A 226,817-nucleotide genomic window follows, 5' to 3' on the forward strand; every position below is an offset into this window, starting at 1 on the left:
CCACCAGGGGGAGGGGGGCGGCAAGGTCCTGAAACGTATCAGACACAACACTACGGGCTCCCGTCTGCGCCTGATGTTTGAGCCTGCAGTTCATGCGCCAAGCCTAAACTCTCACACAATCCCCCCGCCAGCGCCGGAAACCGCCGGCCGGACCTCTGCGGCGCGGGCGCGGTAGCCGGAGGCGCGGTAGGTGGAGACGGGGTCGATGGCGCCGCCCGATTCCAGACGGGCCATGGCGAGGATGGGCTCCACATCGGTGCGGAAGGCGGTCTTCAGCGTGGTGGTGGCCATCAGCGCGTCGTTGCCGTCCTGGAAGCCGTCGAGCGCCTTGCGGTCCACCAGCAGGGCCTGCGCATAGGCACGCTGCACCTCCATGGCGCTGACCATCAGGCTTTCGATCGGGTCGGTGACATTGTGCGACTGGTCCAGCATGTGCGAGGGGGCAAAGCCCGGCGCCTTGCGGGTTTCCGCGTCCACCAGCTCGTTGAAGACGAGGAACAGCCGGTAGGGATCGACCGAGCCGGTGTCGAGATCGTCGTCGCCATATTTGCTGTCATTGAAATGGAAGCCGCCCAGCTTGCCGGAGTGGATGAGGCGGGCGACGATCATTTCGATGTTCACGTTGGGCGCATGGTGGCCGAGGTCCACCAGACAGAAGGCCTTGGGGCCCAGCTCCTGCGCGATGAGATAGTTCGTGCCCCAGTCCTGCACCACGGTGGAATAGAAGGCGGGCTCATACATCTTGTGCTCGGTGAAGAGCCGCCAGTCCTCCGGCAGGGCGGCGTAGATCTGCCGGGCTGCTTCCAGATAGCGCTCGAACTGGCGGGTGAAATGCGCCTGGCCGGGGAAGTTGGAGCCGTCGCCGATCCACACGGTCAGCGCCTTCGAGCCAATGGCGCGGCCAAGCTCGATACATTCGATGTTGTGCTCCACCGCCTGCGCGCGGGTGGCGGCATCCGTGTGGGAGAGGGAGCCGAACTTGTAGGAATGGGCCTGTCCGGCCTGATCCTGGAAGGTGTTGGAGTTCATGGCGTCAAAGCCGAGGCCGAGGCTGTCCGCCTTGGCCTTCAGCTCTGCCGGATCGGCCTTGTCCCACGGGATATGCAGGGAGACGGAGGGTGTGGCCCGGGTCAGCTGCTGGATGACGCCGCAGTCCTCCAGCTTGTCGAAGATGTGGCGCGGCTCGCCGGCGCCGGGGAAACGGGCAAAGCGGGTGCCGCCGGTGCCAACGCCCCAAGAGGGCACGGCGACGCCATAGGCGGCAACCTTTGCCTTCACCGCGTTGATATCGATGCCCCGGCGGGCGAGCCGCTCGCCAAGGCTGTCATAGTCGCGCGCGAGGTCCGCTTTGCGGGCGGCATTGTCCTTCTCAAGGACATCAGAACCGATCATCTGGGTCATGGATGGCCTCCGTCAGCGGGTGAAGGACTGGACGTTGCCCGCGTCCACGTTGATGATGTTGCCGGTGGACTTGGCCGATGCTTCGCTGGCGAAGAAATAGGTGGCCTCTGCAATGTCTTCCGGCAGCACGGAGCGCTTCAGCAGCGAGCGCTGGCGGTAATGCTCTTCCAGATCCGCCGTATCCTTGCCATAGGCCTGCGCGCGTTCCTTCAACCAGTCGCCCGACCAGATCTTGGAGCCGCGCAGCACCGCATCCGGATTGACCACGTTGACACGGATGCCATCCGGCGCCCCTTCCAGCGCAAGGCAGCGGGCGAGGTGGATTTCCGAGGCCTTGGCCGTGCAATAGGCGCTGGCGCCTGGCGAGGCGGCAAGGCCGTTCTTGGAGGCGATGAAGACAATGGAGCCGCCGATCCCTTGCGCCTTCATCACCTTGAAGGCGCTGCGGGAAACAAGGAAATAGCCGGTCGAAAGGATCGACATGTTCTTGTTCCACAGCTCAAGGCTGGTTTCCTCGATGGGCGCCGAGGAGGCGATACCGGCGTTCGACACCAGAATGTCGATGCCGCCGAATTCGGTGCAGGCTTCCGCATAGGCCCGCTCCACCGCGTCCTCGCTGGTCACATCCATGACCACCGTGCGCACCACGTCGCCGGAATGGCGGGCGGCCAGGCGCTCTGCCGTCTGGGCGAGGGAATTTGCGTCGATATCGGCCAGCACCACGCAGGCGCCTTCGCTCATCAGCCGCTCCGCCGTTGCCGAGCCGATGCCGCCAGCTCCGCCGGTGACGAAGGCGATACGGCCGGCAAGGCTCTTCGGCTTGGGCATGCGCTGGAGCTTGGCTTCCTCAAGCAGCCAGTATTCGATGTCGAAAGCTTCCTGCTCCGGCAGGCCGCAATAGGTGGAAACGCCGGAAGCGCCGCGCATCACGTTGATGGCGTTGACGTAGAACTCGCCCGAGATGCGGGCCGTGGCCTTGTCTTTGGCGAAGGTGATCATGCCGACGCCGGGCACCAGATAGACAACGGCATTGGGATCACGCAGGGCTGGGCTGTCCGCATGCTTGCAGCGCTCGTAATAGGCCGTGTAGTCCTGCCGGTAGGCGGCAACCGCATCCGGCAGGCCCTTGAGCACAGCGTCCACATCCGGATTTGCCGGATCAAGGTTTACCACCAGTGGGCGGATCTTGGTGCGCAGGAAGTGATCCGGGCAGCTGGTGCCTAGGGCCGCGAGGGCTTCCATGTCCTTCGCGCAGACGAATTCCAGCACGGCATCGCTGTCGTCAAAGTGGCCGGCCATGTGCTGCTGGCCGCTGACCATGCCACGGATGGCGGGCATCAGGCGCGCAGCAATGGCGCGGCGCTCATCACGCGGCAGGATGGGGTGCTTCTGGCCGCCGAAAGCGGCCTTGCCAGCCAGCTTGCCCTCGAACCAGGCCATCGCCTTGCTGATGATTTCGATGGTCGTCTCGTAGCAGGTGCGCGCATCATCGGCCCAGGTGAAGAGGCCATGGCTTTCCAGCACGACGCCGCGCGCCTCCGGGTTTTCGAGGCAGAATTTTTCCAGCCACAGGCCCAGCTCATAGCCGGGGCGCTTCCACGGCAGCCAGCCGATGTCTTTGCCGAAGATCTCTTCCGTCAGCGCCTTGCTGTCCTTCGAGGCGGCAATGGCGATGATCGCGTCGGGGTGCATGTGGTCCACGTGCTTTTTCGGCACATAGGCATGCAGCGGCGTGTCGATGGAGGCGGCGCGCGGGTTGAGATTGAAGGTGCAGTGGGGCAGCAGGCCCACCATCTCGTCCTCGAAGGCGACGCCCCGGTAAATGCCCTTCAGCGCCCGCAGCTTGTCCATGTAGAGCGTGGCGAACCCGTCGAGCTTGATGGTGCCCACGTCACCGCCGGAGCCCTTGACCCACAGCACTTCCGCCATTCCGCCGGTCAGCGGATCCTTTTCCATCACCTTGGCAGAGGTGTTGCCGCCGCCATAGTTGGTGATGCGCTTGTCGGACCCGAGCAGGTTCGAGCGGTAGAGCAGGCGGCCGGATTCGGTCATGGCCGAGGCCTTGGCCTCATCCCACAGGTTTGCGAGCCGGGAACCGGCGGCGGAATCAGTCATGTCTTCCTCCCAAGGACAAGCTGGAACGGGGCCAGCTTTTGACCGGAGACTTGCCGTGATACGTCTCGTTGTCAATCAGTTTCGATCATGATCGATCAAAAATGACGCTGCATTGCAGCAATATGACGAATCATGATTGACACTGCGCGAATTTGATGGAAGCCTGAGCGGGAAGTCGGGAGGATTGCATGCACGAGAAAGAGCGCCACAGGATCATCTTGTCCGCCGTTCAGGACCGTCCGGTCGTGACTGTTGCGGAACTGGTGGCGCTGACCGATTCCTCGGAAGCGACCATCCGCCGGGATATCGCGGCGCTGCATGTGCAGAAGAAGCTGCGCCGGGTGCGCGGCGGGGCGGAATCGATCACGCCGCCGCAGTTCGTCGGGCTGGCGGGCCGCCCCTTCAGCGTCAACGAGGCGATCAACGCGCAGCAGAAGCGGGCGATCGCCCGGGCGGCGGTGGAGCTTTGCACTGACGGCGATGCGATCATCATCAACGGTGGCACCACCACTTTCCAGATGGTGCATCCGCTGGCCAGCAAGCGCATGCAGATCTTCACCAACTCGTTCCCGATTGCCGAGCACCTGCTCAAGCATTCGAAGAACACAATCATCCTCTCCGGCGGAGTGATCTACCGGGAGCAGAACATCATCCTGAGCCCCTTCGACAATGACGTGACGCGCAATTTCTATGCGCGGCGCATGTTCATGGGGGCGCAAGGTCTGGGGCCGCTGGGGCTGATGGAGGCGGATCCGCTTCTCATCCAGGCGGAGCAGAAACTGATCGGGCAGGCGGATGAACTGGTGGTTCTGGCGGACTCGTCCAAGTTCCGCAGCCGTTCCAGCCTGATCCTGTGCCCGCTGGACCGCATCGCCACGGTGATCACCGACGAGGGCATTCCGGACAGCGCTGCGCAAATGCTGGAGCAGGCCGGTGTGCAGGTGATTGCTGCACCCGTCGAGGCCGCTCAGGCGAGTGCCGCCGGCGGGGGCTGACGAAACAACGATTTCTGACCGGCGGGAGGAACAGCCGGTGGAATGACTGGGAGGAAGACAATGACATTCATGAAGACACTTCTGGCGGCAACCGCTGTTGCGGCTCTCGCATTCTCCGCTCCGGCCCATGCCGAAACCAAGCGCATTGCGCTGGTGGTGAAGGCGCTGGGCATCGGCTTCTTTGAAGCGGCCAACAAGGGCGCGCAGGAAGCTGCGAAGGAACTGGGCGATGTGGAGATCATCTACACCGGCCCGACCGGCACCACGGCTGAAGGCCAGATCGAGGTGATCAATGCGCTGATCGCCCAGAGGGTGGATGCGATTGCCATCTCGGCCAATGATCAGGACGGGCTGGTTCCGGCCCTGAAGAGGGCAATGGACCGGGGCATCACCGTGATTTCCTGGGACTCGGGCGTGGCGCCGGAAGGCCGCCAGCTGCATCTCAACCCCTCGTCCAACCCGCTGATCGGCAACATGATCATCAAGCTGGCGGCAGATCACCTGCCGGAGGGCGGTGATGTGGCCGTTCTGTCGGCCTCTGCCACGGCGACGAACCAGAACATCTGGATCGAGGAGATGAACAAGGTCAAGGACACCTACAAGGGCATCAATGTGGTCGCCACCGTCTATGGCGATGACCTTGCCGACAAGTCCTACCGTGAGGCCCAGGGCCTGATGCAGACCTATCCGGATCTGAAGGCGATCATTGCCCCGACCTCCGTCGGCATCGTTGCGGCGGCGCAGGCTGTCACCGATGCGGGCAAGGCCGGTCAGGTCAATGTGACGGGTCTCGGCCTGCCGTCCGAAATGGCCGGTCACATCAAGTCGGGCGCCTCCAAGTCCTTCGCCATCTGGAACCCGATCGACCTCGGCTATGCCGCGACGATGCTGTCCTACAACCTTGCCACCGGCAAGGCCGAAGCCAAGCCGGGCGCAGAAATTCCGATGGGCCGCATGGGCACCTTGACGCTGGATGACAGCAACACGGGGGCCATGGCGGACCCGTTTGTCTATGACAGCTCCAACATCGACGAGTTCAAGGACATTTTCTGAGACCTCCCAGGCCTCAAGATGTGCCCGGCCGTGACATGCCGTCACTGATGCCGTCACTGGCCGGGCACCGTCCGCGATCCCGATGAAACATCACACATGACGCCGGGGTTCCATGCCCCGGCATAACCGGGGCATTGCCATGCTTGCCAACTTCCCGGATCAGCCGGGTGCAGCCTTGCACCCGGCCAGCGCAAAGGACCAGCCGGTCCTGTCGCTGACCGGTATTTCCAAGTCCTTTCCGGGCGTCAAGGCGCTGTCGGGCGTGTCGCTGGATCTCTATCCGGGGCAGGTGACGGCGCTGATCGGGGAAAATGGTGCGGGCAAGTCCACCATCGTCAAGGTTCTGACCGGCATCTACCAGCCGGATGCGGGCGAGATCCGCGTCGACGGACAGCCGATCACCTTTCCCGCAGCGGAAGCGGCCGCAAAGGCCGGGGTGACGGCGATCCATCAGGAAACCGTGCTCTTTGACGAGCTGACGGTGGCAGAGAACATCTTCATCGGCCATGCCCCGCGCAGCCGCTTCGGCCTCATCGACTGGCGCAAGATGCGCTCGCAGGCCCGGCGCCTTTTGGAGCGGATCGGCGCGCAGATTGACCCGGACGTGCAGCTGAAGGACCTCGGCATCGCCAGCCGCCATCTGGTGGCCATTGCCCGTGCCCTGTCGATTGATGCGCGCGTCGTGATCATGGACGAGCCGACGGCGGCACTGTCGCACAAGGAAATCGAGGAAACCTACGAGCTGGTGGACCGGCTGAAGGCCGAAGGAAAGGCCATCCTCTTCATCAGCCACAAGTTCGACGAAATCTTCCGCGTCGCCGACCGCTACACCGTCTTCCGCGACGGGGAGCTTGTCGGCGCCGGGCATATCCGCGATGTGCGCGAGGGCGACCTTGTGCGCATGATGGTGGGCCGCCCGGTGGATCAGGTGTTCCCCAAGCGCATCCCGAAGCTGGGCGGAGAGCTGCTGAAGGTGGTGGGCTACTCCCACCCGACCGAGTTCGAGGACATCAATTTCACCCTGCGTGCCGGTGAAATCCTTGGCTTTTATGGTCTTGTCGGTGCCGGGCGCAGCGAGTTCATGCAGGCGCTGTTCGGCATCACGAAACCCTCCAAGGGGGCGATCCGCATTGACGGCGAGGTGGCGGTGATCCGCTCCCCCAATGCGGCCATCCGGCAGGGCATCGTCTATGTGCCGGAGGACCGGGGCAAGCAGGGGGCGGTGAAGGGCCTGCCGATCTTCCAGAATGTCACCCTGCCGTCGCTGCAGGCGGTCTCCCGCAAGGGCTTTCTCAAGATGACGGAAGAGTTTGCGCTGGCGCGGGACTACACCCGCCGGCTGGACCTGCGGGCGGCTGCGCTTGATCAGGATATCGGCCTTCTCTCGGGCGGCAACCAGCAGAAGGTGATCATCGCCAAATGGCTGGCGACCCGGCCCCGCGTCATCATTCTGGACGAGCCGACCAAGGGCATCGACATCGGCTCCAAGGCGGCGGTGCATGAGTTCATGGCGGAACTGGCGGCCGAAGGGCTCGCGGTCATTCTCGTTTCGTCCGAGATTCCGGAGGTGCTGGGCATGTCCGACCGCGTGATCGTGATGCGCGAAGGGCGGATTGCCGCCGAGTTCGAGGGAGAGGCGATGACGCCGGAAAATCTGGTCCGGGCCGCTGCCGGGATCGAGGAGGGCCAAGCATGAGCATCCGTCTTTCCCATGGCCGCGAGCTGGTGCTGGCGGGTGCGATGGTGGCGCTGACCGGGCTGATCGCCTCGCGCTTTCCCGGCTTTGTCGCGCCTGCCAATCTCGCCAGCGTATTCAATGACACGGCGCCGCTGATCATTCTGGCGCTGGGCCAGATGGCGGTGATCCTGACCCGGTGCATCGATCTGTCGGTGGCAGCCAACCTGGCGCTCACGGGCATGGTGGCGGCGCTGGTCAACACCATGATGCCGGATCTGCCGGTGCCGCTGATCATTCTCCTGTCCATCACGCTGGGCGCGGGGCTCGGGCTGATCAACGGCCTGCTGGTCTGGCGTCTGTCGATCCCGCCGATCGTGGTGACGCTGGGCACGATGACCATCTTCCGGGGTATCATCTTCCTCATTTCCGAAGGGCGCTGGATCAACGCGCATCAGATGAGCGATGCCTTCAAGGCCTTTCCGCGCACGGTGGTTCTGGGCCTGCCGGTGCTGTCCTGGATCGCGATTGCGGTTGTCACCGGCTTTGCCATTCTGGTCACCCGCACCGCGCTGGGCCGCGCTTTCCATGCGGTGGGCGGCAATCCGCATGCGGCGCAATATGCAGGCATCGACACGGGCCGTACCCAATGCGCTGCCTTCGTGCTGTCCGGCGCGCTAGCCGGGCTCACCGGCTATCTCTGGGTGGCGCGCTATGCGGTCGCTTACGTGGATATTGCCGGAGGCTTTGAACTGGATGTGGTGGCGGCCTGCGTCATCGGCGGCATTTCCATCGCTGGCGGTGCGGGCAGCGTGGCGGGGGCGGTGCTGGGGGCGCTGTTCCTCGGCATCATCAAGAATGCGCTGCCGGTGGTCAATGTTTCGCCCTTCTGGCAGCTCGCCATCTCCGGTTCGGCCATCCTGATCGCAGTGGCGGTGAATGTTACCCAGAACCGGCCGAAGGGCCGGGTCATCCTGAAAGCGGCGGAGCACACGGCATGACATCCGTTTCCCTTCAAACACCCGGTTCAGGGACGCCCGGCGGCGGGCGGCAGATCCCCGACCGGCTGCGCAGCCCGCTGCAGCGGATCACCTCAAGCTGGGAACTGATGCTCTTTGGCGTCGCCGTGGCGATTTTCATCCTGAATGCGCTGGCCTCGCCCTATTTCCTCGATCCGTGGAACCTGTCTGATGCCACGTTCAATTTCACCGAAAAGGCGATGATCGCCTTTGCCATGGCGCTGCTGATCATCTCCGGCGAGATTGATCTGTCGGTCGCCGCCATCATCGCACTCGCCTCAACCGCCATGGGCTATGCGGTGCAGATGGGCGCCGACACGCCCACGCTGGTGGCCATCGGTCTCGGTGCCGGGCTGCTGTGCGGGGTGGTGAACGGCGCACTTGTCACGGGTCTGGGCCTGCCGTCGATTGTCGTCACCATCGGCACCATGAGCCTCTTCCGCGGCATCTCCTACATTGTGCTCGGCGACAAGGCCTTTACCGGCTATCCGGCGTCCTTCGCCTGGTTCGGGCAGGGCTATGTCTGGTGGGTGATCTCCTTCGAGCTGGTGCTCTTTGCCGTGCTCGCCGTGCTGTTCGGCCTGCTGCTGCATGCCACCACCTTCGGCCGGGCGGTCTATGCCATCGGCAACAATCCGGTGGCGGCGCTCTTCTCCGGCATCCGGGTGGCGCGGGTGAAGTTTGCCCTGTTCCTGCTCACCGGCCTCATGTCCGGCGTTGCCGCCGTGTGCCTCACCTCGCGGCTTGGCGCCACGCGCCCGTCCATCGCCTCGGGCATGGAGCTGGAAGTGGTGACCATGGTGGTGCTGGGCGGGGTCAGCATTCTGGGCGGGGCGGGCAGCATCGCCGGGGTCGTGATCGCGGCACTGGTGATGGGGCTGGTGACCTTTGGCCTTGGTCTTCTCAACGTGCCGGGCATCGTCATGTCGATCTTCACCGGCCTGCTGCTGATCGGCGTCATCGCCCTGCCGCGCCTTGCCCGCCAGATCCTGCAGCGCCGCAAGGGAGCGTGAGATGGAGAAATATGCCTTCAAGATGAAGCTCAATCCCGGCATGGAGGCCGAATACCGCCGCCGGCATGACGAGATCTGGCCGGAGCTTTCCGCCCTGCTGAAGGAAGCCGGCATCCGCGACTATTCCATCCATCTCGACCGGGAGACGAATATCCTCTTCGCCGTGATGTGGCGCGAGAGCGCGGAAAAGGTGGCGAACCTTCCGGCGTCGCCGGTGATGCAGCGCTGGTGGGCGCATATGGCCGATATCATGGAAACGAAGCCGGACAACGAGCCGGTAGCGATTGCGCTCGAAACCGTCTTCCACATGGATTGACCCGGCATGACCAGTTTGCGCAACATCGCGGTGATCGACATCGGCAAGACCAACGCCAAGGTGGCGGTGGTGGACATCGCGCGCCGGCAGGAACTGGGCGTGCGGCGGCGGCCGAACCTTGTGCTGACGGACGGGCCCTATCCGCATTTCGATGTGGAAGGGCTCTGGAGCTTCTTTCTGGAAAGCCTGAAGGAACTGGCGGCAGAGCACCGGATTGACGGCATCAGCGTCACCACCCATGGCGCCTCAGCCGTGCTGCTGGATGCCTCCGGCAAGCTGGCGGCGCCGGTGCTCGATTATGAGTTCACCGGCCCGGATGACCTTGCCGGCCAATATGATGCCCTGCGGCCCGATTTTGCGCAGACGGGCTCGCCGCGCCTGCCCATGGGGCTCAATCTGGGGGCGCAGCTTCACTGGCTGCTGGAAACGCAAGAGGGCCTGCGGAAGCGCACCGCGCAGGTTCTCACCTATCCGCAATACTGGACCTATCGCCTGACGGGCGTTGCCGCCTGCGAGGTGACGTCACTGGGCTGCCATACGGATCTGTGGAACCCGTTCGAGGGCGTGTTTTCGCCGCTGGTGTCACGGCTCGGACTTGAGGGCCGCATGGCGCCGGTGCGCAAGGCTGGTGACGTGCTGGGCCCGCTGCTGCCGGATGTGGCGGAACGGGCCGGGCTGCCGGAAGGCCTCCCTGTTGCCTGTGGCATCCATGACAGCAATGCCTCGCTCTATCCGCATCTTCTGGCCCGGCAGGGGGCTTTCTCCGTCGTCTCCACCGGCACCTGGGTGATTTCGCTCAGCGTTGGGGGCGGGCACGTAACGCTCGATCCGGCCCGTGACACGCTGGCCAATGTGAATGCACTTGGCGGTGCGGTGCCGTCTGCCCGCTTCATGGGCGGGCGCGAGTTTGATCTGATGATGGAGGGGCACGAAAGAGCCAGCACGGATGCTGACGCGCTGCAGGTTCTGGACCGTTCCATCCTGCTTCTGCCCGCCGTCGAGCCTCGCTCCGGCCCGTTTCAGGGCAGGGTGCAGCGCTGGAGCGTGGACGAGGCCAGTCTGTCTGATGGCCAGCGCTACGCGGCGGTGTCCTTCTATCTGGCGCTTGTGACGGCGGAATGCCTTGCCATGACCGGGGGCGAGGGGCCGGTGATCGTGGAAGGACCGTTTGCCGCCAACCGGCTTTACCTCGCTATGCTGGAAGCCGCCACTGCCCGCAAGGTGCAGGTTGGTGACGGGTCGGTTACCGGCACCAGCATCGGTGCGGCGCTGCTGCTGGCGGGTGATGAAGGACGGGACGGGGAAGGCACGGTGCAGGATGAGGCGGTTGCCGTCATACCGGAAGACGGTCTTGCCGCCTACGCCGCTGCGTGGCGGCAGGTGGTGGCTGAGGCACGGCCTTTCAGCCCCCCTCCCCCTCGTGGGGAGGGGCAAGGGGGTGGGGGGGAAGCCTCTCCGGTTGGCAGAAAAACAAATGATCCCGAGTAGCAGTTCTTTCTGGTGATCTCTTTAGGAAACAGATAGTTGCGGGCTCAGAGCCCCCCACCCCTTACCCCTCCCCACGAGGGGGAGGGGGGCAGAGACGTCTTGCCCCAAACTGCATGCATCACTGCGGGCGTGTGTTTGTAACTGGTGTGTGAAGTTGGCTGGCCCAAGGGAAAGAGGAGCGTTGTGGCCACGCTCCGGACGGTATCACACCAGCTTGTCCGGCGGGCAGCCCAGCGCGGCGGAGGCCTCGCGGGAGGCGGATTTCAGCAGGCCTGCGTATTCGGCCTTGCGGGTTTCATCGAAGCGGAACAGCGGGAAGGAAATGCTGATGGCGGCGATGGAGCGGCCCAGGTGGTCCAGAACCGGAATGGCCATGCAGCGCACACCGGCCTCGCTTTCCTCGATCTCTTCGGCAAAGCCCTGCGCGCGGACCTGAAGAATGGCGGCGAAAAGGGCGTCTGCGTCGGTGATCGTGCGCGGGGCCAGCTTCGGCATCTCCATGCGGGCGAGGCGCTCGCCGATCTCCTCGTCGCTGCGCCAGGCGAGCAGGGCCTTGCCCAGCGAGGTGCTGTGCAGCGGATTGCGGCGGCCGAGGGTGGATTGGGTGGAGAGGTTGTAGAAGGAATCGTATTTGTGGATGTAGGCGACGCGCTGCTCCCGGTCGTCCATGACGCCGAGATTGATGCATTCGCCCGTCGCCCGGGACAGGCGTCCCATCACCTTGTCGGCGATGCGGATCAGGTCCGATTCCTCGTTGAGAGAGCGGGCACCAAGGCTGAAGAGCTTGAGGGTGAGGCGGTATTTCTCCGTGTCCCCGTCCTGCTCGGCATAACCGAGGTCCACCATGGTCTGCAGCAGACGGTGGGCCGTGGTCTTTGACGTCATGGCCCGCTGGGCGATGACGGCAAGGCTTGCCTGCCGCTCGTCAACCAATGCCTCCAGCACGGCGAAAACCTTGAGGACCGCAGCGGCATTTTCGGTTTTGGGTTCGGCTCTGGAAGAGACTTTGGACTTGCTGTCGGGCATTTTTCTCGTTCAGTATTTTTTGAAATGCCATTCTGAAATTTGAATCTCTGCCTGTCAAGCTGGCTCGATCCGGAAATGGCGAAATTTTATGCAGGCGCGTGAAAAACACGATTCAATCGGTTTAACTGATTGCCAAGGCTGCAGGATTGTGGTTGCCTGACAATAACGGAATTGCGTTCCGAAAAAATTTCAAGCGGTATCGGGGAGGAGATCGCGCATGCATCCGCTGTTGCGGCAGAAGGAGAGGTTTGTCACCCGGGACGAGGTCTGCGGCCTCATCGACCGGCTGACCGGGAACCTCATCAACATCGAGGACAAGACGGGTGAATTCCTGCTCCGCCTCGAAGATGGCCGCGTCATTGATACCAAGGGTTGGGCCGGCTGGGAATGGACTCACGGCATCGGGCTCTATGGCCTGTTCCGCTACTGGCAGCTGACCGGCAATGCGGAGGCCATGCGCATCATCCGCGACTGGTTTTCGGCGCGGCTGGCGGAAGGCACGCCGACGAAGAACATCAACACGGTTGCCCCGTTCCTCACCCTTGCCTGGCTGCATGAGCTTGCGCCCAATCCGCAGTGGGTGCCCTATCTGGAAACCTGGGCCGAATGGGTGATGCACGAGATGCCACGCACCCGCGAGGGCGGGTTGCAGCACATCGTCTACAACAGCGTCAACGACCAGCAGATGTGGGACGACACGTTGATGATGAGCGTGCTGCCGCTGGCCAAGACCGGGCTGGTGCTGGGGCGCCCCGAGTATGTGGAAGAGGCGAAGTACCAGTTCCTGCTGCATGCCCAGTATCTGATGGACACGCAGAGCGGCCTCTGGTTCCACGGCTGGAGCTTTGACGGCAACCACAATTTTGCCCGGGCGCTCTGGGCGCGCGGCAACAGCTGGATCACCATTGCGATCCCTGAGTTCATCGAGATGCTGGACCTGAAGGAGGGCGACGCGTTGCGCCGCCATCTGCTGTCGGTGCTGGGCCGTCAGGCCGCCGCGCTGAAGCAGTACCAGCATGAAAGCGGCCTGTGGCACACGCTGCTGGATGATCCATCAAGCTATGTGGAAGCCTCGGCCACGGCGGGGTTCGCCTATGGCCTGATGAAGGGCGTGCGCAAGCGCTATCTGCCTGGCGAATACCTTGAAGTGGCCGAGCGTGCCATGCGCGGCGTTGTTGCCAACATCAGCGAGGATGGCGAGCTGCAGCAGGTGTCCTTTGGCACCGCCATGGGCCATGACCTCGATTTCTACCGGGAGATCAAGCTGACCTCGATGCCTTACGGGCAGGCGATGGCCATGCTGTGCCTGACGGAGCTTTTGCGCAGCTACATCTGACAGGGCTGCGGGGGAATGCGGCGGGGAGAGGAGCCCTGCCGGAGCACAAAGGCCGCGGAATGGAGGTTCCGGGCCGAACAGGGAGGAGACCAGAATGACTGTCACACGCAGAACCGTCCTTGGGGGAATGGGTCTGGCTGCACTGGCCGCTGCCATGCCGGGCGGCGCGGCCCTCGCCCAGAACCGCACGATCCGCCACTACTGGTGGGGCAACCCGGAGCGCGACAAGCGCACCTTTGCCGTGATCGAGGCCTTCCAGAAGAAGCATCCGGGCATCACTGTTTCGGGCGAGACCATCGGCTGGGGCGACTACTGGACCAAGATGGCCACCCAGACGGCGGGCCGCAACATGGCCGATCTGGTGCAGATGGATCACCGCTTCCTGTTTGAATATGTGGGCCGCGGCGCGTTGCAGCCGCTGGATGATCACATCGGCAAGACGCTGATGCTCGACGGTTTCGACCAGGGCCCGCTGGATGGCGGCAAGGTGGACGGCAAGCTTTATGCGCTGAACATCGGCTCCAACTCGCAGATGGTCGTCTTCAATGCCCGCGTCTTCAAGGACGCCCGCGTCGAGTTCGATCCCTACAGCTGGACCCATGAGGATTTCGCCCGGATCGCGGCGGAGATCACCAAGGCGTCCGGCGGCCGGGTGAAGGGCACGGACGACTTCTCCACCTATATCGAATATCTGGAAGCCTGGGTGCGCCAGCGCGGCCGCGAATTCTACGACAACGATGGCAACGTGGCGGCGACGGCCGAAGACGCCGCTTCCTTCTTCCTGTACTGGGATGATCTGCGCAAGGCCGATGCCGTGGCCCCCAGAGACCGGGCGCTGATGCTGGACCCGGCACTGGCCGAACGCGGTGTCGTCAAGGGCGATACGGCCATGTCGCTGATCTGGTCGAACCAGATCGTCGGTGTGCAGGATCTGATGCAGGACGAGGCAGGTCCTGCCATGCTGCCGCATCTGGCCGGCGGCCAGCCGGGCCAGTTCATCAAGCCGTCCATGTTCCTCTCCCTGTCGCGCGATGCCAAGGACGTGGATGCGGCCATGGCCTATATGAACGACTGGGTGAATGACCCGGAGATCACCGGCATTCTTGGCCTTGAACGCGGCATTCCCTGCTCGCCGAAGGTGCGTGAGGCGCTGGCGCCGTCCTTCAGCTCCATCGAGAAGCGCACGGTCGATTACTTCACGGCGATTCAGGACAAGGTCGGCCCGCTGCCGATGCCGCAGCCCAAGGGCGCGGGCGAGGTGCGGGATGCCTTCATGCGCACGGCCTCGAATGTGATCCTCGGCACGCAGACACCCGCCGATGCCGGTGCGGAGTTCATCGACGACGCCCAGTCGATCATCGAGCGCGCGCGCTGATACGCGCATTGCCTGGAACCATCCGCCCCACCCTCCGGCGGGGCGGATGCCTGCAAGACAAGGCCTGCCTTTCATGAAACGGTTCCTCGCCCGCAACGCGCCCGGATATTTGTTCCTGTCTCCGTGGCTGCTCGGCTTCTTCCTTCTGGCCCTCGGGCCGATCCTCGTCTCGCTCTACCTGTCCTTCACCAGATACGACATGGTGAGTGATCCGCGCTGGGTTGGTCTTGGCAATTACGAATACATGTTCAGCCGCGACCGCCGGTTCTGGAAGGCACTGGAGGTGACGTTCACCTACGTGGTTCTGGCCGTTCCGGCCCGTCTGGCCTTTGCGCTGGCGGTGGCGATGCTGCTGGACAAGGGGCTGCGGACCATCGGGCTTTACCGTGCGATCTTCTATCTGCCCTCTCTGCTCGGGGCTTCCGTTGCCATCGCCATTCTCTGGCGCGAGCTGTTTGCGGCCTCTGGCGTCGTCAACGAGGTGCTGGGCTTCTTCGGCATTTCCGGGACGGACTGGATCACCAATCCGAAGACCTCGCTCTACACGCTGGTGGCGCTGGCCGTCTGGCAGTTCGGTTCGCCGATGCTGATTTTCCTGGCTGGCTTGCGCGGCATTCCAAGGGATCTTTATGAGGCGGCGGAAATTGACGGCACGCCGAAATGGCGCCAGTTCACGCGCATCACGCTGCCGCTGCTGGCTCCGGTGATCTTCTTCAATCTGGTCCTCCAGACGATTGATGCCTTCAAGACCTTCTCCAGCGCCTTCATCATTTCAAACGGTGTCGGGGCGCCGGCGGACAGCCTGCTGTTCTTCACGGTCTATCTGTTCAACGAGGCCTTCAAATTCTTCCGCATGGGCTATGCCTCGGCACTGGCCTGGGTGTTGCTGCTGATCATTGCGGCCTTCACGGCGCTTGCCTTCTTCACCTCGAAATACTGGGTGCACTATGACAACGACCGCGACTGACCTTGACCGGGCCATCGAGGCCGATGAAGCCGCACGCATCGCCCACGAACTGCGCCTGAAGCGCGACCGGCGCGAGCGCAACGGCCGTTACCTGAAGCATCTGTTCCTGATGCTGTTTTCGGTGGTGATGCTCTATCCGCTGTTCTGGCTGACGGCCTCCTCGCTGAAGCCGGAGAACGAGATTTTCGGCAGCCTGTCGCTGTGGCCGTCGAATTTCCAGTTCGATAATTACACCAAGGGCTGGTTCGCCCTGCCGGTGCCTTTCACCACCTTCTACATCAACTCCACCATCGTCACGGTGCTGTCGGTCATCGGCAACCTGATCTCCTGCTCCTTTGCGGCCTATGCCTTTGCGCGGCTGCAGTTCACGGGGCGCAGCTTCTTCTTCGCGCTGATGATGATGACGCTGATGATCCCCTATCACGTGGTGCTGATCCCGCAGTATGTGATGTTCCTCAATCTTGGCTGGGTGGACACCTACCTGCCGCTGGTGGTGCCGCGCTTCCTGGCGGCAGATGGTTTCTTCATCTTCCTGATGGTGCAGTTCTTCCGCCAGCTGCCGCGGGAGCTGGACGAGGCGGCGATGATCGACGGCTGCTCGCCCTTCAAGATTTACTGGGCCATCATCCTGCCCCTGTCGCTTCCGGCCATGGCCACGGCGGCGATCTTCTCGCTGATCTGGGTGTGGGAGGATTTCCTCGCCCCGCTCATCTACCTCAATGACATCAAGAGCTACACCGTGCCGCTGGCGCTTCGCCTGTTCCTCGATCAGGAGGGCCAGTCCCTCTACGGACAGATGTTTGCCATGTCGGTGCTCTCGCTCGTGCCGGTGCTGATCTTCTTCGTGGCCTTCCAGAAGCTGATCGTGCGCGGCATCGCGACCTCCGGAATGAAGTGAGAGCAGGGCTCCAAGGGAACATAACTATGGCTGGATTGACACTTCGCAACGTCGGCAAGAGCTACGGCAAGCTCAGCATCATCAAGGGGCTGGATCTCGACGTGGTGGACGGGGAATTTCTGGTGCTCGTCGGCCCTTCGGGCTGCGGCAAGTCCACCCTGCTGCGCATGATTGCCGGGCTGGAGGATATCTCCGAGGGCACGATTTCCATCGGCAGCACCATCGTCAACGATCTGCCCGCTTCCAAACGCGAGCTGTCGATGGTGTTCCAGAGCTACGCGCTCTACCCGCATATGACCGTCGCCAAGAACCTCGCTTTCGGCCTGCAGAATTTCAATGTGCCGAAAGCGGAAGTGGCCCGGCGCGTGGCGGAGGCTGCCCGCATCCTGCAGATCGAGGCGCTGATGGAGCGCAAGCCGCGCCAGCTGTCCGGCGGGCAGAAGCAGCGTGTGGCCATCGGCCGTGCCATCGTGCGCGAGCCGAAGCTCTTCCTCTTCGACGAGCCGCTGTCGAACCTCGACGCAGAGCTTCGCGTGCAGATGCGCGCCGAGCTTGCCGCACTTTACAACCGCCTCGGCACCACAATGATCTACGTGACCCACGATCAGGTCGAAGCCATGACCATGGCCAGCCGGATCGTCGTGCTGCGCGGCGGCAAGATCGAGCAGGTGGGCACGCCGCAGGAGCTTTATACAAAGCCCCGCAATCTCTTTGTCGCCGGTTTCATCGGCTCGCCCAAGATCAACCTGATGACGGCCAGCCATTCCGCCGTTGATGGTGCGTCTGCGGCGGATGTGGAGGGCTTTGGCCGCTTCACCATCCCGCAGCTGGCCACCAGCGACGCCAAACTGACGCTCGGCATCCGCCCGGAAGCTATGCGCATCGGCGAAGGGGAGGTTCAGGGGCAGGGCAGCCTTCGCCTTGTCGAATATCTTGGCAGCGAGACGCTGCTGCATGTGGCGCTGGCGAATGGCCAGGTGCTGCTGGTCAGCGATTCCAGCCGCCGCGCCTTCCGCGCCGGAGATACGGTGCCGGTCGGCTTCGATCCGTCAGACCTTCATTACTTCGATGCCTCGGGCCAGCGCACCGGGGCTGCCAATGCCGGCACTCAATGAGTTTGTCTCATTGAGTGCCGGTCAAGCCCGTGCGGGCATGAGCAATTTCAAGGCGCGATGCGTCAGCATCGGAAGACTTGGTATAACGAGAGCCAGAACCAGTGAAGATAGCCATCGTTGGATGCGGGTCGCGGCACAAGATGTTCCGCGATTCCGTTGTCGAGGATTACTCGGACAAACATGAGATCGTCGCCCTGTGCGACAGCAACGGCCACCGGCTGCGGCTGGCGGCGGAAGCGGCCTCGCAGCCTGGCACCAATGGCGTTGCGACCTATCTGGCGGGCGACTTTGACCGGCTGATCACCGAGCAGAAGCCGGACACGGTGGTGGTGGCAACGCCGGATTTCCTGCACAGCGACTATATCGTCCGCGCCTTCGAGGCAGGCTGCGATGTGATCTGCGAGAAGCCGCTGACAATCGATCTGACGCGGCTGAAGATGATCCTCGACGCGCAGGCCCGCACGGGCCGCAAGGTGATGGTCACCTTCAACTACCGCTATTCCCCGGCCCGCACGCAGATCAAGGAGCTGATCATGTCGGGCGCCATCGGCACGGTGACGGCGGTTGATTTCCGCTGGCATCTCGACCGGGTGCACGGGGCTGACTATTTCCGCCGCTGGCACCGCCAGAAGGAAAACTCAGGCGGGCTGCTGGTGCACAAGTCCACCCATCATTTTGATCTGCTGAACTGGTGGCTCGGCTCCGTGCCGGTGGATGTGTTCGCCTCCGGCCGCCGGGCCTTCTACCGGCCGGAGATGGCGGTGGAGCTGGGCCTTGACGGGCGCGGTGCCCGCTGTGCGGACTGCGCGGTTGCCTCGTCCTGCGACTTCGAGCTGGATATGGACGGCGATGAAAACCTGCGCAGCCTCTACCGGGAGGCGGAGGACGAGGATGGCTACTACCGCGACCGCTGCGTCTTTGATGCCGATATCGGCATCGAGGACACGATGCAGGCCCACATCCGCTATGCCTCCGGCGTGACAGCCAATTACACCCTGACCGCCTATTCCCCATGGGAGGGGCTGGAGATCAAGTTCCAGGGCACGAAGGGTGACATCACCCACCGGCACGTGGAAGTGCATGGCGTGTTTGGCGGCGAGCGTGCCCATGCGGGCGGGGATGCGGTGACGACCGAGCTGCATCTGGCCGGAGAGCATCCGCGCATGCTCGACGTGCCGCATGGCGAAGGCCACCATGGCGGTGCTGATCCGGTGATGCTGGGCTACATTTTCGATCCCGAGGGCATGGAGCCGGACCGCTTTGGCCGTGCTTCGGACCATGTGGCGGGTGGCTGGTCGATCCTGACCGGCATTGCGGCCAACATGTCCATCGAGACCGGCTCCGCCGTGAACATTCCCACCATGCTGCGGGCCCGCGGCATCACGCTTTAAGTCCGGTAGAGAAACAGGGAGGCCGTCATGGAACGGGTGATCCGGGTTGGCGTCATTGGCGTTGACCATGGCCATATTCTCGGCATGGCCGCATCCATGCGCGCTGCGGGTGCGCAGATCGTTGCCTGGAGCACGGGCGTAGACACGGGCGACGCAGAGCGCGCTGCCTTCCGCAGCCTGTTTCCTGACGTGCCGCAGCGCGAGGAGGCTGCCGTTCTGGAGGATGGCGGCCTTGATATCATCCTGAGCGCGGCGGTGAATGCGGACCGGGCGCGGATCGCCATCGCCGCCATGCGCCACGGCAAGGACGTGATGGTGGACAAGCCGGGCTGCACCTCGCTGGAGCAGCTGGCGCAGATCCGGCAGGTGCAGGCGGAAACCGGGCGGATCTGGTCCGTCTGCTTCTCCGAGCGGCTGCAGGTGGAAAGCGCCACGCTGGCCGGGCAATTGATCGCGGAAGGGCGGATCGGCAAGGTGGTGCAGACCGTTGGTCTCGGTCCCCACCGGCTGAATGCGGCAACGCGCCCGGACTGGTTCTGGACCCGCGAGCGCTCCGGTGGCATCCTCACGGATATCTGCGCGCATCAGTTCGACCAGTTCCTGTTCTTCACCGGCTCCACCTCAGCAAGGGTGGTCAGTGCCCATGCTGGCAATGTGGCCAATGCGGAGCGGCCCGGCTTTCAGGACTTCGGCGAGGTGCTGCTGGAGGGGGACGGCGGGCGCGGTTATGCCCGGGTGGACTGGCTGACGCCGGATGGCCTGCCGGTCTGGGGCGATGGACGCATCACCATTCTGGGCACCGAGGGCTTCATCGAGCTGCGCAAATACATCGATATCGCGGGCCGTCCGGGCAAGGATCACGTGTTCCTGTCGGACCGTAGCGGCACGCACTATCTCAATGCCGAAGGGGCCGGGAAACCCTATTTCGCGGCGCTTTGCGCGGACGTCCTGACGCGGGGCGAAAGTGCGATGCCGCAGGCGCACGCCTTTCTGGCAACGGAATTGGCCCTGACAGCACAGCAGATGGCGGAAGCGGCAGGACAGGGGGAGACTGCAGAATGAGCCGTCCCATAGGTATTGCCGTTCTGGGGGCTGGCATCGGCAAGGCGCATGCGCTGGCCATTGCCGGTCTGCCGGATCACTACCGCCTGCTTTACGTCTGCGATCTGGACCGGGCACGGGCGGAAGAGGCGGCCAGCGCCGTGCCGGGTTGCAAGGCTGTGACGGATATGGCCGAAGTGCTGGCAGATCCTGAGGTGGAGATTGCCGCTATCTGCCTGCCGCCGCGCCTGCATCATGCGGTGACGCTCAAGGTGCTGGCAGCGGGCAAGCATGCCATCTGCGAAAAGCCGCTGACCGGTTCCCTGCGCGAGGTGGACGAGATCATCGCGGCGGCAGAACAGGCAGGCCGCCATGTGTTTCCGGTGTTCCAGTACCGCTATGGCGCCGGCTACCGGGGCGTCCATGCGCTGAAGCAGGCCGGGCTGCTGGGCAAGGCCTATACGCTGTCCATCGAAACCCACTGGCAGCGTGGGGCGGCCTATTACGCACCGGCCTGGCGCGGCACCTGGGCGGGCGAGATGGGCGGCGTCATCGTCAGCCATGCCTGCCATGCCCACAACCTTGCCACCTTTCTGATGGGCGATGTGCAGGAGGTGGCGGCCTTCCTCGAGACGCGGGTGAACCCGATCGAGACGGAAGACTGCGCCGCCATCATCCTGCGGCTTGCCAGCGGCGCTCTGGCCACATCCTCAGTGACGGTGGGGGCGGCGGGAAACTCGTCCCGCTTCCGTGCCTGTTTCGAGCATGTGACCGCGACCTCCGGCACGCATCCCTATCAGATCGGCGCCGGTCCCTGGACGTTCGAGGCCACGGACCCTGTCCGGCAAGGGGAAATCGATGCCGTTGTGGCCGCCGCCGCCGAACCGCCGCTGCGCTATGCCGGGCAGCTTGCCGACATTCACGCAAGGCTCTGCGGCCAGCCGGATCTCTACCTGCCCAGCCTTGCCGAGGCGCGCCATTCGGTGGAGCTGATGACGGCGCTTTATGCTTCTGCGCGCGGCGAAGGCCTCGTCAAGCTGCCGCTCTCCGCAGACCATCCGCTTTATGGCGGCTGGCAGCCCTAGGGGCATATATGTTGCCTGAAACCGGGAGAGCGATTGTCCGTCAGACTGCTCCCGGCTGCCCACTTTTTGCCGCAATTGGCGCAATCCGGAATTGCCGAATGCATAGATTGCAGCTTCAGAGATGTGTATGTTGCTGAAAGTTAACGTGATTTACGAAAGTTTTCCCAAGTGAAAAGAATGTGATCGATGTCACATTTGTACCCAAGTGTGCTCCGTATAAATCCTGATATGTAGGGTTGTATGGAGTGGCGGTTTGGCAAACGCTGTTTTTACCTATGGTAGAACTGAGGTTGTGGTGTCTGGTGTCTTCCAGAAATCGCACAGGCTCCCGATATATTCTTGTGATTTTATAAGATATGCATTGAGTCCAGCTCTGAAGTTCATCCGCTCCGCTCTTTTTGCTGTATTGATGCTTCATGTCTCCGGTGGTTATTTTTCCGCATATGCTGCCGGGGAAGAAGAAGCGGATCCTGCTGCTTCTGTTCCTGCGGTGGCTTTCGGGCAGTTCGGGGATTGGCTGCTGAAATGCGTCAGGGCGGAGAGCGGCAATGCTTGCGAGCTGGTGCAGCCGCTGATGGTGGAGCATGAAGGCCAGCCCGTCGAGCTGCTGACCCTCGCTGTTTCGAAAGCGGCCGACAGGTCCGGCAAGGCGGACTGGGCGCTTGTGGTGCTGACGCCGCTGGATGTGGATCTGCCGTCCGATTTCGGCCTGCAGGCCGGGCAGGGCAAGCCTGCGCTCTTCCGGTACCGCAACTGCAATCATCTGGGCTGTTTTGCTGTCGTGCCGCTCGACAAGGGCTGGATCAGCCAGATGCAGAAAGCTGCGGAGGGCACCGCCTATTTCCGGCTGCTCAACGGCCGGGCGGTGAAGGTGTCCTTCTCCCTCGCCGGCTTCACCAAGGGCTTTGAGGCGCTGGCCTCGGGCAAGGTGCCGGACGGCGCGGCAGGAGAGGGCGGATGAGGGGGCTCTCCCGCTTGCCTCTGCGCCCGCTGCTGCTGGCCTCCGTCACCAGCCTTGGCCTCGCCGGGCCTGCCCTTGCGCAGAGTGCTGCCGATCAGGCGGCGCGTCAGGCAGAAGAAATCCAGCGCCGGTTCTCCGAGCAGCAACGGCTTTTCGAGGCTGAAAGCCTGGAGACCCAGCGCCGCGCGCCGTCGGGCGCAGTTCTCGATACGCCGCGTGACGCCGGGCCGCCGCCGGGCGGCACCTGTGTTGAGGTCCAGACCATCAGCGTGACCGGCGCCACTCTGGTGCCGCAGGCCCGCATCAATGCGGTGGCAAGCAAATGGCAGGGCCGCTGCCTTGGCCTTGCCGAGTTGAACGGCGTGCTGGAAGACCTGACGCAGCTTTATCTCACGCGCGGCTACATCGCCTCGCGTGCCTATCTGCCGGAGCAGGATCTTTCGACCGGAGCCCTCCGGGTCGAGATCGTGGAAGGCCAGCTTGAGGACGTGGTGCTCAAGGGGGAGCAGATTGGCACCGGCCGTCTCGTCACCGCCTTTCCCGGCATGGCCGGCAAGCCGCTGAACCTGCGCGATGTGGAGCAGGGGCTGGACCAGATCAACCGGGTGAATTCCAGCACGGCCACGATCACGCTGGAGCCGGGCGCCGAACTGGGCGACAGCGTGCTGGCGGTCGCCATCGAGCGCGGGCGGTTCTGGGCGCTGAGCTATGGCGCGGACAATCTGGGTTCGAAGGCCACCGGCATCTATCAGAGCCGGGTGGACCTTGGCCTCGACAATGTGTTCGGCATCAATGACCAGTGGAGCTTCGGCTACCAGCGCTCCATGGACCGGCATCCGCTGTTCATCTCGCCCAAGCGCCCGGACAGCAACACGCTGAACGGGGCCGTCTCCGTGCCCTTCGGTTACTGGACGTTTGGCCTCAATGGCAGCTGGAGCAACTACCGCTCCAACATCGAGGGGCAGTTCTCCCAGATTGACACCTCGGGCGGCTCGCGCTCGCTGTCACCTTACGTGTCGCGGGTGCTGCACCGGGATCAGACCTCCAAGACCTGGGCCACAAGCCGCCTGACCTGGAAGGAAACCGAGAACTTCATCCTTGGCAACCGCATCGACGTGTCCAGCCGCGTGCTGGCGATCGGCACCTTCGAGCTGGGCCATTCGCGTCAGCTTCTGGGCGGGCAGGCCAGTGCATCCGTTGCCTATCACCGTGGCCTTGATGCGCTGGGGGCTGTCCGTGACAAGTGGGCAGCGCCCGGCACGCCGCGCGCCCAGTTCAACAAGTTCACCGCTTCGCTCGGCTATTTCCGCGCCTTTCCGGTGGGTGAGGCGAACCTGCTGTTCAATTCCAACGTGACTGGACAGTGGTCCAGCGAGCGGCTGTTCGGCTCCGAGCAGATTGCTTCCGGCGGCTATTACACGGTGCGCGGGGTGCGCGACAGCGTGCTCTATGGCGACCGGGGCTATGTCTGGCGTAATGAAGTGTCGCTGCTTCTGTCGGCTCCCGAACATGCGCAGCTGGCCCGGTTTCTGGGGCGGGTTGAACCCTATGTGGCGGCGGACTTCGGCCGCACCCTGGCCGCCGGGCAGGGCAATGGCGTTTCCGGCAGCATGCTGGGCGGTGCCGTTGGCCTGCGCAACCGCAGCGGCCGTGTGAGTTTCGATATTTCCTACAGTGATTTGCTGATCGAGCCGGATTTGCCGGCCGCCCAGAAACCCTCCTCGGGCCTTTTCCTGGGGCGGGTGGCGATTTCCTTCTGACGACTGGATCTCCCATGGCCCAGCAAGGGCCAAGGCTGAACATTTGAACGGATGACCAAGATGGCCCAACGCGCAAACCGTTTCCGCCGGACTGTTACAGGTCTGGGCATGAAGACCGTTTCAGTCCTGCCGGGTCTCGGCCGCAGGCTGCTGGCCAGCACGCTGAGTGCGCTGATCGTCATCCAGCCCATCGCGCTGCGGGCGCAGGAGGCAGGCGTTGCCCCCAACGGGGTGCCGATGGTCAACATCGTCACCCCCAATGATGCCGGCCTGTCGCACAACAAATACGACAGCTTCAATGTCGGCACGCCGGGCCTGATCCTCAACAACAACAATCAGGATGTGGGCCTGTCGCAGCTGGGCGGCGTTGTGCCTGGCAACCCGAACCTTGCCACCTCCGGTCCGGCCAGCGTCATCCTCAACGAGGTTACCGGCACAAACCGCTCCCTGCTGGAAGGCATGGTGGAGGTTCACGGCGCGCAGGCCGATGTGATCATCGCCAACCCCAATGGCGTCACCTGCAACGGCTGCGGCTTCCTGAATACGCCCCGCACCACGCTGACCACAGGCCTGCCGGAAATCGGCGCCGATGGCCGGCTGACGGGCTTCCGCGTCGAGCGCGGTGACGTGCTGATTGGCGAAAAAGGTGCCAATCTCGGCGGCGTTTCGGTGTTCGACATCGTGTCACGCCGCATCTCCGTCAATGGTCCGGTGCTGGCGGGTGGCGAGCTGAACCTCATCGCAGGCCGCAATGCCTATGACTATGCCTCCGGTCTGGTGACGCCGCTCGGCAGCGATGGCGAAGAGCCGGGCATCGCCATCGACTCCTCCCTGCTGGGCGGCATGTATGCGGGCAAGATCAAGGTCATCTCCACCGATCAGGGCGCGGGCGTGCGCATGTCGGGCCAGATGGCGGCCAATGCCGGGGCCATGTCGCTGTCCGCCGATGGCAAGCTGACCCTCGGCAAGGCACGGGCCACGCAGACGATTTCCGCCCGCTCCACCCGCAATGTGGTGGAGGTGACGAGCACGCTCTTCTCCGATGAAGCCATTGCGCTTGAAGGGATGAAGGGCGTTGCGCTGCGCGATGGCGCGCTGGTGGCTGCCTCCGGCGATGTGTCGCTGAAAGGCGAGGCTGTTTCTCTGGGTGAGGGCGCGCTGGCCGCCTCCGGCACCGCAGCCGATGGCACGCAGGGCACCTCCGGCACGCTCAGCGTCGAGGCGCAGCGGGTGGATGTGCGTGCCGGTCAGCTCGCCGGGGCAGGGCGTCTGTCTGTCACCGCCAATGAGCTTCTGATCAACCGCGCCTCGGATGATGGGGTGACGGCCCTGCGCTCGCGCGGGGACATGATCCTGTCGGCGGAGCGCATCGCCGCCCTCAATGCAAATGTGACCGCTGCCGGGGACCTCACCCTGCGCTCCGATGCGGCGCTGGCGCTGGAAAACGGCCGTTATACCTCCGGCGGCACTCTGCTGGCGCAGGCGGCAAGCCTCACCTCCACCGCCAGCCTGGCTGCCCTGGGCAGCGCCACGCTGGCGAGTACCGAGGGTGCGCTGAGCCAGGACGGCGAAGTTTCGGCCAACGGCGGTGTCAGTCTGACATCGGCAGGCAACATGGCCGTCAACGGCCGCACGGTTTCCGCCTCCACCCTGAGCCTCGTCTCAACCGGCGCACTGATCACCGGCAGCGGCGCTGTCGTCGCGGCTGATGGCAAGGTGACGGTCTCGGCGGCCAGCATCCGCAATGACGGCATCATCGGCGGGCAGTCCACGGCGGCTGGAAATGGCCTTGAGGTGACGAGCCTCGGCGCGCTGGAAAATGCAGGCACGCTCTCCAGCCGGTCGGATGCCCTCATCACCGCAGGCGGCCCCCTGTCGAGCAGCGGCACCATCGCCGCAACCGGCGCTCTGAAGCTGGATGCCTCGGGCAGCACGCTCAGCTCCACCGGCACGATCAACGGCGGTACGGTGACGGTGGATGCCGGCAGCTTCCTCAGCCGGGGCAGTCTTGTGGCCTATGCCGGTGCACTCGACGTGACGAGCGCAGGCGCGCTGGAACTTGGCACCGAAACCCTGGCGCAGGGGCCGGTGACGCTCGCCACCGATGGCGCAACGCTCTTCGGCGGGCGTCTGGTCTCTGCCGGGCTTCTCACGCTTGAGGGCATCAGCAGTGAACTGGCAGGGGCGGTAACAGTTGCCTCCGGCGCTTCGATGAATGGCGGCGCGGGCGTCAGCTTCAAGGCGGCATCGCTCGTCAACGAAGGGGCACTTGGCTCCTCCGGCGGGGCGCTGGACCTCGCGCTTTCGGGCAATCTCGACAACACCGGCCTCCTCTATGGCGGCACGGATCTGGCCATCCTGCTCGACGGCACGCTGACGAATGTCAACGCCGACATTCTGGCCGAGCGCAACCTGACCATTGCCGGGCGCAGCGGCACGCGTGCGGCTGCCATCGGCAACCGCTCCGGCACCATCGAGGCCGTCTCCGGCAACATGGCGCTGGCGGCCGGCACCATCACCAACAGCCGCGACGGGCTGGTGGTGACCACGGAGACGACGAGCACCTCCAGCACTTCCGGCAACACCACCACGACGGTGGAGACGACCCGCGAGAAGGCCACGGCCAATGGCCCGGCCGGCCAGATCCTTGCGGGCGGCACGCTGACCGTGAGAGCAGGCACGCTGACCAACAGCTACAGCCAGATCGCCTCGGGCGGGGACATGACGCTGGCGGCCGCAACCGTGGTGAACGAGGGGCGTGACCTCATCGAGACCGTGGTGACGGAAGCCGTCACCCAGCATTCCGAGCGCTACTGCGCCCGGCGTGTTCTCGGCGTTTGTCTCAGCCGCAAGACGCGTTACTGGACGACGACGGACACGGACACTGCGTCTTCCACCTATGATCAGGTCTTCGGCACCATCGTTGTGGGCGGGGATCTGGATGCGGATGTCACCGGCTTCCTGACCAACAACGCCGTGCGTGAAGGCGCGGGCCAGATCGGCCTTGCCTCGGGCGAGCGGGCGCTGGACCCGGCGCTTGTCGATGCCGGCACCGTAGCGCGGGACTTTGCCGAGGCCGGTTCGCTCGACATCAGCATCGACGGCCTGATCGGCCGCGAGGCCACCTTCGAGCAGGCCCAGAACCCGGACGCGCCGTTCCTCATCGAAACGCGTTCCGAGTTTGTCGACCTCAGCAAATATCTGAGCTCCGACTATTTCCTCTCCCGCGTTGGCAACTATGACCCCGCGGCCATCGAGCGGCGTTTTGGCGATGCCTATGCCGAGTTCCGCCTGATCCGCGAACAGATCTTCAACCAGACCGGCACGCTGGATCTGGGGCTGGGGCTCGACCCGGTCGAGCTGATGCGCCAGCTCTATGACAATGCCCTTGCCGTGCAGGGGGATCTGCAGCTGACACCGGGCCTTGCCCTGACGAAGGAGCAGGCCGCCGCGCTGACGCGCGATATCGTCTGGCTGGAGAAGCGCCTCGTCAACGGGCAGGAAGTGCTCGTGCCCCGGCTGTATCTGGCAGCCGTGCGCAGCAGCACGCAGGTGGCCTCGGCTCAGATCCGTGCGGGCGGGGATACCACGCTGGTTGCGGGCGGGGTGGCCAACTCGGGCCTCATCGCCACGGCGGGTGACCTGCGCATCGACACTGATTTCAGCACCGTCAACGAAGGCGGCAGCCTTTTTGCCGGGGCGGACATCATCATCGATGCCGGCAGCCTCTTCGCCAACCGCTCGGGCACCGTTTCCGGCGGCACGGTGGTCATCAACGCGGATATGGTGGCCAATGACACGCTGAAGCAGCGCGACAGCTATTTCAACGGCTATGCCGACCGCATCCAGCAGGTGGGCCGCATCGAGGCGCGCAACGATCTGCTGATCAACGCCTCGGGCTCCATCCTGTCCGAAGGCGGGCGTTTCGCCGCCGGGGAGGATCTCGTCCTCACCGCCGGTGATGCGGTGGAAATCTCCGCCCTGCAGCTGGAACGCAGCCGCGACGACACCATCAAGGGCGGCTATGACCGGGCCAGCAGCCTGACCCACACCCTGGCGGAGCTGAGCGCAGGCGGCGCCATGCTGGTGGATGCAGGCGGAAACCTGACCCTTGCAGGCGCAGAGCTGGAAGCCCGCCGCACGGTGACGCTGGATGCGGGCGGCAACCTTGCCATCATCTCCGTGCAGGACCAGTTCTCCCGCGACCTGAAGCTGGACATCAAGACCAGCGGCCTTCTGGGCACGGAAACCAACATCCGCCGCCAGGCCGCAGGCACCGAAACCCGGCGCACCACCATCACGGCCGGCGAGGACATCGCCGTCATCAGCCGTGATGGCAACATTGCGCTGGGGGCGGCCCGGCTGCAGAGCGGCGGGGAAACCCGCATCGAGGCCGAAAACGGCCAGGTGGCGCTGCTGACCACGACGGACCAGAGCTACCGGCACGACAGCAAGCGTGAAGAAGACCTGCTTTGGTGGAACTCGCGCGATCAGGGCCAGCTGAGCGAGACCATCGCCCATGTGGAGATTGAGGCCGGCGGCGGCGTGAAGATCGACGCGGGCAACGGCATCATCGTCGAGTACCACAAGACCGGCAGCTTCGAAGCTTCCATCGAACAGCTCGCCGCGCAGCCCGGGCTTGCCTGGGTGGGTGAGCTTCGCAACGATCCGGCGCTGGCCGGCAAGGTGGACTGGCAGGCGGTCGAGACCCGCTTCGAACAGTGGGACTACAAGGAACAGGGGCTGACGGAGGCAGGCGCGGCGCTGGTGACGCTGGTTGCCACCGCGCTCACCGCAGGCAGCGGCGGCCTCACCGCCTCGCTCTCCTCCTCCCTGGCCACCAGCCTCGGCGTTGCGGGCAACGTGGCGCTGGAAGCCGCGCTTCAGGCCGGTGTTCAGGCCCTCATCAACAAGACCGCCGTCGCCCTCGTCAACAACCGCGGCAACCTCGGCGACGCGCTTGAGGAGCTTGGTTCCTCGGCCACCCTGCGCAGCCTCGTCACCTCCATGGTCACCGCAGGCCTCACCGCGCATCTGATGGATGTGTCGGGGATTGGAGCGAACCTTGATCCGCAGGCGCCGCTGGCGGACCGTATCGTGCAGGACCTGCAGCGCGGCCTGATCCGCGCCTCGGTGACGGCCGGTGTGGAAGCTACGATCAATGGCCAGCCGCTGGGCGATGCCCTTATCTCGGCCTTGCGGCAGCAGGCAGCCCTTGTTCTGGGCGAAACCCTTGCCGAGGAGATTGGCGCTGCCGTGCACGAAGGCGGCATGCAGCGGCTGCCGCAGCTTATCGCCCATGCGGCTGTGGGGTGCCTGACCGGATCGGTTGCCACAGGCGACTGCAAGGGCGGGGCGGCAGGCGCTGTTGCCGGTGAACTGACGGCAGATGCCATCTCGGCCATGATCGAGGACGATCTGCGCGAGGCCTTTGCCAGGGGCACACTGAGCGAGGCCGAGGCCGAGCACATGGTGCTGGAGTGGCGGGCAAACGGTGTGAACGTTGCCCGGCTGGCGGGCGGGCTTGCCGCAGCGCTTGCCGGCGGAGACGTGGATACGGGCGCTGACGCTGGCGGCAATGCGGCCGAAAACAACGCCTTCTGGATCCCCGTCATCGCGGTGATCGTGCTTGCGCTGGAAGTCACGGACAAGGTGCTTCTGGCGAAGGACGCCGTCGACATTTCTGTTGCCGTCTATGCCTGCAACGGCGGAGACATGGCAGCCTGCAGCCAGGCCGAGGAAATGGCCAAGCAGGCAGCCATCGATGCGGGTATCGAGCTGACCATCGGCTCCATCGTGCCCGGCTCCAAGGCCGGCGCCGACCTGATCCGCTGGGTCCGCAAGAACGCCGACGCCGACACGCTGCGCACGATCGACCGGGCAACGGATGCGGCGGGTGGGACCGTAACGATTGGCGGCCAGACTTGCGTTTACACCTGTGTCATAGATGGTACTACACGTTATGTTGGAATTACCGATGATATTGCCCGTAGAGGCGCAGAGCACCTGCGCACGAAAGGCATCCGTATTGAACAAATTGCTGGTCTGGATAACTTGTCACGTGCGGATGCGAGAGCAGTTGAGCAAACGCTGATCAATTACTACGGCTTGGGGAAAGATGGAGGTACACTTCTGAACAAAATAAACTCCATATCTGCGACAAGAAATCCAACCGCCTATGAGCAATCTCTGGTGAGGGGGAAACAGATTCTTGATAGTGTAAATTATAAATGGACAAATTGATCGATGTTAAACCGGAAAACAGTCAAGGTTGGAGATGTATTTCAGATCCTTACATCGGAAGGGGTTTGTTATGGTCTGGTGACTCACAAGCATCCGAAATGGAAATTTGTGATCGCAGTGTTCCGTGAGTTCTTTTCTGTGCCGCCGGAGGACTTTTCGGCGGTTGTGAGCAAGGAACCGCAGTTCGTGACAACATTCCTCATTCAGGATGCGGTTCGGCAGGGATTGTTCCCCATCGTTGCCAACGTGCCCGTTCCGGATCATCTCGCCGCATTTCCAACCTTTCGGGCGACAAACAATCTGCAAGGCGACGAAACGATGTGGTTCTTCTGGTCGGGTGAGGCGCAATGGAAGGTCCATCGCCCCTTGACGGACGAGGAGAAGAAGTTCCCCAGAGGGCCGTCGCTTCCAAGCGCTCCGCTTCTGATCGAGATGATCGAGAAGGACTACCGGGTAGAGCGCGACTACATATGACGCGGGGTTTCGCCACGCGCCCGCTCATGCGGCGACTGGAGGGGCCTGTATCCCGATGAATCTGAACACATCGGGATCTGCTCAGGCAATCCCTCGCTTGCGATGCGAAGCAGGGCGTTGGAGCACTGTCTGGGCCAGACAGAGGCTGGTCTGTAGGTTCTGGAGGGGCTTGTGACGTTGCAAGAAGTGATTGACTTGATCAATCAGGCTGACGATCCCTCTGGACGAAAACGTCCTCTGCCCGATGATGCGCTTATCGAGGCGTATGAAGAGGCCTTGGGCCGAAAGTTTCCGGATGACTACAAGGTGTTCCTGAAGACTGTCAGCAATGCCTTTGTTGGCTTCATGTCACCCTTTACGCTGAGTGCAGGCATGCCGGGTGGCTATGGTGACCTCATTGCGGGCGTGCACGATGCCAGAAGCGTGGGTGTGCCCGAAGATTGGCTGCCGGTCTGCGAAGACAACGGGGACTATTACTGCATCACGCCGGAAGGTTCTGTTCGTTTCTGGGGGCATGATGGTGCTTCTGATGAGGTTTGGCCCGATCTGGCGTCCTGGGCGCATAACGTCTGGCTGGCGGGTGAGTGATTGCGCCGGGCTTTAACGTTCGGCGGGGCAGGTAAAGTGGACCAGTCGGCAGTCGAGGCTGGCCTTGAAAAGTGAGGAGCTCAATGCCGGTGCCATGAGTCTAGGGGCTGAATTGGATCGGATCAGGCCGGGGCTTACCGGCAGGCTCTTGTTCCTGTTTATTGTACAAAGACGGTACTCCTCTGACAGTGCCGCGTTTTGAATCGGGTTCAGGCGGCTTGGATTTCTGGTTAGATTGAAGCCTGTTTGGGTCTGGCCGTCTTGACCTTGCCCGGCCGTCTATACTGGCGAAGCCACCGGTCAGAGGATTTCAAAGCGCTGGAACGAGCTTGACCCGCGCCTTCAGAACCAACTGAAGGGCGGCACGGCTGTCGTCTCCATCTTCCTTCCCTCCGGTTCCATCAACATGCTCAAGCGCCTCAAGCTGGCAAAGGAAAGTGGATTCCATGAGTGGGCTATGGTGTCGCGGGCAGGCAAGTTCCACAACTGGGGCTTTTCTGCGCGTGATATCGGGTCATTCAGAACCAGTACGCAAAACCTGACTTGGATAAACCCTCAAACAGGTTTGCCGGGCGGACATGGAGGCCATGGTTCAGGAGCATTTCATCATGAGCTAAGTCAGTTGATCGATAGTAGCAATAATGTCGGCGAACTTAGATCTGGTCTCATTTCCCTTAGCCATCGATGGAATATTCCTAATCTTCCAGACATAATTGGTAGGTGACGAGATGCATACGATTTTTCTTGGATACTCCCGGTCTTTGACAGGAGCTGAAATGAGAAAGCTTTTCGATATTGACCCTGAGCACCCAGATGGTTTGTCGAAATTTGAGCAATTTTCTGGATGTGGTTATGTCGAGCCGGGTAATTTCGAGGTCTATGACAGATTGGAGTATGCAGACTATGTTTTTGATGGTGATTTTATTGAAAAGCTTCTGCCGTTTAGATTTGACGTAAGCATTCTAAAATCAATTGATTTTTCCGATGTTATTTCATTTTTTTACGTAAAAACTGAAAATATCAGCTCATTCGAATTTATTGCCGTTAAGGTTGTTGGGCCAATATTGGTGGATAAATTTTATTATGAGTAGTTTTATGTCGGAAGTAGCATTCGCCTTTCGCTTTGCGTTTGTGCAGTGCTGTAATAATCAGAAAGGTCTGTCTGGATAGAGATAGTATTCACCCGACAGCCCGCTCATTCCTCCCGCTTCGCCTCACTTCAGAAACTGGATATGCGGGCCTTTGTGGTGGTCGGAGGGGCAGACGTGGGCTCTGACGCAGAAGACGCAGCGGAGCAGGTCTTCGGTCAGGATCTCTGCGGGCGTGCCATTGGCGACGATGCGGCCCTGTTCCAGCACGATGATGCGGTCGCAGAACATGGCGGCGTGGTTGAGGTCATGCAGTGCGATGATGCTGGTGACGGGCAGGCCTGCAATGAGCTTCAGCAGGCTGATCTGGTGCTGGATGTCCAGATGGTTGGTCGGCTCATCAAGGATCAGCTCGCGCGGGCTCTGGGCCAGGGCGCGGGCGATGTGGGCGCGCTGCTTTTCGCCGCCCGAAAGATGCTGCCAGCGCTCGTGCCGCTTGGCGGCCATGCCGGAGCGCTCCAGCGCCTCTTCCACCGCGTGTTCATCGGCTTTTGTCCAGCCGGAGAACATGGAGCGGTGCGGGAAGCGGCCGAGCTTGACCACATCCTCGACCTTGAGATTGGCATTGGTGGTGGCGTGCTGTTCGACGAAAGCCACACGCTGGGCCACCGTCTTGCGGGAAATCTTTTGAATGTCCCGGTCTTCCAGCAGCACGCGGCCGGAATGCGGCTGCTTGAGCCCGGCCAGCAGGCGCAGCAGCGAGGTCTTGCCGGAGCCATTCGGCCCCAGCAGGCCCAGCATTTCGCCGGGCCTTGCCTCGAAGGAAATATCCTCCAGAACGGTTTTGGCGCCAATCTTCCAGGCGATGTTTTCAGACCTGATGCTCATGATGCACGCTGGAAACGGTAGAGGATGATGGAGAAGACCGGCACGCCGACAAGGGCCGTCACGACGCCGATCGGCAGAACCTGCTGCGGAATGAGAATGCGCGAGGCAATGTCCGCCAGCACCATGAAGATGGCCCCGCCAATGGCGCAGGCCGGCAACAGCCGGATATGCAGCGGCCCTACGAGGAAGCGGGCTGCATGGGGAATGACAAGCCCGACGAAGCCGATGGAGCCCACCATGCTGACGATGGTGGCGGTGAGAAGCGCGGTCAGGCAGAACAGGCTGAGGCGGGCGCGGCTGACGTTGACGCCGAGCGCTGCGGCCGATTCATCACCAAAGGCAAAGGCATCGAGAATGCGCGAATAGGCGAGGCAGGCGATGAGGCCGAGGCCGACGACGATGGAAACGAGCGTGAATTCCGGCCAGCGCACGCCGCCGAAGCTGCCCAGCAGCCAGAACATCACGTCACGCGCCTGCTGGGCGTTGCCCGCCGTCGTGACCACATAGGACGTTGCGGCATTGAAGAGCTGGGAGGCGGCTACACCGGCCAGAATGGTGCGGTCGGCACCGCCTCTGGTGCCGTTGGACAGCAGGGCGACGAAGAGAAAGGCGGCAAAGGCACCGGCAAAAGCGCCCGCAGACAGGGAAACCGTGCCAGCGCCGATCCCAAGGATGACAACGCAGACAGCGCCGGTCGATGCACCGGCCGAAATGCCGAGCACATAGGGCTCGGCCAGCGGATTGCGCAGCAGCGACTGCATGATCGCGCCGGAGATGGCAAGACCTGCCCCGCAGAAGGCCGCAACAAGAGCCCGGCTGAGACGGTAGTCCCAGATGACGGACTCATGGATGCGGTTCAGCTCGACTGCAGTCCAGCCGAGCTTGTTCGTTATTGCAGTGTATGTGGTGGAAAGCGGGATCGGCATGTCACCGATCCCGACGCTGATGCCGACCACCAGAGTAATGGCTGCAAGGCTGGCAAGCAGCAGGCCCAGGGTTACCAGGGACTGCCGCAGTGCATAGCCAGACCGGCTTGTTTCAATCACGATGCTCACCGCAGGCCGAGCGCCTTGAGCTGCTCAGCCACCTGTTCGGCGCCGAAGATCGTGCGCACGGTCGGGTTCATGGCCTGTCCGTCCATGATGACCATCGCCTTGTTCTTCACGGCGGGCATCTGGCTGGTCGCCGGGTCGGTGGTCAGGAACTCAATCTTGGCCTCGGCCTTGTCCAGTTCCCAGCGGTTACGGTCAACCCGGGCGACGACGATCACATCCGGGTTGGAGGCGATGATGCTCTCCCAGCCGAGAGCGGGAGACTCGGCTTCCGACTGAATGGCATTGGTGCCGCCCAGGACATCGGCGATGAAGCCGGATGCGCTGAACTTTCCGCCCAGATAGGCATCTGCGGACGGTGACGGGCTGGAGAACCAGAACACGTAGGACAGCTTCTTGCCATCCTTGGGGGAACCGGCGCGCAGATCGGCTTCGCGCTTCTTCAGGTCGGCGATCAGGGCCTGACCCTTCTCCTGCACGTCAAAGATCTGGGCGAGTTCGTCGATCTCCTTAAAGAGCGTGTCCATCTGCCAGAGTGTGGAGCGGTCGCCATAGCCGAACTTGTCCTTGGCTGCACCTTCCGCGACGCAGGTGCTGGGCGAGAGGTAGACCGGAATTTCCAGCTTTTCAAAGTCTTCGCGCTTTGCAACCTTGCTCGAGGCGCCGATCAGGCTCGGCAGGGCGGCGGTCACAAAATCCGGGTTTTCCGCCAGAATGGATTCGAAAGTCGGAAACTCGACCGTCAGCACCTTCACCTTGGCATTGGCTTCCTCCAGCTGAGGCAGAACCTTGTTCGGCCAGAAGGCGGTGCCAACCATCTTGTCCTCAAGGCCGAGCAGCAGCAGGATTTCCGCGCTGTTCTGGCCAAGGCCAACGGCCCGCTCCGGCGCCTTGGTGAAGGTGACCGGCACGCCGCAGTTCTCGATGGTCAGCGGATACTGGGTCTGTGCGGCGGAGGCTGCCGTTACCGCGGCGGCAAGGGAAGCGATGACGCTCGAGGCGATCAGAAGAGATTTCATGGGGGTGTTCCGGCCAAGCTGTTGAAGCTGGCGCCTTATAACTGTGCGTGCTGAAGTAAACAAGACTCTGAAACTCATATTTCAGGCGGCGGAAAAACGCTTCCACGGAATCTTCAGCTGCCCCAATTTCGCCGTTTCTGTCCTACCGGTCCGGCAAAAGGATCGTGCGTGCAGAGGCTTAACCGGTTCTTGGTTTCACCGCATTGGCGGCGTCTCATTTGCGCCTGTTGCGGCTGCGCGGCGGCGGGCCGGAGGCATGAATAAGGAGCGGGCATGACGGTTTCACGGGCGGTGGTTGCCGGGGTGCGCTTCGGATTTGGCCTGACACCGGGCGAGGCACCGGAGGGCGATCCGGACGCGCTGCTGGAACAGTTGCGCAAGGCTGGGAACGCAAAGCTTCTGTTTCCCCGGGAAGGGGTTGAGACGCGCAAAAGGCGCATCCGGGAGTACCGGTTGGTGCGCCAGGATCTGACGCAGCGCATGAAAGACGGCGAGGCACTGGGAGAGCGGGAAAAGGCGCTGAACCGGGACGCGTCTGCGCGGCTCGACGCCGATGTTTCGGGCCGGATCGCCCAGGCCGCAGGCTCTCCCTTCGGCTTTCAGGAGCGGCTGGCCAGCTTCTGGCTCAATCATTTTACCGTCAGCGCCAGCAAGTCGACGGAGATGCGGCTGATCGTGCCGCTCTATGAGGCAGAGGCGATCCGTCCCAATCTGTCCGGGCGTTTTGCGGACCTGCTGAAGGCGGTGTCGCTGCACCCGGCGATGCTGGTGTTTCTGGATCAGGCGCAATCCATGGGGCCGAACTCGCGGCAGGCGCAGAAGCGGGGCGGCGGCGTGAACGAGAACTTCGGCCGCGAGGTGATGGAGTTGCACACGCTCGGCGTCAACTCCGGTTACAGCCAGGCGGATGTACGCCAGCTGGCGCTGCTGCTGACCGGCCTCGTGTTCAACCGCGAAGAGGTTCAGGCCGGTTTTGACCGCAACAGGGCGGAGCCGGGCAGGTTCAAGGTTCTCGGCAAGACTTACGAACGCGGGGAAGGCGTCTTCGACATTTCTGAAGCCGTGCTGGAGGATCTGGCTTCGGATGAGCGCACCATGCGCCATGTCAGCACGCAGCTTTTTACGCATTTCATCAGCGAGACCCCGGATCAGGGTACCATCGCCGCCATGATGAAGGCCTGGAAGGCGAAGGACGGGGACCTGACGGCCGTCTACCGGGCCATGCTGCAAAGCAAGGCTGCCTGGGAAGAGCCGGGGCAGAAGTTCAAGAAGCCCTTTGATTATGTCGTCTCCACCTTGCGGGCCGCAGGCCTGACGCAGCCCGAGGATCTGTTCAACGATGATGATCAGCCGCGCGGGGGCTTTGACCTGCCGGACGGAAAGCCGCAGCGGCTGGCGATGGCGGAAGCTGATGATGATGAGAACCGCAAGGGCATGGAGGGCAAGGGCATGGAGGGCGACGACAGGAAGGCCCGCCCCAAGGCCAAGCGCTCGCTTGCCCGGCAGGCTGCGCAGATGATTGCGGGGCTGGGCGAACCGGTCTGGCGCCCGAGTGATGCGGCCGGCTTCAAGGACACCAATGCCTATTGGTTCAATCCGGCGCAGCTTTCGGCGCGCATCGAATGGGCGCGGCAGCTGGTCCGGCGCATTCCCGGCAAGCCGGACCCGCGCAACTTTGCCCGTGACGTGCTGGCCGATCTGGCGCGGGACGACACGGTGCGCCTCGTCTCCCGCGCGCCCAGCCGCGAGGCGGGACTGATGCTCGCGCTGGTGTCCCCCGAATTCAACAGGAGATGATCCGATGGCTGGTAAGCTGACCGATACGCTTTCTGGCATGACCCGGCGCGGATTTCTGGCTTCGGCCTGTTGTGCTGCGGCAGCGCCTCTCTTCACGCCGCTGGCGCTCGCCGCCATGCCGGGGGACAACCGGTTCGCGGCCATCATCCTGCGCGGCGCCATGGATGGACTGGATCTGGTGCAGCCGGTGGGCGACAAGGCTTTTGCCGGTCTCCGGCCCAAGCTGGTAGAGGCGTCCGCCCCCAGGCTCATTCCGCTGGATGATTTTTTCGGCCTGCATCCGGCAGCGAGCCCTCTTCTGCCCCTGTGGAAGGCGGGGGAACTGGCCTTCGTGCATGCGGTTTCAACACCTTACCGCAACATCCGCAGCCACTTCGACGGACAGGACATTCTGGAGGCGGGAGGAACGGAGGGAGCTGCGAAAACAGGGGGATGGCTCAACCGTACCCTGTCCCTCACCGGCCAGCCTCTGAAGGCGATCAGCGTCAGCACCGCGCAAGAGGTCATTCTTTCCGGCGCCAATCCGGCGGATGTCTGGTCACCGCGTTCGGATATTGCACTGGGACAGGATGAGCTGAGCTTTCTGGCAGAGCTTTACAAAGGCGACCGGGCCTTTTCAGAGGCCCTGAAGCAGGCGGTTGGCATCGACAGTTTCACCGATGCCCTCTACGCCAATGAAAAGCGCAACGGCAGCGTTGCCCATGTAGCGCGCATGGCGGGCGCATTGCTGAAGGACGAATACCGCATCGCCAGCTTTTCCATCACCGGCTGGGACACGCATGTGCAGCAGGAAAAGGAGTTTGCCAGCGCGGTGAAGGATCTCTCCACCGCCATCCTGTCCCTGCGCGGTGAGATGGGGCCGAAGATCTGGGCGAAAACGGCGGTGGTGGCGATGACCGAATTCGGCCGCACCGTGCGTCAGAATGCCAATGACGGGACGGATCACGGCACCGGTGGCTGCTGCGTCATTGCGGGCGGAGCCATCCGCGGCGGCAAGGTTTATGGCCGCTGGCCGGGGCTTGGGGATGGCGATCTGCTGGATGACCGGGATCTCAACCCCACCGGGGACGTGCGCGCCGTGGCGGCTGCACTGCTCGCCAGTCAGTTCGGTCTCAAGGCTTCCGCGCTGACGGACACCGTCTTCCCCGGCCTCGATTTCTCCGGAAAGCCGCGGTTCACCTGAGGGCAATTCCTGCAGGTGAGCCGAGGCATAACGCCCCGGACAAAAAGAAAGCGCGGATGACCGGGGTCATCCGCGCCAAGGTGCGTCTTGGGAGGACTTTGAAAAAGGCCCGGGCTTGACGGCTTGGCCGGTGCCCGTGCTCTTCTTGTTGTGGCGGTCCTCGGACCGCCGGGGTTCTTGTGGCGGGCGCTGCCGCACGCCTTTGATGTCAGGTGGCCGGAACGGTGACCGTGGCGCCGTTTGCCGCTGCAACGCCATTGACGGTCAGCTTGCGCGTTTCACCTGCCGGCAGGATCACCTTCGCCTCTGTCCATGCCTGGGAGTAGGCGCCCGTGCGGGAGAGGGTGAGGTTGATGCTGTCTGCATCACTGGTCAGTTCCATACGGATCAGGGCATGATTGCCGTCCAGCGCGTTGGCGGCAAAGCCGTCGTCCGCATATTCATGACTGACGCTGGAAACTGCCCCTTGTGCCGGGAAGATGGCGAGGGTGCGGGCCGTGTCCTTGCGGCTGTCGGCGCGGGTGAGGCCTTCGGCCAGCGGCAGCACGCTGCCTGCACGCACGAACAGCGGCATGGAGCCCAGCGTGACGGGCAGGGTGAGGTCCTGACCGCCTGCATGCCATTCGCCGGTCCAGAAGTTCCACCAGCCGGTGCCGTTCTCCGGCAGATAGAGCGTGCGCGATGCGGCGCCCTTGTCCATGACGCTTGCCACCAGCAGGTCGCGGCCGATCAGGAACTCGTCGCTCTCGGTGAAGGTGCGTGCATCGCTCTCGTGGTCGAGGAAGGTCGGACGCAGCATCGGCTCGTCGGCCGTCACTGCCGCATGCAGCACCGTGTAAAGGTAGGGCAGCAGGCGGTAGCGGAACTTGATCGCGTCGCGGATGTGGTCCGTCACTTCCGGGAACATCCAGGGCTCGTTGACCGTGCGGTCGTCGTTCCAGGAATGAATGGTGAAGCGCGGATGGAAGATGCCGTTCTGGACCCAGCGGACAAACAGCTCCGGCTCGGGACGCGGACCGGCAAAGCCGCCCACGTCATGGCCGATGTTGTAGAGGCCGGAGAGCGACATGCCGAGGCCCATGCGGGTGTTGTAGCGCACGGTTTCCCAGGCGGTGCGGTTGTCGCCGGACCAGGTCTGGGCGTAGCGCTGCAGCCCCGGCGCACCGGAGCGGGAGATGAGATAGGGGCGCACATCCGGCTGGTGGCGCACCTGTGCCTCGTGGCTGGCACGGGTCATCAGCACCGGCATCAGCGGACGGATGAGACCGATATCGATGGTCTCGCCGAAGCCGTTGCAGCGGGCGTGGCTGTCCCAGATCTCGTATTCGTTGTTGTCGTTCCAGGTGGAGTTGATGCCGTAGCCGAGCAGTTTTTCGGTCACATTCTGCTGCCACCAGGCGATGGTTTGCGGGTTGGTGAAGTCGAGGTGCGCGCCCTCGTCATCCCAGAATACGGAACGGGCGGGCGTGTCGCTCTCGCTGTCGAGAACGAACAGCTTCTTCGCTGTCACATCGGCGAACATCGGGTGGTCCTGCAGCAGGCAGGGCTTGATGTTGGCCGCCAGATGCAGACCGGCAGAAGCAAACTTTGCCGACATGCCCGCCGGATCCGGCACCTTGGCCGTGTTCCAGTTGAAGACGTAGCGCTTCAGGCCAATGGAGGTGTAGCCCGAGGACAGCTGGAAGCTGTCGCAGGGAATGTCGTGCTCTTCCACCAGCCGGACGAAGCCTTCCAGCTGCTCCTGCGCGTTCTCTGCATCGGTGTAGTGCATCGTCGAGCCGGAGTAGCCGATGGTCCACAGCGGCGGGAAGGCGGTGCCGCCGGTGAGGCGGACATTGGTCTTGACCACATCCAGAACCGAGGCGCCCCAGCTCATGTAATAGTCGAGGTCGCCGTCTTCGGCGCGGTAGGCGCGGTAGGGCTTGTGGTAGTTGTCCAGCTCGTTGCCGAGATCGAACCAGCTGCCTGCAAGGTTGTCGTAGAAGATGCCGAAGGCACCGGCCGAGGCCGTGCGGGTGACGCTGAAGGGCCAGTGCTTGTAGAGCGGGTCCGTCGAGCGGGCGTCATAGCCCATGGCATCGAGGTTGCGCATCTCGAAGCGGCGGCCGGAGCGCTCCACGTCGCCTGCCTTTTCGCCAAGGCCGTAGACCCGCTCGCCGGTCTTGCGCAGCAGGAAATGGGCATGGGCGTGGGACTTCACGTCCAGCAGATAGGCGCCGGTCGGGCGGTCTTCGGCAAAGACGAGGAAGCTGCCATCGGCCTGCTTCGCTTCCCAGACGAAGGTGAGCGGCTTCGTGATGGTGAGGCGGAGCTTGTCCGTCGTCAGGACGATGCCGGCCTCGCCATTGTTGGTCAGCTTGAAGGCCGGGCAGGAGAAGCCCGAAAGATCACGCCGCGAGCGGCCTTCCCACGGGGTTTCGCAAGGGGTGGCCGTGCCTTCGGGCTTGGGCGCGACGGTCCAGCTGCGGCCCAGGCGGAAGTCTCCATTCTTGCGCAGCTGCACGCGGAACAGGGCGTCTTCCAGCACTTCCACGGTCATCACGTGGCGGCCTTCGATGGCCAGCTCGATGCCGGCCTCGATGGAACGGGTGAGGGTGAATGTCTCAAGCGTCTTCATGACTTGTCTCCAGCGTCAGCCGCCATAACCCAGCAGCAGGCGCGGCAGCGCCAGGCTCAGGTCCGGAACATAGGTGATCAGCAGCAGCACGGCGAACTGCATGGCCATCATCGGCAGCAGCGGGCGCAGGACGCGGGCGATCGAGACCTTGGCCACGGAGCAGCCGACGAACAATGCAGAGCCGACGGGCGGGGTGCATATGCCAAGGCACAGGTTGAAGGTCATCATCACGCCGAAGTGGACCGGGTCCATGCCCAGATCCTTCACCACCGGCAGGAAGATGGGCGTGAAGATCAGCAGCGCGGGCGTCATGTCCATGAACATGCCGACGACCAGCAGGGCGATGTTGATGATCAGCAGCAGCACCAGCGGGTTCTCGGACAGCGACAGCAGCAGGTCGGAGATCGTGTAGGGAATGTCGGCAAAGGCCATGACGCGGGACATGGCGATGGAGCAGCCGACCATCAGAAGCACGATGGACGTGGTGACGGCGGAATCGATCATGATCCCCGGCAGGTCGCGGATGCTGATTTCCCGGTACCAGACGAGAGCCAGCAGCAGCGTGTAGACCACAGCGACGGCCGACGCCTCCGTGGGGGTGAAGATGCCCTTGATGATGCCGCCCATGATGACAATGATCAGGCCAAGCGGAAGCAGTGCGTCGCCGGTCTTCCGGATCACTTCCTTCCAGCTCGGGCGCGGGGCGACCGGATAGCCGCGCTTCTTCGCCACGATGCCGGCCACGAGCATGATGCCGAGCCCCATGAGGATGCCCGGCACGTAGCCTGCGACGAACAGCGCCGCAATCGAGGTGCCGCCGGAAATCAGCGAGAAGACGATGAAGGTGGTGGAGGGCGGAATCAGCAGGCCGGTCGGGCAGGAGGCGATGTTGACGGCAGCGGAAAACGCCGGGTCATAGCCTTCCTTCTTCTGCAGCGGGGCCATGACGCCGCCAACGGCTGCCGCTGCGGCCACGGCCGAGCCGGAGATCGAGCCGAACATCATGTTGGCCAGCACGTTGCAGTGGGCCAGCGAGCCCGGCAGGCGGCCGCCAAGGACCTTGGCCAGCTCGATGAGACGCAAGGCGATGCCGCCCCGGTTCATGATGTTGCCCGCCAGAATGAAGAAGGGCACGGCCAGGAGCGTGAATGTATCGAGGCCCGAGGCCAGCTGCTGCGCCGTGTTGTTGATCGACTGGTCGTAGGTCAGGAACAGGGTGAAGGTCAGGACCGTCGAGATGCCGATTGCAAAGGCAATCGGAACGCCGATGAACATGAGCAGGAAGAATGCGCCAAACAGGGTGATGGCGCTCATCATTTCGGTTTCCATCGTCGCTTATCCTTTGCCCGGTTCTGCGCCGGATGAGGCATCGGCGTCGAGATCTTCAACGGGGGCGTAACGGCCTGTGATGAGCCCTGCGGCGAAATCGGCGCAGTAGTAGAGCATCAGGCCGCCGGAAATGGGGACGGCTGCGTAGACGTAGCCCATCAGAATGTTGAGGACGGGAACGATCTGGCCGGAAGACAGCGTCCGCTGCACAAGCGCCATGCCGCCCTTGACCATCACGATGGCGGCAAAGGCCGCGATCAGGGCCGTGACCAGCAGCGCAAGGTTGCGGGCGGCTTTCCGGGATGACATCTGGATCAGGAAGTCGATTGCCAGATGCTTGCGCTGGCCCAGGGTATAGGCCGCACCGATCAGGCCGACCCAGATGAACAGAACGCGTGCGATGCTTTCCATGACGACGCTTGGGGTCGGCAATACGTAGCGGGAAAGCACCTGCCAGACGACGCAAACCGTCATGACGGCAAACATCGCGGCGATGAACAGGCCCAGCACGCGGTCAACGTGGGCTTTCAGTGCATGCATGGCTGCATGTCCTCCTCGTGGGGCAGGCAGCCTGCCCCGGTTTCCTCCCGGGACCTTTTGGTGTCCCGGCCTGCCTTTCAATCTTGGTCTGCCGGTCTGCTGCACCGGTTGTCCGCATGTCCTGGCAGCAGCCGGTGCCCCGTTGGGCAGGGGCATGCTGCGGTTCGGTATGGCGGTTGGGCCGCCTCTGCTGACAACTGTCCCGGTGTTGAAGCCCCCAGACAATGCCGGAAAATGAGGCGGATTGCCTCCTTAACCGGCTGGTCAGAGAAAACCTATTTCCGGGAATTGGTCAACCAATTTCCAAAACCGGTTGACAAAAGCGGTGCTTTGACGAAATTTCTGGTCGCGCGCCGGGCCTTTTTGATCAACCAATCTGGTCGGAGGGTGCCGCCGGTTTCCGATGTGGCCGGCAGGGGGAGGTTCCTCGCCGCGCGCATCCTGAAGTATCATCGGGAGGTAATTTGACATGCGTATGACCTATCGTCTCGGCGCTCTGGCTGGTGCAGCCCTGCTGGCTTTTTCCGCAACCGCCGACGCCCGCACCCTGAAGCTCAACCACAACAACCCGGAAGACCATCCGCTGCACAAGTCGATGGAATTCATGGCCAAGCGCGTCGATGAACTGACCAGCGGCAGCCTGAAGATCCGCATCTATGCGAATGCGCAGCTGGGCAACCAGCGCGAATCCATGGAAATGCTGCAGAACGGTTCGCTCGACATGGCCCGTTCCAACGCCAGCGAGCTGGAAGCCTTCGACGAATCCTACACGCCGCTGAACCTGCCGTTCCTGTTCAAGGACGAAGAGCACGCCTACAAGGTGTTCTCCGGCGAGATCGGCACCGACATTCTCGAAGCTTCGAAGGACAAGGGTTTCGTTGGCATCGCCTATTACGTGGAAGGCGCGCGCTCCTTCTATGCCAACAAGGAAATCAAGTCCCCGGCCGACCTGAAGGGCATGAAGATCCGCGTGCAGCCGAGCCCGACCGCCATCCGCATGGTCGAGCTGATGGGCGCAAGCCCGACCCCGATTGCCTATGGCGAGCTGTACAGCGCCCTGCAGCAGGGCGTGGTTGACGGCGCCGAGAACAACCCGCTGGCTCTGACCACCGCCCGTCATGGTGAAGTCGCCAAGATCTTCTCCGAGGATGAGCACACCATGGTTCCGTCCGTGGTGCTGGTCTCCACCCAGACCTGGGATACCCTGTCCGACGAGGAAAAGGCTGCCCTGAAGCAGGCTGCCCACGAGTCCATGGACCTGCACCGCGCCAGCTGGAACGAGCAGGTTGCCGCCGGCAAGGTGCAGGCCGAGAAGGAAATGGGCGTGAAGTTCGTGACCGTCGACAAGGCCCCGTTCGCTGAAGCCGTGAAGCCGATGATCGAGGAAGCTGCCGCCAAGTCTCCGCGCGTGGCTGACCTCATCAAGCGCATTCAGGCCGCTGGCAAGTAAGACAACCGGAATCCGGGTGTTCTGCACCCGGATTCCTCTTATGTTTCAGGGGGAAGGTGGGCAGATACGCTGCATCGTGCAATTGACGCAAGGTGGCAGTTTGCCGGACACTTGAGGGATGAGACAGACCGGCAGGAGGAGAGGGGCCACATGAACGGGTCCTGACGCCGGATGGAGGACGAAGATGATCGAGGCATCCGGCAGGCGGCGCTACGAGGAGGTGGCGGAGGCCCTGCGGCGGGAGCTGGCCGGGGGAACCTATCAGCCCGGCGACCGCATGAAGCCCGAACGGCAGATTTCTGACGAGCTGGGTGTTTCGCGCTCCATCGTGCGCGAGGCGATCCTGCGGCTCGAAATCGAAGGGCTTGTCGATGTGCGCAAGGGCTCCGGCACCTATGTGGTGAAAGTGCCCGCCGGTGACGACACCGGCACGCGCGGAGACATCGGCCCTTTCGAATTGCTGCAGGCGCGGCAGGTGCTGGAAAGCTCCATCGCTGCCTTTGCAGCCACCACGGTGACCAAGGCCGACATCCTGCGCCTGCGCGAGGCGATGGAGATGGAGCGCCGGGCCATCGCAGAGGACACGGGTGACTATTCTGGCGATGAGCTGTTCCACCATCTCATTGCCGAAGCCACCCAGAACAGCGTGCTGGTCGACATGATCGACGAGTTGTGGCGCAAGCGCGAACAGAGCCCCATGTGGGCCCGCCTGCATGCACGCATCTTCGATCGGACCTACCGGCACCGCTGGCTGGAGGATCATCAGGCGATCCTCACCGCCCTGCAGTGCCGCGACCCGCGCGCAGCCCGGCAGGCGATGTGGCAGCACCTTGAAAACGTGCGCCAGACCCTGATGGAACTGTCCGACGTGGATGACCCGCAGTTTGATGGCTATCTGTTCGACAGCCGCCCCGCAGCCGCCGCCGTCTCCTGAGGGCGGTTTCTTCGGGGAACGAGTGGAGCACTGACGAAGGGCATTTGCCCGCTGAACCGAGTTTCCGCCGGAACCTGGCCCGCCCGCAGACTTGAGCAGGGGCTTGCCGTTCCGGCTTTCCCTCCCAAGACCCCAACCGCCTCCAATTGAGGAACCCCATCATGGAACAGACATGGCGCTGGTTCGGCCCGGCCGATCCCGTCTCGCTCGCCGATATCCGTCAGGCCGGTGCCACCGGCATCGTCTCCGCCCTGCATGACCAGCCCAATGGCACGGTCTGGCCGGTGGAGCGCATTCTCGAGCGCAAGGCGGTGATCGAGGCGGCTGGCCTCACCTGGTCCGTGGTCGAGAGCATTCCGGTTCATGAGGACATCAAGACCGCCGCGCCGGGCTGGGAACGTTACGCCGAAGCCTGGGTGGAGAGCATGGTGAACCTCGCCCGCTGCGGCGTCCGGATCATCTGCTACAACTTCATGCCGGTGATCGACTGGACCCGTACGGATCTGGCCTATGAGCTGCCGGACGGCGCCCGCTGCCTGCGCTTTGATGCCGATGCCTTCGCCGCCTTTGACCTGTTCATCCTGAAGCGTGAAGGCGCCGAGGCTGAATACAGCGCGCAGGAGATCGACCAGGCCCGCGCCACCCATGCGGCCATGAGCGAAGCTGACGTGGCCAAGCTGATGGCCAACATCATCGCCGGCCTGCCCGGCGCTGAGGAGAGCTATTCGCTCGACAGCTTCCGCGCCCGCCTTGCCACCTATGCCGAAGTCGATGCGGAGCGCCTGCGCGCCAACCTTGCCGCCTTCCTGAAGATCGTGATTCCGGTGGCCGAGAAGGAGGGCGTCGTGCTCGCCATCCATCCCGATGATCCGCCGCGCCCGCTGTTCGGCCTGCCGCGTGTGGTCTCCACCGCCGCCGACATGAAGGCGATTGCAGCGATGGTGGACAGCCCTGCCAACGGCTTCACCTTCTGCACCGGCTCCTATGGCGTGCGGCCGGACAACAATCTGGTCGAGATGTTCGAAACCCATGCGGACCGGGTGCATTTCCTGCATCTGCGTGCCACCAAGCGCGAGGCCGATCCGCGCAGCTTCCATGAAGCCGCTCACCTTGATGGCGACGTGGACATGGTTGCGGTGATCAAGGCCGTGCTTCTGGCCGAGCGCCGCCGGGGCATCGAGCTGCCGATGCGTCCGGACCATGGGCACCAGTTGCTGGATGACCTGCGCAAGACCTCCAACCCCGGCTACCCGGCCATCGGCCGCCTGCGCGGCCTTGCCGAATTGCGCGGCGTCGAACGCGCCATCCGCGCTTTCATCTGACCGCTGCGTCAGATCATGAACGTCAAAGGCCGGGCAGCGATGCCCGGCCTTTTTGTTTGGAGGTTGAAGAATTTTTCAGTATTTCGTCATGCCATGACTTGATCATGGCATCCACCCTGTTTGATTCAGACTTGATAAGTGAGAGTAATCTGTCTGTCTGACAAGGTAATTTCGGGTCTTCTGTAATGGAATGGATGCCATGATTAAGTCATGGCATGACGGAAGTTTTTGGACGTGTTGTGAAAGCCTAACTCACACCTGCGCCAACGCCCAGATGTCGTCCTTCGCCCCCGGTCCTGCTGCGATGACAGGGGCGCCCTTGCCGAGGCCGAAGGCGGTGGCGGGGAAGGGTTCGTGGAAGCCGCCGGCTTCCTTGACGAGGCAGAAGCCGGCCATGCAGTCCCAGGCGTGCATGTAGGGCTCGTAAAAGCCGACGAGCCGGCCGGCCGAAACATAGGCCAGCATCAGCGCGCCCGAGCCGTTGCGGATCATGTTGCCGCCCCTTGCCGTCAGCGCCGTGACGATTGCACCGGTGCGCTCGGGCGTCACATGGCTGTTGCTGCTGATGCCGGTGAGGCCGTTCTGCATGGTGCGGGACGGGTCGAGCTTCAGCGGCTTGCCGTTGAGCGTCGCGCCATGGCCTTCGGCGGCGGCAAAAGTCTCCTGCAGCACGGGGGCGAGAATGACGCCGATGACCGGCTCACTCTCCCGGGCAACGGCAATCGAAACGCACCATGTGGGCAGGCCGTTGACGAAGGGCGCGGTGCCGTCGATCGGGTCCACCACCCATGTGTAGGGCGAGGTGCCGCCCGTCTGGCCGTATTCCTCGCCGAGGAAACCATCTTCCGGGAAGGCAGCTGCAACCCTTTCGCAGATGAGCTTTTCGACATTGCGGTCGGCGATGGAGACAACGTCCTGAAGGTTCGCCTTGGTCTCGATCACCAGCGTTTCGCGCCGGTTGAAATAGTCGAGCGCAAGGGCTGCGGCTTCGGTTGCGATGGATCTGGCCAGATCGAAGCGGTCGGCGATGGCGGCGGAATGCAGGTCTGCGGTCATTTCGGGGACTGTGTCCTTTAACTGGCAGGATCAGGCTGCGATGAGGGCGATGCCGCGCTGGCGCAGGCGGATGGTTACATCCGTGCGGGCGGGCAGGGGGGATGGGGTTTCATGGTCTACCACAAACAGCGTCCCGGCAACGGTTTCCACCTCATATTCGGCATGGTCGCCGAGATAGGCAGAGGTGAGGATGCGCCCGGCGAGGCTGCCCGGTGCGGCTTCTCCGGCAGCAAGGCTTACGGCGCCGGGGCGGATGGCGAGCTGGGCGCTGCCGGTTCTGGCCCCAGTGGCGGGAAGCTGATGCTCCAGAGGGCCAAGGCGGACGCGGGCGCTGGTGCCATCGGTCTCGATCACCTCGCAGGGCAGCACGTTGGCCTCGCCCATGAAGTCGGCGATGAAGCTGGAGGCGGGCGCCTCGTAAAGCTCCCGTGGGGCGCCGGACTGGGCGATGCGGCCATCCTTCATGACGATGATCGTGTCCGAGACGGCCAGCGCCTCGTCCTGGTCATGCGTCACATAGACGGCGGTGAAGCCGAGGCGCTGCTGCAGCTCGCGGATCTCGGTGCGCACCCGGCGGCGCAGGCGGGCGTCGAGGTTGGACAGGGGCTCGTCCAGAAGCAGGACCTGCGGCTCCAGCACCAGCGCACGGGCAACGGCGACACGCTGCTGCTGGCCGCCGGAGAGTTCCGCCGGCAGACGGTGGCCCATGCCGGCAAGGCCGACCTGCTTCAGCCCCTCTTCGGCGCGCTCGCGGGCCTGCTTGCCCTTGAGGCCGGAAGATTCAAGGCCATAGGCCACATTCTCCAGCGCACTCATGTGCGGGAAGAGAGCATAGGACTGGAACACCATCGACACGTCGCGGGCGTGGGCGGGCAGCATGGTCACGTCCTTGCCGCCGATGAAGATCTTGCCCCGGGTCGGGTGCTCCAGCCCCGCCAGCATGCGCAAGGTGGTGGTCTTGCCGCAGCCGGAAGGGCCGAGCAGGGTGACGAGGGTTCCCGGTTCGATCGTCAGCGACAGATCGGGAACGGCGGTGAAAGTGCCGAAGTCCTTGCGCACATGCTCGAAGACCACGGAGCCGGGCTTGTGGGATGTCATGCGGTTTTCTCCTGAGCGGGCTTGAGTGCGGAGGTTTGTGCAAGGCCGGAAACCCGGTTCTCGCGGCGCAGGCGCCGTTCGCCGACCAGGAACTGGAACCCGGCGATGACCGTGATCATCACGGCGATGAGCATCGTGGAATAGGCGATGGCGACGCCGTACTCGCCGTTTTCGACGAGGCCGACGATGTAGGACGTGGCCATGTTGTATTCCGCGCTGACGAGGAAGATCACCGCGCTGATGGAGGTGATGGCCCGCACGAAGGAATAGACCAGCGCTGCGGTGATGGCCGGGCGCAGCAGCGGCAGGATCACCTTGCGCAGGGTCCGGGCGCTGGTGGCCCGCAACGTCAGGGAGGCCTCGTCAAGGCTCTTGTCCAGCTGGCTCATGGCCGCAATGCCGCCGCGCACGCCCACGGGCATGTTGCGGAAGACGAAGCAGGCGATGAGGATCAGCGCCGAGCCGGTCATTTCCAGCGGCGGCAGGTTGAAGGCCATGATGTAGCTGATGCCGATGACCGTGCCGGGGATGGCAAAGCTCATCATCAGCGCGAATTCGAAGGCATTCTGCCCCGCGAATTTCTGCCGGACGATGATATAGGCCGTCAGCAGGCCGACAGCCGCCGTCAGGGGAGCCGCCAGCAGGGCGATCTTGATGGTGGTCCAGAAGGAGTTCCACGCAACGCCCGTCCAGGCGAAGCTGACGCCGTCGAAGCTGACCGAGAAGGCCTTGGCATAGTGGGCAAGGGTCAGCGTGTGGTCGAGACCCCAAGTCTTCACGAAGCCGCCAAAAACGATCATCCCGTAAATGACCAGCGTGAAGGCCATCCACGGCAGCACGATGGCATAGACCACGCGCGAAACGCTCTTCGGCAGGGGAATGTGCGAACCGCTGTCGCCCTTGCCGGTGACGGTGGCGAAGTTCTTGCCCTTCAGCCAGAAACGCTGGGCGAGGAAGGCCGTCAAGGTGAAGCCAAGCAGGATCATCGCCAGCACGGCCGCGCGTGAGGGATCATTCTGCGAGCCGACGACGGCGAAGAAAATTTCGGTCGAGAGCACGCCATGGCTGCCGCCGAGCACGAGCGGGTTGCCGAAATCGGCCATGCTTTCGATGAAGCCGATGAGGAAGGCATTGGCGAGGCCCGGCTTCATCAGGGGCAGGGACACATGCCAGAAGGTGCGCCAGCGGTCGGCCTTGAGGGTTTGCGAGGCTTCTTCCAGCGAGGGGCTCACCCCTTCCACCACGCCGATGAGCACGAGGAAGGCGATGGGCGTGAAGGACAGCACCTGCGCGATCCAGATGCCAGTGAGGCCATAGAGCCAGCGGCCCGGCTCGATGCCGAAGAGATCCGACAGGCCTTGCGTGACCACACCGGAGCGGCCGAACAGCAGCACCAGCGCAAGGCCGATGACGAAGGGCGGCGTGATGATCGGCAGTACCGTGATGAGGCGCAGGCCCTTCTTCAGCGGGAAGCGCGTGCGGGTGGCAACCAGCGCAAAGGCAAGGCCAAGCAGCGTGGAGCCAAGGCCCGTCATGATGGCCAGCCAGAAGGTGCGCCATGCCACACCGCAGCGGCCGTCTCCGGTCAGGCAGGAAAGGCTCCAGATGCTGGGGTCCACCACGTTGCGCAGGAAGCCGTCCGGCTTGAACGAGCCGTCGAAGTCCTGCACCGACCCGGCAAACATGCTGCCGATGGGATAGAAGACGAAGACCGCGACAAGAAACACCAGCAGCGAAATGGCCCCGGCGATGAAGGCGTCGCCTTTCATGGCGCCGAGTTCTGCGCAGCCGAAGGCGAACATCAGGACGAAGACGGTGGTCAGCGTGATGGCCCCGGCGCCCATGGCGGGCTGACCGGTGGAGAGGGCACCGAAGAGGGTTTCGCTGATCGTCCAGTTCCAGCCCGTGAAACCGATGGCAAGCCCTTGCAGGCTCATGAACAGCACCCCGGCGGCTCCTGCCGCCGCCAGAAGGCGGCCGCGGGCGGGCTGGGCGCTCATCAGGCGCGATGCGCTGCCTGCTGCAAACAGCGCCATGGCCACGAAAACCCAGGGGCGCCCGTTGGCGGCTGCCTGCAGCAGGCCCGGTTCCAGATCAGGGGTGGAGAGAAAGCTGGACACCCAGCCCAGCCCGAAGAAGCCGCCTTCGACCCTGTACCACGGCACAAGAATGAGGGCGGCTGCGCCGAGGGCCAGAAGCAAGTCCAGTCGCCGGTTGCTCGTCTGCATGGAAACTGCCTGTTGTTTAAGCGGGAAGGAATGCCGGAAGCAGCACCCGGGCGGTAAAACCCGGGTGCCTCAGGCTCAAAGGCGGAACATCACTGCGCGATGGCGCCGACTTCCCGGTCCCAGCGCTCCAGCAGGGCCTTGCGGGTTTCGCTGCTGCCGAAGGTGGTGAAGTCATAGTCGATCAGCTTGATCTGCTCGAAACGCGGGGCTTCTTCGGGGACCTCTGCGTTCTTGTTGGAGGGCAGCTGGAAGGACTTGGCCTCCTTCATGCGCGACTGCACTTCCGGCTTCAGGGCCCAGTCGTACCAGATCTTGGCGTTTTCCATGTTGCGCGCGCCCTTGACGATGGACATGGAGCCGATCTCGTAGCCCGTGCCTTCGCAGGGAGCGACAACCTTGACCGGGAAGCCTTCGGACACCATTGACACGGCGTCATGCATGAAGACGATGCCGAGACCGGTCTCGCCGCGCGCAGCGGCCTTCACCGGGGCCGAGCCCGATTTGGTGTACTGGGAGACATTGGCGTTGAGGCTCTTGAGGTAATCGAAGGCCCGGTCCTCGCCCATGATCTGCACCAGCGTCGCCAGCGCGGTGTAGGCGGTGCCGGAAGAGTTCGGGTTGGCCATCTGGATTTCGCCCTTCAGTTCCGGGGCAAGCAGCGACGACCAGCAGGTGGGTTCGGCAAGGCCCTTGCGGGCGAAAATGTCGGTGTTGTAACCCCAGCCGAGAGCACCGGCATAAACGCCGACCGTGCGGTAGCCGGAGCTTTCCGCCTGGCTCTGCGCCCAGGTGTGCAACTGGTCGAGCATGGGCGACTTGTATTCCTCCGTCAGACCGTCAGAGGCGGCCTGAAGATGCGGGTCACCCGTGCCTGCCCACCAGACATCCGTCTTCGGGTTGCGGGCTTCGGCGCGGATCTTGGCATAGGTCTCGCCCGACGAGAGGCGCACCATGTTGACCTTGATGTCGTGTTCCTTCTCGAAATCGCCCTTCATCTGCTCGCAGATCACCACGTCGGCAGAGCAGATGAGGTTGAGGTCTCCGGCGGCCTGTGCTGCGCTTGTGCCAAGGGCGGTGCCTGCAGCAAGGGCAAGAAGCGTGAATGCGGATGCGGTCTTCATGGGTCGTTCTCCTCCGTTATGGTCCGCCCTGGCAGGCGGTCTTGTTGTGCGGGCGGCGCGGGGCAAGGCTGTCCCGTGCGGCCCGCCTGTTGGCGGCCCACCAGTCAGTTGTCAGATCTGTGAGACTGGCCGGTGCGGGACCGGTTGGTTTGCGCGGGGCCCTATTGCGTCAGGGGCATTTCCCGCGCGAAGCGTTTGAGCAGGCGGCTTCGCTCTGCCGGTGAACCGAAGGTGGCAAAGTCGTAATCGACCATGCGCATGAGGGAAATGTCCGGCGCGGCCGCCGGGAGAGCGGCTTTCGCGTTTGCGGGGATCTGGTTCTGGCCTGCCTGTGCGCCGGTGGCCTGTCCCTCTGGGCTGAGGGTAAAGTCGGCAAAGAGGCGGGCCAGTTCCGGATTGCGGGATCCCTTGATGAGGCTGACGGCGCCGATCTCGTAGCCTGTCCCCTCGCAGGGGGCGACGATGACCAGCGGGGAGCCCGCCAGCTTCTGGGTGACGGCATCGTGGATGAACGAGATGCCGATCAGCGTATCCCCCCGTGCGGCGGCCTTGACGGGTGCCGCGCCGGATTTCGTGTAGCTGGAGACATTGGCGCCAAGCCGGGCGAGATAGGCAAAGGCCTCGTCCTCGCCGAAGAGCTGCACCAGGGTCGCCAGCGCGGTATAGGCGGTCCCGGAGGTTTCCGGATTGCCGATCTGGATATCCCCCCGGTAGGCCGGATCGGTCAGATCGTTCCAGCAGGAGGGGGCCGGCAGGCGGCGCTGCGCCAGAAGATCGGCGTTATAGGCAAAGCCAAGCGCTCCGGCATAGACGCCGGAGCTGAGGCTTCCCGACATGGCATGGAAGTTCTGCGCCCAGGGCAGCAGGTCCGCTTCATGCGGCGAGGTATAGGCTTCCAGCAAACCTTCTGCAGCGGCCTGAAGATGGGTGTCGCCGGTGCCGCCCCACCACACATCGACGGTGGGTGCCGCGCGATCCATGCGGATGGCATCGAGGATTTCGCCCGTGCTGAGCCGGGTCATGGTGATCTCAAGGCCGGAGTGGCGCTCGAACGCCGCTTCCATGGTGGCGCACCAGTCCTCATCCACACCACACAGCACGTTGAGCGTGCCGGATGCCGGGCTGGTCTGTTCAGCCAATGCGGTGCCGCCCAGCCAGAAGCCGAGCGCAGCCGCCAGAGCGGTTGCTGCCTTCACCTTGTTCCTCCCCGCCAGACATCCTCCATGTCCGGACAGAAGAAGCATGCGCAGGAAACGGAAGCTATGCAATCAAAGAATGGTTTCAGTTGTTGCAGTGTCGCGCAATGGTTGTTTCAAATGCTTCAAAGATTACAAATATTACAACGTGATAGTGAACAGATGTTTTGAATAACAGCGGAGTGCCTTCTATAGTGCAAGTGGGAGGACTGTAAATTGCTGGCACAGAAAGTGAGGATTCTGGTCGTCGAAGACGATCCGGACATGGCCGAGCTGATCTGCGATCTGCTCGAAGCGGAAGGCTGGGAACCTGCGCATGCGGCTTCTGCCGAGGCGGCGGCGGAGGTTCTGGGGCGCGAGCGGCTGCATCTGGTGTTGATTGATCACAATCTGCCGGGCACCTCGGGCCGCGCCTTTGCGCAGCGCCTGCGGGCCAGCATGGATATTGGCATCATCATGGTGACGGCGGCAGGAAGTGCGGCCGAACGGGTGCTGGGGCTGGAAACGGCGGCGGACGACTATGTGGTGAAGCCTTTCGAACCCATTGAACTGACGGCCCGCATCAAGGCGCTGCTGCGGCGGATGAACCCCTCCCTGCGCGGCGGAGAGGCCACAGAACGGCCGGGCAGCAGCACGAGAGAGACGGGCAGGGCTGCGGCCATGGCGGAGGGGATGGATGGGGCAGCCCTCGTTCTGGGAGACTGGTCCATCGACCTGCAGAACCGCCGGGCCATCTGCCGCAGTGATCCGGGCCGGACGCTGACGGCGGCGGAATTCGCGCTTTTGGAGATCCTCGCCGCAACGCCTGACACGCCTGTCAGCCGCGCCCAGATCCTCGACCGGCTGGGAGCTGAAACAGACAGGCATATCGACCGGAACGTGGACGTGCTGGTGCTGCGGCTGCGGCGCAAGATCGAGCCCAACCCCGATCTGCCGCGCCATGTGCTGACCCGGCGCGGCAAGGGCTACATCCTGCACACGGGCGCAGGCGGACCGCACACGTGATCGCCCGCGTCCTGAGCCGCCCCTATCTCTCCTCCATCGCCTTCCGGCTGCCCTTTGCCATCGTCTTCATCTGCGCGCTGGTTTTCGGCCTGTCGGGTGTGGCGATCTTCGGACTGGTGCGGGCGCGCGATGAAATGGCGGCTTACAGGCTTGATGCCTATACGAGCCTGGCCAAGGCGTCGCTGGTGTCGCGGCAGGTGTCGGACCTCGTCTCCAGCGCACCCCTGCTGATGAATGCCACCTCACCCTACCGGGTCTCGGGCAAGAGCCGGGCGCTGGTGGAGCAGGTGGACACATTGCTGGCCGCCATGGCCGGCCAGCCGTCCGATGGTCCGGCGACGGGGCCGGAAGAGCTGCGGATCGTGGACCTGCTGCAGGCGATCCGCGAGCAGACGCTGGTGCTGGCCGCCAATGCGGATGCCGCGCAACAGCACAAGGAAAGGGCGGCCGCCGCGCTGGGCGAAATCGCCGTGGCGGGCGACGTGGCCAATGCGGGTGTGCGTCGGCGCCTCAATGCCATCGTGCAACTGGCGGCAGGGTCCGACAGCCTGTTCCAGCTGGGAGAGCTGAAACGGCGCTATGTGCAGGAAACGGCAGGCTCGGCCGAAGTACCCGGTCCGCCGCCGGTTTCGCCGGCGCTGCTGGCGCCCTATGACCGGGTGTTCGAGGCGCAGACCCGGTATCTCCTCGAAATGTATGCGATCCGCTCGTCCGTTTCCCGGCTGCATGCGGTGGCGCGGGAGCTGTCGCTGGCCTCCGAAACCCAGTCGGATGCGGTGACGCGCAGCCTCAACGAGAACATTCTGGCCGCCTCCGAGGCGCTGACGCGGCTGCTCATCATGGTGGCGCTGGCGGCTGTTCTGGTGCTGGGGCTTGCCATTCTCTCCATCCGCTCGGCCATGCGGGTGTCGCGCGGGATCGTGGATCTGTCGCAGGGCATGCAGGCGCTGGCCAAGGGCCACAAGGATGTGGGCCCGCCTTCCTATGCGGGCGGGGAGAGCGAGCTGTTGCAGCTGCTCGATGCCTTCCGTGCCTTCCGTGACAGCGTGGAGCGGGTGACGCGCCTGCGCAAGACGGCGGAAGCGGCCGCGCGCACCATCCGCTCCACCTTCCGCAGCATGAACGAAGGCATTGCCCTGTTCGATCCGCAGGGGCAGCCCATCACCATGAACCGCAGGGTCATTGAGCTGGTGGGGCACAAGGGTGCTGCCCGCAAGCTGCCGGCGCGGCGCTTTGTGGCGCCGGTGGCTGGCCTTGATCCGCGCCTTCTGCCGGGCGATGGCGAGCCGGGGCTGCTGGCGGGGCCTGTCTCCCTGCGCCACCGGGACAGCACCGGCCGGGTGACGGAAATTTCCCTCTCGCGGCAGGCCGACGGCGGCATCGTGCTGCTGGCGCGGGATGTGACGCAGACCGACCGGCAGGAAGCGGAAGCGGCGCGGGCGCAGCGGCTCGACGGCATCATGCGCATGACCCATCAGGTCAGCCATGAGGTGGGCAACATGATCGGCATCATCACCGGCAGCCTTGGCCTGCTGGAGCGGGACGACAGCTTCAACGAGCGCCAGCGCCGCCATCTCGCCCGCATCCGCAAGGCGGCAGACCGGGGCCGGGCACTGGCCTCCAGCATGCTGTCCGTCGGCAGCCAGCAGCCGATCACCCCGGCCAGCGTGGATGTGGGCGCGCTGCTGCGCAGCATGGCCGATGTGCTGGAGATCGCCGTGGGCGAAAGCTGCAAGGTGGAGATCTGCTGCGAGGAGCCTTTGCCGAGGATCGAGACGGATGCGGCCCTCTTCGAGCAGTCGGTGCTCAACCTCTGCCTCAACGCAGCCGCCGCCATGCCGCAGGGCGGCAGCATCGTTCTGGCCTGCCGGGCCGAGGCGGGCATGCTGGTGCTGGAGGTGAAGGACACCGGCACGGGCATGACGCCGGATGTCGCCGACAAGGCCTTCGAGCCCTATTTCACAACCCGCCCGGGCAGCGGCGGCGCGGGGCTGGGGCTTGCGCTGGTCTATGGCTTCATGCGCCAGTCCGGGGGCGACGCCCGCATCCTCTCCGCCCCCGGTGAAGGCACGGTGGTGACGCTGGTGTTTCCGGCACCAGCCGGGGCCTGACGCTCAGCCGCGCCCAAGCGTGCGGTTGACGGACTGGGCGATGATGTCGCGGATCTGGCGATGGAGCGGGGATTTGTGCACCCTTTCGGTCCAGACCATCAGCACGTCGAAGGGGGCCGGCACCGGACAGGGGGTGATGTGCAGCTCGTCCGAGAAATACTGCGCCAGCAGGCCCGGCATGGTGGCCACATAGCCGGTGGTGCGGATGAGGCGCGGCAGGCCCGCCGGGCTCGGCACCTCGAGACTGGGCTTCAGCCGGTGGCCCATGGCCTCCAGCGCCCTCAGGTAACCGGACTTCCAAAGGCCGCCATAGGTGGCTGCCACATGATCGAGCGCCAGATAATCTTCCAGTGTCAGCGTCTTGCCGGCGAGCGGATGGTCCCTGTCCATGGCGCAGACATAGTGCTCGTCGAACAGCTTGCGGCTGTAGAAGGCGGCATCGTTGCGGCGGAAGGGGCCAAGCAGCAGGTCCGCATGGGAGCGCACCAGTTGGTCCGGGCCGATGTCGGCCGAGGGAATGATCTCGATGGTGAAGCCGGGCGCAGCCTGGCGCAGGTCGCGCACGATCTCGGGGATGATGATCATCCGCTCATAGTAGTTGCAGGCGATGACATAGCGCCCTTCGATAAGGGCGAGATCCAGCGGGTCCGGCTCGGCAAGGCGCAGGAAGTCATCCAGCATGGTGCGGGTGGTGGAGAGGATCTGCTCGCAGCGCGCCGTGGGCATCTGCTGGCCTTCGACCCGCAGGAACAGCGGATCGGCAAAGACCTTGCGCAGCTTGTCGATGGTGTAGCTGACGGCCGACTGGTTCAGCCCCAGAACCTCCGCGGCCCGGCTGAAGGAGCCTTGCGCATGCACCACATGCAGGGTGTTGAGCGCGGCAAAATCCACCCCCAGCGGCCCGGCCCGGCCTGTGCCCGGTTTGTTATCCGGCTTTTCCTCCAGCATGGCGCGCTCTCCCAATCGCTCCATCAAATTTCCCGATTTCAGGTATCAGGGAAACCGCATTGTTGCGTCAAGGCGCATGCGCTTTCGTGGGGCACGGATTGCAGATCAAGGGAGGAGGACTGCACATGCCGCTCGCGCCACTCGACGAGACCACTACGATTGCCCAGCTGACGGATGACCCTTATCCGGTCTACCGCCGCATGCGGGCTGAAACGCCTGTCATCCGCGTTGCTTCGGTCAAGCGCACGTTCCTGACCAAGGCGGTCCACACCAAGGCGGTGAAAGACAACCCGGAGCTTTTCAGCTCCGATGATCCCAACACGCCGATGAAGCCGGCCTTTCAGGCCCATACCTTGATGCGCAAGGACGGGGAGGAGCACCGGCGCGAGCGCATGGCCATGCAGCCGGCCTTCACGCCGAAGGCGATCCGCTGCAACTGGGCGGAACTCTATCAGTCCATCGCCGAGGACTATGTCTCCCGCCTGCCGCGCGGGCAGACGGTGGATTTGTTCACGGATCTTTGCGGCCCGGTGGCGGCGCGCATTCTGGCACATATTCTCGGCGTCGAGGAAGCGACCGACGAGGAGATGCAGCGCTGGTCGCAGCTTCTCATCGACGGGGCAGGCAATTTCGGCTGGCGGCCGGAACCTTTCGAGGCCAGCGACAAGGCCAATGCGGAGATGAATGCCCTGTTCGACAGGCTTCAGGCCCGCCACAAGGCCGAGCCCAATGCATCGGCCTATTCGATCATGCTGAATGCGGCCGATCCGATCCCGCTCAGCCAGATCTACGCCAACATCAAGATTGCCATCGGCGGGGGCATCAACGAGCCGCGCGATGCGTTGGCGACGATCATCTATGGGCTGCTGAGCAACCCGGATCAGCTGGCCGAAGTGCGCCGTCAGGAGGCCTGGGAGCAGGCCTTCGAGGAGGGCGTGCGCTGGGTGGCGCCGATTCAGGCCTCGTCCCGCCGGGTGCTGGAGGACACGGAGATCGGCGGCTTCGAAATCCCCAAGGGCGACACGGTGATGACCATCCAGGCCTCCGCCAACCGGGATGAGGATATCTATCAGAACGGCGAAGAGTTCTTCGTCTTCCGGGACAAGAACCCGCATCAGGCCTTCGGCAGCGGCCCGCATCATTGCGCAGGGGCTCATATCGCCCGCCGCACGGTGGGCCAGATCATGCTGCCGCTGCTGTTTGACCGGTTCCCGGACATGGAATTGCCGGACCCGTCTGCGGTGAAGTGGAAAGGCTTCGGCTTCCGCGGACCCATCAATCTGCCGGTGAAGCTGAACTAGGCTGACCGGCCCGGATTTCAGAACGTCTCGAATGGAGGAGGGAGAGACATGGTGAAGGTGACCTACGTGCACCACGACGGCACGCGCACCGAGGTGGACGGCAAGGAGGGCGACACCGTGATGCACACGGCGGTGGCCCAGGACGTGGAGGGCATCGTCGGCGAATGCGGCGGGGCCATGATGTGTGCCACCTGCCATTGCTATGTGGATGATGAATGGCTGGACGCTGCCGGAGAACGGCGCGACGGTGAGGAAGACATGCTGGACTGCGGCGCTGCCGAGGTGAAGCCGAACTCGCGCCTGTCCTGTCAGATCCGGTTGAGCCCGGCGCTGGATGGCCTCGTCGTGCATCTGCCCGAAGAGCAGATGTGAGCACGAAGGGAGAGACCATGCAGCGGATCGTCATCATCGGGGCCGGGCAGGGCGGCCTGCAGGCGGCCATGAGCCTCAGGCAGGAAGGCTTTACTGGCGCCATCACACTGATTGGTGCCGAGCCGGGCCTGCCCTATCAGCGCCCGCCGCTGTCCAAGGCCTATCTCAAGGACGGTGACGGTTCGCGGCTGGACCTGCGCCCGGCGGCCTTCTTCGACAAGAATGAGATCACGCTCGTCTCCGGTGTCCGGGCGGAACGTATTGACCGCGAAGGCCGTGAGGTGCATGCGGGCGGCACGGTCTATCCCTACGATCATCTGATCCTTGCCACCGGAACCCGCAATCTACGACCGCCGATTCCCGGGCTGGAGCGGGCGCTGGATCTGCGCACGCTGGAAGATGCGGCAAGGCTGCGCGGCGAGTTGGAACGGCCCCGGCGCATTGCCATCATCGGTGGCGGCTTCATCGGGCTGGAATTTGCCGCAGTTGCCCGTGCTGCCGGGCACGAGGTGACGGCCGCGGAAGCCGCGCCCCGTCTGATGGCGCGGGTGCTGTCGCCGGAGCTCTCCGCCCGCTTCCTTTGCTTGCACGAAGGCATGGGCACCCGCGTTCTGCTGGGCCGGCCGGTGAGCGCGGTGACAGACGAGGGCATCACCCTTGCGGATGGCTCTGGCATCGCGGCGGATCTGGTGATCCTGGCGGCTGGCGTGGTGCCCAATGTGGAACTTGCGGCTGAGGCTGGGCTGGATGTGGCCAATGGCGTTGCGGTGGATGGTGAGCTTCTGACCTGTGATCCTTCCATCTCCGCGCTGGGGGACTGTGCGTCCTTCCCTGATCCGGTGACGGGCGCGCGCATCCGCCTTGAAAGCGTGCAGGCAGCGACCGATCACGCCCGCCACATTGCCCGGCGTCTCATGAAGGGCGCGGGCGCGCCCTATGCCGCTGTTCCGTGGTTCTGGTCGGATCAGGCAGACTGGAAACTGCAGATCGCAGGCCTTGCCGGTCCGGGAGATGAGAGCCTTGCCCTTGGGCCGGATGCCGTGCTGCGCCTGCGCGATGGTGTTCTCTCGGCAGTCGAGACGATTAATGACGCCAAGACCCACATGCAGGCCCGCAAGCTGCTGGCCGGTGCAACCCCACCCTCCCGCGCCGAGCTGGAAGCCTGCGGCTTCGATCTGGCAGCGCTTGCCAAGGAGCGGGCGGCGGCGTGAGCGCGTTTCCGCGTCTGCCAGGTAAAGTCAGCATCAAGAGGGGCTGTACGCGCGGGCAGGAGTCCGCCGGATACATTCTGGTACAAATTTTCCGGGGCTTTTCGCCCAATGCCACCAGATTGACCAGCTTTGCCGCAAATTTCCGCTGGCGCCAGAGTCAAAAAATTTTGATGTTTCCTCGTGTAACGTTCACGCTACATATTCTGATGGTAGAAGGGCGATACCGGTTTTGAGCTTGGCGGCCGAACGGAAAATTTGAACTGGAGTTTCATGTGTCGCTCTGGAGACAATCGCTTTTAAGCCTTGTCATTATTGTTGCTGGCCTTGGCCTTTGGGCCAGGTTTTATCCCGGTGCAGGTGAAATTCTGGCACCTGCAGGTCTTGGCTGGCTCGCAGCTGCCTCCACGCCGCCGGCATCCGGTGGCGGGCAGGGTGGCGGCCAAGGGGGAGGTCAGGGTGACCGTGGGCCGCAGGGGATCGTCAACGTGGCGCCGGTCACGCAGCAGACGATCAACGACCGCCTGTCTGCCATCGGCACGGGCCGCGCTGTCCGGTCCGTCGAGGTCCGGCCGTTCGAATCCGGCCGCATGACGGAAATTCTTGTGAGGTCCGGTGCCGTCGTGAAGCGTGGCGATGTGATTGCCAAGCTTGATTCCGAGGCTGAGGAAATTGCCGCCGAACGCGCCGAGATCGCCCTCAAGGATGCCGAAGCGCGGCTGGGCCGCACCCGGCAACTGCGCCAGTCCAATTCGGCCAGTGAGGTGCAGGTGACGGATGCAGAGCTGGCTGCGCAAAATGCGAAACTTGCCCTGCGCGATGCCCGGCTGGCCCTGTCGCGCCGCTCGGTCGAAAGCCCGATCGATGGCATCGTCGGCATCCTGCCGATCACGGAGGGCAACTACGTCACCTCGTCCTCGGTGATTGCCACCGTCGAGGACCGTTCCGAGCTGCTGGTGGATTTCTGGGTTCCTGAACGCTTTGCCGGAATTGCCGTCGGGGCTCCGCTGAGGGCCGTGTCCGTTGCCCGCCCGGGGGAATATTACAATGGCGAAGTGAGCGCCGTGGACAACCGGGTCGAAACCGCAAGCCGCACCCTGCAGGTGCAGGCCAGCATCCGGAACGATGGTGACCGGCTGCGGCCGGGCATGTCCTTCCAGGTTGAAATGCGGTTCCCCGGTGAGACTTTTACCGCGGTCGATCCTCTGGCTGTTCAGTGGGGCGCGGATGGCGCCTTTGTCTGGGCGGTGCAGGACGGCAAGGCAAAGCGCACGCCGGTGCGCATCATCCAGCGCAACACCCGCAATGTGCTTGTGGAAGCTGAGCTGAAGCCTGGTGACGAGGTGGTGACGGAAGGGCTGCATCTGGCCCGTGAAGGCGCCCCGCTGAACATCGCCGGCCGCCAATTGCCGCGAGCTGGAGGCGACAAGACAGCCCAGCCCGCCGCCGCGCCGAGCGGTTCCTGAGAGCCTGCGCGGCCGGATAGGGCCGGCCGCTGCCGTGCATGACCGCACTGGTGCCCCCGATGGTGTGGCGCCGCGGTCCTGCCTTTGAGGACAATCCTTCCCGCAGTCTGCATCGCCTGATGCGGTGGGCTGCCCGGGATATCGGAACGAGGCCAAGATGAGCTCAAGCCATAAGCCTGACCGCAGCTTCACCGCCCTGTTCGTCCGCCGCCCCGTGCTGGCTTTCGTGATGAACATGCTGATCGTCGTCGCGGGCCTTGCCGCCTTCTTCGGCGTGGAAGTGCGCGAACTGCCGGATGTGGACCAGCCGGTCATCTCCATCCGCACCACCTACAACTCCGCTTCTGCCGAAACCATCGACCGGGAAGTCACTGGCGTCATTGAGGGCGCGGTGTCGCGGGTTTCCGGCGTCAAGTCGATCTCGTCCTCGTCCTCCTACGGTGAAAGCCGTGTGACGGTCGAGTTCTATGCCAACGTCAATCTGGATGCGGCAGCGGCGGACATGCGCGATGCGCTGGGCCGCATCACCAACAACCTGCCCGAGGATGCCGACGCTGCCCGTATCATCAAGGCTGACTCCAACGCCCAGCCCGTGGTGCGTCTGGCGCTGACCTCCGACAGCATGTCCGTCGAGGATATGACGGTACTGGTGGAAGACGAGGTCGCAGACGTTCTGTCCGCCGTGCCCGGTGTGGCCGATGTGCAGGTGTCCGGCGACCGGGAAAAGATCTTCCGCATCGATATCGATCAGGCACGAATGGCCAGCCTCAACCTGACGGTCGGTGACGTGGCTTCGGCCCTGTCCACAATGGCCTTCGATACGCCGGCCGGCTCGCTGACCAGTCAGACGCAGGATCTGATCGTGCGGGCGAGTGCCGCCATCGATACGCCGGAAGCGTTTGAGAGCATCATCCTGAACCGCCGGGCCCGCCTGGGGGATTTCGCCACGGTTACGCTGGGGCCGGATATCGGCCAGTCCCAGCTCAGGGCCAATGGCAAATCCGGCATTGGTCTTGGCATCATCCGCGCGGCCCAGTCCAATACCCTGGAAATCTCGCAGGGTGTCGCCGCTGCTGCCGCACGAATCCAGCAGACCCTGCCGGAAGGCACCAAGATCGAAGTCACCAGCGATGATGCAACCTTCATCACCGGCTCCATCCATGAGGTGGAGATTGCGCTGATGATTTCCGTCAGCGTGGTGCTGCTGATCATCTTCCTCTTCCTGCGGGACTGGAGGGCAACGCTTATTCCGGCCGTGACCATGCCGGTGGCCCTGATCGGCACGCTGGCGGCGATCTATCTGGCCGGTTTCTCCATCAACATCCTCACCCTGCTGGCGCTGGTTCTGGCGACGGGCCTTGTGGTGGATGATGCCATCGTGGTGCTGGAAAACATCGTGCGCCGCCGCAACCAGGGCATGGGGCCACGGGCGGCCGCCGTTCTGGGCACGGACGAGGTGTTCTTTGCCGTGATCGCGACGACGGCAACGCTGGCGGCTGTCTTCGTGCCGCTGTCCTTCCTGCCCGGACAGACCGGCGGCCTGTTCCGGGAGTTCGGCTTCGTGCTGGCGATTGCGGTGCTGCTGTCTTCTGTGGTGGCGCTGTCGCTCTGTCCGATGCTGGCGTCCCGCCTGCTCAAAGGCAAGGTCGCCAATATGGGGGCGGACGAGACGGTCATCCTCGAAACAGAGGCACAGGACGATGCCGGAGCACCGCAGGCAGCTGTCCCGGCCAGACAGGCCGATAGCGGTCTGGCAGGTCTCTACCGGCGGACCCTGAGAGCCTGCCTTGATGCGCCCATGGTGGTGCTTGCCGTATCGCTGCTTTTCGCCATGTCGGCGGTGGTTCTGTTTGGCACCATCAAGTCCGAGCTGACGCCTTCCGAGGACAGGTCCATGGCTTTCATGCGGATTTCGGCCCCGCAGGGCGTGAGTCTTGACTATCTTGCGGAACAGATGACGCGCGTCGAGGAGCTGATCCAGCCGCTGCGCGACAGTGGTGAAATCACCAGCACCTTCTCTGTCGCAGGGCAGGGCGGGCGGTCCAACAACGGCTTCATGGTGATGCGTCTGGCGCCCTGGGAGGCTCGCACGCGCTCGCAGCAGGAGATCGTTGCCGATGTGTCGCGGCTGGTGCGGGATGTGCCGGGCGTGCGGGCCTTTGTGTTCCAGCCGAACAGCCTTGGCATTCGCGGGGCGGGTTCAGGCCTTCAGTTTGCCGTGGCCGGCAGCAACTATGCGGCTCTTGGGGAAAGTGCTGCGAAGATCGTCGCGGAGCTGGAAAAGGATCCGCGCTTCACCCAACCGCGCCTGTCCACTGAGGCAACGCAGCCCCAGCTCTCCGTTTCCATCGACCGGGAGCGAGCGTCCGATCTCGGCATCGACATCAACGGCCTTGGCAATGCCATGCAGGCGATGCTGGATGGACGCCGCGTCGGGCAGGTCTTCATCGAAGACCGCAGCTTCGATGTGAAGTTTGTTTCCACCACCAACCCGATCAACGACCCGACGGACCTTGAGAACGTGTTCCTGCGCACCGGCGACGGGCGTTTCGTGCCGGTGTCCACCATTGCGACGCTGACCGAAAAGGCCGTGCCGCCGCAGCTAGACCGGGAGCAGCAATTGCGTTCCGTGGCGATTACCTCCAGCCTTGCCCCGGATTTTGCGCTGGGTGATGCCTACAAGGTGGCGCAGGAGATTGCTGCGCCGCTGCTGCCGCCGGGCGGGCGCATCGTGCCGCTGGCAGAAGCCGCAACACTGGGCGAGCAGTCGGCCAGCATGGCCCGCACCTTCGGCTTTGCCCTGCTGATCATCCTTCTGGTTCTGGCGGCGCAGTTTGAAAGCTTCATCAGCGCGCTGATCATCATGTTCACCGTGCCGCTGGGGCTGGCCTGCGCGGTCTATGCCATGGCCTTCAGCGGCACTTCGCTCAATGTCTACAGCCAGATCGGCCTTGTGCTCCTTGTGGGCATCATGGCCAAGAACGGCATTCTGGTGGTGGAATTTGCCAACCAGCTGCGGGACAAGGGCCTTGGTGTGCGCGAAGCGGTGGAGAATGCGGCCAACATCCGCCTGCGGCCGGTGATGATGACCATGCTCTGCACCATCGTCGGCGGCGTGCCGCTGGTTCTCGCCTCCGGCGCCGGGGCTGAGGCCCGCATCGCCCTGGGCTGGATCATCGTCGGCGGCCTTGGTCTTGCGACTTTCTCCACCCTCTATCTGACCCCGGTTGCCTATCTCCTGCTCGGCCGCTTCATCAAGCCGCAGGCGGAACAGGAAAGCCGTCTGGAGCGGGAAATGAGAGATGCGCGTGACGGTGCCGCGCGGATGACGCCGGGCGAGTGAAATTATCCAAAGCAACAGAAAAAGCCCCCGCCAGTGACCCTCTGGCGGGGGCTTTTGCTTGTGTGCTTCGGACTGGTTCAGCCCTTTGCATCCCCCACCGGCAGGCGGATGTTGCGTAAGGCGAGGGCGGCAACGAGACCAACTGCGGCGATGAGGGCGGCTGTCAGGAACAGCGGATGGAAGGCGGACTGGTAGATGCTTCCAAGCAGGTGCCTTGCGGTCTCTGGCAGGGCCGCGGTCTGTGCAGGCGACAGTTTTTCCAGATGCTCGACACCCGGCACCTCGCCCATGTGGCGGCCGAGGCCTGCGGAGAGGATTGCGCCATAGATCGAGATGCCGATGGAGGCGCCGCCGATGCGGGTGAGGGTGACGCTGCCGGTGGCCGCGCCCACGTCCCGCCTGTCTGCTGCATTCTGCACGCCCAGCACGGGCACCTGCTGGCCGATGCCGACGCCGATGCCCTGCGCCAGCATGATGAGCCCCAGCAGGATGGTTGGGGTGTTGCTGCCGGTGAAGCTGTAGGCCAGAAGCATGATGACCCCGGTCAGTGTGGAGAGCACGGAGAAGATCTTGTAGTTGCCCGAAGCGGACATCAGCCTCCCGGCGGAAAGCGAGCCGATGGCGATGCCGGCGGTCAGCGGAATGAAGAATACGCCGGCAGCCGAAGGGCTGAGGCCAAGGCCCGACTGCAGATACAGCGCATAATAGGTCACAAGGCCGATGCCGATGGCGCCGCTTGCCGCCGAGATGGTCAAGAGCAGGCAGATCTGGCGGTTGCGGAAGAGCGAGAGCGGCAGCACCGGTTCCGGCGCGCGCCTTTCCACCAGGATGAGGGCAACGAGGGCCAGCATGCCTGTGCCGAGGACCGCAAGGGCCGTGGGCGACAGAAGCCCGCCGAACAGTTCCGAGCCATCGGCCCACAACACGATGCTGCCCGTCACCATGGCGGCCAGGATGGCGCCTGGATAGTCGATCTTCGGCTTCCGGTCCGGCCGCTTGTAGGGCAGCATGATCGCAAGGGCGGTGAGGACGATGATGCCGACCGGCAGGTTGATGAAAAAGATCGAGCGCCAGCCGAACAGATCGCTCATGGTGCCGCCCAGCACCGGGCCGATGGCACCGGAGAGCATCAGCACGAGGCTGGAATAGCTCTGGTAGCGGGCCCGCTCGCGCGGGGCGAAGAGGTCGGCGTTGATCGAGAAGATCGTCACCATGATGCCGCCGCCGCCAAGGGCCTGCAGCACGCGCGCGGCAATCAGCGTGTTCATGGAGACGGCAAGGGCACAGGTGAGCGAGCCAATGGTGAAGATGGCGATGGCGGCCAGCATCACGTATTTGCGCCCGAACAGATCGCCCAGCTTGCCATAGACCGGCATCACGGCGCTGGAGGCGAGAAGATAGGCGGATGCCACCCAGCCGAACCGCTCGATCTGGCCAAACTCGCCGACGATGGTCGGCAGGGCCGTGGCGACGATCTGGTTGTCCAGCGTCGCCATGAAGACGCCCATCAGCAGGAACAGGAAAATGATGATCCTGCGCGGGTGGGGTGGTCTTTCAGGCGGGGTGGTGTGGGGAAGAGCCGCTGATGCAGCCGCACCGGCTTCAAGCTCTGCCGGCTCCGTAAGATGTTTGTTCATGGCAATGGCGCGTCCAGAGATTCCGCCCCTTGCGGAAAACCCCGCAATCCCTCGGGCGGATGATTGCGAAAATATGTGCTTTTCGCATATATGTGTCAATGTCAAATAAGTGACAAGTGCACGCAGCGGGATTATGCTGCTTTTGGGATCGATACAGGCAGGGGATGACGGAGCAGATGGCAGATCAGGACCGCGGACGGCAGGAAGAGGATTTCGCGCTGATCTCCGCAAGTCTCGGCCGCATGCGCATGATGATCGGCCGCCGCATCATTGGCCGCATCGCCCTGCAGCAGACCGAGCCGGGGCTGGAGCTGACCCATCTGGATGTCATCGACGCCGTGCGTCGCCGCGCGCCCGAGGGGGAGGTGACTGTCGGGGCGATTGCCGAGTTCATCCGGGTTGACCCCTCCCGCAGCAGCCGGCTGGTGGCGGATCTGGTCCAGCGCGGCCTGTTGCGCCGGACTGTGTCGCAGGAGGATGCGCGCCGCAGCGTCGTTGAGCTGACGGAGCGCGCCCACGAGTATTTCCGCGTTGCCGACCGGGTGAAGCAGGGCTTCATCCGCGACATCACCGCAGACTGGAGCGCGGAGGATCTCGACCGCTTCGCCATTCTGCTCGACCGTTTTGTCACGGGACTGGAAGAGCGCTCGCGCCTGCCGGGGGATGCCGGCTGAGCAGGTCTGCGGGCCCCAGTCCCCTGACAGGCCCCGGCCCCCTGGCAGGCCCCAGTCCGGGGCCGGTCCGTGTGGACGCGTTATTCCGCGATGACGATTTCCAGCGGACGCGGGTGCGACAGGAAGTCGAGATGGCTCATGGAATAGCCATAGGCGCCCGCGAGCCCGACGACGAAGAGATCGCCGATATCGGCCGCTACCAGATGCACCGGAGTTGCCGTCAGCTTGTCGGCGGAATTGCACAGGGCGCCGCCGATGAAGGCGGTTTCATTGCGCACCGACTGCTGGCCATCGAACACGGCGGGGGCATCCATGCGCACCACGTCCACCGGATGATTGATCTTCAGCGCGATGGGGCGGCGGAAATGGTGTGAGCCGCCCTGGCAGACGATCTGCTTCATGCCGACGCTGGTCTTGATGTCGACGATCTCGGTGCAGTACCAGCCGCTGTCGGCTGTGAGATAGCGCCCCAGTTCCAGCACGAAGTGGCGGCCTGCAAAGCCATGCTCCGCGATCAGCGCCGTCAGGCGCGCAGCATAGGCTTCCGGCTGGAAGCCGCGGCCTGTCTCCAGATAATCGATGCCGAAGCCGCCGCCGAAGTCGATGGTGCTGCACTTGAGGCCGGGCACACGGGCTTCCGTTTCCTTGGCAAGCTCGAACACGCGGCGGCAGTTTTCCAGAAGATCATCCAACTGCAGCACGCCTGAGGCGGAATAGACATGCAAGCCCCGGAAGGCGAGATGGGGCAGGGCGGCGATCTGCGGCAACTGGTCGAAATACAGCTCCTGATCGATGCCGAACTTGGAGCTGTCACCGGAGAAGCTGGCCTGCGCATCATGCACATGGAAGTTGGGATTGACGCGGACGAGGATTTCCTGCGTCACGCCATGGCGGGCACAGATCTGCTCCAGCCGGTGCGCCTCGGTCAGCGATTCCACATGCACCAGCTTGATGCCGGTGGAAACCGCCCATTCCAGCTCTTCCGGCGACTTGCCGGGGCCGGTGAAGACGATCTGCTTCGGCGCAAAGCCTGCGTCCAGCGCCTTGCGGCCTTCGCCGATGCTGGCGATTTCGACGCCTGCCACATCCGCCGCCAGAGCCGCCTTGAGGAACGAGCCGTTCGGGTTGGCCTTCATCGCATAGAAGATGCCGACTTCCTGCGGCAATGCGGCCTTGAGGGCGGCAATCTTGGCCTTCATGACCGTGAGGTCATAGACGAAGAAACTGCGTCCGTTGGTCTTGTCCGCGCCAAGCTTTGCGATGGACTGGCGGACATGGGCAGGAAGAAACATGGATGAAGCCCCTCGGGGTTGCGTGCCGTCCTGTGGCTGGTCCTCTGGCTGGCTCCGCATCCTTTGCCGCTGGCAGGGCGGCCCTGCACAGGTTCCTGTGCGAGGCGGAAGGCCTTGACGGGCTGCAGGCGCGGGGAAGGGGCTTGAGGGGCCACCGGCTGATTTTCAGCCTGTGATAGACCGCCTTGCCCTTCCGATGCCAGCCATTTTTACGGGAATCTGCAGAAGCATTTTGTCCGCAAGAGTGGGGTTTGATCCGGATAGCCAGTCAGGCGCCAACCCCTCTCCTTCGAGGCGGGGCTTCTGGATGCACACATCGTGCAGAAAGATGTCTCAGGGCTCAGGCACAAGGTGGCTGCCGTTGTTTTAATAGCAAGGCCTATCTGTTCCCCTCCCCCTTGAGGGGAGGGGTGAGGGGTGGGGGTAAAAGCCTGAAAACACGGGGTATTTTCATTGAAGGCGCCCTGTTCAGAAACGTGTGCCGGTCAAGCTGCGCTCCAGCGTGAAGACCCCCACCCCTACCCCTCCCCTCAAGGGGGAGGGGAAATGAGAGGCCTCAGCCAGAGACCAAAATTCTGACGCTGCTTACCTTTTCCGGCATCAAAGCAGCGTCTGTGGTGTCTTCCTGCGCGATGCGAGAATCTGGCGGCCTCAAGGGGGGAGAGGGGCGCTGCGGTCATATGGAAGCGCTTTGCCTCTATGCCGCCTCTCCGGCATCCAGATCCGCGAAGGTCTTGCCCTCGGCGGCGAGGCGGACGAGCAGGGGGGCGGGGCGCCAGAAGTAGGCGTCGTCTGCCGAGAGGCGGTTGATGTCGTCCAGCACCGAGGCAATGCCCACCGTATCGGCATAATGCAGCGGGCCGCCGCGCCAGCGGGGAAAGCCGTAGCCGGTGAGCAGCACCGTGTCGATGTCCGATGCCCGGCGGGCGATGCCCTCTTCCAGAACGCGGGCGGCCTCGTTGATCATCGCGGCCATGTAGCGCCGCTGGATCTCGTCCGCCGTGAAGCTGCGCGGGGTGATGCCGGCCTCCTTGCGGGCCTCCTCCAGCAGGGCGAGGATTTCCGGGTCCGGGCGGCCCTTGGGGCTCTGTTCATCATAGATGTAGAAGCCGCGCCCGGTCTTCTGGCCGAGCCAGCCCCGGTGATAGAGCCCGTCCGCAAAGGTCACCACCCGCTCTTCCGGCGGGCGGGTGGGCGCGCGGCGCTGGCGCGAGGCATAGCCGATGTCGATACCGGCCAGATCCGAAACCTGGAACGGCCCCATGGCAAAGCCGAAGTCCGTCAGCGCGGCGTCGATCTCGTAGGGGCTTGCCCCGTCCATCATCGTGTAGTCGGAGGCAAGCCGGTACTGCATCATCAGCCGGTTGCCGATGAAGCCGTCGCAGATGCCGGAATAGACCCCAATCTTGCCGAGCTTGCGGGCCAGATCGAAGGCATGGGCGACATGGGCTGGAGCGGTCTTTTCCGCCACCACGATCTCCAGCAGCCGCATCACATGGGCGGGGGAGAAGAAGTGAAGGCCGATCACGTCCTGCGGGCGCGAGGTGACGGCAGCGATGGCATTCACATCCAGATAGGAGGTGTTGGTGGCGAGCGTGGCGCCCGGCTTGGCGATGGCGTCCAGCTTGCGGAACACGTCCGTCTTCACCTCAAGGCTTTCGAACACCGCCTCGATGATGATGTCGGCCTGTGCCAGCGCCTCATAGGTGGTGGCGGTTGTCAGCTTGACGCTGAGGATCTCATCGCGCTGCTCGGCGCTCAACTTGCCGCGGGCGACGGCGCCGTCGAGATTGCGGGCAATTGTTGCGCGGGCCTTGTCGGCAAAGGCTTCCTCGCGTTCGACCAGGGTGACGGGCAGACCGGCCAGAAGCGCGGCGGTGGCAATGCCAGCGCCCATCGTGCCGCCGCCGATAACACCTGTGGAGGCATAGGGCGGAGGCGTCAGTCCGGCGATCTCCTTCACCTGTGCAGCCTTGCGCTCGGCAAAGAAGGCGTGGATGAGGGCGGCGCGCTGGGGCGTCTGCATCAGGTCGAGGAAGCGCTTGCGCTCGGCGGCAAGGCCCTCCGTCCGGTCCATGCGGGTGGCATCTTCCATCGCGTCGATGGCGGCCAGATGCGAGACCTCACCGCGGTTGCGGGCGCGCACCTTCTTGCGGGCAGCCTCGAAGACGGAAGCTTCGGCCACGGGGCGGGGGCGCAGGCCGGAGGCCACGGGGCGGCCGGCAGAGCCATCCGCAACGGCGCGGACCTTGTCCTTTGCCGCTGACAGCAGGTCAGCCGCAGGCACCACGGCATCCACAATGCCGAGGGACAGCGCTTCGGCAGCGCTCACCTGACGGGCGGTGGTGATGATGTCGAGGGCGGCTTCCACGCCCGCAAGGCGCGGCAGGCGCTGGGTGCCGCCAGCGCCGGGCATCAGGCCCAGCGTCACTTCCGGCAGGCTGACCCTGGCCGTCTCAGAAGCAATGCGCAGATGCGAGCCAAGGCCGACTTCACAGCCGCCGCCGATGGCTGCGCCGTTGAGGGCGGCCGCAATGGGCTTGGCGCTGTCCTCGATGGCATTGATCACGTCCGGGAGATAGGGGGGCTGCGGTGTCTTGCCGAATTCGGTGATGTCGGCACCGCCAACGAAAATACGGCCCGCGCCGGTGATGACGCCTGCAATGGCGTCACTATCCGCCGCCAGCCGCGCCACCGCCTCCAGCAGTCCGGCCCGCACCGCCTGAGACAGCGCGTTGACCGGCGGGTTGGCGATGGTGATCACGGCAATGCCGTCCTGAACTTCATATGAAACGGGAGTGGTCATTGCGCCCCTCTGTTCTCTCTCCGCATGCCGGCGCAACTTGCATGACCGGCGCCACAAGTTCAACCGGCCAGAGGGGGGATGCTGCCGAAAGCGACGGGGTGTTCAGGTAAGGGTGAAGTCCCTGATTGATGGCATTTCCTTTACCGCGAGCGCTTGTCCGCCGGTTTGCGCTCCAGCCTTTCGTAAGCGCCCAGGATGAAGCGCTCGGCCTGTAGCAGATAGGCCTCGAGTTTTGCCGCAGCGCCCTTGGCGTCGCCTGCGGTCAGCAAGCCGAGAATGATCTGGTTCTGGTCCACATAAGGCCCATGCAGATATTCCGGATCGTGCAGAAGGCCGAAGACAAGCCGCAATTCGGCGGAAACCTGCGCATAGAAGGCGGACAGGCGCGGGCTGTCGGCGAGCTCCACAATGGCCGAATGGAAGGCGATGTCGGCGCTGCCGACGCTGAGCCATTCGCCGGCTTCCCGGTGGGCGCGGGCGGCGTCAATGGCGGCCTGCATCCTGGCCACGGCCGGGTGCAGCGGATGGGCGCTGGCAAGGGCTGGGCATTCGATCAGGCGGCGGATGCGGTAGATATCCACAATCGTGGACATGTCCGGCGTGACGACAAAAACACCCCGGTTCGCCTCGTGCCGCAGCAGGCCTTCCTTGGTGAGCAGGCGGAACACTTCGCGCAGGGTGTTGCGGGAAACCTGCATGGCTTCGCACAGCTGCACTTCCGACAGATGGCTGCCCGGTGTCAGCACGCCGTCGATGATCTTCTGCCGCATGCGCCCGGCAATCACGTCCGCCAGAGGTTGCGCCTGTTCGTCTGCCGGGGCCGCAAGGCCTGCCGGAGCGGGTTTCTTCATGTGTGCTCCCTGCGGAATGGCTGCCCCGCCACCCTCTCCCATCCGTTTGCCCGGTGCCCGCGTTTGTCTGATGCCCGTGCCGGGTCCGGAGAATCGGATATCCGCGCAAGGTATGAGGCACTGCGCACCGCTTCAAGCGGCATGCGCAGGCCTTCGGGCGCCTCTGCTGCCTGCATGTGCAAACCTGCAGTATTTGCTAAAATTGTAGGCGTCAACATGCCACATTGCAGTGCAATACAATAAAATTGTTCAACAATATGGACAAGCCTGTTTGCCTTTGCTACGCCTTGGAGCAAGGGGAGGGCCGTGCTGTCCTCCTGTCAGGGTTGCGTGGCAAGGCAGGGCAGATGCGGGTGATCGACCTCAACAGCGATCTGGGCGAGAGCTTCGGTGCATGGACCATGGGCGATGACAGCGCCATGCTGGACATCGTCAGCAGCGCCAATGTGGCCTGCGGTTTCCATGCGGGTGATCCGGCCGGTATCCTGCGCACCCTGAAGGCTGCTGCCGCGCGCGGCGTCACGGTTGGCGCCCATGTGGGCTACCGCGATCTGGCCGGTTTCGGCCGCCGCACCATGGACCCGTCCAGCGAAGAGCTGACCGGTGACGTGATTTACCAGATCGGTGCCCTCAAGGGGCTGGCGGCGGCTGCGGGGACGCAGGTCACCTATGTGAAGCCGCATGGCGCACTCTACAACACCATCGCCTTTGATGCTCGGCAGGCCGCTGACGTCATCCATGCCATCAAGGCGGTGGATTCCTCGCTCGTGCTGGTGGCGCTGGCAGGCTCGCCGCTGATCGCGCAGGCCCGTGCGGCCGGCCTGGACGTGGTTGGCGAGGCTTTTGCCGACCGGGCCTACACGCCGGATGGCAAGCTGGTGTCACGCCGCGAGGCTGGCGCCGTGCTGCATGATCCGGAGCTGGTTGCCCGGCGGATGCTGCAATTCGTCACGGAAGGAACCGTGGAAGCCATTGACGGCAGCCTTGCCCCTGTTGATGCCCGGTCCATCTGTGTGCACGGGGACAGCCCGGATGCGGTCGCCATGGCCCGCCGGGTGCGCGAGGTGCTGGAGGCAGCCGGCCACCGCATTGCCCCCTTTGCAGCAGCAGGCAAGGCCTGAGATGCCGGCGCGCCGGTCCATGCGGGTGCTGATGCTGCGCGAGGGCGCAGTGCTGCTCGAACTCGCCAGCCTTGATGTGACGCTTGCCCTGTTCGATGCGCTGGAAGCCGATCCGGTGGCCGGGGTGCTGGAGATCGTTCCGGCGGCCCGGACGCTGCTGATCAGCCATGATCCGCTGACCATTTCTGCCGAACAGGTGGCCGCCGAGGCTGTGGTGCGGCTGGGCATGCCCCGCAAGGCGGGGGCCGCCGAGGTGGTGGAGATTCCCGTCCGCTATGACGGGGAGGATCTTGCCGATGTGGCGGAGCTGCTGGGCATTTCCACGCATGAGGTGATCCGCCGCCATGTGGAGGCTGATTATCTCGTTGCCTTCACCGGCTTTGCGCCGGGCTTTGCCTATCTCAGTGCGCCTGAGGCTGGTTTGCATGTGCCGCGCCGCGCTTCGCCGCGCACCCATGTTCCTGCGGGCGCCGTGGGGCTGGCGGGCGAATTCAGCGGCATCTATCCGAAGGTCAGCCCCGGCGGCTGGCAGCTGATCGGCACGACACCGCTCGCCATGTTCGATCTTGGCCGCAAGCCTGCCGCGCTGCTGCAGCCGGGCCAGCATGTGCGGTTCCGCGATATGGCGGGAGCTACGCATCATCCGGTGGCGAAGATCCCCGCAGAAGATGCAACGCCTGCTGCCGCCGTGCTGGAGGGCGGGATTGAAGGCCTGCATCTCGATGTGCTGAGCGCCGGGCTTCCGGCGCTGTTTCAGGATCATGGCCGTCCCGGACTGGCAGCGCAGGGCATCAGCCGCTCTGGCGCGGCGGACCGGGCCAGCCTGTCGCTGGCCAACCGCATTACGGGTAATCCGGCAGACGCGGCAGCTCTCGAACTCGCGCCAGCCGTCTTCTCCTTCCGCGTGAGCGGCCGTGCCGTGATCGCGGTGACGGGCGCGGAGCGGGCCATCACCATCCAGCCGGAGCGGGGCCCGCGCATTTCCGGGCCCATGAACCGGCCTCTGGCGCTGGAGCCGGGCGACCGGGTGACGCTGAAGGCCCCCACGGCGGGCCTGCGCAGCTATCTCGCCTTGCGCGGCGGTTTTGCGGTTGAGCCGGTGCTCGGCAGTGCTTCGGCAGATACGCTGGCGCAGATCGGTCCTGCTGCGGTGACGTCCGGGGCGCGGCTGCGGGCGGCATCCGGGATGAAGCTCTCCGCCGTCGAGCCAGAGGTGCTTCCCGCCTTCGCCATGCCGCGCGCCGGGGAAACCACGGTGCTGGACGTGGTATTGGGGCCGCGCACGGACTGGTTCACGCCTGTCTCTGCCGAACAGTTCCTGAAAACCTCCTGGGCGGCGACGTCTCAGGCAAGCCGCACAGGCCTGCGTCTGTCAGGGCCGGTGCTGGAGCGGGCTGTCACGGGCGAGTTGCCGAGCGAAGGTACGCTGCGCGGGGCCATTCAGGTGCCTGCCAACGGCCAGCCGGTGCTGTTCCTTGCCGATCATCCGCTGACCGGTGGCTATCCGGTTATGGCCACGGTGGCGGCGTATCATCTTGATCTGGCCGGGCAGATTCCGCCCGGTGCCTTCATCCGTTTCCGGGCCGTCCGTCCCTTCACGGCCTATTCCCTTTGCGCAGGTGACACTCCATGAAAAAAGTGCTGATTGCCAATCGCGGCGAGATTGCCGTGCGCATCATCCGGGCCTGCCGGGACTATGGCCTCGCTTCTGTGGCCGTCTACGCAGATGCCGACGCCGGGGCGCTGTTTACGGAATTTGCGGACGAGGCCTATGCCCTCAACGGCGCTTCGCCGAAGGAGACCTATCTCGACATCGCCAAGCTGATCGCCATCGCCCGCCAGTCCGGCGCAGATGCGGTGCATCCGGGCTACGGGTTCCTGTCTGAGCGCGCCGAATTTGCCCGTGCCGTGATGGACGCAGGTCTCACCTGGATCGGGCCGGACCCGCAGGTGATCGAGGTGCTGGGCGACAAGCTGCAGGCCCGGCGCATCGCCCAGAAGGTGGGCGCACCGCTGGTGGCGGGCAGCGAGGGCGCGCTGTCGAGTGCTGCCGAGGCGCTGGCCTTCGCCCGTCAGTTCGGTATGCCGCTGGCCATCAAGGCTGCCCATGGCGGCGGCGGGCGCGGGATGAAGATTGCCCGGCATCTGGACGAGGTGGAGGACCTGTTCGAATCCGCCACCCGCGAGGCCGTTGCCGCCTTTGGCCGCGGCGAGTGCTATGTGGAGCAGTTCCTCGACCGCCCGCGCCACATTGAGGCGCAGGTTCTGGCCGACAAGCATGGCAATGTGGTGGTGGTGGGCACGCGCGACTGCTCCCTGCAGCGCCGGAACCAGAAGCTGGTGGAGGAGGCGCCCGCGCCCTTCCTCAGCGCGGCGCAGCGCGAGACGATCCACCGGGCCGCGCGAGATATCTGCGCGGAAGCCGGCTATTCCGGCGCCGGGACGGTGGAGTTCCTGCTGAGTGCCGACGGGCTGATTTCCTTCCTGGAAGTGAACACCCGCCTTCAGGTCGAGCATCCGGTGACGGAGGAGACCACGGGGCTTGATCTTGTGATCGAGCAGTTCCGCATTGCCGAGGGACAGCGGCTCTCCTTCACCACGACGCCGGAGCCGAGGGGGCATGCGTTCGAGTTCCGCATCAACATCGAAGATCCGGGCCGGGGTTTCCTGCCGTCTGCCGGTGAAATCCGCCGCTGGCGTGCGCCTTCGGGGCCCGGCGTGCGGGTGGACAGCGGTGTGGAGACCGGTTCGCTCATTCCGCCGATGTTCGATTCCCTTTGCGCCAAGCTGATCGTGCGCGGTCCCACCCGCGACAAGGCCATTGCCCGCGCCCGCCGCGCCCTGGCGGAATTCGTCATCGAGGGCGTGCCCTCGGTGCTGCCGTTCCACCGGGCGGTTCTGGAGCATCCGGACTTTACCGGTGCCGACTTCGAGGTCCACACCCGCTGGATCGAGACAGATTTCGCCGGAACCCTGGAGGAAGCGACCCGCCCGGATGCGCCCGCCATCCGTCCGCTGCTGCGGGGCCGGATCGAGATTGATGGCCGTCTGGTCGAGGTGGGCATCCCCGATGGCTTTCTGCGCCTTCTGGGGGCGGCGGCTCCCGTTGCCGGGGATGGCGGCGGGGAGGTCGAGGACGCTGGCGCCGTGCGGGCGCCTGTCGCCGGAACGCTCGCCCATTGGGCCGTTGAGGAAGGGGCCGCCGTCGAGGAGGGGGCCGTCCTTGCCATGATGGACGCCATGAAGATGGAAACCGCCGTCACCGCGCCCTGTTCCGGGCGTATCACCGGACTTGCTGCCGCAGGCTCCACGCAGGCTGCCAATGCAATCCTTGCCCGTATTTCGCCCGCAGTGGCACAGCCGGAGGCCAAGGCATGACGCTTTCAACGAGCCCGGAAACCCCGCAGGCCGCAGCGCCGCTCCTGACCATCGATGGCCTGACCGTCCGCTTCGGCAGCACAAAGGTCATTGAGGATCTGTCCTTCTCGGTTCAGCCGGGCCGCACGGTTGCGGTGGTGGGCGAATCCGGCTCCGGCAAGTCGGTCACATCCCTCTCCGTCATGCGCCTTGCGGACATGATGGGCGCGCGCTTCGATACGGGGCGCATTCTCTTCGGCGGCCGCGATCTGCTGGAAACCTCCCAGAAGGACATGCGCAGCATTCGCGGCAAGGAGATCGCCATGATCTTCCAGGAGCCGATGACCTCGCTCAATCCGGTCTTCACCATCGGTGACCAGATCAGCGAAGTGCTGATGCTGCATGAAAAGAGCAGCAAGGCGGCAGCCCTTGCCGAAGCGCAGCGCCTGCTGGAAATGGTGCGCCTGCCTGATGCTGCCGAGCAGCTGAAGCGCTATCCGCACCAGCTCTCCGGCGGCATGCGCCAGCGGGTGATGATCGCCATGGCGCTGGCCTGCCGTCCCAGGCTGCTGATAGCCGACGAGCCGACCACGGCGCTGGACGTGACCATTCAGGCGCAGATCCTCAACATCCTGCGGGACCTGCAGAAGGAACTCGGCATGGGGATGATCTTCATCACCCATGACATGGGCGTCGTTGCGGAAATGGCCGATGACGTGGTGGTGATGTGGAAGGGGCGCAAGGTGGAAGAAGGCCCGGTGGGGCAGATCTTCAACAGCCCGCAGCATCCCTATACCCAGGCGCTTCTGGCCGCCGTGCCGCGCCTTGGCAGCATGACGGGGCAGGACTTCCCCAAGCGCCTCGCCGATCTTGCCGGAGCTGACGGCAGCATGGAGGGCAAGCAGGAGGAGCGGTTGCAGGACACCGCGCGCTATGACAGCCCGCCGCTCCTGGCGGTCAAGGACCTGTTCGTGCGCTTCGATGTGCGGCGCAACCTGCTGGGCCGCACGACGCACCGGCTGAGTGCGGTCTCCAACGTGTCGCTCGAGATCTATCCGGGCGAGACGCTGGCGTTGGTGGGCGAGTCCGGGTCCGGCAAGTCCACCATCGGCCGTACCATCCAGCAGCTTCAGGAAGCCCAGTCGGGCGATATCCTGTTCGGCGGGCGCAGCTTCGCGCAGATGAGCCGGGCCGAGCGCCACGCCATGCGCCAGAAGGTACAGTATATCTTCCAGGATCCCTTCGCCTCGCTCGATCCGCGCAAGACGGTGGGCTTCTCCATTGCCGAGCCGATCCACACCCACGGCCTGATCGCCGATCCCAAGGCCGTGCGCCGCCGGGTGGATGAGCTGCTGGAGCGCGTGGGGCTTGGGTCCGAGCATGCGGCGCGCTATCCGCACGAGTTTTCCGGCGGCCAGCGCCAGCGCGTGTGCATCGCCCGTGCCCTTGCCTCCAACCCGGAACTGATCATCGCCGATGAGGCCCTGTCGGCGCTGGATGTGTCGATCCAGGCGCAGATCATCAATCTCTTCATGGATCTGCAGGCCGAGCGCGGCCTCGCCTATCTCTTCATCAGCCACGACATGGCGGTGGTGGAGAAGATGAGCCACCGGGTCGCGGTGCTCTTCCTCGGCCAGATCATGGAAATGGGCAGCCGCCGCCAGGTCTTCGAGACGCCAGCGCATCCCTATACCCGCAAATTGCTCGCCGCTGTCCCGGTCGCCGATCCGTCGCGTCCGCGTGGCGGTGTGCTGATCGAGGGCGAAATCCCGAGCCCGGTCCGCCGGGTAGGGGATGAGCCTGCCATCCTCACCCACGAGGAAATCAGTCCCGGCCATTTTGCCGCCCGCGGCGCCTGACCGTGACCCGCAGACCCGAAGCCAATCAGCAGAGGACTTGGAAATGAAACTGAAGACATTGGGCATGGGCGTTGCCGCCCTTGCGCTGGCCATCTCCGGCGCATCCTTCACGGCACAGCCTGCATTTGCGGCTGGCAAGCTGACGATTTCCTCCCCGCAGGATCCAGGCAGCTGGGACCCGATCGACACCTTCCTCGTCGCCTGGGCCGCCGTTTCGACCAACATCTTTGAAGGCCTGACCTACCGCGGGCCGGACCTGAAACTGGTGCCGGGCCTTGCCGAGAGCTGGGAAGAGCTGGACGAGGGCAAGCGCATCCGCTTCACCCTGCGCAAGGACGTGAAGTTCCACAACGGCGAACCCTTCAACGCCGCGGCCGTGAAGTTCACCTTCGACCGCCTGCTGGGCGAAGAAGGTGCCAAGGGCCCGCAGCGCTCCAACTACATCGTCATCGACAGCGTCGAAGTCATCGACGACTACACGGTGGACCTGAAGCTGAAGAATCCGGATCCGGTGCTGCTGACCAAGCTGGCCGGCTATGGCGCCATGATCGTGCCGCCGCAGTATATCGCCGAGAAGGGCGAGGAGTTCTTCAACACCAATCCGGTCGGCACCGGTCCGTTCAAGTTCGTCTCCTACGCGCCCAAGGCCTCCATCTCGCTGGCGGCAAACCCGGATTACTGGGGCGGTGCGCCGAAGCTGTCCGAGCTGGAATACCGCTTCATCTCCGAGCCTGCGACGGCCGTTGCCGAACTGCAGTTCGGCCGCGTTGACCTGGTGATCCCGCCCACCATTCCGATCGGCATGATCCCCACCATCGAGAGCGACAACAACCTGGAGATCGTCAGCGTTCCCGGACCGACGGTGGATGCCCTGCGCTTCAACACCCGTGACGGCATCACCGCCGATCCGCGCGTGCGCAAGGCCATCATCATGGCCGTGGACCGCGCCGCGATCGTTCAGTCGATCCTCGCCGGTCAGGGCGCAGAGATCGCCAGCTTCCAGAGCGCCCTGTCCTTCGGTTACGACGCTGAGCTGAAGCCTCTGCCCTATGATCCGGAAGGCGCCCGCAAGCTGCTGCAGGAAGCCGGTGTCCCGGAAGGCGCCACGCTGCAGATCGACGTGCGCGGCAATGACGCGACCATGAACGAAGTGGCACAGGCCATTTCCTTCTACCTGCAGTCCATCGGCCTCAACGTCTCCGTTACCCCGCATGAGACCAGCACGCTGATCAACGACATCATCCCGCAGGGCAAGACCGGCGCGATGTTCCAGCAGAAGTGGGGCGGCTGGACCTTCGATTACGACAACACCGCTTACGCCATGTACCACACGGGCGAAAAGTGGAACCCGTATGACAAGGACGAGACGCTGGACAAGCTGCTGGAATCCCAGCGCCCGATGACCGACCGCGCAGAGCGCGAGAAGGTGCTGAAGGAAATCGGTGCCTATGTGGCCGGCAAGGCGCTGGAGCTGCCGCTCTACAACACCAACGCCATCTACGCGATCAACAAGCGGGTGAAGGGCTTCGTGCCGGCGCCGGACACGCGCCTGAAGCTCAACGAAGTCACCGTCGAGTGACCTCATGACAGCGGCTGCCGCCTGCCCGTGCGGGCGGCAGCTTTCCTGCCCTGAAGGAGAAGAACGTGGCCAGTTTCCTCATCAAGCGCCTGCTGCAGGCCATTTTCGTCGTCATAGCGCTGACGCTTGTCGTCTCGTTTGCCATCCGCCTCACCGGCGACCCTGCCGTGATGATGTTCCAGGGTGGCGGCAGCATGACGGAGGAAGACCTTGCGCGCATCCGCGCCGCACTGGGCACGGATCAGCCCTTCTTCGTGCAGTATTTCAGTTTCCTGAAAGGGCTGCTTACCCTTGATTTCGGCCGCAGCTTCGTGGGCGGCACGCCCGTGTCGCAGCTGATTGGCGCGGCACTGCCGGCAACCCTGCTGCTTGCCTTCATCTCCATGGCCGTGTCCATCGCCATCTCGATCCCGCTCGGCATCAAGGCCGCCATCTCGCGGGGCAAGGGCGTGGATCAGGTGATCCGCATCTTCTCGCTGATCGGCCTGTCCTTTCCGAATTTCTGGCTGGCCACCATGCTGGTGCTGCTCTTCGCCATCACCCTGCGCATCCTGCCGCCCAGCGGCATGAGCGGCATCGAGAGCTACATCATGCCGGCGCTGACCATGGGCGTCATCCTGACCGCCACCAACGTGCGGCTGGTGCGCACCGCCATGCTGGAAACGCTGCAGTCGCAATATGTGATGGTGGCCCGTGCCAAGGGCCTGAGCGAAAGCAAGGTGCTTTACAAGCATGCGCTGCGGAACTGCGCCATTCCGCTGATCACCTATTTCGGCCTGCAGTTCGGCGGGTTGCTCGGCGGCATCGTCGTCATCGAGCGGGTGTTCAACTGGCCGGGCCTCGGCTCTCTCGCCTTCGATGCAGTGGGCGCCAGAGACTATCCGCTGCTGCAGGGCGTCATCACGGTTCTCTCGCTGATGATCGTCGGCATCAACCTTCTGGTCGACATCGCCTACGGGCTGGTCGATCCCCGCATCCGGACGGAGTAAGCGCCATGGCTTCCGCAACCTCGCGCCTGTGGCGCTTCTCCAACCTTGAATTCGTGCTGGGCGCCAGCCTGACCACGGTGATCTGCCTTGCCGTCATCTTCTCCGGCCTGCTGTTCCCCGGCGGCGTGGACAAGATCGACTTCATGGCCCGCAATCTGGCGCCGTTCACCTCCTGGGCGCATCCCTTCGGCACCGATGCGCTGGGCCGCGACGTGCTGGCGCGGGTGGTGGCCGGCGGCAAGATCTCGCTGCTGGTCGGCTTCGTGTCGGTGGCCGGTGCCGTTGTCTTCGGCGTCATCATGGGGCTGATCGCCGGTTACTACCGTGGCTTCTGGGACATGGTGGTGATGCGCTTTGCCGATCTGCAACTCGCCATGCCCTTCATCCTGCTGGCGATCACCTTCATCGCCATCGTCGGCGGCAGCCTGACCAACACCATCATCCTGCTGATCGTCTCGCAATGGGTGCAATATGCCCGCCTTGTGCGCGGCTCGGTGCTGACCCTGCGCGAGCGGGAGTTCATCCAGTCCGCCAAGGCCATTGGTGTACGCGACTGGCGCATCATCCTGCAGCATCTCCTGCCCAACCTGCTGGGACCGGTGATCGTGCTGATGACGCTGAACGTGGCCAACAACATCCTGCTGGAGAGCAGCCTCACCTTCCTCGGTCTTGGCGTTGACCGCACGGTGCCGAGCTGGGGCGGCATGCTGGCCGACGGCCGCACCTATCTGCAGACGGCGTGGTGGATCAGCGTATTCCCCGGCCTTGCCATTCTGCTGACGGTGCTGGGCCTCAATCTTCTCGGCGACTGGCTGCGTGACAGCCTCGACCCTACCGGACGCAGCACGAGGTAAGCCGATGACCTGCACGACCATCTGCCTGAAAGACGCCGGCTTTTCCTCCACTCTGGACCGCCTCTCGGCGCTGCTGCGCCCCGGCATCACGGCGCTGGAGGCCTGGACTTTCGATGATCTGAAGACCCGCCGTGCCATCGAAGCGGCGCTGGCGGAAAAGGGCATCACGGCGATCATCCGCAGTGCCTACAAGCCGCTGGTTCATGCGGTGCTGGAAGAGGTGGATCTGGACGGCGTTGCCGCCGCAGAGCTGCGCTATCCGGTGCATCCGCTGGCACCGGAGAACCGCTTCCGGCTGGAGGCCTATCCGCTCGCCGCCCTGATTGCGCCGCGCCCGCTGACCTTCTCGGCGCGGACGGATGGCAGCCTGCAGTATGAGCTGGTGCTGACCCATCACGATGGCAGCACACAGACCGTCACCATCCTTGCCCCCAACCGGGAGCATCAGGATCTTGCCGGACAGATGAACCTCTCCCCCTGCGGCTGGGTGAAGCTGAATGGCGATGCGGCGGGCGCTCCCTTTGAGACGCCCTACGAGGCGCTGTTTGCTGAAGCGCTGGATGCCGTCAGCGGCCATGACTGGGGCGTGGCCGAGCCCTGGTTCGAGGAGCTGAACCTTGCCGTCCGCCTGCCTGCAGCTGATCTGCCCCTTGCCCATGCGCATGAGGTGATGAGCCTTGCCGAGGCGATGCACGAGGATCTCTATTTCTCGCTGCTCGAATTCTTCCAGATGAAATCCGGCCGCCCGCAGGGCGACCGGGGGCTGAAGCCGGGGCAGATCGTGCCGGAAGTGCTGGGCGGGCAGGAGGGCTATCACCTGCGCATCGAGTTGCGTCCGCTTGCCACCCAGACCCCGCCTGCAACAGCGTACAGCCCGGCTGAGCAGGATCTGGCGCAGGCGGCTGCGCCCCTGTCCCCCGCGCAGATTTCCGCAGAACTGGCGCGGGCCGGCGGCGAGGCTTTCTCAGCGTCTTCACGCGCGGGCCGCAAGGTCGAGGCCCGTTACCGGAAGGGCACTCATGTGCCGGTGATGATCAGCGCCGGCCAGCATGCCAACGAGACGACCGGGGTTGTGGGAGCCTTGCGTGCCGGGCAGGTTCTGGCCGCCCGCGACGGCGCGCATTTCACCCTGTCGCCGCAGGAAAATCCGGATGGTTATGCCCTGCACCAGCGGCTGATTGCGGACAATCCCCTGCACATGCATCACGCCGCCCGCTACACGGCGCTGGGGGATGACCTGGAATACCGCAGGCCCGAAACCGCCGGGGATCTTCTGCTGGAGAAGGCCATCCGCATTGAGGCGGAAGCGCGCACGGGCGCGCAACTGCACGTCAACCTGCATGGCTATCCCTCGCACGAGTGGACGCGGCCGCTTTCCGGCTATGTGCCCCGGCATTTTGCCATGTGGACGCTGCCGAAGGGCTTCTTCCTGATCCTGCGCTATCTTGACGGCTGGGAGCGGCAGGCCGAGGACCTGATGGACCGGGTGACGCGCCATCTCGCCGCCATCCCGGGCCTGCTGGAGGAAAACGCCCGCCAGATCGCGCTCTACGAAGTCCACGCAGGCGAAACCGGGTTCCGCATGGTCAACGGCTTCCCGTGCCTGTGCTCGGTGGACGCGCGCCATACGGTGCCGGTGACGCTGATCACCGAATACCCGGACGAAACCATCTACGGCCCGGATTTCATCACCGGCCACACCGCCCAGATGGAAACCGTCCTTTCCGCCTATGACGCCTGGCAGCAGATCATGGCTGTGGGGTGAAGGAATGAAGGACCAGCCGTCAGAACCTTGTCATGACACGCAGGTTGAAGCGGCTGGTATCCTTCATCCCGGTTGCGGACCCGTGGGCATACTCAAGCGAAACCGTCGCTGAGCGGGGGCTTGAGGCCTCCGACAGGCCGGCGCGGACGCCGATGCCGAAGGCGTGGGCCCGGGTGAGTTCGGTTTCCAGAGCGGTGGCGGCTTCGAGCTTTGCGATACCGGCCGCACCGAAGACATAGGGGGCTGCAGCGGCGTTGAAACCGCCGGGCAGGGGCAGGGCGACCGGCACCGAGAGTTCGGCGCGGACAGCCGCACCCGCATCGCCCTCAAGCTTGCCCGCCCCGAAGGCCGAAACCCATTCGCTGCCGCCAAGACCCGTCTGCTCGGAAGCCACCAGAGCATCGCCGAAGGACGTCTGTGCCTTGCCGCTCGCCTGAAAATTCAGGCGCTGGTTGAAGAAGGACTGGCTGTACCGGGCCGATATATCGAGCTTGCTGAAGTCCGGCTTGGCGCCGAAACGGGTGAGCGGCAGGCTCGTTGTGGCAGAACGCGCGCCCAGGGCATCCAGGCCGAAGGAGGCGGTCATGTCGCCCGAAATCACTGCGCCCCACGGGGCATAGAAATCTGCCGACTGGTTGAAGCGCAGCACCCGGGTCTGGTCTTGCGCCCAGTCAAACCGCGATGTCCCGACGGCGAGCCTCTGCTTTTCGGCCGCCAGATCCAGGCTGATCTGGCTGCTGGTGTTGAAGGTCCGGCTGCGCACCCACTTGTAGCCCAGGCGGACTGATCCGCGCTGGTAATGATCCAGCAGGGTGAAGCCTGTCTGGCTGAGGGGGTGGGTGCGGCTGTCGACGCCTTCCAGGCCAAACCAGAGGCCATTGGTGCCAAGCGGCATGGAAACGCCGCCGGCAATCTGCCGGTTGCGCGGATCATTGCTGAAGAAGCCGCCGTCAAGGCCCGGATAGCCCATCAGCCGCAGATAGAAGACTTCACCCAGCCCCAGAAGGCCGTTGAGATCAACGCCTGCACTCACGGAGTAGCGTCCGAGATTCCGGTCTAGGCTGTTTTCCAGGGAGAGGGTGGCCGTAACCGGATCATGCCGGCCGTCCACGACGATGACCGTGGCTCCGGTCTGGCTGCCCGCCTGAAGCGCGGACCTGAGCAGCAGACCGGCCGTATCGCCCGCCAGCAGCAGCCGCCGCTCCAGTTCCTGCAAGGTGACATTCCTGCGGCCGGTCAGTGGCTGCAGCGTGCGCTGCACGATGTTTTGAACCCGGGCCGGCAAGGCAGAGACATCAATTGCCTCCACATAGCCTTCCGTTACGGTCAGCCGCAAGGGCTTGCCATCCACGATGGTCTGCGGCGGCAGGCTGACACGCACGAGCACATAGCCCGCCCGTACATAGGCCGCTTCCAGATCGCGTGCCGCGGCAAAGAGATCTGCCGCCGTCACCCGCCGGTTCTTGAGCCTTGCTTCGATGCGGGCCGTCTCGGACGAAAGCTCGGCAAGTCCGCCTTCGACGGTGAGGCCGGACGGGGTGACCTCCAGCTTCTCCGCGCCGGCAGGCGCATCGAGCCCTGTCGTGGCGGGAAGCGAAAGCCCCTGCCGCACGGGGGAAATGGTTGCCGGCGCATAGTCGGGGCGCACCAACTGGCTGGCCGTCTGAGCCTGCGCGCACAGCGGCAGAAGACCGGCAGCTGCCAGCAGGCCCAGCCGCCGGGGATTGAGGAAGGTCATCATGCCATACGCCATCAGTTTGCACCACCAGCACAGGCGGGAGCCCAGCCGCCTGCAGCCAGGCAGTTGATGCCTGAAAGCCAGACGTCCCGCAACAGCAGCTGGCTCTCCTGATCATCCGGACCGCCCTGTGTGCCGCTTTGGGCGGGGGTGGTGACGCCTGTCACCTGCCGCCAGACGGGCTTGGACAGGCTGGGCGCGGGAATTCCTCCGCCCCGCCAGCTGACAAGGTTGACGCTCTGCCTGGAGGGCAGATTGTTGTCTGGCCCAGCCGGTGCGGGGCCTGGGTTGATGGTCAATGTGCCGTTCTGGAACTGCAATGTGTAGTTCGCAGCGCTCAACCCGGACACTGAGATGAGGTAGCTGCCTGCGGCGGTTGCGCCGATGGCCGAACCGCCATAGGACAGGCTGCCATTCAGAACGGCCTCGGTCTCACCATTGACAAAGCCTGAGAAGGTGACGCCCGCGCCGCCCGCATAGGGCGATCCATTCGCCGTCAGAACATCATCTCTTGCGGTCACGATCAGGTTTGCCCTGTCCACCGTCAGCGTGCCGGACACGAAGGTAATGTCATAGTTGTGCGAGGTCAGGCCCGACAAACCGATGCCATAGGAGCCTGCATTCACTGCCCCTTGCGAGGTGCCGCCATAGGTGAGCGTGCCGCCGAGAACCGAGGCGGTTTCGCCATTGACGAAGCCTGAGTAGGTAACGCCATTGCCACCCGAATAGGCGAGGCCATCATAGGTCTTGCTGTCGTTATTGGCTGTGGCTGTCAGAGCGGCCTTGTCGACCGTCAGAGTGCCGGAAATGAACGTGATGTCATAGCCAAGCTGACTGGAATGGAGACCGGACAGAATGAGGTTGCTGCCGCTGTAGCTGCCGGCATCTGCGCTGCTGGCCGTGTAGACAGCCGTTCCCGAGACAAGCGAGGTATCATGGTCCGGATCGCTATAGGTGAGGGTGCCGGTGCTGCTGGCGGAGGCCGAACCGTCGTAGGTTTTGCTGCCGCTGCCGCCGGTCACCGTCAGGCCGGTCATGAAACTGCGCAGCAGCGGTCCCGTGAAGCCGTCATAGATGCGCCAGACGGACGACGTGCCGCCTTCGTCGTCGATGCTCCAGCCTGCATCTGTGAAGGTGGACAGGCTGTTGATCTGGGCCGTGGTGAGGCCGGTAACATCCGGTGATCCGCCTGCGCCCACGCCGAGGCTCTGACCGGTTCTCTGTGTGTCAAAGAAGGACGCATTGATGATCAGGTCGCCGCCGCGTGCGCCAACAAGGCCGCCGCTGGTGCCTGCACCGGTCACGGCGCCGGTGGCATAGCTGTTGGTGATCGTGCTGTCGCTGCCATAGCCCACCAGGCCACCGGCTCTGTCCTGGGCAGTCACGGTGCCTGTGGCGTAGGTGTTGGTCAGGGAGCCGCCTGACATGTACCCGGCAAGGCCGCCCGCTCCCTCAATGCTTGCGCTGACGCTGCCGCTGGCAAAGGCATTCGATATGCCGCCGCCTGACACCGAACCCGCAATGCCACCCGCATAACGTCCGGCCGAAACGGTTCCTGCGGCATAATAGGAGGCCGTGAGCGTTCCTCCGGCCATCTGTCCCGTCAGGCCGCCGGCCGATTCTGCGGCGGTGACATCCGCCGTGGCTCGGGAGCTGGTGAGACTGCCGGCGTTGTAACCTGCGATCCCGCCGGCAACTGCGTTGGTGGCGGTCACAGATCCGGCAACGCTCACGTTCGTGATCGTGCCGAAGTTCTGCCCGGCGATGCCGCCTACGTAGTCGGCACCCGAGATGCTGACATTGGTCAGCGCCAGATTGGAGACTGCACCGGCACCGCCGATGTAACCGAACAGACCGGCATTGTTTCCGGAGGTGTTGACCGTGAGCCCGGAAATCGTGCGGCCTTGCCCGTCAAACGAGCCGGCGAAACTGTCGGCCTGCGTTCCGATGGAGATGAAGCCTGTGCCTGAGTTCCAGAGGGACGTGCCGCTGGCGTCGAGATCTGACGTCAGAACAAAATCGAGAGACCGGAGGCTGGTGGAAGCCATGCCCTGAAGGCCGTAGATGTCCGCGATCTGATACGGCGTTCCAGACGAGCCGTCCCCTCCGGTCACGCGCAGGAATGTGGCACCGCTGCCGAGCCGGAAATCCGTGGCCGAGAAGGCGGGAAGCGAGGCGGCAATCTGGCTCCATGAGCCTGCCTGCAGGTCAAAAGTGCCCACGCTGATGGCACCGGATGCGGTGATCGTGCCGGCAGCGTTGAGAACGAGCGATCCATTCGTGCCGCCGTCAGAAATGCCCGCAAGCGATATGTCCCCGCCTGCGTTCAGCGTCAGGGTATGGGGAACGGACGACCAGGACAGATTGTCCGAAATGGTCAGATCTCCCCCTGCGCTCAGGCTTCTGGTGCCGTCGATTGTAAAGGCGCCGCCGCTGTTCAGGGACAGAACGCCACCGGCCGTCAGGTTTGCGTCGAGGGCGTAGGAGGCGGCGCTTGCGTCCAGATAGACGCCGCTTACAGACGTTGTCAGGGGCGTCAGGGTGACGTTGGACAGGCTGGACAGTTCCGTATCTGTATAGCTGCCGCGCGTGCTGGCCAGCTTCAGTTGGGTTGCCAGCAGTCCTGCTTCTCCGGTTATCAGATGGATTGCGCCGCCGTAAATCGAGACATTCTGCACCCCGTTGGTGCCAATGGTGTCCGAGAAGGCTGCGTTGAGCGTGCTGTCCCCGGTCTCAACATAGGTGAGGACGCCGGCTGAATTGAGCGCAGATGCATCTGCCAGGATGTAGTAGTAGCCATTGGCCCCGGTTACGGTATTGCCAATGCTGGCGCCGCCGGAGACGGCGGTAATCAGGCTTCCGGCCAGAGCCGTGCTGCCCGCATCGCTGTAGGCGATGCCGGAGACGGCGACCGGTGTCGTTGAGTAGCGCCAGTTGAGATACGAATAGAGATTGGTGCCGGTGCCCCAGACGGCCGGGGAGAAGCCGGCGGGAAGGCTGCCCTGCAACTGGGCGGTGGTGCGGGCGGTTGCACTGCCTGAGCCGCCTGCAATGCCTGTCGACTGCCCGCTCGTCTGCGTGTCCCAATAGGCGTTCGTTATGGCGGAGGCACTGTTGTTGTTCCAGCCAGCAAAACCGCCAACGCCTGCACTGCCGGTGACATAGCCTGTCGAATAGGCATTGGTGATGGTGCCATTGACAAAATTGACGCCGACAAAGCCGCCGATGTTGTCTGCACTGGCAAGGCCGATGACGCGGCCGGTGGCATAGGAGTCGGTTATGACGCCTTCATTATGGCCCACAAATCCGCCGATCGTGCCACCGGAACCGGTCACTGTGCCGGTGGCGTAAGATTGGCTGATGGTGCCGCCATTCCCACCGCTGTAGCCATTGCCGCCAACAAAGCCGCCGACATAGCCAAAGCCGGAATTGGTATTTGTGCCTGTCACGCTGCCTGTAGCCCGTGATGTGGTGACCGTGCCGCCATTGATGAGATAGCCCACAAAGCCGCCAGTCTGATAGCCGGCGCCTGTGACGTTGCCGCTTGTGGAGGAGAGGCTCACCGCACCACCATCGATTGTACCGATCAGGCCACCGGCATTGCTTTCTGCGGTGCTAACCGCCGTTACCGTCATGCTTGAAGCGGATGACGACACCGAGCCGCCGGACATGTAGCCGATAAGTGCACCCACATTGCTGTTCGCCACAACGCTGCCACCGGAGAGGGTGACATTGCTGATTGTGGCACCAGTGGTGAAGCCGAACAGACCAACATAGTTCGAGCCCGTGCGGTTGATCATCATGCCGGAAATCGTGTGGCCGTTGCCATTGAAACTGCCGGTAAACTCTGAACCGTTTCCGCCGACGGGTCTGAATCCGGAAGCGCCCCAGATGCCTCCGGTTGCCTGCGCCGCCGCCATGTTGATGTTTGCACCCAGCGTATAGCTGGCGGCAAGATCCAGGGCCATCAGCTGCAGCGCAACCGGCGTTGCGATGACGCTGGAATATTCGTTACGCAGCATGGGGCGGGTGTCACCTGCGAACATCACCCAGGTGTTGGTGAAATCAAAGCCGGAGTAGGTGGCTTGGGTGTAGGCATTTGCGGTGCTGATGCCGGTGCCGCCTGCGCTGGTGGATTGCCCGGTCGTGCCGGTGTCCCAATAGCCATTGGTTACGGTAATTGCCGTGGCATCCTGACTGCCGATCAGGCCGCCAGCATCCGTGCCACCCGTAACCAGCCCGCTGGCATAGACATTGGTCAGGGTGGTGCCCTGCACCGTGGTGCCAATCAGCCCTCCGATCCCGCTGCCCGTGCCGGTCACGGACCCGGTCGAATAGGAATCGCTGATCGTGGCAGCCCGGTTCCGTCCGACCAGTCCGCCAACTCCACCGGCGCCCGAGACGGTGACATGGGCGGATGAGAGGCTGATCGTCCCGATATCGCTCCAGCCTACCAAGCCTCCGGCGAGGTCACTCTGCGCGGTCACGCTGCCGGTCACATGAACATTCGTCAGCAGGCCACCTGAAAGCCGGGCGGCGATGCTGCCTACGGTGCCATTGCCGCTCACCGACACGTTGGACAGGGTGACGTCGCGGGCTGTGCCGGACATCAGCCCAAACAATCCCTGCACCGACTGGTTCGGCCGGTTGATCGTCAGGCCGTCGATGAAGTGGCCAAGGCCTGCAAATGTGCCGCTGAAGCCGTTGACCGGAACAAAGCCTTCGCCGCCGTTCCAGCTGGCTGTCGCTCCGGCGTCAATGCTGGAGGCAAGGGCAAAGCTGCCGGCAAGGTTGCCGTTCATCAGGGTCTGAAGGTCATCCAGACTGCGGATCAGCGTGTAGCCGGTTCCATCGATCTCCAGTGAGGATGACGCGCCGGACAAGGTGATGCGCGCGCCATTGGCAAGCGTGTAGCTGGAGCCATACCCTAGGGCGAGCTGCGCGTTTGCACCGGTCAGCGTGATGTCCTTCGAAAGGACCAGCGCATCTGCTGCGGTCAGCGATACATCCGCATTGGCGCTGCTGCTGGCGAGTGCAGCGTTGACTGCCAGATTGCCGGATGTTGTGGCGAGGGACAGAGAACTGCCGAAAGTCACCGGGCCGGTCACGGTCATTGCGCGATTGCTGCTCACGGCAAATGACCCGTCAGCGGAGGACGTGCCAAGAACGGCAATCGAGTTTTCGGCATTCGCCAGGCTGACCGATCCGCCATTTGACGCCGTTGCAGTCAACGTGTTGGCGGTAACGGAGGTGCCGCCTGCCTGATTGATCCCGCCCGAACCGGCGATCAGGACAAGCCCGCCGCTGCTGCCGGATGATGCAATGTTGTTATTGATGAAGATGCCGCCGGTCGTGGCATCGGCATTCAGCGTGAGCGTCGTGTTCGCAGACCAGGACACGGGAGCCGAGACGGTGATGTTGCCTGCTTCGGAGCCTGCGCCGTTGGTAAATATCGTGACATTCGTCGAGGAAAGATATGCAGCCAGAGTCGAGTTGTTAATGCCCGCTCCGGAGTTGAGGGGCGTTACGGTCCATGGATCGCCAGCAACACTGACAGTCATACCGCTGCTGCTTGAAGAAGAAATGGTCACGTTGTAGGGATCGATCAGCCACATTCCCGCTGCGCCGCTTTCCGAAATCGTCGAAACGTCGAAATTGCTGCCGAACAGCAGGTTGTGACCGGAGGTTTCGATCAGGCCGCCTGCTGCGGTTCCTGCCGCTCTTGCGCTGATGGAGCCTGCAAAGATCGTCGTGTCATCTGACCAGAGCACAGCCTTGCCGCCAGCCCCTGCCGTGCCATCCGCCTTGATGACTGCTCCCTCTGCCAGATAGGTGCGCGTTGCGTTCGCGACTTTTTCGGATACGAAGTTGTTGGCTGCCGTCTTGCCGCCCTGATAATCGCCGCCCACAAGCACGGTGCCGCCGGTTGCGCCGCTGACATCAATCAGGGAGCCGCTTTCAGCCCAGACAAGCTGGCCGGTGACGATGACCGTGCCGCCCGTGCCACCCGTGGACGTGGCATCCAGCGTTGTTCCGGCTCCGACAAGCGCGGTGCCGCCGTCAGCACCGGTCGCTGCCGTGACCTTGACCGTGCCGCCGCCGGTGGTGCCGGAGGTGTTGACCTTGGCCTCCTTCAGCGAAACGCTCTTGCCGGAGACGGCAATCTTGCCGCCCTTGCCGGATGCGGCGCTGGCATTGAGCTTGCCGGAAACCTCCACGCTGCCGCCATCGCCGCCGCCGATGACAATGGCGCCGCTCTTGCCGGAAACCGTGCGGGCCTCGGCGACGCCGGACATGTTGACGGCCTTGCGTGCCGCTTCACGGGCTGTGGCTGCGCTCATCACGACAGTGCCGCCATCGGCCGAGAGCGTGCCGCCGTTCTCGATCAGCGCGCCGTCGCCTTCCTGACCTTCTGCGGTGGGCAGCGACACCTGCATGAAGCCGTCGCCGGCAAGGTCCAGCGTCACCCGTTCGCCCGCGCCAAGGCCGATCTTGCCCATTGGCGCTGCAATCAGTCCATCATTGCGCACGGTGCCGCCGAGGAGGGCTGCGTAACCGCCCCGGCCTACGGTGATGATGCCTTCGTTCGAAACGGACTTCGATGCGCCATCGCCTGCAAAGTTCAGGCTGCCGTTCAGAAAGTCCTCATTGGCAATATCCAGCGTCGAGGCAATGAAGCCTCCGCCAATGTTGACCGTGCCGGTCGGCGTGATGGCAATGCCGTTCGGATTGACGAGGACAACCTGTCCGTTGCCGGTGACCGTGCCGGCGATTGTGGAGGGCGTTGCACCGGTAACGCGATTGAGAATGGCGGATGTGACGCCCGGCTGAATGAAGTTTACGGTGTTTCCGGCGCCGACGGAGAAGCTGTTCCAATTGATGATGGAGCGGTCTGTCCCCTGCGTCACCGTCATGAGATTTCCGGTCACGTCAATCGAGGCTCCTCCGGCCTGAATATTTGCGCCGGTCGGCAACTCTCCTGCCACAAGAGAGTGAGGGAAAACGAGTGCAGTAGACGCCAGAAGCGCAATAGCGGTGCGGTTGATGGACCGCTTCCTGCTTGTCACAAACTTGCCCTGCACAGCGTCTACCTGCGTCATTATTCCGCTCCCCGGCGCCCAGCCTCAGCTTTTAGTTGCTGTTGTTGAGCCTGCGTTTTATTTTAAACAAATAAGTATTTTCTTTTGCGATATGCTTTGAATGCTCAAGTCCTCTCAGGCCGTGACCACTGCTCACAATCCGAAGTCAATATTTTCACGCGGGAAGGTTTTCAGCAACGAGTCTTTTTCAGGTTTTCAACGCAGTTGCAGCTCCTGGAACATATGATTTTTTGAATATATATTTGACTTGGTGCATGGAGTAGTTGTCAGGCGCACTGGAAATTTGCCCGGTGGCTCCTGCGCAAGTTTACTTGTCCGGCTCTGCTCATGCAGGACAGGCTGTGCCTGATGCCCGTGCTGCTCCGATGACGTCATGGGCCAGCGTTCCGGCGGCTTTCTGCAATCCGGCCTCAGGCAGTTTGCGTATGATGCGAAAGTAAGCGGGATGCGCGTGCCGGGTTGCGGAGGGCCTGCCCATGGAATTGAGAGAGCCGGTGACAGGGCGGGCAGGATTGCCTGCAGATGCCGGGCGCCTGCAAGACGCGCCGCAAGCAAGCGCCATGGCGCGCCTCAGAGGTAATGTTCTTGCCGTTTTTGCGTGTGTTTTTGCGGTTTCTCTTGTCTTCTATGCGCTGGCCTCGCTGCAATTTGGGCTGGGGCTCGATGTGCCGCTGGCCGCATCCGCTGTGCTGCTGGCGGTGTTTGGTCTGGTGCTGCGCGGGCTGGTCCATCACCAGTTCCACAAATTCGGTGCGGCCAACACGGTGACGGCCATCCGCGCGGCGATGGTCAGCCTTGTTGCGGCAGTGGTGCTGTTTGCGGAGATGCACCGGGCCGGCGTTGAGGTTCACTGGGCGCTGGCCGGGCTTGCGGGCCTGGCGCTGGCTCTGGACGGGCTGGATGGCTATCTGGCGCGGCGTCTCCATCAGGAATCGGATCTTGGCGCCCGCTTCGACATGGAAGTGGATGCCTTCCTGATCCTGTGTCTTTCGGCTGCCGTGTGGCAGCTGGACAAGGCGGGTCCCTGGGTGCTGCTGATCGGGCTGATGCGCTATGGCTTCGTGCTGGCGCAATATGTGCAGCCTCGCCTTGCCGCACCGCTGCCACCGTCCTTCCGGCGCAAGCTGGTCTGCGTGGTGCAGGTGGCGGTGCTCTGTGTGCTGCTGCTGCCGGTCGTCACGGCGCCGTTATCTGTCTGGATCGCAGTGGTGGCGCTGGCTGCGCTCGCCTGGTCCTTTGCGGTGGACACGGCCTATCTGCTGCGCAAGCCGGAGGCTGGCCTTTGACCGGAAGGATCTCAGTCCGTGCCGCGCTGGGCCTTGCCCGTTCGCTTGTCATTTATTACGGCCAGCCCTGGCGGCGCCGGCAGTTGCGGCGCTTCTACCGCCCGCTCATTTCTCCCGGTGATCTCGTGTTTGATATCGGCGCCCATGTCGGCAGCCGCAGCGCCACGCTGCTGGGCCTTGGCGCCGAAGTGGTGGCGGTGGAGCCGCAGCCCGTCTTTGCCCGCATGATCGAGCGCCATCTCGCTCACCGCCTGCGCGGCTTCGAGACGGTGGCTGTGGGGGCTGAGGAAGGGGAGACAGTGCTGCACATCTCCAGCCGCCACCCGACGGTGACGACCATTTCGGACCGGTTCATCGATGGTGTGCGCGGGACGGAAGGTTTCCGCGACGTGGTGTGGGACAGCGAGATCCGCCTGCCAGTGACGACGCTGGACCGGCTGATCGAGCGCTATGGCCTCCCGGCCTTCTGCAAGATCGACGTGGAAGGCGCGGAAAGCGATATCCTGCGCGGCCTGTCGCAGCCTGTCCCTCTCTTGGCTTTTGAATATATCCCGGCCCTGCCGCAGGTGGCGCGCGAGGCGGTGGCTCTGCTGGAGAAGCTCGGCCCCTACCGCTTCAACCGGGTGGTGGGCGAGCGGCACCGCTTTGTCAGCGGCCACTGGGTGACAGGGGATGACGTGCTAGCGGAGATTTCAGGGCTGACGCCGGAAAGCCCATCGGGCGATGTCTATGCAAGGCTGGCGACCTGATGCGGCTGGCGGGATCAGCGTTTCTGGCGCAGCAGCTCCAGCGCCAGGAGAACGAGCCCCGGCAAGGCCGCTCCGGCCAGCGACAGCATCCCGTAGAGCAGGCTTGCCGCCAGCCCTTGCGCTGCGGTGAAGCCGAACAGCGGCCACAGGGCTGCTGCCGCAGCCTCCCGCGTGCCCCAGCCTCCAACACCCACCGGCACCAGCATGGTGAGAAGGCACAGCGGAATGATGGTGACCACTGCCAGAAGCGGCAGGCTGGCGCCCACCGCATCGGAGGCGATGAGGAAGGTCAGCACATAGCTGCCGGTGATCAGCAGGCTGAGACCCGCCTGCACGGCCAGCGCGCCTCTGGTCCAGAAGGCGGCACGCAGCGCCTGATGCGCCTCCGGCAGAAAACGGCGCAGGCGGGCGCGCAAGGCCGGGAAGAGCAGCGGCAGGGCGAGCGCAGCCGGCACAAGACCTGCAGCGGCGAGCCAGACGAGGGGCGATGCGGAGGGCGCGGAAACCTGCGGCAAGGCGGGGATGCTCCCCGCTGGCAGAACGAAGGCCCAGGCGAGGAGCCCGCCGCCCATGAGAAGCGCAAAGGCAAGCTGGCCGGACATCCGCTCCAGCGCCACGGCCGTGGCCGCCTGTTTCCAGCCGCCGTCCGCGCTGTCCTTCACCCGGTAGACCCGCGCCGCATCCCCCGCCATGCCGCCGGGCAGCAGCAGGTTGAGCGTGCCACCGAGGTAATATTCCCGGATGGCCGCGCCAAGCGGAATGGCATGGCCAAGGCGGGCAGCGGTGAAACGCCAGCGCAGCGCCGACAGCACGGTCTGAAACTGGACGAGCAGCAGCCCGGCCAGCAGATGGCCAGGGGGCGCCTTGGCAAGGGCCGCCGCGATGCTGGCCGGATTCAAGAGCGCAATGAGGCCAGCCAGAAGCGCCAGACCCGCAAGGGACGCAAGCAGCCTTATCTTGCGCAAGGGGAAGTCTCAGGCTGGCGGTCGGATGGGGCAGGGTACAAGCGTGGCTCCGGAACAAGAGAAGGCAGAGTGAATGACAGGCAATAGATGGAGCGGCAAGACCCCGAAGGCGAGGGACGGGCAGGGCGATGGCGGCAGCGCCGCATATCTGAAGCCCGTCGTGGCGCTGGCCGTGTTCCTTCTGGTCTTCATGATGGCCTGCAACCTGCCGGTGCGGCCGGGCGGCTACACGCTGGCCGCTTTCGCGCGGCTGCCCTTCGAGCTGCCGCTGGCGGGCCTTGCCTTGCTGCTGCTGCCGAGGTGGCTTGCCTATGTTGCGGCTGCGCTGGTGACGCTGCTGGTCTTCGTTCTGCTGTTCCTGAAGCTCGCCGACACCGGCGTGCAGATGGCTTTTCAGCGGCCGTTCAATCCCTATCTCGACATCAGGATGCTGGGTGACGGCTGGAACCTTCTGTCCGGCACCATCGGCACCTTCACGGCTGCGCTGGCGGTGGCTCTCGCCCTTGCCGTGCTTGCAGGAGTGATGGCGGCGTTCTTCTGGTCGGCAGTCTGCCTCATCCGCATGCGTGCCTCCTTGCGCCTGCCTGCGCTGGCTGGCTTTGCCATCCTGCTGGCGGGGGGGCTTGCGATGCTGGCCGCCAGCGGCAATGCCGGGTTCCAGAGCGCCAGCCTCGGTGAGCGGCTGAAGGTGGTGGCCCGTTCCATCGCTGATCTCAGCGCCTTTGAGGCCGAACTGGTGCAGCCTGCGGCCCTGCCGCCGCCCGAGCAGCTGTTCGCCCGTGTCCGGGGACGGGATGTGGTGCTGGCCTTCATCGAATCCTATGGCCGCAGCGCCATCGAGGACCCGCGCTATGCCCCGCTCACCGGCCCGCGCCTTGCCGCCGTTCAGGCCGAACTGGAGGGTGCGGGCTATGCCATGGCCAGCGGCTGGACCCGCGCGCCGACCGTGGGCGGGCTCAGCTGGCTCGCCCATGGCACGCTGCTGTCGGGCCTGTGGGTGGACAGTCAGGCGCGCTATGACCTGCTGATGCGCAGCGACAGACCGAGCCTCAACCGCATGTTCCGCGATGCCGGATGGCAGAGCGTGGCGGTGATGCCCGCCATCACCATGGACTGGCCGGAGTCTGCCTATTACGGCTATGACACGATGCTGGCGGCCAAGGACCTCGGCTACACCGGCAAGCCCTTCAACTGGGTGACGATGCCGGACCAGTATACGCTTTCGGCCTTCGACAGGCTGGCGCGCCTGCCCGCAGCGGCAGAGGGCAAGCCGGTGATGGCGGAAATCGCTCTCATCTCCAGCCACGCGCCGTGGACGCCGGTGCCCAGCCTCATCGACTGGGAGGATGCCGCGGAGGGCAGCAATTTTAACGCTCAGGCCGAAAGCGGCGACAGCCCGGCGGTGGTCTGGGCCGACCCGGAGCGGGTGCGCGATCACTACATCCGCACCATCGACTATGCGCTGGAAACCCTCGGCAGCTATATCGCCCGCTCGGACGGCGAGGCGCTCTATGTGTTTCTGGGCGACCACCAGCCGGCGGCGATCATCACCGGGCAAGGGGCCTCGCGCGCCGTGCCCGTCCATGTCGTCAGCCGCGACCGGGCGCTTGTCTCCCGCTTTCTCGAGCATGGCTTCACCCCCGGCATGACGCCCGCCGCCACACCGCAAGCAGGCCAGGAGCCGGGCATGGACGGCCTGCGCGATGTGCTGATCCGGGCGATGAGCGGAGAATGAAACTTCCCGCTCCTTCCGGGATGGGGCCGGAAGGAGCGGGCTCAGCGGTTGCCGCGATCAGAAGCTCACGTTGCTGCCGCCCTTGAGGGCGAGGCGTGTGCGGGCTTCGTCCGGCGTGGCAACTGTGAAGGACAGTTCTTCCAGGATGCGGCGGATCTTCATGACCTGCTGGGCGTTGGAGGTGGCGAGCTGGCGCGGGCCGATGTTGAGGCTGTCCTCCAGCCCGACGCGTACATTTCCGCCAAGCAGGGCGTTGTGGGTGCACAGGGGCATCTGCGCCCGGCCGGCGCCCAGCACCGACCATTCGATATCCTGCCCGAACAGCCGCTGAGCCGTGCGGATCATATGCAGCAGGTGGTCAGCCTCTGCCCCGACGCCGCCAAGAACACCGAGAATGAACTGCAGGAACAGCGGCGGCTCATAGATCTTGCGGTCGATGAAATAGGCCAGATTGTAGAGATGTCCGATGTCGTAGCACTCGAACTCGAAGCGGCAGCCGTGGCCCTTGCCGAGCCGGTTCATGATCGCCTCGATGTCCTCGAAGGTGTTCTTGAACACGGTGTTGCGGCCATTCTCCAGGAAGGGCTTCTCCCAATCGTACTTATAGTCCTTGATGCGGCCGGCACCCGCAAACAGGCCGTTGTTGATCGAGCCCATGTTGAGGGAGGTCATCTCGGGGCTGGCCGCTTCAGCGGCGGCCAGGCGCTCGTCGAGGCTCATGCCAGGCCCGCCGCCGGTGGAGATGTTCACCACCGCTGCCGTCTGCTGCTTGATGCGGGGCAGGAACTGGGCAAACACGGCAGGGTCTGCGGTGGGCCGCCCGTCTTCCGGGTCACGGGCATGCAGGTGGATGATCGAGGCGCCTGCCTCCGCTGCTGCGACGGATTCCTCCGCAATCTGGCTGGGGGTGATGGGCAGATGGGGCGACATGGACGGGGTATGCAGCGAGCCTGTAATGGCGCAGGTGATGATGACGCTTTTGGACATGCATGTACCTTTCCGGAAAAGCACCGCCCTTCCGGTGCCATGCGCATGGGCTTGGCCGGTTCTGGCGGATAGGGGAGTGAAAAGCAGGAAGCGGGTCTGGCTCAGGGCCCGGCTGGCGGACTGGCCTCAAGCTCAACGAGCAGCCGGCGCAGCGCGGCGATGCGGGCATCGCGCTCCCGCCGCTCTGCGGGAATACGGTCTTCCGGCACATCGCGGCGCATGGCTGTACCGATCCGGCTGATGAGGCCGTCAGACCATGGGTGAGCGGGCCTCAGATCCTGCAGCACGGGCTCCAGCGCCGCACGGTAACTGGTGAAGGAGCCCTCGATGCCACCGGCAGCATTCAGGTGGCTGTTGGCGAAAATACCGATCGATGCCCAGCGGAGTCCCAGGCCATGGCGTATCGCAAGGTCGATGGCATCAGGCTCGCAGATGCCCTTGTCCACCAGATGCATGGCCTCGCCCAGCACGGCAAACTGCAACCGGTTCAGCACAAATCCGGGAACTTCCTGGGCCAGATGAATGACCTTGTGTCCCGCCTGTGTCAGCACGCGCTCCATTGTCTGCAAGGCTTCCGGCGCGGTGAAGGGAGCGGGCACAAGCTCGCTCACCGGGATCAGGTGTGGCGGCAGCAGGGGGTGGACAATCAGGCAGGCTTGTGCATTGGGAAGGCCCTCGAAGAGTGCGGAGGGCAGGAAGGTTGAGGTGGAACTGGCGATGATGGCCGCCGGTGCCAGCGGGCGGAGCTGGCGGTAAAGCGCCTGCTTGGTGCCAAGGTCCTCGCGGATGCACTCCTGGATGATTGCGGCGCTGATGGCGGCCTCTTCCAGCGTCTCCGTGATCAGCACCTCTCCCGGTTGGTTCTTGTGTCCATGCAGGGCAGCGAGCTCTGCCAAGGCCGCCTTGATCCGGGCAGGGGCTGCTCCACGGGTTGCCTCATCCCGATCGTAGACAAGCACCCGGTGCCCGGCGAAGGCGAAGAGCGCGGCCCATGATGTGCCGATCAGGCCGGCACCGATGATGGCAATGGTTTCTCTTGTCCTGTCCGCCATGTGTTCGTCTCCGTTCCTCAGCCAATCAGGGGCATGAAGACATTGCGCGTTGCAATCATCAGCAGGACGATGACCGCGTCGGCGGCGAGGAACCAGAGCGTGCCGCGGAAGATCTGTTCCAGCGATACGGCCCGCCCCGTCACGCTGTTGATGACGAAGACATTGAGCCCGACCGGCGGCGTGATCATCCCGATTTCCAGGAGCTTGGCGACAAGAATGCCGAACCAGATGGTCGGAATGCCTGCGGCAACCGTCAGCGGCAGCAGGATCGGCAGCGTCAGCAGCATGGCGCCGATGGGCTCCAGGAACATGCCGAGCACAAGATAGATGCCCGCGATCATCAGCAGCAGCGCCAGCTGGCTGAGTTCCATCGCAGCGACCCAGTCGCCGATGGCGGTGGTTACGCCGGTGAGGGCAATGAAGCGGGTGAAGGCGTTGGCCCCCGCGGCCACCAGTGCCAGGCTGGCCATGCCGACGAGCGTGTCCACGGCACTGGAAACAAGCGCCTGCCGGGTCAGCTTGCGCCGGGCAAAGCCGATGAGGACAGTCAGCATCGCGCCAACGGCGCCAGCTTCCGTTGTGGTGAACCAGCCCGCAAACATGCCGCCGAAGATGCCGAGGATGAGGATGAGAACCGGCCAGACCTCCACCAGGGCGGCCAGCCGCTCTGCCCGTGGCGGAATGGTGCCGCGCGGCAGCAGGCCCGGACGGGCTACGGCAATGCCGATCACCACCAGCGAATAGATGGCCAGCGTGGCAAGCCCGATCAGCAGGCCGCCGAAAAACAGCGAGATGATGGATACCTGCGCCTGAATGCCGAAAAGGATGAGGATGATGCTCGGCGGGATCAGGGCGCCGATGGTGCCCGCTGCCGCCACCGATCCGCTGGCGATGCGCGGGTCATAGCCGCTCTTCAGCATTTCCGGGATGGCGATGCGGCCCATGGCGGCGGCACAGGCGATGCTGGAGCCAGTAACGGCAGCAAAGCCGCTGGCGCCGAAGATCGAGGCCACCGCAAGGCCTCCGGGCAGGGCGCCAAGCCATGCCCTTGCGGCTGCAAACAGGCCGCTGGTCAGCCCGGCGTGATAGGCCACGAACCCCATGAACAGGAACAGCGGTACGGAACTGAGCGTCCAGCTGGCGGCAAAGCCATAGGGCACCGTCGAGAAAATGCCGAAGGCCATGCGGCTGCCGAAGGCAAGCCACAGCCCGCCGAAGGAGACGGAGAACAGCGCCACAGCGATGGGAACGCGGATGGCAATGAGCACGAGCACCAGAACGATGCCACTGATGCCGATGAAAAGCGGGTCCATCTTCTATCTCACTTCCGCAATGCCGGTTTCCGCATCCTGAGGCGCGGGGGGAAGGGCGAGGGCGATGACAAGCAGGCCGAAGGACAGGGGCACCAGCCAGTAGCAGGGCCAGACCGGGATCTCGATGGTTCCGGCCAGGGCATAGGCCTTGACCCGTGTCTTGGTCATCGCATCCAGAAACGTCCGCCAGGTGATCAGCCCGTAAATGATGATGGCGAGCAGGCGGGCGAAGAGATCTGCCGCGCGTTTCAGCACGCGGGGCAGGGAACTGTAGAGAAACGTCGCCTCGATGTTGCGCCCCTGCCGCTGCACCAGTGCAGCGGGCAGGAAGCTGAGCGCGACCATGTAGTAGTTGGAAACGATTTCGACCGTTCCCGGCAGCGGCAGTCCGGCGGTGGTGCGCAGGGCCGCATCCAGGCAGATCTGCAGGATCATCAGGGTAATGATGGTGACTCCGGCGCCGATCGTCACCGATGACAGGAGCTTGTCGATCTGTCGCATGCGTGTCTCGTGTCCGGTGTGGCCGCTCCCGTGAGGAAGCGGCGCACGTTTGGTTCTTGGTGATTTTTCAGAGCGTAGCCCGAGGCTCAGTTGGGATACTTGGCGAGGTCCACCTTGTCCCAGATCTCGCTCTGCAGCAGCGCCACATAGGCCTCTTCCGTGGTGCCTTCCTCAACGAGGCCGTTCCATTTTTCAACGAGGGCCTGATAGCGGGCAATCTTGGCCTCCGCATCCTTGATGCCTTTGTCCGTCAGGCGTTTGGGCAACTCGTGCAGGTCCTTCTCGACGAAGGCCTTGTTGGCCTCCACCAGATTGTCTGACGGCTCGATGATCTCAATGCCATCCGCCTTTGCCTTTTCCAGCGAGGCCTTCACCGAGTCCTCGAAGCGGTAGAGGATGGCAGCTGCTCCGTACTGGGCTGCCTCGACAAACTGCTTGCGCTCTTCCGGGGAAAGGCCGCTCCACAAATCAGCGCGCATGCTGAACGGGCTGACGCCGTTGAACGTGCCCTGATTGATCAGGGTGATCGACTTGATGACCTCGAAGAGATTGTAGGACTTCAGATCCTGAGGCGTGTTGTAATGCGCCTGCACGACGCCCTGGCTCATGGCTTCGAAGATTTCCGGCGCCGGAAGCTGCACCGGAATGGCACCCATCGCCTCGGCCCAGCGGGTGAAGGCGGCCCCGCCGGTTCGGATACGAAGGCCCGTCAGGTCTGCGGTGTCACGCACCGGCTTCAGCGTCAGCAGTTGATAGGCAGGAGTGGCGGAGCCCGCCAGATAGACCTCGCCCGCCCGGTCAAATTCGGCAAGGCATTCCTGGCAGGTGAGGATGTATTCCAGCGAGGCGGCCGACGACGCGCGGCCATTGGTGCCGATCAGGGCGAGTTCCGAAGGCAGGTTTGCCTCGACGAACTCAGCCGGGAAATAGGGCATTAGCACCGAGCCGATATCCACCATGCCGGACTGCAGGCCGGACACCATTTCTGCCGGGCTGACGAGACCGGATGGGAAGTCCTTTCCGGTGAAATTGCCGCCTGTTAGCTCTTCGAGCTTCTTCAGGAAGACCTTGTAGCCTTCCGCATTGACGTGGTTGGGGCCGAAGCCGCTGCTTGTGCGAAGTTCCGTGGCCGACAAGGCCGGAGTTGCGGTCAGTCCTGCAAGTATCAGCGCGCCGATCAGTGTTTTGCGCATCAGAAACCTCCTCCCGAAGTTCTGTCTGGATGATGCGGCGACGATTGCAAACCTCCCACGGGTCAGCAAGCGCGGCTGATGTGCCGTTTCACGCCGGCTGTGCCGGTTTCCGCTGGGTTCAGGCGAGCAACCGCTATTCCTCTCAAAATTGCGAGCTTGTGGAAAGCTGCCCCGGTAGAGGCCGGAACACCCGGCTGGCGGCGGAAAAGCCGTACACTCGTCTGTCAAACCGCAAGGGAGCGAGGGCACGGCACCCGCCTTTCAGCCTGTGCCGTGTTCCGAAGGACTGTGCCCGAAATGGCGGCGGAAGGCGCGGCTGAAGGCGGCCGGGTTGGAATAGCCCGTCCGGCGGCCGATTTCGCTCACGGGAAGATCCGTGTTCTGCAGCATGTCTTCGGCTGCGGCCATGCGGATTGACGTCAGATATTCGGAGGGCGTGACGCCGTAGTGCTGGCGGAAGGCCTTGAGCAGGCTGTCTTCGCTGACACCCGCACGCCGGGCGATGTCCGGCAGCTTCACCTGTCCGGCATATTCCATCCGCATCATTTCTGCGGCGGTCAGCGCTGAGCTGACCTCATCGTTGCTTGCGGCGGGTTGCGTTGTTCTGGCAGACAGAAGCTCATAGGTCTGGGCAAGGATTTCCAGCGACTGGCCGTAAAGGCTGAGCCGCCGCAGAAAACCGGACTGGCGGCCCTCCAGCAGCGAGGCCGTGAGCCGTCCCACAGCCAGCGGCAGCGGGTGATTGGCCACCGAAAAGCGGTGCTGCACATGGCAGGAGGTGTGAAACGTCCGCAGCAACTCACCCGGGCTTTCGTCCAGGTCCGAGGCAAGGTCCGACAGTTTGTCCGGGTCGAGCCAGATCTGGATCACCCGGTGCCGGGTGGGCCGTGTGAAGGTGACGAGCTGATGATGCCTGCCTTCCAGCGCGAAGATCCGCAGGCTTTCGCCACGCGCATCCGCATCGCCACGCCGGAAATAGGAGCTGGCGAAATTGCCGTGATGCATGCAGGAAATGTTGATGCCCGACTGTTCGACCTTCATCCAGCCAGGCGTCTCGATCGTCAGGTCAACGAGCCGCAGCATCAGGCCGGGGGCTATCTTCTCGTCCCAGAACCGGCTCTTGCGCAGGCTGGGCTCGATGCTGCTGGAACAGAAAACCCGCGCTCCGTCCGGATTGCCGTCTATGACGAAACTCACCCTCTCATCCTCCCAGATCAGCGAGTTTTCAATTTCGGAACAGTGTTTTTCTTATGCTTGACTAGACCGCCTGTCATTGCAGCAGGAGATCTTATACCAATGCTCGATGAGCTTGACTCATCGAGCATTGGTTAAGCCCGTGCGGCGCTTGAGCATTTTCAAGGCGTGATGCGTCAGCATCGAAAGCCTTGATATTACTGTTCTTGAGACAAGGATTACGGAAAACTACAGACCTGTCCAGCCTGGATGCAGGAGAGCGGGTTTCTGCCAGCTTCCGAGGGGCCTGTCTCGTCATGGCTGGGTCAGGTCCGTGCAACGCCAAAGTCTTTCCAGGGCTTGATGTGCCGGGGGCGGCGGCAGCATATCCTGCAGCCCGGCCGACGTACGGGAAAACCCTGATGTTGCCATCTGCCGGACCGGGGCCTATACCCCGGCCATGGACACTTTGCCCCCTTGCCCCGAATGCCGCTCTACCTTCACCTATGAAGTGGAAGGCACCCTGACATGCCCCGAATGCGGGCATGAATGGCCGCTGGCCGCCGCCGCCGAGGCGGGCCTTGAAGTGCGCGACAGCGTCGGCAACCTGCTCGCCGATGGCGACACGGTGACCCTGATCAAGGACCTGAAGCTCAAGGGCTCTTCCAGTGTCCTCAAGATCGGCACCAAGGTCCGCGGCATCCGCCTCGCCGACAGCGACCACAACATCGACTGCAAGATCCCCGGCATCGGCCCGATCGGGTTGAAGTCCGAGTTCGTCAAAAAGGCGACGTGAGGGGCCGAGGCTTTCCGTCTTCCGGTTTCCGGATGTGTTTTTGAAGCTGCCTTTGTGCCGGTGATGCCGGTGCGGGGCGGCTTTCTTGTTTTCGGACGGCGGCGCGGGGTGCAGTTACGGTTCTCTGCATGAGGTTGACCGTGGAAACCTGCTGTCAGAAAGGAGATTTTGGGCTTCCTTATGTCAGACGATTTTTCCGCGCGCGGCCACCGGAAGCAGTTCAGGGACGGGCCGTCCGGCTCCGATTGCCATTACATGGTCCACCATATTGGTGACCACACAAGCATGGTTCGGCACGATGCGTAGCCGGTCGCCGACGGACAGGCCAATATTGCCGGAACTGACGAGGCGGCCATGCTCTTCCGACAACTGATCTATCAAAATATCATCGCGGCCCAGCACATGACCATAACCATTGAGACCGAGGAGGTCTGAGGTCAACGTCTTCGATCCTGCATCGATGATTGCCCGGTTCGGTGCCGGGACGGAGACAACGGTGGCGAGTACGGTCAAGGCGCAATCATCCCAGCCGCAGACGCCGCGCGTGACAAGGGACCTGTCGTTATAGACATAGGTTCCGGGGCGGTACTCGGTCGTTACCGGTGCTTCTGCCGCATGCATCATTGAGGGCGTGCCACCCGACGTGATCACCGGCACGGCAATGTCTTGCGCCTCAATCCGGGCTTTCGCCTCCGCCATGAAACGCTCCACTGCTACCTCCCCGCCTGCTGGCGGATAGGTCATGAGGCCGCCGAAGACGAGGCCTGGCGATCTATGTATGTGTGCAGCAAGATCCGCCGCCACAGCAGGTGAGACAACCCCGCAGCGATTGGCGCCGGTGTCGCATTCCACCAGCACGGTAAGCGGCTGGGGCCCGTCCTGAAAAATACGGGCAAGGCCGTCAGCGACAGCCTGACTGTCGGCCACCACGGAAAGCTTCACTTTCGTCGCCAGTGCCTTCAGGTGTGCAAGCTTTTCGGTGCCAACGATGTTGTAGGTGATCAACACGTCGGTGACAGCGGCACTGCCAGCGATCATGGCTTCGGCTTCCGAGACTTTTTGGCACGTAATGCCGGCCGCACCAGCAGCCAGTTGCATCTCGGCCACAAGGGGCAGCTTATGCGTTTTGATATGAGGCCGGACTTTCAAGCCGTGCCGGTCCGCATAATCCTGAAAGCGCTCGATATTGGCTTGGGCGATATCGAGGTCGATCAGGACGGCAGGGGTGTTGGCGGCGGCGATGTCTGACGGCGAAAACGGCATGAAATCCTCGATACTCGCAAATGCTGCATTGCCAAAAATTGCGCCGCTCTCCAGCACTGCATCAATTATTGGCCATGCCTATTGACAAGACATCCTCCATGGGAGTTGATATGTCAATCCGATAAAACAGACATATGTCCAGTATATTGGATTTAAAAGAAACGCATAATCCTAGGGGAACATCATGACCATGTCCTGTCGCGCCGGCATTGTGTTGCTGGTCGCAGCCTCCTTCCTTTCCACCCCGGCTCTTGCCAATGGCAGCAAGCTTGATGAGGTCCTGGCGCGTGGCCATCTCGTCCTTGGTACCGGCAGTACGAATGCGCCCTGGCACTTCAAGAGTGCCGATGACAAGCTGCAAGGCTTCGATGTCGATATGGGCCGCATCGTCGCTAAGGCGCTGTTCGGGGACCCGGACAAGATCGAGTATGTCAACCAGTCCTCCGATGCCCGCATCCCCAACATCACCACCGGCAAAGTGGATCTGACCTGCCAGTTCATGACGGTGACCGGCGAGCGTGCTCAGCAAATCGCTTTCACCATTCCCTACTATCGCGAAGGCGTTGGCCTGATGCTCAAGGCTGACGGCAAATATGCCGACTACGCGGCACTCAAGGCTGCCGGCTCATCCGTTACAATTTCGGTCCTGCAGAACGTCTATGCCGAAGCCATGGTCCACGCCGCATTGCCGGAGGCCAATGTCGACCAGTATGAATCTGTCGACATGATTTACCAGGCACTGGAGGCCGGCCGTTCAGATGCCGCCGCCACTGACCAGTCCTCGCTTGCCTGGTACATGACTCAGAACCAGGGCCGCTACAAAGATGCAGGCTATGGCTGGAACCCGCAGACATATGCCTGCGGCGTCAAGCGCGGCGACCAGGATTGGCTGAACTTCGTCAACACCGCGCTCCACGAAGCGATGACCGGCGTCGAATTCGACTTCTACGCCAACTCCTACAAGACCTGGTTCGGTAAAGAACTGGAGCCACCGCAGATCGGCTTCCCGGTCGAGTACAAGTGAGCCCCGGCTTGTTTCATTGGGACGGAGGGCTGTTGCCCTTCGTCCATTCTGACACCGCTATGGCAGGATGACGCCGTGGGCTACTCGCTCAATTTCGCCGCCGTGTGGCGGAGCTTCGACCAACTTCTGGAAGGCCTGCTGCTCAGTCTCGGCCTGGCTTTCGTTTCCATTCTGATCGGCGCACTGATCGGCCTCTTTGCCGCCTTCGCGCTGATCTCCAAGAGCAACTGGGTCAAAGCCCCAGCTGCGGCTTATGTCACAATCATCCGTAACCTGCCGATCCTCGTGCTGGTCCTGTTTGCCTATTTCGCGCTGCCGCAAATAGGTGTCCGGCTTGGCAAGATGGAGAGCTTCGTTGCGGTGCTCGCGATCTATTCGGGGGCCTATCTCGCCGAAGTGTTTCGCGCCGGGCTGTTGTCTATTCCCAAGGGGCTTACCGAAGCCGGGCTGGCCATCGGATTGACACCGATGCAGATCCGCAAGTCGATCATCGCACCGCTGATGTTCCGCAACGTGCTGCCGTCACTGTCGTCGACGATCATCTCACTGTTCAAGGACACGTCGCTTGCAGCCGCCATCGCGGTTCCTGAACTGACCTTCGAGGCGCGCAAGATCAATGTCGAGACCTTCCGCGTCATCGAGACCTGGATCGTCGTGTCGGGTCTCTACGTCGCCACTTGTTCCGTGCTTGCAGCGCTGATGCGTGCCGCCGAGCGCCGCCTAGCCGTTCCGAGGTGATGTGATGACGGACTTTTCCGCGTTTTTCGAACAGGTCTGGCTGGCCCGCACCGTAATCCTCAAGGGTCTCGGCGTCACCGTGTCGATCTCGCTGCTGGCGATCATGGCAGGCTCCATGCTGGGTGTCTTCGTGGGTCTGTCGCTGGTCTACGGCAACAAGGCACTGCGCTTCGTCGTGCGCGCCTACACCGACTTCATCCGGGGAACACCGGTGCTCGTGCTGGTTCTGGCGAGTTATTATGTGCTGTCGACCATCGGCATCAAGCTCGGCCCCTTCCAGGCCGGTGTGCTGGCACTGGCAATCTTCTGCTCGTCGCATGTGGGTGAGATTGTTCGTGGCGGTTTGCAGGCTATCCCAAGAGGCCAGACGGAAGCCGCCAAGGCGATCGGCCTGACCTTCAGCCAAACCTTTGTCTATGTGCTCTGGCCGCAAGCGTTACGGCAATTCCTTCCCGCCTGGGTCAATACTGCTGCCGAAATGGTCAAGGCCTCGACGCTTCTCTCGGTCATCGGGGTCGCTGAACTTCTTTTGCGTACCCAGGAGATCATCTCCCGCAACTTCATGAGCCTGCAATTCTATTTTTTAGCTGGCCTCCTTTATTTAGTCGTCAACTACAGCATCGAGCGCTTCGGTAAATATGTCGAGCGCAAGACCGCCGTTCCGTCTTAAGGCTGCATGTCATGAGCAAGGTACTTCTCGAAATCCAGGGGCTGCGTAAGCAATATGGTCCGCTCGAAGTCTTGAAGGGTGTCGATTGCACAATGCGCGAGGGCGAGGTGATTTCGATCATCGGTTCGTCGGGCTCCGGAAAGACCACGATGCTCCGCTGCATCAATATGCTGGAGGAATTCCAAGGCGGTCATATCCGGCTCGCCGGAGAAGAGATCGGTTATGAATATGCTGGCGCCGCCCGCAGGCGGAAGAGCGAAAGAGAAATCGCCCGCCAGCGCGCCATGACCGGCATGGCCTTCCAGCAATTCAACCTCTTCCCGCACATGACGGCGCTGCAGAACGTGATGCTTGGCCTTGTCAAGGTCAAGAAGATGAGCCGTGACGAGGCACATGCCGTCGGCGAGAAGTGGCTCGACCGCGTCGGGCTCGCCTCGCGTGGCGGCCACTATCCCGGGCAGCTCTCGGGCGGCCAGCAGCAGCGTGTTGCAATCGCTCGCGCCATCGCGATGGCGCCGCAGCTGATGTTGTTCGACGAGGTGACGTCAGCGCTCGATCCGGAACTGGTCGGTGAAGTGCTGCAGGTCATCAAGGGGCTCGCGGCCGACGGTATGAGCATGCTGCTCGTGACCCACGAGATGCGGTTCGCCTACGAGGTCTCCAGCCGCGTGATCTTCATGAACCAGGGCGTGATCTGCGAGGAAGGCGATCCGAAGGAAATGTTCATCCGGCCGAAGACCGAGAGGCTGGCCGAGTTTTTAAAGACATCCAGCTTCAACTAAAAGAAAAGAGAGAATGATATGACGATCAAACGTTACGGCGCAGGCGAAACCGGCGCAGGCGGACAGCCCCTTCCTTTCGCGCGTGCCGTCGAAGCGAATGGATGGCTTTACGTTTCCGGGCAGGTGCCGATGGAGAAGGGCGAGATTGTGCGCGGCGGCGTCGTCGCCGAGACCCGCAAGGCGATCGAAAACCTGATTGCCATTCTGCATGAGGCCGGTTACGGCATCGAAGATGTGGTTCGTGTCGGCGTCTGGCTCGACGACCCGCGTGACTTCTGGAGCTTCAATGGTGTGTATGCCGAGTACTTCGGTGCCAACCCGCCAGCTCGCGCTTGTGTTCAGTCGCGGATGATGGTCGATTGCAAGGTAGAGGTCGACTGCGTGGCCTATCGCGCCGACCGCGCCTGACGGAAATTCTGGAGAAAAGCATGACCGAGGCGGCAGCCGATACGGTATCGCGGCGGACGAGGGGACTGGATCGGGCCTTCGAGATCCTGGAGTTCCTTCGCGTGAAGCGGCAGCCCATGCGGCCGAACGAGATCGCGATTGAGATCGGCGCTCCCCGCTCGTCGGTTTATGAGCTGGTCAACCTGCTGCTCAGCCACGGCATGCTTGAACACCAGGGTGGTGACGGCCGGGTCTTCCTCGGCCGCCGCCTCTACTTTCTCGGCACAGCCTATGCTGAGCAATTCGACCTGATGCGTGAATGCGACCGTATGCTGGTACGGCTGGCCGAGGAAACCCGCGAGACAGCACAGATGTGTCTGCTCGAAGGTTGCAAATACACTGTTGCAATGATGCGTGAAGGCATCCGGCCCTTCCGTATTTCTTCCAATGTCGGCGAACTGGTCTCCATCGCCTGGACAGCGTCTGGCCGCTTGCTCGTTTCCCATTTGAGCGACCAGCAGATCCTCGACCTCATTCCGCCGGAGGATTTTGTTCTGCCGAGCGGCCGGCGCATGGAGCCTTCGGATTTCATTGCACAGGTTCGCCAGGCAAGCCGCGACGGTTTCTTCACCTTCAATAGCGAAGTGGAGAATTTCACCCATTGCTTCGCTGTCCCGGTTTTCCAGGCTGACGGGGCCTGTATCGCGACCCTGTGTCTTGTCACCCCCCGGGAAGACGGTTTGCGCAATCGCGCGGCTTATCTCGAAAGCCTGCTGAAGGCCGCCAACGAAATCTCCGAGAAGCTCGGTTTCCATAGCGAGCGGGCCAAGCTCACCATCGCTGGCTGATCCAATCTTGCAGATCCGGGGAGCCCTCACTTCTCCGGCATCACCGTTGTTCCTCTATCTTCGCAGCCAAACAGCACATCTTTACCGGCCTGGGTTCAGGGGCAAGCGATTGCATCCGGATACAAGCAAAAGCAGAACAAGCTGGCTGGGTTTGTTGCGGCAAAGCGTCAGATTGTAACGAAGCGGTGCTGCGCTCCCGCCGGATTGTGGCAACGAACGGGGGCGGGGATAGCAGAGCCTGCTTCCACTGCATTCTCAAGGGGCGGGAAGCTGACTGTAATACCAAGGCTTTCGATGCTGACGCATCACGCCTTGAAAATGCTCAAGCGCCGCAAGGGCTTAACCAATGCTCGATGAGTCAGGCTCATCGAGCATTGGTGTAAGGTCACGCAGCTCCAGTCAAACAGGTTCTTCCGAACTTTTTGCAAGCGTTATCTGATGACTGACAAAACCGTCCGGTCCAGCGATATGAAGATCGAACGCCGCAGCCATGGGAACGGGTTTGTGAGGTTCCGCGCCGGATAGCGACAAGCTAAGGCCATGGCCGATTGCGGGGGCTGTGCTGGCAAGGCATCCGGCCCAGACCGTTTGAATTGCGCGATGGCTATGCCCTGCGATGATACGGCACACGCTGCTGTTCTCGATCAGGCGCGCAAGAGCATTCGCGTTGTGAAAGCCTGGGCTGTCGATATGGGGCGCTCCGGTTGAAAAAGGCGGGTGGTGGAGCGCCAGGAGCAACGGCTCTTGCGACGAGCCAATGATGTCTGCGAGCCAGTCCAGCCGCGCGGCATCGAGGCCGGGACGGCCATCTGGCAAAGTGCTGTCCAACGCGACCAGCCGCAGACCGGCAATCCGGGCTGTATAGCTCAAATGACCGGGCGCAAATGGAACCCAACCATCGAAAGCTGTTCGAAAGGCCACTGGGTCGTCGTGGTTGCCCGGCAATGGCCAAAGCGGCACCGGGGTCTGATGCAGGACCGATAGCGCATGCGCGTAGCCTCTCGCGCTGCGGTCGATGATGTCTCCGGTCAGCACAATCGCGTCCGGACGGGGATCCATCGCGGCGATTGTCGAAAAGGCCATTTGGAGCGTTGCTTCCGGGTCGTGAAGCGGATCTTTCCCATCATCACGCAAATGCAGGTCGGTCAGCTGTGCGATCAAGGCCATGGGCTTAGCCCGAGAATGCGCTGCTGCCCTGCCGCGCAAGCCAGAGGTTGACCGCCAGCAGGATGCCCGAGGTGATGGTGATCGCAATGACGCTCATTGCCATTCCGGTCTGGACCGAGCCTTGCTCGAACTGCGAAAAGACGAAAGTGCCGACAGTCCGCATTCCGGCGGGCGCAAGCATGATCGACGCTACCAGCTCGCGCGAGGCGATGGCAAAGACCAGCATCATCGCCGCGATCAGTGAAGGCGCCATAAGCGGCAGCGTGACATGTCTGAGCGCCTGTACCTGGCTGGCTCCTGCCACGCGGGCTGCATCGTCAAGCGAACCCGATATCTGCCGCAAGCGCGCAACGGCATAGCGGATCGGGTAGGGCAGCAGAATGCCGGTATAGGCGATCAGCAGGATCATGGCCGTGCCATAGAGCGAGACAGGCAGGTACGGTGAATTCCAGAACAGGATGATGCCCACCGCGAGCACGATGGCAGGGATCGCATTGGGCAAGACCGACAAACCGTCCATGATCGCCCGTCCGCGCCCGGTTCCGCGCACCACGATATAGGCGACGAGTCCCCCAATGGCGGCGCTTGCGAATGCCGTCAGAACGGCCAGCCAGCCGCTCGTGATCAGCGCCTGCGTGGCGCGGCTGCCGGCGCGAAAGAGCGGCTCGTAGTGGCGCAGGTCGAAATTCGACCAGCGCAGCCCGCCCGAGATCGTGCCCGTGACCGAGGTGACCGCAATCGCGGCAAGCGGGATCACCACGCCGATCAGGGCTACAAGCGCAAACAGCCCCAGCACGGGCCAGCGCCAGTGTCCGAGACCCGCCTTATCCAGATCCGCAGGCTTGCCGGTCTGGCTGATGTAGGAGCGCCGGGTGGCGATCCAGTTCTGCAAGATGAAAGCCGCGAGCACCATCGCCATCAGCAGAACGGAGCCGAGCGCCGCGCCCGACAGGTCGATGGGCCAGTCCGACAGGCGCGTGTAGATACCAGTTACCAGCACCTCGAAGCCCGTGCGCGCGGCCAGGGCGGCGGGGGTGCCGAATTCCTCGATCGACATGGCAAAGACGATCAGCATGCTCGCGGCAATTGCCGGGATCGACAGTGGCAAGGTAATCAGAAAGAACGCTTGCAAGGGTTTTGCCCCATGCACGCGGGCTGCCGAAGCAAAGCGCCCGCCGACCATTTCCAAAGCGCGGCTGACCGCGAAATAGACCAGCGGAAACAGGTTCAGCGTCATCACGAAGGCCACGCCCGTGAAGCTGAACAGGAACCGCCCCATGTCGAAGCCCGCAAGCTGAAACAGATAGCCGCGCGGCTGAAGGATCATCATCCATGCAATCGCGGCAATGAAGGGCGGGATCAGGAACGGGATCAGGAACACCACATCCCAGATCCGCGCACCGGGCACATGAAACAGACCGCGCAGGATGCCGATGGGCAGCCCGAAGATCAGGCAGCCCATCATCACCGAAAAGGCCAGCATGAGCGTATTGCGGGCCTGCATCAGCAGCCGGTCGTTTTCGGTCAGGATGACCAGTTTCGAAAAGGCCCCCACGAAAGATCCGCGTGCAAAGTCGGGAAAGACCGCCTGCAGCAGGATGAACAGCACCGGCAGCCCGACAAGGATCACGAGCGCGGCGGCGGCGATAAAGGTCAGCAATGATTGTCCGCGCGCCATGAACAGGCCTTTGATACATAAATATGTTTGGCCCCGGACGTCACCGGGGCCAAACACATGGCTTTAGGGTTTGCTCAGCGGTTGGTCACGGTTGCATTAAACCGTGCGATAATCTCTTCGCGCCGTGCGGCAACAGCGCTTTCATCCACCTCGATCACTTTCAGATCCGCAATGCCCGGACGCAGCCCCGCGACATCGGCACGCGCGGGCATCATCCATGTCGCGGCGACCAGTTTCTGCCCAGCGTCGGACAGCACGAAATCCACGAAGGCCTTGGCCGCGTCGGGATTGGAGGTAGAGTTCAGGATCATCATTGGGCGCGGCGCAATCACAGTGCCGCTTTCGGGCACGATCACCTCGATGGTTTCGCCGCCAGCGGCCTGTGCGTAGCTGATGTAATCGACCGCGCCAAAGACCACAGCCTTCGCGCCTTGCAGCACCGGGTTCAGTGCCGCAGCATTCGGACCGGGTACAATCATCTCGTTGGCGGCAAGCGCTGCGAGCAGGGTCCATGCCTCCTCGCCCATCGCGGTTTCCAGGCCGGCGATCAGGTCGAAGGCCGAGCCCGATTGCGCAGGATCGGGCATGGTGACCAGACCGCGGTAAGCCTCGCCCGACAGATCAGTCCATTCGGCAGGGCGCGGTGCGCCACTCTGGGTGTTCCTGACCATCGCCAGCGCCGAAATGCCTTGCGCGGTGTAATGGCTGTGCTTGAGGAAATCCGGCACATTTTCAGCATTGGGCGAGACATATTCCATCAAGAGGCCGCGTTCATGCATTTCCACAGCCGAACCCCAGCTTGCCGACACGACGACATCGGCCTGCGGGTTGGCCTCTTCGGCTTCAAGCCGGGCCATGACCTGTCCGGTCGTGCCTTGGAACACATTGACCGTGATCCCGGTTTCGGCCTTGAAAGCTTCAGCCAGCGCATCGGCCAGACCACCTGGGCCGGCGGTGTAGAAAGTCAGCGTATCAGCCTGGGCAAAGCTTCCGATCAAAGCAAAGCAGGTTGCAAAAGCAGTCGTGCGAAGCATGGGGTTCTTCCTTGTGGAGTCAGTGAGGAAAGACACGCAGGCGATCGGGATCAATCGACAGCGGAATCTGCGTGTTCAGTGCAACCGCGCGATCTGCCGGGCACACCAGGCTTGCGGTGGTCTCGTCCAGTCCCAGATGCAGCAGGTACCGGTCGCCCTGGAACTGACAGCGCAGCACTTTCGCCATCAACGCGCCCTCGGAGGCGGGGCGAACAGCCGTGCGCGGGATCAGGACGCGCGCAGGCCCCTCGGGCGACGAGTTCGCCAGATGGGGCAGGTTCAGCCGGTCATGGTTGCAGGTAAAGCCGTTCTGGCGGGATATATGCCCCTCGATCAGCGCCCCGATATTGAGGAACTGCGCCACTTCGACAGAAGCCGGGGCCGAGAAAAGCTGTTCAGGCGAGTCGATTTGCGCGATTTCGCCCCCCAGCATGACCGCCACCCGGTCGGCGATGGTGAAGGCTTCGGACTGGTCATGGGTCACATAGATTGCCGACAGTCCCAGATCACGCAGCAACCCGCCGATTTCCAGCGCCAGCCCCTCGCGCAACTCGCGGTCAAGGTTGGACAGAGGCTCGTCAAACAGCACCAGGGGCGGCTCGGCGACAATTGCACGGGCCAGCGCTACACGCTGCTGCTGGCCGCCTGACAATGTGCCGGGAAAGCGGTCTGCCAGATGCTGCAATCCCACGCGCTCAAGCGCGCGCTTGGCCCGGGTTTCGCGGTCGTTCCGTCCCAGCTTGCGCATCCGCAAGGGGAAGGCCACATTGTCGAGCACGCTCAGATGTGGCCAGATGGCGTAATCCTGAAACACCATCCCGATACCGCGGGCCTCGGGCGGGGCGTTGAAGCCGCTGCCATCGACCACGCGCTGACCCGCGATCTCCATCTGGCCGCTGGTCGCGCTTAGCAGCCCTGCTGCGATCCGTAACAGTGTCGTCTTGCCACAGCCCGACGGACCAAGGAGGGCGACGACCTCACCCGGTGCGAGGGCAAGGTCGATGTTCCCCAAGACCTTGTTGGGGCCAAATGATTTTGCGATCTGTGTCGCGATCAGCGCCAGAGAGCGATCGACTGGTAGGGGCTGTAACATTCCGCATACCTATTCGGGCTTTGTTACAGTTTTGCGTCGGTCAGTCCTTTTCGCGCGCCGCATCATGACGTCTAGACATGCTCTGGCCGAAACCTTGTTTGAGTGGGCGATCAAAAAGTATCAGGCATATCCGCCTGTACCGCGTCCGGCTCAGAAACTGGCGGTGATGTGCCGCCAGGCGCCGTCAAGGCTTGGGGTGACCCACCAGGCGCCGGAGAAGTCGCCGCCGCTCATGTAGAGGCTCGGGCAGGCGACGACCTTCAGTCCGGCCGCGCAGGCGGAAGCGACGCCGGCTTCGCTGTCCTCGAAGGCGAGGGCCGCGCCGCTGGCAATGCCGAGCCGCGCCAGTGCCAGCAGGTAGACGCCGGGCGCCGGCTTCTTGGCTCCGGCCTCGTCGCCGGCGGCGATCACGTCGAAGATTTCGCCCGCCGGGTGTCGCCACAGGGCCCGGCACAGGGCGTCGACATTCTCCGGGCTGGTGGTGGTGGCGACGGCGAGCCGCAATCCGTGGACGCGTGCCTCGGCGAGGAGGGAGAGGACGCCGGGCCGGGCCTGCAACGCGCCCTCCGCAACCATCCGGCCGTAGCGGCGGGTCTTGTCGGCGTGAAGGCGGACGATGTCCACGTCCTGCGGCAGGGCGAGGCCATGGCGGTCGCGATAGGCGCGGATGCGCTCCTTGCCGCCGGTGACGGCGAGGAGCCCGCCATAGGTGGTCCTGTCCCAGTGCCAGCCGAGCCCATGGGCGGCGAAGGCGGCGTTGAAGGCGGCCCGGTGCAGCTCTTCGGTCTCCGCCAGCGTTCCGTCGACATCGAAGATCAGCGCGGCTGGACCCGGCCGCCCGCCGCTCATCCTTCCGCCCCGGGAAGGGCAGTCGCCGCGGCATCGCGGATGGCGCGGATATTGGCGCCGTAGACTTCGGGCCTCTCCACCGAACCGCCCTTGAAGACAGCGGAGCCGGCGACCAGCACATCCGCGCCGGCAGCGGCGGCGAGGGGAGCCGTCTGCCGCGTGATGCCGCCGTCGACCTCGATATGGATCGGGCGGTCGCCGATCAGGCGGCGCAGGCGGCGCACCTTCTCCAGCTGGGAGTGAAGGAACTCCTGTCCGCCGAAACCCGGGTTGACGGTCATCACGCAGACGAGGTCGGCCATGTCCAGCAGCGGCGCGGCCGCCTCCACCGGCGTGCCCGGGTTGAGCGCGAGCCCCGGCCGCAGGCCATGGCCGCGGATCGCCTGCAGCGTCCGGTGGATATGGGGCCCGGCCTCGACATGGGCGGTGAGGATGTCGGCACCGGCGTCGGCGAAACCGGCCACGTAGGCGTCGACCGGAGCGATCATCAGATGCACGTCGAGGGTGCCGCCGACATGCGGGCGCAGGGCGCGCACCGTGGCGGGGCCGAAGGTGATGTTGGGCACGAAATGCCCGTCCATCACGTCGACATGCACCCAGTCGCAGCCCTGCGCCTCGATGGCGCGGCACTCGGCGCCGAAGTTGGCGAAGTCGGCGGACAGGATCGACGGCGCGATCCTGATGTGGCGGAGGAAGCTCATGGCTGCGCTCCTTCGCCGGCCTGGCCCGCTGGCGCGATGTCGAGGCCGCCCCGGAACACCCGGCTGGAGCGGATGTCGCTCTCCTCGATCAGGCTCAGTGTCTGCGCGTCGAGCGGCCCGCCAGCGCCGTCGAACAGCCGGTTGGCCTGGCGCAGCCGCGCCCGGTCGAAGGCATTGCGGATGGAGCGGGCATTGGCGAAATGCGGCTGGGTCCGGCGCAGACGGATATAGTCGGCCAGCGCCGCACCGGCCGCCTCCGACAGCTGGTAGTTCTGCTCGGCCATCATGAGCCGGGCGATGCGCTGCAGTTCCTCGTCGGTATAATCGGGGAAGTCGATGTGGTGGGCGATGCGCGAGCGGAAGCCGGGATTGGAGCCGAAGAACCGGTCCATGCGGTCGGCATAGCCGGCGAGGATCACCACCAGGTCGTCCCGATTGTTCTCCATCACCTGAAGCAGGATCTCGATCGCCTCCTGGCCGTAGTCGCGCTCGTTGTCGGGCCGGTAGAGATAATAGGCCTCGTCGATGAACAGCACGCCGCCCATGGCGCGCTTCAGCACCTCGCGGGTCTTCGGCGCGGTATGGCCGATATACTGGCCGACCAGATCGTCGCGGGTGACGCTGACGAGATGCCCCTTGCGGACATAGCCGAGCCGCTTCAGCAGCCCGGCCATCTTCAGCGCGACGGTGGTCTTGCCGGTTCCCGGATTGCCGGTGAAGGACATGTGCAGCGTCGGCGTCTCATGGCTGAGCCCGAGCGAGCGGCGTGCCCGCTCGACCAAGAGGAGAGCGGCCGTTTCACGGATACGCTGCTTCACCGGCCGCAGGCCGATCATGTCGCGGTCGAGCTCGTCGAGCAGTTCCTTCACGCCGGAACTCTCGAACTCCCCGCGCAGGTCGACCGTCGCGGGCGGTGGGGCGGTGTCGGCATCCATCGGTCACTTCCTTTTGGCTGGACCTTTTGAAACGGGGGCAGGGGGCGGCGGGCCGTCCACTGCCGGTCTTGCGCTTGGGAGGTCAGCGGATCACGTCATGGGTGTAGCGGATCGAGCGGCCCTCGGCCTCGGTCCGGCGCATCACGAGTGCCGGCTCGTCGCCGGGCCGGTTGACGATGAAGCTCATGGTCACCGTCTCGGCGCCGCGCGTGCTGTCGAAAGCATTGACGCGGATATAGGTCTGCGGATGCGCCTTGCGGCAGGCCTCAAGCTCCATCATCACGCCCTTGGCGTCGCGCAGGTCGAACATCGGGTTGCCCCACATGTTCCAGTAGGTGTTCCGGGGATGGGGATCATCGGTGTATTCGAGCCCGATTGCCCAGCCGCGCGACAGGCAGTAGTCGACCTGGGCGGCGATCTGTTCGCCGGTCAGGTCGGGCAGGAAGGAAAAGCAGCCCTGTGTGATGCGCATGGTCTTGCTCCTCAAACGGCGACCGCGGGCGCCGGGACGAAGTCCGACGTGTCGGTCGAGGTGTAGTTGAAGGTGATGTTGCCCCAGGTATCGAGGGCCGCTTCCAGCGGCTTGCACCACTTCGCCGCCGCGCGAAGGATCTCGGGCCCCTCGGCGTCGATGTTGCGGCCTTCGTTGCGGGCCAGCACCATGGCCTCCAGTGCGACGCGGTTGGCGGTGGCGCCGGCCTGGATGCCCATCGGATGACCGATGGTGCCGCCACCGAACTGCAGCACCACATCATCGCCGAACAGCGAGAGAAGCTGGTGCATCTGGCCGGCATGGATGCCGCCCGAGGCCACCGGCATGACCTTCTTCAGGTCCGCCCAGTCCTGCTCGAAGAACAGGCCGCGCGGCAGGTCAACCTCGTTGCGGGTCTCGCGGCAGACATTGTAGTAGCCCTGCACCGTCATCGGGTCGCCCTCCAGCTTGCCGACGGCCGTGCCGGTGTGCAGGTGGTCGACGCCGGCAAGCCGCAGCCACTTGGCGATGACGCGGAACGAGATGCCGTGGTTCTTCTGGCGGGTATAGGTGCCGTGGCCGGCCCGGTGCATGTGCAGGATCATGTCGTTCTGCCGGCACCATTCCGAGATCGACTGGATTGCGGTCCAGCCGACGATCAGGTCGACCATGACGATGACACTGCCGAGCTGCTTGGCGAAGTCCGCCCGGCGGTACATTTCCTCCATCGTGCCGGCGGTGATGTTGAGGTAGTGCCCCTTCACCTCGCCGGTTTCGGCACTGGCCTTGTTGACCGCCTCCATCACGTAGAGAAAGCGGTCGCGCCAATGCATGAAGGGCTGCGAGTTGATGTTCTCGTCGTCCTTCATGAAATCGAGGCCGCCCTTCAGGCCCTCATAGACGACCCGGCCGTAATTCTTGCCCGAAAGCCCGAGCTTCGGCTTGGTGGTGGCGCCGAGCAGCGGCTTGCCGAACTTGTCGAGCCGCTCGCGCTCCACGACGATGCCGGTCGGCGGGCCGCGGAACGTCTTCACATAGGCGACGGGCAGCCGCATGTCCTCCAGCCGCGCCGCCTTCAGCGGCTTGAACGAGAACACGTTGCCGATGATCGAGGCTGTCAGGTTGGCGATCGAGCCTTCCTCGAACAGGATCAGGTCGTAGGCGACATAGCAGAAATACTGTCCGGGCGTGCCCGGCACCGGCTCGACCTTGTAGGCCTTGGCCCGGTACTGGTCGCAGGCCGTCAGCCGGTCGGTCCACACCACCGTCCAGGTGGCGGTGGAGCTTTCGCCGGCCACCGCCGCCGCCGCCTCGATCGGGTCGACGCCCTCCTGCGGGGTGATGCGGAACAGGGCGAGGAGATCGGTCTCCTTCGGCTCGTAGTCGCCGTCCCAGTAGCCCATCTGGGCGTATTTCAGGACGCCGGCCTTGTAGCGCTTCGAGGCGTCGGTAATCCGCGTGTTGCTGTCGTCGGCCATCATCTGCTCCTTCATGCTGCCTTGCTGGGGGAACGCCGTGGATCGAGTGCGCCGGATGCGTAGCGCCGGGCCATGTCGTCCATGGGCACGGCCTTGATCCTCGAGGCATGGCCGGCGGTGCCGAAGGCCTCGAAACGGGAGCGGCACAGGTCGCGCATCGCGTCCATTGCCGGCTTCAGGAATTTGCGCGGATCGAATTCCCGTGGGCTCGTCACCGCGATGCGCCGGAACTCGGCGGTCATCGCCATGCGGCAGTCGGTGTCGATGTTGACCTTGCGCACCCCGTGGCGGATGCCGCGGACGATCTCCTCCACCGGCACGCCGAAGGTCTGGGGCATCTCGCCGCCATGGGCGTTGATGATGTCCTGGATGTCCTGGGGCACGGAGCTTGAGCCGTGCATGACGAGATGCGTGTCCGGCAGCCGCGCGTGGATCTTCTCGATCACGTCCATGGCGAGAATGCCGCCGTCGGGCTTGCGCGTGAACTTGTAGGCGCCATGCGAGGTGCCGCAGGCGATGGCGAGCGCGTCGACGCCGGTGCGGGCAACGAAGTCTACAGCCTGGTCCGGGTCGGTCAGGAGCTGCGAATGGTCGAGCTTGCCCTCCGCGCCGTGCCCGTCCTCCGCTTCGCCCTCGCCGGTCTCCAGGCTGCCGAGCACGCCGAGCTCGCCTTCCACGCTGGCGCCGACTGCATGCGCCATGGCCGCCACTCTGGCGGTGATGGCAAGGTTGTAGTCGTAGGATGCCGGTGTCCTGGCATCGGCCATCAGGCTGCCGTCCATCATCACCGAGGTGAAGCCGTGGCGGATTGCCGAGAGGCAGGTCGCCTCGTCATTGCCGTGGTCCTGGTGCAGGCACAGGGGAATGTCCGGGTAGAGCGCCGCGAGCGCCTCGACCATACGGGCCAGCATGATGTCGCGGGCATAGCTGCGGGCGCCCCGGCTGGCCTGCAGGATCACCGGCGCGTCGACGGCCTGCGCCGCCTCCATGATCGCCAGTCCCTGCTCCATGTTGTTGATGTTGAAGGCGGGCACGCCGTAGCCATGCTCTGCGGCATGGTCGAGGAGCTGCCTCAGGGTGATCAGTGCCATGTCGTTCTCCCGTCAAGACGCCGCATCGGCGCGCAGCAAGGCCTGGACGCCCGGAAGCGGGCGCCCCTCCAGCCACTCCAGAAAGGCTCCACCGGCGGTGGAGACATAGGTGAAACTCTCTGCGGCCCCGGCTGCATTGAGCGCGGCAACCGTGTCGCCGCCGCCTGCCACGGTGACGGTCTGCCCGGCATCGGTAAGACCGGCGGCGAGGCGGGCGAGCGCCAGGGTCGCCCGGTCGAAGGGCTCGATCTCAAAGGCGCCGAGCGGGCCGTTCCACAAGATGGTGCGCGCCGTATCGAGAATCCGGGCGAAGGTGGCGAAGGCCTTCGGGCCGGCGTCGAGGATCATTGCATCGGCCGGACAGGCGTCCGCCGGCACGATCTCCGCCGGGGCATGGGGCCGGAACTCGCGTGCCACCACCAGATCCAGCGGCAGGTGGACGCGGCAGCCATGCGCCTCGGCGATGGCGAGGATCTCCTGGACGGTGCCGGTCTGGCCGGGCTCGTGCAGCGAACGGCCCATCGGCATGCCGCCGGCAAACAGGAAGGTATTGGCCATGCCGCCGCCGACGATCACATGGTCGAGACGGGTTACGAGGTGTTTCAGCACGCCGATCTTGCTCGACACCTTCGCCCCGCCGACGATTGCGACCGAGGGGCGTGCCGGCGCTTCGAGCGCGGCGGCGAGTGCGGCGAGTTCCTCCATCATCAGCGGCCCGGCGAAGGCCGGCAGCAGGCCGGCGATGGCCGCCGTGCTGGCATGGGCGCGGTGGGCGCAGGAAAAGGCGTCGTTGACATAGAAATCGCCGAGCGCCGCAAGACGCGCCGCAAGCGCGGGGTCGTTGCGCGCCTCGCCTTCCTCGAAGCGGATGTTCTCCACCAGCAGCACCTCGCCGGGCCGCAGCCGGGCCGCGGCCTTGACCGCCTCGTCCAGTGTGGCGAAGTCCACGGCGCATCCGAGCGCCGCTGCAAGATCGCCGGCAATCGCGGCCAGTGACGCGCGCTCGTCGCGGCCCGTGGGCCGGCCGAGATGCGACAGGACGACAAGCGCCGCGCCGCGTGCCAGCAGGGGGCGCATGCCCTGCGCGAAACGGGTGAGGCGCGTCGCATCGCTGACCCGTCCACCGGCCATCGGCACGTTGAGGTCCGCCCGTACCACGAGCCGCCGGCCGGCCACCTCAGCCCCGGTGATCGCGGCGATGGTCACGCCCGTCTGCCGGGCGCGTTCCGATCCGGTGCGGCCGAGACCGCTGCTTACACTCCTTGCGCGCATTTCATCCCCTCCCAATCTGCCGCGCGGCCGCAACGACGGACGGCACGGTGATGTTGAAATGCTCGTAGAGCCGGGCGGCCGGGGCCGAGGCTCCAAACCCGCTCATGCCGACGAAAGCGTCAGTTGGCCTCAGCATGGTCCCGTCCCAGCCCTGGCGGAGCGCAGCCTCGATGCCGACGCGCGGCGCCTCGCCGAGCACCTCGGCGCGATAGGCGGGGTCTTGCGCGGCGAAGAGCTCGAAACAGGGGGCGGAGACCACGGCTGCGGCGATACCTGCCGTGGCGAGCTGGTCCGCGGCGGCGGCTGCAAGCTCCACCTCCGAGCCGGTGGCGATCAGCGTCACGTCGCGCCGGGCCGGCGCGCGCAGCAGATAGGCACCGCGGGCGCTGGCATTGACCGCCGCGCTGCCGCGCAGCAGCGGCAACGCCTGGCGCGACAGCACCAGCAGGCTCGGCCGCCGCGTCTCGGCAAGCGCGATCTCCCAGACCTCGGCAGTCTCCACCGCATCGCAGGGCCGCAGGACGAGAAGATCCGGAATGGCGCGCAGGCTGGCGAGATGCTCCACCGGCTGATGCGTCGGTCCGTCTTCGCCAAGGCCGATGGAGTCATGCGTCATGACATGGATGACCGGCACGCCCATCAGCGCGGCGAGGCGGATCGACGGACGGGCATAATCGGCAAAAGCGAGGAAGGTGCCGCCATAGGGACGTACCAGGCCGTGCAGCGCGAGGCCGTTCATGGCGGCAGCCATGCCATGCTCGCGGATGCCGTAGTGGATGTAGCGGCCGGCATAGTCGCCGGGCCGGATCGCGGTCATGTCTTTCGGCCGGGTGAGGTTGGAACCGGTCAGGTCGGCCGAGCCGCCGGCCACAAAGGGCAGCGCGCCGGCGACGACCTCAAGAGCCATCTCGCTGGCCTTGCGCGTTGCCACCGCCGGCTGCTCGTCAAGCAGCCGCTGCTTGTGCTCCCGCATGGCGGCCGTCAGGTCACCGGTGTCCCGCGCAAGGGCCGCGGCGAAGGCGTCGCGGTTCGGCGAGCCTGCCAGCCGGTCGCGCCAGGCGGCATGCGCCGCCGCACCCCGTGCCGCGATCCCGCCCCAGGCCGTGTAGATAGGGGCGGGGATCTCGAACGGTGCGTGCGGCCAGTCGAGCGTCTGGCGCGCCGCGGTGATCTCGTCCGGCCCGAGCGGGGCGCCGTGCACGTCGTGGCTGCCCTGCTTGTTGGGCGCGCCGTAACCGATGACGGTCCGGCAGCAGACGAGGCTGGGGCGCGGATCGGCGCGGGCCGCTTCGATGGCACACGCGATCTGCTCCCGGTCGTGTCCGTCGCAGTGGACCACGTGCCAGCCTGCGGCGGCGAACCGGGCGCCCTGGTCGGTGGAGGTGGAGAGGCCGGTGCTGCCGTCGATGGTGATGCGGTTGTCATCCCACAGCACCACGAGGCGGCCGAGCCGCAGATGGCCGGCCATGTCGATGGCCTCGTGGCTGATCCCTTCCATCAGGCAGCCGTCGCCGGCGATCACATAGGTCCAATGGTCGACGAGGCCGGGAAAGCGGGCGGCGCCCATCCGCTCGCCCAGAGCCATCCCGACGGCGGTGGCAAGCCCCTGGCCGAGCGGGCCGGTGGTGACCTCGACACCGAGGGCATGGCCGTATTCCGGATGGCCGGCAGTGCGGCTGCCGAGCTGCCGGAAGGCGCGGATCTGGTCCATTCCCATGTCCGGATAGCCAAGCAGATGGTTGATCGCATAGAGCAGCATCGACCCGTGCCCGGCCGACAGCACGAAACGGTCGCGGTTCGGCCAGCCGGCCGCCGCCGGATCAAGGGTGATGAACCGGTTGAAGAGCACCGCCGCGACATCCGCCATGCCCATTGGCATGCCGGGGTGGCCGGAACCGGCCATCTGGACCGCGTCCATGGCAAGGGCGCGCAGGGCATTGGCCATGAGCCGTTCGTTGGCCCGCAGAAGCTGGGTCATCATCATCTGTCCTTTTCAGAGGGCGCGGCAGCTGCCAGGCGGGTCAGGCCCGCTTGGCGTCGCGGATCAGCCGCTCGATCAGCGGCGTCAGGATCAACTGCATGGCGAGATCCATCTTGTTGCCCGGAATGACGATCGAGTTGGCCCGGCTCATCCAGGAGCCGTGGATCATCGCCGTCAGGTAGGGGAAGTCTATGCCACGCGGGTTCTTGAAGCGGATGACCACGAGGCTCTCGTCCGGCGTCGGGATCCAGCGGGCGATGAAGGGGTTCGAGGTGTCGACCACCGGCACGCGCTGGAAGTTGATGTCGGTCTGGGTGAATTGCGGGCAGATGCAGTGCACATAGGCATGCATGCGGCGCAGGATCGTGTCTGTCACCGCCTCGGTCGAGTAGCCCCGATGCGCCCGGTCGCGGTGGATCTTCTGGATCCACTCGAGGTTGATCACCGGCACGACGCCGATCTTCAGGTCCGCATGGCGGGCGATGTCGACGTCATCGGCAACGACGGCTCCGTGCAGCCCCTCGTAGAACAGCAGGTCGCTGTGGTCCTGGAACGGCGCCCAGGCGGTGAAGTTGCCCGGCGCGACGCCGGTTCTTGCGGCCTCGATCTCGTCATGGACATAGGTGCGGGTGCGCCCGCGGCCGGTCGCGCCATACTCGCGGAAAACTCGCTCCAGCTCCTTGAGCTCGTTGGCTTCGAACGAGAAGTGGGAGAAGGTGAAGTCGCCCGCGGCGACCCGGCGCTCCAGTTCCGCGCGCATGTCGGCGCGGTTGTAGCGGTGAAAGGCGTCACCCTCGATCGACACCGCGGTTATGCTTTCCCGCCGGAAGATCTGGTCGAAGGTGGTCTTCACCGTCGAGGTGCCGGCGCCCGAGGAGCCGGTGACCGAAATGATGGGATGCTTCTGGCTCATGGGGGGTCAGCTCCGGAACAGGCCGCGCTTGCCGAACAGGGCGGCATCGCCAGCCTCGGCAAGGTCGTGATAGGCGGTGACGCGGGCGATCTTCTCCGCGCTGCCGAAAACGAAGGGAGTGCGGCCATGCAGGCTGGCCGCGGACTGCCGCATCAGGTCGTCGACACCGTCGGTGGCGCTGCCGCCGGCTTGGGTGACCAGAAAGGCGATCGGCGCGCATTCGTAGAGGAAGCGCAGGCGGCCTTTCTCGTAGCCCTTGCGCCGGTCGGCCGGGTAGAGAAACACCCCGCCCCGGGTGAGGATGCGATGCGCCTCGGCCACCAGCGAGGCGACCCAGCGCATGTTGAAACCTTGCCCGTTGCGGCTGAGGGCGCCGGTCACCATGTCGTCGATGAAGGCCCGGACCGGTGCGTGCCAGTGATGATAGTTCGAGGCGTTGATGGCGTATTCGCTGGTCCGGGGCGGGATCGCCATCTTCGCGGCGGCCGGATGGAAGCAGCCCCGGTCCCGGTCCAGCGTGAACTTCAGCACGCCCTCACCATGGGTGACGACCAGCAGGGTCTGCGGGCCGTAGATGATGTAACCGGCGGCGATCTGCTCGCTTGCCGGGCGCAGGAAGCTCGCCTCGGCGCTGCCGGCGGCGGGATAGACCGAGAAGATCGTCCCGATCGATATGTTGACGTCGATGTTCGACGAGCCGTCCAGGGGATCGATGGCAAGCGCCAGACTGCCGCCATCCGACATCTGCAGGATGCTCTCCTGCTCTTCCGATGCGAGGTAGCGGACGGCGGAACCGCGCAAGCCGTCGATGAAGGCTTCGTCGGCGATCACGTCGAGCAGCTTCTGCCGGTCGCCGTCCGCGTTCTCCTCGCCGGAACTGGCGCCGAGCTCGCGGGCGGGGTCTCCGGCCGCGATGAGGCGGGACAGGGCCGCACCGGTGCGGCAAAGACGTTCCAGCACGTCCTGCAACGCGGCCGGAACGGCGAGTGCCGGCAAGATCTGCTCCTCGGGCCGCATCGTTTCCTCCCAGATGTGCTGCCTTGGTCGCGCAGTCTTGCCTTGCCGGATCTTTCGTGAAAATTTAATAATTCTTATTTCTGAGAAGGATTTTTTGAATGTACCATCTGGACGCGGTGACGCTGAAGCAGTTGCGGGCGCTGGCTGCCGTCGATCGCCACGGCAGCATGGCGGCGGCGGGCGCCGCGCTCGGCCTGACCCCGCCTGCGGTGCACAGCCAGCTCAAGGCGCTGGAACAGGCCTTTGGCCTTGCCCTGCTGCATCGCAGTTCCGACGCCAGCGGATCGAGCCTCACGGAAGAGGGGCGGGTATTGCTGGAGGCCCATGTCCGGATCGATACGGCGCTGTCGCAGGCGGCGCAGGAAATCCGCGCCCTGTCGGAGGGGCTGGCCGGGCGGGTGACGCTCGGGGTCGTCTCGACGGGCAAGTATTTCGCGCCGCGGCTGGTCAAGATCCTGCACACGCTGATCCCGAACATCGAGCTGGTGCTGCGCGTCGGCAACCGAGACCAGGTCATCCGCGATCTCGAGAATCGGGCGGTCGATCTTGCCATCATGGGGCGCCCGCCGCGCCAGCCGCTGGTCGAGGCGTCGGCGCTCGGGGTGCATCCGCACGGGCTGATCGCGCCGCCGGATCATCCGCTTGCGGGACGCCAGGCCCTGTCCGCCGCCGATCTCCTCGGCGAGACGCTGATCTCCCGCGAGCCGGGGTCGGGAACCCGCATCCTGATGACGCGCTATCTCGACCGGCTGGGCGACGGGCAGGTGTTCCGCCTGGTGGAGATGGGCTCCAACGAGACCATCAAGCAATCGGTGATGGCGGGGCTGGGGCTTGCGTTCCTGTCGCTGCACACGGTGACGGAGGAACTGCGCCACGGGCAACTGGTCATGCTGGCCGCGCCGCAACTGCCGATCCTGCGCCACTGGTTTCTGGTGCACCGGGCGGAGTATCCGCTCCGGCCGGCGGCGAAATCCGTCGCCGAGGCTGTTCTCGGGCTGAAGGGCACCTATTTGCCGGCAGTCGACGGGGTTTCGCATGACGTCTGAGCGATGCGGTGCACGGCGCCCATTTCCACGGCCGCGCCGGAGAGGTAAGGTGCTGCCTGGAGGAAGCGATGGCCCAGCAGATATCATTTGATCCGGCGCAGCACCCGGGCGCGCTCAGCGACGAGGTCTGGATGGAGGTGCTGTCCGCCGTCGACCGGACCTATGCCGACCTTGTCGAGTATCAGGGACGCCTGGAGCGGCAGAATGCCGAACTCGAGGCGATGCGCCGGTTCCTGGCCTCGATCCTCGCCTCCGTGTCGGACGTGCTGATCATCCTCGACCGCAACGGCGACATTGAGGAAACCTCGGCCTCGCTGCTGCGCCATCTTGATGTCGACCACGACCGGGTGACCGGGCGCCCGGTGGCCAGCCTGTTTGCGCGGGACGAGCAGGCGGCGCTGGCCGCCGCGATGACGCGGGTGATGCAGACCCGCCAGCCGGAAACCATCGAGGCGCATCTGGTGGCGGAGGCCGGCGCGATGCCGCTGGAGCTGAACCTGGCGCCGCGTCTCGACGAGCGTGGCCGACTGGCCGGCCTCGTCCTGTCCGGCCGCTCGGTTGGCGAGCTCCGGCAGGCCTATTCGGCGCTGGCCCGCAGCCACGACGAGCTGAAATCCGCCCAGGCGCAACTGGTGCGCAACGAGAAGCTGGCCTCGCTCGGCCGCCTGCTGGCCGGTGTCGCCCACGAGCTCAACAATCCGATCAGTTTCGTCTATGCCAATGCTCATGCGCTGGAGCGCTACACCGGCAAGTTCGAGACCTATTTCCAGCGGGTCCAGGAAGGGGCCGGGCGCGAGGAACTCGTCATGCTGCGCGAGCAATTGCGGCTCGACCGCGAGGTGCGCAACCTGCGTGAGGCGGTGCAGGGCGCGCGCGAAGGGGCCGAGCGGGTGCGCGACATCGTCGAGGACCTGCGGCGCCTGTCCGCCGACGGCACGGGCGAGATGGTGCCGTTCGATCTGGTTGAAACGACGGCGGTCGCGGCGAACTGGGTGTTGCGCGGTGCCCGCAGGCCGGTCGCCGTGGCGGTCTCCGGCCGCGAGCGTCTGATGGCCATCGGCCGGCCGGGGCACATCCAGCAGGTGATCATGAACCTCGTCCAGAATGCGGTCGACGCACTGGAGGGGCAGGAGGACGCGCGGATCGAGATCCGCCACGAACTGGCCGATGGATACGCCCGGGTCAGCGTCAGCGACAATGGCGCGGGCGTGCCGCCCAGCCTGCAGCACGAGATCTTCGACCCGTTCTTCACCACCAAGCCGGTCGGCAGCGGCACCGGGCTCGGCCTGTCGATCAGCCACAAGATCGCCGAAGAGCATGGCGGCCGCCTGCGTCTGTGCCCGGCGGGCCGCGGCGCCTGTTTTCAACTCGATCTGACCCCTGCGGAGGACGGCGGGCGATGAACCTCCTTTGGCTGCAAAGTGCGGGATGCGGCGGCTGCACCATGTCGCTGCTCTGCGCGGAAAATCCCAACGTGTTCGAGCTTCTGTCCGACGCGGGGCTGCGGGTGCTGTGGCATCCCGCGCTCAGCCTGGAGACGGGTGCCGAGGTCAGATCACTGCTCAGTGACATCGTCGAGGGACGCCTGGCGCTCGACATCCTCTGCGTGGAAGGTGCCATCGCGCGCGGGCCGCGCGGCACCGGCCGTTACCAGATGCTCTCCGGAACGGGCGTTTCCATGCTCGACTGGGTGCGCCAGCTCGCCCCGCTTGCCGGCCATGTCGTTGCTGTCGGCTCCTGCGCGGCCTATGGCGGCATCACTTCGGCCGGCGGAAATCCCTCCGATGCGGCGGGCCTGCAATACGAGGGCACCCATTCGGACGGCATCCTGGCGCCGGATTTCCGGGGCCGGTTCGGCCTCCCGGTGGTCAACGTCGCCGGCTGCCCGACCCATCCGGACTGGGTCAGCGAGACGTTGCTGCTGCTGAAGGCGGGCGTCTTCGGCGCGGACGACATGGACGCGCTCGGCCGGCCGAGATTCTATGCCGACCATCTGGTGCATCACGGCTGCCCGAAAAACGAGTTCTACGAGTACAAGGCAAGCGCGCGGGAATTGTCCGAGATCGGCTGCATGATGGAGCATCTGGGCTGCGTCGGCACCCAGGCGGTCGGCGACTGCAACATCCGGCCGTGGAACGGGGAGGGCTCCTGCACGCGCGGCGGCTATCCCTGCATCGCCTGCACAGTGCCGGAGTTCGAGGAGCCGCGCCACCCCTTCACCGAGACGCCGAAGATCGCCGGTATCCCCGTCGGCCTGCCGTCCGACATGCCCAAGGCCTGGTTCATGGCACTGGCCTCCCTGTCCAAGGCGGCAACGCCGCAGCGCATTGCCCGCAATGCGGTTGCCGACCGCGTCATGGTTCCACCGACGATCCGAAAGCCGCGCAAATGAGCGAAGGACGCCTGATTGTCGGCCCCTTCAACCGTGTTGAGGGGGATCTTGAGGTGCATCTTGATCTGGAGCAGGGGGCTGTCCGCAGCGCCCGCGTCAATGCGCCGCTCTACCGGGGCTTCGAGCGCATGCTCGAAGGCAAGGACCCGCGCGATGCGCTTACCATCACGCCGCGCATCTGCGGCATCTGTTCGATCAGCCAGTCAGCCGCCGCCGCCCGTGCGCTGGCGGACGCGATGGGCCTTGCCCCCTCGCCGCAGGGCCTGCTGGTGGCGCAACTGATCCATGCGGTGGAGAATGTCAGCGACCACCTGACCCATTTCAACCTGTTCTTCATGCCGGATTTCACCCGCCCGGCCTATGCGGCGCGGCCCTGGCACGGGCAGGCGGTGTCGCGCTTCACGGCGATGGAGGGCAGCGCCCAGCGGGCGGCGGTCGAGGCGCGGGCCGGGCTGATGCATATCCTCGGCATGCTGGCGGGCAAGTGGCCGCACACGCTGGCGATCCAGCCGGGCGGGGTCACTCGCGCGCCTGGCCCCCGCGACAAGGTGCGGCTGGCAACCCATCTGCGCGCCTTCCGCCGCTATCTGGAGACAGTGGTGTTCGGAGCGGAGGTCGAGGCTTTCGCGGAACTTGGCTCCGCCGGTGAGTTGATGCGCTGGGCGGGCGGAGATGCCGGCCTCTTCCTCGAGATCGCCGCCGATACGCAGCTTGCCGGACTGGGGCGCGGCGCCGGACGCTATCTCAGCTTCGGCGCCTATCCGCTGGCAGATGGTTACGGGTTCCGCCCCGGCGCCTGGGAGGGCGGGCTGAAGCCGCTCGACACGGGCGCGGTGATCGAGGATGTCAGCCATGCCTGGATGCTGGGCGAGGCGGTGCATCCGCTGGCCGGGGCAACCCTTCCGGACGAGGACATGCGCGAGGACGCCTACAGCTGGTGCAAGGCGCCGCGCCTGTCGGGGCAGCCGATGGAGACCGGAGCGCTGGCGCGGCAGGTGGTCGACGGCCATCCGCTGGCGCTCGACCTCGCGCGTCAGGGCGGCGTTCTGGCGCGGGTGACGGCGCGCCTCCTTGAAATCGCCCGCACCCAGATCCTGATGGAGCGCCTGGTCGCGGCCATCGAGCCGGGTGCCAGCTTCATGGTCTCCGGCCGCCTGCCGCAGCGGGCCGTTGGTGTGGGCCTGGTTGAGGCGGCGCGCGGGGCTCTCGGGCACTGGCTGCGGATCGAGAACGGACGGATCGCCGGCTATCAGATCATCGCCCCGACCACCTGGAATTTCAGCCCGCGCGATGCCGCCGGCGTTCCGGGGCCGCTGGAGGCGGCGCTGGTGGGCACGCCGGTGCAGGAAGGGGAGACCACGCCGGTGGCGGTCCAGCATGTGGTCCGTTCCTTCGATCCCTGCATGGTCTGCACCGTGCACTGACGCAGGAGGCGGTCATGGTCAAGGGCTGGATCATCCGGGTGCGCGGCCAGGTGCAGGGGGTCGGCTTCCGGCCTTTCGTCTGGACGCTGGCCCGCCAGCATGGCCTGCGCGGCTTCGTGCTGAACGATCCGCAGGGGGTGCTGATCCATGCCGCCAAAGCGGGCATCGATGAGCCGGGCATGGAAGAGCCGGGTCTCGATGCCTTCGCCCTGGCGTTGCGGACGCAGGCGCCGCCGCTGGCCCGCGTCGATGCGGTCGAGTGCCAGCCGGCCGGCTTCAGTGACCTGCCGCTGACCTTCGACATCCGCGCTTCGGCCGGTTCGGGCGCCGAAACCCGGGTGACGCCGGATGCGGCCACCTGTGCCGCCTGCGCGGCGGAGATCGCCGGACCGGGGCGCCGCCGGGGCTACGCCTTCACCAATTGCACCCATTGCGGGCCGCGCTATTCGATCCTGCGCAGCCTGCCCTACGACCGCGCCCGCACGGCCATGTCGGTCTTTGCCATGTGCCCGGACTGCACGGCGGAGTATTCCGACCCTGCCGACCGGCGCTTCCACGCCCAGCCGATTGCCTGCCCGGCCTGCGGACCGAGGCTGTCCTATGAGGAGGACGGGCGCGAATGCCCCGGCGATCCGCTGACGCTGGCGGTGGAGCGGCTGCGGGCGGGCGGGATTGTCGCGGTCAAGGGGCTTGGCGGCTTTCATCTGGCCTGCGATGCCGGGAATGCCGGCAGCCTCGCCCTGTTGCGCCGGCGCAAGCGCCGCCCGGCCAAGCCCTTCGCGCTGATGGCTGCAGAGGCACATCTTGCGGAGATCGCCGAGCTGTCTCCGGCGGCACTGGCGCTGCTGCGCGACCCCGCCGCGCCGGTGGTGCTCGTTCCCTCCCGCCGGGTGCTGCCCGAAGCGGTGGCACCCGGCATGACCTCGCTCGGCGTCATGCTGCCCTACACGCCCTTGCATCATCTGCTGCTTGCCGCGTTCGGCGGCGTGCTGGTGATGACCTCAGGGAACCTCTCCGGTGAGCCGCAGGTGACCGGCAATGATGAGGCGCGCGAGAAGCTTTCCGCCTTTGCCGACGGGTTCCTGCTGCATGACCGCGACATCCTCCGCCGTCTCGACGACGGGGTGGAGCGGGCGGAGCCGCCGATGGTGCTGCGCCGCGCCCGCGGACGCGTTCCCGGCACGCTGCCCCTGCCGCCCGGGTTTGCGGCCGGGCCGCAGGTTCTGGCGCTGGGCGGCCAGATGAAGGGCGCCGTCTGCCTCGTCAAGAACGGTCAGGCGCTGCTGTCGCAGCATCTCGGCGACCTCGATGATGCCCTGACGCTGGACGAATTCCACAAGGCCATCGCCGACTGCACGGCGCTGTTCGACCATCGGCCCGGCCGGGTCGCCATCGATCTGCACCCGGACTATCGGGCAAGCCAGGCGGGCGAGGCGATGGGCCTGCCGGTGACCCGCGTCCAGCATCACCACGCCCATCTTGCCGCCTGCCTCGCCGACAATCTCTGGCCCCCGGATGCGGGGCCGGTGGCCGGGATCGTGCTCGACGGCACCGGCCTTGGGACCGACGGCACGCTGTGGGGCGGCGAGGTGCTGCTCGGCGGCTATGGCGATTTCGAACGGGTCTGCCGGCTGCGCCCCGCCCCGCTGGCCGGAGGCGACCGCGCCGCGCTGGAGCCCTGGCGCAACCTGCTGGCGCGCCTCGGCCAGGCAGGGCTCTCCGGCGGTGCGGAGGATTTCTCGCAGCGGCTGATGGCGGGCCGCCCGGTGGAACAGGTGCGCGCCGCCCTGCGCGCGGGGATCAACGCGCCGATGTCCTCCTCCGCCGGGCGCCTGTTCGATGCCGTCGCCGCCGCTCTCGGCCTTTGCCCCGAAGTGCAGAGCTATGAGGGCGAGGCGGCGATGCGGCTGGAGGCGATGGCGGTGAGCGCGCCCGCCTATCCTTTCGCGGCAAGCGCGGGGGAGATCGACCCCGCACCGATGATCCGCGCGCTGCTTGCGGATCTGGCGGGCGGCGTGGCTCCGGCACGGATCGCCGGTGCGTTCCATGCGGGTCTTGCCCGCGCCTTTTGCGCGCCCGCCCGCCACCTCGTCGAGACGGGACGGGCGCGGGCCGCCGTCCTCACCGGCGGCTGTTTCCAGAACGCCCGGCTGCTGGAGGCCTGTCAGGCCGAACTGACCGGTCTGCCCGTGCTGGTCCACCGTCAGGTTCCCGCCAATGACGGCGGCCTTGCCCTGGGGCAGGCCCTCGTCTGCCTTGCCCGCGCCGGAGCGGAAGCGGGCTGACCGCCTGACCCTGTCCGGCGGTCAGGGTCTTGACATGCGCCGGACGCGAAAAATCCAAAAAATCAGATCAACAGATTGATATAAAACAAGTATTTTTTATTTCTGCGACAGGTGTTTTTGTGCAGGCGCGGGGAATGTCCGGCACGGCATCATCGCCTCGGTACGGTCGAAACACGACATTTCACGCACCGAGGGAGGACACCTTGTCGCAAGTCGAAACCTTTTACGACGTGATGCGGCGCCAGGGCATTACCCGGCGAAGCTTCATGAAATACTGCAGCCTGACGGCGGCCGCGCTCGGCCTCGGGCCGTCTTTCGTCCCCAAGATCGCCCATGCGATGGAGACGAAGCCGCGCACGCCGGTGATCTGGATTCACGGCCTGGAATGCACCTGCTGCTCGGAGAGCTTCATCCGCTCGGCCCATCCGCTGGCCAAGGATGTGGTGCTGTCGATGATCAGTCTCGACTATGACGACACACTGATGGCGGCGGCCGGGCACGCGGCCGAGGCGGCGCTGCAGGACACGATCGAGCGGTACAAGGGCAACTACATCCTGGCCGTCGAAGGCAATCCGCCGCTCAACGAGGACGGCATGTACTGCATCGTCGGCGGCAAGCCGTTCGTCGACCAGTTGCGCCATGCGGCGGAGCACGCCAAGGCGATCATCTCGTGGGGCGCCTGCGCCTCCTATGGCTGCGTCCAGGCGGCGGCGCCCAACCCGACCCGGGCAACGCCGGTTCACAAGGTCATCCTCGACAAGCCGATCATCAAGGTGCCGGGCTGCCCGCCGATCGCCGAGGTGATGACCGGCGTCATCACCTACATGCTCACCTTCGACCGGCTGCCGACGCTCGACCGGCAGGGGCGCCCGGCGATGTTCTACTCCCAGCGCATTCACGACAAGTGCTACCGCCGGCCGCATTTCGACGCCGGCCAGTTCGTCGAGACCTGGGACGACGAAGGCGCCCGCAAGGGCTTCTGCCTCTACAAGATGGGCTGCAAGGGACCGACCACCTACAACGCCTGCTCCACCATTCGTTGGAACGAGGGCGTCTCCTTCCCGATCCAGTCGGGCCATGGCTGCATCGGCTGTTCGGAAGACGGGTTCTGGGATCAGGGCAGCTTCTATGACCGGCTGACCAACATCAAGCAGTTCGGCGTCGAAGCGAACGCCGATCAGGTGGGCATGACGGCTGCGGGCGTCGTCGGTGGCGCCGTCGCGGTGCATGCGGCGGTCTCGGCGCTGAAGCGCGCGCAGAAGAAGACCCAGGACAAGGTGGAGGCTTGAAACGATGACTGCAACTCCGAATGGTTTCAACCTCGACACCTCGGGCCGGCGTATCGTCGTCGACCCGGTGACCCGGATCGAGGGGCACATGCGCTGCGAGGTCAATGTCGACGAAGGCAACGTGATCCGCAACGCCGTGTCCACCGGCACCATGTGGCGCGGCCTCGAGGTGATCCTCAAGGGACGCGACCCGCGGGATGCCTGGGCCTTCACCGAACGCATCTGCGGCGTGTGCACCGGCACCCATGCGCTGACCAGCGTGCGTGCGGTCGAGGACGCGCTGGGGATCACCATCCCCGACAACGCCAACTCGATCCGCAACATCATGCAGCTCAACCTGCAGATTCACGATCACGTGGTGCATTTCTACCATCTGCATGCGCTGGACTGGGTGAATCCGATCAATGCCCTGCGTGCCGACCCGAAGGCGACGTCGGAGCTGCAGCAGACGGTCAGCCCGAGCCATCCCCTGTCGTCGCCGGGCTATTTCCGCGACGTGCAGAACCGGCTGAAGAAGTTCGTCGAATCCGGCCAGCTCGGCCTGTTCAAGAACGGCTACTGGGACAATCCGGCCTATCTGCTGCCTCCGGAAGCCGACCTGATGGCGACGACCCACTATCTGGAGGCGCTCGACCTGCAGAAGGAAATCGTCAAGGTCCACACCATCTTCGGCGGCAAGAACCCGCATCCGAACTGGCTTGTCGGCGGCGTTCCCTGTCCGATCAACATCGACGGCGTCGGCGCGGTCGGGGCGATCAACATGGAACGGCTGAACATGGTCAGTTCCATTATCGACCTGTGCAACACGTTCAACCGCAACGTCTATATCCCGGACGTGATCGCCATCGGCGGCTTCTACAAGAACTGGCTCTATGGCGGTGGTCTGTCGGGCCAGGCGGTGCTTGCCTATGGCGACATCCCCGAGCATCCCAACAATTTTGATGCAGGGCAGTTGCACCTGCCGCGTGGCGCCATCATCAACGGCAACCTCAACGAGGTTCACGACGTTGATCCGCGCGATCCCGAGCAGGTGCAGGAGTTCGTCGACCATAGCTGGTACACCTATGCCGAGCCCGGCAAGGGCCTGCATCCCTGGGACGGCGTCACCGAGCCGCGATACGAACTCGGCCCGAAAGCCAAGGGCACCCGCACCAACATCGAGGAACTGGACGAGAGCGCCAAGTACAGCTGGATCAAGGCACCGCGCTGGCGGGGCCATGCCATGGAGGTCGGCCCGCTGGCCCGCTATGTCGTCGGTTACGCCAAGGGGCACGAGGATATCAAGAACCAGGTCGACGGCCTGCTCCGGACGATGAACCTGCCGGTTTCCGCGCTGTTCTCGACCCTGGGACGCACCGCGGCGCGTGCGCTGGAATCCGAATATTGCGGGCGCCTGCAGAAATACTTCTTCGACAAGCTGATCACCAACATCAAGAACGGCGACCAGTCGACGGCGAATGTCGAGAAATGGGATCCGAAGACCTGGCCGAAGGAGGCCAAGGGCGTGGGCATGACGGAGGCACCGCGTGGCGCCCTCGGCCACTGGATCAGGATCAAGGACGGCCGCATCGACAACTACCAGTGCGTCGTCCCCACCACCTGGAACGGCAGTCCGCGCGACACCAAGGGCAATATCGGGGCCTTCGAGGCCTCGCTCATGAACACCTACATGGAGCGCCCCGACGAGCCGGTGGAGATCCTGCGCACGCTGCACAGCTTCGACCCGTGCCTTGCCTGCTCCACCCATGTGATGTCGCCCGACGGCGGCACGCTGACGACGGTCAAGGTCCGCTGAGGAGGGAACCCCATGAACTACGCAGTCTTTCTGGGAGCCTTGCTCCTGTCGACCCCAGCCCTGGCCCATACCGGCCATGGCGGGACCTCGGGCCTCCTCGCCGGGCTCCTGCACCCGGTCCTCGGCCTCGACCATCTGCTGGCGATGGTGGCGGTCGGGATCTGGTCGGGTCTTGCGCTGCCACGGCATCCCTGGGGCGGGGCGGCGGCCTTCCTCGGCGCCATGCTGGCGGGGGCGGGTCTCGCCTTCGCCGGTGTCACCATGCCGGCGGTCGAGACGCTGATCCTCGCCTCGGTGGTGATCTTCGGCCTCCTGGTGCTGGTGGCGAAGCCCGAGATGCCGGCCGCACTCACGGCCGCGGCTCTCGTCGCGATCGGCTTCTTCGCGCTCGGTCACGGCCATGCTCATGCCAGCGAGGCTGAGGGTGGTGCCATCGCCTATGTCGCGGGCTTCGTCATCGCCACCTCGCTTCTGCATGTGGCGGGCATCGGCGTTGCGCGCGGTATCGCCGGCAAGCTGGTGCTGCAGCGCGTCCTGGGCGGCGCCATCGCTGCCGCCGGCCTGCTGCTGGCTGCATCATGAGGAGGCGGACATGAACAAGGACAGCCATGCCCTCGAGCTGGAGGCGGAACTCGCCACGGCCCAGCGGCAATCATCGGTCTATGTCTACGAGGCGCCGGTGCGGATCTGGCACTGGGTGAATGCGTCGGCGATCCTGGTCCTGTGCGTGACCGGGTACTTCATCGGCAGCCCGCCGCCCTCGGCCGGCCAGCACGAGGCCTATGACCAGTTCCTCTTCGGCTATATCCGCTTCGCGCATTTCGCCGCGGGGATGATCCTGACCGTCGGCTTTCTCGGCCGCATCTACTGGGCGATCTTCGGCAATCACCACGCCCGGCAGCTCTTCTATCTGCCGGTGCTGAACGGGCACTGGTGGCGCGAGATCTGGTTCGAGATCCGCTGGTACCTGTTCCTGGAGAGCGAGCCGAAGAAATATATCGGCCACAACCCGCTGGCCCAGCTCGCCATGTTCTTCTTCATCACGCTCGGCACCAGCTTCATGATCGTGACCGGCATGGCGCTCTACGCGGAAGGGGCGGGCCAGGGATCTTTGTATGACGATCTGTTCGGCTGGGTCATCGGCCTTGCCGGCAACACCCAGCGGCTCCACACCCTGCATCACCTCGGCATGTGGTGGATCGTGATCTTCATGATCGTGCATATCTATGTCGCGATCCGCGAGGACATCATGAGCCGGCAGTCGATCGTCTCGACGATGATCTCCGGTCACAGGACCTTCAAGGACGACCGCACGGACTGAACGTCCCGTTCGGGTGGCGGCCGCATGCCGTCACCCGAATCATACCGATATGCTGGAAGGTTTCTTTCCATTGAGCATGAGTTTTGGAAGAGTAATTTTCGGCTTATTGCGGCCACGTGGGGCGGGAAAGTCGCCTATCTCATTGTAATAACTGATAAATAATAATTTTCACCGGTTTGCGGAAAAACCTGCCGCGGAACCGACGGTTGGCCTAGTCTTCCCTCAAAGGGCGGAAAGCCCGCATGCCAGCACCGTTCCGGGGAGGGGAACATGCCAGCAACCAATCCATCATCCATTCTTGTTCTGGGCATTGGCAACGTCCTGTGGGCCGATGAGGGCTTCGGAGTGCGCTGCGTCGAGGCGCTGGCCTCTGCCGTCGCGCTGCCGGAGCACGTCCGCCTGCTGGATGGCGGCACGCAGGGGCTCTATCTCCTGCCCTTTCTGGAGGAGGCGGAGGCCCTTCTCGTCTTCGATGCCATCGACTACGGCCTGGAGCCCGGCACGCTGAAGCTGGTGCGCGACGGCGAGGTGCCCGCCTTCATGGGCGCCAGGAAGATGAGCCTTCACCAGACCGGTTTCCAGGACGTGATTGCCACCGCGCAACTGCTCGGGCGCTGTCCGCACAAGCTTACCTTGATCGGCTGCCAGCCGGTGGAGCTGGAGGATTACGGCGGCGGTCTGCGGCCGCAGGTCGCCGCGGCCATTCCCGGCGCGCTGGACCTTGCCCGTGCCGAACTGGCTGCCTGGGGCGTGGAGATCGCTGCCGGCCGCAGCGCTGCAGACCTTGCTGATCCGTCGATCCGCCGCACCGCCTATGAGCAGGGGCGCCCCTCGGCGGAGGAGGCCTGCCGCACCGGCGACGCCCGCTTCTTCCCCGGGAGCCTGTGATGTGCATCGGCGAGCCGGCGCGGCTCGTCTCGCGCAGCGGGATTGCCGGTGTGGCAATGATCGACGGCCGGGAGACCCTGATCGATCTCTCGCTGACCCCTGACGCAAAGGCGGGGGACTGGCTTCTCTGCTTTCTCGGCACGGCACGCGAGATCCTGGAGCCGGAAGAGGCGGCGGTGATCGCCGCCGCGCTGGAGGGGCTGCGGCGGGTCATGGCCGGACAGGATCCGGGCGCGGCCTTTGCCGACCTGGATGCGCGGGAACCTGAACTGCCACCCCATCTTCAGGCCGCTCTCGCGGCCGGTCACAGCCAGGGATGATCCTCATGCACGATCCATCCGGTGCCGCTCTAGCCTCCGGCGCCTCTCTCTCTCATCCGCTTCTGCGCCGTCTCGTCGACGATCTGGGCTGGCCGCTGCTGGCAAGCCTTGACGAGGTCTCAGCCTTCACGGCCCGGCCCGGAACCCACTGCCTTCTCGTTCCGGGTAATCCGGTCCGCAATCTGGAGACCGCCGATGCTGCGGTAATCCTGCCGGAACTGCGCATGGCGTTTCAGGGCGTGTTCGACTGCGCGCTTGTCGATGACGCGGTGGAGGCGGAGGTGCGCGAGATTTTCAAGGCCCTGAAGACGCCGGGCTTCCTGTTCTTTGCAGAAGGGACCTATCTCGGATCGATCCAGAAGATCCGCGATTGGGACGACTACATGGTGCACCTGCCGCGCCTGCTTGGCCTCAGAACTCCGGAGCGGATGCAATGAGCAACGGATTCCTGTTTCCACCGGCCGGGTTCGGGCCGGGTTCGCAGCCTCTCGACGACGAGGAACTGTCCTACATGGCGCTGCCGTCGGGCATGCGCACCTATGTGCCGCATCTGCCCGAGGTAGGAGATCCCTCGCAGGTCACGCCGGCCCTGAAGACGCTGGCCGATATCGCCGGGGCCTGCGAGATCGCCGCCACCGCCGGCGGTGAGCGCGCCGAGTTCGACCTGTCGGCCATGGACCCGGCGAGCCGGGCCCTGATGGCCGAAACGCTCGGACAGGGCGAAGTGTCCATGAAGCTGAGGGGCGTGCCGGCCCTGATGGTTCAGGAAAGCGTGTTCGCCGGGGTCTGGATGCTGGCGGGGGCGGGCATCGACCGCATCGAGGTCGGCCCTGTCCCGGCCGAGGCGGTCCGGCGCGCCCATGGCAGCGGAGCCCCGGCGCCGATGCTCTCCGCGCCGCGCCCGGCCGGCGTCGTCAACGCGCCCGCCCTGCTGGCGGAACTGGCGGACCAGTCCGCGAACTGGCGGTCCGGCGGGATGCCGCACGTAGTCAATCTCTCGCTGCTGCCGCATACGGAGGAGGATCTCCTGTGGCTGGGTGCGGCGCTCGGCAAGGGGGCCGTGACCATCCTGTCGCGCGGCTACGGCAACTGCCGGATCAGCGCCTGCGCCCTGCCGCAGGTCTGGCGGGTGCAGTTCTTCAATTCGATGGACACGCTGATCCTCGACACATTCGAGGTGACGGCCATTCCCGAAGTAGCGCTGGCCGCCCCGGAGGATCTTGCCGACAGCGGCGAGCGCATCCGTGAGGTTCTGGAGGCGATCCGATGACCCGGTTCGAGGGATCCTATCTCGGCGCCAACGACCGGATCAGTCCGCTGGCGATCATGGAATGCAAGATCTGCTGGACGCCCTACGATCCGGCGGAAGGGGACGACACGCGGCAGGTGCTGCCGGGCACCCCGTTCCAGGCGCTGCCGGAGGACTGGAAATGTCCCGGCTGCGATGCCCCCAAGCACCAGTTCATGGTACGGGAGGATCCGGGCTCGCCGGCCCTGATGGCCGAACAGGACATTGCCGGACGCACGTCGATGCTGGTCGCCGACTTCAAGGACGTCTGGCTGTCGAAGATGCGCGACGTGCCGCTGATCAATCAGGCGCTGCATGTCGAGGCGATCGGCTTCCGCCTGCATGAAGGGCGCCCGCTCGGCGTGCTGATCACGCCCTGGTTCATGAACCTCGTGCTGCTGCCGGGGCCCGGCGACGACTGGAGCGAACTGGTGCAGGGCACGAAGGAGGTCGTCGGCTTCCCGTCGGGCGACTACGAATTCCTGCATAACCGGCGCGATCTCACCGGCGGCTACAAGGCCTGTTCGCTGTTCTCGCCCATGGGCGACTTCAACAGCCAGATGCAGGCGCAGGACGTTGCGCGGGCGGTGATGATGGCGCTGTTCGATCCGGCGAACCGGGACGAGACCAACCGCGCGGCCGATATCCGGGCGGCGCGTGAGGCCGAACTGGCGCCGCCGCCCGGGATGCCCGAGGCGGGCAGTGAGGAGGATCCCGCCGGTGAACAGGGCGTGACGGAGACGGCGCCAAGCCGGCGCCGGCTGATCACTGCCGGCCTTGCCAGCGAGCCCGCGCCCGTTGCCGCGGCGCCCGAAACGGGGGAGCGCGACTGATGATGAGCGGGCAGGGCTTGACCATCTTGCTGAGGCGGCGGGGGGACGGGCTCGAAGCCCGCCTTGCCCGCGCGCCCGCCATGCCGGTGGAAGCCCTGCTGCTCGGCCGCCCGGTGGCCGAGGCGCGCCAGCTCCTTGGCCGCCTGTTCGGCCTGTGCCGCTGTGCCCATCTGGGCGCGCTGGACCTCGCTCTCGGGCTCGGTGCGCCAGATCAAGCCGGTCTTGCGGCCGAGATCCGGACCGATCACCTCGCCCAGCTCTTCGTCCATCTGCCGCCGCTGCTGGGGCTTGCGCCGCAGGCGCCGCCGCGCGCCGATCTCGAAACCGCCCTGCTTGGCGGGGCGGCGGAGCGCTTTGCCGCAGGCGACCTGCCGGGATGGCTGGCCTTGGGCGAGGGCGTGTCGCCACTCATGCGGCGCATCGCCAAAGCCTTTCCACCGGGGGAGGCGGATCCGGGCCTGCCGCCGCTCGGCCGCAGCGCGGCGCCGCGCCCCGGCGAGGCGCTGAATGTGCCGGCGGCGCGGGTGGCAACGCATCCGGTGCTGGCCGAAGCCGCCCGGTGCTACGGTTACGGGCCTCTCTGGCAGGCTCTCGGCCTTGTGGCCGACCTGCTGGCGCTGACTGTGCCCGGACACCTCGCCGCCGGACTGGCCGCCCCGTCCTGCGCATTGGTCCCGGCCGCGCGTGGCACCTATGCCTTGACCGCGACCGCGAGCGGCGGTCTGCTGATCCGGCTCGACCGGCTGACGCCGACGGACGATCTGACCGCGCCCGGCGGGGCGATCGAACGCGCCCTGGCGCGCCTCGCGCCGTCGCGCCATTGTCTTGCGCCGGTGGTGGTCAGGCTGCTCAATCCGTGCGAGCGGTTCCAGGTGGAGGAGGTGGCTCATGCATGAGATGTCGCTTTGCGAAGGCATCCGCCAGGTGATCGAAGGGCAGGCCGAGGCGCATGGCTTTTCCCGGGTCGCCGTGGTGCGGCTGGAAATCGGGCGCTTCGCCGGCGTCGAGCGGGCCGCGCTCGACTTTGCCTTCGACGTGGTGATGCGGGGCGGGGTTGCCGACGGCGCCCGGCTGGAGATCATCGACCTGCCCGGCCGGGCGACCTGCTTCGATTGCGCCGCCGAGGTCGATCTCGACGACCGGCTGGCGCCCTGTCCGCGCTGTGGCGGCGGGCGGCTGTTGCCCGTGGGCGGGGATGAAATGCGGATCAAAGACCTGGAGGTGAACTAATGTGCACGGTTTGCGGCTGCGGCGACAGCGTGACGAAGGACGGCGTGCCGATCGGCGAGCATCATCCTCACGATCACGATCACGATCACGATCACGATCATGGTCATGGTCATGGTCACCACCATCACGATCATCATCACCATTCTCATGACCACGGCCACCATGACCATCACCATCATGACCATCACGATCATGACCACCATCACTACGGCACGGGGCCGGCAGGCGTTTCCGTGCCCGGCCTGTCGCAGGAGCGGCTGATCGCGGTGGAAACCGCGATCCTGTCGAAGAACGACAGCCATGCCGCCGGCAACCGGCGGGTGCTGAAAGCGCTCGGCGTTTACGCGGTCAATCTCGTGTCGTCGCCCGGTTCCGGCAAGACGGCGCTGCTGTGCCGCACCATCCGCGAACTCGGAACAACGCCGCTCGCCGTGATCGAGGGCGACCAGCAGACCTCGAACGACGCCGACCGCATCCGGGAGACCGGCGCGCGGGCGATCCAGATCAACACCGGCAAGGGCTGTCATCTCGATGCCCATATGGTGGGTCATGCGATGGACGACCTGCCGCTCGCGCCCGACAGCCTGCTGTTCATCGAGAATGTCGGGAACCTTGTCTGCCCGGCGGCTTTCGATCTCGGCGAGGATGCCAAGGTGGCGATCCTCTCGGTGACCGAGGGCGAGGACAAGCCGCTGAAATATCCCGACATGTTCACTGCCGCGCGCCTTGCGCTGGTCAACAAGACGGATCTTGCGCCGCATTGCGACGTCTCGCTTGAGGCCTATGAGGCGAACCTGAAACGGGTGAACCCGCTGATCGAGGTGCTGTTCGTCTCGGCCCGCACCGGCGAGGGAATGGAGGCCTGGCTTGCCTGGCTCGCCGCGCGCCGCGCCGAGAAGCGCCTGGCCAGGGCCTCGTGAAAGGCCGCGCGAGATGAAAGCTCCCTCATCCCGTCCAACCCTGCTTCTCGTCGACGACGAGCCGCATTCGCTGACCGCGATGCGTATGGCGCTTGAGGACGAGTTCGACATCCTGACGGCGCCGGGCGCCGAGGAGGCGCTGCAGACGCTGGAGAAGGAGTGGGTGCACGCGATCTTCTGCGACCAGCGCATGCCCGGCCGCTCCGGCGTGGAGTTCCTGGCGGATGTGCGGGAGCGCTGGCCGGAGACGGTGCGCGTCATCATCACCGGCTATACCGATCCTGGTGCCATGATGGCGGCGATCAACGACGCTGGCATCCACCAGTTCCTGACCAAGCCCTGGCATCCCGACCATCTGATGATCGCCGCGCGCAATGCGGTGCGCCTGTTCCAGCTTGCCCGCGAGAACGAGCGGTTGGTGCTGGAAATGCGCTACCTCACCAATACCGCGAAGGAGCGGCTGGAACGGCGGCGCAAGGCGCTGCGCGAGGGGGCGGGGTTCGAGACCATAAGCTGCGCTCCGGCCTCGCCGATGAACCAGGTGATCGATCACGCGCGGCGCTATGCCAGCTTCGACCTGCCGGTGCTGCTGACCGGCGAAGCCGGCACCGGCAAGAGCCGGATCGCGCGGGCGATGCATCTGGGCTCGCTGCGGTCGGACAAGCCGTTCTACACGTTCGACCTGACCGGCGTGCCGTCGGAACTGGCGGCGCTGCATCTGTTCGGGGCCAAGCGCGGCGTGTTGCCGGGGGGCACCTATCGCGTCGGGCTGATGCAGCGGGCCGATCGCGGCACGCTCTATCTGAGCGGGCTGGAGACAGCCTCGCCCGAGATCCAGCTGGCGCTGATGCGGGTCGTCTCCGAAGGCACGTTCACGCCGCTCGGCGGGCAGGAACTCATCGACACCAATGTCCGCCTTATCTCAGGGGCGACCAACGAACTGGCGGCACGGGTGGCGGAAGGCCAGTTCCTGCCGGGCCTCTATCATGCGCTCGCCGTCGGACGCATCATCGTTCCGCCGCTGCGCCAGCGCCGCTGCGACATCGCCATCCTGGCGCAGCAGATCGCCGCCGATCTCTCCATCGCCCATGGCAAGCCGGTCCGCGGCTTCACCGATGCGGCGCTGGAGTTTCTGGAAACCTATGACTGGCCCGGCAATCTGCGTGAATTGACCGGCGAGGTCACCCGCATGCTGGTGTTTGCCCAGGACGACGTGCTGGGGGCGGACCTGATCTCCCGGCACATCCTGCAGGCGATGCCCGGCGGGCTTCAGGCCGAGCGCGACGCGGCGCTCGACATGCTCCTGACCGGCGACACGACGCTGAAGGAGCGGGTGGAGGAGGTGGAGACGCGCATCCTGCGCGAAACCCTCACCCGCCATCGCTGGAACAAGAGCCGGGCGGCGGCGGAACTCGGCCTCAGCCGGGTTGGCCTCAGGGCCAAGCTCGACCGCTACGGCATCGCCGACCCGAGCGGGCGCGGCGAAGAAGAGGAGGACTAGACCATGTGTCTCGGCATTCCCGGACAAATCGTTGCGATTACTGATCCCGAGAGGCTGATGGCGCTTGCCGAAGTGTCCGGTGTCCGGCGCGAGGTCAATGTCACCTGCGTCATGGGCACCTCGCTCGACAGCCTGGTGGGCAAGTGGGTGCTCATCCATGTCGGCTTCGCCATGGCCCTGATCGACGAGGACGAGGCGGCCCGGACGCTGGCGGCGCTGCGCGATCTTGGCGAGGTGCAGGAAGCCCTTGATGCGATGGCGGAGGGCCAGCGTGCCCTGGAGGAACGGACATGAAGTTTGCCTCGGAGTTTCGCGATCCCCTGGCGGCGCGAGCCGTGCTCGCCGAAATCGCCCGGCTTGCCGGCCGGATCGGCGCCACGCGGGAAAAGCCGTTGCACATCATGGAGATCTGCGGCGGTCACACCCATGCGATCTTTCGCTATGGCCTCGACAAGCTGGTGCATGAGGGGATCGAATTCATCCATGGGCCCGGCTGTCCGGTCTGCGTGCTGCCGATGACCCGTGTCGATGAATGTATCGAGATTGCCGAGCGTCCGAATGTGATCTTCACCACCTTCGGCGATGCGATGCGGGTGCCGGGCTCCCGTGGCAGCCTGTTGCAGGCCAAGGCGCGCGGCACCGATATCCGCATGGTCTATTCGCCGCTCGATGCCCTGGAGCTTGCCCGCCGCAACCCGGACCGGGAGATCGTCTTCTTCGGCCTCGGCTTCGAGACGACCACCCCCTCGACGGCGCTGGCGCTGCAGCAGGCGGCGCGGGAGCGGCTGGAGAACTTCTCGGTCTTCTGCAATCACATCACCGTGCCGGAACCCATTCGCGTCCTGCTGCAGGACCCGGACATGCGGCTCGACGGCTTTGTCGGCCCCGGCCACGTCAGCATGGTGATCGGGCTGGAGCCCTATGCGTTCATCGCGCAGGAGTTCGGCAAGCCGATCGTCGTCGCCGGCTTCGAGCCGCTCGACCTGCTGCAGTCCGTGCTGATGGTGCTGAGGCAGATCGCCGAGGGGCGGGCCGAGGTGGAGAACCAGTATGCCCGCGTCGTCCCGCGCGAGGGCAATCCCGCCAGCCTCGCCGCCATCGCCGATGTTTACGAGCGGCGCCCGAGTTTCGAGTGGCGCGGTCTTGGCGAGATCGAGGCCTCGGGCCTGCGCATCCGCCCGGCCTATGCGGCCTATGACGCGGAGGCGAAGTTCGGCGTCGGATATGGCGCAGTGAGCCGCCGCACCGCCGAGCCGGAAGGCTGTGCCTGCGGGGCGGTCATGACCGGCCGTATCAAGCCGACGGCCTGCCCTCATTACGGCACCCAATGCACGCCGGAGACGCCGCTCGGCGCCCTGATGGTCAGTTCGGAAGGCGCCTGCGCCGCCTATTGGCAATATGGCGGGGCGCGGGCGCTGGCCTCCTGAGGCTGACGGCGTGCAGACAAGACAGTGACAGAAAGGCGGGAGCAGGAATGGCGCTTCGCGATACGCATGTGACCCTGGCCCATGGCGGCGGTGGCCGGGCCATGCGCGATCTGATCGAGGACGTGTTCACCGGCGTGTTCGATCCACCGGGGATGGAGGACCAGGCCCGCCTTGCTCATGCGGCCCTTGCCGAGCCGGGTGCCCGTCTCGCCTTCACGACGGACAGTTTCGTCGTCACGCCGCTGGAGTTTCCCGGCGGCAACATCGGCCATCTGGCAGTCTGCGGCACGGTCAACGATCTTGCGGTCGGCGGTGCGCGGCCGCTCTGGCTTTCGGCCGCCTTCGTCATCGAGGAGGGAACGGAAGTGGCCTTGCTGCGCCGCATCGTTGCCGCGATGGCCGCGGAGGCGGACAAGGCCGGCGTGCGCATCGTCACCGGCGACACCAAGGTCGTGGGGCGCGGCGCGGCCGACGGGGTCTTCGTCACCACGGCCGGGGTCGGGATCATCCCGCCGGGGCGGGAACTGGCCGCAAGCCTTCTGCAGCCCGGCGATGTCGCCATCGTCAACGGCGTCCTCGGCGATCATGGCGCCGCGATCCTGGCGGCGCGCGGCGATCTTGCCCTGTCCTCCGACATCCGCTCCGACTGTGCCGGCCTTGGCCATCTCATGGAGGCGGTGATCGCTGCCGCGCCGGGAACGCGCGCGGCCCGCGACTGCACCCGTGGCGGCCTTGCCTCCGCTCTCAACGAGATGGCGGCAGCGGCCGGCGTCGGCATCGTCATCGAGGAAACCGCCCTGCCGCTGCGCGAGGAAGTGCGCGGCATGTGCGAAATCCTCGGGCTTGACCCGCTCTATCTCGCCAATGAGGGGACGCTTGTCCTGTTTGTTCCGCAGGAGGAGGCCGCCGCCGCCCTGGCGGCCATGCGCGCGCGGCCCGAGGGGCGCGGTGCGGCCGCCATCGGCCGGGCGAGCGCCGCCCATCCGGGCCAGGTGCGCATGACCACGCCCTTCGGCGGAATGCGCATCGTCGACATGCTGGTCGGCGAACAGCTGCCGCGCATCTGCTAGCACCCAGCTCGCTGAAAGCCCGGACCTGCCGGGCAGAAAGAAGCACGGGTCAGCACCAGCCTCAGGCCTGAAGCCCGCCGGCGGTCAGCCAGAGGGAAGGGAAGGGGAGGGGAAGGGAGGGGAAGGGAAGGGAAGGGAAGGGAAGGGAAGGGAAGGGCTCAGCTTTCCCCGCAGTCAATGGGTTGTCTGTTTTTGTGTCCAGAAGCCAGCACGGCTTTGTCCGGAAGTCCGCGCCGCCGCCACTGGCTGCGTGTTCAATGGCCCGTTCGGCCGGTACAGGGTCGGTACAAATTGCCAAATTGGCAAAGCTCAAGATCTGGCACACACTGCGTCAGTCAATCACTATCTGAATTTTTTGGAAAATTTGGTAGCGGAGGAGGGACTCGAACCCCCGACACGCGGATTATGATTCCGCTGCTCTAACCAACTGAGCTACTCCGCCATCCGTCCGTCTGCCGTTTCATCGGGCCGGAGCGGTTGGTGCTGTCCGGCGGGCAGAGGCTTGAGCGCGGCGCGGTGGCGCCGGTGTGGGGAGCTTATAGGAAGGGGCGGGGGCTCCTGTCAAGCGGGGTTTGACGGGATTTTGACAGGCGGCACAAGCGGCTGTTCCGCCTGTGGATGACGGCGGTGATGCTGTCCGGCAAACGCGGGGAAACTGGCGGATTTCTGGTGCCTTGGAGCGGTTGCCCCCATGGCGTTGCCTGGCTTTTGATGCAGCAGGCGCGATGTGGCACCGTATGCATGATTTACTCAGTTCATTGTATGGATGACCCTCCGGCGCGGATGGTGCGGCGGGCGAGGGCTTTGCGCCCACAACAGGTCCCGGCACGGAGGCCGGGACGGCGCAGTGGGGGTGGCGCGGTTTGCGGATGAGCTGACAGAGACCTTGTTGCAGCTTGTCTTTTATACAAGATTTTGTATACTCGAATTATGGCGGGATCCAAACCAGTCGCTTTCTGCGGCAGCTCTCTTGATGACCTGCGCGCCTTTCCGCCACAGGTGCGGCGGGAAGCGGGGTATCAGCTTGACCGGGTGCAAAGCGGTCATGAGCCGGATGACTGGAAGCCGATGAACACGGTGGGGCAAGGGGTGAAGGAAATCCGGATCCGCGATGCGTCCGATGCGTCCGATGCGTTCCGCGTCATCTATGCCGCTAGGTTTTCTGATGCTGTTTACGTGCTTCATTGCTTTCAGAAGAAGACGGAAAAAACGGCAAAGTCCGATCTTGATCTCGCGGCGAAGCGTTACCGCGATTTGCTGAAGGAGCAGGGCCGATGAATGAGCCGCAGTTTGCCAGTGAGCGGTTTGCCAGTGTCTGGGATGCCATCGAAGACACGCCGGAAGAAGCGGAGAACATGAAGCTTCGCTCCATGCTGATGATGGCGTTGAAGAGCCATATCGAGCGTGCCGGACTGAATCAGGCGCAGGCCGCGCAGATGTTTGGCGTGACGCAGCCGCGTGTGTCTGACCTGATGCGCGGCAAGATCAATCTGTTCGGTCTTGATGCGCTGGTGAACATGGCAGCCGCGGCGGGCTTGCGCATCGAGATGCAGGTGCGCGAACCCGCCTGATGCTTCCGGGGTTTTCCTCTCCGCCCGCTGCGGGCGGAGAGGAAGACAGTCTCACGCTGCCGGCAGCGTACGGTTTTCCTCGCGGGTGAAGGCGGGACTGGTGAGGCCGAGGGGTCTGGCGCGGGCGATCCAGCCGCCGCCCAGAACCTGGGCGCTGCTGTCGTCGCTGTCATAGAAGACGCAGGCCTGCCCCGGCGCGACGCCGGTTTCCCCGTCGGTCAGTTCCACCTTTGTGATGCCATCCGTGATGGTCAGCACCGCCGGGGTTGGCGGGCGGGTGGAGCGGACCTTGGCGAAGACTTCGGCGCGCATGCCTTCCGTGGCCGGTGCTGCGCCCAGCCAGTTGAGGTCGCGCAGTTCCAGCGTGCGGGTGGCGAGCGCTTCCTTGGGGCCGACGAGCACGCGCTTCTGCGCCGCATCCAGATGCACCACATAAAGCGGCTCACCGGTGGCAACGCCAATGCCGCGGCGCTGGCCGATGGTGTAGTGGATGATGCCCTCGTGCCGGCCCAGCACGCGCCCGTCCAGATGCACGATGTCGCCCGGCTCCAGCGCATCGGGCCGCAGCTTCTGGATCACATCGGAATATTTGCCCTTGGGCACGAAGCAGATGTCCTGGCTGTCCTGCTTGTCGGCAACGGACAGACCGAATTCGCGGGCCAGCTCGCGCACTTCGGCCTTCGGCATGCCGCCGAGCGGGAAGCGCAGGAAATCCAGCTGCTCCTGCGTTGTCGCAAAGAGGAAGTAGCTCTGGTCGCGGTCAAGGTCCGCCGGGCGGAACATCTGGTGGTGGCCGTCAGCGCCGGGCGCCGTGCGCACATAATGGCCGGTCGCCAGCACATCGGCACCCAGCGTGCGGGCGGTGGCCAGCAGGTCGGAGAACTTGACCGTCTGGTTGCAGGCGACGCAAGGCACCGGCGTTTCGCCGTTGAGATAGCTGTCGGCGAAACGGTCGATCACCTGCTCCTTGAAGCGGCGCTCATAGTCCAGCACGTAATGGGGGATGCCGAGGCGCTCGGCAACGCGGCGGGCATCGTGAATGTCCTGGCCGGCGCAGCAGGAGCCGGCCCGGTGCACGGCGGCGCCATGGTCATAAAGCTGCAGGGTGATGCCGATGACATCATAGCCCTCGCGCTTCATCAGGCCCGCGACAACGGAAGAGTCGACGCCGCCGGACATGGCGACAACGACACGGGTCTCTGCCGGGGGCTTCGGCAGATGAAGGGTATTCAGCATTTTGCGTCCTCTCGTTCCGCCGGGGTCAAGGGCCGGGGGCGGGATGGGCGTTGGCCGGAAGGGCATGACTGCAGCAATGCCGAAGGTCAGGCTGTCCCGCATGTGCCGCAGGCAGCCCGGCGGAACTGCGGTCAGGCCGTCCGGGAGATGAGGGGCAGTATACAGGCAAGGCGCGCTGCTGCCAATCGGCCCGGCAAAAGGTGCAAGTGACCGGGCAAGCCTTGCCGTGCCGGGCAGGATTTGCCGGGCTGAGGGCGTGAGGGAAGTGGCGTCCACCGGTCATTTTCTTGATTCAAAACAACAATTTGCGGGTGCTGAAACTGGCCCCGTCCTTGCTTTTGACTGGCAAGGATAAATCCGCCCCTTGTGGGCAAGCGTCGAGGGTTGCCGTGCAGGCATTTCAGCTTCGGATCGATCTTGGTGGCATGGGCGCGCCTGCTGGGGCAGGCGCCGGGGCTTCGGCTGGCGGTCAGGCGGCGGAGGGTGTCTTCGCCGGTGTTCTGGCAAGCGCTGGCGTTGAAGGCGCTGGGTCGCCCTTTGCGGGTGCGCAGCCTGTGCCGGTGAATGCCTCTGCTTCCGGCAGCCTTCCGGCGCAGAAGGCCATCGATGCGCAGGGTCTGCAGGTGCTGCAGCCCGGCGCCGTGGTGGAGCCGGCGGCCATTGATGCGGATGCAGCGCTGCCTGTGCCCCTGCCTGAGGTGCCGGTTGCAGCTCCCGGTGAGCTGCCGTCCCAGGTTCCCGGCAAGTCGGCTGGTGAGGCTGTATCTGATGGTCTGCCGGTTGTGGATGCGCCGGTGCCGGATGGCGAAGACGGTGCTGAAGTAGCCGCAATGGTGGTGGCATTCGTCATCCCCGCGCCTCTGCCGGCGCCGCAGCCGGTTGTCTCTGCTCCCGTGCAGAATGGCCTTCAGGATGGTGCGCTGAATGGCGTGGACGGCCTGCGCGGCAGCATCACTCCGGTCTTGCCGGATCTGCCGCAGACGGGCGGGCAGCCGCAGGTGCAGCCCGGCATGGCCCGGCCGCAGGTTGATGCGTCTCTTTCCGCGCCCCCTGCGCCTGCTGGCGGGGATATGCCGTCCGCTGAAGCTGGCAAGGCACCCGTGGCCGTGCAACCGGTGGCTCCTGCTGGTGCTGCTGCCGGATCTGCCCCCGCTCCGGGCGCTGCGCCGCAGGTGGTTCAGCAGCTGACAACTGCCTGGCCGCAGGCGGGCGCCGGTCTTGAGGCGGCGCTTGCCGCTGCAGGGCTCACAGCCAGCGAGGCTGAAGCTCTGGAGCCGGATGTTCTGGCAGCGCTTGCACGCTCTGCCCAGGGTGAGGCGGTGGCCGCCAGGGCAGGCTCAACCGGTTCCGCTGATGCCCAGATTCAGGTCCAGACTCAGTCTCAGCCTCAGGCAGCTGCTGCACCCGAGGTTGAGATCCAGGCTCAGGCGCGTCCGCAGCCGGTTTCTCCGGCTGGCACGCCTGTGGTAGCTGACGGTGCTGCGTCCCAGCCGGTGGCCGCAACGGCAGCTCCTGCGGTTGATGCCCAGCCGGACGGGGTCGAGACGCTGCGTTTTGCCATTGCTGCCGGTGCGGATGATGTTGCCGGGGCTCCCGCTGCCCGGCCCGAAATTGTGGCCCAGCAGGCGGTGGCCAGTGCTGTCGCAAATGCGGCTGCCAGCAGCCTGACGGCCAAGGCAGTTGCGGGAACGGCCGCGCAGACGGCCCAGACTGACGAGGCTGTGCAGCTGGCGGTTCAGAAGCGGGCTGCGGACAAGGATGGTTCTGGCAGCCGCTATCGCGTTGCGGATGAGGTTGCGTCTGACAAGCCGGGGATGCAGGCCGCCGGAGCCAAGGGCACGCAGGCGGCTGATCTGGCGGGCGCATCGGCTACCGTCAATGCCGGTCAGGCTGCCGCAAACGCTGCTGCGCCGGATGACGCAGAGGCGGACAAGGGATCGGACCCGGCCGTGGCACTGGATGCCCGCGCCGGACGGATGGATTTTACCGGTTTTGGCCGGGTTGACGGGCAAACGGCAACGAGTGCGGGCACGGCGCAGGCGTCTGTGTCCGGGCAGGTGCCCACGCAGGCACAGGCCCAGGCTGCCGCCAGCCAGATTGCCGGACAGATCCAGCTGCAGTCCCGCGCCGGGCAGAGCCGGTTCCAGATGCGGCTCGATCCGCCGGAGCTCGGCCGGATCGAGGTGCATATGAGGGTCAAGGCCGGCGGTGAAGTCGAAGCTCACCTCATCGTCGACAAGTCCGAAACGCTGGACATGTTCATGCGCGACCAGAAGGGCCTGGAACGGGCGCTGGAGCAGATCGGCCTGAAGGCCGAGCAGGGCGGGCTGCAGTTTTCACTGCGTGACGAGGGCAGTGGCCGCCAGTTTGCCTTTTCCGGTGACGGGCAGGGCAATGGCTCCGGCCAGTCCGGCCGTCAGGAGCAGCAGCAGGGACAGGACGGGCAGGCAGCAGAGCGCGGCATCAGCGAACGCGTGGTGCAGCTCTACCGCCAGAACGGGCGCAGCGGCGTCGATATCCGGATCTAGTATGCGTGCAAACTCCGGCTTGGCCGCAGGCCGCCGGTGTCAGGAGTGAAGAGAATGGCGACGGTTTCCACGAACAACGCAGCCGCTGCGGCCCAGGGCTCCAGCGCAGCCAGCAAGCAGACACTGCTTGGCAGCTATGACCTGTTCCTGACGCTGCTGACCACGCAGATCAAGAATCAGGACCCGCTCGAGCCTCTGGATGCCTCGCAATACACCCAGCAGCTGGTGCAATATTCCAGCGTTGAACAGGCCATCAAGAGCAACCAGCACCTTGAAAGCCTGATTGCCATGATGCAGGCGGGGCAGGCGTCCTCCTATGTGAACTATCTTGGTTCCCAGGTCACTGCATCCGGCGCCAGCAGCGTCCTGACCAATGGCGAGGCAATCTGGAAGGCCAATGTTTCAGAGGCGGCATCGGGGACTGTCGAGATCCGCAATTCCGCGGGCGCCAAGGTCTATGAAGGGCCGGTGGAGTTCAACAGGGGCAACAACACCTTCACGTGGGACGGCAAGACCGCCACTGGCTCCGTCATGCCGGATGGGGCCTATACGGTGTCCTTCAGGCTGTCGAATGCAGCCGGGAACAAGGTGACACCGACGACGCAGATATCCGGTGTTGTCGACCGCGTCGATCTGTCGAGCGGCACGCCTTATCTTGAGATCGGCGGCGTCTCGATCCCGGTCAGCTCGGTCACGTCGGTCGCGAGGGCGAGTTAAGACCAGCTGCCGGTGAGAATCACTCACCGGCAGTTGCTCAGGCCCGTGCGGCGCTGGAGCAATTTCAAGGCGTGATGCGTCAGCATCTCAGAGCCTTGCTATAAGTCCTGCCTGCCACAGGGCAGGTACAATCCGGCAGATCTGAAGCGCGGGAGTTTTCTCCTGCGCTTTTTTGTTTGCCGCCGGAGGGAACGGGGAGGGCCGGGAATGGCCCACAGATTACCGTATGGTAAACAAATTCTCAATTTGGCTAAACAAAGGCGAACTATTTTGAAGTGCTTTCTTAAGCACCGCCTCAAGAAATCGCAATTTCATAGTTAATACAATGTAACTGCTCGCTTAGGTAAATTTTAAACTCCGCTGTCTATTCTCTCTTCAAGACCTGGTCATGGTTTGTGTGAGAGTAAAATGACCGAGCAAATTCGTTCGCGTGTGAAATATGTGATTGGGCCGGATGGAAGCCCCCTCACCATCGCCGATCTGCCGCCGCCCAGTACAAAGCGGTGGGTCATCCGGCGTAAGGCGGAAGTCGTGGCAGCTGTCCGCGGCGGCCTCCTTTCCCTGGAAGAGGCTTGCCAGCGTTACACGCTGACGGTCGAAGAGTTCCTGTCATGGCAGAGCTCGATTGAGCGCCATGGGCTGGCGGGTCTGAGAGCGACCCGTATCCAGCAATATAGAAACTGACGGTTCGGTCTGCGGCTTGCCGCAGGCACGGTCTGTACCTCCAAAAACTGGCCGGGCTCGAAAGAGGCCGGCCTTTCTGTTTTGCCCTTGCCCGGACCGGCCGCGGAGGCGGGGCCGCAACCATCTGTGGTCAAACCGGTCTGACGCTGATTCCCGGTGGCGCGATGCTGCTGCCGGCCGCTAGAAGCGGATTCAGCTGGCGCGCTCCAGATGGCCCGCCTCGTCAAAAGTTACCCACTGATTAACGGAAACCGGCAGAATTTCGCTATTTGCAAGCGATGGCGGTAATAATTGGTGGCGGAATTCCGCCGGTTTTCCGGCTGACGTCAATACTCGTTAATAACTTGTTTACCTTCTGGCGGGCAAATTTTGCCTATCGGACAATGGGGTTCGGGTCAGAGTGGGCCGTGATTCCCTCAACTGCCGGGTAGGGCCAACGAACGCGAGCGGGCAAACGTGAACGGATTGATCGAATTCATCAGAACACTGGGTGCAGCGCGCGTGGCCGCCATGGGGGCGGTTGCGGCGATCCTCATTGGTGTTTTCGCCTTCATCATTCTGCGGGTGACGGCACCGCAGATGGCACAGCTCTATTCGGACCTGTCGCTGGAGGATTCGTCGGCCATCATCAACTCGCTGGAGCAGCAGGCGATTCCCTTCGAGCTGCGGCGCGAAGGGTCGACGATCATGATCCCGCAGGAGCAGATCGCCCGGGTCCGCATGCGGCTTGCCGAGAACGGCCTGCCGACCGGCGGTTCCATCGGTTATGAGATCTTCGACCGTTCGGATACGCTGGGCGCGACCAGCTTCATCCAGAACATCAATCACCTGCGCGCGATGGAAGGGGAACTGGCCCGCACGATCCGCTCCATCGACCGCATCGTCTCCGCCCGTGTTCATCTCGTGATCCCTGAACGCCAGCTGTTTCAGCGTGATGCCCGTCCGCCTTCGGCCTCAATCGCCGTCAAGGTCCGCGGTTCGCTCGGGGCAGGCGAGATCCGGGCGATCCAGCATCTGGTGGCTGCAGCTGTCGACGGACTGACGCCGGAGCGCGTCTCCATCGTCGATGACGCCGGGCGGCTGCTGGCCTCCAGTTCGGACGACAATGCGCAGGCGATGCTCTCCACCCAGCTGCAGGAGCGCACCTTCGAGGTGGAGCACCGGCTGCGCAATCAGGTGGAGGAAATCCTCAACAGTGTGGTCGGGCCGGGCCGGGCCCGCGTGCGTGTCGCCGCTCAGATCGACCACAACCGTGTCACGGAAACGCAGGAGCGCTTTGATCCCGAGGGCCAGGTCGTACGCTCGACCCAGACCAAGGAAGAAGCGAGCTCCCGCGGAGCTGGCCAGAATGCCGTGACTGTCGGGAACCAGCTCCCGAATGCGGATCAGGGCGGGGCGGGGACCGGCGATGTCGAAGCGTCGAACCTCAACGAGGAAATCGTCAACTACGAGATTTCCAAGGCGACCCGGACCGAAGTGGTCGAGGCGGGCAGCATCAAGCGGCTGTCGGTCGCTGTTCTGGTGGACGGCGTCTACACGCCGAATGCGGATGGTGTGCTCCAGTATGAGCCGCGCACGCAGGAAGTGCTCGACCGGATCGCGGTGCTGGTCCGCTCGGCAGTGGGCTTCGACGCTGCCCGCGGTGACGTGGTCGAGGTCGTCAATCTGCGCTTTGCCCAGGCGCCGGAAGCTGACTTCGAGCCTGCATCAACCAGCATGTTCGACTTCACCCGCGATGACATCATGCGCTTTGCCGAGCTGGGCGTGCTGATGCTGATCGCGCTGCTGCTGCTCCTCTTCGTGGTGCGCCCGCTTCTGCGCCGCATTGTGACGCCGGACGAAAAGCAGCCCCAGGAACTGGTCATCGCACCGGATGGCACGCTGGTGGCGGAGAGCGAACTGCCGCAGCAGCAGGACGACGAGGATGATGGTGTGGTCATCGAATGGCTGGAGGAGGCCAAGCGTGAAGGTGCCATGCAGGCCTCGTCCATCGCCAAGGTGGGCGCAATGATCGAAGATTATCCGACCGAAGCCGTGACGATCGTGCGCGGCTGGCTGGAGGAGGCGGCGTAATCCATGGCGCAAAGTCAATTGCAGAACCAGCTGACCGTCAGTGACGACGGCATTGAGCGGGAGCTCAGGGGAGCCGAGCGTGCCGCGGTTCTCATGCTGGCCCTTGGCGAAGTCCATGGACGGCAGATCTGGGCCCGCCTTGACGAGATCGAGGTGCGCCAGATTTCTGCGGCCATGGCCAAGCTGGGGCCTGTCACCCCGAACATGCTGCAGGAGCTTTTTGCCGATTTCGTGCGGCGCCTGAGCTCGCGCGGTTCGCTGATGGGCAACGTGGATGCGACCGAGCGTCTGCTGGCGGCCTTCCTGCCGCAGGACAAGGTGTCGGTGATCATGGAGGAAATCCGTGGTCCTGCCGGCCGCAACATGTGGGAAAAGCTCTCCAACGTGCAGGAGAACGTTCTCGCCAACTATCTGAAGAACGAATACCCGCAGACCGTTGCCGTGGTGCTGTCCAAGATCAACTCGGATCATGCCGCGCGGGTGCTGTCGATCCTGCCGGAAGATCTGGCGCTTGAGGTGATCAACCGCATGCTGCGCATGGAGGCGGTTCAGAAGGAGGTTCTGGAAAAGGTCGAGCTGACGCTCCGCAAGGAGTTCATGTCGAACCTGACCAACACCAGCCGCCGTGACAGCCATGAGATGATGGCGGATATCTTCAACAACTTCGACCGGCAGACCGAAGCCCGCTTCCTGGCGGCGCTTGAAGAAGAGAACCGGGAATCGGCGGAGCGCATCAAGAACCTGATGTTCACCTTCGACGATCTGATGAAGCTCGATGCGGCCAGCTGCCAGACCCTGCTGCGCAACGTGGAGAAGGACCGTCTGACCATCGCGCTGAAGGGGTCTACCGATCAGGTGCGCGACTTCTTCTTCTCCAACATGTCCTCGCGGGCGGCAAAAATGCTCCGGGATGACATGGAAGCGCTTGGGCCGGTGCGCCTGCGCGATGTGGATGAGGCCCAATCCGCCATGGTTGCGACAGCAAAGGATCTGGCTGCGCGCGGCGAAATCATGATCGCGAAGTCGAAGAGCGACGACGAGATCATCTACTGATGACAAGCGAGGTCTAGAGCGGAAGCATGTCACGCTTCACGACACCGTCGAAATTCCTGTTCAGCACGGACTTTGCGGCTCCGGAGGCTCCGGCCGCCGAACTGCCGCAGGAGCCGGTCGTGCCGATGATGCCGGTTGCCCAGCATGAAGCTCTGCTGGCGGCCGCCATTGCCGATGCACGCAGCAAGGGCCGGGCTGAAGGCATGGAAGAGGCGCGTGCCGGCGAGGAGCGCCGTCTTGCGGATGAGGCGGCCCGTCTTGTGAGTGTGGCTCAGCAGGTTTTCGACGAAATCGATGGCTTCCGGGAAGAGATCGAGCGGGACGCGATTTCACTCGCCTTTCTCGTCGCGCGGCGGCTTTGCGCGCATCTGATCGCGCGCAGCCCGCTGGGAGAGATCGTGGCGCTGGTGTCCGAATGTCTCGGCCCCTTGCGGGAAGCCCCGCATCTGGTCATCCGCGTGGCGGTCAAGGATGTCGATGCGTTGAAGAAGCGTATGGATCCGCTGATTGAGGAAAAGGGTTTCGAGGGGCGTCTCGTCATCCTCGGAGAACCCGAGGTCGAGCGCGGCGATTGCCGGATTGAATGGGCCGATGGCGGCATCCTGCGGGACCGAAAGGCCATTGAGAAACAGATTGACCAGATCATTCGCGGCTATTTCCAGGCCAAAGCTGCTGCCCGTGCGCGGCCTCAGGCGCGTGAGACAGCCGCAACCGGGGAGACTGAGGCATGAGCAACACAGGTGATGGCGGAATTCCGCTGGATGAACTTGAAAGCCCAGGCCGGCGCCGGGAAGACCGGGGCGACATCGGCCACGCTTCATCGGCCGCCGATCTGGAAGCTGTTTTCGATGTGCCGGTGCGCATCTCGGCCGTGCTGGGCCATTCCAAGATGCATGTTGCGGACTTGTTGAAGCTGGCATCGGGAACGGTGCTGGAGTTGGACCGCAAGGTCGGCGAGGCCATCGATATCTATGTGAATGACCGGCTGGTCGCCCGCGGGGAAGTTGTTGTGGTCGAGAACAAGCTGGGCGTGACCATGACCGAGATTATCAAGACCGACCGCTGAGAGCGGGCAGGAGACGAAGATGCGCTTGCTGATTGTTGGGACGCTTGGCGGCCAGCTTACGACAGCCTCGAAAATCGCGATGCAGCGCGGCGCTCAGGTCACCCATGCGGATGACATCGAGGGGGCGCTGAAGGTGCTGCGTTCCGGCCGGGGCGCCGATCTGCTGATGGTCGAGGTGAAACTGGATATCGGCTCGCTGATTGCACGGCTGACGGACGAGCGCATTCATGTGCCGATCGTTGCCTGCGGCACGGATACGGATGCCCGCGCGGCTGTGGCGGCCATTCGGGCCGGCGCCAAGGAATATATCCCGCTGCCGCCTGATCCGGATATGATCGCGGCGGTTCTGTCCGCCGTTTCGGAAGAGCGCAGCGATCTGATCTACCGCGACGAAGCCATGGCTGCCGTGGTGAAGCTGGCTGAACAGGTGGCTCCTTCCGATGCTTCGATCCTGATTACCGGCGAATCCGGCACGGGCAAGGAAGTCATTGCCCGCCACGTGCACCGCAGTTCTTCACGTTCGGGCAAGCCGTTCATCTCCATCAATTGCGCGGCAATCCCCGAGCATCTGCTGGAATCCGAACTCTTCGGCCATGAGAAGGGCGCCTTCACCGGTGCCGTTGCCCGCCGTGTCGGCAAGTTCGAGGAAGCCGATGGCGGCACGCTGCTGCTGGACGAGATTTCCGAAATGGACGTGCGCCTGCAGGCCAAGCTTCTGCGCGCCATTCAGGAGCGGGTGATCGACCGGGTGGGCGGCACACGGCCTGTGCCGGTGGATATCCGTATCATCGCCACGTCGAACCGGGATCTGGCGGAAAGCGTGCGGCAGGGGACCTTCCGTGAGGATCTGCTCTTCCGCCTGAATGTGGTGAACCTGAAGCTGCCGCCCCTGCGCCAGCGCCCGGCCGACATTCTGGAACTCGCCGATTATTTCGCCCGCCATTATGCGCAGGTGAATGGTGCCCCGGTGCGGCCCATCAGCCCGGATGCGCGCCGGGCGCTGACCACCAGCCCCTGGCCGGGCAATGTGCGCGAACTGGAGAACACCATCCACCGCGCCGTGCTGCTCGCCATCGGGCCGGAGATCGGGGTTGATGCGATCCGCATGCCGGATGGGACACCGCTGGCTTCGGCACCGCGCGGGCCGGTGGAGCGGGCAGCGCAGGCGGCCGAGGCCGTCAACCGCTCGCTCGTCGGGCGGACGGTCGCCGATGTGGAGCGGGATCTCATTCTCGATACGCTGGACCACTGCCTTGGAAACCGCACCCACGCGGCCAAGATCCTCGGCATTTCGATCCGGACCCTGCGCAACAAGCTGAACCAGTACACGGATGAGGGCATCCATGTGCCAGGACCGGGCGAAGCGCGGGTTTGAGGCGCTTGCAGATTTTTGAGGACGCTGCATGAGTGAAGCATCAGCAAATGGCACCGGCGCACCGCCGCCGCCCGGAGGGCGCGGACCGGGGACTGGCGCCGCGATGCCGAGTCTGGGCGATATCTGGCGTGCGCTGAGGCAGGGCGATCTGGGCCTTGCCATCGGCGTGATGGTCATTCTCGTCCTGCTCATCGTGCCGATGCCCTCGGTCATGCTGGACATGTTCCTGGCCATCTCGATCATCTTTTCGGTGATGATCCTGATGACCGGCCTGTTTATCCAGCAGCCGCTGGAATTCTCGTCCTTTCCGACGGTTCTGCTGATCGCCACCATGCTGCGGCTGGCGCTCAACCTTGCCTCAACGCGCCTGATCCTCGCCAACGGCCATGAGGGCACAGCTGCGGCCGGACATGTGATTCAGTCCTTCGGCAACTTCGTGATGGGTGGCAATTTCGTCATCGGCATCATCGTCTTTGCCATTCTGGTGATCGTGAACTTCATCGTCATCACCAAGGGTTCGGGCCGTATCGCGGAAGTGGCGGCGCGTTTCACCCTGGATGCCATGCCCGGCAAGCAGATGGCGATCGACGCCGACCTGTCGGCCGGCCTGATCGACGAGGGCGAGGCCCGCCGCCGCCGCAAGCAGCTGGAAGAAGAATCCACCTTCTTCGGTGCCATGGACGGTGCGTCCAAATTCGTGCGCGGTGATGCGATCGCCGGTCTGCTGATCACCTTCATCAACGTGATTGCCGGGATCATCATCGGCGTGGCGCAGATGAAGCTGAGTTTCGGCGAGGCTGCGCAGAACTACACCCTGCTGACGGTGGGCGACGGGCTGGTATCGCAGATCCCGGCGCTGATCGTCTCGACCGCTGCCGGTATTCTGGTGTCCAAGGCGGGTGTGGTCGGTTCGGCCGACAAGGCCATGGTGGCCCAGTTTACCGGCTATCCGAAGGCGCTGGGCATGTCCTCCGCCGTCATGCTGACGCTGGCCTTCCTGCCGGGCATGCCGATGATCCCCTTCGTCTCGCTGGCGGCGCTGGCTGGCTGGCTGGCCTTCAAGACCGGAAATGTGAAACAGCAGAAAGCGGCAGCGGAAGTCGCCAAGAAGGTGATCGAGGAAGCGCCGAAGCCGCCTCCGGAGCCGCCGATCACCGATGCCCTCAAGATGGATGAGTTGCGTATCGAGCTGGGCTACGCCCTGCTGCCCCTGATCAATGGCAAGGAAAGCGGCGGCGGCGATCAGCTGACCGAGCAGATCAAGGCTCTACGCCGTCAGATTGCGGCGGACATGGGCATCATCATGCCGCCCGTGCGCATCCTCGACAACATTCAGCTTGGTGCGAATGATTATGTCATCAAGGTCAAGGAAGTGGATGCGGGCAAGGGCTCGCTCTATCCCAACCGCTACATGGTCATGGATCCGGCCGGTGGTCAGGTGAAGCTGCCGGGCACGCACACGATCGAACCGACCTTTGGTCTGCCAGCCACCTGGGTGGAGGCTGCCTACCGTGAGGATGCCTCGCTGCGCGGCTATACGGTGGTGGACCCGGCGACCGTGCTCTCGACCCATCTGACCGAGACGATCAAGGGCAATGTGGCGGAACTGCTGACCTATGCCGATGTGCAGAAGCTCCTGAAGGAGATGAAGGGCGATCAGGCCAAGCTGGTGGACGATCTCATCCCGTCGCAGATCAACGTGTCGGGCGTGCAGCGCGTGCTGCAGACCCTGCTGGGCGAGCGTGTTTCCGTGCGCGATCTGGGCACCATTCTGGAAGGCATTGCGGAGGCGGTTGGCTTTACCCGCAACACCAACACGATTGCCGAACACGTGCGCAGCCGGCTGGCGCGCCAGCTCTGCGCGGCCAACATGGCGCCCGGCGGCTATCTGCCGCTGATTGCGCTGAGCCCGCGCTGGGAGCAGTCGTTCCTGGAAGCGATCGTCGGGGAAGGTGAAGACCGTCAGCTCGCCATGCAGCCCTCGAAGCTGCAGGAGTTCGTGACCCTCGTGCGTGATGCCTTTGAGCAGGCGGCCACCCAGGGCGAGGTCCCGGTTCTGCTGACCTCACCGCAGACACGGCCCTTTGTGCGTTCCATCGTTGAACGCTTCCGGGCGCATACAACGGTGATGAGCCAGAACGAGGTTCATCCCCGGGCGAAGCTGAAGACAGTCGGGTCAATCTGAGGCAAAGCCGGAGAGGTGAAAGTCTCCGGCTTTGTGCGTGTCATCACACCAGAATATTCAGCCGTGACATGGCTGTGGCAGCGCTGACGTTGTTGCCGCGAATGGCGTTGGACGCCTGTTGCTGCACGACACCGGTGTTGATCTCAAAGAAGGCCTGATTGAGCTGGGCGTTGAGATTGATTGTCCGTTGAACGGCGCGCCTGCGCACTGTTGCCCATGCGTCATTGTAGTCTTTGAGACTGGGCTTTTTGTCGTTGCGGTTGGGGTTGTTTCCGATCTTAGACATGGGAACAGTCTTGGCGCATATGGTTAACGAAAGGTAAACCTGCCGCGAATTGCCTGATTTCCGTCCTTTCACAATACCGTTATGACAGCTGCGAACAGAGCGCAGGCAGGTCTTGCATCCGGCTCGTTTTTCCCCGACACCATGCCGCTTCTCTCCCCCGTGCCGGCTGATGCAGCGCTGCACCAGCTGGCACGGGGGCGCCATGATGCCTGCCGCGACAAGGACCTTCTGATGACCCCACTCAACATGAACGGCTACACCGACCTGCCCGAAAGCAAGATCGCGCTGGTGGTCACCTTTCTGGAGATGACCGGAGCGCCTGCAGGGCTCGCCGCACCAAAGGCGCCTGCCGGTGTGTCGCTGGAGCGGTTTCAGGCGGCCGATCTGGATGGTTTCCTCAAGCTCTTCCGCAAGGTGGGCGAGGAATGGCTCTGGTTCTCCCGGCTCATCATGCCGCGCGAGAAGCTGGCCGCAATTCTCTGCGAACCCTCGCGTGAGGTCTGGATTGTCCGCAAGGACGGAGTGGATGCCGGGCTGCTGGAACTGGACTTTGCCGATCCGCAGGACGTTGAACTGTCCTTCTTCGGGCTGACGCGGGAGGTCACGGGGCAGGGGCTTGGCCGCTGGCTGATGCAGGAAGCGCTGTGGCGCGCCTGGTCGCGGCCGCAGACGAAGCGCTTCTTCGTCCACACCTGCACCGGCGACAGCCCGGTGGCGCTCGGCTTCTATCAGGCGAGCGGCTTCCGGCCGTACAAGCGGGCGGTTGAGGTGATTGATGATCCGCGTCTTGCGGGTCACCTGCCCGAAACCGCCGCTCCGCATGTGCCGGTGCTGGGGCGCCTAGCGGACTGACTCCGGCTTCAGTGCCTGATCTTGTCAGAGAAGGCGGCGGCCAGTGCCGGGCGCGAGGCTTCGATCACGCCGCGCTCGGTGATGAGCCCCGTCACCAGGCGCGCCGGCGTAACGTCAAAGGCGGGATTTGCAACTTCGGAGCCTTCCGCCACGATGGAGACGCGGCGGATGGTGCCGTCGAGTGCAAGCCCTGCGATGGTGGACACTTCTCTGCCATCCCGTTCCTCGATGGGAATGCCCGTCAGGCCGTTGCTGATGGAGAAATCGAGGGTGGAGGAGGGCAGGGCGACGTAAAAGGGCACATTGCAGTCCTTCGCTGCCAGCGCCTTCAGATAGGTGCCGATCTTGTTGCAGACATCTCCATTGGCCGTGGTCCGGTCGCTGCCGACGATCACCATGTCCACGGCGCCGTGCTGCATCAGGTGTCCGCCTGCATTGTCGCAGATGACGGTGTGCGGCACGCCGTGCTTGCCCAGCTCCCAGGCGGTGAGAAAGGCGCCCTGATTGCGCGGGCGGGTTTCGTCCACCCAGACGTGGACGGGAATGCCCGCATCATGCGCCATGTAGATGGGGGCTGTTGCCGTGCCCCAGTCCACCGTTGCCAGCCAGCCGGCATTGCAATGGGTGAGGATGTTCACCGGTTCCCCGAAGCTTTTACGGGCGAGCGCCGTCTTGATCAGGTCCAGCCCATGCAGGCCGATGGCCATGTTGGTGGCCACATCCTCGTCGCAGATCCGCTCGGCCACCTGCAGGGCCTTCTCGGCGCGCAACTCCGGCGCCAGATGGATGAGAGACCGGCGGGAGATATCAACCGCCCAGGCGAGGTTGACGGCCGTCGGCCGCGTATCGACCAGCATGGAGGCGGCCCCGTCGAGTGACGCATCGCCCGGATCTGCCTGCATCGCCAGCCACATGCCATAGGCGGCCGTTGCGCCGATGAGGGGAGCGCCGCGCACGCGCATGGTGCGAATCGCTTCGGCGGCCTCCGTCACGCTGGTGAGTTCCCGCGTTTCGAACGCATGCGGGAACATGGTCTGGTCCAGAATGGTTACACTCTTGCCGGATTTGCTCCGCCAGATGGTCCGGTAGGGGATGCCATTGACTTTCATGGGTGAAATCCTGCTGTTCCGGTTTTTTGCAGCGCGGCGTCTGGCCGTGCGGACCTGAATATATTAATACTTGTTAACCACAGCTGCGACATTGCCAGTGGAAGAGCGGTTCCCGGCCGGTTGCCCCGGTTTCCAGTAGGGCGCTGATCCGTAAAAGTCCGCTTAAGGCAAAAGCAGCAAACGACTCGGGACAACACATGGCAGATCAGAAGACCACACGACCGGCCGCGACCGTGGTGCCCCATTCCAAGGTCCGCAGCCTGCGCGAAACCCTGCGCAAGGTGCGCCTTGGCGAGGCCGAGCGGGCCGATGTGGTCATCGATCTGCAGGACACCGAACGTGTCCGCCTGAAGATGCTGGCCGAGGAACTGCAGGATGTCTTCAAGGAAGTTCCGGAGGATGACGACCAGTTTTCCTTCCAGATCATTCCGGGCTCGACGCCGCGCCTGTGGATCGATGTGACCAGCCATATCGTTGTCGCCGGCGACCTGAAGACCTACCGCTTCCTGAAGGACACTCGTCTCGGACGTCTCGTCATTCTGGAGACAGCCGATATCGACGACATGGCGGACTGTGTGACGGAATATATCGCGGAACGCATCATCGAGCGGGAGCGGGCGCTGGAAGGCGACTGGCTCGACAAGCGCATGAAGGCAGCCATCGCAGGCAATTCAGCCCGTCCTGCCGGTGCATCCGTCTGGGCGCCCGTTGCCCTGTCGTTTCTCGTGGGATCTCTCGCCGGAGCCGCAGGCCTGATCGCCTTCGCCTGGTTTGCCTATCCGATGCTGTGAGGGGCGGTCTGCTGCTGTGACTGGGGCCAGTTTTGCGCAGGGGCGTCGCCCCGGCCAAGCGGAGCGCGAGCCGGGGCCCACTCGTTCGCAGAGAGCAGCCATTGTCCGGTGCGGTCCAGAGGCGTGATTTTTTCTCGTGCAAGCAGCTTTGCCGGGTCTCGTTTTTACCGCTCTGGAAACGAGTGGTCCCCGGATCTCCGCTTCGCTCTCGTCCGGGGCGACCGCCTAAGTGAGGTTGAAGGGCGGGGCAAAACCACATGCAGGCGCCGTGCCCGGCTGATGGAGAGGCCGCAGGTTTGTCCGCAGTCTGAAGGCGGCACTACCGCCCCGCCGGAATCGCGATTTCCCGCTCTGCTATCGTGCTGATGCCTTCGCCGGCGCGCAGAAAGCCGCGTTCCTGCATGAGGCAGCGCCAGCTGCCGTTTTCCCGGGTGATGCTGAAGAGATTGTAGCGGGCGCCGGGATGGCGGCCGCCGGGAGCGTGGCTGGCGGACGGCACGCCAATGACCGGGACCGGGCCGTTCAGGCCGTCAATGGAGGTCAGGCTGTCGATATGGGTGTGGCCATGCAGCACGAGTTCTGCCCCGCAGCGCTTGACGGCGGCGCGCAGGCGCGAGGCATCCTCCAGGCGCTTGTGCCAGCGTGTGGCACCCTTGAACGGGGGGTGGTGAATCATCACCACACGGAACAGGCCTTCTTTGCCAGTTTCCTCCAGCATCTCCTGCAGCCGGCGCGACTGCGGCACGCCGATGCGGCCGGTGGCAAGGCCCGGTGCGCTGGCGCGGGCGGTTGAAACGCCGATAAGCGCCAGCTGTCCGCGGCGGCGCAAATAGGGAAAATGCGCCTTGATGCTGGTGCGGCTGTCCGGCTCTGCCGGATGGTCGCCGGTCATATAGGGGCCCCAGGCCTTGAAGGCGGACTTCAGTGCGCCCGGCACATAGGCATCGTGATTGCCCGGCACCAGCGACATCAGTTCCGGCGGCGCCACCGCATCCAGCCAGACCTTGGCAGCTTCGATTTCCAGGGGAAGGGCGATGTTGACGAGATCACCGGTCAGGGCAATGTGATCGGGCGCTCCGGCCAGCATGTCTTCGACAAGGCCAGCCAGATAGCCGCCGCCCATGGCCTTGTTCCGGTTCCGCCGCCAGTTCACATAGCCAAGAATACGCTTGGACAGGAGCTGCAGCAGCTCTGGCTCGGGGAGCGGGCCGAGGTGCGGATCGGAAAGATGGGCAAGACGGAACATGCCTTTCCTTCCCCCGTGTGCCTTGACCCGTCAAGCAAAAAGCGCCCCGGTGGGGCGCTTTCGGCGGCTTCGCTTCAGGTCTGTGCCGCGTCCGGGCCGCTGAAAGGGCCTACTGCGCAGGGTCCAGATTGCCAGTATCAGTTGGCAGCGAAGGTGGTCAGAGCAGCGCGGATGCGCGGGTTGCTCATGTCAACTGCAGGCTTCCATGCGAAGCGGCGGTTGCGAGTGCGGCGCGCGAACAGGGCGGTAAACATGTCGGTCTCATCTGGTTTTCCGGCGGGAGCCTCGCACAGACATTGCGCAAGTGGCTGCCTATTTCTTCATCGGAATGACCTGAATATAGTCACTCTTCGCGGGCGCACAACTCATGGAAGTGGCGGGCTGCCCTGCGTTTCCTGCATGACAGGTGAACAGGTTTTTACCGCGTTTTCGGGGAAGGGCTTGCCCTGACCACAATGTTCAGCATACTGCCGCGCATGTACAAGGTTCTGCGTATTTTGCCGCCAGTTCTGCTGCGCCGCGTCATTCATTCCGCCAATCTTTTCCGCAGTGCGCATACGCTCGGCGTCCGCGTGGTCATCCGCGATGCCAATGGCTATGTCCTGCTGGTCAAGCACACCTACATGTCCGGCTGGTATCTGCCGGGAGGGAGTGTGGATGTGGGCGAGACCCTGCAGCAGGCAGCCGTGCGTGAGGTCTTCGAAGAGACCGGTATCGTGGCCCAGGCTGAACCGCACCTGCTCGGGATTTATCACAACCGTGAGGGCTCCAGCCGCGACCACGTGGCCCTGTTCGAGATCCCCGTCTGGCAGCCGCCTGTCTCCTCACCCGTCCCCAACAAGGAAATCCAAGAAGCGCGGTTCTTTTCGCCCAATGCGCTGCCGGTGGACATAACCGGGGCGACTCAGCGGCGTGTGGACGAGATTTCCGGGCGGCTGCATCCCAGCGCCTACTGGTGAGCCGGCTGCTCCCGGCAGCTCTTGCAAAAACTGCTGGACCAGCCCGCCAGCTTCATGATACTCGCGATCCATTCCGGCTGCAGTTGCGCCGGAGACGGGACGAGACACGATGATTTCGAGCCACGAACAGCGACGACGACGGAGCGCACGGGACTTTTTCCCGATCGCACGCGCGCGTCTTGTATCTGGCTGCTGACCGGTTCGTCCGTTAGCATCTTCAGGGCAGGGCGCCAGAACGCCATACCATGCACCTGAGATGTCATCTGCCATGAAGACTGAGAACTGGTTCGTCCGTCTTGAAGCGCCCTCCGACGAGGCCGCCGTTGAAGCCCTGCAAGCCGAAGCCTTTGGTCCGGGGCGTTTCGCCCGGACGGCCTTCCGCATCCGCGAGGGCGTGCCCCATTCCGCGGATCTGAGCTATGTCGGCACTGCTGACGGGTCCATCGCCGGGTCCGTGCGGCTGACGCCGATCCGCATTGGCGAAACGCCTGCCATGCTGCTGGGGCCGCTCACCGTTGCGCCCGAGTACAAGAACCGGGGCCTTGGCAAGCTGCTGCTGCGCACGGCGCTGGATGAAGCCCGTCGGCTGGGTGAGACGGCGGTGCTGCTGGTGGGCGATCCTCCCTATTACGGCCCGCTCGGCTTTGCCCCGGTGCCCTTCGGGCAGATCACCCTGCCGGGACCGGTCGATCCGGCCCGCCTGCTGGTGGCTTGCCTGACAGATGCTCCCATGCCCTCCGGCGCGGTTCGCGGCGGCCGGTAAGCGCGAGCCCTGTTTCATAAATCAACTATCGATTGAAATTTTATATAATTTCAACAACGGTATGGGTCCCGCCTTGAGAAAACCCACCTTAAGGTATACCGTGTGAGGTAGTTTGATGCAGCCGCCAGTTAAAGTGCTTCAAGCTCGTTTCTATGTGTCGAAATCCGGCCGCCAGCCTGTCCGGGAATGGCTTCTGGAGATGACGCGGGAGGACAGGCAGACGATTGGTGAGGATATCAAGACGCTGGAGTATTGCTGGCCGGTTGGTATGCCAAGGTGCCGTGTCATCAAGGGCGTCAGGCACATGTATGAGGTTCGTTCAAACATATCTGATGGCAGGACCGCTCGAGTGCTTTTCCTGCTGAATGGCGGGCAAATGGTCCTGTTGCATGGGTTTTTGAAAAAGAGTCAGGCCTTGCCCCAGCATGAACTGGAGGTAGCAGTGGGTCGAATGAAAGAGGTGCTGAGCCATGTCTTGCATTGAGGACATAAACGCTGACAACCCGCATCTTGGAGACAGCCTCGACAGTCTGCTCGAAGAAGACGGTCTGCTGGAAGAGGTGACGGCGGTTGCGATCAAGCGCACGCTGGCGCTCCAGCTTCTGCACGCCATGAAGACGCAGAAGATCACCAAGTCCGAGATGGCCCGCCGGATGCGCACCAGTGCCTCGCAGCTGGAGCGCATCCTTGATCCGTCGAATGACAGGGTGCAGCTCGACACCCTGCTGAAGGCCGCTGCTGCTGTCGGCCGGAAGCTGACCTTCAGCCTGACGTAAGCCAACTGCCGGTGAGCATCACTCATCGAGAGTTGGACAAGCCTGTGCGGCGCTTGAGCAATTTCAAGGCGTGATGCATCAGCATCAAAAGCCTTGGTATCAAGCCCTTTACCTTCCCTCGCGGTACCAGGCGAGGGACAGGGCGCCGAGGAGAAGGGCGAGGCCGAGGAGGCCGTTGAAGACCGGATAGCGGTCAATTCCCTTCAGCACGCTTGCCTCGGATGTCTTCAGCCCCATCCAGCCGCTGCCGGAGAAGCCGTCGGCCCGGTTCATGGGCACGATGCGCGGCAGGTTTACGTCGCCGCCCGCATCCGCCAGCCGCACCGCCGCGCCGCCTGTCTGGGAAGCAAGGGGGGCGAGTTTGGCCGTCGTGGAGATGACATCGGCAAACTCGCGCGGGTTCTGCGGTCCGACGTGGATGAGGGCAGTGCGCTCGCCATCCGTGACGGTGTAGAGCCCAAGGCCGGTGACACGCTGGCCGCTGGTCCACAGGCCCGGCTCTTCCTGCGCCAGCTCAAGCTGCTGCTGCGCGCCGGACGGGTCCGTCAGCGTGACCGGGGAAACGCTTTCGCCAAGTGTTTGACGTTCGATCCGCAGCATCGGGCCGCGCAGGGAGAGGCGCAGCGCCTCTTCCTCCAGATCCGGCTCCTTCATCAGCCAGTGGCCAAGGCGGCGGAGCAGCGGCACATAAGGGCCGCCGCCCTCATAACCGCGCGCCCAGAGCCAGACGTGGTCGGACAAAAGCGTTGCCACGCGGCCTTCGCCCTGACGGCTGAGGACGAGCAGCGGCAAGTCGCTGGGGCCGGTCATCAGCTGTTCGCCTGCATCGACTTCCGCCTCGACGGCGCGGAACCAGCGGCTCCATTGCGGCGGCTCGGCGCCGGCGCCGGGCAGGCCGCGGGTCACAGGGTGACGGCTGCCCAGCTCGGAAACCTCCGGATAGAACGGGCCTTCAATGACGTTGCCGGTGGGCCGCGCCGGCAGGACCGGTGCCATGGGCGTGCGGTAGATGGTGGCCGCTTCCGCATAATCGGGACCGCCCGCGATCAGCAGCGCCCCGCCTGCCTGCACATAGCGGGCGATGTTGTCGAAATAGAGCATCGGCAGCACGCCACGGTTCACGTAGCGGTCGAAGATGATCAGGTCGAACTCGTCGATCTTTTCGGAGAACAGCTCGCGCACCGGGAAGGCGATCAGCGACAGCTCGTTGACCGGTGTGCCATCCTGCTTTTCCGGCGGCCGCAGGATGGTGAAATGCACCAGATCCACCGAGGCGTCGGATTTCAGCAGGTTGCGCCAGGTGCGCTCTCCGGCATGGGGTGAACCGGAGACCAGCAGCACGCGCAGATTCTCGCGGATGCCGTCGACGGTCACCACCAGACGGTTGTTCACCGGCGTCAGTTCGCCAGAAAGCGTATCCGTTTCGAATTCAAAGATGTTCTGCCCGCCGTGGGTGATCTGCACGGGAATGTCAGCCGTCTGGCCGGGCTGCACCCGCAGTTCGGCCAAGGGCTGCCCGTCGCGGCGCACGCGGATGGTGGCAGGCTGTCCGGCGCCTTCCAGCGTGCCCGTGTCGCGCACTTCCACGCGGACGGTCTGTTCCGATCCGACAAGGCCGAAGCGCGGGGCGCGGACCAGCGCCAGCCGCCGGTCGCCCTCATCGGGCCGCCCGGTGACCAGCGCATGCAACGGCGCCTTGAAGCCGAGCGCATCGGCCGTGGCGGGAATGTCGTGCACCTGTCCATCGGTGATCATGATGGCCCCGGCCACCCGGTCGGGCGGCACATCCGAAAGGCCGCCGGAAAGGGCGCTGAACAGCGCCGTGCCGTCATCCTGCGTGCCGGGGTTCACCTCGATGCGGCGCAGCTCGAAGCCGGGGAGGGCAGCCAGCCGCTCTTCCAGTTCGCGGGCGGCGTTGTCGGTGGCCTCCGCACGGTTCTCCAAAGCCTGGCTCTGGCTCTTGTCCACCACCAGCGCAACGACGCTTGAAAGCGGCTCCCGGTCTTCCCGGTCCAGCGCCGGATTGGTGAGGGCGGCAAGAGCAAGGGCCAGCGCCAGCGCCCGCAGCCATGTGCCGCGCACCCGCATCAGAAGGCCTGCCACCAGGAAGCCCAGCACCAGCACGGCAGCGCCGCCCAGCACCGGCCAGGGCAGGAAGGGAGCGAAGGAGAGGGACCAGTTCATCGCCGCGTTCCCCTCACTGTCCCAGCCGTTCCAGCAGCGCCGGAACATGCACCTGATCGGCCTTGTAGTTGCCGGTCAGGCTGTACATGACGATGTTGACCCCGGCGCGGAAGGCATATTCGCGCTGCAGCGGATCATCCGGCACCGTGGGGTAAAGATAGGTGCCATTGGCATCCACGGCCCATGCAGCGGCCATGTCATTGCCGGTGATGAGGATGGGCGACACGCCGTCGCCCGCACGCACCGGCCGCCCGTCATCTGCCGGGGCGTCTTCGCTGGCCTCCACCCAGAGCGGGCTTGTGGCATAGCGGCCGGGGAAAGTTTCCAGCAGGAAGAAGGTCTTTGTCAGCACGTGGTCGAAGGGCACGGGCTCGAGCGGCGGCACGTCGAGGCCATCAAGGATCTCGCGCAGCTTGGCCGTAGCGGGTGTCGTGCCGAAGCCGCTGGCGGAGCTGGCCAGATTGTCGCGCGTGTCGAAGAGTATGCTGCCGCCATTGCGCATGAAACTGTCGATCCGCGCCATCGTGCGCTCATCGGGCTTGGCGGCGGACGGATCGACCGGCCAGTAGAGCAGGGCGTAGAAGGCCAGCTCGTCCCTGGAAATATCGACGGCCATCGGCGTGCCGGGTTCCAGAGCGGTCCGGTCGGCAAGATAGCGCGACAGGCCTTCCAGCCCGGCGGCGGATGCCGCGTCAATTTCTGCATTGCCGGTCACCACATAGGCGAGCCGTGTTTCCAGCGTTGCTTCCAGCGCCTTTACATCGTCAGCGCTCTCCTGCGCCCCGGCCGGTGACGGCTGTGCCACAAGCGAAAGGGCGACGGCGGGCACCAGCAGCAGCGCGCCTGCCGTGCGGACCATCCGGCGCAGGCGCAGGCGGCTGATGAGGCCGGCCAGCAGCAGCACGATCAGCGCGTCCAGTGCCATCAGGCCGAAGGCGGAGAGGAACAGCGGCGCCCGCAGGTCTGCCGGTTCACTGTCCGCATAGGGACGAAGCTCCGCGTTGGGGGAGAGGGACATGTCGAGCGGCACGAGCTTGGCCCCCTGATCCAGAAGATTGAGCGCCCGGAAGCCGTCATCTGCACCATAAAGTCCCGGCGGCGTGGTGCGGCTGGCCTTGGTGCGGGCAAAATCAGCCACGGCAATGGGGGAGACATCGGCACGCGGGCTGGAGAGAACGCCATAGCCATCCAGCAGGCGCAGCGGCGGCAGAACGTTGCGCACGGCGGTGTCGGTTTCAAGCGCGGCGCTGGTGCCGGTTTCTTCCGTCTCTGCAGAGGGGGCTGCGGCTGCCGGATTGGACAGGGCCACGATTCGCCGCAGCATCTCCACATAGACGCCGGAGAGCGGCAGGTTGGACCAGCCGGTGTCGGCCGTGACGTGGAACAGCACGATGGCGCCGGTGCCGCGCGACTGGGCGGTGACCAGCGGCGTACCGTCGCTGAGCATGGCCCAGCTGTGGTCCGGCAGATCGGCGGTGGGCTCGGCCAGCACCTGCCGGGTCACTTCCACCTCTTCCGGGATGGTGAGCCCGGCAAAGGGTGACTGCTGCGGGAAGGGCGCCAGCTTCTGCGGCTGCTCCCAGGAGAGGCTTCCGCCCAGCGTGCGGTCTCCGGCGCGCAGGCGCACCGGCAGCAGGCCATCCGTGCCGCCAGCGGTTCTGGGTCCGGCAAAGCGCACCAGCAGCCCGCCGCCTTCCACCCAGCGGCCAAGCTCGGCGGCGGCATTGTCCGGCAGGCGGCCGACATCGGCCAGCATCACCACCGAGACGCCTTCGGCAAGCAGATCCGGAACGGATTCGCTGAGGTCTGCCGTGCGCGGCGTCTTGAGATCGGCAAAGGGCGCAAGGGCGCGCTGCAGGTAATAGAGCGGCGAGAGCAGCGGCTGCGACTGGTCGGCACCCGCACCGGAAATCAGCGCAACCGTGCGCCGCCGCCAGCTGTCATCCAGCAGCTTGACTGCGCCCGAAGCGCGTTCGCCGCTGACTTCCAGCCGGGCAATGTCATTGCGCAATTCGCTCGGCAGGGAGAAGGAGGCCGTTGTCTCCGTCGCGCCGTCGGCAAAGGCGGCATCCGTCTCGCCGATGGTCAGGCCGCGCATGTCGGCGGCACGCACGCGGACGGTTGCCGGGCCTTCGCCGGGCTTGCGTATCACGGTCACTGTCAGCGCATCGGCATTGCTGCTGAGGCCTGCAAGGCCCATGGGGGTCCTGAGGCCGGTGTAGATGGTGAGCGGTTTGGCTCCCAGCATCGACCCGAGATCACGCTGGAAAGCGCCCGGCGCGTCATCTTCCAGCCCGTCCGAAATCCACACTGCCTGCTCAACCGGATTGTCCTGCAGGGCCTTGCGCAGGGCGGTCATCAACTCAGCGCGCTGGTGGGCGTAGGCGCGGGGCTCCAGCGCCCGCAGCCGCTCACCTGCGGCAGCCGCGGTGGAGTGCGTGAGCGTCTGGTTGGGGCCTTCGGCGGTGGCGAGCAGCATTACGGGCGTGCCGGCTTCCGCCGCCGTATCAAGGATCTGCTGGGCCGTGGCGGTCTGCCGCTCCCAGTCCCGTGCGGAGGTCCAGCCATTGTCGATGACCAGCAGCAGCGGCCCGCCCTCAAGCGCCAGCCGTTCTGCGGGACGCCAGACCGGGCCGGCGAGGGCGAAAATCAGCAGGGCGGCGAGCAGCAGACGCAGCGCGGTCAGCCACCAAGGGCTCTTCTGCGGGGTTTCCTCGTGCTTCTCGATTTCCAGCAGCAGCCGGGTGGGCGGGAAGGTGACCTCGCGCGGGCGCGGCGGGGTGAGCCGCAGCAGCCACCAGATCACCGGCAGCAAAGCGAGGGCGGAGAGGATCAGCGGTGAGGCAAAGCCGATGGGAAGGCCGAACATGGATCACCGCCCTCCCATGCCGGAGGCCATCACGCCCGGCTGGCCGGACAGGCGGCCATGCAGGGCCAGCAGCGGCTCGGTGGCGGGCCTGTCGGTGTGGTGCAGAATGTGGCTCCACCCGGCACGCCCGGCAATTTCGCGCAGCTGCGCCTTGCGGGCGGCAAGCCGCGCCTGATAGGCCTCGCGCCAGCCTTCGGCCCGGCCCGTGGTCAGCCGCAGCCCGCCTTCGGGATCGCGGAATTCCACACGCCCGTCGAAGGGAAAGCTCTCCTCGATGGGATCGAGGATCTGCACCAGGTGCCCGCGTGCGCCGGTCGAGGCCACACGGCCCACCCATTCGGTGATTGATGCAATGGGGTCAAGGAAATCGGCGATCAGCACCACATCGGAGAACCGGCGCACGGCGGTGGTGTCCGGCAGGGCATCGGTGCGGGTGGCGTGGGCAAGGGCTGCTGCCATGCGTTCCGGTGCATCGCGGCTGGTGAGGGGGCGGGTGAGGCCGGGCAGGCCGACGCGCTCGCCGCTGCCGGAGAGCATGCTGGCGAGAGCCAGCATCAGCACCAGTGCCCGGTCACGCTTGACCACCGGAGCAAGCTTCGAGCCGAAATTCATGGAGGGCGACAGGTCGGCCCAGAGCCACACGGTGTGGGCCGCCTCCCATTCGCGTTCGCGCACATAAAGATGCTCGTCACGGGCGGAGCGGCGCCAGTCGATGCGGCGCGCGGGCTCACCCATGGAGAAGGGGCGGAACTGCCAGAAGGTTTCGCCCGGACCTGCACGGCGGCGGCCATGCCAGCCGGTGGCAACCGTATTGCCCACCTGGCGCGCTTCCACGAGCAGCTCGGGCAAGGCTTCGGCCACGGTGCGGGCGGAGGCGAGCATGCCCGGCCCCAGCCCGCTGGTCTGTGATGTGTCTGCTGCCGGTGCCGTGCTGGTGCCTGCCATTCAGGTCCTCCCGGCTCAGCCGATACGGGTCTTGAGGCGGGAAATCACCTCGCGCACGGTGTGGCCATCGGCCCGGGCGGCAAAGGTCAGCGCCATGCGGTGCTGCAGCACCGGTTCGGCCAGTGCCAGAACATCATCGATGGAAGGCGCAAGGCGGCCCTCGATCAGGGCGCGGGCGCGGACGGTCAGCATCAGCGCCTGACTGGCGCGCGGGCCGGGGCCCCAGGCGATCAGCCGGGACAGATCGTCGCCTTCGCCCTGTTCTGCCGGGCGTGCGGAGCGGACCAGCTTCAGGATGGCATCGACTACGCTTTCGCCCACCGGCATCTGACGCACCAGCGCCTGCAGGGCGATCAGCTCTTCCCCGTTCAGCACGGCTGTGGGCTTGGCCTCGGCGGAGCCGGTCGTCTCCAGCAGGATGCGGCGCTCGGCTTCCAGCGTCGGGTAATGCACGTCGATCTGCATCAGGAAGCGGTCCAGCTGGGCTTCCGGCAGCGGATAGGTGCCTTCCTGCTCCAGCGGGTTCTGGGTGGCGAGCACGTGGAAGGGGCGGGGCAGATCATGCGGCTGGCCGGCCACCGTCACGTGATATTCCTGCATGGCCTGCAGCAGGGCAGACTGGGTGCGCGGGCTGGCGCGGTTGATTTCGTCGGCCATCAGCAGCTGGGCGAAAACCGGGCCGGGGATGAAGCGGAAGCCGCGCGTGCCATCGGCGGCCTGTTCCATCACTTCCGCGCCGAGAATGTCGGAGGGCATCAGGTCGGGGGTGAACTGGATGCGCCGGGCGTTGAGGCCGAGCACCGTGCCCAGCGTTTCCACCAGCTTGGTTTTGGCAAGGCCGGGCACACCGACCAGCAGCCCGTGGCCGCCGGCGAGAATGGTGACGAGCGCGCGGTCCACCACGGCTTCCTGGCCGAAGATCACCCGGGCCACATCGGCGCGCGCCGCACCAATGCGGGCGACAGCCTTTTCGGCCTGCTCAACAATGTTGACGGAGCTGGCGGGCGTGGTGGTGATTGCGCTCATGGAAACCTCTTCAAGCCGTTGTCCGTGTCCTTGCCCGGCGGGAAAGGGAGGGCGTTCCGTCTTTCATATACCGGCCATCCTTGCGGCGGCCTGATGCGGCAGGCAGATCGCTGCTGCATCCGTTCACTCTGACAGTTTATCCGGGCCGGTATAAGCCTTTTTTCCGTGCGCCGGGTTGTGCACAGGCCTACGATGCTCCAGATCAGTGTGGATCACACCGCGCCCCGGTGGCGGAACCATGGCAGAAACAGCAAGGCGGATGCAGCGGCCCGATTGATGACAGACGAAACCCGGTTTTCCACTTCTGCAGGCCCGGCCCGGCCGGCTGACGCGCTGGCGGCGCTGATTGCCCGTGCGGGCGGCGGTGATGGCAAGAAACCGCCGGTAGAGCGCTGGAATCCGCCATTCTGCGGCGACATCGACATGGCGATCCACGAAGATGGCTCCTGGTCCTACATGGGCTCTCCTATTGGCCGTGAGGCGCTGGTCAAGCTGTTTGCCTCGGTGCTGCGGAAGGACGAGGACGGGTGTCACTATCTTGTGACCCCTGTGGAAAAGGTCCGCATCCGCGTCGCAGACGCCCCGTTCCTCGCTGTCGAGATGCACAGCCTCGGACAAGGCGACTCACGGACGCTCACGTTCCGGTCAAATGTTGGCGATGTGGTGGCTGCAGGGCCGGAAAATCCGCTGCGTTTCCGGCTGGATGAAGAAAATGATGGTCTTGTGCCCTATGTTCTGGTGCGAGGGCGGCTGGAAGCACGGCTGACACGTCCGCTGCTCTATGATCTGGCGGAGCTGATCGAGGAAAAGGACGGGTTGCCGGGCGTTTGGAGCGGCGGCGCGTTCTTCCCTCTGCCGGAGGGGGCATTGGGCGGGACGGAACGGGGAGGCGCAGACCAGTCATGAGCGTGATGGACGCAATCGGGTCCCGGACCGGACGGACGCCAGGCGCGGCAGACGATCTGTTTTCCCTTGAAGGCTTCCGCTCCCGTGCGCTGCGGCGCCTGCCATTTGCCGCTGAGCGGGACACGGGCGACCATATTCTCAATCCGGACCTTGGGCCTTATGCCAAGTGGACGGGGGATCCGCGCGAAGCGGCTGTGCTGATCCCGGTTCTCGCCAAGCCTTTGCTGCAGGGGCTGGAGCCGGGCGAGGCCTCGGTGCTTTTCACGCTGCGCACGCCGCATCTCACTGCCCATGGCGGGCAGATCGCCTTTCCCGGCGGCAAGATCGATCCGGAAGACGGCAGCCCGGAAGCCGCTGCCCTGCGCGAGGCGCAGGAGGAAATCGGGCTGGATCCGTCGGCTGTCGAGCCCTTCGCCCGCCTGTCGCCCTATCTGACCGGGTCCGGCTACCGGATTACGCCGGTCGTGGGCCTTGTGCATGACCTGCCGCCGCTGACGGCCAATCCGGGCGAAGTGGCGGATATCTTCGACGTGCCGCTCGGATTTCTGATGCGGCCTGAAAATCACCAGCGCCAAAGCCGTGAATGGCAGGGCCGCCCGCGCTACTTCTATGCCATGCCTTATGAGACCCGGTACATCTGGGGTGTCACGGCCGGCATCGTGCGCTCGCTTTATGAAACGGTCTATGCCTGATGTTCCGCATTACACTCACCCAGGTCGGTTTCTTCCTTCTGCCTTTCGCGGTCTATGCCCTGTGGCTGTGGCTCTCGAAGAAAACGGAGACGGCCAAGGCCTGGAGCCGGGGTCATATCTTCTGGCTGACCGTTGCGGGCGGGCTGCTGGTCATTGTCAGCTTCGTGGTGATGGCCAGCTTCAAGGAAGGCCATGAGGGCCAGACCTACCGCCCGGTGGAATTCCGCGATGGTGTTCTGGTGCCGGGCCGCTATGAATAGGGCCTGAAACGCGGACGCCGAAAGCGACTGACATCATGACCTTGCCCCGCAAGCTCCCCGATTCTGCCGTGCCATGGCTGCGCGGCGCTGCGATCCAGCGCGTCTTCCATGCCCTGCAGAAGGATGGCGACGAAGTGCGGGCCGTGGGCGGGGCGGTGCGCAATGCGCTGCTGGGCGAGCCGATCCGTGACGTGGACATGTGCACCACCGCCCTGCCGCAGCAGGTGATGGAGCGGGCGGAAGCTGCCGGACTGAAGGCTGTTCCCACCGGCATAGACCATGGCACGGTGACGGTGATCAGTTCCGGCGAGCCCTTTGAGGTGACCACCCTGCGCGAGGATGTGGAAACCTTCGGCCGCCATGCGGTGGTGCGCTTCGGCCGGGACTGGGCGCATGACGCGGCCCGGCGTGATTTCACCATGAATGCGCTCTATTGCGGCGCTGACGGCACGATCCATGATCCGCTCGGTGGCGGGCTGGAGGATTGCCTTGCCCGCCGGGTGCGTTTCATCGGCCGGGCGGAGGACCGTATCCGCGAGGATTATCTGCGCATCCTGCGCTTCTTCCGCTTTCATGCCACCTATGGCGCCGGCCCGACGGATGATGAGGGCCTGTCCGCGTCCGTGCGGCTGCGTGACGGGCTCACCCAGCTTTCGGCGGAGCGGATCGGCGCGGAGATGAAGAAGATCCTTGCCGTCGGAGCCTGCCCCCCGGTGATTGCCGTCATGGAAGGGACGGGCATCCTGCCGCTGCTGACGGGTGGTGTGGCCCGTCTTGCCAGCCTTGCCGCGCTGAAGTCTCTCAGTGATGAACTGCCGGAAGCCGGCTCGCCCATTCTGGCACTTGCCTGCCTTACCGGTTTCGTCGGCGAAGACGCCGGGCGCATCGCCCGCCGCTGGCGCCTGTCCAATCAGGAGCGGAGTGTGATGTTCCGCGCCATCGAAGGGGCCGCTTCCCTGCTGCAGGCCTCAGATCCTGCGGCCGTGCTGAAGGCGCAGATGCTGGCCTGGGGGCGGGAGACGGCGCAAGAGGCCCTTGTTCTCGCCCATGCCCGCACCCGTTCGTCCGCCCGGGATGAAGCGGGTTTTGCGGGCCTGCATGAGCTGGCCCGGAGCTGGGACATTCCGGTGTTTCCGGTGACGGGGCATGATCTCATCACCGCAGGCGTGCCGAAAGGCCCGGCGCTGGGCTCTGCGATGGAGCACCTGCGCCGCCTCTGGGCCGCCTCGGACTACCGGGCAGCCCGCGAGGAGCTTCTCGCCGCGTTGCCGGTGGAGTGAGGCCTTACGGCCACTTCACCACGGGCGGCATGGAGGACAGGATCGAGGCGACGTTGCCGCCGGTCTTGAGGCCGAAGATCGTGCCGCGGTCGTAGAGAAGATTGTACTCCACATAGCGCCCGCGCCGGATCAGCTGTTCCTCGCGCTCTGCCTCTGACCAGGGCTTTTCGAAGTTCACCCGCACCAGCTCGGGATAGATGCCGACGAAGGCAAGGCCGACGTCCTTGGTGAAGGCAAAATCCGCGTCCCAGTCGCCGGAGTTCAGATAGTCGTAGAAAATGCCGCCAATGCCGCGCGGCTCGTTGCGGTGCTTGAGGAAGAAATACTCATCGCACCACTCCTTGTATCGGGGGTAGTCAGCGTTCTTGTGCGGGGCACAGGCCTCTTCCATGGCCTTGTGGAAGGCGATGGAGTCCGGGTCCGTCTGGGTGCGGCGGGCATCGAGCACCGGCGTCAGGTCGGCGCCGCCGCCGAACCACTGGCGCGTCGTCACCACCATGCGGGTGTTCATGTGCACCGCCGGCACATGCGGGTTCTGCGGGTGGGCGATCAGGCTGATGCCCGACGCCCAGAAACGCGGGTCTTCCGAAGCGCCGGGGATCTGGCCCCGGAACTCGGGCGAGAATTCACCATGGACGGTGGAGACATGCACGCCCACCTTCTCGAACACCCGGCCGTGCATCATCGACATGACGCCGCCGCCGCCCTTGGCGCCGCTGTTGTCGGTGCGTTCCCATGGGGTGCGGACGAAACGGCCGGCCGGCTGATCCGCCAGCGGTCCGCCCTTCGCGCCGATCTCGTCCTCCAGATCCTCGAAAGCCTGGCAGATCCGGTCGCGCAGGCTGGCAAACCACTCGGGCGCAACCGTCTTCTTGGTCTCGATATCTGCGGGCACGGGGCCGCCGCGTGTGGGCTCGGCTGCCTTGGTCATGGGCGCTCCTTCGTCATTTCTGTTGCCGCCATGCGCTTGAGCCGGGGCGGCTGATTCTGGCTCTTCTTATCAAGCCCCTGCCGCGATTTGCAAAGCGGTGATCTGTCCTGCCGGAGGTCAACGGGACGGGATTGGAAAGGTTCCGGTCTGGCGCAGGGCCTCTCCCAGCACCATGGCGGCGGAAACCGCGACATTCAGCGAGCGCATGCCCGCAGCCATCGGGATGGTGATCCGCGCATCGGCGCCGTCGTGCACGGCATCGGGCACGCCTGCGCTTTCACGGCCCAGCAGCAGCATGTCGTCCGGCCGGAAGGCGAAGTCCGTGTAGGGCTGGGTGCTTTTGGTTGTCAGCAGCACCAGCCGCCGCCCGGCAGCCTTGCGTGCTTCCTCGAAGGCGGCCCAGTCGAGGTGCCGGATGAGGGCGGCCCGCTCCAGATAATCCATCCCGGCCCGCTTGAGCGCGCTGCCGGACAGGGGAAAACCGGCTGGCTCGATCAGGTGCACGCGCACGTCAAGGCAGGCGGCCATGCGGATCATGGTGCCGGTGTTCTGCGGGATATCCGGCTGGTAAAGGGCAAGGTCTGGCATGGCCACGCAGTGCCCGGTTTTCCGCCGTTTGTCCAGCGGCTGGAGCATGTCCCTTGATGCCTGCGGCAAGTCATTACAGCAATTTAAGCCCCTTGCGGCTGGCCATTCCCGGTGCGGGTGCTAAAACCCTGCAAGGGGACATCTCGAAACCGGACCAAGCCTTTGAACAGAATTTTGCGCTGCCTTGAAGGCTGGATCGACCCCTTCGTTTCTGCGCCTGCCGGAAAACTGCCCGTCACCGCAGGCGCCTATCTCTGGTTCCTCGTGCGCCAGTCGCCCTGGCCCTTCGTGGCCATGCTGCTGCTAGGCGGGGCGACAGCTCTGGTGGAAGCAGGGCTCTACAGTTTCATCGGCATCATTGTCGATCTGCTGCAGACCACGCCGAAGGACGAACTCTTCACGCAGAACTGGCAGCTTTTCGCAGGCATGGCGGCCGTTGTGCTGGTGCTGCGCACGGTGCTGGCCTTCTTCACCGCAGGCGTTGAAGAGCAGACCGTGGTGCCCGGCTTTTATGCCCGCGTGCGCTGGCAGGCGCATCAGCGGATCATGGACCAGAGCATCGCCTTCTTTCACGACGAATTCGCGGGCCGCATTTCGTCCAAGGTCTGGCAGGCCGGGCAGGCGGCGGGCGAGTTCATGGTGACGCTGCTGCAGGTGGTCTGGTACATCGCGGTCTATGCTCTGGCGACGCTGCTGCTGCTGGGCGAACTGAACTGGCGCCTTGGCGCGGCCATTCTTGTCTGGCTGGCGGTCTTCTCGGTGATCGCGCGCTACTATGTGCCGCGCATCCGCAACCATTCCCGCGCCGCTGCCCATGCCGCCTCCGGCGCGACGGGCCGGCTGGTCGACACCTACAGCAACATCCAGACGGTGAAGCTGTTCAGCAGCCGCGAGAGCGAACAGGCCGGTGTGCGGGCGATTTTCGAGAGCTACCTTGCGGTGCTCAAACGCTTCACCCGCAACCTGACCGAAGTGCGCTCGCTGATGTCGCTGCTGAGCAGCGTCATGATGGTGAGCATCGGCTGGTTCTCTCTTGTGCTGTGGCAGGATGGCATCCTGACGGCCGGCGATGTGGCGGTGGCGCTGGGGCTGGCGCTGCGGCTCAATCTTCTGCTGGGGCGGATGCTGGGCCAGCTCAACTCCCTGTTCCGCTCCTTCGGCACATTGCAGGACAGTGTCGACATGCTGACACGTCCCATTGCCGTCACGGACCAGCCGGGCGCTCCGGCGCTGATGGTCAGCGCGGGCGCGATCGTTTTTGACAAGGTCAGCTTCCACTATGGCAAGCGCGGGGGCGTCATCGATGATCTGAGCTTTGCGGTGAAGGGCGGGGAGAAGATCGGCATCGTCGGCCCCTCAGGCGCGGGCAAGTCGACGCTGGCCAGCCTGCTGCTGCGCTTTCATGATGTGGAGAGCGGGCGCATTCTGGTGGACGGTCAGGATGTCCGGCAGGTGACGCAGGCCTCGCTCAGGGCGCAGATCGGCATGGTGGCGCAGGATACCTCGCTGCTGCACCGCTCCATCCGCGAGAACATCGCCTATGGCCGGCCGGATGCCACCATGGCGATGCTTGAGGATGCGGCGCGGCAGGCCCATGCGCTGGAGTTCATCCAGAACCTGAAAGACAGCAAGGGCCGCTCCGGCTTCGAGGCGCAGGTGGGCGAGCGCGGGGTGAAACTCTCCGGCGGCCAGCGCCAGCGCATCGCCATTGCGCGCGTGCTCTTGAAGAATGCACCCATTCTGGTGCTGGATGAAGCGACCTCTGCCCTGGATTCAGAGATCGAGGCTGCGATTCAGGACAATCTGATGCCGCTGATGCAGGGCAAGACGGTGCTGGCCATCGCCCACCGTCTTTCCACCATCGCGGCCATGGACCGGCTGATCGTCATGGACGGGGGAAAGATCGTCGAGGAGGGCACCCATGAGGCGCTTCTGGCGCGCGGCGGGCTCTATGCGGATCTGTGGGAGCGCCAGTCCGGCGGGTTCCTGCCTGCCGGGGAAATGATGGCTGTTGAGGAAAGGTGACATCCGTCTTGCGTGATCCGGCAGACATGAGGCCACGTAAGATCTCCCAGAAGGGGGACTTCCGCATGGGTCAGATCATCACCGCCTACCTTGCCACTGCCGCCGTATTTCTTGCGATTGACGCGGTATGGCTCGGAAAAGTGGCAACGCGTTTCTATTTTGACCGCATCGGGCATCTGATGATGGACAAGCCCAATCTCGGTGCGGCGGCGATTTTCTATCTGCTTTACGTCGGCGGTCTTGTCTTCTTCGCTGTGCTGCCTGCACTGAAGTCTGAAAGCATCTGGACAGCAGTGGTCTGTGGTGCGGTCCTAGGTTTTATTGCGTATGCAACCTATGACATGACAAATTATGCAACTCTCAGAAACTGGCCGCTGGAGGTTGTTTTCGTTGACATTGCCTGGGGCGCATTCCTCAGTGCGGTATCGGCTGCCGCTGGCTATGCCATCACGAATAAGCTGTTGTCCTGAACGATTTATCCCTTCGCGTGAAGAAAATCTTTACGCTCGCTGCCTAGTACTATTGCCCATGGTATCGGACCGAAGAACGTTTCTTCTGACCATCGGGAATGGACATGCACGATAATGTAAGTACGGGCATCCGCCTTTCGATCCTTGGCCGGTTTCTTGTCTTGGTTGTGACGTCGGCCCTGATCATGGTGGCCGGCACGGGGTATGCGTTCTATGTGTTCCGTGAAGCGCTGACCTCTGCTCTGGGGGACCCGTCGCAGGCACAGGCTTTTCTCGGTCCGCAGGCCTCCTCGCTGCTTGATGGCCTGATCATCGATCAGATGCTGCAGATTGTTCTTGTCTGCTCGCCCATCGGTATTGCCTTCCTGGCACTGGCTGTGGTGCTGGCCCTGGGCGTCGCCCGGCCGCTCAACCGGCTGCAGGATGGTCTTGATCTTCTGTCCCAGGGGCAGCTGGATGTGAATATCGACGGTGCCAGCCGTAGCGATGAAATCGGTGCCATTGCGCGCTCCGTTGTCCAGTTCCGTGAAAAGCTGGCAGCCCGCGCCAAGGAGGAAGTTGAACTCCAGGCGGCCCAGCAGACCCAGATGGAACAGGAGCGCCGGGAACTGATGCACGACGTGGCCAGCGACTTCGAACGCTCGGTCATCAGCGTCGTGGAAGCGCTGACCAGCACGGCGCATGCGGTTGGCGGCAATGCCCTTGATCTGCGTCAGGCGGTCGGCAACTCCTCCCGCGCCGTGGATGAAGTGTCCACCGCAACGGCAGAGGCCGGTCAGTCGGTGCGTGTCATGTCCCAGTCTGCCGAAGAGCTGGCAGTCTCCATTTCGACCATCGGCCGTGATGTCGAAAACGCTTCCCAGATCGCCAGCGCTGCCGTGCTTGAAGCCCGCCAGACCGATGAAATCGTCGGCCGCCTGTCGGAGACGGGCCGTCAGATCGGCGAAGTTGTCGAACTCATCAGCCAGATTGCCAACCAGACCAACCTTCTCGCCCTGAATGCCACCATCGAGGCGGCGCGTGCGGGCGAAGCGGGCCGCGGCTTTGCCGTGGTGGCCAATGAGGTGAAGGCTCTGGCCGGCCAGACCACCAAGGCAACGGAAGAAATCACCTCCCAGGTGGCCTCCGTGCAGTTCGTGGCGGAGCAGGCGGTCGGGGCGATCCGCTCCATCACCGCGACCATCGAGCAGATCAGCCAGATTTCCGAAGCCGTTCATGGCTCGGTTCAGAGCCAGATGCAGGCGACCGGTGAGATTTCCCGTTCGGTCCACGTGGCCAATGCCAGCACCGAGCGCGTGGGGGGCAACATGAACCGCCTTGCAGAAGCAATGCAGGCCAGCACCTCGGCCACGGATGAAATGCACGCGGCAGCGGGTGAACTCACCCATCTTTCCGCCAGCCTGCAGACGCAGGTGAGTCAGTTCCTCACCAGCATCCGCGCAGCCTGAGGCAGGCAATCCACAGGACGATGTCATGCGGCGGACGGGTTCCGCCGCATTTTTTTGTCCGCCCGCAGACGGAGGGCGTGCCTGAAGGCGGGCCCGGAGTTTGTCAGGGGAAAGCGGCCACCGGTTTTCCCGAAAAGACAAATGAAAACAAAGAAACCCGGCGTCTGTCAGGTTCACTCTGATCCGGACAGGCGCTGGAGAAGGGGGCGGAGCCCCTCAAGGACTGGTTGCATTGTTGCCTCATGGCAACAGGCGGAAGGTAAAGCATGTTTGAGCTGTGCTTGAGGCCTTGCGATTTCAACCGAACAGTTTAAGAAAGTCAGGCGCGTTCTGCCGCGCTGTCTATTGCCGTCAACCGAGCTAACAGAGGAGGGGTATTCATGACCAATACGTCACGTGTCCATATGACCGTAGCCCCTGCTCTCGTGGGCCCGTTTCCCATCTCCTGCCACCCGGCAGCCTGAGACGGCGTTTCAAAACATTCCAGCTGAATAGCGACTGGCTTCAAGCGTAACCGGACTCCTCCGGTGCTGCGCGTCTTTCATTTGCGCGTTCCGCCAGCCGTGCCTCATCAGTCCGATTCCGTCTGGAGCAGAACCATGTCTGTTCGTTATCCTTTGGATCCTTTCGATCTGCCTTATCCGCCGGACCTGCCGCGTCCGGATGACTTTGCTGCGTCCTTGCCGCGGGTGACGCTGTCCTGGCGCCAACGCCTGGCCCTTGGCGGGGCGGCTGTTGCCGTCTTTTCCGCTGCAACGGCTGGTGCCGCCATGCTGATTTTCCTGCCGGTTCTCCTCGCTGACCTGTGGTCGCTGGAGGCTGTCCGGATCGGCAATGCGGTGCAAAGCGCGGCTCAGTACCGCACGCATCTGATCGAGTTGTTCCTTGGCACGCTGGTGCTTGCCGGTGCGCTGGTCAGTTTCGTCTTTTCGCTGGCCTTCGGTGGCCGCCGTCCCTATTGGCAGCGCCTTAAAATCAGGCGTCTGCGCGGTTCTGCCCGGTCCGCGGGCGAGGGCCGTAAATCTCTGGAGTTGAACAATGTTTTCCAGATTTGAACGTCTGATCGATCCCTTCGCGGACTTTAAGCTGGATGTGCCGCCGAAGGGGTTTGGGGCCTTCTGCTGGTACTATACCAAGCCGCTTTGGCCGCTGCTGGCCGGTGTCGGTGTGCTGGGGGCGATGATCGCGATCTTTCAGGTCGCGATCTTTGCCTTCCTGGGCGATCTGGTCAACTGGCTGGGCGAGGCCAACCGGGCGACGTTCTGGACCGACAACTGGGTGAAGCTCTCGCTCATGGCCGGTGTCATCCTGCTGTGCCTGCCGTTGACGCAGGCCTTCTGGGAACTGCTGTTCCATCAGGGCGTGATCGGCACCTATCCCATGTCCGTGCGCTGGCGCGTGCACCGCTATCTGCTGCGCCAGAGCATGACCTTCTACCACAACGACTTTGCCGGCCGCATCGCCAACAAGATGATGCAGACGGCACTGGCCGTGCGCGAAGTGGTGACGCGGATCGTCGACATGATGGTCTATGTGCTGGTCTATCTGACCAGCGCGCTGATCGTCATCGCTGATGCCAACCTCTATCTCGCGATTCCGCTGGTGGTCTGGACTTTTGCCTATGTTGGCGTGCTGCGTGTCTTCATTCCCCGCCTCAAGGCGATCTCGCAGGAGCAGGCGGATGCCCGCTCGGTGATGACCGGCCACGTGGTGGATGCCTACACCAACATTGCGACGGTCAAGCTCTTCTCCCATGCAAGGCGTGAGGAAGAATATGCCCGCAATTCGATGATGGGCTTCATGAAGACCGTCTTCGGCCAGATGCGCTATGTGACTCTGCTGAACATCTCGCTGAACACGCTGAATACGCTGCTGCTGTTCTCCACGGCCGGGCTGTCCATCTTCCTGTGGCAGCATGAAGTGGTCACCACTGGCGATGTGGCGGTGGCCGTATCGCTCGTCCTGCGTATCCAGGGCATGTCGCAATGGATCCTGTGGGAAGTGGCGGGCCTGTTCGAAAACGTCGGCACGGTGCAGGACGGCATCGGCACCATTGCGCGTGAGCGGGAGGTGCAGGACGTGCCGGATGCAGCGCCCCTTACGGTCACCAAAGGCGAAATCGTCTTCGACAAGGCCTCCTTCCACTATGGCAAGGTCAAGGGTGTCATCGATGCGCTGGATCTGACGATCCGTCCGGGCGAAAAGATCGGTCTCATCGGCCGCTCCGGCGCGGGCAAGTCCACCCTCGTCAATCTGCTGCTGCGGTTCTATGACCTTGAGAGCGGTTCAATCCGTATCGACGGGCAGGATATCGCCCGTGTCCGCCAGGATGACCTGCGCGCTCATATCGGTGTTGTTACGCAGGATACTTCGCTGCTGCACCGGTCCATCTATGAGAACGTCGCCTACGGCAAGCCGGAGGCGTCGGAAGCGGAGGTGATCGAGGCTCTGCGCAAGGCCCATGCCCTTGAGTTCGTTCAGGGACTTGAGGACAGGGACGGGCGCAGCGGCCTTCAGGCCCAGGTGGGTGAACGCGGCGTGAAGCTGTCCGGCGGACAGCGCCAGCGGATTGCCATTGCCCGGGTTCTGCTGAAAAATGCCCCCATCCTGCTGCTGGACGAGGCGACATCCGCCCTGGACAGCGAGGTGGAGGCAGCCATTCAGGACAGTCTCTTCGACCTGATGGAAGGCAAGACGGTGATTGCCATCGCGCACCGCCTGTCGACCATCGCGGCTATGGACCGGCTCATCGTCATGGACAAGGGCCGAATCATCGAAGAGGGGCGTCATGAAGAACTGCTGACCCGGGGCGGCCTCTATGCACAGCTGTGGTCGCATCAGTCTGGCGGATTTTTGCAGTCAGCTGCAGAAGTTTGATCCAGATCAAACGATCCGGCTTTCAATTGGGGCCTTTTCAGGGCATCAAAAAGGTGATGACGGCATCCCAAGCGGTGCGACATTTAGCGTTCTGGCCGAAGGTCATCTGGACAATGCGGCAGAACGGTGCAAAAAGACCACCGCTTGGTGTGGTGCGGGCGATTGCCGCACCCGTTTGCCGTTAATGCCCGCGCCGGGCAGCCGACCGTTCCGGAGGGGAGGGCGAGGCTGTCTGCCTGTGGGCATTCGGTATACGTTAAACAGGTTTCGAGAGGACGCGACCTTGGCTCATACGGATTCGGCGGAACCGACCCGCCGTGATTTCCTCTATCTTGCGACCGGCGCCATGGGCGTTGTGGGCGCGGGCGCTGTCGCCTGGCCCTTCATCGACCAGATGAACCCGGACGCTTCGGCTCTTGCTCTGGCCTCCATCGAGGTGGACGTCTCCGCCGTCGAGGTGGGGCAGTCGATCACCGTGAAGTGGCGCGGCAAGCCGGTCTTCATCCGTCAGCGTACGGACAAGGAGATCGAAGAGGCCAAGGCTGTGCCGCTGTCCGAACTGCCGGACAAACTGGCGCGCAACCTCAACCTGTCCGATACCGCCGATGCCTCCGACGCGAATCGCGCCGCCGAAGGCAAGGAAGCCTGGCTCGTCATGGTCGGCATCTGCACCCATCTGGGCTGCGTGCCGCTGGGCAATGCCGGCGACTTCGATGGCTGGTTCTGCCCGTGCCATGGTTCGCACTATGACACTGCAGGGCGTATCCGCCGGGGGCCTGCTCCGGAGAACCTCCTCGTACCGCCGTTTGCGTTTGTTGAAGACGCCAAGATCAAGATCGGTTGACCGGTAGACCCCAGGAGACAGCCATGGCTGGACATTCCAATTACGTTCCGCAGAGCGCGGCGGCGAAGTGGCTTGAGAGCCGTCTGCCGGTCATCTCGCTCGTTCGCGGCTCTTTCGTCGATTTCCCGACCCCGAAGAACCTCAATTACTGGTGGACCTTCGGCGGCATTCTCTTCTTCATGCTGATCTCGCAGATCATCACCGGCATCGTGCTGGTGATGCACTACACCCCCAGCACCACGGCAGCCTTCTACAGCGTCGAGCACATCATGCGTGATGTGAACTTCGGCTGGCTGATCCGCTACCTGCATTCCAATGGCGCGTCGATGTTCTTCATCGCCGTCTACATCCACATCTTCCGCGGTCTCTATTACGGCTCCTACAAGGCCCCGCGCGAAATCTCGTGGATCCTGGGTGTGATCATCTTCCTCATCATGATGGGCACCGCCTTCATGGGCTACGTGCTGCCCTGGGGCCAGATGTCCTTCTGGGGCGCCACCGTGATCACCAACCTGTTCTCGGCGATCCCGCTGGTGGGTGAAGCCGTGCGCACCTGGCTGTGGGGCGGCTTCGCCGTCGACAACCCGACGCTGAACCGCTTCTTCTCGCTGCACTATCTGCTGCCGTTCATGATCTTCGGCGTTGTCATCCTGCACGTGTGGGCCTTCCACACCACGGGCAACAACAACCCGACGGGCGTGCAGCCGAAGTCCGGTCAGGACACGGTTCCGTTCCATCCGTATTACACGGTCAAGGATGCCTTCGCGATCGTGGTGTTCATGATCCTCTTCGCTTGGTTCGTCTTCTACGTGCCCAACTACATGGGTCATGCCGACAACTATATCGAAGCGAATCCGCTGGTGACGCCGGCGTATATCGTGCCGGAATGGTACTTCCTGCCGTTCTACGCGATCCTGCGTGCGGTGCCGGACAAGCTCGGCGGCGTTCTGGCCATGTTTGGCGCCATTGCCATCCTGTTCGTCCTGCCCTGGCTCGACACGTCCAAGGTTCGCTCGGGCGTCTACCGCCCGCTGTTCAAGCAGTTCTTCTGGATCTTCGCAATCAACGCGGTGGCCCTCGGCTATCTCGGTGCGATGCCGGCAGAAGGCATCTACGTGATCCTGTCGCGCATCTGCACGATCTACTACTTCGCCCACTTCCTGATCATCCTGCCGCTGCTGGGCTTCCTTGAGAAGCCGCTGCCGCTGCCGGCCTCGATCTCCGAAGCGGTGCTGGCAAGCGGTTCCGGCAAGCCGGCGGCTGCAGTTGCTGCACCTCAGACGAAGTGACGGAAAGGGTCAGGAGTTTTTGAAATGAGCACCATGATCAAGACCGTCCGCGCCCTTGGCGTATCGCTTGCCGCAACCCTCGCGGTTGCCATCGCCTCGCCCGCTTTCGCAGCGGGTGAGGGGCCGCACATCCCGCGTGAGCAGTGGTCCTTCGCAGGTCCCTTCGGCACCTATGACAAGGCCCAGCTGCAGCGCGGCTTCAAGGTCTACCGCGAGGTTTGCGCCTCGTGCCATGGCCTGAAGTTCGTGGCCTTCCGCAACCTGGCGCAGCCGGGCGGCCCGGGCTTCACCGAAGATCAGGCCAAGGCAATTGCGGCAGACTATACCGTGGTTGATGGACCGAATGACGAGGGCGACATGTTCGAGCGTCCGGCCATTCTGGCCGACCGCTTCCCCTCGCCGTTCCCGAACGAGCAGGCGGCCCGTGCGGCCAATGGCGGCGCCTATCCGCCGGACTTCTCGCTGATCGCCAAGGCCCGTGCTGCCCACCGCGGTTTCCCGTGGTTCATCTTCGACGCCTTCACCCAGTACAACGAGCAGGGCGCCGATTATGTCCATGCGCTGCTCGTGAGCTACGACGAGGAAGTGCCGGAGGGTGTCACGGTTCCTGCAGGCCAGTATTACAATCCGGCCTTCATGAGCGGCTCCTTCATCGGCATGGCCCCTCCGATCTCGGATGAGCAGGTCGACTACACCGACGGCACGCCGATGACGGTGGACCAGTACGCCCGTGACGTCTCCGCCTTCCTGATGTGGGCCGCTGAGCCGCACATGGAAGAGCGCAAGAAGATGGGCTTCCGGGTCATGATCTTCCTGATCGTCTTCGCCTCGATGCTTTACTTCACCAAGAAGAAGCTGTGGCGCAACGTCGAGCACTGATACCGGCACCCGCCGGGTGACCGCAAATGCTGAGAAGGGCCGTCCCATGGGGCGGCCCTTCGCATTTTCCGGGGCTCTTGCCGGGTTTGACAAGCACCGGCAAACCGGACCTAATCAGGCCGGTCTGATTTGGGGGTGCCGATGACTGAGGCGGTTCTGGGCGTGATTGGCGGGTCGGGGATCTATGATCTGCCGGGCCTCGAGGGGGCGGAGTGGGTTGGCGTCGGCAGCCCCTGGGGCGAGCCATCCGATGCGGTGCGGATCGGCCAGATCAATGGCCTCAAGGTGGTGTTCCTGCCCCGTCACGGCCGTGGCCATCTGCATTCTCCCTCGCAGATCAATTACCGCGCCAATGTTGATGTCATGAAGCGCTGCGGCGTGACGGACCTCATCTCCGTTTCGGCTTGCGGCTCGCTGAAGGAAGAACTGGCGCCGGGCACCTTCGTGCTGGTGGAGCAGTTCATCGACCGGACTTTTGCGCGGGAGAAGAGCTTCTTCGGCACGGGCTGCGTGGCGCATGTGTCCATGGCCTATCCGGTCAGCCCCCGGCTGGTCGATCATGTGGAAGCGGCTGCGCGGGCGGAAGACCTCAAATACCGGCGCGGCGGCACCTATCTGGCCATGGAGGGGCCGCAGTTCTCCTCCCTCGCAGAGAGCCACCTCTACCGTTCCTGGGGCTGTGATGTGATCGGCATGACCAACATGCCGGAGGCCAAGCTCGCCCGGGAGGCGGAGATCTGCTACGCGACGGTGGCCATGGTGACCGACTATGACAGCTGGCACCCGGACCATGGCGAGGTTGATATCCAGCAGATCATCAAGGTGCTGCATGACAATGCCCACCACGCCCAGCAGCTTGTGGCACGCCTTGCCCGTGATCTGCCGCGCGAGCATGAGCCTTGCCCCGTCGGCTCGGACAGGGCCCTCGACTATGCAATCATGACAGCGCCAGAGCGGCGCGACCCGGCCTTGCTGGCGAAGCTTGATGCCGTGGCAGGCCGGGTGCTTTTCGACAGGGGCTGAGCGCTGCGGCGCATTGGCCGTGGGCAAGGCGGTTATGCCTTTGCCCCCGGCAGCCACGCCTTGATATAAGATCTGGCAAAGGCCCTGCAGCCGGGGCTCTGCCCCGGGGCAGTGGCCACTCAAGACACGACGCGCCCTAAGAGGACGATATGGACATTCCCAGCGTTTCCGACGAGCTGCTGCAGGCCATCCGCACGATCCCGGATTACCCCAAGCCCGGCATTCTGTTCCGCGACATCACCACTCTTCTGGGCAATGCCCGCGCCTTCCGCCGGGCCGTGGATGCGCTGGTGCAGCCCTGGGCCGGTTCCAAGGTGGAGCAGATTGCCGGTATCGAGGCGCGCGGCTTCATTCTGGGCGGTGCCGTGGCGCATCAGCTGTCTGCCGGCTTTGTGCCGATCCGCAAGAAAGGCAAGCTGCCCTGGCAGACGGTCAGCGTTGCCTATTCGCTGGAATATGGCCTTGATGAAATCGAGATGCACAGCGACGCCATCAATCCGGGCGACAGGGTGATCGTGGTTGATGACCTGATCGCCACCGGCGGTACGGCGGAGGCTGCCTGCAAGCTGCTGCGCGGGCAGGGGGCGGAGATTGTCGCCGCCTGTTTCATCGTTGACCTGCCGGACCTGGGCGGGCGTCAGCGGCTGGAAGCCATGGGCGTGCCGGTGCGCACGCTGCTGTCTTTCCCGGGGCATTGACCATGGTGGGGCAGCACGGGCACGGACCGGATTTTTCCCCTGCGTTCAGGGCTGCCTTTGCCGATCTGCTGCACTGGCGGCGTGATGTGCGCCGCTTCCGCAAGGACAGTCTGCCGGATGGCCTGCTGGATGAGGTTCTGGCGCTGGCCGACCTCGCGCCGTCCGTGGGCAACAGTCAGCCCTGGCGCATCGTCCGGGTGGAAAGCGAAGCCCGGCGGGACGCGGTCACGAGGCTGTTCGAGCAGGAAAACAACCGCGCCCTTGCTGCCTATGAGGGCGAAAAGGCGGAGCTTTACGCAAGGCTCAAGCTGGCTGGCCTGCGCGAAGCGCCGGTTCAGCTGGCGGTCTTCTGCGATCCGGACCCGGAGCAGGGCCATGGGCTTGGCCGTGCAACGATGCCGCAGACACTTGCCTTCTCGGCCGTTGGCATGGTCCAGTGCCTGTGGCTTGCCGCGCGCATGCATGGCGTGGGGCTCGGCTGGGTGTCGATCATCGATCCGCAGGCCGTGAAGACAACGCTGGACGTGCCTTCCGGCTGGGAGCTGATCGGCTATCTCTGCCTCGGTTTCCCCGAGGAAGAGCATCTGGTGCCGGAGCTGGAGCGGGAGGGCTGGCAGGCCCGCACACCGCTCGAAGGGCGTATTTTCATCCGTTAGGAGGAACCTTTGGCAGTCATCATCAGGCCGATTGAAGACAAGGACCGGGCGTCGCTCGCACAGCTGCTGGAAGAGCGGTGGGCGGGCGTGGAGATCCTGCTGGATGGCGTCATGGTCGATGCCTCGGCACTGCCGGGCTTTCTGGCGGAGGACGACGGGCAGCTCGCCGGGGCTGTCACGGTCATCCGCCGGGAGAGCGAATGGGAAATTCTGACCCTCGATTCGCTCAGCCGCTGGGCAGGCACGGGTACGCAGCTGCTGGATGCGGTGGTCAATGATGCGCGCGGCCATGGCATGACCCGGCTGATGGTGCGCACATCGAATGACAATCTGGATGCCTTCCGCTTCTATCAGCGGCGTGGCTTCCGGCTGGAGCGGATCGTGCAGGGCGTCATTGATGACGAGCGCCAGCTCAAGCCCGAAATCCCGCTCATGGGCGAGTACGGCATTCCGCTGCATGACGAAGTGGTGCTCGGCCGCAGCCTTTAGACCTTAACCAAGGCTCTCGATGCTGACGCATCACGCCTTGAAATGGCTCAGGCGCCGCACGGGCTTGAGCAGTTATTGATGGGCCAAGCTCATCGAGAGTTGGTACCAGGCTGCGGCAATACGAAGGTTAGGCCTGCTGCGGCCTGCGCCGGAGGTAGACCTTGCTTTCAAAGCTGAAGACCAGTTCGCCGTTCTGGTTGGTGCCCTCATTGCGGCCGCGCAGCACGCCCCAGTCCGGGCGCTGCGGGATATCATCCTTCGCAATCACGACGCTGGCGTAGGTGATCGTGTCGCCGGCAAAAACGGGCTTGATCCATTTGAGGTTTTCAAAGCCGGGCGAGGGGCCGCGCTCCACCGGCGTTTCCCCGCGAGCGAGCGTGACCGCGTCCAGTTCCTGCATGGTCAGGATCAGACGGCGCATGAAGGCGGAGGCCGTGTGCCAGCCGGAGGCGCAGAGGCGGCCAAAGTGTGTGGCCGCTGCACCTTCTTCCGTCAGGTGGAAGGGCTGAGGGTCGAAGGCGGCGGCAAAGCGGACGATATCTTCGGCCGTGAAGTGGTGGGAGCCAAGCTCGACGCGCTCGCCCAGCTCCATCTCGTCAAACCAGGTTCTCATGCGCCCGCCTCCGCTGCTGCCTCACGGCAGGTGAAGAGGATCGGGTTTTCCAGCACCATCACGGTGTCACCGTTCTGATTGAAGACGGAAAAAGCGAAGGTGACGAGCCCAAGGCCGGGCCGCGAGCGCAAGGGGCGGCAGCTCAGCACCTTGGCTTCCGCCCTCAGCGTGTCGCCCGGGTAGACCGGCCGCCGCCAGGTGAGCGTGTCGATGCCCGGCGCGCCCTGACCGGCGGACTGCGCCAGAAGCCCGTCCACCAGCATGCGCATGAACATGGCTGCGGTGTGCCAGCCCGATGCGGCGAGGCCGCCCAGCAGCGAGGCCTTGCCGGCCTCCTCATCGAGATGGAAGGGTTGAGGGTCGAATTCCGCAGCGAAGGCGATGATTTCATCCTTCGTGACGGTCTTCGTGCCGAGGGGGATGGTCTCGCCGGGCGAGAAGTCTTCGAAGTAGCGGTGGGCGGTCATGGGACTTGTTTTATCTTGCCATGACCGCCCGCGCCAGTGGTTGATGGGGCTCATTCCGCTTCTGGCAAATGCTCCTTTTGGCGGAGCTTGAATGCCAGTGGGTCAGACCATGCGCCAGATCCGGACGGCCGCCGCCCGCTCCGGCGATTGGCCTCAATCGTAATACATCTCGTTGTCGTCCAGATAGACGTTCGAGGCTTCGCAGATGTCGATGGAGATCGGGTCGTCCAGCACTTCGCTGCCGTCCGTCCCGAGCCAGCCCACCTGGAAAGTCTGCTCGCAAGGACCAGAATTGGCGTGGAAGGTGGCACGCACATTGTCGCCCGGAGCCAGACGGTTGCTCAGCCAGTTGTCACTCCAGCCGTCACCGCCGTTGGTGTAGAAGCCAACGACCGTGTTGCTGTCCGTGTTGTTGTAGATCTGGAAGTAGCCTTCCTGCCCGGTTCCGGCCGCCATCAGCGGCGCGGTTGCGGTCAAGGTTGCGGCAACTGCCGCTGCAAGAAAATTGAAGCTTTTCATCATGCTCCCCACAGAGCCATGGGCAAGTTGCGACTCTTCGCAGCCCGCAGGCTCCATGAAAAGCAAGACCACCGCTGCGACAGCCTGTAAAGCTGACGCTTAGTATCGATAATCAACGTGCATTGATATAATGCAATCACTGGATGTCTATATGACAGATAAGTTATCAGGCGTTGCCGATCAGTACCCCGGCGGCGAACACCAGTGATCCGCCAAGAACCACCTGCAGGGCGGCGCGCCAGAAAGGTGTGTCCATGTAGCGGTTCTGGATCCAGGCAATGGCCCAGAGTTCAATGAAGACGACGGCCGCAGCCAGGCTGGTGGCTGTCCAGAAATCCGGAATGAGATAGGGCAGGGCGTGGCCAAGTCCGCCAACCGTCGTCATGATACCGGACGAGAGACCGCGCTTCAGTGGAGAGCCGCGCCCCGACAGCACCCCGTCATCATGCGCAGCTTCCGTGAAGCCCATGGAAATGCCTGCGCCAACGGAGGCGGACAGGCCGACGAGGAAGGTCTGCCAGGTGTCCTGCGTCGCAAAGGCTGCCGCAAAGATCGGGGCCAGCGTCGAGACGGAGCCATCCATCAGCCCGGCAAGGCCCGGCTGCACATAGGTGAGAATGAACTGGCGGTGGGCGGTCTTGTCTTCCTCGGCCCGCACATCCGTGGGGGTCAGGCTCTCGCTGAGGGCCTCTGCACGGCTCTCGTGGCCGCGTTCGGCCATGGCGAGATCGCCCAAGAGCTTGCGGGTGGCGGCATCGCTGGTGCGCTTTGCAGCTTCCTCGTAGAAGCGGGCGGCCTGATCCTCCATCTGCTCCGCCATCGCCCGCACCTTTTCAAGGCCGAGCGGACGGACCAGCCAGTCAGGCTTGCGGGTGTAATATCCGCGCACGTGCTCGCGTCGGATCAGCGGGATGCTGTCGCCAAAGCGGTTCTGGAACAGGGCAATCAATTGCTGCCGGTGGCCATTCTCCTCTTCCGCCATGGCATCGAACACGGCGGCAGAGGCGGGAAAATCATCCCGCAGCCCATCGGCATAGGCCTTATAGATCCGGCTGTCGTCCTCTTCGGACGAGATCGCGAGGGCGAGAATTTCGGCCTCGCTCAGCGATGAAAAGTCGCGGCGGCCAGTCGACAGAAACCGGGAGAACATCTGCGCGATCCGATCAGGAAAGGATGAGGGAACTCCCCGCAATCTAAACCGCAAGATATGTCAAAACCACCCATGATAGGCCCAGTGCGTCAAAGTGAGCGAGCAACATGACCTTCCAGCCCCCTTCGGACCTGACCCCGGCCAGAACCTACGAACGGCGCTTTGCCCGCGTCATCGAGCATGTGCATGATCATCTCGACGAGCCGCTTGATCTCGATCAGCTCGCGGATATCGCTGCCATGTCGCGGTGGCACTGGCACCGGGTGTGGCAGGCATGTTTCGGTGAAAGTGTGGTTGCCATGGTCCGGCGGCTCCGGATGCAGCGGGCAGCCACGGCGCTGGCCAGGGGCGAGACGGATCTGGAACGGCTGGCACGGGAGGCAGGCTATGGCAGCCTGACCGCCTTCACCCGCGCCTTCCGTCAGTCCTATGGCCTGCCGCCGGCCACATACCGGGACGCGGGTCCGCATCGCCGCTTTGACAAGGACTGGACACCGCCGGCCCGCAAGCGGCCGGCTGACCTTGGAGCTTCTCCCATGCATGACATCGTCATCCGCCAGGAACCGCAGCGCGTGCTGGCCGGCATCGCGCACAAGGGCCCTTACATCGAAATCGGCCGTGCCTTTGAACATCTGATCGGCAGCCTTGCCAGTCGTGGCCTGATGGACAAGACAGGCATGTTGATCGGCTTTTACTACAGCGATCCGTCCGTGGTGCCGGAGCAGGAGCTGCGTTCGGCCGCAGCGGTCGAGCTGCGGCAGGACATCGCCTTGTCTGCGCCGCTGGAGCGCATCGAGGTTCCGGCGCAGCGCTATGCCGTATTGCGGCACAAGGGGCCGTATGCGGACATGAAGGCCGCCTATGACTGGCTCTACGGCACCTGGCTGCCGGCGTCTGGCCATGAGCCGGCGGATGGGCCGGCCATGGAAATCTACCTGAACAACCCTCGCGACACGGCCCCGTCCGATCTTCTGACCGACATCTGCCTGCCGTTGAAATAGGGGCAGCTCACCTCGACCAGAAGCGGCGCAAAGCCTTCGCCGCGCGCCTCGATCCGGCCGCTGTGGACCGCCCGCCCTGGCCATAGGGGAAAGCGCGAGGACAAGCCCGTCCGGGCGTGGCATTTCGGCCCGGAGGGCGGCGGGTATGCCGTTCAAATCACTGCCTGTTTTTTGAACAAAAGTATCTGCGTGGCCTGTTTGAATGGGCGCAGGAAAAAATCTCTGCATCCGGATCTGCCTATTTGTTTTGCTTTTGGCTTGACGTTAGGCAAATGGGTTTAAGTATCCGCTTCCATTGATGAAATTATTCCGGCAATGGGTTTGGTTTCCTTTTTGTTAGTGATTTTTGACGGTAATACATTCCTGACATCAGGCTCCTCGGAGTTGAGCGGCAGGTAGATATTTAGATGGATCAGTTGATTGCCGATACGGAGCGTGCCCCGGCGCTGTCCGACATCGTGGAACGAACCTCCGAGGTGCGTGAACTGACCACAACAAAGGTTGGCCAGATCCGGGACGTAACGGGGCGGCTGCGGATGCTGGCGCTCAATGCCATGATCGAGAGCGCCCGCGCAGGCGATCAGGGCCGCGGCTTTCTGGTGGTGGCGCAGGAAGTGCGCGAGATTTCCACCGCCGTCGAGGGCATTTCCGGCGCGCTGGCCAAGGAGCTGGCGGGCGAAATCGAAGCGCTGGAAACGCTGACGCGCCAGATGGCGCTGCAGGCGCAGGGCTCGCGCCTGACGGATCTGGCGCTCAACGCCATCGAACTGATCGACCGCAACCTCTATGAGCGCACCTGTGACGTGCGCTGGTGGGCGACGGATTCGGCCGTGGCCGGCTGCGCGGAGAAGTCCACGCCGGAGGCGGTTGCCTATGCCAGCGAGCGGCTGGGCGTCATTCTCGGGGCCTATACGGTCTATACGGATCTGTGGCTGTGTGACCTCAACGGCCGGGTGATCGCCAATGGCCGCCCGGACCGCTTCAAGGTTGCCGGTGCCGATGTGTCTTCCCGCGGCTGGTTCGGCCGTGGGCGGTCCCTGCGCTCCGGTGATGACTATGTGGCGGACGAGATCTCCCGCGAACCGATGCTCGGCAACGGGCAGGTGGCGACGTATCTTGCCAGCGTGCGGGAAGGCGGGCGCAGCAATGGCCGTCCGATCGGCATGCTGGCTGTCCACTTCGACTGGGAGCCGCAGGCGAAGGCGATTGTCGACGGCGTGCGCCTGACACCGCAGGAGCGGGAGCGCTCGCGCGTGATGCTGGTCAGCGGCAATGGCCGTGTGCTGGCCTCATCGGATGGCAAGGGCGTGTTGAGCGAGCAGTTCCAGCTCCAGACCGGCGGCCAGGAGCATGGTTTCTATGTGGACCGGGACGGTGCCACAGTCGCCTTCCACAGGACGCCGGGTTACGAGACCTATGCGGGCCTTGGCTGGTACGGTGTCATCCGCCAGAAGCTGTGATGGACCTGCGGGCTGATCACACGACGTCGACAGTGAGCGGTGCAAAGCCCTCGACGCGGGCCTCCAGCCTGTCGCCGCGCACAACAGGGCCGACGCCGGACGGGGTGCCGGTCAGGATCACGTCGCCGGCGGCCAGCGTGAAATAGTCCGACAGATAGGCGATCATCTCCGGGATCTTCCAGATCATCTGGTTGAGATTGCCGCTCTGGCGCTGGGTGCCATTGACGGTGAGTGTGATGGCGCCTGCCTGCGGATGACCGCAGACACTGGCCGGAACCACGGAGCCGATGGGCGCGGAATGCTCGAAGGCCTTGGCCGTGTCCCAGGGGCGGCCCATGTCCTTGGCCACAGCCTGCAGGTCACGGCGGGTCATGTCGAGGGCCACCGCATAGCCATAGACGTGGGAAAGCGCATCGGCCACCGTGATGCCGCTGCCACCGAACTTCAGCACCACCGCCAGTTCCACCTCGTGATGCACATCCGCCGTCTTGCCCGGATAGGGGAAGGTGCCGGAGGCGTCGAGATTGTCCGGGTTTTTCTGGAAGAAGAACGGCGGTTCCTTGCTGGGATCGTGCCCCATCTCCACCGCATGAGCCGCATAGTTGCGGCCGATGCAATAGACCCGCCGCACCGGAAACAGCGCATCAGTGCCTGCCACGGGCAGGGCGGGGATCTTCGGAACGTCGATCACAAAGCTCGTCATGATGCGCTGGTCTTTCTGGTGCTGGCGTCAGGTGTTGAACTTGAACAGCATCACATCGCCGTCCTTGACGATGTATTCCTTGCCTTCGTCACGCGCCTTGCCGGCTTCCTTGGCGCCCACTTCACCGCCGAGGCTGACGTAGTCGTCAAAGGCGATGGTCTGGGCGCGGATGAAGCCGCGTTCGAAGTCCGAGTGGATGACGCCGGCTGCCTGCGGTGCCTTGGTGCCGCGGGTGATGGTCCAGGCGCGGGTTTCCTTCGGGCCTGCGGTGAAATAGGTGATCAGGCCCAGAAGGTCGTAACCGGCGCGGATCAGGCGGTCGAGGCCCGGCTCTTCAAGGCCGAGCGTGTCGAGAAATTCCTTCTGCTCTTCATTGTCGAGCTGGGAGATTTCCGCCTCGATGGCCGCAGAGATGACAACCGAACCGGCGCCCTGTGCCTTTGCCATTTCGGCAACCTTGGCGGACAGCTCGTTACCGGTGCCGGCCGAGCCTTCTTCCACGTTGCAGACGTAGAGCACGGGCTTGGAGGTGAGCAGGTTCAGGCCCTGCAGGATCTTCTCTTCCTCGGCATCGGCGAGCTTCAGCGTGCGCACCGGCTTGCCGTCCTGCAGCAGGGCGAGGGCGGCTTCCATGATCGGGGCGATGGCCTTGGCTTCCTTGTCGCCGACCTGTGCCTTCTTCTTCATCGGGGCAAGGCGGCGCTCAAGGCTTTCCATGTCGGAGACCATCAGTTCGGTCTCGACGGTTTCCGCGTCGGAGATCGGGTCGATCTTGCCTTCCACATGGGTGATGTCGTCATCGACGAAGCAGCGCAGCACGTGGACGATGGCATCCACCTCGCGGATGTTGGCGAGGAACTGGTTGCCGAGGCCTTCGCCCTTCGACGCGCCGCGCACGAGGCCGGCGATGTCCACGAAGGTGATGCGGGTCGGAATGATTTCCTTGCTGCCCGCGATCTTGGCAATCGCCGTCATGCGCGGGTCCGGCACGGCCACTTCGCCGGTGTTCGGCTCGATGGTGCAGAACGGATAGTTGGCGGCCTGAGCCGCCGCCGTGCGTGTGAGCGCGTTGAAGAGCGTGGACTTGCCGACGTTGGGCAGGCCAACGATGCCGCACTGGAAACCCATGGGAGATCGCTTTCGGTTTGATCGAAGATTTGAGCCGCTTCTTGCCCGAGGGGGCGGGCAAGGTCAAGCATTGCGAAGACGGAAGGCGGGTCAGTCCTGCCCGCCGCTCTTGCCCAGAAGCTTCTTCAGCATCTCAGCCATGGGGCCGGATGTGGGCAGGGCAGGGGCCTTCGGCTGGCGGGCCTGGCGGATGTGGCTCTGCCCCTTGGCGGCCGGGCGCGGCGCGGGCGGGGTGGTGGCATCACCGGTTTCCGCAACCTTGCGCTTCTCGGGGCGCATTGCCTTCTCCGGCTCCAGCTGCAGGGTCAGCTTGTTGGCAAAGGTGCTGTCCTGGCGTTTGGCGAGCAGCTCCGCATGACCGGCGATGCCGTCAAACAGCAGCTCCAGCCATTCGCCGTCAGCCTTGGCGAAATCACCCAGCACATAGTTGGAGACAAGCTTCTTGTCGCCCGGATGGCCGATGCCGAGCCTCAGGCGCCGGTAGGCGTCGCCGATATGGGCGGTGATGGAGCGCAAGCCGTTGTGGCCGCCATGGCCGCCGCCGGTCTTCATGCGGAACTTGGCGGGCGGCAGGTCCAGCTCGTCATAGATGACGAGAATATCCGCCGGCTCCAGCTTGTAGAAGCGCATGGCCTCGCCGACGGAGCGGCCGGATTCGTTCATGTAGGTCATGGGCTTCAGCAGCATGACCTTCTCGCCGCCGATGGTGCCCTCGCTCACCTCGCCTTGAAAGCGGGCGCGCCAGGGCGAGAAGCCGGAATGACGGCGGTGGATCTCGTCCACGGCCATAAAGCCGATGTTGTGCCGGTTGCGGGCATATTGTCCGCCCGGGTTGCCGAGGCCTGCGATGATCTGCATGGCATGTCCGTAGCTGCGCAAACGGGAAATGGCGCCAGCCTTGGGGCCGCGCGGTGTCAGCGTCCGCTTACAGCAATGGGCCGCCCCTGTCGAGACGGCCCACTCTCTGGCTGCTTTCTCATGGCCTTGCGGAGCGGTGCAGTGCCGGGGTGCGCACTGCCGGAACGTTGTGACTTAATCCCCTTCCCGCAAGGCCTCTCGAATGCGAGCCTGCTCACCGGCGACGTGAGGCAGCAGTTCGCTGCCGCCCGATCCCTGCTTCTCCGTCAGGAATTCGGACATCCGCCGGTCAAGTTCGGTCAGCCGCTGGCTCCGTCGCCCGGCGGGGCGGATGGGGCCGAAGCCATGCATGGCAAACCAGAAGGCTGGAAAACCGGTGTTCATGCGCGCGCCATCCCGTTCCCCCGCAGTTCCTTGCGGAAGAACTCCCGTTCCACCTGCGCGATCTGCTCCTTGAGGCGGAGGCGCAGTTTCTTGAGGGCTGTGAGGCGGATGGTATCGGTGTGAGGGCGGCGGGCCTCCCGCTCGATCTTTGCGTCAAGAATGGCATGACGAACGCGCAAGGCGACCAGTTTCTGGTGCATGTTTTCCTCCTTTCATTACCCAGCGTCTCTCATATGGAGTGCTTCGCGCGATTATAAAAATACATAGACTGTATGACTGTAATAGATATTATCTATCGCATGCCTTACCGCCCTTCGCACCGTCAGCTTGAGTATCTTGTCGCCGTTGCCGAGCATGGCCACTTTGGCCGTGCAGCACGCGCCTGCCATGTTTCCCAGCCGACCTTGTCGGCGCAGTTGAAGCTGCTGGAGGACCGGCTGGGGGTGGTGCTGATAGACCGGGGCGGCAGTGCCGTGCAGCCGACGCCGGCCGGACACGCCCTGCTTCCCTATGCCAGAACGGTGCTGGAAACGCTGGATGAGTTTGTCCGCGAGGCGCAGGCGGCCGACAAGGGGCTGGGCGGTCTGATCCGCATGGGCGTTGCGCCCACGGCCGGGCCGTATCTGCTGCCCGGTGTCATCGAGCTTCTGCAGGAACAGGTGCCGGGCCTGCAGCTCTACATCCGGGAGGAACGGCCATCACTTCTGGAAACGGCCGTGCGGGAGGGGAATGTGGATTGCATCCTGACGCCCCTGCCGGTCCGGGAGAGCCGCCTCGCCTGCGAGGTGATATGCTGCGAGCGGATCTATCTGGGCCTGCCCCAGCGCCATCCTCTTGCTGCCAGGCCCGGGCTGTCCGTTTCCGACCTTGAGGGTGAGCGGATGCTGACGCTAGGGCGTGGCCACCGGCTCTATGATCAGGTGCAGGCGCTGTGTGCGGCGTCCGGCGCGGTGATGAGTGAGGACTACGAGGGGACCAGCCTTGACGCCCTGCGCCAGATGGTGGCCATCGGCATGGGGCTTTCCCTGTTTCCGGCCGCCTATGTGGCTTCCGAATTTGCGCGGGAGCGGCAGGTGGTGCTGCGGAGCCCGGGCGACTGGCCCATGCAGCGGCATATCGTGCTGGCCTGGCGGGAGGGCTCGCCGCGTCAGGCTCATTTTCAGCGGCTGGCGGAACTGGCGCGCGACGGCATCGCCGGGTCAGGTCTTGAGGGTGTCAGCCTGGCGGAGGCCTGACGCAAAAAGGGGACGCATTGCGCCCCCTTTCGCGGAAAATTCCGGCGAGCCTGAAATCAGGCTTCAGCCGAACCTTCTTCTTCAACGTCCTTCAGGCCAGCCGGAGCGGCGATCGTGGCGATGGTGAAATCGCGGTCGGTGATCGTCGGATGGCAGTTGGCCGGAACGTTGATGGCGGAGATGTGGAGCGACTCGCCGAGCTTGGCGTTCGCAAGATCCAGCTCCAGGAACTCCGGAATGGCGTTCGCCGGAACGGTCATTTCAACCGTGTGACGGACGATGTTCAGCACGCCGCCGCGCTTGATGCCCGGGCAGGTTTCCTGGTTCAGGAAGTGAACCGGAACGTTGACCACGAGGGTGGTGTTGGCGGACACGCGCAGGAAGTCAACGTGGGTCAGGTCGTCGCGGACCGGATGACGCTGGAAGTCCTTGGCGATGACCTGGTGCTTCTCGCCGTCCACCTCGATGGTGGCGATGTGCGTCAGGAAGCCGCCCTTGTGCAGGGCCAGAGTGGTTTCCTTGAGCGGAATGGAAATCGGCAGCGCGGCCTTCTTGTCACCATAGATGACGGCGGGGATGAGACCTTCGCGACGCAATGCACGAGCGGCCCCCTTGCCCACCCGGTTCCGCACAGATGCCTTCAGCTCGTAGCTGGCAGCCATGACAGTACTCCTTCGGATGTAAAAATGGACCGGCGCCTCCCAGACCCATTGGCCAGAGTGACGGGATCGGTCCCTGCGCCGCCTCCAGGGGTGCGGGCGCGAGCGGGTCTATAGCCGAAAGGCCGGGAAAGCGCAAGCAATGCGCCCCGGATTGCTGGCGTTTTCAGCCCTTCAGGCGCCGGTCCGTGTTTTCCACGAAGGCCGGATCAACCTTGCGGGCAAAGGCGTTGCGCCAGCCTTCGGCGAGAACCTCCATGGCCGCCAGCTCTGCGGCCTCTGCCGCATCAAGGCGCGGATTGAAGCGCGCAGCGATCACGCGGCTCAGCGGCCAGTCCGGATGCAGCCGCTCGATGAGGCGGAGCGTGCCGCCCGCCGCCACATTGCCTTCTTCCAGAACCCGGTAGTACCAGCCGGTGAAGCCGGTTTTCTGGAAGGCTGGGGCCATGCCCGGCAGACCGGTGTGCATGTTCAGCTTCCAGCAGGGCTGGCGGCCCTGACAGATCTGCACCGTGGCGCCGTCCATCTTCAGGATGTCACCAAGGCACAGGTTCGCTTCGGTCAGGCCGTGGCTGGAGATGTTCTCGCCAAAGCAGCCGGGCTTGAAGAACTCCGCCTGCTCTGGCCATGCGGCAGCCCAGTGCGGCATGTGATCGGCAGCATAGTGATGCAGTGCCTTTTCCAGCCCGCCATGAACGGCCGTGTCTGCCTGCTCGTCGCCGGAAAGCCCTGTCTTCGACAGCCAGAGACTGTCCTGCGCCGCCTGCTTGCCTATGGCACTCGGGGCCTTGCCCTCCCAGCGGTCCCTGGCCTTGCCCGTGAAGACGCCAAGGATGGTTGCTTCCAGATGCTGGGTCATGAGCTATTCCTTCCTGACTCGTGACGGACAGCCTGCCGGCCGCCGGACTGTGTTGGAAACGAAAAAGGCACCCGTTTCCGGATGCCTTTTCATCTTGGCCAAGGCGTGCGGCCGCCTCAGTTGAACAGGCTCGAAACCGATTCTTCCAGCGCCGTGCGGTTGATCGCTTCGCCCATAAGCGGGGCGATGGAGACGGCGCGGATGTTGGCGGCGGCCTTGATGGCGGCGGTTGGCTCGATGGAGTTGGTGATCACCAGTTCCTTGAGCTTGGAGGCCGAGACGCGGGCAACTGCGCCGCCGGACAGAACGCCGTGGGTGATGTAGGCCGTCACCGACTTGGCGCCCTTGTTCAGCAGCGCTTCTGCCGCGTTGCACAGGGTGCCGCCGCTGTCGACGATGTCATCCACGAGGATGCAGTCCATGCCATCGACGGTGCCGATGATGTTCATGACTTCCGATTCGCCCGGACGGTCGCGGCGCTTGTCGACGATGGCGAGCGGCGCATCGATTCGCTTGGCCAGTGCACGGGCGCGCACCACGCCGCCGACGTCCGGCGACACGACCATCACGTTATCCGTGGCGTAGCGCTCCTTGATGTCGCGGGTCATGACCGGCGCGGCAAACAGGTTGTCGGTGGGGATGTCGAAGAAGCCCTGGATCTGGCCTGCGTGCAGGTCAAGGGTCAGGATGCGGTCGGCGCCGGCTTCGGTGATCAGATTGGCCACCAGCTTGGCGGAGATCGGCGTGCGGCCCGAGGCGCGGCGGTCCTGGCGGGCATAGCCGAAGTAGGGGATCACTGCGGTGATGCGGCGGGCCGAGGAGCGGCGCAGCGCATCAATGATGATCAGCAGTTCCATCAGGTGGTCATTGGCGGGGTAGCTTGTGGACTGAACCACGAAGACATCCTCACCACGGACGTTTTCCTGAAGCTCGACGAAAATCTCCTGGTCAGCGAAACGCCGCACCTGGCAGGCAGCCAGAGGAACATCCAGATATTTGGAAATTTCTTCGGCAAGCGCGCGATTGGAGTTGCCCGCGACAATTTTCATGGGCGACTGGTCCTTTTGTGCGACGCGGCAACGCCGGACCCGGAAGGCCCCTGCCTCACGTCTTCAGTTACGCGTCCATGTCACGCACCAGGGCGGTGCGCAGCACCCTGAGTTTTGCTTGTCTCAGGCGGCGGCGTTGTAACAACCCCGCTGCCTTCCGACAACACCACAAAAGGCCATCCGGCTGCTTTTTTCTGCTGCGTTGCACCTAAGGTGAATACTTAGACGTGCAATTGATGCTTCAAAGGCTCAATACGTGTTTACCCAGGCCTTCAGCTCAAGCACCGTACGGGCCGCGACTTGCTTCAGGGTGGACACATCCACAGCGGCCCAGGGATCACCGCTCACGCCGGAAGTGGCCTCGGTGCCGGAGATGCGCGTCAGGCGCACGCCATTGGCATCAAAGACGTCGAAAACGAAAAAGACCGAGCCGCCAGCCGCCGTTCCGGTGGCTGTCAGATATCCTTTGACGCGGTAGGTCGGCTTGGCGTCGATGCGGCGCACCAGCTTCAGCCGCTCGGTGCCCGCCCGGGCGCCGATCTCCTGCGCCAGTTCGTCCGCCGTGTTGCCCGGAGCACCGGTGAAGGGCTCAAACGCAAAGATGGCCTGGCTTGCGGGAACCTTCGGAGCCGGAGTGAGGGCCTGGTTTCCCGGCACGGACGGGGCGACAGTCCTTGGTGTGGGCGCTGTCTGGTTGCAGGCCGCAACGGCGAGAAGAAGGGTCGCGGCGCAAAGCCTCTTGGCCGTGGAGGACATGAGTGTCGTCATCTGTTCCCGAATACCGTTTCTGGTGGCGGCGGCCGCAGTCGCCTGAGCGCCGGAAATCCTGTGTGTGGACAGGTTTAGCTTGCCTTGACCGGAAGGTCGAGAGGCAGTTCCGAAAGAGAAACAGGTCCATCCACGCCAGTCAGATAGGTCCGGCCCAGTGACATGGCCGTTTCCGAACCCGAATCAGCCAGAATCATGTGCATGAAGATGACCATGTTCGGTTCAACGGCTGCATCATTGCCGCTATAGGCCATGGGCCAGTCCATCCAGCTGGGCGTGAAGCGGGCGCCGAGCGAGTAGCCGCAGGCATTGAGCCGGTGCGGCAGCATGTTGCGCGCATCCATGGCGCCGGCATGGGCGTCGAAGATCTCGCCAAAGGTGCAGCCGGTCTGAAGCTTGCTCTCAACGGCCGCCAAGGCCTCGCAGCAGGCTTCGTGCATGACCATGTGGCGGGGCGTTGCGGCGCCAACCGCCACTGTGCGCATCAGGGCGGCGTGATAGTGCCGGTAGGTGCCGGCCAGTTCCAGCGTGATCTGGTCTTGCGGCGATAATGCCCGACGGCCGGATTTGTAGCGGCACAGCAGGGCATCACGGCCCGAACCGATGATGAATTCATTGCCCGGATAGTCGCCGCCGCCCTCGAAGATGGCCGTATGCATCGCTGCCAGAATGCGTCCTTCATCCGCGCCGGGCCGGATTTCGTCGAGGCCGGCCAGATAGGCGGCATCTGCGAGTTTTGCGGCCTGCCGCACATAGACCAGTTCTTCAGCGCTCTTGATCGCCCTGAGGCGCGGGATGATGTGCGAGGCATCCGACAGTTCGGCGAAGCTGCGCAGGGCTTCGTCCAGCTCCCGGCCCAGCTTCGCGGTCAGCCCGTGGGTGTCATATTCGATGCCGAGCCGGGCTCCGAGCAGGTCCATGTCGAAGAGCATGTCCTTCAGCTGACCCACCGGGCTGGCGCCGCCCCGGTCCACCCAGATGCGGATGTCGGAGATGTTGGATGTGTGCTTTGCCTGCCGCTCGTCGGCCGAGCGTGTCAGCAGCACCTTGCGCCCGTCGGCGGTAACGACGAGGCACTGGAAGAAGCAGAAGCCGAAGGTGTCATAGCCCGTCAGCCAGTAGTTGCTGTCCTGTGCGAACAGCAGCATGGCATCCAGCTTTTCGTCTTCCATCCGGATCCTCAGCCGCTCGAACCGGCTCTCGAATTCCGCGTCGGTGAAATGCAGCGCCATCGGGTCAGTCTCCTGTCAGCACGAGTGCGGAAATCTGGCGGCCATAGTCCGGCTCCTTGCGGTGCGTCGTGCGCCGGTAGGAGAAGAAGCGGGCTTCATCGGCATAGGTGCACAGACCAAGGCTTTCGGCCCGGCCCGCGCCTGCCGCCTGCAGACGGGCGATGATGAAGGCCTGCAGATCGAACATGAAGTGGTTTTCGCGCCCCGACGTGCCGAAGAAGCGGCTGCAGCCGGGCGCTTCCGCCTCGAAACGCTCGCGGAACTCCGGGCCGACCTCATAGGCGGCGGCCGAAATGCAGGGACCGAGCACGGCGATGATGTTCTCCCGCCTTGCGCCGAGCTTTTCCATGGCCGTCAGCGTGTTGTCGAGCACGCCGGTCAGCGCGCCGCGCCAGCCTGCATGAGCCGCGCCGATGACGCGGGCCTGAGGATCGGCAAACAGCACGGGGCCGCAGTCGGCGGTGGACACGCCGATGGCAAGGCCGGGGGTGGCGGTGACCAGCGCGTCTGCCGTACGGTTCTCGCCTTCGGTAAAGGGACGGGTGACGGTGATGACATCGGGCGAATGCACCTGATAGGGCGAGACGAGCTGCTCCGGTGCCACGTCCAGCATGGCGGCAACGCGGGCGCGGTTTTCCAGCACATGCGACCGGTCATCATCTGAGCCAAGGCCAATGTTGAGGCTGCTGTAAATGCCGGTGGAAACGCCGCCCTGCCGGGTGAAGAAGCCATGGCGGAGGACGCCGGGCAGGGTCAGAAGGTCAGCGGTAATCATCAAGCCTCTCCGGAATTTGCGCCAGCGTGCGGCGGAAGAGCCTCACTGTCAAACGGGGCGGGAACAAGGCCCGGTTGAGCAACGCACAGCACCTTGAAAAGTTCGCCCATTTCCTGAGGCGCCGCCAGCCGCTCCACCTCGCTGCGGATGCGTTCCTGCGTGGCGGCGTCTTTGCCAGCGCCCAGTTGCCCGGCCCGCTCAAGCAGCCCCATGCGCAGCAGGAATTCGCCTTGTGTCAGCGGTGGGGCTACGGTTGCCCCGCCGCGCCGGGCGGCAGCGGCCAGTACCTCGAAATCCACATGCGCCGTCAGATCGGCAAGGCCGGGTTCGGCCAGCACATCCTGATAGGCGTGGCGGCGCAGCGCCTGCAGCGTGTCGCCGGGGGCAGAGCGCAGGTAGCCGTAATCGATGAACAGGGCTGTCCCGCCATGCGCGGTGATTCTGGCGGCAGCTTCCTGCGCAATGGCGGCGGAGAGCGGCGAGGTTTCGAGGATGGCGCCAAGCGGGGCGTTTGCGGCGGTTTGAGGAATGGCCGCCAGCGGCAGGCGGCCGGGACCAGTGCCGAAGGCAAGGTCTCCGGTCTCACTCAGCCCCACCATCCGCTCGCGCCAGCCCTCCGGCGTTCTCACATATTGATGGATGGGCAGCGCATCGAAAAATTCGTTGGCGATAAGGATCACCGGCCCGTCCGGCACCTCGCGCAGGCTGTCATGCCAGTGCGGCGTAAGCGGCGCATTGGCAAGCGCTTCGGCCTGCCGGGCCTTTAGCCGGGGGCTGATTTCGACGAGATGCAGGCTGGCAGTGCGCAGGAAGGCCGGGCGCAGGCTTGCCATGCGCAACAGATCTGCCATCAGCGTGCCGCGTCCGGGACCGGTTTCCACCAGCCGCACGGTCTGCGGTGCGCCCATCGCCTCCCAGGCGGAGAGGACGAAAGCGCCGATGAGCTCGCCGAACATCTGGCTCACTTCCGGCGCGGTGATGAAGTCGCCTTTTGCACCAAACGGCTCTGCGGCGGTGGTATAATAGCCGTGCTGCGGATCGGCGAGACAGGCGGCCATATAGGCGGCCACCGGCATCGGGCCTTCCGCCGCAATCTGGCGGATGAGCTTTTCCTTCAGCGGCGAGGCGGGCAGGGCGTCTCTCCTCATGCGGCCCTGGCTCTGCGCCAGCTCCAGACCATCAGCGCGATGCCGGCGATGATCATCGGTCCGGACAGCAGCATGCCCATGGTGAAGCCGCCGGGCAGGAAGCCGATCTGGGCGTCGGGCATGCGGAACTCTTCGGCGATGGAGCGGGTGATGCCATATCCGGCGGCAAAGGCACCTGCCAGGAAGCCCGGCTTCTGCAACAGGCCGAAGCGGTGCGACATGAGGCGCAGGACGAGGAACAGCAGCACGCCTTCCAGCGCTGCCTCATAGAGCTGGCTCGGATGGCGCGGGATGTAGCCGCCGGAGGGGAACTCCACCGCCCAGGGTACATCCGTGGGGCGGCCCCACAATTCGTCATTGATGAAGTTGGCGAGCCGCCCGAAGAAAAGCCCGATGGGTGCGGCAATCCCGGCAAGGTCAAACAGCGTCAGCAGGGGGATGCCGCGGGCACGGGCAAACAGCACCATGGCCAGCACGGTTCCGGCAAAGCCGCCGTGGAAGGACATGCCGCCATTCCAGACGGCGAAAATCTCCACCGGATTGGCGAGATAGGTCAGCGGGTCATAGACCAGCACATAGCCCAAGCGCCCGCCCACGATGATGCCGATGGTGCCCCAGGTGACGAAATCGTCAATATCCACAAGGCCGGGCCGGGGAACGGCCTGCCACAGCCTGTCCTTCTGCACCGCAAGGCGCATGTAGCGCCAGGCCAGCAGGATGCCCACAATGTAGGACAGCGCGTACCAGCGCAGCGCGAAGGGGCCAACCTCAAAGATGACCGGGTCAACGGTGGGGAAGGGCAGGGCGAGAACGGGCATGCAGGGTCCAGTGCTGTTGATCCGGGGCGATTTGCCAGCGGCACCAGACCTTGCGCATTCCCCCCGGTGCGTCAAGGCGCTGCATTGCCGCCTTGAACTTGGAGCAAAAGGTCAATACCTGTGTGACACGGCCCGCAGTGCCTCGCCGGATTGGTCCGGAGAGCAAGCGCAAGGGTGGGCCGTCACCATCTTCAGGAGTGTGTCATGACCCAGGGCCCGAACAGGATTTTCGACGATTTCGCCAAGCTCATGACTGACGCCGCCGGTGTGGCGCAGGGAGCCCGCCGTGAGGTGGAGACCGCTTTCCGTGCCCAGGCCGAACGGTTCCTGGCCGATATGGATCTGGTGAAGCGCGAGGATTTCGACGTCGCCCGCGACATGGCGGTGCGTGCGCTGGACCAGATCGAGGCTCTGGAAGCCCGGATCGCGGCGCTGGAAGCAAAGCTGGCTGAAGCCGAGGCAAAGCCTGCCCGTAAGGCCAAGACCGAGGGCTGATCAAGCCCGAATGGCTGCAATGCAGCGGCGGCGGGAGGTGTTTCCGCCGTCACAATGCCGTGAAGCGGCCTGCGCCGGTGCGTGGAAACAATCGTCCACAGGATTTGATCAAAACCTCAGGGCGGTTTCCTGCTGCATTTGCGAAGGAAGTTTATATACTGATTCCAAACAGGGATTCGCACGCGCCCCGAAATGGGTCCTGTTTTGACCCTGCCGCCTTTGGCGGTTCGGCGCGGCCTCTGTTCAGGGGAAGACGCTGGATTTGCGGAAATCCGCCCCTTATCCGGCTCCCGTAAACGGGGAGGATCGCCATGAGCCTCATCGAAATCGACTTTGAACGCCCCGACAATCCCGTCGATCTGATCGAACACGTGGCTGCGCTCAATGAGTGGGCTTTCGAGCGTTCGGATGATGACGAGATCACCATTTCCATCGGCGGATACTGGTGCGACTATCACGTCTCCTTCTCCTGGATGGAGGAGCTGGAGGCCCTGCACCTGGCCTGTGCCTTCGATCTGAAGGTCACCGAGCCGCGCAAGACCGAGGTGATGCGCCTCCTCTCGCTCGTCAACGAGCAGATGTGGATGGGTCACTTCGATCTGTGGAGCAAGGAAAACGTCATCATGTTCCGCCAATCCCTGCTGCTGGCAGGCGGTGCGGAAGCTTCCGGTGCGCAGATCGAAGGGCTGCTGGCCAATGCGCTGGAAGCCTGCGAGCGCTATTATCAGTCCTTCCAGTTTGTTGTCTGGGCTGGCAAGACAGCTCAGGAGGCGCTGGAGTGCGCCCTGTTCGAGACCGCAGGAGAAGCATGAGTTTTTCAGCTGAGCGCCCGTTCGCCGTTGTCGGCGCGGGCAAGATGGGCGGCGCAATGATCGCCGGATGGATGGCCCGCGGCGTCGATGCCGCCAGCCTTCTGGTCGTTGATCCCGCGCCGTCCGCCGCTCTCGTGGCCCAGCTGGACAGCCACGGCATTGCCCATGCGCCGAAGGTGCCGGAAGGCGTCAAGGCGGGTATGGTGCTGCTGGCTGTCAAGCCGCAGATCATGGGCGATGTGCTGCCGGGGCTGAAGCCTGCGGTGGCTGACGATACGCTGGTGCTGTCGGTTGCCGCCGGCACGCCGGTGCGCACCTTCGAAGCGGCATTCGGCGATATCGCCGTCATTCGCGCCATGCCCAACACGCCCGCCATGGTGGGGCGTGGCATCACCGCGCTTTACCCCAACGCCCGCGTCACGGCAGCACAGCGCGAGACCGCCGGGCAGCTTCTGTCGGCGATCGGTGCCGTCGAGTGGCTGACCTCGGAAGAGCAGATCGATCTTGTCACCGCCGTTTCCGGCTCGGGCCCTGCCTATGTGTTCCTGCTGGCCGAGTGCCTGGCGGAAGCCGGGCGGCGCGCCGGTCTTCCGGCGGATCTCGCCGCCCGCCTTGCCGAAGCAACGGTGAGCGGGGCAGGGGAACTGATGCACCAGTCTGACGACACGCCCGCAATCCTGCGGCAGAACGTCACTTCGCCCAATGGCACGACGGCGGCGGCTCTTTCCGTGCTGATGGCGGAAAACGGCCTGCAGCCTCTGATGGATGCAGCTGTCGAAGCTGCTGCCCGCCGCGCCCGGGAACTCGCCGGTTCCTGACGGGGCTGCCGCATTGCTTGCCTTTGCCTCTTCCATGCGGACAGGATGTGCCTACCTATAAGGGGAACACATCCTGCCAAGGCATCCAAGAAGGAGGCGGACATGGCACCGGAAGCAGAAGGCACCGCAGGCAAGACCGGGAAGAGCGGCCGCAAGGCCGCGCCACGTCCCGATGACCGGACGATGGCCGTCGAGGCTTTTCTCGGACTGCTCGCCACCCGTTCTTACGCGGACATTTCCCTGACTGATATCGCCGAAGCCGCCGGGCTGAAGCCCTCGGCTCTCCGGCAGGCTGTTTCCGGCAAGAGCGAGCTTCTAGCTGCTTTTGCCGGGCAGGTGGATGCCGCCGTGCTGGATGGCCGCGATGACAGCATGTTTGACCAGCCGCCGCGTGACCGGCTGTTCGACGTGCTGATGACACGCCTGGATGCGCTGGCGCCCCACAAATCTGCGCTGGCCCAGCTGCGCAAGGATGCCATGCGTGATCCGGCGCTGGCCATGTGCCTGAACGGTATCGCCGTGCGCTCGCAGGGCTGGATGCTGGCGGCTGCCGGTGTTTCCATTCCCGGCATCAAGGGCCGTCTGGTGCAGCAGGGGCTGGCGGTTTCCTTCGCCCGTGTGCTCGAAACCTTCCTTGAGGAGGAAGACGAAAGCCTGCCGCGCACCATGGCCGCCCTCGACAGGGAACTGGACCGGGGCGAGGACTGGCTGCGGCGGCTGGGAGCAGTGGAGCGGGTGACACGGCCTGTGGCCTGCGGCCTGATCAAACTCGCCGGCAAGGCGATGTCCCGCCGCAAGTCCCGGCGCAGCGAAGCTGCCCCAAGCGCTGTATCTGAGGCTGGCGGAGAGGCTGCGGCTCAGCCGGTCTAGCCGTTATCTGCCTGTCTGCAAGGGCTTGCGCGGTTGCGCCGGGCGCGGCACTGTGAAGATCCTTTCGCATGGATTTTCCGGAGACCTGCCATGACCCCGAGCGCTCCCGCGCAGCCGATCAGTTTTGACGATTTCCTGAAGGTGGATATCCGCGTCGGGCAGATCATCGAGGCTGCGCCCTTTCCCGAGGCGCGCAAGCCGGCGATCAAGCTGGTGATCGACTTTGGCCCGGATATCGGCATCAAGAAAAGCTCCGCCCAGATCACCAGACACTACACCCCGGAAGGCCTCGTCGGCCGCCGGGTCTTGGCGGTCGTCAACTTTCCCCCGCGCCAGATTGGCCCGATGCGCTCCGAAGTCCTGACGCTCGGCGTGCCGGATGCCGACGGCGACGTCGTCCTCATCGCCCCCGATCAGGACACTCCGCTGGGCGGGCGCTTGTTCTGAGCTTTACCCCGGAATGCGGAAGCGGGCCCTGAGGCCGCCGAGGGAGCTTTCTTCCAACTGGATATCGCCGCCGTGGCTGCGGGCTATGTCGCGGGCGATGGCAAGGCCAAGGCCGCTGCCGGAGGCATCCTGATTGCGGGCTTCGTCCAGCCGGTAGAAGGGGCGGAAGACGTTCTCCCGCTCCTCCTCCGGAATGCCGGGGCCATCGTCGTCGATGATCACGGTCAGCCAGCCGTCCATATGGCGGCCCTGGATATCGACATGGCTGGCATGCCTTGCGGCATTCATGACCAGATTCATGAGGCTGCGTTTCACCGCATTGCGCCGCAACTCCACCTCCGGCTCGCCGGTGAAACTTGAGGAGACGCTCGCACCGGAAATCTCGGCGGCTTCCTCCAGTTCCTCCAGCATCAGGGTGATGTCCGCCGTCTCCACCGCCTCGCCATTGTCGCCGCGCGTGAAGGCGAGATAATCCTCCAGCATGTTGCTCATCTCGTCCACGTCACGCTTGAGGCCTTCGGTCTCCGGTGTTTCGGGGATGAGGGCGAGCTGCAGGCGGAAGCGGGTGAGGATCGTGCGCAGGTCATGGCTGACGCCTGCCAGCATGGTGGTGCGCTGGTCGATCTGCCGCTCGATGCGCCGGCGCATTTCGATGAAGGCCTGTGCGGCCCTGCGCACCTCGCGTGCGCCGCTGGGGCGGAAATCATCCACCGGACGGCCCTTGCCGAAGCCTTCCGCCGCATTGGCCAGCCGCTCGATGGGCCGGATCTGATTGCGCAGGAACAGCATGGCAATGGAGATCAGCACCAGCGAGCTGCCGACCATCCAGACCAGAAAGATATGCGAGTTGGAGGCATAGGTCTGGCTGTGGCGGGCCACCACGCGCAGCACCTTGTCCTTGAGCTGAATGCGGATTTCGACGAAGCGGGACCGGCCGATGGTGTCCACCCAGAAGGGCTTGCCGATGCGCTGGGAAATCTCGCGGCTGAGATTTTCTGCGACCAGATCGAAGAAGGCCCTGGGCCGCGGAGAGGGCAAGGGCTCGGGTGGCAGGATGGAGACGGACATGTCCAGCGTCCGGCTGCCCATTTCCTCGATCAGCCGGTAATCCGCATCCTGAGGGTAGTTCTCCAGCGTATAGACCAGCGCCGCGATCTCACGCACCACCGCCTGTGACAGGCGGAAGGTGACCTGCTGATAGTGCTGTTCCATGATCACGAAAGCGAGCACGGATTGCAGCAGCACCATGGGTGTGACGATGATGAGCAGGGCGCGGGTGAAAAGCCCCTTGGGCATATGACGGTAGATCCGCCCGGCCACCCGGCCGTAGATGAAGGCGAAGGGGACCAGCAGCGGATGCAGCAGCTTGCCCGCCAGTTTCGCAGCCGGGGCCAGAAATGCGCCAAAGCCTGCGAAAAGGCTGCGGAGGCGGGCGCGCGCTTCAGTCACAGGCCAGCCTGTAGCCGATGCCGCGCACCGTCTGCAGATAGACCGGGTTGGCCGGATCATCCTCGATCTTGCGGCGCAGCCGGTTGATCTGCACATCCACCGTGCGCTCGCCAAGGCCGCTGTCATCACCGACGATCTTGTGGCGCGGCACGGTGGCGCCGGGCTGTTCGGCGAAAATGGTCAGGATCTGGCGCTCGCGGTCGGTCAGGCGGATCTGGCTGTCGCCCCGGCGCAGCTCGCCCCGCTCCGTCACGAAGACGAAGGGGCCGAAGCGGATTTCCGGCTGGCGGTCTATCCGGCGGGTGGCGCCGCGCCGCAGGATGGCGGCGATGCGTAGCATCAGCTCACGCGGGTCGAAGGGCTTGGGCAGATAGTCATCCACCCCGGCCTCAAGCCCGGCGATACGGTCTTCCGCCTCGGCGCGGGCCGTCAGCATCAGGATGGGCACAGGGCTGTCCGCCCGCAGCGATGCAGCAAGATCCAGCCCGTTCTCGCCCGGCATCATGATGTCGAGGATCAGGAGATCAAAGGCGAGGCCTGACAGGCAGCGCCGGGCCTCGGCGGCATTGGCGGCTGTTGTCACCCGGTAGCCGTTTTCCTGCAGCACCCGGCCCAGCAGATCGCGGATGCGGCTGTCGTCGTCAACCAGCAGGATGTGGATGGCGTTGTCGTCCGGCACCCGTGTCATTGCGTCAAGCCTCCGTATCGGCCAGCTCGGGCGCTGGGCCGCTGCTGCCGCTTTGGGGAATGTTGGAGAGCATGCGGGCCACCTCGGGCCGCCGCTCCGGATCAATCATCTGGAACAGGAACTGGCGCACGATGGCGGCATCCTGTCCGGGCAGGGCATCCACCGCTGCGTTGATGCGCACCGCCTGCAGGGCATCCAGCTTGCGTGACAGCTTGTGGCCCTTGTCCGTGGTGTGCAGCAGCCGTTGGCGTCGGTCCGTTTCGCCGGGGCGCTGGTCGATGAAGCCTTCATCGACCAGCTGCTTCAGCACCCGGCCAAGGCTCTGCTTGGTGATGCGCAGGATGGCGAGCAGATCCGACACGCGGATGCCCGGATTTCTGTCGACAAAGTGCAGCACCCGGTGGTGGGCACGGCCAAATTCGAGCCCGGAGAGCAGCTGATCGGGGTCTGCGGTGAAATCCCGGTAGGCGAAGAACAGCAGTTCGATCAGGTCATAAGGCGTGGACCCGGTGGTCCCGCTGCCTGAAACGGGGGTGCTGTCTTGGGCCATCTGGGGCGCTGCAGGTGCTGTCTTGAAATTTATGTCAGCCATATTGACTTATTTCTGATCGATTGTTACCTGTAGCGGCACCTTGACGAAATGTTCGGTCGCATGCGCCCCCGTGCCGGGTGTTTGTCCGGATCGTGCATAGCCCTCATTCCCTTAAGAGAATCCGGGCTGGCAGTCTCCTCAAATGAGGATACTGTTTGTTACGGGTGCATGCAAAACCCCAGTATCAGGCCAAAGGCTGTTCTGGGTGTGCATCCAGAAAAATGGATACAAGAAGCAGATTGCGCCGGGCGACAAGGCGCGGGAGACAAGAACAATGGCTGGTATTCCCTTTGATCAACGCGATGGTGAAATCTGGTTCGACGGGAAGTTCATTCCCTGGGCCGATGCCAAGGTGCATGTGCTGACGCATGGCCTGCACTATGCCAGCGCGGTATTCGAAGGGGAGCGGGCCTATAACGGCCGGATCTTCAAGAGCGCCGAGCACACCGAGCGCCTGCATGCCTCGGCTGAGGTGCTTGGCTTCGAGATTCCCTATTCTTCCGAGGTCATCAATGCCGCCAAGGAAGAGCTGCTGACGCGGATGAACCTGGTTGATGCCTATCTGCGCCCGATTGCCTGGCGCGGCAGCGAGATGATGGGCGTGTCGGCCCAGCACAACACCATTCACCTGGCCATCGCCGCCTGGGAATGGCCGAGCTACTTCAAGCCGGAAGAGCGGCTGAAAGGCATCCGCCTCGACATGGCAAAGTACCGCCGCCCGGACCCGGCTACGGCGCCGTTCAAGTCCAAGGCGGCCGGCCTTTACATGATCTGCACCCTGTCCAAGCATGAAGCCGAGCGCAAGGGCTATGCCGATGCGCTGATGCTCGACTGGCGCGGTCAGGTGGCCGAAGCGACCGGTGCCAATGTCTTCTTCGTCAAGGACGGCAAGATCCACACGCCGAAGCCGGACTGCTTCCTCAATGGCATCACCCGCCGCACGGTGATCGACCTTGCCAAGGCGCGCGGTTTCGAGGTGATCGAGCGGGTGATCATGCCGGAGGAACTGGACGGCTTCGAGCAGTGCTTCCTCACCGGCACCGCCGCTGAAGTGACGCCGGTCTCGGAGATCGGGCCGCACAGCTTCACCGTCGGCGAGATCACCAAGACGCTGATGCTGGACTATGACGCACTGGTGCGCGCAGACCCGGCAGGGCTCAAGGCGGCGGAGTGACGCGTCAACCTGTTTGGTAAGTGAAAAGGGCGGCTGCATCTGGTGCAGCCGCCCTTTTTGATTCTGCCGCCTGTGCTTACCACCTCAGTGCGGTTTTGCGCCTGACGGATGCTGGGCGTGGAAGAGTTTGCCCTTCTCGGCCAAGAGCACCCAGCCGATCGCAATAAGGCCATAGACGGCGCAGGCCAGGGACATCGGCAGCAGGGTTCCATCGAAATTCTGGCCGATGATGAAGCCGAGGATGGCGCCGCCCAGCGTGGTGGTGAAGCCGATGGCGGAGGAGGCGGTTCCGGCGATATCGCCCAGCGGCTCCATGGACATGGCGTTGAAATTAGCGCCCATGAAGCCGAAGCTGGCCATGTTGATGGCCATGCACACGGTGAAGATGGCAAGGTTCTCGACACCGGCCAGCGCCAGGGCGACCTGCAGCAGGCCCATGGCGGTGAAGACCAGCACCGCGCCATGCGACAGGCGCCGCATGCCGATGATGGTGACCAGCCGCGAGTTCAGGAAGGAGGCAATGGCCATGGTGACGGCGACAGCGGCAAACACGAGCGGGAACCAGACGCCGAGATCGAAAATATCGACATAGATCTGCTGCGCCATGGAGATGAAGGCAAACAGACCGCCGAAGATGAAGGTCGTCGCCATGGTGTAGCCGACGCTGATGCGGGTCGTCGCCACCTTGAGATAGGCCAGGGAGATGGAGCCGGGCGAGAAGGACTGACGGGCGTCCTCAGGCAGCGTTTCCGGCAGGCGGAAAGCGGTCCAGACCAGCATGAGAACGCCTGCGCCCATGAGGGTGCTGAAGATCCAGTGCCACTCGGCCACCAGAAGAATCAGCTGGCCGATGGAGGGCGCGACGATGGGCACGGCCATGAAGATCATCATCACCAGCGACATGACCTGCCCCATGCGGCGGCCGGAATAGCAGTCGCGGACAATGGAGACCGCGATGACGCGGGTTCCGGCACAGCCGATGCCCTGCAGCACGCGGGCAATCAGCAACTGGTCGAGATTGGTGCTGAACAGGGCGAAGACACTGGCTGCGGCATAGAGTGCCAAGCCACCGACGAGAATGGTCTTGCGGCCGAAGGAGTCCGACAGCGGGCCAAAGATGAGCTGCGCGCCGCCGAAGCCGATCAGATAGAAGATCAAGATCTGCTGTCGGTCATTCTCGTTGGCAATGCCGAGCGCGTTGCCGATGTCGGGCAGGGCGGGCAGCATGATGTCCATCGCCAGCGCATTCAGCGCCATCAGCGCGGCAACCATGGTGACGAATTCGGCGAAGGACAGCCCAGGATGGGGCGTCTGGCTCGCGCCAGTGTTCCGGGCAAGATCGGACATAAACAAACCTTAGGTATGGTGCACAGCGGCCTGAAACGCGGCCCGCAGCCTGCGTTCCGGCGTGCAAAATATCAGTGTTGCCTATCAGTGGTCCAAATTGACCGGTCGGTCAACCCTGGGACTCCGGGAAATTTCACGCTTTTGGCTGAACGCCGTTCCAGCGGTCCAGCGCTGTTTCATCCTCGGCCTTGGCCGCAACCCAGCCGCCTGTTCCACCTTCGCGCAGGATTTCCTTCTTCCAGAACGGGGCTCTGGATTTGAGGAAATCCATCAGGAAATCAGCGGCTTCAAACGCGGCCCGGCGGTGGCGCGAGGCGGCGGTGACGAGCACGATCTGCTCGCCCGGCAGAATGCGGCCATGGCGGTGAATGACGGTGAGGCCGGTCAGCGGCCAGCGCTCCAGCGCCTCGCGGGCGATGCGCTCCAGCTCCTTCTCCGCCATGCCGGGGAAGTGCTCCAGCACCAGCGCTTCCAGCCGCCCGTCCTCGTCACGGCACAGGCCCGTGAAGCTGACGATGGCGCCCACATCGGCGCGGCCTTCGGACAGCTGCCGGGATTCGGCCGCCGCATCGAAGGGGCCGGGCTGGACGATGACGCGCAGGACCGGGCTCATCATCAGCCCCCGGTCATGGGCGGGAAAAAGGCAATCTCGCGCGCGCCCGCAATCGGAGCGTCATGTTCGGCATGGGTCTGGTCGATGGCGGCGCGGATCAGTTCCGGCTCGGCAAAGGCATGGCCATGGGCATCGTCGATGGTCTGCAGCCAGTTGATCAGGCCGCCCACGGTGGTCACGCTGTCCGGCAGGGTGATCTCTTCCTGCTCCACGCCGGTCCGCTCGCGCACCCAGGCAAAGTAACGGATGATCATGCGCCTCTCCTTCTTCGGCAGTCCTTGGGAGACTACTCCTCGATCAGATGGCCGATGCCAGCCCGGAAATAGTCGTAGCCGGTGTAGAGCGTCAGGACAGCCGCAATCCAGAGGGCGACAAGGCCGGACAATTCGGTTCCCGGCAGCACCTCTTCCCCGGCGGGGCCTGCCAGCAGCAGGGCAAGCGCCACGAGCTGCACCGTGGTCTTCCATTTGGCGAGCTTCGTGACCGGCACGCTGACGCGCAGTTCGGCCAGAAACTCGCGCAGTCCGGAGACCAGAATTTCGCGGCACAGGATGATGATGGCAGCGATCAGCGACCAGCCGCCGATATCCCCCTTGGCCACCAGCAGCAGCAGGCAGACGGACACAAGCAGCTTGTCGGCAATCGGGTCCAGCATCCGGCCGAGCGCGGACTGCTGCTGCCAGGCGCGGGCCAGATAGCCGTCGAAGAAATCGGTCACGGCGGCGGCGATGAAGATGGCCAGCGCAATCCAGCGCGCCGTGTGGCCATCGAAATAGAAGCATCCCACCACCGCAGGCACCGCCAGGATGCGCGCATAGGTCAAGAGGTTAGGCAGGGTCAGGGCGACGTGTCTGGCCATGTGAAGTATCTGCTTCGCGTCTCGGGCGGCGGGTCAGCCGGACACAAGCATGAGGGCGCGCGGGTGTCAACGCATCTGGCGGATGAGTGACTTTGACAATGGGGCAGACGGCGCAAACCACCCTGAGTGCCGTCTTTGAACTGGTGCCGGCAAGGATGGAGCGGTAAGCCTGTCACAGCAAGTTGAAGCTGGGAGACCTGAGCGTATGCGCCTGAACGAATTGGGACAGCCGATTGGAGAGCCGGTGAGTGGATGGGCGGGCGCGGCAGCGCCGGTGGCTCAGGTGCTGCAGGGGCGCTGGTGCCGGCTTGAGCCGCTGAGCGCGGAACGCCACGGTGCGGAGCTTCATGCCGCCTGGTCTGCTGACAGGGAGAACCGGGTCTGGACCTATCTGGCCTATGGACCTTTCGCCGAAGAGGCGGAGTGCATCGCCTTTCTGAAAACGATGGAAGGCAAGGCGGACCCGATGATGTTCGCCATCATCGATCAGGCCAGCGGCAAGGCCATGGGTGTTGGCAGCTATCTGCGTGTGGAGCCTGCGACAGGCTGCATCGAGGTTGGGCATCTGAACTTCGCCCCCGCCCTGCAGCGCACACCGCTGGCGACCGAGGCCATGTATCTGATGATGCGCCATGCCTTCGAGGGGCTGGGCTTCCGGCGCTACGAATGGAAATGCGACGATCTCAACGCCCCCTCGCGCGCGGCTGCCGCACGGCTCGGCTTTACCTTCGAGGGGATCTTCCGGCAGGCGACCGTCTACAAGGGCCGCAACCGCGATACGGCGTGGTTCTCCATTCTCGACAAGGAATGGCCACGGCTGAAGGCTGGCTTCGAGGCCTGGCTCTCACCGGATAACTTCGATGCCGATGGCCGGCAGAAGCGCAGTCTGGCGGAGTGCCGGGGAGATTGAGGGGGGAGGCGAGAAGCGCGCTCTTGCTGAGGCCTTGCCAACCTTGGGCGTCATCCCGGACGCAGCGAAGCGAAGATCCGGGACCGGTGAGTCACGGTCTTTCGGCTCTAGCTTCTTGAAGCAATGGGCACTTCGGCTCACCGGTCCCGGATCGCGCGATGCGCGTCCGGGATGACGATGGAGAGGTAGGGGCTGAGAAACACGCTGCGCTTGAGCGAGCTCTCGCTCTCCCTCAGCTCTTGAAAATCAGATCACCCTGCTGGTCGATCATGAGCTTGGCCTTGCGGATGGTGAATTCGGCGGCTTCATCGCGGGTGGGCAACTGGTCGGCGCGGATGAAGGTGTGCTCGTGCGGTTCGCCGTCGATCTCCTTCAGGATACGGCCGGCGATCTGCCATTGGCTGCCGGCCTGGCGCGGCTCGGCGATGATGCGGCAGTTCTTGTAGTCCTCGGTGGCCACGGGGGCAGGGGTGGCTTCAGCGGAAGAGCCGCCCTTGAAAAGTGATCCGAACAGTTTTCCCAGCATCTGCCTGTCCCGTCCTTGCGGTTTGAAGTGATCTGCGTTCCGTCATGCCAAGGCTTTCGATGCTGACGCATCACGCCTTGAAATTTCTCAGTCGCAGCGCGGCCCGAGGTCACGGTCGACCCAGTGGCGGCGGCAGAGCGAAACATAGGACTCTTCGCCGCCAATCACCACCTGCTCGCCTTCCTCGACGATCCGCCCGCTGCCGTCAAGCCGTGCGACCATGGTTGCCTTGCGTCCGCACCAGCAGATCGTCTTGATTTCCTTGAGGCTGTCGGCCAGCGCCAGCAGGGCCTTGCTGCCGGGGAACAGCTTGCCCTGAAAATCCGTGCGCAGGCCGAAGCACATGACCGGCATGCCGAGCCGGTCGGAGGCATGGGCCAGCTGCCACACCTGGTCTTCGGTGAGGAACTGCGCCTCATCGACAAACACCGCGTCAATGGGGGCGGCTTCATGGGCCTTGCGGATATGGTCGAGCAGGTTGTCGCCGGCGCGGAAAATATCCGCCTCTGCCACAAGGCCGATGCGGGAGGAAATGCGTCCGACGCCCGCCCGGTCATCCACCGCAGCCGTCAGCAGCAGGGTGCGCATGCCCCGTTCCACATAGTTGTAGGAGGCCTGCAGCAGCACCGTCGATTTGCCGGCATTCATGGAGGAGTAGTTGAAATAGAGCTTGGCCATCGGTCCTGCGCCGGTCTGTTCGCATCAGCGGGAATCGGTCCCGCTGTCTGTCACACTCTTGCCATCCAGCCGGTCAGACACAAACGGCAGGCGGCAGGCTGCGGGCATAAACTGTGGAAGGCAGAAGCTGACGGGCTTTCTCAGGGGATGGCGATGTCCACGATCAGCGGCACATGGTCTGAGCCCACGTCCCCGCCGATGGAAACATCCCTGATCGTGATTTCATCCGAGACGGCGGCATGGTCTACCGCCGAGCCCAGGATCCAGCGGAAGCGGTAGTGGTAGAAATAGCGTGTGATCACGGGCACCACGGCCGGGAAGCGCACACGCATGCCGGCCTGCTCCAGCAGGTTCTCGAAGTGGTTCGAGAGGGGGGAGGTGTTCCAGTCGCCGATCATGATGGCCGGTTCGGAGGCGGGCAATGCGCCGATCACACCGGCAAGCGCTGCAAAATAATCCTGCCGGGACTGCCAGCGGCAGGGCGAGCGCGGGCTGTCCGGATGCACCGCGATGAAGTTGAGTGGGGACCCGTCCACATCGATGATGGCCGAGAAGATTTCCCTGTTGCCATAGCGTCTGGGGCCGCAGGCACCCTCAACCGGTATGATCTTGCTGGATTTGACCGGGTACCGGGAGAAGGCGATCATGCTGCCAAGATCGCCGATCAGGAAATTCTCGAAATAGGGGCCGAGGCCGATCAGGGGCGTGTCATCCCCCTGGCGCTTGCGGTAGCGCATCTGATGATGCCACTCGGCCTCCTGAAACACGAGAATGTCGGGATTGAGGCTCTCCAGATAGGCCATGAACTCCGGATCACCCAGATAGCGCACTTCCAGATTGATCGAGACGATCCGCAGGTTCTTCGTGCCGGGGATGCGGGCTTCGGCGAAGCCGGGAGCGACGATCCTGTATGTCTGGTAGAGCGAGACACCCAGCGCCAGCGATAGGGTGAGGCCCGTCAGCAGGAACAGCCGCCGCAGGGCCTTGCCTGCGCGCGGCGGCCCGGCAAGGCGCCGGCAGATGGCCGCAAGAAACACGGCCACAAAGCCGCCGCCAATCAGCTGCGGCAGGAAGAAGCTCATGTTGTCGGCAACCCAGACGTCCGGCGCGGCGAAGGGCCCGAAGGACAGAAGGCCGAACAGCAGGGCCACCAGCAGGCCCATGACGGAGGCAAGGCGCAGAAGCCGGGCGAAAATCGAGGTATTGCCGCCGGTTTGATCTGTCATCGGGCCTGCCGTCTCCTGTTGCACTGCAGCGTGGGCAGGCCCGTCCTAGCACAGACGGTCATTCGTGAAAATGATCGTAGACTAGCTTTGCGACTGATTCCGAAATACCGGGCACGGCCATCAGATCGTCAATGCCCGCCTTTGAAACGGCCTTTGCCGTGCCGAAGTGGCGCAGCAGGGCGCGCTTGCGGGCCGGGCCGACGCCGGAAATGTCATCCAGCGGATTGCGGGCAATGTCCTTCTTGCGCTTGGCCCGGTGGGTGCCGATGGCAAAACGGTGTGCCTCGTCGCGCAGGCGCTGGACGAAATAGAGCACGGGATCGCGCTCCGGCAGCATGAAGGACGGGCGGCCTTCCATGAAGAATTTCTCGCGCCCCGCATCCCGGTCCGGCCCCTTGGCGATGCCGACCAGCGGCACATCGGTGACGCCCAGTTCCGTCAGCATCTCCCGCACCGCATTGAGCTGGCCCTGACCGCCGTCGATGAAGACGAGATCCGGCCATGCGGGCATGTCGGCGTTGCCGGCCTGCACGCCATCATCTTCCTCGTCCTCCTCAAGGCTGGTCTCTTCGGCGCTTTCGGGGACAGGGGCATCGGCTGCGGCCAGCGGCGTGCGGGCGTGTTCCTTCAACAGGCGGGAGAAGCGGCGGGTCAGCACCTCGCGCATCATGCCGTAGTCATCGCCGGGGGTGATGTCCTGCGACTTGATGTTGAACTTGCGGTACTGGCCCTTGGCGAAGCCTTCCGGCCCGGCAACGATCATGCCGCCGACCGCATTGGTGCCCATGATGTGCGAGTTGTCGTAGACCTCGATGCGGCGCGGGGCGGCGGGCAGGCCGAAGACTTCCGCAACGCCCTGCAGCAGGCGGTCCTGGCTGGAGGTTTCCGCCAGCCGGCGGCCAAGCGCCTCGCGGGCGTTGGTGAGGGCGTGGTCCACCAGTTCCTTCTTCTCGCCGCGCTTGGGAACGGCGATTTCCACCTTGCGCTCGGCCCGCTCGGAAAGAGCCTGAGACAGCAGGTCCATTTCCTCGATCTCATGCGACAGCAGGATCAGGCGCGGGGCGGGCTTGTCGTCATAGAACTGGGCAAGGAAGCTTTCCAGAATGGCGGCTTCCTCGATGGACTTGTCGGCCTTGGGGAAATAGGCGCGGTTGCCCCAGTTCTGGCCGGTGCGGAAGAAGAACACCTGCACACAGGTCTGCCCGCCTTCCTGATGGATGGCGACCACATCGGCCTCATCGACGGTCTGCGGGTTGATGCCCTGATGCGACTGCACATGCGACAGGGCCGCCAGCCGGTCCCGGTAGACGGCGGCATGCTCGAAGTCGAGCTGCTGGGAGGCCGCTTCCATCTGGGCGGCCAGTTCCTTCTTCACCGCCTGGCTGCGGCCGGAGAGAAAGCCGCGCGCCTCGGCCACGAGCTGCGCGTAATCCTCGTTTGAGGTCTCGCCGGTGCAGGGTCCGGCGCAGCGCTTGATCTGGAACAGCAGGCAGGGGCGGGAACGGTTCTCGAAATAGCTGTCCGTGCAGTTGCGGATGAGAAAGGCCTTCTGCAGCGCATTGATCGTGCGGTTGACCGCGCCTGCCGAGGCAAAGGGGCCGAAATAATCGCCCTTGCGCCGCCGCGCGCCGCGATGCTTGACGATGGCGGGCGCTGCATGGTCGCCGGTCAGCAGGATATAGGGGAAGGACTTGTCGTCGCGCAGCAGCACGTTGAAACGCGGCCGCAGGCGCTTGATCAGGTTCGCTTCCAGCAGCAGGGCTTCGGTTTCCGTGCGGGTGAGCACGAATTCCATGGCGGCGGTGGCCATGATCATGCGCATGATACGGTTCGACTGGCCTTGCAGGCGGGTGTAGCTGGTGACACGCTTCTTCAGGCTGCGGGCTTTGCCCACATAGAGCACGTCGCCATTCTCATCCAGCATGCGGTAGACCCCCGGCCCCATGGGCAGGCGGCGCACCACATCGGCAATCACCTCGACGCCCTTCTTGCCGCTTGAGTTCTCGTCCTGGGCAGGCGTGAAGCTCACCTCCGGCGCAGCCGGGGCCTCAACGGTTTCCTCGGCCTCTTCCGGGCGGTCCATGGCTGACGGGCGGGATGTCATGATTTCACTATACCTCGGCCGGGCACAAAGGCCCGGCGAATCTGCTCCAACGTGGCGCCATTCTAGACGGCTTGTGCTCTGACGCTAATATGGGGGCGCCCGGCGCGAGGAAAATGCAGGTCTATTCCCCGACGCCCACCACATCCGCCGTTTCCCAGGCGAGATGCTGCCCGCCATCCAGTGCCAGCATCTGGCCGGTGATCGAGCGCATGGCCCAGAAATGACGGACGGTGGCGCCAAACTCTTCCGGGGCCGGTCCATGCTGCAACAGGACGGCCCGCTGCTGGCGGGCGAAATCCTCTTCCGTCTGGCGCTCATTGCGGAAGCTGGGGCCGGGGCCGATGGCGTTGACGCGGATGCGCGGCGCCAGGGCCTGCGCCATCATGCGGGTCTGCTCCCACAGGGCCGCCTTGGAGAGCGAGTAGCTGACAAAGCGCGGCGTCGTCTTCCAGACGCGCTGGTCGATGATGTTGACCACCAGCCCCTCGGACGACGCAGGCAAGGCGCTGGCGAAGGCATCTGTCAGGAACAGCGGCGCTTTTACGTGAATGGCAAAATGCGCATCGAAAAGGGCCGGGTCGAGAGCACCGGCCTCGTCGGGCTGGAAGATGGAGGCATTGTTGATGAGAAGATCCAACTGACCGGCGGCCTTTATGGCCGCAGGAATCAGGCCAGCCAGTTCATCCGGCCGGGTCAGGTCCGCCTGGAAGACATGTGCGGTGCCGCCGCCTGACAGGATCGACTGCTTCAGGGCGTCTGCCCGCTCCAGCCCGTGGTGGGCATGGAGGAGCACTGTCCAGCCATGCGCCGCCAGATCGCGGGCGATCGCTCCGCCAATGCGGCTGGATGCGCCGGTGATGAGTGCCGTTCCGGCCGCCTGTGTCATTCGTGCTTGTCTCTTCTTCGGTCTGATGCTTTGAATACGGCGCATCGCTCAACGCGGATCAACTCTCCTGAACCGCTCATTGCCCTGGACTTCTTGCATTTTGCAACGGCGGGCAGCTTCTGCCGGGTGGTTTTACCGGATGCTTACCATCCCGAAAGAACCCCGGGCTTGCCACGGTTTTTCCATATTCTGCCAAATTTTCCGACACAAACGGGGGGCATACCTCGATGTGGGTGAGGATGGGGATAGCCGCCACGACAATCGGCTGTCTTGCCCATGAGGTATGATCCTCGACTTTGAACCTGTATTGCGTGGAGCAAAAACATGAAGAGTCTCGCAGTTGCTGGTGTGTCCCTGGTTGCGCTCGCCGCAGCGGCTCCGGCATTCGCTGCCGACCTCCCTGCGCCGGCCGCACCGGTGATGTATGATCAGGCTCCGGTTTCGGACGCTCGCTTTGACTGGTCCGGCTTCTACTTCGGTGCGAACGCAGGCTGGGCTTGGGGCGAGTTCAAGAATTCGTCCGCTCTGACGGGCAACGTCAAGAGCAGCACCAATGGCCCGACCATCGGTATCCATGGCGGCTACAACTACCAGATCACGCCGAACTTCCTGGCGGGTGCTGAAGCTGACTTCCAGTACCGTGATCTTGACAAGCGCAGCTCCGGCAATGGCGTTTCGATCAAGAACTCGTCCAACTGGAACGGCTCGCTGCGCGCCCGTGCCGGTGTCGTGTTCGACCGTCTGATGGTCTACAGCACCGGTGGTCTGGCGATCGCCAACATGGAAACCAATGTTGCCGGCACCAAGCGCGATGAAACGAAGACCGGTTGGGTCCTCGGCGCCGGTGTTGAAGGCGCTCTGACCAACAACATCACTGCCCGCGTCGAGTATCTGCACTCCGACTACGGCCGTGACAACTTCGACGTTGGTGGCGTGAGCCAGCGCGTGAAGCTGCAGGACAACGTGACCCGCGTTGGTCTGAGCTACAAGTTCTGATCCCGGCCATTCCGGACGATCAAGACAAAGGCCCGGCGGACATTCCGCCGG

The 226,817-nt window shown here is 64.3% G+C and carries 199 protein-coding genes and 1 tRNA gene; 117 read left to right on the plus strand and 83 right to left on the minus strand.

Annotation, left to right across the window (positions count from 1 at the left end):
* Nucleotides 1-111 precede the first annotated feature (111 nt).
* Nucleotides 112-1,401, minus strand: coding sequence for an L-rhamnose catabolism isomerase (rhaI, locus tag AC0CMF_RS10275; protein WP_374631356.1), 1,290 nt, complete (start codon nt 1,399-1,401; stop codon nt 112-114).
* 12 nt (nt 1,402-1,413) lie between these two features.
* Nucleotides 1,414-3,516 carry a bifunctional rhamnulose-1-phosphate aldolase/short-chain dehydrogenase gene (locus AC0CMF_RS10280; RefSeq protein ID WP_123194900.1) on the minus strand — a complete coding sequence of 701 codons (2,103 nt, stop codon included), beginning with the start codon at nt 3,514-3,516 and terminating at the stop codon, nt 1,414-1,416.
* Nucleotides 3,517-3,704: 188 nt separating this feature from the next.
* Between AC0CMF_RS10280 and AC0CMF_RS10285 the strand changes: the two genes are divergently transcribed.
* The 7 genes from AC0CMF_RS10285 (at nt 3,705) to AC0CMF_RS10315 (ending at nt 11,075) form a co-directional block, all read left to right on the plus strand.
* Complete coding sequence (locus AC0CMF_RS10285) at nt 3,705-4,511, plus strand: DeoR/GlpR family DNA-binding transcription regulator (RefSeq protein WP_094463331.1); 807 nt, start codon at nt 3,705-3,707, stop codon at nt 4,509-4,511.
* Nucleotides 4,512-4,571: 60 nt separating this feature from the next.
* A complete protein-coding gene (gene rhaS, locus AC0CMF_RS10290; RefSeq protein ID WP_374631353.1) occupies nt 4,572-5,564 on the plus strand; it encodes a rhamnose ABC transporter substrate-binding protein in 993 nt (330 codons plus the stop codon).
* Nucleotides 5,565-5,676: 112 nt separating this feature from the next.
* Entirely contained in the window at nt 5,677-7,260 is a 1,584-nt protein-coding gene (locus AC0CMF_RS10295; RefSeq protein WP_374631351.1) for a sugar ABC transporter ATP-binding protein, read from the plus strand.
* Complete coding sequence (locus AC0CMF_RS10300; RefSeq protein ID WP_472481600.1) at nt 7,257-8,240, plus strand: ABC transporter permease; 984 nt, start codon at nt 7,257-7,259, stop codon at nt 8,238-8,240. Before AC0CMF_RS10295 ends, AC0CMF_RS10300 begins: the two co-directional genes overlap by 4 nt.
* Complete coding sequence (locus AC0CMF_RS10305) at nt 8,237-9,271, plus strand: ABC transporter permease (RefSeq protein ID WP_374631347.1); 1,035 nt, start codon at nt 8,237-8,239, stop codon at nt 9,269-9,271. Before AC0CMF_RS10300 ends, AC0CMF_RS10305 begins: the two co-directional genes overlap by 4 nt.
* 1 nt (nt 9,272) lies before the next feature.
* Nucleotides 9,273-9,587 (plus strand): L-rhamnose mutarotase, encoded by a 315-nt coding sequence (gene rhaM / locus AC0CMF_RS10310; RefSeq protein ID WP_374631345.1) that lies wholly within the window; start codon nt 9,273-9,275, stop codon nt 9,585-9,587.
* 6 nt (nt 9,588-9,593) lie between these two features.
* Nucleotides 9,594-11,075, plus strand: a complete 1,482-nt coding sequence (locus tag AC0CMF_RS10315; protein ID WP_472481603.1) for an FGGY-family carbohydrate kinase — start codon at nt 9,594-9,596, stop codon at nt 11,073-11,075.
* A gap of 204 nt (nt 11,076-11,279) precedes the next feature.
* Here AC0CMF_RS10315 and kdgR read toward each other — a convergent pair whose 3' ends face one another.
* Nucleotides 11,280-12,101: a DNA-binding transcriptional regulator KdgR gene (kdgR, locus tag AC0CMF_RS10320; protein WP_374631390.1), complete on the minus strand. Its 822-nt coding sequence runs from the start codon at nt 12,099-12,101 to the stop codon at nt 11,280-11,282.
* A 217-nt stretch (nt 12,102-12,318) separates the two neighbouring features.
* Between kdgR and bglB the strand changes: the two genes are divergently transcribed.
* The 14 genes from bglB (at nt 12,319) to AC0CMF_RS10390 (ending at nt 32,426) form a co-directional block, all read left to right on the plus strand.
* Nucleotides 12,319-13,437: a beta-galactosidase BglB gene (bglB, locus tag AC0CMF_RS10325; protein WP_374631392.1), complete on the plus strand. Its 1,119-nt coding sequence runs from the start codon at nt 12,319-12,321 to the stop codon at nt 13,435-13,437.
* A 94-nt stretch (nt 13,438-13,531) separates the two neighbouring features.
* Entirely contained in the window at nt 13,532-14,812 is a 1,281-nt protein-coding gene (locus AC0CMF_RS10330) for an ABC transporter substrate-binding protein (RefSeq protein WP_374631394.1), read from the plus strand.
* A gap of 73 nt (nt 14,813-14,885) precedes the next feature.
* A complete protein-coding gene (locus tag AC0CMF_RS10335) occupies nt 14,886-15,779 on the plus strand; it encodes a carbohydrate ABC transporter permease (RefSeq protein WP_050474842.1) in 894 nt (297 codons plus the stop codon).
* A 109-nt stretch (nt 15,780-15,888) separates the two neighbouring features.
* Nucleotides 15,889-16,677, plus strand: coding sequence for a carbohydrate ABC transporter permease (locus AC0CMF_RS10340; protein ID WP_247647895.1), 789 nt, complete (start codon nt 15,889-15,891; stop codon nt 16,675-16,677).
* Nucleotides 16,678-16,703: 26 nt separating this feature from the next.
* The gene (locus tag AC0CMF_RS10345; protein ID WP_374631396.1) at nt 16,704-17,792 is read left to right on the plus strand and encodes an ABC transporter ATP-binding protein; all 1,089 of its coding nucleotides are present in this window, start codon (nt 16,704-16,706) and stop codon (nt 17,790-17,792) included.
* A 101-nt stretch (nt 17,793-17,893) separates the two neighbouring features.
* Nucleotides 17,894-19,183, plus strand: a complete 1,290-nt coding sequence (locus AC0CMF_RS10350) for a Gfo/Idh/MocA family protein (protein ID WP_472481607.1) — start codon at nt 17,894-17,896, stop codon at nt 19,181-19,183.
* 27 nt (nt 19,184-19,210) lie between these two features.
* The gene (locus AC0CMF_RS10355; RefSeq protein WP_472481609.1) at nt 19,211-20,245 is read left to right on the plus strand and encodes a Gfo/Idh/MocA family protein; all 1,035 of its coding nucleotides are present in this window, start codon (nt 19,211-19,213) and stop codon (nt 20,243-20,245) included.
* Nucleotides 20,242-21,309, plus strand: a complete 1,068-nt coding sequence (locus AC0CMF_RS10360; protein WP_374629552.1) for a Gfo/Idh/MocA family protein — start codon at nt 20,242-20,244, stop codon at nt 21,307-21,309. Before AC0CMF_RS10355 ends, AC0CMF_RS10360 begins: the two co-directional genes overlap by 4 nt.
* A gap of 409 nt (nt 21,310-21,718) precedes the next feature.
* Nucleotides 21,719-22,270 (plus strand): invasion associated locus B family protein, encoded by a 552-nt coding sequence (locus tag AC0CMF_RS10365; RefSeq protein ID WP_374629553.1) that lies wholly within the window; start codon nt 21,719-21,721, stop codon nt 22,268-22,270.
* The gene (locus AC0CMF_RS10370) at nt 22,267-24,030 is read left to right on the plus strand and encodes a ShlB/FhaC/HecB family hemolysin secretion/activation protein (RefSeq protein WP_374629554.1); all 1,764 of its coding nucleotides are present in this window, start codon (nt 22,267-22,269) and stop codon (nt 24,028-24,030) included. The genes AC0CMF_RS10365 and AC0CMF_RS10370 overlap by 4 nt, the downstream gene beginning before the upstream one ends.
* A gap of 60 nt (nt 24,031-24,090) precedes the next feature.
* The gene (locus tag AC0CMF_RS10375) at nt 24,091-30,273 is read left to right on the plus strand and encodes a two-partner secretion domain-containing protein (RefSeq protein WP_374629555.1); all 6,183 of its coding nucleotides are present in this window, start codon (nt 24,091-24,093) and stop codon (nt 30,271-30,273) included.
* A 3-nt stretch (nt 30,274-30,276) separates the two neighbouring features.
* Nucleotides 30,277-30,747: a hypothetical protein gene (locus AC0CMF_RS10380; protein WP_374629557.1), complete on the plus strand. Its 471-nt coding sequence runs from the start codon at nt 30,277-30,279 to the stop codon at nt 30,745-30,747.
* Between the two features lie 171 nt (nt 30,748-30,918).
* Nucleotides 30,919-31,335 (plus strand): SMI1/KNR4 family protein, encoded by a 417-nt coding sequence (locus tag AC0CMF_RS10385; protein ID WP_374629558.1) that lies wholly within the window; start codon nt 30,919-30,921, stop codon nt 31,333-31,335.
* A gap of 776 nt (nt 31,336-32,111) precedes the next feature.
* Complete coding sequence (locus AC0CMF_RS10390) at nt 32,112-32,426, plus strand: hypothetical protein (RefSeq protein ID WP_374629559.1); 315 nt, start codon at nt 32,112-32,114, stop codon at nt 32,424-32,426.
* A gap of 123 nt (nt 32,427-32,549) precedes the next feature.
* Here AC0CMF_RS10390 and AC0CMF_RS10395 read toward each other — a convergent pair whose 3' ends face one another.
* The 3 genes from AC0CMF_RS10395 to AC0CMF_RS10405 are packed head-to-tail and all read right to left on the minus strand — an operon-like array spanning nt 32,550 to nt 35,382.
* Complete coding sequence (locus tag AC0CMF_RS10395) at nt 32,550-33,311, minus strand: ABC transporter ATP-binding protein (protein ID WP_374629560.1); 762 nt, start codon at nt 33,309-33,311, stop codon at nt 32,550-32,552.
* The gene (locus AC0CMF_RS10400; RefSeq protein ID WP_374629620.1) at nt 33,308-34,327 is read right to left on the minus strand and encodes a FecCD family ABC transporter permease; all 1,020 of its coding nucleotides are present in this window, start codon (nt 34,325-34,327) and stop codon (nt 33,308-33,310) included. The genes AC0CMF_RS10395 and AC0CMF_RS10400 overlap by 4 nt, the downstream gene beginning before the upstream one ends.
* A gap of 35 nt (nt 34,328-34,362) precedes the next feature.
* Nucleotides 34,363-35,382 (minus strand): ABC transporter substrate-binding protein, encoded by a 1,020-nt coding sequence (locus AC0CMF_RS10405; RefSeq protein ID WP_058899152.1) that lies wholly within the window; start codon nt 35,380-35,382, stop codon nt 34,363-34,365.
* A 273-nt stretch (nt 35,383-35,655) separates the two neighbouring features.
* On the opposite strand from AC0CMF_RS10405, the gene AC0CMF_RS10410 reads away from it, so the two are divergent.
* Nucleotides 35,656-37,179: a DUF1800 domain-containing protein gene (locus AC0CMF_RS10410; protein WP_374629562.1), complete on the plus strand. Its 1,524-nt coding sequence runs from the start codon at nt 35,656-35,658 to the stop codon at nt 37,177-37,179.
* Nucleotides 37,180-37,183: 4 nt separating this feature from the next.
* A complete protein-coding gene (locus AC0CMF_RS10415) occupies nt 37,184-38,362 on the plus strand; it encodes a DUF1501 domain-containing protein (protein WP_374629564.1) in 1,179 nt (392 codons plus the stop codon).
* Nucleotides 38,363-38,570: 208 nt separating this feature from the next.
* Here AC0CMF_RS10415 and AC0CMF_RS10420 read toward each other — a convergent pair whose 3' ends face one another.
* From AC0CMF_RS10420 to AC0CMF_RS10430, 3 genes are read right to left on the minus strand one after another with little or no spacing between them, the layout of a single operon-like run.
* Complete coding sequence (locus AC0CMF_RS10420; protein ID WP_374629565.1) at nt 38,571-40,979, minus strand: glycoside hydrolase family 31 protein; 2,409 nt, start codon at nt 40,977-40,979, stop codon at nt 38,571-38,573.
* Between the two features lie 15 nt (nt 40,980-40,994).
* Complete coding sequence (locus tag AC0CMF_RS10425) at nt 40,995-42,308, minus strand: TRAP transporter large permease (RefSeq protein ID WP_058899156.1); 1,314 nt, start codon at nt 42,306-42,308, stop codon at nt 40,995-40,997.
* A gap of 6 nt (nt 42,309-42,314) precedes the next feature.
* Nucleotides 42,315-42,848, minus strand: coding sequence for a TRAP transporter small permease (locus AC0CMF_RS10430; RefSeq protein ID WP_050474589.1), 534 nt, complete (start codon nt 42,846-42,848; stop codon nt 42,315-42,317).
* Nucleotides 42,849-43,317: 469 nt separating this feature from the next.
* Between AC0CMF_RS10430 and AC0CMF_RS10435 the strand changes: the two genes are divergently transcribed.
* The 3 genes from AC0CMF_RS10435 (at nt 43,318) to uxuA (ending at nt 46,554) form a co-directional block, all read left to right on the plus strand.
* The gene (locus AC0CMF_RS10435; protein WP_050474591.1) at nt 43,318-44,298 is read left to right on the plus strand and encodes a TRAP transporter substrate-binding protein; all 981 of its coding nucleotides are present in this window, start codon (nt 43,318-43,320) and stop codon (nt 44,296-44,298) included.
* Between the two features lie 184 nt (nt 44,299-44,482).
* Nucleotides 44,483-45,232, plus strand: coding sequence for an FCD domain-containing protein (locus AC0CMF_RS10440; protein ID WP_050474592.1), 750 nt, complete (start codon nt 44,483-44,485; stop codon nt 45,230-45,232).
* 161 nt (nt 45,233-45,393) lie between these two features.
* Nucleotides 45,394-46,554, plus strand: a complete 1,161-nt coding sequence (gene uxuA / locus AC0CMF_RS10445) for a mannonate dehydratase (protein WP_058899157.1) — start codon at nt 45,394-45,396, stop codon at nt 46,552-46,554.
* Nucleotides 46,555-46,806: 252 nt separating this feature from the next.
* Here uxuA and AC0CMF_RS10450 read toward each other — a convergent pair whose 3' ends face one another.
* From AC0CMF_RS10450 to AC0CMF_RS10470, 5 genes are all read right to left on the minus strand, one after another.
* The gene (locus tag AC0CMF_RS10450; protein ID WP_374629566.1) at nt 46,807-47,610 is read right to left on the minus strand and encodes an inositol monophosphatase family protein; all 804 of its coding nucleotides are present in this window, start codon (nt 47,608-47,610) and stop codon (nt 46,807-46,809) included.
* A gap of 30 nt (nt 47,611-47,640) precedes the next feature.
* Nucleotides 47,641-48,708, minus strand: a complete 1,068-nt coding sequence (locus tag AC0CMF_RS10455) for an ABC transporter ATP-binding protein (RefSeq protein ID WP_472481615.1) — start codon at nt 48,706-48,708, stop codon at nt 47,641-47,643.
* Nucleotides 48,705-50,936 (minus strand): ABC transporter permease, encoded by a 2,232-nt coding sequence (locus AC0CMF_RS10460; RefSeq protein WP_374629567.1) that lies wholly within the window; start codon nt 50,934-50,936, stop codon nt 48,705-48,707. The genes AC0CMF_RS10455 and AC0CMF_RS10460 overlap by 4 nt, the downstream gene beginning before the upstream one ends.
* 89 nt (nt 50,937-51,025) lie before the next feature.
* The gene (locus tag AC0CMF_RS10465; RefSeq protein ID WP_050474597.1) at nt 51,026-52,057 is read right to left on the minus strand and encodes an ABC transporter substrate-binding protein; all 1,032 of its coding nucleotides are present in this window, start codon (nt 52,055-52,057) and stop codon (nt 51,026-51,028) included.
* 161 nt (nt 52,058-52,218) lie between these two features.
* A complete protein-coding gene (locus tag AC0CMF_RS10470; protein ID WP_374629568.1) occupies nt 52,219-53,253 on the minus strand; it encodes an ABC transporter substrate-binding protein in 1,035 nt (344 codons plus the stop codon).
* A 216-nt stretch (nt 53,254-53,469) separates the two neighbouring features.
* Here AC0CMF_RS10470 and AC0CMF_RS10475 point away from each other — a divergent pair, with 216 nt between their 5' ends.
* The gene (locus AC0CMF_RS10475; protein WP_094463359.1) at nt 53,470-54,258 is read left to right on the plus strand and encodes a response regulator transcription factor; all 789 of its coding nucleotides are present in this window, start codon (nt 53,470-53,472) and stop codon (nt 54,256-54,258) included.
* The gene (locus AC0CMF_RS10480; RefSeq protein WP_374629570.1) at nt 54,255-56,369 is read left to right on the plus strand and encodes a sensor histidine kinase; all 2,115 of its coding nucleotides are present in this window, start codon (nt 54,255-54,257) and stop codon (nt 56,367-56,369) included. Before AC0CMF_RS10475 ends, AC0CMF_RS10480 begins: the two co-directional genes overlap by 4 nt.
* 3 nt (nt 56,370-56,372) lie before the next feature.
* Here AC0CMF_RS10480 and AC0CMF_RS10485 read toward each other — a convergent pair whose 3' ends face one another.
* Nucleotides 56,373-57,341 (minus strand): LysR family transcriptional regulator, encoded by a 969-nt coding sequence (locus AC0CMF_RS10485; RefSeq protein WP_374629571.1) that lies wholly within the window; start codon nt 57,339-57,341, stop codon nt 56,373-56,375.
* A 101-nt stretch (nt 57,342-57,442) separates the two neighbouring features.
* Here AC0CMF_RS10485 and AC0CMF_RS10490 point away from each other — a divergent pair, with 101 nt between their 5' ends.
* The 5 genes from AC0CMF_RS10490 (at nt 57,443) to AC0CMF_RS10510 (ending at nt 65,007) form a co-directional block, all read left to right on the plus strand.
* A complete protein-coding gene (locus AC0CMF_RS10490; protein ID WP_058899164.1) occupies nt 57,443-58,618 on the plus strand; it encodes a cytochrome P450 in 1,176 nt (391 codons plus the stop codon).
* A gap of 48 nt (nt 58,619-58,666) precedes the next feature.
* The gene (locus AC0CMF_RS10495; RefSeq protein ID WP_050474603.1) at nt 58,667-58,990 is read left to right on the plus strand and encodes a 2Fe-2S iron-sulfur cluster-binding protein; all 324 of its coding nucleotides are present in this window, start codon (nt 58,667-58,669) and stop codon (nt 58,988-58,990) included.
* A 17-nt stretch (nt 58,991-59,007) separates the two neighbouring features.
* Nucleotides 59,008-60,201 (plus strand): NAD(P)/FAD-dependent oxidoreductase, encoded by a 1,194-nt coding sequence (locus AC0CMF_RS10500; protein WP_374629621.1) that lies wholly within the window; start codon nt 59,008-59,010, stop codon nt 60,199-60,201.
* 272 nt (nt 60,202-60,473) lie between these two features.
* Nucleotides 60,474-61,664 carry an efflux RND transporter periplasmic adaptor subunit gene (locus AC0CMF_RS10505; protein WP_374629572.1) on the plus strand — a complete coding sequence of 397 codons (1,191 nt, stop codon included), beginning with the start codon at nt 60,474-60,476 and terminating at the stop codon, nt 61,662-61,664.
* A gap of 157 nt (nt 61,665-61,821) precedes the next feature.
* Nucleotides 61,822-65,007, plus strand: a complete 3,186-nt coding sequence (locus AC0CMF_RS10510; RefSeq protein ID WP_374629573.1) for an efflux RND transporter permease subunit — start codon at nt 61,822-61,824, stop codon at nt 65,005-65,007.
* A gap of 77 nt (nt 65,008-65,084) precedes the next feature.
* Here AC0CMF_RS10510 and AC0CMF_RS10515 read toward each other — a convergent pair whose 3' ends face one another.
* Nucleotides 65,085-66,644, minus strand: coding sequence for an MDR family MFS transporter (locus AC0CMF_RS10515; protein ID WP_374629574.1), 1,560 nt, complete (start codon nt 66,642-66,644; stop codon nt 65,085-65,087).
* A 176-nt stretch (nt 66,645-66,820) separates the two neighbouring features.
* Here AC0CMF_RS10515 and AC0CMF_RS10520 point away from each other — a divergent pair, with 176 nt between their 5' ends.
* On the plus strand, nt 66,821-67,318 hold the full coding sequence (locus tag AC0CMF_RS10520; protein WP_244269979.1) for a MarR family winged helix-turn-helix transcriptional regulator: 498 nt from the start codon (nt 66,821-66,823) through the stop codon (nt 67,316-67,318).
* Between the two features lie 80 nt (nt 67,319-67,398).
* On the opposite strand, the gene AC0CMF_RS10525 is transcribed toward AC0CMF_RS10520, so the two are convergent.
* From AC0CMF_RS10525 to AC0CMF_RS10535, 3 genes are all read right to left on the minus strand, one after another.
* A complete protein-coding gene (locus tag AC0CMF_RS10525; RefSeq protein ID WP_374629575.1) occupies nt 67,399-68,610 on the minus strand; it encodes an alanine racemase in 1,212 nt (403 codons plus the stop codon).
* Nucleotides 68,611-69,307: 697 nt separating this feature from the next.
* Nucleotides 69,308-71,416 (minus strand): 3-hydroxyacyl-CoA dehydrogenase NAD-binding domain-containing protein, encoded by a 2,109-nt coding sequence (locus AC0CMF_RS10530; RefSeq protein WP_374629576.1) that lies wholly within the window; start codon nt 71,414-71,416, stop codon nt 69,308-69,310.
* A gap of 140 nt (nt 71,417-71,556) precedes the next feature.
* Nucleotides 71,557-72,267 carry a GntR family transcriptional regulator gene (locus tag AC0CMF_RS10535; RefSeq protein ID WP_050474610.1) on the minus strand — a complete coding sequence of 237 codons (711 nt, stop codon included), beginning with the start codon at nt 72,265-72,267 and terminating at the stop codon, nt 71,557-71,559.
* 347 nt (nt 72,268-72,614) lie between these two features.
* On the opposite strand from AC0CMF_RS10535, the gene AC0CMF_RS10540 reads away from it, so the two are divergent.
* From AC0CMF_RS10540 to AC0CMF_RS10575, 8 genes are all read left to right on the plus strand, one after another.
* A complete protein-coding gene (locus AC0CMF_RS10540; RefSeq protein WP_374629577.1) occupies nt 72,615-73,388 on the plus strand; it encodes a LamB/YcsF family protein in 774 nt (257 codons plus the stop codon).
* Nucleotide 73,389: 1 nt separating this feature from the next.
* Nucleotides 73,390-75,021: a 5-oxoprolinase subunit B/C family protein gene (locus AC0CMF_RS10545; RefSeq protein ID WP_374629579.1), complete on the plus strand. Its 1,632-nt coding sequence runs from the start codon at nt 73,390-73,392 to the stop codon at nt 75,019-75,021.
* A complete protein-coding gene (locus AC0CMF_RS10550; RefSeq protein WP_374629580.1) occupies nt 75,018-76,766 on the plus strand; it encodes an acetyl/propionyl/methylcrotonyl-CoA carboxylase subunit alpha in 1,749 nt (582 codons plus the stop codon). Before AC0CMF_RS10545 ends, AC0CMF_RS10550 begins: the two co-directional genes overlap by 4 nt.
* Nucleotides 76,763-78,604: an ABC transporter ATP-binding protein gene (locus AC0CMF_RS10555; RefSeq protein ID WP_374629581.1), complete on the plus strand. Its 1,842-nt coding sequence runs from the start codon at nt 76,763-76,765 to the stop codon at nt 78,602-78,604. The genes AC0CMF_RS10550 and AC0CMF_RS10555 overlap by 4 nt, the downstream gene beginning before the upstream one ends.
* A 43-nt stretch (nt 78,605-78,647) precedes the next feature.
* The gene (locus AC0CMF_RS10560; RefSeq protein ID WP_374629582.1) at nt 78,648-80,183 is read left to right on the plus strand and encodes an ABC transporter substrate-binding protein; all 1,536 of its coding nucleotides are present in this window, start codon (nt 78,648-78,650) and stop codon (nt 80,181-80,183) included.
* Between the two features lie 65 nt (nt 80,184-80,248).
* Nucleotides 80,249-81,172 carry an ABC transporter permease gene (locus tag AC0CMF_RS10565; RefSeq protein WP_186391226.1) on the plus strand — a complete coding sequence of 308 codons (924 nt, stop codon included), beginning with the start codon at nt 80,249-80,251 and terminating at the stop codon, nt 81,170-81,172.
* Nucleotides 81,173-81,177: 5 nt separating this feature from the next.
* Nucleotides 81,178-82,026, plus strand: coding sequence for an ABC transporter permease (locus AC0CMF_RS10570; protein ID WP_019963881.1), 849 nt, complete (start codon nt 81,178-81,180; stop codon nt 82,024-82,026).
* Nucleotides 82,027-82,030: 4 nt separating this feature from the next.
* Nucleotides 82,031-83,791 carry a M14 family metallopeptidase gene (locus AC0CMF_RS10575; protein ID WP_374629583.1) on the plus strand — a complete coding sequence of 587 codons (1,761 nt, stop codon included), beginning with the start codon at nt 82,031-82,033 and terminating at the stop codon, nt 83,789-83,791.
* 19 nt (nt 83,792-83,810) lie between these two features.
* Here AC0CMF_RS10575 and AC0CMF_RS10580 read toward each other — a convergent pair whose 3' ends face one another.
* Nucleotides 83,811-85,544, minus strand: a complete 1,734-nt coding sequence (locus AC0CMF_RS10580; protein WP_374629585.1) for a ShlB/FhaC/HecB family hemolysin secretion/activation protein — start codon at nt 85,542-85,544, stop codon at nt 83,811-83,813.
* Nucleotides 85,544-92,629: a two-partner secretion domain-containing protein gene (locus tag AC0CMF_RS10585; RefSeq protein ID WP_472481623.1), complete on the minus strand. Its 7,086-nt coding sequence runs from the start codon at nt 92,627-92,629 to the stop codon at nt 85,544-85,546. The genes AC0CMF_RS10580 and AC0CMF_RS10585 overlap by 1 nt, the downstream gene beginning before the upstream one ends.
* Nucleotides 92,630-93,105: 476 nt before the next feature.
* On the opposite strand from AC0CMF_RS10585, the gene AC0CMF_RS10590 reads away from it, so the two are divergent.
* Nucleotides 93,106-93,915 (plus strand): CDP-alcohol phosphatidyltransferase family protein, encoded by an 810-nt coding sequence (locus AC0CMF_RS10590; RefSeq protein ID WP_374629587.1) that lies wholly within the window; start codon nt 93,106-93,108, stop codon nt 93,913-93,915.
* The gene (locus AC0CMF_RS10595) at nt 93,912-94,664 is read left to right on the plus strand and encodes an FkbM family methyltransferase (RefSeq protein ID WP_208997373.1); all 753 of its coding nucleotides are present in this window, start codon (nt 93,912-93,914) and stop codon (nt 94,662-94,664) included. Before AC0CMF_RS10590 ends, AC0CMF_RS10595 begins: the two co-directional genes overlap by 4 nt.
* A 14-nt stretch (nt 94,665-94,678) precedes the next feature.
* On the opposite strand, the gene AC0CMF_RS10600 is transcribed toward AC0CMF_RS10595, so the two are convergent.
* A complete protein-coding gene (locus AC0CMF_RS10600; protein WP_094463378.1) occupies nt 94,679-95,629 on the minus strand; it encodes a lysylphosphatidylglycerol synthase transmembrane domain-containing protein in 951 nt (316 codons plus the stop codon).
* 73 nt (nt 95,630-95,702) lie between these two features.
* Between AC0CMF_RS10600 and AC0CMF_RS10605 the strand changes: the two genes are divergently transcribed.
* Nucleotides 95,703-97,364 carry an alkaline phosphatase family protein gene (locus AC0CMF_RS10605; protein ID WP_374629588.1) on the plus strand — a complete coding sequence of 554 codons (1,662 nt, stop codon included), beginning with the start codon at nt 95,703-95,705 and terminating at the stop codon, nt 97,362-97,364.
* A 57-nt stretch (nt 97,365-97,421) separates the two neighbouring features.
* Here the strand turns inward: AC0CMF_RS10605 and kce are convergent, their stop codons facing one another.
* The 6 genes from kce to AC0CMF_RS10635 form a co-directional block, all read right to left on the minus strand.
* Nucleotides 97,422-98,351, minus strand: coding sequence for a 3,5-dioxohexanoate:acetyl-CoA acetone transferase (gene kce / locus AC0CMF_RS10610; RefSeq protein ID WP_122520645.1), 930 nt, complete (start codon nt 98,349-98,351; stop codon nt 97,422-97,424).
* Nucleotides 98,352-98,452: 101 nt separating this feature from the next.
* The gene (locus AC0CMF_RS10615) at nt 98,453-99,403 is read right to left on the minus strand and encodes a 3-hydroxyacyl-CoA dehydrogenase NAD-binding domain-containing protein (protein WP_374629589.1); all 951 of its coding nucleotides are present in this window, start codon (nt 99,401-99,403) and stop codon (nt 98,453-98,455) included.
* A gap of 17 nt (nt 99,404-99,420) precedes the next feature.
* Nucleotides 99,421-100,716, minus strand: a complete 1,296-nt coding sequence (locus tag AC0CMF_RS10620; protein ID WP_374629590.1) for a TRAP transporter large permease — start codon at nt 100,714-100,716, stop codon at nt 99,421-99,423.
* 3 nt (nt 100,717-100,719) lie between these two features.
* Nucleotides 100,720-101,217, minus strand: a complete 498-nt coding sequence (locus tag AC0CMF_RS10625) for a TRAP transporter small permease (RefSeq protein WP_374629591.1) — start codon at nt 101,215-101,217, stop codon at nt 100,720-100,722.
* Nucleotides 101,218-101,303: 86 nt separating this feature from the next.
* Nucleotides 101,304-102,410: a C4-dicarboxylate TRAP transporter substrate-binding protein gene (locus tag AC0CMF_RS10630; protein ID WP_374629592.1), complete on the minus strand. Its 1,107-nt coding sequence runs from the start codon at nt 102,408-102,410 to the stop codon at nt 101,304-101,306.
* 261 nt (nt 102,411-102,671) lie between these two features.
* Nucleotides 102,672-103,607 carry a helix-turn-helix transcriptional regulator gene (locus tag AC0CMF_RS10635; RefSeq protein ID WP_374629593.1) on the minus strand — a complete coding sequence of 312 codons (936 nt, stop codon included), beginning with the start codon at nt 103,605-103,607 and terminating at the stop codon, nt 102,672-102,674.
* 436 nt (nt 103,608-104,043) lie between these two features.
* Between AC0CMF_RS10635 and AC0CMF_RS10640 the strand changes: the two genes are divergently transcribed.
* The gene (locus AC0CMF_RS10640; RefSeq protein ID WP_058900701.1) at nt 104,044-104,379 is read left to right on the plus strand and encodes a zinc ribbon domain-containing protein YjdM; all 336 of its coding nucleotides are present in this window, start codon (nt 104,044-104,046) and stop codon (nt 104,377-104,379) included.
* A gap of 183 nt (nt 104,380-104,562) precedes the next feature.
* On the opposite strand, the gene AC0CMF_RS10645 is transcribed toward AC0CMF_RS10640, so the two are convergent.
* The gene (locus AC0CMF_RS10645; protein ID WP_374629622.1) at nt 104,563-105,642 is read right to left on the minus strand and encodes a D-TA family PLP-dependent enzyme; all 1,080 of its coding nucleotides are present in this window, start codon (nt 105,640-105,642) and stop codon (nt 104,563-104,565) included.
* Nucleotides 105,643-105,826: 184 nt separating this feature from the next.
* Between AC0CMF_RS10645 and AC0CMF_RS10650 the strand changes: the two genes are divergently transcribed.
* From AC0CMF_RS10650 to AC0CMF_RS10675, 6 genes are all read left to right on the plus strand, one after another.
* Entirely contained in the window at nt 105,827-106,666 is an 840-nt protein-coding gene (locus tag AC0CMF_RS10650; protein WP_050474622.1) for a transporter substrate-binding domain-containing protein, read from the plus strand.
* 75 nt (nt 106,667-106,741) lie between these two features.
* The gene (locus AC0CMF_RS10655) at nt 106,742-107,404 is read left to right on the plus strand and encodes an amino acid ABC transporter permease (RefSeq protein ID WP_050474623.1); all 663 of its coding nucleotides are present in this window, start codon (nt 106,742-106,744) and stop codon (nt 107,402-107,404) included.
* Nucleotides 107,405-107,408: 4 nt separating this feature from the next.
* Nucleotides 107,409-108,074: an amino acid ABC transporter permease gene (locus tag AC0CMF_RS10660; protein WP_058899181.1), complete on the plus strand. Its 666-nt coding sequence runs from the start codon at nt 107,409-107,411 to the stop codon at nt 108,072-108,074.
* Nucleotides 108,075-108,085: 11 nt separating this feature from the next.
* Nucleotides 108,086-108,856: an amino acid ABC transporter ATP-binding protein gene (locus AC0CMF_RS10665; RefSeq protein ID WP_050474625.1), complete on the plus strand. Its 771-nt coding sequence runs from the start codon at nt 108,086-108,088 to the stop codon at nt 108,854-108,856.
* Between the two features lie 18 nt (nt 108,857-108,874).
* Nucleotides 108,875-109,264 carry a RidA family protein gene (locus AC0CMF_RS10670; RefSeq protein WP_050474626.1) on the plus strand — a complete coding sequence of 130 codons (390 nt, stop codon included), beginning with the start codon at nt 108,875-108,877 and terminating at the stop codon, nt 109,262-109,264.
* 20 nt (nt 109,265-109,284) lie between these two features.
* The gene (locus AC0CMF_RS10675; RefSeq protein WP_050474627.1) at nt 109,285-110,091 is read left to right on the plus strand and encodes an IclR family transcriptional regulator; all 807 of its coding nucleotides are present in this window, start codon (nt 109,285-109,287) and stop codon (nt 110,089-110,091) included.
* 399 nt (nt 110,092-110,490) lie between these two features.
* Here AC0CMF_RS10675 and AC0CMF_RS10680 read toward each other — a convergent pair whose 3' ends face one another.
* The 14 genes from AC0CMF_RS10680 to AC0CMF_RS10745 all read right to left on the minus strand — a co-directional run bounded on the left by AC0CMF_RS10680 (nt 110,491) and on the right by AC0CMF_RS10745 (nt 125,772).
* A complete protein-coding gene (locus AC0CMF_RS10680; protein WP_058899182.1) occupies nt 110,491-111,258 on the minus strand; it encodes a metallophosphoesterase in 768 nt (255 codons plus the stop codon).
* 4 nt (nt 111,259-111,262) lie between these two features.
* A complete protein-coding gene (locus tag AC0CMF_RS10685; protein ID WP_374629596.1) occupies nt 111,263-112,918 on the minus strand; it encodes an ABC transporter permease in 1,656 nt (551 codons plus the stop codon).
* 92 nt (nt 112,919-113,010) lie between these two features.
* The gene (locus tag AC0CMF_RS10690; RefSeq protein WP_374629597.1) at nt 113,011-114,024 is read right to left on the minus strand and encodes an ABC transporter substrate-binding protein; all 1,014 of its coding nucleotides are present in this window, start codon (nt 114,022-114,024) and stop codon (nt 113,011-113,013) included.
* Nucleotides 113,990-115,063: an ABC transporter ATP-binding protein gene (locus AC0CMF_RS10695; RefSeq protein ID WP_082206106.1), complete on the minus strand. Its 1,074-nt coding sequence runs from the start codon at nt 115,061-115,063 to the stop codon at nt 113,990-113,992. The genes AC0CMF_RS10690 and AC0CMF_RS10695 overlap by 35 nt, the downstream gene beginning before the upstream one ends.
* Nucleotides 115,064-115,213: 150 nt before the next feature.
* Nucleotides 115,214-115,912, minus strand: a complete 699-nt coding sequence (locus tag AC0CMF_RS10700) for an HAD-IA family hydrolase (RefSeq protein ID WP_374629599.1) — start codon at nt 115,910-115,912, stop codon at nt 115,214-115,216.
* Nucleotides 115,909-116,613 carry a ribulose-phosphate 3-epimerase gene (rpe, locus tag AC0CMF_RS10705; protein WP_374629600.1) on the minus strand — a complete coding sequence of 235 codons (705 nt, stop codon included), beginning with the start codon at nt 116,611-116,613 and terminating at the stop codon, nt 115,909-115,911. Before rpe ends, AC0CMF_RS10700 begins: the two co-directional genes overlap by 4 nt.
* Nucleotides 116,610-117,548, minus strand: a complete 939-nt coding sequence (gene cbbX, locus AC0CMF_RS10710; protein WP_050474633.1) for a CbbX protein — start codon at nt 117,546-117,548, stop codon at nt 116,610-116,612. Before cbbX ends, rpe begins: the two co-directional genes overlap by 4 nt.
* A gap of 82 nt (nt 117,549-117,630) precedes the next feature.
* Nucleotides 117,631-118,020, minus strand: a complete 390-nt coding sequence (locus AC0CMF_RS10715) for a ribulose bisphosphate carboxylase small subunit (protein ID WP_050474634.1) — start codon at nt 118,018-118,020, stop codon at nt 117,631-117,633.
* An 11-nt stretch (nt 118,021-118,031) separates the two neighbouring features.
* On the minus strand, nt 118,032-119,513 hold the full coding sequence (locus tag AC0CMF_RS10720) for a form I ribulose bisphosphate carboxylase large subunit (protein WP_371328661.1): 1,482 nt from the start codon (nt 119,511-119,513) through the stop codon (nt 118,032-118,034).
* Nucleotides 119,510-120,589 carry a class II fructose-bisphosphate aldolase gene (gene fba / locus AC0CMF_RS10725; protein WP_058899187.1) on the minus strand — a complete coding sequence of 360 codons (1,080 nt, stop codon included), beginning with the start codon at nt 120,587-120,589 and terminating at the stop codon, nt 119,510-119,512. Before fba ends, AC0CMF_RS10720 begins: the two co-directional genes overlap by 4 nt.
* 12 nt (nt 120,590-120,601) lie before the next feature.
* A complete protein-coding gene (locus AC0CMF_RS10730; RefSeq protein WP_082675977.1) occupies nt 120,602-121,861 on the minus strand; it encodes a phosphoglycerate kinase in 1,260 nt (419 codons plus the stop codon).
* 1 nt (nt 121,862) lies between these two features.
* Nucleotides 121,863-123,839, minus strand: coding sequence for a transketolase (gene tkt, locus AC0CMF_RS10735; protein ID WP_472481633.1), 1,977 nt, complete (start codon nt 123,837-123,839; stop codon nt 121,863-121,865).
* A 43-nt stretch (nt 123,840-123,882) separates the two neighbouring features.
* Complete coding sequence (locus AC0CMF_RS10740) at nt 123,883-124,755, minus strand: phosphoribulokinase (RefSeq protein ID WP_050474636.1); 873 nt, start codon at nt 124,753-124,755, stop codon at nt 123,883-123,885.
* Between the two features lie 6 nt (nt 124,756-124,761).
* A complete protein-coding gene (locus tag AC0CMF_RS10745) occupies nt 124,762-125,772 on the minus strand; it encodes a class 1 fructose-bisphosphatase (protein ID WP_058899188.1) in 1,011 nt (336 codons plus the stop codon).
* 98 nt (nt 125,773-125,870) lie between these two features.
* Between AC0CMF_RS10745 and cbbR the strand changes: the two genes are divergently transcribed.
* The 21 genes from cbbR (at nt 125,871) to hypE (ending at nt 146,801) form a co-directional block, all read left to right on the plus strand.
* Nucleotides 125,871-126,818, plus strand: coding sequence for a LysR family regulator CbbR (gene cbbR, locus AC0CMF_RS10750; protein WP_050474638.1), 948 nt, complete (start codon nt 125,871-125,873; stop codon nt 126,816-126,818).
* A gap of 68 nt (nt 126,819-126,886) precedes the next feature.
* Nucleotides 126,887-128,221, plus strand: a complete 1,335-nt coding sequence (locus AC0CMF_RS10755; protein ID WP_123194838.1) for a sensor histidine kinase — start codon at nt 126,887-126,889, stop codon at nt 128,219-128,221.
* Nucleotides 128,218-129,210 carry an NADH-quinone oxidoreductase subunit B family protein gene (locus AC0CMF_RS10760; protein WP_374629601.1) on the plus strand — a complete coding sequence of 331 codons (993 nt, stop codon included), beginning with the start codon at nt 128,218-128,220 and terminating at the stop codon, nt 129,208-129,210. Before AC0CMF_RS10755 ends, AC0CMF_RS10760 begins: the two co-directional genes overlap by 4 nt.
* Complete coding sequence (locus AC0CMF_RS10765) at nt 129,207-130,634, plus strand: nickel-dependent hydrogenase large subunit (protein WP_374629603.1); 1,428 nt, start codon at nt 129,207-129,209, stop codon at nt 130,632-130,634. Before AC0CMF_RS10760 ends, AC0CMF_RS10765 begins: the two co-directional genes overlap by 4 nt.
* Nucleotides 130,635-130,648: 14 nt before the next feature.
* The gene (hypF, locus tag AC0CMF_RS10770; protein WP_472481636.1) at nt 130,649-132,919 is read left to right on the plus strand and encodes a carbamoyltransferase HypF; all 2,271 of its coding nucleotides are present in this window, start codon (nt 130,649-130,651) and stop codon (nt 132,917-132,919) included.
* A gap of 203 nt (nt 132,920-133,122) precedes the next feature.
* The gene (locus AC0CMF_RS10775) at nt 133,123-134,208 is read left to right on the plus strand and encodes a hydrogenase small subunit (RefSeq protein ID WP_050474643.1); all 1,086 of its coding nucleotides are present in this window, start codon (nt 133,123-133,125) and stop codon (nt 134,206-134,208) included.
* A gap of 4 nt (nt 134,209-134,212) precedes the next feature.
* Nucleotides 134,213-136,003: a nickel-dependent hydrogenase large subunit gene (locus AC0CMF_RS10780; RefSeq protein ID WP_374629605.1), complete on the plus strand. Its 1,791-nt coding sequence runs from the start codon at nt 134,213-134,215 to the stop codon at nt 136,001-136,003.
* 12 nt (nt 136,004-136,015) lie between these two features.
* Complete coding sequence (locus tag AC0CMF_RS10785; protein ID WP_050474645.1) at nt 136,016-136,585, plus strand: HupE/UreJ family protein; 570 nt, start codon at nt 136,016-136,018, stop codon at nt 136,583-136,585.
* Between the two features lie 10 nt (nt 136,586-136,595).
* Complete coding sequence (gene cybH, locus AC0CMF_RS10790; protein WP_050474646.1) at nt 136,596-137,324, plus strand: Ni/Fe-hydrogenase, b-type cytochrome subunit; 729 nt, start codon at nt 136,596-136,598, stop codon at nt 137,322-137,324.
* A gap of 270 nt (nt 137,325-137,594) precedes the next feature.
* Nucleotides 137,595-138,212 carry a HyaD/HybD family hydrogenase maturation endopeptidase gene (locus tag AC0CMF_RS10795; protein WP_050474647.1) on the plus strand — a complete coding sequence of 206 codons (618 nt, stop codon included), beginning with the start codon at nt 137,595-137,597 and terminating at the stop codon, nt 138,210-138,212.
* Nucleotides 138,212-138,532, plus strand: coding sequence for a HypC/HybG/HupF family hydrogenase formation chaperone (locus AC0CMF_RS10800; RefSeq protein ID WP_050474648.1), 321 nt, complete (start codon nt 138,212-138,214; stop codon nt 138,530-138,532). The genes AC0CMF_RS10795 and AC0CMF_RS10800 overlap by 1 nt, the downstream gene beginning before the upstream one ends.
* Nucleotides 138,533-138,537: 5 nt before the next feature.
* Entirely contained in the window at nt 138,538-138,969 is a 432-nt protein-coding gene (locus tag AC0CMF_RS10805; RefSeq protein WP_186415648.1) for a thioredoxin domain-containing protein, read from the plus strand.
* Entirely contained in the window at nt 138,966-139,802 is an 837-nt protein-coding gene (locus AC0CMF_RS10810; protein WP_374629607.1) for a hydrogenase expression/formation protein, read from the plus strand. Before AC0CMF_RS10805 ends, AC0CMF_RS10810 begins: the two co-directional genes overlap by 4 nt.
* Nucleotides 139,799-140,653 carry a [NiFe]-hydrogenase assembly chaperone HybE gene (hybE, locus tag AC0CMF_RS10815; RefSeq protein ID WP_186391199.1) on the plus strand — a complete coding sequence of 285 codons (855 nt, stop codon included), beginning with the start codon at nt 139,799-139,801 and terminating at the stop codon, nt 140,651-140,653. The genes AC0CMF_RS10810 and hybE overlap by 4 nt, the downstream gene beginning before the upstream one ends.
* Nucleotides 140,654-140,670: 17 nt before the next feature.
* Entirely contained in the window at nt 140,671-141,549 is an 879-nt protein-coding gene (locus tag AC0CMF_RS10820; protein ID WP_472481640.1) for a hypothetical protein, read from the plus strand.
* Nucleotides 141,542-141,883 (plus strand): hydrogenase maturation nickel metallochaperone HypA, encoded by a 342-nt coding sequence (hypA, locus tag AC0CMF_RS10825; protein WP_050474652.1) that lies wholly within the window; start codon nt 141,542-141,544, stop codon nt 141,881-141,883. Before AC0CMF_RS10820 ends, hypA begins: the two co-directional genes overlap by 8 nt.
* On the plus strand, nt 141,883-142,803 hold the full coding sequence (hypB, locus tag AC0CMF_RS10830; RefSeq protein ID WP_374629610.1) for a hydrogenase nickel incorporation protein HypB: 921 nt from the start codon (nt 141,883-141,885) through the stop codon (nt 142,801-142,803). Before hypA ends, hypB begins: the two co-directional genes overlap by 1 nt.
* Before the next feature lie 13 nt (nt 142,804-142,816).
* A complete protein-coding gene (locus AC0CMF_RS10835; protein WP_123194827.1) occupies nt 142,817-144,304 on the plus strand; it encodes a sigma-54-dependent transcriptional regulator in 1,488 nt (495 codons plus the stop codon).
* A gap of 3 nt (nt 144,305-144,307) precedes the next feature.
* Complete coding sequence (locus AC0CMF_RS10840; RefSeq protein ID WP_050474654.1) at nt 144,308-144,598, plus strand: HypC/HybG/HupF family hydrogenase formation chaperone; 291 nt, start codon at nt 144,308-144,310, stop codon at nt 144,596-144,598.
* The gene (gene hypD, locus AC0CMF_RS10845) at nt 144,595-145,731 is read left to right on the plus strand and encodes a hydrogenase formation protein HypD (protein WP_374629611.1); all 1,137 of its coding nucleotides are present in this window, start codon (nt 144,595-144,597) and stop codon (nt 145,729-145,731) included. The genes AC0CMF_RS10840 and hypD overlap by 4 nt, the downstream gene beginning before the upstream one ends.
* Before the next feature lie 47 nt (nt 145,732-145,778).
* The gene (gene hypE, locus AC0CMF_RS10850) at nt 145,779-146,801 is read left to right on the plus strand and encodes a hydrogenase expression/formation protein HypE (RefSeq protein WP_058899198.1); all 1,023 of its coding nucleotides are present in this window, start codon (nt 145,779-145,781) and stop codon (nt 146,799-146,801) included.
* A gap of 365 nt (nt 146,802-147,166) precedes the next feature.
* On the opposite strand, the gene AC0CMF_RS10855 is transcribed toward hypE, so the two are convergent.
* Nucleotides 147,167-147,243 (minus strand) — tRNA-Met (locus AC0CMF_RS10855).
* 488 nt (nt 147,244-147,731) lie between these two features.
* Here AC0CMF_RS10855 and AC0CMF_RS10860 point away from each other — a divergent pair.
* Both AC0CMF_RS10860 and AC0CMF_RS10865 read left to right on the plus strand, forming a co-directional pair.
* Nucleotides 147,732-148,079, plus strand: coding sequence for a type II toxin-antitoxin system RelE/ParE family toxin (locus AC0CMF_RS10860; RefSeq protein WP_374629613.1), 348 nt, complete (start codon nt 147,732-147,734; stop codon nt 148,077-148,079).
* Nucleotides 148,076-148,372, plus strand: a complete 297-nt coding sequence (locus AC0CMF_RS10865) for a helix-turn-helix domain-containing protein (RefSeq protein ID WP_123194823.1) — start codon at nt 148,076-148,078, stop codon at nt 148,370-148,372. The genes AC0CMF_RS10860 and AC0CMF_RS10865 overlap by 4 nt, the downstream gene beginning before the upstream one ends.
* Before the next feature lie 51 nt (nt 148,373-148,423).
* On the opposite strand, the gene mnmA is transcribed toward AC0CMF_RS10865, so the two are convergent.
* A complete protein-coding gene (gene mnmA / locus AC0CMF_RS10870; protein ID WP_374629615.1) occupies nt 148,424-149,608 on the minus strand; it encodes a tRNA 2-thiouridine(34) synthase MnmA in 1,185 nt (394 codons plus the stop codon).
* A gap of 389 nt (nt 149,609-149,997) precedes the next feature.
* On the opposite strand from mnmA, the gene AC0CMF_RS10875 reads away from it, so the two are divergent.
* From AC0CMF_RS10875 to flhA, 9 genes are all read left to right on the plus strand, one after another.
* Entirely contained in the window at nt 149,998-152,136 is a 2,139-nt protein-coding gene (locus tag AC0CMF_RS10875) for a flagellar hook-length control protein FliK (protein ID WP_472481645.1), read from the plus strand.
* A 54-nt stretch (nt 152,137-152,190) separates the two neighbouring features.
* Entirely contained in the window at nt 152,191-152,853 is a 663-nt protein-coding gene (locus AC0CMF_RS10880; RefSeq protein WP_050474946.1) for a flagellar hook assembly protein FlgD, read from the plus strand.
* Between the two features lie 408 nt (nt 152,854-153,261).
* A complete protein-coding gene (gene sciP / locus AC0CMF_RS10885) occupies nt 153,262-153,537 on the plus strand; it encodes a CtrA inhibitor SciP (protein ID WP_019963894.1) in 276 nt (91 codons plus the stop codon).
* A gap of 456 nt (nt 153,538-153,993) precedes the next feature.
* A complete protein-coding gene (fliF, locus tag AC0CMF_RS10890; protein WP_082675979.1) occupies nt 153,994-155,610 on the plus strand; it encodes a flagellar basal-body MS-ring/collar protein FliF in 1,617 nt (538 codons plus the stop codon).
* Between the two features lie 3 nt (nt 155,611-155,613).
* Nucleotides 155,614-156,663, plus strand: coding sequence for a flagellar motor switch protein FliG (fliG, locus tag AC0CMF_RS10895; protein WP_050474947.1), 1,050 nt, complete (start codon nt 155,614-155,616; stop codon nt 156,661-156,663).
* Between the two features lie 26 nt (nt 156,664-156,689).
* Entirely contained in the window at nt 156,690-157,394 is a 705-nt protein-coding gene (locus tag AC0CMF_RS10900) for a FliH/SctL family protein (RefSeq protein ID WP_050474948.1), read from the plus strand.
* On the plus strand, nt 157,391-157,729 hold the full coding sequence (gene fliN / locus AC0CMF_RS10905) for a flagellar motor switch protein FliN (protein WP_050474949.1): 339 nt from the start codon (nt 157,391-157,393) through the stop codon (nt 157,727-157,729). Before AC0CMF_RS10900 ends, fliN begins: the two co-directional genes overlap by 4 nt.
* 19 nt (nt 157,730-157,748) lie before the next feature.
* Complete coding sequence (flbD, locus tag AC0CMF_RS10910) at nt 157,749-159,104, plus strand: sigma-54-dependent transcriptional regulator FlbD (protein WP_374629617.1); 1,356 nt, start codon at nt 157,749-157,751, stop codon at nt 159,102-159,104.
* A 28-nt stretch (nt 159,105-159,132) separates the two neighbouring features.
* Nucleotides 159,133-161,289: a flagellar biosynthesis protein FlhA gene (gene flhA, locus AC0CMF_RS10915; RefSeq protein ID WP_374629618.1), complete on the plus strand. Its 2,157-nt coding sequence runs from the start codon at nt 159,133-159,135 to the stop codon at nt 161,287-161,289.
* Between the two features lie 43 nt (nt 161,290-161,332).
* On the opposite strand, the gene AC0CMF_RS10920 is transcribed toward flhA, so the two are convergent.
* The gene (locus AC0CMF_RS10920; protein ID WP_050474954.1) at nt 161,333-161,575 is read right to left on the minus strand and encodes a hypothetical protein; all 243 of its coding nucleotides are present in this window, start codon (nt 161,573-161,575) and stop codon (nt 161,333-161,335) included.
* Nucleotides 161,576-161,656: 81 nt separating this feature from the next.
* Between AC0CMF_RS10920 and AC0CMF_RS10925 the strand changes: the two genes are divergently transcribed.
* Nucleotides 161,657-162,427: a GNAT family N-acetyltransferase gene (locus AC0CMF_RS10925; RefSeq protein WP_348771012.1), complete on the plus strand. Its 771-nt coding sequence runs from the start codon at nt 161,657-161,659 to the stop codon at nt 162,425-162,427.
* An 8-nt stretch (nt 162,428-162,435) separates the two neighbouring features.
* Here the strand turns inward: AC0CMF_RS10925 and mtnA are convergent, their stop codons facing one another.
* Entirely contained in the window at nt 162,436-163,536 is a 1,101-nt protein-coding gene (gene mtnA / locus AC0CMF_RS10930; protein ID WP_186415650.1) for an S-methyl-5-thioribose-1-phosphate isomerase, read from the minus strand.
* A gap of 197 nt (nt 163,537-163,733) precedes the next feature.
* On the opposite strand from mtnA, the gene AC0CMF_RS10935 reads away from it, so the two are divergent.
* Complete coding sequence (locus AC0CMF_RS10935; RefSeq protein ID WP_050474957.1) at nt 163,734-164,327, plus strand: hypothetical protein; 594 nt, start codon at nt 163,734-163,736, stop codon at nt 164,325-164,327.
* A gap of 319 nt (nt 164,328-164,646) precedes the next feature.
* Here the strand turns inward: AC0CMF_RS10935 and AC0CMF_RS10940 are convergent, their stop codons facing one another.
* Nucleotides 164,647-165,573: a metallophosphoesterase family protein gene (locus tag AC0CMF_RS10940; RefSeq protein ID WP_374629619.1), complete on the minus strand. Its 927-nt coding sequence runs from the start codon at nt 165,571-165,573 to the stop codon at nt 164,647-164,649.
* Nucleotides 165,574-166,049: 476 nt separating this feature from the next.
* On the opposite strand from AC0CMF_RS10940, the gene AC0CMF_RS10945 reads away from it, so the two are divergent.
* The 4 genes from AC0CMF_RS10945 to AC0CMF_RS10960 all read left to right on the plus strand — a co-directional run bounded on the left by AC0CMF_RS10945 (nt 166,050) and on the right by AC0CMF_RS10960 (nt 168,071).
* Nucleotides 166,050-166,532 (plus strand): NUDIX domain-containing protein, encoded by a 483-nt coding sequence (locus tag AC0CMF_RS10945; protein ID WP_374629885.1) that lies wholly within the window; start codon nt 166,050-166,052, stop codon nt 166,530-166,532.
* A 268-nt stretch (nt 166,533-166,800) separates the two neighbouring features.
* Nucleotides 166,801-167,295 (plus strand): GNAT family N-acetyltransferase, encoded by a 495-nt coding sequence (locus AC0CMF_RS10950; RefSeq protein WP_019963908.1) that lies wholly within the window; start codon nt 166,801-166,803, stop codon nt 167,293-167,295.
* Between the two features lie 115 nt (nt 167,296-167,410).
* Complete coding sequence (locus tag AC0CMF_RS10955; RefSeq protein ID WP_374629886.1) at nt 167,411-167,779, plus strand: type II toxin-antitoxin system RelE/ParE family toxin; 369 nt, start codon at nt 167,411-167,413, stop codon at nt 167,777-167,779.
* The gene (locus AC0CMF_RS10960) at nt 167,766-168,071 is read left to right on the plus strand and encodes a helix-turn-helix domain-containing protein (RefSeq protein WP_122520607.1); all 306 of its coding nucleotides are present in this window, start codon (nt 167,766-167,768) and stop codon (nt 168,069-168,071) included. Before AC0CMF_RS10955 ends, AC0CMF_RS10960 begins: the two co-directional genes overlap by 14 nt.
* Nucleotides 168,072-168,179: 108 nt before the next feature.
* On the opposite strand, the gene AC0CMF_RS10965 is transcribed toward AC0CMF_RS10960, so the two are convergent.
* The 4 genes from AC0CMF_RS10965 to AC0CMF_RS10980 all read right to left on the minus strand — a co-directional run bounded on the left by AC0CMF_RS10965 (nt 168,180) and on the right by AC0CMF_RS10980 (nt 175,095).
* The gene (locus AC0CMF_RS10965) at nt 168,180-170,255 is read right to left on the minus strand and encodes a hypothetical protein (RefSeq protein ID WP_374629887.1); all 2,076 of its coding nucleotides are present in this window, start codon (nt 170,253-170,255) and stop codon (nt 168,180-168,182) included.
* Between the two features lie 13 nt (nt 170,256-170,268).
* Entirely contained in the window at nt 170,269-173,124 is a 2,856-nt protein-coding gene (locus AC0CMF_RS10970; RefSeq protein ID WP_374629888.1) for a DUF4159 domain-containing protein, read from the minus strand.
* 3 nt (nt 173,125-173,127) lie between these two features.
* Nucleotides 173,128-174,006, minus strand: coding sequence for a DUF58 domain-containing protein (locus tag AC0CMF_RS10975; RefSeq protein ID WP_374629935.1), 879 nt, complete (start codon nt 174,004-174,006; stop codon nt 173,128-173,130).
* Nucleotides 174,007-174,084: 78 nt separating this feature from the next.
* Entirely contained in the window at nt 174,085-175,095 is a 1,011-nt protein-coding gene (locus AC0CMF_RS10980) for an AAA family ATPase (protein WP_050474963.1), read from the minus strand.
* A gap of 276 nt (nt 175,096-175,371) precedes the next feature.
* Between AC0CMF_RS10980 and AC0CMF_RS10985 the strand changes: the two genes are divergently transcribed.
* Genes AC0CMF_RS10985 through AC0CMF_RS11000 form a run of 4 tightly spaced genes read left to right on the plus strand, consistent with a single transcriptional unit; the run spans nt 175,372 to nt 178,233 of the window.
* Complete coding sequence (locus tag AC0CMF_RS10985) at nt 175,372-176,001, plus strand: DUF1285 domain-containing protein (RefSeq protein ID WP_374629889.1); 630 nt, start codon at nt 175,372-175,374, stop codon at nt 175,999-176,001.
* Between the two features lie 5 nt (nt 176,002-176,006).
* Nucleotides 176,007-176,693 (plus strand): CoA pyrophosphatase, encoded by a 687-nt coding sequence (locus AC0CMF_RS10990; RefSeq protein WP_374629936.1) that lies wholly within the window; start codon nt 176,007-176,009, stop codon nt 176,691-176,693.
* The gene (locus tag AC0CMF_RS10995) at nt 176,693-176,953 is read left to right on the plus strand and encodes a DUF6111 family protein (protein WP_050474966.1); all 261 of its coding nucleotides are present in this window, start codon (nt 176,693-176,695) and stop codon (nt 176,951-176,953) included. The genes AC0CMF_RS10990 and AC0CMF_RS10995 overlap by 1 nt, the downstream gene beginning before the upstream one ends.
* Nucleotides 176,954-176,988: 35 nt before the next feature.
* Complete coding sequence (locus AC0CMF_RS11000) at nt 176,989-178,233, plus strand: CCA tRNA nucleotidyltransferase (RefSeq protein WP_374629890.1); 1,245 nt, start codon at nt 176,989-176,991, stop codon at nt 178,231-178,233.
* A gap of 4 nt (nt 178,234-178,237) precedes the next feature.
* Here AC0CMF_RS11000 and hemF read toward each other — a convergent pair whose 3' ends face one another.
* Together hemF and AC0CMF_RS11010 are read right to left on the minus strand one after the other, a co-directional pair.
* Nucleotides 178,238-179,164: an oxygen-dependent coproporphyrinogen oxidase gene (hemF, locus tag AC0CMF_RS11005; RefSeq protein WP_374629891.1), complete on the minus strand. Its 927-nt coding sequence runs from the start codon at nt 179,162-179,164 to the stop codon at nt 178,238-178,240.
* 117 nt (nt 179,165-179,281) lie between these two features.
* Nucleotides 179,282-179,752 (minus strand): tRNA (cytidine(34)-2'-O)-methyltransferase, encoded by a 471-nt coding sequence (locus tag AC0CMF_RS11010; RefSeq protein ID WP_374629892.1) that lies wholly within the window; start codon nt 179,750-179,752, stop codon nt 179,282-179,284.
* A gap of 162 nt (nt 179,753-179,914) precedes the next feature.
* Here AC0CMF_RS11010 and AC0CMF_RS11015 point away from each other — a divergent pair, with 162 nt between their 5' ends.
* The 12 genes from AC0CMF_RS11015 (at nt 179,915) to AC0CMF_RS11070 (ending at nt 192,450) form a co-directional block, all read left to right on the plus strand.
* The gene (locus tag AC0CMF_RS11015; RefSeq protein WP_374629893.1) at nt 179,915-181,777 is read left to right on the plus strand and encodes an ABC transporter ATP-binding protein; all 1,863 of its coding nucleotides are present in this window, start codon (nt 179,915-179,917) and stop codon (nt 181,775-181,777) included.
* Between the two features lie 65 nt (nt 181,778-181,842).
* Nucleotides 181,843-182,247: a DUF2177 family protein gene (locus AC0CMF_RS11020; RefSeq protein WP_050474970.1), complete on the plus strand. Its 405-nt coding sequence runs from the start codon at nt 181,843-181,845 to the stop codon at nt 182,245-182,247.
* Between the two features lie 104 nt (nt 182,248-182,351).
* Complete coding sequence (locus AC0CMF_RS11025) at nt 182,352-183,695, plus strand: methyl-accepting chemotaxis protein (RefSeq protein WP_050475027.1); 1,344 nt, start codon at nt 182,352-182,354, stop codon at nt 183,693-183,695.
* Nucleotides 183,696-184,294: 599 nt separating this feature from the next.
* Nucleotides 184,295-184,750 carry a hypothetical protein gene (locus tag AC0CMF_RS11030; protein ID WP_157757141.1) on the plus strand — a complete coding sequence of 152 codons (456 nt, stop codon included), beginning with the start codon at nt 184,295-184,297 and terminating at the stop codon, nt 184,748-184,750.
* Nucleotides 184,734-186,572: an ABC transporter ATP-binding protein gene (locus AC0CMF_RS11035; RefSeq protein ID WP_186391180.1), complete on the plus strand. Its 1,839-nt coding sequence runs from the start codon at nt 184,734-184,736 to the stop codon at nt 186,570-186,572. The genes AC0CMF_RS11030 and AC0CMF_RS11035 overlap by 17 nt, the downstream gene beginning before the upstream one ends.
* Nucleotides 186,573-186,855: 283 nt before the next feature.
* Nucleotides 186,856-187,416 (plus strand): ubiquinol-cytochrome c reductase iron-sulfur subunit, encoded by a 561-nt coding sequence (gene petA / locus AC0CMF_RS11040; RefSeq protein WP_019963925.1) that lies wholly within the window; start codon nt 186,856-186,858, stop codon nt 187,414-187,416.
* Between the two features lie 23 nt (nt 187,417-187,439).
* The gene (locus tag AC0CMF_RS11045) at nt 187,440-188,705 is read left to right on the plus strand and encodes a cytochrome b (protein WP_374629894.1); all 1,266 of its coding nucleotides are present in this window, start codon (nt 187,440-187,442) and stop codon (nt 188,703-188,705) included.
* A gap of 24 nt (nt 188,706-188,729) precedes the next feature.
* Nucleotides 188,730-189,584 carry a cytochrome c1 gene (locus tag AC0CMF_RS11050; protein WP_050474974.1) on the plus strand — a complete coding sequence of 285 codons (855 nt, stop codon included), beginning with the start codon at nt 188,730-188,732 and terminating at the stop codon, nt 189,582-189,584.
* Between the two features lie 141 nt (nt 189,585-189,725).
* Entirely contained in the window at nt 189,726-190,607 is an 882-nt protein-coding gene (locus tag AC0CMF_RS11055; RefSeq protein ID WP_050474975.1) for an S-methyl-5'-thioadenosine phosphorylase, read from the plus strand.
* 149 nt (nt 190,608-190,756) lie between these two features.
* A complete protein-coding gene (locus AC0CMF_RS11060; RefSeq protein ID WP_050474976.1) occupies nt 190,757-191,305 on the plus strand; it encodes an adenine phosphoribosyltransferase in 549 nt (182 codons plus the stop codon).
* 2 nt (nt 191,306-191,307) lie between these two features.
* A complete protein-coding gene (bluB, locus tag AC0CMF_RS11065) occupies nt 191,308-191,961 on the plus strand; it encodes a 5,6-dimethylbenzimidazole synthase (protein WP_374629895.1) in 654 nt (217 codons plus the stop codon).
* Between the two features lie 9 nt (nt 191,962-191,970).
* Nucleotides 191,971-192,450, plus strand: coding sequence for a GNAT family N-acetyltransferase (locus AC0CMF_RS11070; protein ID WP_050474978.1), 480 nt, complete (start codon nt 191,971-191,973; stop codon nt 192,448-192,450).
* 127 nt (nt 192,451-192,577) lie between these two features.
* On the opposite strand, the gene AC0CMF_RS11075 is transcribed toward AC0CMF_RS11070, so the two are convergent.
* From AC0CMF_RS11075 to mbfA, 4 genes are all read right to left on the minus strand, one after another.
* A complete protein-coding gene (locus tag AC0CMF_RS11075; protein WP_123194809.1) occupies nt 192,578-193,063 on the minus strand; it encodes a MaoC family dehydratase in 486 nt (161 codons plus the stop codon).
* Nucleotides 193,060-193,530, minus strand: a complete 471-nt coding sequence (locus tag AC0CMF_RS11080; RefSeq protein ID WP_374629896.1) for a MaoC family dehydratase — start codon at nt 193,528-193,530, stop codon at nt 193,060-193,062. Before AC0CMF_RS11080 ends, AC0CMF_RS11075 begins: the two co-directional genes overlap by 4 nt.
* 153 nt (nt 193,531-193,683) lie before the next feature.
* Complete coding sequence (locus AC0CMF_RS11085; protein WP_208982811.1) at nt 193,684-194,049, minus strand: hypothetical protein; 366 nt, start codon at nt 194,047-194,049, stop codon at nt 193,684-193,686.
* A 166-nt stretch (nt 194,050-194,215) separates the two neighbouring features.
* Complete coding sequence (gene mbfA, locus AC0CMF_RS11090) at nt 194,216-195,199, minus strand: iron exporter MbfA (RefSeq protein ID WP_050474982.1); 984 nt, start codon at nt 195,197-195,199, stop codon at nt 194,216-194,218.
* Between the two features lie 107 nt (nt 195,200-195,306).
* On the opposite strand from mbfA, the gene AC0CMF_RS11095 reads away from it, so the two are divergent.
* The gene (locus AC0CMF_RS11095; protein WP_186391175.1) at nt 195,307-196,200 is read left to right on the plus strand and encodes an AraC family transcriptional regulator; all 894 of its coding nucleotides are present in this window, start codon (nt 195,307-195,309) and stop codon (nt 196,198-196,200) included.
* Nucleotides 196,201-196,607: 407 nt separating this feature from the next.
* Complete coding sequence (locus AC0CMF_RS11100) at nt 196,608-197,660, plus strand: methyl-accepting chemotaxis protein (RefSeq protein ID WP_374629897.1); 1,053 nt, start codon at nt 196,608-196,610, stop codon at nt 197,658-197,660.
* A 16-nt stretch (nt 197,661-197,676) separates the two neighbouring features.
* Here AC0CMF_RS11100 and AC0CMF_RS11105 read toward each other — a convergent pair whose 3' ends face one another.
* From AC0CMF_RS11105 to AC0CMF_RS11125, 5 genes are all read right to left on the minus strand, one after another.
* A complete protein-coding gene (locus AC0CMF_RS11105; protein WP_374629898.1) occupies nt 197,677-198,363 on the minus strand; it encodes a fumarylacetoacetate hydrolase family protein in 687 nt (228 codons plus the stop codon).
* Nucleotides 198,364-198,390: 27 nt separating this feature from the next.
* Nucleotides 198,391-199,491, minus strand: coding sequence for a redox-regulated ATPase YchF (ychF, locus tag AC0CMF_RS11110; protein ID WP_050474988.1), 1,101 nt, complete (start codon nt 199,489-199,491; stop codon nt 198,391-198,393).
* A gap of 90 nt (nt 199,492-199,581) precedes the next feature.
* Nucleotides 199,582-200,349, minus strand: a complete 768-nt coding sequence (gene pth / locus AC0CMF_RS11115; RefSeq protein WP_374629899.1) for an aminoacyl-tRNA hydrolase — start codon at nt 200,347-200,349, stop codon at nt 199,582-199,584.
* Between the two features lie 174 nt (nt 200,350-200,523).
* A complete protein-coding gene (locus tag AC0CMF_RS11120; RefSeq protein WP_186391171.1) occupies nt 200,524-200,733 on the minus strand; it encodes a hypothetical protein in 210 nt (69 codons plus the stop codon).
* Nucleotides 200,730-200,933, minus strand: a complete 204-nt coding sequence (locus tag AC0CMF_RS11125) for a YdcH family protein (protein WP_050474991.1) — start codon at nt 200,931-200,933, stop codon at nt 200,730-200,732. Before AC0CMF_RS11125 ends, AC0CMF_RS11120 begins: the two co-directional genes overlap by 4 nt.
* Nucleotides 200,934-201,032: 99 nt before the next feature.
* Between AC0CMF_RS11125 and AC0CMF_RS11130 the strand changes: the two genes are divergently transcribed.
* Entirely contained in the window at nt 201,033-201,968 is a 936-nt protein-coding gene (locus AC0CMF_RS11130; protein ID WP_050474992.1) for a LysR substrate-binding domain-containing protein, read from the plus strand.
* 56 nt (nt 201,969-202,024) lie between these two features.
* Here AC0CMF_RS11130 and AC0CMF_RS11135 read toward each other — a convergent pair whose 3' ends face one another.
* The 8 genes from AC0CMF_RS11135 to lgt form a co-directional block, all read right to left on the minus strand.
* A complete protein-coding gene (locus tag AC0CMF_RS11135) occupies nt 202,025-202,630 on the minus strand; it encodes a 50S ribosomal protein L25/general stress protein Ctc (RefSeq protein ID WP_058899226.1) in 606 nt (201 codons plus the stop codon).
* 163 nt (nt 202,631-202,793) lie between these two features.
* Nucleotides 202,794-203,486 carry an MOSC domain-containing protein gene (locus AC0CMF_RS11140; RefSeq protein WP_374629900.1) on the minus strand — a complete coding sequence of 231 codons (693 nt, stop codon included), beginning with the start codon at nt 203,484-203,486 and terminating at the stop codon, nt 202,794-202,796.
* Between the two features lie 116 nt (nt 203,487-203,602).
* Complete coding sequence (locus tag AC0CMF_RS11145) at nt 203,603-204,535, minus strand: ribose-phosphate pyrophosphokinase (protein WP_019963947.1); 933 nt, start codon at nt 204,533-204,535, stop codon at nt 203,603-203,605.
* A gap of 249 nt (nt 204,536-204,784) precedes the next feature.
* Nucleotides 204,785-205,303, minus strand: a complete 519-nt coding sequence (locus tag AC0CMF_RS11150) for a hypothetical protein (protein ID WP_472481662.1) — start codon at nt 205,301-205,303, stop codon at nt 204,785-204,787.
* Nucleotides 205,304-205,377: 74 nt separating this feature from the next.
* Nucleotides 205,378-206,535: a M24 family metallopeptidase gene (locus tag AC0CMF_RS11155; RefSeq protein ID WP_050474997.1), complete on the minus strand. Its 1,158-nt coding sequence runs from the start codon at nt 206,533-206,535 to the stop codon at nt 205,378-205,380.
* Nucleotides 206,536-206,539: 4 nt separating this feature from the next.
* Nucleotides 206,540-207,313 carry a peptidoglycan editing factor PgeF gene (gene pgeF, locus AC0CMF_RS11160; RefSeq protein ID WP_374629901.1) on the minus strand — a complete coding sequence of 258 codons (774 nt, stop codon included), beginning with the start codon at nt 207,311-207,313 and terminating at the stop codon, nt 206,540-206,542.
* The gene (locus AC0CMF_RS11165; protein WP_374629902.1) at nt 207,310-208,458 is read right to left on the minus strand and encodes a class I SAM-dependent methyltransferase; all 1,149 of its coding nucleotides are present in this window, start codon (nt 208,456-208,458) and stop codon (nt 207,310-207,312) included. The genes pgeF and AC0CMF_RS11165 overlap by 4 nt, the downstream gene beginning before the upstream one ends.
* Nucleotides 208,455-209,276, minus strand: coding sequence for a prolipoprotein diacylglyceryl transferase (lgt, locus tag AC0CMF_RS11170; RefSeq protein ID WP_374629903.1), 822 nt, complete (start codon nt 209,274-209,276; stop codon nt 208,455-208,457). The genes AC0CMF_RS11165 and lgt overlap by 4 nt, the downstream gene beginning before the upstream one ends.
* Nucleotides 209,277-209,480: 204 nt before the next feature.
* Between lgt and AC0CMF_RS11175 the strand changes: the two genes are divergently transcribed.
* The 5 genes from AC0CMF_RS11175 (at nt 209,481) to AC0CMF_RS11195 (ending at nt 212,718) form a co-directional block, all read left to right on the plus strand.
* The gene (locus AC0CMF_RS11175) at nt 209,481-209,771 is read left to right on the plus strand and encodes an accessory factor UbiK family protein (protein ID WP_094463808.1); all 291 of its coding nucleotides are present in this window, start codon (nt 209,481-209,483) and stop codon (nt 209,769-209,771) included.
* A gap of 311 nt (nt 209,772-210,082) precedes the next feature.
* Nucleotides 210,083-210,583 carry a type III secretion system chaperone family protein gene (locus AC0CMF_RS11180; protein WP_019963954.1) on the plus strand — a complete coding sequence of 167 codons (501 nt, stop codon included), beginning with the start codon at nt 210,083-210,085 and terminating at the stop codon, nt 210,581-210,583.
* On the plus strand, nt 210,580-211,401 hold the full coding sequence (gene proC / locus AC0CMF_RS11185; protein ID WP_374629904.1) for a pyrroline-5-carboxylate reductase: 822 nt from the start codon (nt 210,580-210,582) through the stop codon (nt 211,399-211,401). The genes AC0CMF_RS11180 and proC overlap by 4 nt, the downstream gene beginning before the upstream one ends.
* A 102-nt stretch (nt 211,402-211,503) precedes the next feature.
* Nucleotides 211,504-212,271 (plus strand): TetR/AcrR family transcriptional regulator, encoded by a 768-nt coding sequence (locus AC0CMF_RS11190; RefSeq protein ID WP_374629905.1) that lies wholly within the window; start codon nt 211,504-211,506, stop codon nt 212,269-212,271.
* A 90-nt stretch (nt 212,272-212,361) separates the two neighbouring features.
* On the plus strand, nt 212,362-212,718 hold the full coding sequence (locus tag AC0CMF_RS11195; RefSeq protein WP_374629906.1) for a tRNA-binding protein: 357 nt from the start codon (nt 212,362-212,364) through the stop codon (nt 212,716-212,718).
* Nucleotides 212,719-212,721: 3 nt separating this feature from the next.
* Here the strand turns inward: AC0CMF_RS11195 and AC0CMF_RS11200 are convergent, their stop codons facing one another.
* The 3 genes from AC0CMF_RS11200 to AC0CMF_RS11210 form a co-directional block, all read right to left on the minus strand.
* Complete coding sequence (locus AC0CMF_RS11200; RefSeq protein ID WP_374629937.1) at nt 212,722-214,014, minus strand: ATP-binding protein; 1,293 nt, start codon at nt 214,012-214,014, stop codon at nt 212,722-212,724.
* Nucleotides 214,015-214,159: 145 nt separating this feature from the next.
* A complete protein-coding gene (locus tag AC0CMF_RS11205; protein WP_019963959.1) occupies nt 214,160-214,855 on the minus strand; it encodes a response regulator in 696 nt (231 codons plus the stop codon).
* A gap of 4 nt (nt 214,856-214,859) precedes the next feature.
* The gene (locus tag AC0CMF_RS11210) at nt 214,860-215,405 is read right to left on the minus strand and encodes a MarR family winged helix-turn-helix transcriptional regulator (protein ID WP_058899235.1); all 546 of its coding nucleotides are present in this window, start codon (nt 215,403-215,405) and stop codon (nt 214,860-214,862) included.
* 316 nt (nt 215,406-215,721) lie between these two features.
* On the opposite strand from AC0CMF_RS11210, the gene AC0CMF_RS11215 reads away from it, so the two are divergent.
* Nucleotides 215,722-216,621, plus strand: a complete 900-nt coding sequence (locus tag AC0CMF_RS11215; RefSeq protein ID WP_123194792.1) for a branched-chain amino acid aminotransferase — start codon at nt 215,722-215,724, stop codon at nt 216,619-216,621.
* An 84-nt stretch (nt 216,622-216,705) separates the two neighbouring features.
* Here the strand turns inward: AC0CMF_RS11215 and AC0CMF_RS11220 are convergent, their stop codons facing one another.
* From AC0CMF_RS11220 to pgsA, 4 genes are all read right to left on the minus strand, one after another.
* Nucleotides 216,706-217,968 carry a multidrug effflux MFS transporter gene (locus tag AC0CMF_RS11220; RefSeq protein WP_123194791.1) on the minus strand — a complete coding sequence of 421 codons (1,263 nt, stop codon included), beginning with the start codon at nt 217,966-217,968 and terminating at the stop codon, nt 216,706-216,708.
* A gap of 133 nt (nt 217,969-218,101) precedes the next feature.
* The gene (locus tag AC0CMF_RS11225; protein ID WP_374629938.1) at nt 218,102-218,581 is read right to left on the minus strand and encodes a molybdenum cofactor biosynthesis protein MoaE; all 480 of its coding nucleotides are present in this window, start codon (nt 218,579-218,581) and stop codon (nt 218,102-218,104) included.
* 2 nt (nt 218,582-218,583) lie between these two features.
* Complete coding sequence (gene moaD / locus AC0CMF_RS11230) at nt 218,584-218,835, minus strand: molybdopterin converting factor subunit 1 (RefSeq protein WP_019963964.1); 252 nt, start codon at nt 218,833-218,835, stop codon at nt 218,584-218,586.
* A gap of 32 nt (nt 218,836-218,867) precedes the next feature.
* Complete coding sequence (gene pgsA / locus AC0CMF_RS11235) at nt 218,868-219,440, minus strand: CDP-diacylglycerol--glycerol-3-phosphate 3-phosphatidyltransferase (RefSeq protein WP_050475012.1); 573 nt, start codon at nt 219,438-219,440, stop codon at nt 218,868-218,870.
* A gap of 205 nt (nt 219,441-219,645) precedes the next feature.
* Between pgsA and AC0CMF_RS11240 the strand changes: the two genes are divergently transcribed.
* A complete protein-coding gene (locus AC0CMF_RS11240; protein WP_374629907.1) occupies nt 219,646-220,350 on the plus strand; it encodes a GNAT family N-acetyltransferase in 705 nt (234 codons plus the stop codon).
* Between the two features lie 232 nt (nt 220,351-220,582).
* Here AC0CMF_RS11240 and AC0CMF_RS11245 read toward each other — a convergent pair whose 3' ends face one another.
* The 5 genes from AC0CMF_RS11245 to AC0CMF_RS11265 form a co-directional block, all read right to left on the minus strand.
* Entirely contained in the window at nt 220,583-220,876 is a 294-nt protein-coding gene (locus AC0CMF_RS11245; RefSeq protein WP_122520576.1) for an HlyU family transcriptional regulator, read from the minus strand.
* Between the two features lie 87 nt (nt 220,877-220,963).
* On the minus strand, nt 220,964-221,554 hold the full coding sequence (locus AC0CMF_RS11250; RefSeq protein WP_050475016.1) for a thymidine kinase: 591 nt from the start codon (nt 221,552-221,554) through the stop codon (nt 220,964-220,966).
* Between the two features lie 140 nt (nt 221,555-221,694).
* On the minus strand, nt 221,695-222,780 hold the full coding sequence (locus tag AC0CMF_RS11255; protein ID WP_122520575.1) for an endonuclease/exonuclease/phosphatase family protein: 1,086 nt from the start codon (nt 222,778-222,780) through the stop codon (nt 221,695-221,697).
* Nucleotides 222,781-222,838: 58 nt separating this feature from the next.
* Nucleotides 222,839-224,884 (minus strand): excinuclease ABC subunit UvrC, encoded by a 2,046-nt coding sequence (uvrC, locus tag AC0CMF_RS11260; protein WP_374629908.1) that lies wholly within the window; start codon nt 224,882-224,884, stop codon nt 222,839-222,841.
* Nucleotides 224,885-225,005: 121 nt separating this feature from the next.
* Nucleotides 225,006-225,770 (minus strand): SDR family oxidoreductase, encoded by a 765-nt coding sequence (locus tag AC0CMF_RS11265; protein WP_058899241.1) that lies wholly within the window; start codon nt 225,768-225,770, stop codon nt 225,006-225,008.
* Between the two features lie 324 nt (nt 225,771-226,094).
* Here AC0CMF_RS11265 and AC0CMF_RS11270 point away from each other — a divergent pair, with 324 nt between their 5' ends.
* Nucleotides 226,095-226,766, plus strand: coding sequence for an outer membrane protein (locus AC0CMF_RS11270; protein WP_055454062.1), 672 nt, complete (start codon nt 226,095-226,097; stop codon nt 226,764-226,766).
* Nucleotides 226,767-226,817 lie beyond the last annotated feature (51 nt).

It is taken from the genome of Pannonibacter sp. CBAS1226 (genome assembly GCF_055685825.1).

What these genes read in the sequence shown, in the direction of transcription:
- rhaI (WP_374631356.1), bottom strand. Translation starts at nt 1,401, where the DNA reads ATGACCCAGATGATCGGTTCTGATGTCCTTGAGAAGGACAATGCCGCC.
- AC0CMF_RS10280 (WP_123194900.1), bottom strand. Translation starts at nt 3,516, where the DNA reads ATGACTGATTCCGCCGCCGGTTCCCGGCTCGCAAACCTGTGGGATGAG.
- AC0CMF_RS10285 (WP_094463331.1), top strand. Translation starts at nt 3,705, where the DNA reads ATGCACGAGAAAGAGCGCCACAGGATCATCTTGTCCGCCGTTCAGGAC.
- rhaS (WP_374631353.1), top strand. Translation starts at nt 4,572, where the DNA reads ATGACATTCATGAAGACACTTCTGGCGGCAACCGCTGTTGCGGCTCTC.
- AC0CMF_RS10295 (WP_374631351.1), top strand. Translation starts at nt 5,677, where the DNA reads ATGCCCCGGCATAACCGGGGCATTGCCATGCTTGCCAACTTCCCGGAT.
- AC0CMF_RS10300 (WP_472481600.1), top strand. Translation starts at nt 7,257, where the DNA reads ATGAGCATCCGTCTTTCCCATGGCCGCGAGCTGGTGCTGGCGGGTGCG.
- AC0CMF_RS10305 (WP_374631347.1), top strand. Translation starts at nt 8,237, where the DNA reads ATGACATCCGTTTCCCTTCAAACACCCGGTTCAGGGACGCCCGGCGGC.
- rhaM (WP_374631345.1), top strand. Translation starts at nt 9,273, where the DNA reads ATGGAGAAATATGCCTTCAAGATGAAGCTCAATCCCGGCATGGAGGCC.
- AC0CMF_RS10315 (WP_472481603.1), top strand. Translation starts at nt 9,594, where the DNA reads ATGACCAGTTTGCGCAACATCGCGGTGATCGACATCGGCAAGACCAAC.
- kdgR (WP_374631390.1), bottom strand. Translation starts at nt 12,101, where the DNA reads ATGCCCGACAGCAAGTCCAAAGTCTCTTCCAGAGCCGAACCCAAAACC.
- bglB (WP_374631392.1), top strand. Translation starts at nt 12,319, where the DNA reads ATGCATCCGCTGTTGCGGCAGAAGGAGAGGTTTGTCACCCGGGACGAG.
- AC0CMF_RS10330 (WP_374631394.1), top strand. Translation starts at nt 13,532, where the DNA reads ATGACTGTCACACGCAGAACCGTCCTTGGGGGAATGGGTCTGGCTGCA.
- AC0CMF_RS10335 (WP_050474842.1), top strand. Translation starts at nt 14,886, where the DNA reads ATGAAACGGTTCCTCGCCCGCAACGCGCCCGGATATTTGTTCCTGTCT.
- AC0CMF_RS10340 (WP_247647895.1), top strand. Translation starts at nt 15,889, where the DNA reads ATGCTGTTTTCGGTGGTGATGCTCTATCCGCTGTTCTGGCTGACGGCC.
- AC0CMF_RS10345 (WP_374631396.1), top strand. Translation starts at nt 16,704, where the DNA reads ATGGCTGGATTGACACTTCGCAACGTCGGCAAGAGCTACGGCAAGCTC.
- AC0CMF_RS10355 (WP_472481609.1), top strand. Translation starts at nt 19,211, where the DNA reads ATGGAACGGGTGATCCGGGTTGGCGTCATTGGCGTTGACCATGGCCAT.
- AC0CMF_RS10360 (WP_374629552.1), top strand. Translation starts at nt 20,242, where the DNA reads ATGAGCCGTCCCATAGGTATTGCCGTTCTGGGGGCTGGCATCGGCAAG.
- AC0CMF_RS10365 (WP_374629553.1), top strand. Translation starts at nt 21,719, where the DNA reads ATGCTTCATGTCTCCGGTGGTTATTTTTCCGCATATGCTGCCGGGGAA.
- AC0CMF_RS10370 (WP_374629554.1), top strand. Translation starts at nt 22,267, where the DNA reads ATGAGGGGGCTCTCCCGCTTGCCTCTGCGCCCGCTGCTGCTGGCCTCC.
- AC0CMF_RS10375 (WP_374629555.1), top strand. Translation starts at nt 24,091, where the DNA reads ATGGCCCAACGCGCAAACCGTTTCCGCCGGACTGTTACAGGTCTGGGC.
- AC0CMF_RS10380 (WP_374629557.1), top strand. Translation starts at nt 30,277, where the DNA reads ATGTTAAACCGGAAAACAGTCAAGGTTGGAGATGTATTTCAGATCCTT.
- AC0CMF_RS10390 (WP_374629559.1), top strand. Translation starts at nt 32,112, where the DNA reads ATGAGAAAGCTTTTCGATATTGACCCTGAGCACCCAGATGGTTTGTCG.
- AC0CMF_RS10395 (WP_374629560.1), bottom strand. Translation starts at nt 33,311, where the DNA reads ATGAGCATCAGGTCTGAAAACATCGCCTGGAAGATTGGCGCCAAAACC.
- AC0CMF_RS10405 (WP_058899152.1), bottom strand. Translation starts at nt 35,382, where the DNA reads ATGAAATCTCTTCTGATCGCCTCGAGCGTCATCGCTTCCCTTGCCGCC.
- AC0CMF_RS10410 (WP_374629562.1), top strand. Translation starts at nt 35,656, where the DNA reads ATGACGGTTTCACGGGCGGTGGTTGCCGGGGTGCGCTTCGGATTTGGC.
- AC0CMF_RS10415 (WP_374629564.1), top strand. Translation starts at nt 37,184, where the DNA reads ATGGCTGGTAAGCTGACCGATACGCTTTCTGGCATGACCCGGCGCGGA.
- AC0CMF_RS10420 (WP_374629565.1), bottom strand. Translation starts at nt 40,979, where the DNA reads ATGAAGACGCTTGAGACATTCACCCTCACCCGTTCCATCGAGGCCGGC.
- AC0CMF_RS10425 (WP_058899156.1), bottom strand. Translation starts at nt 42,308, where the DNA reads ATGGAAACCGAAATGATGAGCGCCATCACCCTGTTTGGCGCATTCTTC.
- AC0CMF_RS10430 (WP_050474589.1), bottom strand. Translation starts at nt 42,848, where the DNA reads ATGCATGCACTGAAAGCCCACGTTGACCGCGTGCTGGGCCTGTTCATC.
- AC0CMF_RS10435 (WP_050474591.1), top strand. Translation starts at nt 43,318, where the DNA reads ATGCGTATGACCTATCGTCTCGGCGCTCTGGCTGGTGCAGCCCTGCTG.
- AC0CMF_RS10440 (WP_050474592.1), top strand. Translation starts at nt 44,483, where the DNA reads ATGATCGAGGCATCCGGCAGGCGGCGCTACGAGGAGGTGGCGGAGGCC.
- uxuA (WP_058899157.1), top strand. Translation starts at nt 45,394, where the DNA reads ATGGAACAGACATGGCGCTGGTTCGGCCCGGCCGATCCCGTCTCGCTC.
- AC0CMF_RS10450 (WP_374629566.1), bottom strand. Translation starts at nt 47,610, where the DNA reads ATGACCGCAGACCTGCATTCCGCCGCCATCGCCGACCGCTTCGATCTG.
- AC0CMF_RS10455 (WP_472481615.1), bottom strand. Translation starts at nt 48,708, where the DNA reads ATGACATCCCACAAGCCCGGCTCCGTGGTCTTCGAGCATGTGCGCAAG.
- AC0CMF_RS10460 (WP_374629567.1), bottom strand. Translation starts at nt 50,936, where the DNA reads ATGCAGACGAGCAACCGGCGACTGGACTTGCTTCTGGCCCTCGGCGCA.
- AC0CMF_RS10465 (WP_050474597.1), bottom strand. Translation starts at nt 52,057, where the DNA reads ATGAAGACCGCATCCGCATTCACGCTTCTTGCCCTTGCTGCAGGCACC.
- AC0CMF_RS10485 (WP_374629571.1), bottom strand. Translation starts at nt 57,341, where the DNA reads ATGGAGCGATTGGGAGAGCGCGCCATGCTGGAGGAAAAGCCGGATAAC.
- AC0CMF_RS10490 (WP_058899164.1), top strand. Translation starts at nt 57,443, where the DNA reads ATGCCGCTCGCGCCACTCGACGAGACCACTACGATTGCCCAGCTGACG.
- AC0CMF_RS10495 (WP_050474603.1), top strand. Translation starts at nt 58,667, where the DNA reads ATGGTGAAGGTGACCTACGTGCACCACGACGGCACGCGCACCGAGGTG.
- AC0CMF_RS10500 (WP_374629621.1), top strand. Translation starts at nt 59,008, where the DNA reads ATGCAGCGGATCGTCATCATCGGGGCCGGGCAGGGCGGCCTGCAGGCG.
- AC0CMF_RS10510 (WP_374629573.1), top strand. Translation starts at nt 61,822, where the DNA reads ATGAGCTCAAGCCATAAGCCTGACCGCAGCTTCACCGCCCTGTTCGTC.
- AC0CMF_RS10515 (WP_374629574.1), bottom strand. Translation starts at nt 66,644, where the DNA reads ATGAACAAACATCTTACGGAGCCGGCAGAGCTTGAAGCCGGTGCGGCT.
- AC0CMF_RS10520 (WP_244269979.1), top strand. Translation starts at nt 66,821, where the DNA reads ATGGCAGATCAGGACCGCGGACGGCAGGAAGAGGATTTCGCGCTGATC.
- AC0CMF_RS10525 (WP_374629575.1), bottom strand. Translation starts at nt 68,610, where the DNA reads ATGTTTCTTCCTGCCCATGTCCGCCAGTCCATCGCAAAGCTTGGCGCG.
- AC0CMF_RS10530 (WP_374629576.1), bottom strand. Translation starts at nt 71,416, where the DNA reads ATGACCACTCCCGTTTCATATGAAGTTCAGGACGGCATTGCCGTGATC.
- AC0CMF_RS10535 (WP_050474610.1), bottom strand. Translation starts at nt 72,267, where the DNA reads ATGAAGAAACCCGCTCCGGCAGGCCTTGCGGCCCCGGCAGACGAACAG.
- AC0CMF_RS10540 (WP_374629577.1), top strand. Translation starts at nt 72,615, where the DNA reads ATGCGGGTGATCGACCTCAACAGCGATCTGGGCGAGAGCTTCGGTGCA.
- AC0CMF_RS10545 (WP_374629579.1), top strand. Translation starts at nt 73,390, where the DNA reads ATGCCGGCGCGCCGGTCCATGCGGGTGCTGATGCTGCGCGAGGGCGCA.
- AC0CMF_RS10550 (WP_374629580.1), top strand. Translation starts at nt 75,018, where the DNA reads ATGAAAAAAGTGCTGATTGCCAATCGCGGCGAGATTGCCGTGCGCATC.
- AC0CMF_RS10555 (WP_374629581.1), top strand. Translation starts at nt 76,763, where the DNA reads ATGACGCTTTCAACGAGCCCGGAAACCCCGCAGGCCGCAGCGCCGCTC.
- AC0CMF_RS10560 (WP_374629582.1), top strand. Translation starts at nt 78,648, where the DNA reads ATGAAACTGAAGACATTGGGCATGGGCGTTGCCGCCCTTGCGCTGGCC.
- AC0CMF_RS10570 (WP_019963881.1), top strand. Translation starts at nt 81,178, where the DNA reads ATGGCTTCCGCAACCTCGCGCCTGTGGCGCTTCTCCAACCTTGAATTC.
- AC0CMF_RS10575 (WP_374629583.1), top strand. Translation starts at nt 82,031, where the DNA reads ATGACCTGCACGACCATCTGCCTGAAAGACGCCGGCTTTTCCTCCACT.
- AC0CMF_RS10580 (WP_374629585.1), bottom strand. Translation starts at nt 85,544, where the DNA reads ATGGCGTATGGCATGATGACCTTCCTCAATCCCCGGCGGCTGGGCCTG.
- AC0CMF_RS10585 (WP_472481623.1), bottom strand. Translation starts at nt 92,629, where the DNA reads ATGACGCAGGTAGACGCTGTGCAGGGCAAGTTTGTGACAAGCAGGAAG.
- AC0CMF_RS10590 (WP_374629587.1), top strand. Translation starts at nt 93,106, where the DNA reads ATGGAATTGAGAGAGCCGGTGACAGGGCGGGCAGGATTGCCTGCAGAT.
- AC0CMF_RS10605 (WP_374629588.1), top strand. Translation starts at nt 95,703, where the DNA reads ATGACAGGCAATAGATGGAGCGGCAAGACCCCGAAGGCGAGGGACGGG.
- kce (WP_122520645.1), bottom strand. Translation starts at nt 98,351, where the DNA reads ATGTCCAAAAGCGTCATCATCACCTGCGCCATTACAGGCTCGCTGCAT.
- AC0CMF_RS10615 (WP_374629589.1), bottom strand. Translation starts at nt 99,403, where the DNA reads ATGGCGGACAGGACAAGAGAAACCATTGCCATCATCGGTGCCGGCCTG.
- AC0CMF_RS10620 (WP_374629590.1), bottom strand. Translation starts at nt 100,716, where the DNA reads ATGGACCCGCTTTTCATCGGCATCAGTGGCATCGTTCTGGTGCTCGTG.
- AC0CMF_RS10625 (WP_374629591.1), bottom strand. Translation starts at nt 101,217, where the DNA reads ATGCGACAGATCGACAAGCTCCTGTCATCGGTGACGATCGGCGCCGGA.
- AC0CMF_RS10630 (WP_374629592.1), bottom strand. Translation starts at nt 102,410, where the DNA reads ATGCGCAAAACACTGATCGGCGCGCTGATACTTGCAGGACTGACCGCA.
- AC0CMF_RS10640 (WP_058900701.1), top strand. Translation starts at nt 104,044, where the DNA reads ATGGACACTTTGCCCCCTTGCCCCGAATGCCGCTCTACCTTCACCTAT.
- AC0CMF_RS10645 (WP_374629622.1), bottom strand. Translation starts at nt 105,642, where the DNA reads ATGCCGTTTTCGCCGTCAGACATCGCCGCCGCCAACACCCCTGCCGTC.
- AC0CMF_RS10650 (WP_050474622.1), top strand. Translation starts at nt 105,827, where the DNA reads ATGACCATGTCCTGTCGCGCCGGCATTGTGTTGCTGGTCGCAGCCTCC.
- AC0CMF_RS10660 (WP_058899181.1), top strand. Translation starts at nt 107,409, where the DNA reads ATGACGGACTTTTCCGCGTTTTTCGAACAGGTCTGGCTGGCCCGCACC.
- AC0CMF_RS10665 (WP_050474625.1), top strand. Translation starts at nt 108,086, where the DNA reads ATGAGCAAGGTACTTCTCGAAATCCAGGGGCTGCGTAAGCAATATGGT.
- AC0CMF_RS10670 (WP_050474626.1), top strand. Translation starts at nt 108,875, where the DNA reads ATGACGATCAAACGTTACGGCGCAGGCGAAACCGGCGCAGGCGGACAG.
- AC0CMF_RS10675 (WP_050474627.1), top strand. Translation starts at nt 109,285, where the DNA reads ATGACCGAGGCGGCAGCCGATACGGTATCGCGGCGGACGAGGGGACTG.
- AC0CMF_RS10680 (WP_058899182.1), bottom strand. Translation starts at nt 111,258, where the DNA reads ATGGCCTTGATCGCACAGCTGACCGACCTGCATTTGCGTGATGATGGG.
- AC0CMF_RS10695 (WP_082206106.1), bottom strand. Translation starts at nt 115,063, where the DNA reads ATGTTACAGCCCCTACCAGTCGATCGCTCTCTGGCGCTGATCGCGACA.
- AC0CMF_RS10700 (WP_374629599.1), bottom strand. Translation starts at nt 115,912, where the DNA reads ATGAGCGGCGGGCGGCCGGGTCCAGCCGCGCTGATCTTCGATGTCGAC.
- rpe (WP_374629600.1), bottom strand. Translation starts at nt 116,613, where the DNA reads ATGAGCTTCCTCCGCCACATCAGGATCGCGCCGTCGATCCTGTCCGCC.
- cbbX (WP_050474633.1), bottom strand. Translation starts at nt 117,548, where the DNA reads ATGGATGCCGACACCGCCCCACCGCCCGCGACGGTCGACCTGCGCGGG.
- AC0CMF_RS10715 (WP_050474634.1), bottom strand. Translation starts at nt 118,020, where the DNA reads ATGCGCATCACACAGGGCTGCTTTTCCTTCCTGCCCGACCTGACCGGC.
- AC0CMF_RS10720 (WP_371328661.1), bottom strand. Translation starts at nt 119,513, where the DNA reads ATGAAGGAGCAGATGATGGCCGACGACAGCAACACGCGGATTACCGAC.
- fba (WP_058899187.1), bottom strand. Translation starts at nt 120,589, where the DNA reads ATGGCACTGATCACCCTGAGGCAGCTCCTCGACCATGCCGCAGAGCAT.
- AC0CMF_RS10730 (WP_082675977.1), bottom strand. Translation starts at nt 121,861, where the DNA reads ATGCGCGCAAGGAGTGTAAGCAGCGGTCTCGGCCGCACCGGATCGGAA.
- tkt (WP_472481633.1), bottom strand. Translation starts at nt 123,839, where the DNA reads ATGACCCAGCTTCTGCGGGCCAACGAACGGCTCATGGCCAATGCCCTG.
- AC0CMF_RS10740 (WP_050474636.1), bottom strand. Translation starts at nt 124,755, where the DNA reads ATGAGCCAGAAGCATCCCATCATTTCGGTCACCGGCTCCTCGGGCGCC.
- AC0CMF_RS10745 (WP_058899188.1), bottom strand. Translation starts at nt 125,772, where the DNA reads ATGCGGCCCGAGGAGCAGATCTTGCCGGCACTCGCCGTTCCGGCCGCG.
- cbbR (WP_050474638.1), top strand. Translation starts at nt 125,871, where the DNA reads ATGTACCATCTGGACGCGGTGACGCTGAAGCAGTTGCGGGCGCTGGCT.
- AC0CMF_RS10755 (WP_123194838.1), top strand. Translation starts at nt 126,887, where the DNA reads ATGGCCCAGCAGATATCATTTGATCCGGCGCAGCACCCGGGCGCGCTC.
- AC0CMF_RS10760 (WP_374629601.1), top strand. Translation starts at nt 128,218, where the DNA reads ATGAACCTCCTTTGGCTGCAAAGTGCGGGATGCGGCGGCTGCACCATG.
- AC0CMF_RS10765 (WP_374629603.1), top strand. Translation starts at nt 129,207, where the DNA reads ATGAGCGAAGGACGCCTGATTGTCGGCCCCTTCAACCGTGTTGAGGGG.
- hypF (WP_472481636.1), top strand. Translation starts at nt 130,649, where the DNA reads ATGGTCAAGGGCTGGATCATCCGGGTGCGCGGCCAGGTGCAGGGGGTC.
- AC0CMF_RS10780 (WP_374629605.1), top strand. Translation starts at nt 134,213, where the DNA reads ATGACTGCAACTCCGAATGGTTTCAACCTCGACACCTCGGGCCGGCGT.
- AC0CMF_RS10785 (WP_050474645.1), top strand. Translation starts at nt 136,016, where the DNA reads ATGAACTACGCAGTCTTTCTGGGAGCCTTGCTCCTGTCGACCCCAGCC.
- cybH (WP_050474646.1), top strand. Translation starts at nt 136,596, where the DNA reads ATGAACAAGGACAGCCATGCCCTCGAGCTGGAGGCGGAACTCGCCACG.
- AC0CMF_RS10795 (WP_050474647.1), top strand. Translation starts at nt 137,595, where the DNA reads ATGCCAGCAACCAATCCATCATCCATTCTTGTTCTGGGCATTGGCAAC.
- AC0CMF_RS10800 (WP_050474648.1), top strand. Translation starts at nt 138,212, where the DNA reads ATGTGCATCGGCGAGCCGGCGCGGCTCGTCTCGCGCAGCGGGATTGCC.
- AC0CMF_RS10805 (WP_186415648.1), top strand. Translation starts at nt 138,538, where the DNA reads ATGCACGATCCATCCGGTGCCGCTCTAGCCTCCGGCGCCTCTCTCTCT.
- AC0CMF_RS10810 (WP_374629607.1), top strand. Translation starts at nt 138,966, where the DNA reads ATGAGCAACGGATTCCTGTTTCCACCGGCCGGGTTCGGGCCGGGTTCG.
- hybE (WP_186391199.1), top strand. Translation starts at nt 139,799, where the DNA reads ATGACCCGGTTCGAGGGATCCTATCTCGGCGCCAACGACCGGATCAGT.
- hypA (WP_050474652.1), top strand. Translation starts at nt 141,542, where the DNA reads ATGCATGAGATGTCGCTTTGCGAAGGCATCCGCCAGGTGATCGAAGGG.
- hypB (WP_374629610.1), top strand. Translation starts at nt 141,883, where the DNA reads ATGTGCACGGTTTGCGGCTGCGGCGACAGCGTGACGAAGGACGGCGTG.
- AC0CMF_RS10835 (WP_123194827.1), top strand. Translation starts at nt 142,817, where the DNA reads ATGAAAGCTCCCTCATCCCGTCCAACCCTGCTTCTCGTCGACGACGAG.
- AC0CMF_RS10840 (WP_050474654.1), top strand. Translation starts at nt 144,308, where the DNA reads ATGTGTCTCGGCATTCCCGGACAAATCGTTGCGATTACTGATCCCGAG.
- hypD (WP_374629611.1), top strand. Translation starts at nt 144,595, where the DNA reads ATGAAGTTTGCCTCGGAGTTTCGCGATCCCCTGGCGGCGCGAGCCGTG.
- hypE (WP_058899198.1), top strand. Translation starts at nt 145,779, where the DNA reads ATGGCGCTTCGCGATACGCATGTGACCCTGGCCCATGGCGGCGGTGGC.
- AC0CMF_RS10860 (WP_374629613.1), top strand. Translation starts at nt 147,732, where the DNA reads ATGGCGGGATCCAAACCAGTCGCTTTCTGCGGCAGCTCTCTTGATGAC.
- AC0CMF_RS10865 (WP_123194823.1), top strand. Translation starts at nt 148,076, where the DNA reads ATGAATGAGCCGCAGTTTGCCAGTGAGCGGTTTGCCAGTGTCTGGGAT.
- mnmA (WP_374629615.1), bottom strand. Translation starts at nt 149,608, where the DNA reads ATGCTGAATACCCTTCATCTGCCGAAGCCCCCGGCAGAGACCCGTGTC.
- AC0CMF_RS10880 (WP_050474946.1), top strand. Translation starts at nt 152,191, where the DNA reads ATGGCGACGGTTTCCACGAACAACGCAGCCGCTGCGGCCCAGGGCTCC.
- sciP (WP_019963894.1), top strand. Translation starts at nt 153,262, where the DNA reads ATGACCGAGCAAATTCGTTCGCGTGTGAAATATGTGATTGGGCCGGAT.
- fliG (WP_050474947.1), top strand. Translation starts at nt 155,614, where the DNA reads ATGGCGCAAAGTCAATTGCAGAACCAGCTGACCGTCAGTGACGACGGC.
- AC0CMF_RS10900 (WP_050474948.1), top strand. Translation starts at nt 156,690, where the DNA reads ATGTCACGCTTCACGACACCGTCGAAATTCCTGTTCAGCACGGACTTT.
- fliN (WP_050474949.1), top strand. Translation starts at nt 157,391, where the DNA reads ATGAGCAACACAGGTGATGGCGGAATTCCGCTGGATGAACTTGAAAGC.
- flbD (WP_374629617.1), top strand. Translation starts at nt 157,749, where the DNA reads ATGCGCTTGCTGATTGTTGGGACGCTTGGCGGCCAGCTTACGACAGCC.
- flhA (WP_374629618.1), top strand. Translation starts at nt 159,133, where the DNA reads ATGAGTGAAGCATCAGCAAATGGCACCGGCGCACCGCCGCCGCCCGGA.
- AC0CMF_RS10920 (WP_050474954.1), bottom strand. Translation starts at nt 161,575, where the DNA reads ATGTCTAAGATCGGAAACAACCCCAACCGCAACGACAAAAAGCCCAGT.
- AC0CMF_RS10925 (WP_348771012.1), top strand. Translation starts at nt 161,657, where the DNA reads ATGACAGCTGCGAACAGAGCGCAGGCAGGTCTTGCATCCGGCTCGTTT.
- mtnA (WP_186415650.1), bottom strand. Translation starts at nt 163,536, where the DNA reads ATGAAAGTCAATGGCATCCCCTACCGGACCATCTGGCGGAGCAAATCC.
- AC0CMF_RS10935 (WP_050474957.1), top strand. Translation starts at nt 163,734, where the DNA reads ATGGCAGATCAGAAGACCACACGACCGGCCGCGACCGTGGTGCCCCAT.
- AC0CMF_RS10940 (WP_374629619.1), bottom strand. Translation starts at nt 165,573, where the DNA reads ATGTTCCGTCTTGCCCATCTTTCCGATCCGCACCTCGGCCCGCTCCCC.
- AC0CMF_RS10945 (WP_374629885.1), top strand. Translation starts at nt 166,050, where the DNA reads ATGTACAAGGTTCTGCGTATTTTGCCGCCAGTTCTGCTGCGCCGCGTC.
- AC0CMF_RS10950 (WP_019963908.1), top strand. Translation starts at nt 166,801, where the DNA reads ATGAAGACTGAGAACTGGTTCGTCCGTCTTGAAGCGCCCTCCGACGAG.
- AC0CMF_RS10955 (WP_374629886.1), top strand. Translation starts at nt 167,411, where the DNA reads ATGCAGCCGCCAGTTAAAGTGCTTCAAGCTCGTTTCTATGTGTCGAAA.
- AC0CMF_RS10960 (WP_122520607.1), top strand. Translation starts at nt 167,766, where the DNA reads ATGTCTTGCATTGAGGACATAAACGCTGACAACCCGCATCTTGGAGAC.
- AC0CMF_RS10965 (WP_374629887.1), bottom strand. Translation starts at nt 170,255, where the DNA reads ATGAACTGGTCCCTCTCCTTCGCTCCCTTCCTGCCCTGGCCGGTGCTG.
- AC0CMF_RS10970 (WP_374629888.1), bottom strand. Translation starts at nt 173,124, where the DNA reads ATGTTCGGCCTTCCCATCGGCTTTGCCTCACCGCTGATCCTCTCCGCC.
- AC0CMF_RS10975 (WP_374629935.1), bottom strand. Translation starts at nt 174,006, where the DNA reads ATGCTCGCCTCCGCCCGCACCGTGGCCGAAGCCTTGCCCGAGCTGCTC.
- AC0CMF_RS10980 (WP_050474963.1), bottom strand. Translation starts at nt 175,095, where the DNA reads ATGAGCGCAATCACCACCACGCCCGCCAGCTCCGTCAACATTGTTGAG.
- AC0CMF_RS10985 (WP_374629889.1), top strand. Translation starts at nt 175,372, where the DNA reads ATGACAGACGAAACCCGGTTTTCCACTTCTGCAGGCCCGGCCCGGCCG.
- AC0CMF_RS10990 (WP_374629936.1), top strand. Translation starts at nt 176,007, where the DNA reads ATGGACGCAATCGGGTCCCGGACCGGACGGACGCCAGGCGCGGCAGAC.
- AC0CMF_RS10995 (WP_050474966.1), top strand. Translation starts at nt 176,693, where the DNA reads ATGTTCCGCATTACACTCACCCAGGTCGGTTTCTTCCTTCTGCCTTTC.
- AC0CMF_RS11000 (WP_374629890.1), top strand. Translation starts at nt 176,989, where the DNA reads ATGACCTTGCCCCGCAAGCTCCCCGATTCTGCCGTGCCATGGCTGCGC.
- hemF (WP_374629891.1), bottom strand. Translation starts at nt 179,164, where the DNA reads ATGACCAAGGCAGCCGAGCCCACACGCGGCGGCCCCGTGCCCGCAGAT.
- AC0CMF_RS11010 (WP_374629892.1), bottom strand. Translation starts at nt 179,752, where the DNA reads ATGCCAGACCTTGCCCTTTACCAGCCGGATATCCCGCAGAACACCGGC.
- AC0CMF_RS11020 (WP_050474970.1), top strand. Translation starts at nt 181,843, where the DNA reads ATGGGTCAGATCATCACCGCCTACCTTGCCACTGCCGCCGTATTTCTT.
- AC0CMF_RS11025 (WP_050475027.1), top strand. Translation starts at nt 182,352, where the DNA reads ATGCACGATAATGTAAGTACGGGCATCCGCCTTTCGATCCTTGGCCGG.
- AC0CMF_RS11030 (WP_157757141.1), top strand. Translation starts at nt 184,295, where the DNA reads ATGTCTGTTCGTTATCCTTTGGATCCTTTCGATCTGCCTTATCCGCCG.
- AC0CMF_RS11035 (WP_186391180.1), top strand. Translation starts at nt 184,734, where the DNA reads ATGTTTTCCAGATTTGAACGTCTGATCGATCCCTTCGCGGACTTTAAG.
- AC0CMF_RS11045 (WP_374629894.1), top strand. Translation starts at nt 187,440, where the DNA reads ATGGCTGGACATTCCAATTACGTTCCGCAGAGCGCGGCGGCGAAGTGG.
- AC0CMF_RS11050 (WP_050474974.1), top strand. Translation starts at nt 188,730, where the DNA reads ATGAGCACCATGATCAAGACCGTCCGCGCCCTTGGCGTATCGCTTGCC.
- AC0CMF_RS11055 (WP_050474975.1), top strand. Translation starts at nt 189,726, where the DNA reads ATGACTGAGGCGGTTCTGGGCGTGATTGGCGGGTCGGGGATCTATGAT.
- AC0CMF_RS11060 (WP_050474976.1), top strand. Translation starts at nt 190,757, where the DNA reads ATGGACATTCCCAGCGTTTCCGACGAGCTGCTGCAGGCCATCCGCACG.
- bluB (WP_374629895.1), top strand. Translation starts at nt 191,308, where the DNA reads ATGGTGGGGCAGCACGGGCACGGACCGGATTTTTCCCCTGCGTTCAGG.
- AC0CMF_RS11075 (WP_123194809.1), bottom strand. Translation starts at nt 193,063, where the DNA reads ATGAGAACCTGGTTTGACGAGATGGAGCTGGGCGAGCGCGTCGAGCTT.
- AC0CMF_RS11080 (WP_374629896.1), bottom strand. Translation starts at nt 193,530, where the DNA reads ATGACCGCCCACCGCTACTTCGAAGACTTCTCGCCCGGCGAGACCATC.
- AC0CMF_RS11085 (WP_208982811.1), bottom strand. Translation starts at nt 194,049, where the DNA reads ATGAAAAGCTTCAATTTTCTTGCAGCGGCAGTTGCCGCAACCTTGACC.
- mbfA (WP_050474982.1), bottom strand. Translation starts at nt 195,199, where the DNA reads ATGTTCTCCCGGTTTCTGTCGACTGGCCGCCGCGACTTTTCATCGCTG.
- AC0CMF_RS11095 (WP_186391175.1), top strand. Translation starts at nt 195,307, where the DNA reads ATGACCTTCCAGCCCCCTTCGGACCTGACCCCGGCCAGAACCTACGAA.
- AC0CMF_RS11100 (WP_374629897.1), top strand. Translation starts at nt 196,608, where the DNA reads ATGGATCAGTTGATTGCCGATACGGAGCGTGCCCCGGCGCTGTCCGAC.
- AC0CMF_RS11105 (WP_374629898.1), bottom strand. Translation starts at nt 198,363, where the DNA reads ATGACGAGCTTTGTGATCGACGTTCCGAAGATCCCCGCCCTGCCCGTG.
- ychF (WP_050474988.1), bottom strand. Translation starts at nt 199,491, where the DNA reads ATGGGTTTCCAGTGCGGCATCGTTGGCCTGCCCAACGTCGGCAAGTCC.
- pth (WP_374629899.1), bottom strand. Translation starts at nt 200,349, where the DNA reads ATGCAGATCATCGCAGGCCTCGGCAACCCGGGCGGACAATATGCCCGC.
- AC0CMF_RS11120 (WP_186391171.1), bottom strand. Translation starts at nt 200,733, where the DNA reads ATGAACACCGGTTTTCCAGCCTTCTGGTTTGCCATGCATGGCTTCGGC.
- AC0CMF_RS11125 (WP_050474991.1), bottom strand. Translation starts at nt 200,933, where the DNA reads ATGCACCAGAAACTGGTCGCCTTGCGCGTTCGTCATGCCATTCTTGAC.
- AC0CMF_RS11130 (WP_050474992.1), top strand. Translation starts at nt 201,033, where the DNA reads ATGCCTTACCGCCCTTCGCACCGTCAGCTTGAGTATCTTGTCGCCGTT.
- AC0CMF_RS11135 (WP_058899226.1), bottom strand. Translation starts at nt 202,630, where the DNA reads ATGGCTGCCAGCTACGAGCTGAAGGCATCTGTGCGGAACCGGGTGGGC.
- AC0CMF_RS11140 (WP_374629900.1), bottom strand. Translation starts at nt 203,486, where the DNA reads ATGACCCAGCATCTGGAAGCAACCATCCTTGGCGTCTTCACGGGCAAG.
- AC0CMF_RS11145 (WP_019963947.1), bottom strand. Translation starts at nt 204,535, where the DNA reads ATGAAAATTGTCGCGGGCAACTCCAATCGCGCGCTTGCCGAAGAAATT.
- AC0CMF_RS11150 (WP_472481662.1), bottom strand. Translation starts at nt 205,303, where the DNA reads ATGACGACACTCATGTCCTCCACGGCCAAGAGGCTTTGCGCCGCGACC.
- AC0CMF_RS11155 (WP_050474997.1), bottom strand. Translation starts at nt 206,535, where the DNA reads ATGGCGCTGCATTTCACCGACGCGGAATTCGAGAGCCGGTTCGAGCGG.
- AC0CMF_RS11165 (WP_374629902.1), bottom strand. Translation starts at nt 208,458, where the DNA reads ATGAGGAGAGACGCCCTGCCCGCCTCGCCGCTGAAGGAAAAGCTCATC.
- lgt (WP_374629903.1), bottom strand. Translation starts at nt 209,276, where the DNA reads ATGCCCGTTCTCGCCCTGCCCTTCCCCACCGTTGACCCGGTCATCTTT.
- AC0CMF_RS11175 (WP_094463808.1), top strand. Translation starts at nt 209,481, where the DNA reads ATGACCCAGGGCCCGAACAGGATTTTCGACGATTTCGCCAAGCTCATG.
- AC0CMF_RS11180 (WP_019963954.1), top strand. Translation starts at nt 210,083, where the DNA reads ATGAGCCTCATCGAAATCGACTTTGAACGCCCCGACAATCCCGTCGAT.
- proC (WP_374629904.1), top strand. Translation starts at nt 210,580, where the DNA reads ATGAGTTTTTCAGCTGAGCGCCCGTTCGCCGTTGTCGGCGCGGGCAAG.
- AC0CMF_RS11190 (WP_374629905.1), top strand. Translation starts at nt 211,504, where the DNA reads ATGGCACCGGAAGCAGAAGGCACCGCAGGCAAGACCGGGAAGAGCGGC.
- AC0CMF_RS11195 (WP_374629906.1), top strand. Translation starts at nt 212,362, where the DNA reads ATGACCCCGAGCGCTCCCGCGCAGCCGATCAGTTTTGACGATTTCCTG.
- AC0CMF_RS11200 (WP_374629937.1), bottom strand. Translation starts at nt 214,014, where the DNA reads ATGCCCAAGGGGCTTTTCACCCGCGCCCTGCTCATCATCGTCACACCC.
- AC0CMF_RS11205 (WP_019963959.1), bottom strand. Translation starts at nt 214,855, where the DNA reads ATGACACGGGTGCCGGACGACAACGCCATCCACATCCTGCTGGTTGAC.
- AC0CMF_RS11210 (WP_058899235.1), bottom strand. Translation starts at nt 215,405, where the DNA reads ATGGCCCAAGACAGCACCCCCGTTTCAGGCAGCGGGACCACCGGGTCC.
- AC0CMF_RS11215 (WP_123194792.1), top strand. Translation starts at nt 215,722, where the DNA reads ATGGCTGGTATTCCCTTTGATCAACGCGATGGTGAAATCTGGTTCGAC.
- AC0CMF_RS11220 (WP_123194791.1), bottom strand. Translation starts at nt 217,968, where the DNA reads ATGTCCGATCTTGCCCGGAACACTGGCGCGAGCCAGACGCCCCATCCT.
- AC0CMF_RS11225 (WP_374629938.1), bottom strand. Translation starts at nt 218,581, where the DNA reads ATGAGCCCGGTCCTGCGCGTCATCGTCCAGCCCGGCCCCTTCGATGCG.
- moaD (WP_019963964.1), bottom strand. Translation starts at nt 218,835, where the DNA reads ATGATCATCCGTTACTTTGCCTGGGTGCGCGAGCGGACCGGCGTGGAG.
- pgsA (WP_050475012.1), bottom strand. Translation starts at nt 219,440, where the DNA reads ATGGCCAGACACGTCGCCCTGACCCTGCCTAACCTCTTGACCTATGCG.
- AC0CMF_RS11240 (WP_374629907.1), top strand. Translation starts at nt 219,646, where the DNA reads ATGCGCCTGAACGAATTGGGACAGCCGATTGGAGAGCCGGTGAGTGGA.
- AC0CMF_RS11245 (WP_122520576.1), bottom strand. Translation starts at nt 220,876, where the DNA reads ATGCTGGGAAAACTGTTCGGATCACTTTTCAAGGGCGGCTCTTCCGCT.
- AC0CMF_RS11250 (WP_050475016.1), bottom strand. Translation starts at nt 221,554, where the DNA reads ATGGCCAAGCTCTATTTCAACTACTCCTCCATGAATGCCGGCAAATCG.
- AC0CMF_RS11255 (WP_122520575.1), bottom strand. Translation starts at nt 222,780, where the DNA reads ATGACAGATCAAACCGGCGGCAATACCTCGATTTTCGCCCGGCTTCTG.
- uvrC (WP_374629908.1), bottom strand. Translation starts at nt 224,884, where the DNA reads ATGACATCCCGCCCGTCAGCCATGGACCGCCCGGAAGAGGCCGAGGAA.
- AC0CMF_RS11265 (WP_058899241.1), bottom strand. Translation starts at nt 225,770, where the DNA reads ATGACACAGGCGGCCGGAACGGCACTCATCACCGGCGCATCCAGCCGC.
- AC0CMF_RS11270 (WP_055454062.1), top strand. Translation starts at nt 226,095, where the DNA reads ATGAAGAGTCTCGCAGTTGCTGGTGTGTCCCTGGTTGCGCTCGCCGCA.